Source organism: Nocardia sichangensis (genome assembly GCF_047200615.1).
Lineage (GTDB): Bacteria > Actinomycetota > Actinomycetes > Mycobacteriales > Mycobacteriaceae > Nocardia > Nocardia sichangensis.
The window spans coordinates 1-230,686 of the sequence record NZ_JBJZOK010000008.1; the positions used below are offsets into that span (position 1 = coordinate 1).

Sequence of the window (230,686 nt, forward strand, 5' to 3'; positions counted from 1 at the left end):
CCATCCGCTGCATCGACTCCCGGCAGATCCGATATCACTCCCGGATCTCGGCGTCGGTAAACGACACCGCCCGCATCACCTCCAGCAGCTTGGCTTCCAGATCTGTCGGGGTGCGCCCCGCCCGCAGCCGTCTGCGGCCTGCAAAGCCGTCCCCAAGAGCGCATAACGCTTCCCCGCCCCCGCCTGCGCGGTGCGTGAATGAAGTGTGCGTTCCAACCAGCAGTCGCTCCATCCGCTGCAAGCGTTCCTGCGTACTCGTCGTATCCACACCAGCCATACGCCTGTACCCCTGTATCACCGGCCAGCTCGGAATAGAGCCTGACCAGCACGAACTACGGCCCATCCCGAACCAGGACAAATGTGGCCCCAACACGCCCAAAAACCGCCACTCGGGACGCACAACCAGGAGCAACCGCGAAGGCGAAGCGCGCAAGAACCGGCCTCGGAACCAAACGACAGCACGGTAACCTGTTCCACTCCTCTACTGCTGTCGGTGGTCCCGACAACCAACGTTGGGTGAATCGTCTACACTCCAGAGCCGTTGTTCCGCTGCGCGATTACGCTCGCGTAGGTGCCGAGCCCGGTGGTGTGCGACCACGCTTCGGCTGTTGCGACGCTGAGACCCAGTAGGCGGCTGACGATCGTCGGCGGTATCTGTGTGCACAGATCGAGCAGGGCCGCTGCTCGCGTCGGAAGGCCGTGGATGCCTATTCGATGCAGCTGAGTGACCATCTGGATGTAGCTGATGTGCCTGCCGGGCTGCGCGCCCGGGAACAGCCACACGGACCGCTTCCGCCGAGCGATCGATGCTTTACCGGAATGCTCTTCGATGAGTCGCACCATGAGAGCGTCCAGCGGCTCGGGTAGATGCAACGGCAGCGTGCCGAGTCGTACGTAGACGCCGTCGTCGCTGCGCATAACCCGATCGACGGTCATTTCCACGAGCGTCGCCATCGGCTGTGCATACAGCAGCACGAGTAGTCCGGCGACGCGATATGGCAGTGCTATCTCGTTGTTGTGCAGGATGTTTCGTGCTATTTCCCATCGCTGGTCCGCGTCGATGGGAGGCGTATGTTGCCTCGACTTGCGGACCGGGACAATCACATCGCCGACGTGCCCGCGCTGCGCCGCCCACCGGAGGAACGCACGCAGGTGGTAGCGCGTGGTCGGGCCGGTCGTCAGCCACTCATCGACATCAAATTGGTCGAGTTGGTGCAGTTCTCGTTCTCGTCCGCGCAGCCACTCGAGGAATTCCATCACGGTCCTGATGCGGTTGCGCAGGCCGTTGATTTGTGATGCCGACGCAGGACGTGAATCCAGGCTGCGCCTCAGACGAGGCAGGCAGTGCCAGGTGATGAAGGATCGCAGTACCAGCAGGTCGTCCTTCGAGCTAATGGTGTTGAGCTCGGCTGTGATCCAGCGCTGCAGCGCCGCGACGTGCTCGTCTCGGGTCGGGAGCATACCGGCGTAGACCAGCACCGACCGAAGGTGTTCGATTTGCTTGCTGGATCGGGCGTCGAGGGCATCGTGACTGATCGCGTATTCGCCGGTCGCCAACGCCCGCAGTAGCTCGGCGGTTGTCGGGTTGCCGGGCCGGCGGCCACGTTTACCCAGCCATTCGAGCAGTTGCCGCGGTTCCCCGCCATAAGCGTGGTGCGCAGCGGCTGCAGTTCGGCAGGGATGTTCCCGTCAGGTCCGGTGAGCAGCTCGGTGAGCGCCGCGTCGGCCGCGCAGTGTTTGCACAGCCCGCGGTGGTGCAGTCGTTCCGTCACCCCACACGATGTGCAGGTGGCGAACCATCGAGGATCTTTGCGGTGGCAGGTCGAGCAGACCGGCCCGCCGTCTGGTGTTCGAACGTGGACGCGCAGATTCTTGCCGCACGTGACGCAGGGTTGGATGGGGCGGGCACATGCTTCACAGCGCGGCGCGCCGGCGGCAGTACCGAAGCACGGTTTCACCAGTCCGCAGACTCCGCACTCGGCGAGCGGAGCGGTCGTGCAGGTGTCGCACACCGGTTCGCCGATGTCGTTGTGAGAGGCGACCTTTCGGCGGCGACCACAGATCGCGCAAGTTTCGTGGTTTATCGGCTCGTTCTGATAGCAACTCCGGCACAACGCCTCACCATTTGGCGTGCGCCCTGATACTTTGGCGTCGCGTTCGCATCGACAACAGCGCTGGTAGTGTCGCCGGTCATAACAGCGGTGGCACACACGTAGTCCGTCGAGGGCGTAGCGCAAGGGCAGCAGCGCGTCGCATACCGGACACGGTGGGACAACCACCTGACGTGACCCGGCGGCGGCAAGGGCCTCCAGCGTGGCCACCAGCCGCGGACTTCCTTGCGCGCCATCGCCGTTCAATAATTCCGGGTGCTCCTCCAACTCCCACATCAACCGGCGTTGGTAGTGCGGGCGTCTTATCGTCGCAGCCACAGCGCGCCGGACGGCAGGCGCATCGAGGTCGGTGATTCTCCCACAGATCAGCGAACACACCTGATCGAGTATCAGGTGGTCATCCTTCGGCGCGCAGCCCGCGCACAACGCCCCACCGTGACGGTCGCGGTAGCGGCCCACCATGTGCCGCCCGCACTCCGAGCACGCCACCTTGGCGGCACGACGCTTGGCGTCGCAGCCGGTGCAGATCCGCACGTGACCCACCTGCGCGGGCAGCGGGTTCTGTTGGCCGCAGTCCGCGCATCGCGGTAATACAACCGAATTCGCGCCAGCCGTGACGAGCGCCGCGATCAGTCGTCCCACCGACACCGGCCCCTCCGGTCGGCCAGAGATTAGCAAGTTCCGGTCGTTGACCAACGCCTGGGCCAGCTTCCGACGGGCAGGCCGATTGGTTGCCGCCTGCTCGATCGCGACACGCACTGCGGCCTCGCCCAGCGCCGGCTCCACCGTCATGACGACATCGGTGATCACACCGACCGGATCGACAAGCACCCGCCCGCCGTCTGCATCGGACAACCGGTCCGTCATGACTCCGGTCGCACGATTCGCGCACGCCTGGGCCGGAACGATCCCACGCCGGATTCTTTGCCCAGTTTTTCACCGGATGCAGTCTTGCGGCGCCGGTTGGCACCCGGCAAGGCGACAGGCTCGATCAGGTCCTCCATCGAGCAGTCCAGAATCACCAGCAGTGCCATCAGCACCCGCAGGCTCAGCCGCTCCGGCCGCTCGGTCACCAGCCGGTGAATCTGGCTCGACGACAGCTCGATTCCCCGCTCAGCCAACAATGGTTGCAACGAGATCGTCGTGAACAACCCTCGCATGGCCATGACTTCCCGCAGATTCCAGCAATAGTCCAGTTTCTCGATCACCGCTCGTCATCTCCTTCCCCGCTGGTCGGCTGTTCCCTCAGCCGCGCCAGGTCGATCGCCTGCCGCATCATGGTGTTGGCGAAATCGCCACTCACCGACGTATAGATGCTGGTCGTGGACTGGTACACATGGCCGACCTGCGACTGGATGAACTTCGGGTCCACGCCGTCCTCCACCATGTGGGTCACGTACGAATGCCGAAGACAGTGCAACGACAGCTTCTTGTCCAGGCCCACCGCGTCGCGATACATCCCGAACCGGTCGTCGATCTCGCCCGAGCCCAACCGGCCTCCGCGCTCGGTCAGCCACATCGCCGGATGCTCCGCGCGCCCGAACCGCGGCCAGATGTTCGACAGGTAGTCCTCTACCGCCTCGACAGCCCACGACATCAGACTGGCGACCTCGCGCCGCTTGTAACCCGAACCGCGACTTCCCTTTCCATACCGCACATGCAGCATCCCGAACCGTCCGAGCTCCGCTGCTTTGGCATTGCGATACCAGTCCGCGCGATCCAATCGCGACGCTTCGGTGCACCGCAGCCCCCACCCGTACACCGTCTTGAACAGCGTCGAGTCGCGGTAGGCCGTCAGAGCGCCCTTACGTCCCACACGCACGGCATGTTCAACACGTGAATCGACGTAGTCGAACAACGCTTGCAACTCCTCCCGCGTCAGTGGGCGACGCCGAGGATCACCCCGGTAGTCCGCCAGGTGTCGCGCCATGTTGTCCTCATGGCACACCTGCACGGGATGCGTACCGAACCGATCCTCGCATTCCTGCGCCCATCCGTACCGCGGGTCGAGCAGGAATTCGCAGAACAATATCAGCGCGCCTTGGGTCTGTTGAAGGGTCGACCTCGCCCGATGTAGTTCACCGATCAGATGCGCCGACCATTCGTCGACCATCGCCGACGTCCAATTCCACGGAAACTCGTTCGTATAGGCGACGAACCGACGGATCACACCTACCCGGCCTTGCACACATGCACGCCCCAACCCTCGACCGCCGTACTGTTGGCGCGCCCATCCAGTGAGCATCGCCTCGAACACCGCCTCCTCGGGACGAATCAGCGCCACACCCGATGCCAGCACCAGCCGAGCCGACCCTTCCGGCGCGTCATCTCGCGACACGATCACCTCCCGCCAAACGGGATAATCTTCGATCAAACGGGATATGACGTCAAGTCCGCACGTCAAAGCCCCCGTAATCCAATAGGATTCGTCAGACGCGTCAAACGCGGACAGCCCACTTCATTGCTCCGCCTCCTACCAACCTCTCCCACCTGATGCGACTTCCGAGGGTGGCTGGAGGAATTCTTCGTCGCCGCACCCGATCCCGTGGTGCCTAAACAGCGGGTGGGGTTCGAACCCCGCTGGCACGGCCACGCCGACGACCGCCTGCCCGCGCTCGAGCAAGCCGCCCACGACGCCGTGGCAGCCCGCCACGCGACATAGCCAGACCCCGGCCGGATTCCGTCGTCACCGATGAACGGCAACGATCGCGGAAACCAGCCTGCTGGACGCGGCGGTGCACGCCCGCATCACCAACGCCCTATTGCCCCTTGAACGCCAGACCGGAGAACGCCTTCCGGTCTGGCGTTCTGTCGTTTCCGGAAGGTGGCCCGTCATGCCCGATACCCTCCCTGTTGCGCTGTGCGCGGTCTGCGGCAGTGGTGACCCCGATGACCGGTACCCGGTCGAAGACCAGTTCGTCTGTCCTCGCTGCGCGGGGCGGATATCGCGGTGTGATCGCTGCCGCGAGCCCTCGCTCGCGTTGATCGACACCGCCGATGAGCAGCAATACTGCGCCAAATGTGTAGGCGGCTTGCGGTCGTGTATCTCCTGCGGCAAACCCACCAGCCCCGCAGTGCGGACCGACACCGACGACCCAGTGTGCCTGCGCTGCGCGACCGTGTTGTTCGACGTCTGCCTCCAGTGCGGCCGCTACACCGCCAACGGCCGCTACGTCGCCGGCGGGTACCGCGCCTGCACCCGCTGCGTCCACCGGCTCACCGCCTGCCCGCACTGCGACACCCTGACCCGCCCCGGTCACGCCTGTGACTGTCTTACAGGCCAAGACCATGTCTGGCACTACACCTACAAACCCGACCCCCGCTTCCACGGGGAGGGCCCTTTGTTTCTGGGTTTGGAGCTGGAGATCATCGTCCCCGGCTACCGCTACGGCGAATGCGTCACCCTCGCCACCGAGCACCTCGGCGGCCTGGGGTATCTGAAGCAGGATTCCTCGATCCGGCCCACGGGATTCGAGTTGGTGACCCATCCCATGTCCTACCGGTATGCGATCGACCGGTTTCCCTGGCCGCTGCTCGAGGCGTTGGAAGACCTCGACTGCGACACCGACTCCTCTGTCGGTTTGCACGTGCACGCCAGCCGCGACGGGTTCGATTCCCCCGCGCATATCTACCGGTGGATGAAGCTGTTGTACCGCAACGAATCCGCCGTCTCCACCCTCGCGCGGCGCCGCTCCCGATACGCACCGTTCGACCGCACGGCGCGGGCACGGGCGAAGGACACCGCCAAAGGCCCTCAGCACGCGCTGGGTTTGGAGCGGTATCAGGCGATCAACCCCTACCCCCGCAAAACCCTCGAACTGCGGGTGTTCGCCAGCTCCCTCGACACCCAACGGGTGCAGGCGGCGCTGGCGTTCACCGCCGCCTCCATCCACTACACCCGCGGCCTGCGCATCGCCGATGTCCGCGCCGGTGGCTGGGAATGGGGCCGCTTCGCCGCCTGGGTCGCTGATCACCCCGACTACCAGCCCCTGTGGGCGGAGATGGAGGACCTGGAATGTGCTTGCTGACCTACCTGCCCGCACAGGTGACCCCCGACCCGGACGCGTTGGCCTACGGTGCGCAAGCCAACCCGCACGGCCACGGGTTCGCGATCGTCACCGACCACCGGATCCTGCTCGGGCGCGGAATGAACGCCGAGCGCGTGATCACCGAATTCCTCAAGGCACGTGCCGCGCATCCGGCCGGTCCGGCGTTGTTCCATTCCCGCTACGCCACCCACGGCGCCATAGGCATCCACAACTGTCACCCGTTCCGGCTCGGTGGTGACCCCCGAACCGTGCTGGCGCACAACGGGACACTGCCCAAACGGGTGCACCCCGGTCCTTACGACCCGCGCTCGGACACCCGAATCGCGGCCGAGGAGTACCTGGCCTCGGCGCCGTTCGGGTCGATCGACACCCATCGCGGGGCGCGGGGGCTGGCGTCGTGGCTGGGGGCGAGCAAACTGCTGATCCTCACCGTCGACCCGGCCTACCAGCACCACGCTTACCTGTTCGGCCACCACCACGGGTACTGGCAAGACGAAGTCTGGTACTCCAACAACAGCTACCTGCCCTTGGCGCTGCGCTGGCCGAAGCGACGCCGGTACCTGTGTGGGTACTGCCAGACATTGGACCTGCACCGCGCCAGCCGCTACTGCGGTGAGTGCGGCTGGTGCTTCGACTGCGAAACCGCCTTCCCCGACTGCACCTGCCACACCGCACCCACCGCTTCCGGTCATCGGAAGCTGCGCGCGCTGCCCTCGGCGCATCACCCTCCCCGCCAGCAAGCCAGCGCCCCCTGAACCCCTAGCGCGCCACCACGGCCTGCCGCCCATTCAGAACCCCCGCACACCGCCTGCTTCCTCGGCTGGGTGCGGGGTTCTTTCCATCCCACGAGAAGGGACCTGATTCGTCATGCCCGCCTCCACACTCCCCGACGCGTCGTGTGAGGAATGCTCCAGCCCGGTCCTCGGCGAGGACCTCATCGCCACCGTCGACGGCGATCGGGTGTGCCCGGGTTGCGCGGACGCGCTGTCGCGCTGTGACAACTGCGCCGGCCACGCCCGCGCCGATACCCTGGCCCGCACCGTCGAGGACGCCCTGCTGTGCCGGGAATGCCTGACCGGCTGGCAGCGGTGCGGGGAATGCGACGTCTACACCCGCGACATCCGCAGCGTTGTCAGCACCGACACAGAAGTCTGCGACGAGTGCGCGTCCGGCTACGAGACCTGCGACGACTGCGCCGGCCTCGCCCAGGATGTCTATTGCGTCGACGGCGGTAACCGGGTGTGTGAGCGGTGCGCGGACGAGGACTACCACGAATGCTGCGAATGCTTCACCCTCGTCCCGCTCGACACCACCTACTGCGACAACTGCTTCGACACCTACTCCCCCACCCATCACGCCGTCCACGACTCCTACTACACCCCCGCACTGCGTTTCCACGGTGACGGCCCGCTGTTCCTCGGGATGGAACTGGAGATCAAAACCCCCGACCGCAGCTACCGCGACGCGGTCGACACCGCCGTCGCGCACATCCGGGACCTGGCATATCTGAAGGAAGACGGCTCGATCTCCTGCGGGTTCGAACTCGTCACCCACCCCATGTCCTATGAGTTTGCGCTGCAACGGTTTCCGTGGCAGCTGCTGGGTCGGCTGCGGTTGCTGGGCTGCTACACCGACGACGGCGTCGGCATCCATGTCCATCTCTCCCGCGCCGGGTTCTCCTCCCCCGCCCACGCCTACCGCTGGCTGAAATTCGTGTACCGCAACGAACACGCGGTCACCACGCTGGCGCGGCGGCAGGACCCGGAATGGGCGCGGTTCTCCTTCCAGCAGCGGTCCAACGCGCAGGAGTACGCCAAGGGCGGCACCGACGGCTACGGCCGCTACCAGGCCATCAACGTCTGCCCGGAAGACACCTTCGAGCTGCGGGTCTTCGCCAGCTCCCTGCACCCCCAGCAAGTCCAAGCCGCATTGGCGTTCGCGGCGGCGTCGGTCGAATACACCCGCGGGCTGTCGGCGGCGGATATCGCGCGCCGGCGCGGCTGGGAATGGACCGCCTTCACTACCTGGGTGCGCTCGCGGCCCGACTACTCCCCGCTCCTGGCTGAAATGGAGGCCCTCGCGTGTGCATCTTGACATTCGTCAAACCCGGTATCAGTCCCGACCTCGACGCTCTGACCAGTGGGGCGTTGGCCAACCCGCACGGCCACGGCTACGCCGTGCTCACCGACACCGGCATCCTCGTCGGTCGCGGCATGAACGCCGAGAAAGTGATCACCGAGTTCGCCGCCGTGCGGGAGCGTCATCCCGAGGGGGCGGCGTTGTTCCATTCCCGGCTGGCCACCCACGGCCACCTCACGGTGGACAACTGTCATCCGTTCCTCGTCGGCGGTAACGAGCGAACCGTGCTCGCGCACAACGGGATCCTGCCCGACAACGTCCACCCCGCGAAGGGCGACAGTCGAAGCGACACCCGCATCGCCGCAGAGGACTTCCTGCCGAGCATGCCGTTCGGACCACTGGACTCCTGGGCCGGGCGGGAGCGACTGGAGCGGTGGCTGGGCGGCGACAAAATGGTGATCTTGACCGTCGACCCCGCCTACAAGCACTCCGCCTACATCTTCAACGAGCGCTACGGGCACTGGGACGGCGGAATCTGGTACTCCAACCGCACCTACCTGCCGCACACCTGGGGCTACAGCGCCGCCGTGGACTGGGAGTGCCTGGGTTGCGGCGAATTCGACCCCGAACAGCCCGGCCCGCACTGCACCGCGTGCGGTTTCTGCGCCGAATGCCTGCGCCCGTTTCCCCGATGCGACTGGGAGGCGTTCGACGGCATGGACCGTTACGCCGACCTGATCGAACTCGAAACTGCCTGACCACGCACATCACGGCCTGGTCGCCGACCTTCGGCCTCGACAACCTCCCGAGAAAGGCGGATCTTTCCGTGCCCTACTACCCGAATCTGGCCACGATCCTCATCCGGCTGCACGACGTCGACGGCCACAGCGTCATCGCCAGCACCGACAGCCACCACGTGCGGCTGCTGCTGCGCGACCGCGACAATCCCGACACCGACTGGCGCTACGCCGACCTGAGCCCGAACGCCTGCGACATCCTCGCCACAGCGCTGGCCACTGGCTCCCGGCCCGGCCGGATCCGCCGAGCCACGTGGTGGCGCCGTCTGCGGGGCGGTCGCCGATGAGCGACCACCACACCCTGCCAGCACCGATCGCTGAGGCATCCGAGCAGCAGTTCCTTCGCCTGGTCCTCGCGCGCATCGACGCCTGGTTCGACGACGAGGCCGACCTCGACGACCTCGGTGCCGCCCGCGACATGCTGCGCCGGCGTCTGGCCAGCACCGCCGCGGCCTCCGGGGACAGCGAGGGTGGTGATCCGGTGGTCGCGCTCCTCGCGACCGAACTGCATCGGCTCCGCCGCGCCCGGGTGGCGGCCACGGTCATCACCCGCGGCGGCCATGTCCACGACCACGTGCACGTCCAGGCGGTGCACCGCCACCACACCGTGCTCACCCGCGCCGGCGAGCAGGCCGGGGTGCTGCTGCCGTTGAGGTTCATCGAATCCGTCCGCCCACTCGGCGGCGGCACACCCGAAGCGGTGTCCCCCGAGTTCTCCCACCGAAAGGAGTGCTGAGCATGGCTTCGGTCGTACTGTGGTTCCCGCTGTCGAAGGTGATCGACCTCGCCGAGCACGCGATGGCCGCTTCGCAGCATTCCCGCTGTCCGTATGCCGATCCCGGCCCGGCGGTGCCGTCGCTGATCTGGGTCAAAGACCACGGCATCTACCTGATGAGCAACGGCATCCCCCACCAGCCCGGCGAATCCGACAGCCCCGACTACCAGGCGCACGTGGTCTACGCCCTCGACCACGGCCCCGGAACCCACTGGATCCATGGTGACCCGCTCGGTGACGACTTCGTCGAATACCTCGATCTCACCGAGGATTTCGACGGCCACACGCTCATCGAGCTGATCCGCGCCTACGCCGCGGTGAACGGGTGGTTGTCCATCACCGTCTCAACCAGCAGCTTCGCCATGAGGTTCAGCCCAACCGCCTCCACCCCCACGCCATCTGCTGGCGCTGACCAGCACCCGCCCCAAGGCGTGGGGTGATCGCGGTGGGGATTGAATCCAGCCGCTACCTCGCCCGCTTGCAGACCGATCCTCGATATCGGTCGGTCCTGCCCGACCTCGCTCCCACCGCACAGGTGCTCGTCGCGGGGTATCACGCGGCGTTCTCCACTCCGCCCCGACCGGGCGCCTCGATCGGCGTGTTCCCCGGCATTCACCCTGGCGTGGCCAGAGCGGGGGTGGCGGTCGTGATGGCGTTGGTGCGCATCGAATACGCAACCCACGTCACTGTCGATGAGGACGGCGGCAGCCGAGACATCTGGCAGCGACAGCTGTTCGATCGGTTGCCGAGCGGGTACGGGTGGAGGCTGCTGCCCGCCCAGCTCGATGAGCGTGGCCGGTGGGTGGTCGCGCGCGGCAATCTCGCTGCCAGCGGCCTCCAGGCGTTGCTGCCGCGGTCGGTCAGCATCCAGGTGCCCGGCGCACCCGTCGCGGTCGCGGTGCACGACCTCGACCCGCACACCGGTCGCCGCTGGCCGTGGTGATCACCAACGCTACAGAGCTGGTGACCTGGATCGAAGCCAACCTTCCCCACCGCGACCCCGACCGGTTCGAACCCTGGATCGCCGAACCGCCCGTTCCGGGCGCGTTGCGCGCGGTGATCGAGGTCCGCATCCATGCCCCCCGGACCGCCGAGCGGGTGATCCGTCTCGAGGTCTCGGCCGCACCGATCCAGTCCACCGAGTCCTGACACTCTGCCCGTCTGCCACTGCAGGTGGGCCCATCCTCCGAGTGATTCGAGGTGATCGTCGTTGACTGAACCCGTAGTACCAGTACCCGCGCGGCCGCCGATCCCTGTGCGGCTGGCGCACGCACCGCTGGCGCAGGGACTGGTGGTCCCGCACATCACCCTCGCCCACCGCGACCGCACCCGCCCGGTCTGGGGCAAACTCGACCACCGGCGACTACGAGAGGCGCTATCACGCAGGCTGTGCCAGGTCTGCGGGCAGCCCCTGGATGACCGGGTCGTGCTCTACATCCGCCCGGCCGACCACCTGCGCGGAATCTCCCCAGAGCCGGGCGTGCATCCCGAATGCGGGCACTACTCCCGACAGGCGTGCCCGATGCTGGCAGGACGGCAGACTCGCTACAACCCGCACCCGCCCGAGAAGTTCGCCCGCTGCGAGGACCCGGCTTGTCAGTGTCGGCGGTGGCAGGCCAACGAACGCGACTCGCGGGAGGCGCCGCGCGAAGGCCAGCCCGCTGACGCCTGGTACGAGGTGTGGATTCCTATCTCGGACTACACCACCGTCCACGATCCTGGCACCGACACCGCACCGCCGGTGACTGGTATCGAGCTGCGTGGAGCGAAACTGTTGAAGATCCGGAAGGTCCGCGACGCCGCACCCGCCGCCGACGGGACGTCTCACCCGGTCGACCTGCTGCGCGCTCATCTCGCGTTCGCAGCCATGTTCGGCTACGGGGGCCTGCGGCTGTGACGGCCACGGGCAGGACGCGCGCCCGCATCGGCGCACTGCCGCGCACGCCGAAGATCGGTGCAGCCCGGTTGCGAGAAAGTTCCGGTGTCGTGTGACCGGCTTGTCTCCCGCCGCACCGAAGCGCTGCGTGGACGCTCAGCGCTCGGCACACCGAAGCCCGTCGCCGTCCTGTAGGACGCCTAGCGCACCCGTCCCGGTCGCGGTGCGCGACCTCGACCCGCACACCAGCCGCCCCCGCCCGTGGTGATCACCAGCGCCGCCGAACCAGTGGTCTGTATCACGCGAGTCCGGGGCCGTCATGCGCTCCACCTTCACATTTCATCGATCTCTCTCGAAAGGTGCTTCTCGCTATGGGCCAGTTCTTCAGAGCTGTCCTGCTCGCCGATGACGCCGACGACATCGTCGGCTATGTCGACCCGTGGGACTACCACATGAGCATCAAGCTCATGGAGCATTCGTGGATCGGCGACGAATTCGTTGAGGCAGTTGAACGGTTGCTGACCGAACCAACCCGGGTCGTGTGGGCCGGCCACTATGCCGACATCGAGGGCGGTGGCATCAAACCGGAAAACCTCTATGACCGTGCAGATTCCGCAACTAAGGCCACGGTCCCGGACTCGGCCGTCATCGGCCGCTATGTCATCAACCATGACAAGCGGGTCTACGTGGACAAGAACGTCGTCCCGGCCAACGACGTTGAGCTCCGCATTCATCCGCTTCCGATCCTGACAGCGGAGGGCAATGGGCGAGGAGGTGGCGACCTCCACCCGCAGCGCGCCATCAGCGATCTCGGATTCGAGGCAGTGGGATCGTGGGCTCGTGACCGCATCACCGTCGGAACCGCCGTCCCCGATGGCTACGGGCAGCTGCATTTCGACCTGATCGAACACTGGTAGCAGGCGCTTTCGTCAACTCCGAGGTCACTGTGCCCCGCCCGGCCGAAACAGCGTTGTGAATAGCACCGATGTATCGGAGCGCCAGCACCGACGGTCAGACCGAACAAACCACGGAAACGGCAGGTCGTCGCCAGCGTGGGCCTCGTCGACGGTGTGATCCTCACCGAGATCCTCAGCACGAGGGTCGAGGCGTCCATGGATCCCTTGGTAGATGATCCGGTCGTTCTGCCTGCGGTAGCCATGTTGACGAACAGGTGAGGGTACACCGGCAGAAGACGCATGGTGTGGCCGCCCGCATCTCCCGCGTGTGGTGCGCGCTTGAATGGGGCATCTCCTGGTTCGAATGGGCGACGGGGCTAGTCTGCCTACAGGGGTTCGGACTTCATCGGGGGGACAGTCACTTTCGCTTTTCCGTCGGTCGAAGCCCGATGCTGCCCGCGCTGGGGTGCCGCCCGCTGCTTCACCCGGCGTCGAGGCGCGGTGGTGGATGCGCCCGTCCCCCTCCCGGGCACATCCACCGTCCCCGCCTCACGCTCTCCAGCGATTCCGCCACCGCCGCGGCCAGCGCCGTTCGGTGCGCGTGTCTTTCTGCGGTGTCTCGCCCGATGTGGGTGAGGCGCGCTCCTGTCCCAGTGATCGAGGAGGTTTGTCGTGTCGTTCGTCGATGATCCCGGCCGTTTCATCACCGAGCAGTTGGCCAGGCTGCCCGAACCGCCACACCGGTCACTGGTCGTGATGACCTTGCGCGAACCCACGTCCGGGTCGGCCGGGTATATCGGAGTGGAACGCTTCCGCCACGAAGACCTGGCCCGAACCGGCCATTACCTGGCCACCAGCCCGATCCTGGCCCACATCCGCCGCTGGTGCGCGGAGTATCGCCCCGTCGCCGTCGCCGTGGTCGTGGTCGACGACCCCCTCGGTACACGGTTTCCTCGCGACGAGCACCGCGTACTAGCGGCCCGGATCCGCGATCAACTCACCGACCTGGGTGTCGGGCGGTTCGCGGCGTGGTCGGTCACCGGCCGCGACCCGGGCCACCCGTGGGCGAGTCTGTTCGGCAGCGAGCACGGTCTGCTGCCCTACGCCGCGCCGCGCGGCCACAGCGCCGCCGACCTTCCACCCGACCTGATGCCAGATGCCGGTCTGGCTGCCGAGGTCGCGGCGCTCGTGACGGTGCGTGGCGGTGACCGTGAGCTGTCGCGGGAACGACTGCGGCTGGCCTCGATGCAGGTCGAGGCGGTCCGGGACGAGGGTGTGCTGTCGGCTGCGGAGGTCGCCGAGCTCGCCGATGCACTCACCGACGGGCTGGTCCGCGACAGCCTGTATGCCTTCGCCGTCGGCGCGAAGGGACAACGCGGACAGCGGTTGTGGGCGCTGTTGGTGCGGGCGCTGCCCGCACCACACCGCACTGCGGCGGCAATGCTGTGCGCGGTCACCGCCTACGTCGACGGTGACCGTGACCGGGCCGCGGCGGCGATCGGCATCGCGGTGGCCGATGACCCCGACAACCCGACAGTGCAGGCGATGGCTGCCGGAATCCACCGCGCCGTCCCGGTCGCGCTCTTGCGCGCCGCGATCAGTGCCGGGCGCGCGAGCGCCCTGCAACTGGGCATCGACATCGACTGAACCCCGCACCCGCATCAATCCCTGTGGAGGCTTCATGATTCCCGCATCGCACACCCTCTCCCGCCGGCTGGCGTGGGCGATCCTGGCCCGCGCCGCGTTGACCGCCGCGCCGGTCGTGCGCGAGCTGATGGCCACGCACGAGGTCGAGGAGGCCGCTGCCCAGCTGGCCACCGGCCGGGTTGCCGCCACCGGTGTTCCGGATGCTCTGGCGGATCTGGCCGCCCGCGACCTCGACCACGCTGCCTCGGTTGGGGCTCGACTGGTCACCCGCGACGATGCCGAGTGGCCGAGGGCTGTGACCGACCTCGACGTGCCTGGCATCACTGCGGGGAGTCCGGTGGTGTTGTGGATGCGCGGCACACTGCGGCACAGTCCGCTGGCGCAGTTCCACGTCGCGGTCGTCGGAGCGCGCGCCGCCTCCGACTACGGGGTGCACGTCACCCATGATGTCGCCGGTGATCTGGCCGAGCGCGGTTGGACGGTCATCAGCGGCGGAGCGTTCGGGATCGACGCCGCCGCCCATCGTGCGGCGCTCAACCGGGGTGGCCGCACGGTCGCCGTGGTCGCGACCGGGTTGGGTCGCACCTACCCCGCCCCACATGGCGAGCTGTTCGACCGGATCGCCGAGACCGGGCTGCTCATTTCCGAGTACCCACCCGATACTCCGGCCGCCAAACACCAATTCCTGCAACGCAACCGGCTCGTCGCGGCGCTGTCACGGGCACTGGTCATCCCAGAATCGGGGATCCGCGGCGGTACTCGCAATACCGCCCGCTGGGCGCACCAACTCAACCGCCCGGTGTTCGCGATCCCCGGCCCCGTCTACTCCTCAGCATCGAGGGGCTGCCACGACCTGATCCGCTCCGGGCACGCCCGCCTGGTCACCGATGCCCACCAGGTCATCGACGACCTGCACGCCGACCCCGCCGCGCTCGGCTGACCAGGGGCATCCGTGGGCTGCCACCACGTAACCGCCCGCAGGCATTGCTGATCTGGCGACAGCACTTCGTGTCCGTATCCGACCCACCCGTTGCGGCGGCGTCGAGTCCGTCCCATTGATCCCAGGAGGTTTGTTCATGTCCGCATCCAGCCTTGCCGTGCAGTCCCTTGCTCGTGGCGACTACGACCGTCTCGAGCACCTCGGCTACGCCGGAGCCGCGCCCGACATCACCGATTCGGCGGTGCTGGAGCGCTGGCGCGGCGACTACCCCGGCTGGCGGGGCCGCTACTGGGCGTTCCTCGACGACGACGAACACGGCGTGCTGCGACTGCACCCGATCAACGTCGCCCGCCACAGCGCCCAAAGCGCCGCCTGACCTCTCATCCGCCCTCGGCGCATGCCCGTCCTGTCATGCCTGTATCCGTCTTCCGGCGCGGCGGCCTCACCTGTGACTGGTGGGGTCGCCGCGCCGCTTGTCATCAAGGAGCCATGTTGACTACTTCGACCCTGACCGCCGTCACCGACCCCGGCACCGACCCCGGTCCTGGCATCGACCCCGGTCCTGGCATCGACCCCGGTCCTGGCATCGACTCGGTGACTGTCGAGGAGACCACATCCGTGGCTGCGAAGCAGAGCACTGCTGTGGTCGAGGACTCCACCGTCCTCGAGGAGCCCGTGGTGCTCGATGTGCCCGAGGCCAAGGCGGAGTATCTGGATCCGGCGGAGTTGGTGATCGCCGAAAACGTCCGCAAGAGTTTCGATCTCACCGCGCGCCCGGAGGAAGCGGCGTCGATTAGGGAGTTCGGTGTCGGCAACCCCATCCGCGCCGAACGCGAGCCCGACGGTTCCGTGCATGTCGTCGACGGGCAGATCCGCACGCTGATCGCGCGCGAGGTCGGGTTGACGCGGGTGCCGGTGTGGGTCACCGACGCCCCCACCGACGTCGACCCGAAGGAACGCCGGATCGCGCGGACGTTGACCCAGATCAACCTCAACGACCGCCGCGTCCCACTGACCGACGCCGACCGCGCCACCGGCATCGCGTTGATGCTCGACCTCGGAGCCTCCGCCACCCGGGTCGCGAAAGGGTTGCAGCGCAAGCGGTCGGAGATTCAGAAGACCGCCGCGGTCGGCGGCTCCCACACCGCCAAACAGCTGCTGGAACAGCGCCAGTACACCCTCGATGAGCTCGCGGTGATCGCCCACTACGACAACCTCGGCGACACCGACGCGGTGCAGCGGCTGGCGACAGCGGGCCGGTGGAGCTTCGCCTCCACCGCCAAGCGGATCGAGCACGACCGCGCCGAAACCCGCGCCCGCCTTCACGAGTCGCTGCTCTACGGCGCGTACGGGTTCGGGGTCCTCGCCACCGAACCCGACACCAGCGAACCGGACGCGGCCTACATCCCGGCCAGCGAGCTGGTCACCGCCGACGGTGAGCCGGTCAGCGAGGAACAGATCTACACCGACCCGGCCCGGTGGACGGTGTACCTCGAGGTGCAGGAGAACGGGCTGCTGGTCGACAAGGACACCGGCGCGATCATCGACCCCGACACCGTCGACTGGAGCACCCACGGTGATCTGTCCGCCGAACCCGCCGACGGGCGGGTGCACGCCGAGCAGGTGCAGCGGCGCGACCGCTGGATCCCCACCTACTTCCTGCCCGCCAGCGCACTGCCCGACAGCGGCCTGCAACAGATCGTCCCCGACACCGGTGACTGCTCCGAAGAAGCCGCCGCGAAGGCGGCCGCCGAGCGGGAGCAGGCGCGCCAGGACCGGCGGCGGGTGATCGAGCTGAACAAACGCGGAGATGCGGCCAACGCGCGGCGGCAGGAGTTCCTGCCGCGCCTGCTGGCCGGACGCACCCCGCCGCGGCAGGCGGCGGCGTTCGTCGCCGAATCCATCGCCCACACCCTTGATCCGAGCGTGTTGCAGAAGGTGACCAAACTGCTCGGCGTCGGCGGCTCCACCCAGCAGCTGGTCGCAGCGATCCATGCCGCGACACCGTCGCGGGCGTGGATGATCGTGCTCGCCATGCAGATCGCCGCCGCCGAAGCGCCGATCGGCAAGAGCTTCTGGCGCGACAGCTCCGCGGCCACGCAACGGTATCTGCATTTCCTCGCCGACGCCGTAGCCGGAACCGAGCTGGACTTCGCGCTGGTCGATGTCGAACAGGCCGCCGCCGGAGACATCGACTACCACGACATCGACCTCGCCTCCTGACACCACCACCGCTGTTTCTGGGCGGGAGGCGATCCGGCGGCCCGTGCTGCCACCGAGGGCCACAACTCGGTGGCAGCACGATCGCCGATCCATCCCCAGACGTCCACACTTCGTGAAGGAGCATGCTCATGGCCGGAGACACCGTGCTGACTGTGATCGGCAACCTGACCGCCGATCCAGAGTTGAGGTTCACCCCCGCCGGTCACGCGGTCGCGAACTTCACCGTCGCCTCCACCCCGCGGTATCACGACCGCAACGCCAACGAGTGGAAAGACGGCGAGGCGCTGTTCATGCCGTGCAGCATCTGGCGCGAGGCCGCGGAGAACGTTGCCGAGTCGCTGACCAGAGGTGCGCGAGTGATCGTGTCCGGCCGGTTGAGGCAGCGCAGCTGGCAGACCGCCGAAGGCGACAAGCGCAGCCGAATGGAACTTGAGGTCGACGAGATCGGGCCATCGCTGCGCTTCGCCACCGCCAAGGTCAACCGCGTTTCCCGCCATCCCGGAAATGGCTACAGCCGCGCGGCGGCCGGTCGTTCCGACAGCGATGACCGGGCCCGGGACCTCGTGGGCGCGGTAGCGGGAACCAGGAGCGATGACCCATGGGGGTTCAACGCCGTGAGCTCCTTCGGCGGTGGCTCTGAGGTGGAAGATCCGGCGTGCTGATCCGAACTCACGCGCATCGTGGTCGCCGGTACTGGCAGCCTGGCCCTGACCTTTCGGGAACGAAGATTCACTGTGCGGCCACCGCTGATCAGCTCGTGCCGTCGAGTTTTCGGTGGGTGAGGGCTGATCGTCTGGCCGTCTGTCCCGCCTTGCTGAGTGCTACCAGGCCGTGATCCCGCCACGGCTGCGGGCCCGCGCCCCGGGCGTCACCGAATTCGCCCGCGCGACGTCCACCATCCGCGCCGGCCGGTGCGCTCAGCGCACGAATTCGCCGCCGCCCGGGTGGGCGCGTTCCCTTCGCCGTGTCGGGATCCCACCCTGGTCGGTCGCACTCAGGCGGGTCAGACGACCAGCCGCCCAGCCCCGTGCCGGGGTTCGTGCTGTGCGCGCGTCCGGTACGGGGCCGAGCTGTTTCCACGACAACGACAGGAGTCCGTGATGACCGCTACGTTGAACACTCCCGAAACTGCTGTGGCCGATTCCCCGTTCGCTGAGGCGCTCGGTGAGATCGAGTACCTTCTCGAGGTCGATCCCGACCGGGCGCGTGAGCGTTTCACCGAGGTTCTGGCCTTGGCCTCCCCGCAGGAGCGCCAACTGCTCGACCGGGCCGCGGACCTGTTGACCCGGTCCCCGTTCAAGGTCGCGGCACGGCAGCTGGGCCGGATGGCCAAGAGCCGACCCGAACTGCGGGACATGATCATCGCTTACACCGCCGACTCCGAACCCGGTCTGTATCGGCCCGAGATGCCCCAGCAATCCGACATCTCGATCGAGGCCGCCGAATGGGTGCGCCGCTCCATCCGCGACCGGCGCAACCGTGACCGGCTCACCGCCACCCCCACCGCCGCCACCGACGCCGCGCGCCTGAGCACCGAGGCGATCGCCGCTCGCCGCGCAGCCCGCACGCCGGTGCCCGCCACGGTCAATCTGCGTCACCGTGACCGCGACCGCCGCGCAACCGAGCGCGGCGAGCAGATCTACGCCGCCTACGCCGCAGACCGGCTCTACGCGATCGACACCGAGCCCGACACCGACCGAACCCCGCCGGTGCCCGAACCACACAAACCCCTCGACCTGATGTGGGCGCACGTGCAAGCCGACCTGTGGGACCGCAGCTACTTCCTGCACGTCGCCCACTGCTACACCGAGGCCGACCGACACCTCCTCGCGCCCGAGTCATCTCCGCGCCGCGGCGCACGCGACGGCCGTGACAGCGCCCTCGATCAAGCCGCTCGCGCGTTCCTACGCGACCACGATACCGACCCCGCTCCCGCGGGCGGCGGTGATCGACGCACACGCTCTCGCCGTGCCCGCCCCGCCCTGCCGCCGAGGCTCACCCCGGCCGACCAGAGCCGGTTCGCAGCCCGGCGCACCGGGCTGCCCGTTCCCGACGACCGCGACGAGTATCTGCCCTACACCGAACTCGACATCCGCGAGTCCACCTGGCAAGGATCGGGATTGGACTACGACCTCGCGGCCATGACCCCCTACCTCGGCTGGCCGTGCGTCGGCTGCTGGATCGACCGACCCGCCAGCGACCGACGCGCGCTCCACGCCCTCGAAGGCGACCACGTCAGCGACGACGGTCTCTGCGACGTCTGCCGCGCCGACGGCCACCCCGGCATCGCGCCGCTGGCCCCGGGGTGGGGCATGCGCAGCTTCGCCGACTCCCGCTGCGCCTACATCGCCGCCACGCACCCGCGACAGGCACGCGCGATCCTCGACCGCATCCGCGCCGCCGCCGCGAACACCGGCCCCACCTGGCGCTTGATCACTCGGTGGATGGCGATGAACCTCGACCAGACCACCCCTGTTGCCCCGACACCGCGACCGGCCGCCCGCCGCCCACGCAGAACGGCGGCGCTGGGAGCCGGGCAGCGGATCGGCCGCTGCGACGCCTGCGCCCGCCCCGGTGTCGTCCACGCCGACGGCTACTGCACCACCTGCCGTATCGACCTCGGTCTCGTCGCGGCCCGCCGCCAATCGACCGCGGCCTGAACCGCGCCCGCGTCCTCACCCGATGATCCCCGGTCCGCCGTGGCTGCCACCGCGCCCACGGCGGACCGGTCACCACCCCGAACTGTTGAACAGACCCATCGACGGCCGCACACGCCCGCCGGAACGTCGGATGGACGCGCGCCTGAACCGCTCCACCGCCGACGACCGACACAGGAACACGTCCACCACCCGCCGCCCATCACCTCCCTGCGACACCATGCCGTACCGCACCACGCATCTACGCCCCATCCTCATTCATCCACAAACCGTCCACACGCCACTCCGCTCAGTCCTACTACCCCCACCTCCACCCTCTTCTTCCCTCTTTTCTCGAGCACACCTCTTGCATCGAGGATAACGATTCGATAACGACCAGGGGGAATGCTGGATTTGACTGAAAATTAGTCAAACTCACCCCTGGCGATATTGGCGTTGCGGGCGCTTGATGGATATATGACCGCGACCATTCATAAAGTCGTGGCGGGCAACGGCTATCAGTATTATTTGCGTAATGTCGCTGCGCACGATGCCAGCTCCCGCGGCCGTGACAGCTTGGCCGACTACTACTCCGCACACGGAGAAGCACCCGGCGTGTGGCATGGCACCGGGCTGGCTGCGCTCGGCATCGCCGACGGTGCGGAAGTCACCGAAGAACAGATGAAATCCCTGTTCGGGCTGGGGCGCCACCCGAACGCCGAACAGGTCGAAGCCGAGGTCTACGACGAGCAGATCCGCCTCGGCGCCAAGCACAAAGATGCGGCACGCGCGGCCGATAAAGCGTCGCGTTTAGGCAACCCCTATCGCATTTACGCCGAGGTTTCCGCGTTCCGAAAACGATGCGCGAAAGCGTTCGAGCAACACAATCTCGCGCACGGAGCGGACCCACACGACGCCATTCCGGATGCAGAACGAGCCGGAATACGCACCCATGTCGCGTCCGAGATGTTCAGCGAAGAGTATGGCCGCGCGCCCTGTGATGCGCGGGAGTTGTCGGGGTGGGTGGCCAAGAACTCGCGGCCGAACACGACCGCGGTCGCGGGTTTCGACATCACTTTCTCACCCGTCAAATCGGTATCGGCGCTCTGGGCGGTCGCGCCGCGGGCGGTCGCGGAAAAGATCGAACTCGCGCATCAGCGTGCGGTGCACGACGGGTTGCGCTGGCTCGAACAGCACGCAATCTTCACCAGGTTGGGCCGCAACGGGGTGCGCCAGGTCGACGTCGAGGGCATCGTCGCCGCGTGCTTTTTTCACAGGGATTCGCGTGCCGGTGACCCTGATCTGCACACACACGTTTTGATCGCCAACCGTTGCCGCACCCCGGACGGCCGCTGGCGGACCCTGGACGGCGCCGCGATCTACCAGGCCGTGGTCACGGTGTCGGAGATCTACAACACCCGTCTCGAGCACCACATGGAAGACCTTGTGGGCGTCGAATTCGCCGAACGGCCGGCGGCGGATCCCGCCAAGCGCCCGGTTCGTGAGACCGTCGGCGTCCCGGCACGACTGATCGAAGCGTGGTCGCGACGGGAAACAGCGATCAAGGCGCGCGTGGGTGAGCTTGCGGCGGGCTTCCAGCAGCGGTTCGGGCGCGAACCTGTCCCTGCGGAAATGTACGAGCTGGCGCAACGCGCCACCCTGGAAACCCGCCCGCCCAAACACCCCCTGCGGTCACTGGCCGAACAACGCGCCGACTGGCGAGCTGAAGCACTGCCCCTGCTCGGCGGTCGACAAGCGGTGGCGCGGATGGTTGCCGCAGCGCTGAACCCGCAGCGGACACCGCGGGTTGCGGTGTCGAACCAGTGGATCGTCTTCACCGCCGAACGGGTGCTGGAAGTGGTCGCCGAGCACCGCTCGACGTGGCGGCCCAACAATGTCCGCGCCGAAGTCGAACGGCAGGTGCGCGGACATATCCGTGCCGAAGAGTGGGAACAGGTGACCGAGGCGGTTGTCGCTGAGGCGCTCTCGCCCGCCCACTCGATCGCACGTGGTGACCCCGACGTCGCTGACGCGCCCGAACTAGGCCACGTACCGGAGCTTTTGCGCCGCCGTCATGGTGCCAGCGTGTACACCTTGGCGAACTCACCTCTGTACAGCTCGAAGCGGGTTCTGTCGGTGGAACAGGCGTTGATCGAGCTGTCGGTGCAGTCCGGTGCCCGCCAACTTTCGGTGGAGATGGTCGGTGATGCGGTGCGCGCCTACAACACCGCCCACCCGGACCGGCCGTTGAATGCCGGGCAGGTCAGCGTGGTCGAAGGGTTCGCCACCTCCGGCCTGCGGGTGCACACCGCCAACGCCCCCGCCGGAACCGGGAAAACCACCGCCATGCGGGTGCTCACCGACGCCTGGCACACCAGCGGCGGACACGTCCTCGGCCTAGCGCCCACCGCAGTCGCGGCCGCGGAACTCGGCACCTCGATCGGCGCCCGGGTGGAGACCGTCGACAAACTGCTCGACGTTCTGTCCCGCCACACCCGACACCCGGACAACCCCGCTTTCGAGCGGGATGTGCCGCCCGCGTTGCCGGAATGGGTGCTGCAGATCGACGCCGGCACGTTGGTGATCGTCGACGAGCACGTCAAACTCGGCAACCACAAACGCCTACGCCTACTTCAATTCCTCACCCAACGCGGCGCGACGGTCCGCTGCATCGGTGACGATCACCAGCTGCCCGCGATCGAAGCCGGCGGCGCCGACGCCGATATGCACGCCGCCGCCCCCGACCAAACCCTGACCCTCACCCACGTGGTGCGGTTCGCCTCCTCCGCGGAAGCGACCGCCAGTTTGCAGCTGCGCGAGGGTGATCCGGCGGCGCTGGGCTGGTATCTGGACAATGGGCGCGTGCACGGCGGCCATCACGGCGCCACCCACGATGACGTCTTCACCGCGTGGACCAACGACCACCTCGCCGGGCGTGCGGCGATCATGCTGGCCGCCAACCACGAGGTCGTCTCCGCGCTCAACGCCCGCGCCCGCGCCGACCGGCTCGCCCGCGCGGGCGGCACTGTGGAGGCGGAATGTGCACTTGCCGACGGGCTCGCCGCGTCGGTGGGTGACACGATCCGCACCCGCCGCAACAACCGGCGCCTGCGCGTCGGTGCCCACGATTGGGTGCGCAACGGCGATACCTGGACCGTCACCGCCGTCCACGACGACGGCAGTCTCAGCGCCACCCGCGTCCACTCCAAGAAAAAAGAACCGGGCGAACGGGTGCGGTTTCCCGCCGATTATGTTGGCGCGCACGTGCGGCTCGGGTATGCGGCGACGATCGATTCGGCGCAGGGAATCACCGCCGATGCGTGCCATGTCGCGCTCACCGGAGGTGAGTCACGCCAACAGTTGTATGTCGCGATGACGCGTGGTGTGCACGCCAACCACGCCTACATCCCCACCGCGTTGGACGGTTCCGAGGGCTCGTTCTGGAGCGAACCGGCGATGTTTCCGCGCACCGCGGTGGAGGGGTTGGTGCGCATACTGGGGCGCGACGGTGCGCAGAAGTCCGCGCATACGCAGCTGCGCGACGCACTCGATCCCCACACCCGGATCGGTCGCGCGCTCGACATCTACCTCGACGCGATCGGTGTCGCCGCCGAAGCAGCTCTCGGCCCGGTCGGGCTTGAGCGCATCGATCAAGCGGCCGAAGCGTTGCGCCCACATCTGACCGACAGCCCCGCCTACCCCGTGCTCCGCCAACACCTGGCCATGCTCGCCCTGTCCGGGCGCGACCCCGTCGCCGCCCTGCACACCGCCGCCGCGGCACGGGAGCTCGATACCGCCGACGACGTCGCCGCCGTCTTGGACTGGCGACTGGATCCCACCGGCACCCATTCCACCGGCACGGGCCCCTTCCCGTGGGCGCACGGCATTCCCCGTGGTCTCCGCGACGACATGGATTCCACCCAACTCACCGCCCGCGCCCGCATCGTCACCGATCTCGCCGCACAGATTCGCGCCGACGTGCAGGCGTGGACCCCGAGCACGGCACCGCACTGGGCACGGCCCCTCATCGGCGCCGACCGCGACCTGCTCGGTGAACTCGCGGTCTGGCGCGCCAGCCTGCACGTCGACGACCGCGACATACGTCCCACCGGCCCGACGCGGTACAGCGCGCTCGAACGTGAGCACCAGCAGCTGCTCGACGCGCGGGTCACCGACGCGATCGGTGATGTCCATCGACCGGTCAACCGCTGGGCCCCGTCCCTCCAACGCCTCGACGCCCGGATCGTGGCGGACCCGTATTGGCCGGTGCTCGCCGACAAGATCGACCTCGCCGACCGCGCCGGACTCGACATCGAAACCCTGCTCACCGACGCCGCCGCACTGCGGCCGCTGCCCGACGAGATGCCCGCCGCCGCGCTGTGGTCACGCCTGGAACTGGAACCCTCCGCCCTCGACACCGCCATCGGACACCGCAACCTGCGACCTGAATGGATCACCGATCTGCACGCCGTCCTCGGCGATGAGACCGCCGAGCATGTCATCACCGACCCAGCGTGGCCGCGTGTCGTCGCCGCGATCGACCGCGCCACCGCCACCGGCTGGACACCACAACAAATCCTCTCCACTGCCCACGAACTACTGCTCAGCGCCCAACCCGACACCGCGTCCGGCCTGCGCCCAGACCAGCTGACCAGTGCCCTGGCCTGGCGCATCGACGCCCTCCTACACCACACTCCCGCCCCAGCCAGCGACACCGCCGGCCACGAGCCCCACCGCACGACCGTGCCCGAATCCACCAATCGCCCCATTTCACAATCCAATTCCGACCTCGAACCCGCCCGGAACGACAGCCCACACCGCAACGCGGAAGCGGCGCAAACTGCCGGGCCCGAGCCCGCCGCCGATAACGCGCTCGGGACCGGGCTTCCCGAACATCTCCGCACGGTGGCGCAGCTGATGCACACCGGCCAGATCACCGCCGCGGTCGAAATGCTCACCGACCTCACCGATATCGCCACCGACGAACAGCGCGCCTTCCTCGCCGAGATCGCGGAAACGCTCTACCGCAATAGCTTCCCCGTGGCCCGCGCACGGCTTCGGTGGGCCGGCGAACGTTACCCCCAGTATCGCGCGCTCATCGAAGCCTGCACGCCAGACAGCGACCCGCACGTCTACCAACCCGGCACCACACGCACCGAACCCGTGTATCGGCGTGAGCGACGCCACGAAGCCGCGCGCGACCACCACGAATACATCGACCCTGCTGTGCGCCACGACCCGCTAACCGATGCACAGATCGTTGCCCGCCGCGCGGAGCAGGTCTATGCCGATACCCGCGCTGATGTCGACGACCAGCCCTACGACCGCCCCATTCCCGACGGCGTCGTGCATCACTACTACCGGGAGGCGCTACCCGACGACCGCCCGAACTACTATGCGCTGGACTACGACCTCGCCGCCATCCCTAACACCCGCGGGCTCGCGTGCGTGGTCTGCGGCCTGGAACGCACCCGCACCGACACCACCCCCGCGCCACCGCGCCGCGCCGACGACGGACTGTGCGGGGAATGCCGCGACAACAACCAACCCGGCATTCCTGACCACGACCCCACCCACCACATCACCGCCCGCTGCGTCCACATCACCGCCACCCACCCCGCACCCGCAGCCCTCGCGATGCTGCGCCGTGACTGGCGCGCGACACGAAACCGAGCGCATCGCGCCGCGATCGAAACCTGGATCCACGACCACCCGCTACCCCAAACCGCCCAGCGATCACGCCCCCAAGACACCACCACTGCCGACCCAGCCGCCGACAATCCGCTGCTCAAGCTAACCGACACCCAACTCGACGAACGCATCGACCAACTCCACCAAAGCCTCGCGCTCGCCGACACCGACACATTCCTCTACGGCCCGGCCCAGCACAGCCCCGACCAAGAACAAGAAAACAACGAACTCATCCGCCGCCACACCGCAGCACAACAAGCCATCCGCAACGCCCGCACCGCCGACCGGCACCTCCACGCCGCCACAAAAAACTTCCACGCCGTCGGCACCGAACTCGCCGACGCACGCGACGCCCTCAAGGCGACGCCCAGCTACCGCCGCAGCCAACGCCGCACCCTTCAAACTCGCATCGACATCCTTGTCGGCGAACAAATCCAGCGCAGCCGCGACCGCACCACCGCACGCGACGCCGCACGTCAAGCCACCCGAGAAGCGATTCTGCTTGCCGGTACCCCCGATAACTGGGACCGCCTACTGCACACTCGACCAGCCGCCGTCACTGACGACCGACGCGGCAGCAAACCTCCCACGGTCGCCGATGAGGAAGGCCGGACACGCAACACAGACATTCAGCAACAGCTCGACCAGCATCTGGCCGAACAACACCGCCGCCGCGAACTTACCCCTGCCGAACTCGCATACGAACAACACCATCGCAAGAACACCCAGCTGGCAGACGACCTCACCCCTGACCAGCACGCTGATCCCGTCAATTACCAGCTCGATGGTGACCTCACAATCTGAAGACCCGACCGCTGTCATTCCTCGCCGACACCTATCCGAAGACCTTGCCGCGGTACCGCCGCGCGGGGCATGGCGGGCACGCAACGCCGCGCTGCACTCTCGGCCGCGCCTCGCCGGGTCCGGGAGGGCCTGTAATCTTTTCCTTCGGCTCTGTCCGAGAGGCCCCTGTTGTGTGTCCCGGCTCAGCAGTTGTTCCTGGCTGCTTCTGTGTCTGCTGAGTTGCGTATACCGATGTACCGGGCTGAGGGTACGGGTTGGGCTGGCCGACCGGCTGCCCGCCATACGGAACAAATCTCGCGGCCGGCGGCGAGTTAGACACTCCAGCCAGTGCCCCCGCCGCGAGTGCGGCGTTGGCGACGCACAGCAGCCCTCCCACCAGAGCCACGCGATCAGGTCAGCGGCGAGGTCGAGGACTAGCGGGTGGTCATTTGGGGGGCAGCTCGCGCCCGCCGCAGGATCTCGTTCTCCTGTTCAAGCAGTTTGTTGCGTTGGCGCAGCTCGTCGGAGTCAGCCGGCCCACCCAGATCGTGTCGACAGCCGGGCTGTCGGGGAACTCTGCCCATCGTCGACGAGCGATCAACGAATTTCCAGGGCCGCCGCTGGTGACACGAATGTTGGCTCTAGGCCGACACGTCTAAGCGAGGCAATGAGGTCGCGACTCATGGCCCGGGGCAGTCCCGCCAATGCCGGATTGTCATGACAGGCGAGCGCCTTGAGGGCGAGCAGCGGATTGAACACGGAGTCGTAGATGATGGCTGCCGCAGCGAGCATCACCGGCAGCTCGATCCGACCAATGGTCATCATGGCATGGATATCGAGATAGTCGTTCAGCTCGGCGCGCTCGGTGATGGCATCAACCTTCATTCCCGCCAGGTCGAGTAATGAGGCAACGGACAACTGCGGGCCTTCCACTCGCTCGGGTGGTGCCACCAGCCCCAGCGGCAATCCACCGATAAACGACAGCTCGACCGGGCCGCCGCAATCCACGCTGCATATCAATGCATTGGGCTCGCTGTGACGCACGGTGCACCCGGTCAGATACGGCACACGCGCAATCAACGTGGCGGGCTCGAAGGTAGATCCGGTGAAGAAATCGAAATCCACTGCGGCACGATGGCCCAGCCGCAACGCAACCGCCGTGCCGCCATACAAAGTGAACTGAGACGGTGTCGCTTCCAACTCCGGCCACAGCGTGCGCTGGGCGGGGGGAAGGATATCGAGGTGGGGAATCATTGCCACGCGTCAGTTTATCGCATGGAGGGCTTCCCTCGCCAGCATACAACGCCTGGGGAAGGCAGGGCTCTATCTGATTGACTTACGGGGCAGTTCCCGGACTGAGGGTAATTCGGTGACAGGCCGCCGCCGCCGACGAGTAGGCGCGGATGGTCCGATTTTGAAGGATTGCTGGCCTTCTGCTGAGTAGGCGGAGTATCCTCTGTGAAGATGCCATCGCGCTGAAGCAAACTTCCATCGAAGGAGGCGCGCAATGTCACCGACCGATGACGCGGAGTCGCCGGCAGGGAACGCGTTGCAGCAGGACGATCTGGTGGATCGCTTGCGGCCCAGTCCAGCAGATCCCGCGCCCAAGGTTCTCGAGTTACGCGGCTATCTTGGGCGAGATTCCGATGCGGGCTATTGGCGTCTCTATCTTTGTACCGACCTTGCGGATTATTTGCGAATTGCCGAAGCCGATATTGTCGACTTCCAGCGTCCGGATGGTCCCGGTGCCAATCTCAAGCCCAGCCATGTAATTTTGCGGGCTGCGGCCGAAGTCGAGTACGTGACAGCTGACTTGCTGGAAAATCAGGTGAGCTTTCTCTCCGGCGAATATACCGCGGCACTGCCCGAATCCACCCAGGCCGCATTGGCGCAGGCGGCTGCGTCCAGTCGTCGGAAAAAGAGAATGCGGCGGGGTTCGGCGTTTCTCTTTCGTTATCCGGGCACACCGGGGTTTCCCTGTCAGCCGCAGATCACGATCGAATCCTCGTCTTGCTTCTGTTCGGTTTTCTGTGCGGTGTTGTGAAGAGGACGGACGCCCGCCTCAACTCAGGGCTTCGGCCGCTGTCGCCCAATGACGCGCTCGCTTGGGTTCGCGCGAATGGGCTTGTGTCGCACATTGATTCAGCTCGCCCCGAGGTGGTGATCACGAGATACAGCAGCCTGAACGAGAGCTACCTGATCCAACTCCCTTCGGGTGATGGATATTTTCTCAAGAGCCCGTCCAGCTTGTCGCGTTCGGCGTCGATTCGACATGAGGCGGAGATATACCGGTTGCTCGCGAGCACGAGCGAGACCGACCGGTTCGTCCCTGACCTCGTCCGCTTCGATGAGCAGCGGACGGTACTTGCCCTCAAAGCGATCCCCGATGCGGTCTCAATGGACCCAATTGCGATATCGACGCGTCGATTGATTTCGCGCTCCGCTAGACATCTGGCGCGGACGCTGACGTTCCTGCATGGCCTGTCGGTGTGTCAAACCCTGCCTGACGCTCCTTTGCCGCCTGCCTACGGCATTGTCCTGCCGACACGGGAGATGCACGCGTACATGAGTCCCGCAAATCTCGCGCTGGCGCGTCTGGTCCAGCGTGATCGGGTATTGAACGATCTGATTTCGAGAACGCGCGACTCCTGGGACCCCTCCACGTGGATCCACGGCGATCTGAAGTGGCCCAACTGCCTGCTGGCGATGTCGGCGGAGCGCGGAGCTGGAAGTGGCGTCACGTTGGTTGACTTCGAACATTCCGGACGCGGAGACCAGCACTGGGATCTTGGCTGCATCATCGCCGCATTCCTCGGTTCCTGGGTGACGTCGATCTCATCGGTGACGTTGCCTCGAACGCATACCGGCATCCCGTGCGTTCCTCTCTCGCTGCCCGATGTTCAGACCGCCATGCGATCCTTTTGGCACGCGTATGTAAAGGACATGTCCCTGGCGGCCGAGCTGAGGTCATCGGTGCTCGAATATGCGCTCAATCATGCAATCTGTCGAATGGTCTGGTCGATTTTCGAAGCCTGTACGGGCCGTGACGCTCTGCCAGAGCAGGCGATGGTCACCCTCCAACTGGCGCACAACTTGGCGGCCAGGCCTTATGAGGGTGTCAGGGACGTGCTCGGCCTGGCTTCCACTGAAACCGAAGGGCGGGCGACATGACGAGCGGTCAATACCGGATGCAGCTCGAGTCCGTTATCGATGCGATCAGAATCCTTGATGGCGAGTCGTTCTCCTGGTTCGGTCAGCGGGTTAAATCGTCGACAACCGGATCACATGCCGATGCAACCCAACCTTTCCCATCGGCCGTAGCTTCGCATCTCTACAGCCATTTCTACGTCTTCGGCACGGCTGTGCCGCTCAATTTCCGGGATAGGCCAATGGGCCAGGAACCGGATTTTGCGTGGATGGAATCCACCTTCACTGTGTTTGCTGGCGACCGAGCCGCGCGAGAAAAGTGGACTTTTGTGGGTGACCATGAACACTGCGTGATCGCGGAATCGGATGGAACGCGGTTCCTGCTGCCGCGAGCGCTTCTGGAACGGGCGCCGGTAGCAGCTCGCCGTGGTGATGAGGTCCACGTCCGTCTACCGTCGTTCCTTCCTGCGCCCGTAACCGGATTCTGCGTGTATCTCGGCGACCTGACGCCGCCGGCGCCGACTGTTCAACCGCAGACGCGCCTCTATTGGAATGCTTACGCTGACGGTGCATCCGCGGTGGCCGGGATGTTGACGAGTGAACTGAACAGGAAATCTATTCCGTTCACGTTGAAATTTCCCAATACCCCAGATGCGTATACACGGGCTGACTCGATGGTTCTCTATGTGCCACTGGATCGGACGGCTCAGGTTCTGAGGTTGGTTGCCGAACATTACAACGACATCGCTTGGGCACTGAAGGACGCCGTTCCTGCATTCACCATGCGGATTGCCGATGGAATCGGCTTCGCGGAGGATCCGGGAACGGGAGAAAGCTTCGGGCAGCATCGGTGCCGATTGCTCGCCGAGGCTCTCTGCGACGACGCCGTCAGGCAGACGCGGGGCCCGGTCCGCCGCCTGGCGGCGTTGGTGTCGGCTTTGGAACTCGTAGGAGTTTCCTCTGATGCTCCCTACCTCCGCTTCAGCACGTCCGCCGAGGTGGAGCGAGCGTGCGCGCTGAAAAGTTTGCCCGGGTTCGATGACTCTGACCCAGGTGCGATCATTCGGAACATCGACCCTCTAAACGGTACGGTGGCGATGGCGGCGCAGATCGGCAGCATCATGGCCGCCGAAGCGCTCTGGCGTGGCCGCGGGTGCACATGGATCGGTCCGCGTCCTGAGAGCTATCGGCCCGGATCGGATGGCATCATCCGCGCCTGCTGGTCCCCGATCGGCGCTGATATCTATTCAGGGACAGCGGGCGTGGCTATATTCCTGGCGCAACTAGCACAGATGTCGGGCGAAAGCAGATTCGACGACTTGGCGCAAGGCGCATTGATCCATGCCGCCGAAGAGATCGACCGCGGCATGCGCCCTATGGAGGCGAGCTTCTATCACGGTTGGACCGGCGTCGCCTTCAGCCTCCTCTACGTCGGACGTCTCCTCGGACGCGAAGAGCTGGTTTCGCGGGGTGAACGTATGGCTCGCGATCGACTCAACCAGGATCTTGTCTGTGATGGAAACGACTGGCTTTCTGGCCTCGCCGGTCATATCGCGGGCTTGCTCGCGGTGGCGAGAGAGGGCCTGGCACAAACTCCGGTGGATATCGCGCACCGACTCGGCCATGAGCTCGTGGCTCGTGCGAGAAAATCGGACGGTGCCTATGTGTGGAAAAACGATCACGACAAATCCGGTGTGCCGTTGACCGGGCTCGCTCACGGATCAGCGGGCATTGCCCTTGCGTTGGCGGAGCTCTCATCCCTCACGAAGGACGACCAGCTTCGAGAAGCCACATATGCGGCACTGCGGTACGAGCAGCGCTGGTATTCAAAGACGCACAACAATTGGAAGGACCTACGTCGGGTGTCGGCAGATATTGTTCGGGGTCAGACCGGCGGCCGGTACTCGGTGGCGTGGTGCCACGGAGCGCCTGGAATCGCATTGACACGGATTTTGATCTCGAAGCTGCTGTGCGATGAAGGACTGCTCGCAGAAGCAGAGCTCGCCGGCGACGCGACGCTCCGATCGCTGGCGAACTTTCACGGAGACAGCATGGATCGTATGGTCCTGTGCCACGGCTTGAGCGGGAACCTAATGATCGCACGGGAGCTGCAGCGGCAGGGACTAGCCTTATCCGCCAACGACGCGGGCGAGCTCGCAACCAGCTCCCGGCACCTCCGCTCGGTTGTTCGCCTCGCAAGCAGCGAAGGCGTGGTAGCACGCTGGATGAGGCAGACACCCTCTCTGCTGACAGGCGCGGCCGGATTAGGACACTTCCTGCTCGGCGACGCGCCGGACAGATTGTCGGACGGATTCAGCAACATGCTGCTGACCATCCACGGGGGAGTCGGAGCACCCGACCTCGTCAACCAAATCGAAGGGATCGGGTGATTCGCTTGTCGCCCGTAATGACGGCGGAGGGAGTCATGGCTGCGAAGGAGGATTCGCGGCCGTCGGTGGAGGTGCACATCGAGTTGGCCCGGAGAAGCGGGCATGTTCGTGGCGGCAAGGGTTGCGATACGGGGGCGATTCGACCCGTCGTCGGTGAAGTGCTGCTCGAATTCCCACTCCTGCGCTGTCGTTCGCGGTACCAGGAAACCGGCCTGTCCCATCCGCGGCGCGCACCCGCACCGTCCCGTCCTTGCCGTTGCCGTTGGCGACGGGTCGGGCCGTCGATGCTGGTACACGCCATCGCATTCGCCCAGCTGGGGATGGTCGCGTTATCGGGTACCGGTCACCCGTTCTGCCGAGGAATCGATCGCAGAGGAAATCGCCGAGTGCATTGGGCTTCCAATGAAGGAATCAGACGACTCTCTGGGATTGTAAGCGCCCGAACATCCTGCGTCGACTCCGAACGCCCGGCTATTGATACGTTGTCCACACAGCTGCCCGGTCACCGCGCCTGAAAGATTGGAACCGGTGATTCCACTGTTCGAACAGGGCGGGGTTGGACCTTAGAGTGGGTAGCACGCTGGTCACTAGCTGAAGCTCCCTGATCCTTCTCAAGACTGAAAATCCGGGCCACTCCAGTACATCGACACCGTACTCACTCGCCAACTGCTCGTGGTAGTCGGTGCTGTAGTCGAAACGCAGTCTCCCAACTGCGATTGGAGTCAGATCCCACTCTCGTGGCCCTGTGGCGACCGAATCGAGGTCGCATAGCACTGCACCGTCTGGCCCGCCGATGAGGTTACCAACGAAGGCATCACCGTGTATCGACCCGGGCGGAAGCATGTAGTCAACATCAGCTAGCTCCTGTTCCAACTCATCGCATACGGCTACGAGAAACTCATGGTCGTTGTCTGCGAGAACGTCCTCGTCCTGGATACGTCTTCTGACCGAGCTCAGCGTATTCCACTGGGGCAGTTCGAAGTCGGGTGCGGCGAGGTTGTGAAAGCGACGCAGGATTCTGCCGAGGTCGCGTCCATCCGGTTGCGTTTGTTGGACACAGCCGTCGATGCGCCGCCAGAAGGTCACCGCAGTCTCGTCAAGCTGTAGAGGCTGCGGATACTCCTCAGCGAGTTCAACAGTAGGCATATCGTTGCTCGTCAGCCACCGAGCCGTCGCTACGATCTTCGGAACAAGGTTTCGCACTGCGATAGACCCGGCGATTCGTACAACGATTGGGTCCGATTTCAAGGCGTACACAGCATTGTTGGTGAACTTGATCAGCCTTGCACCTGCAGGGTCAAGCCCGGTGGCCGCGCATGAGGCCCGAAGGACTGTGTCGGCCCAGCTGGCACCGGTATCCGCAAGCGAACCGCGACCGATCACTGACTTCGTCATTTGACCGCCTCCAGCGAATCGATGGAGCGGGCCAGATCTTTGAGACCAGCATCCATCGGGTATTTTCTCGCAGCCTTCTTCAACGGCGACAGCCTGTCCACCGTGCGAACAGATCTTACGGTCGAGGCGGTTGCGACAGCGCTTCGACCGATTCTCAGACCACCTTCCCGATCGCCGGTGTACAGATGAGCATAGGCCAACGCAGTAAGCTCAAAGGCTTTGCTTCGGTTCATGTCAGGACTGCGGCGAGCAAGTGCTGCCTGTAAAAATTCAATTCCATCTGATAGGTCGCGACTCGTAACCTTCACTGTACTGACGAGCGCGACTCCAATGGAAGCGTTGAGGTCAGCGTCGCCGAAGAACCTCACCCACACAGGAGCGTCTTCGCGCTCGGCGCGGCTGAACTCGTCCTGGGCCCGGCCTACCGAACGGCGCATCTGTTCATGGTCACCGAGTTGACCGTAGGTCCATGCTTCATTAACACACAGCATGGCAACGGTCAGCGCGCACCCCGAGTCTTGCGCAGCGATCTGGCCAAGCTGGAAGAACCTCAGCGCTTCGTTTGGCATCCCGCGGTGGAGGTGCAGCCGGCCCGTCCGATAGAGGATGTTCGCAGATAACGAGCAATCGTTGGCGCTGCGTGCCAATTCGAGTGCGCGACCGAAATGCTTGCGAGCGGGACTGTACAGTCCGACATCGAACGAGGTCCAGCCGGCCAAGTTGTGCAGGTCAGCCAAGGCGCACTTCAGCTGTTCCTTGACGTGATCCCCTCCGTCGGCATTCAGCAGCTGCTGTGACCAACGGACCTGGGCGGCGATGGCGTCGCGACATGCGCCGCCCCCATGCCGATAGTCGATCGCGCGCATCGCTGCTGTGAGAGCCCGAATGCGATCGACATCTGAGCGTCCGATTCGAGCAGGCGCGGGTGCGATCTCACGCTCGAGAGGTTGCCACCAGTGCGCGATGTCATTCGCAGCTACACCCATCGTCACGTCAGCCGCATGCGAGAGCAACGATCGAACTTCGTCGCGTTCAGAGCCGATTATCGAACAGGTCGCGGCCGCCAGGTCCAGGTTAATTTCGGTGGAGTCGTCGTAAGCTAATCCCATATATCCGCGAGGGATCTTCAGTCCATCAGCAATCTTGGCAAGGACATCGTAGGCGCTAATCCGCCGGTTCCGATGCAGGACTTGATACACCTCGGATGAGGATAGGCCAGCCTGCCTGCCGATTTCGCGCTGAGAGATGCCCACACGCTGTAGCAGCTCGAAGACTCTTTTCAGGTCGCGGTGCGCGAGCGCCGCTCGCATGACAGGACTCTCCCACACAGCGGGAGCGATCGCTACCGCAGACGCCTCATGCACATTCATCGCGACTCCATCTGTCGCTCACACAGCGGCTATTGGTTATCAGCTTCAGGCTATCGAGGTCCGATCGCTGGTGGGAGACCCGTTCGCGAATCGCCTACGCCGCGTATGCAGCCAGGGTGACTACGCAACTACAGGTGTAAATGGAGTTACCTCAGCTGGGAGCTACCTCGATGCTGGTTGGCACACCACACGTACCCAGTGAACGGCACACGGAAGGTGGCGCGAGTCGCCACGAGAACTCGCACGCCGCGGGCTTCTGTTTGCCGGACTCGATGGCGACCAGAGGAGTCATTTGATGTGGTTCGGATACGCACGAGCAGAACTTTTGACCACGACGCAGGCTCGTGATGCCGTCGTGCGGGCGATGCACGAGTACGCCGTCTCGTTCGCGTTCGGCCCTGGCGAGGTGGTCATCGAGCCGATGGCGCCGGAGCGGATGTTGCGGGCGATTATCGAGGAGGCTGATCGTCAGGATCCCGCTCTCGCGGTGATGCGGCGGTTGGAGTACGTAGCCGCAGCGTGGGACCTGGATTTGGAGCGGCTGTTCGACTCCGGTTCGCCGCGCACGCAGTCGCTGTGGCGGGTGATGGATGAGATCGAGGGCCAAGGCGGTGGCCATCTCATCGTGCCGTCGCGTGCGCACTTGGCCGGTCTCGGACCTTCCGGTAAGGCGGTGGTCCAACGGCTCACACGCATGCCGCAGGCGCACATCTACTACCTGCAGAGCACCACCGACCGCGACCGCAAGAGTAGGGCGGAGCCCGAGTTGGTGAGCTCAGGGGCACCTCAGGTGGGCGTGCGCGTCTTGGCGGAGTCGAAGGTGGGTGCGATTCCGACGGTGACCCGGTTCGACATCATCGCGGAGTTGACTCGCCTGGAGTGGTCGGAGTTGATCGAGCCGGTAGACAAGTTGTATATGGCGTTGGCTGATGACGCCAATGCCGCAGCGATGGCTGCCGGTGAACTCGGTATCAGTCCGTTCGGCCACCAAGGCGTGATCCGCCTGCTGCAACGTGACGACGGTCAATTGGTAGTCGAGTTGCAGGAGTCCCGCCACCGTGACGGCGCGCCGACCGCAGCACTGACTGCCTTGTGCGCGCATATCGACCGGTACACCGAGCGTGGTCACACGGTCACCCGGTGCACGCTGTCCTCACAACTGGCGTCACCACTGATACCGGCCGCCGAACGCGTTGGCAGGCTGTCGTGAACCGCGCGCCGTCGGAGCGAACGGCCCACAAACAGTCCACGGTCGACTGCAATGTCGGTGCGGAAGCGTTGTTGACGCCCGAGCAGCTGCTGGCCGCGATCTCCGGTCACCTCGACCCCGGTAACGGGTCGCCGCTGATCGGGTTCGCCCGTGACCTCGCCGATCTGCACGCCACGCTGCTGTCGTCGCGCCTCAATCGCCGGCATCAGTCCGCCGGTTCCAGCCCGGTCGACGTGCACGAGCAGGTCATCGCGGTCGTGGGCGAGATCAATTCGTGGGCGGTGTTTCACCTGCCACGCCCAAACGGTGCACGCAGGCACACCCATTCCTTCGGCGAGGTGATCAGTCATGTCGCCGAGACATACGCCTCGGCTTGGTGGACCGTGCGCCACAGCGACAACGAGCAGCTGCGCCACGATGCGTGGTTCCACCTCGCTGAAGTCCGGGAAGGCTACGCCGATCTGCTGGCCGATATCCATGCCCGCCGTGTGGAGCTGCCCTTGGGATGGCGCGGCCTCCGTCCCCAACCATGACCATGAGAACAGGAGCGACACGACCAGTGGACTCGCATGTGCCGAGCCTGGCCGGGCTGCCACAGGCGAAGGAATGGATCACTCACTTCGCCGCACAACTGCCCGCGCAGCACGCGACCATGAAACTCCGGGCCGTCTTCACAACCACGGGCTGGCGAGCGAAGGCATGGTTGCGCGGTCGCGCATCCCGCGCCGGCACTGCTGCCGCGGTCGGCCACAGCTTCGAGTGCGTGGCGATGCTGTCTGTGTCGATCATCGACGTTCATCACCGCCGGGTCCAGGCGAGCGGGGCGGCCCGCGACGCGATCGACAGCGAGATTGCCTGGTGTGTGAGGACGATCGACGCGAAGCTGGCGGGTCTGCTTGATGTGCCCGCCGGGCAGATCGCGGTGGGATGGCTGGTGTCCGCGATGGCGCAGCAGTGGGTGGCCTACGCCCACCACCCGCATGACGAGACCACGCTGGTGGATGTACTCGCCGCGCAGCGCGCCTACAACGCCCGGGTCGAGCAGCTTTCGACGCTCCCCCGCGGAGGTGCGTCGTGAGCCATCCCGACTGGTATGTCAGTATCCCCAGCGCCCGCACCGTGTGGCGGGCACTGCGGACACCGGCATTCGATCCCGGCGACTACGCCCACCCTGAGATCCTCACCGCCACCGTCGGGCTCCTGCACGCCCACCAGCGGCAGCTGGCATCGTTCGGGCAGATCGAGACGCTGATCTCGAGCAAAGCCGCCCGGCCGGACTGGGCGGTGGTCGGCGAGGATTTCGCCCGAACGACTCGCGAAATCCACAAATTGATGGCGCGGATCGACCTCCACGTGCACGACCTGCTCATCGAGCACGCCATCGACTTCGCTCACGCTCGCCCGCATCCGCATGGCCTCGGCGAGGCGCTTTCGCGCCACATCCGGTTGTGGGCCCGTGAAATGACCGCCGACCCCGACTTCGTTCCCACTTCCGTCGCGGCCAACGCACTGATCGAACAAGCACACGACTACAACCGTCTCGTCGCACGCATCGTCAGCGGCCGGGTGCACCTCCCCCACCCTGCCTCCCTCACCGGGAGCGCTGTGTGAGACGCATGCACGCACCGTTGGCTGCTGATGCGCCGATCGCGCTCGGGTACATGCAGGTCCCGCTGCTGGCAGACCCCCACCGTATCGGTGCGCTCATGCGACACCGCGCGCAGAGTTGGGGATACCGCTGGGGCGGAACACATCTGGACCACCACACCCACGGCGGCACGATCGCCGCCCTGGCTCAGCACGCCAGCCGCGAGCCCGATGTCTGGCTGATCGTCGTGCCCGACGCCGCCCACCTACCCGGCGGTCGTCGGCTGCTGACCACCCGCACCATGGTCATCCGCATCGTCACCGCAGACACCGACGACGGTGCCACCCTGCACCGCCCCACCCCTGTTCCCGGTGTCTCCGTACTCGCCCTCCTCACCCGCCCCACGCGCGAGGACACCTTCGAAGGACTCCTGTGAGCACACACCCGCCAACGCCGTCGTTGCCCGACATGAACCGTCTGGTCGCGCTCTGGGACGGCGTAGCGAACCCGGTGACAAATCTTGAACACGCCGTTCGAGTCGCGGTCACGCTGTGGATGACCTGTCTCGGCGGCGTGGACTTCTCAGACCCCGACGACGTGCAGGAACGACTCCTCAAAGGGGCGCAGGCTGATCCGGACCACACCATCGCCCGTGTGATCGACGACGAAGTGACCTGGCATCTGGGAAACAGACCGGAATCGGTGGTCCTTGTCGAAGATGACTTCCCGGAAATCGTGACCGCCGGGCAATTGATCGATCGACTGTCCATGTGGATCGCGATCTCCGCCACATGGCCTCCCGAACTGGGTGACTGCCCGTTCACACCCGCCATCGCCGACTTCGGCCGACGCTACGACGCGTTGATCACCGGCCTCCTGACCGGTAGTCGCCTTCAACCCCGCCGCCGATCTGACGGTGTGCCACCGGTCCAGCGACCGCGACGCATCGAGCTGATAGCCGTTCCCCATCGCGACGGCGGCCGAGAGCAAGTCGCTTTTCGTTCGCCCGCGCCTGACTCGCGCTGACCAACCACATCTACAGCCCGTCACCCGACTCAGCGACGTCTGCGCAGGCGCCGCCACTGGGTCACACCCGACCACACTCGAAAGGGATTCTCTTTTGCACCCCTCACCCCACCACGGCTCCCTCGGCGCGCCCGTCGCGCCATCGCCTTGGCCGGTCGCACGGCCGACTGGTTCCGCGGTTTTCGAAGACCAGACCGTCGTGTTGGACACCGACCTCGGTCACGACCTCGACGACGCACTGACGCTGTGGGTCGCAGCCGAACTCGTCGCGAACCTGATCGTGATCACCAACGACGAAACCCCCAACCACGACCGCGCCCGCTACGCCCGCGGATTCCTCGACCACATCGGCCGCCGGGACGTCCCCGTCGTCGCCGGCAGCACACTCGACGGTGCCGAAGACCGATTCGTCATGCACGGCCACCTCCCCGACGCTCGGCCGGTGCCCACCGGTGTCACCGACTTCCTCTCCAGCGTGTGCGAGACCTCCACCCGCAACATCATCTGGGTCGGGTGTGGGCCCGTCTCCAACTTCGCCGAATTCTTCCTCACCTGCCCCCACCGCATCGAGCAAATCGAGTTCACCATGCAGGGCGGCTGGCTCGACCACTACCGCAACCCCAGCAAAGCGTCACACAACCCGCGCATGGACCCCGCCGCATTCGGGCTGGTCCTGCGCGCAGCCCACCGGCCCCGCTGCGTTCTGTCCACCCACACCAACGCCCCCGAACTGGCCATCGGCCCCGACTCCGCCCTATATGCGTGGCTGACCGCCCCCGACACGCCACCATGGGCCGAACTCGTCGCCGCCAACGCCACCGAATGGTTCGCCCACCGGCCCTCCAGTTGGATGAACGACCCGGCCACCCTCGCCGCCGCCCTCGGCGTTCCGGCCGTCGAATTCGGCACCGAGACCGTACGGATCGCCGCGGACGGCCGCATCTCCCGCGACCCCGCCGGACGCACCATCGAGGTCTCCACCCGCATCGACTACCCCGCCGCCCTCACCTGGCTGGCCGAAGTCCTGCCCCTCAACTCACCAACAGAGTGACCCACCCGCCAGCAAACCATGACGACAGCTCCGGAAGGAATCTCGACGCCATGGCCCTCCGCACCGCCCTCACCACCCTCGCGCACCGACGCGCCGCCGCCACCACCCACGAGGTGCTCACCCACTACGGCACCACCCCCAGCGCAACCCACAACTGAGGCCCGCATCCCTACGGGACTCATCGATTGCTCCAGTCTCCAACAGACACGCCAAATGACTTCAATTGCAAGGGATCTCATGATGGAACAAGGACCCGTGAAATGGTTCGACAACACCAAAGGCTATGGGTTCATCGCCTGTGACAGTGGCCGTGACATATTCGTCCACCACTCCGAAATCCTCGCGAACGGCTACCGCAGCCTCGGTACCGAGCAGCGCGTCCAGTTCACGATCGGCCAAGGCAGGAAAGGCCCCACCGCACAGCAGGTTCACCCCCTGTGACCGCCACCAGCATAACCGAGACCGTCACGCCGCCACCACGCCCGGTGCGCAAACAGCGCGCCCGTCAACGCCTGCTGCAAGCCGCCACGAAGCTATTACTCACCGACGGCAACGCCGCCACCTCCATCGACCAGATCGCCGAGCACGCCGGATGCACCAAGGGCGAGTTCTTCGCCCACTTCGATCACCTGCAGCAGATCGGCCACGACGTCTCCGACCGGCTGACCCGCCACGCCATCCGAAGAATCGGATGTTTCCAGCCACGCAGCGGCGACCAGCTCGTCACGACACTGGCCCTGTGGGCGTCCATCCTCATCACCCGCCCGGGGTGGATCCGTCTGGAACTCGAACTTGCTGCCATCGACTCATCCAGTCGCGCCCAAGTCATCTGGCGGCTCAACCAGCTGCGCAATGAGATCCGCGATCTACTCACCAGCAGCACTCACCTGCCTGATCCATGCATCGATCTCGATCTCACAATCCCGTTTCTGCTCGCGGCGATCGTCGGCATGGCTACTGAACACACCGGCGACCTCCACACGGCGCGGACCACAACCCGCGACAGGGTCGAGTTCGTTCTGCGTACCGCCGGAATCGCCTGAAACCATCGCAGCTTTCGACGTTCACCCACGTATACAGGGTCCCGATCACGGCTCCGGCGCTGCCCAAGACGAAGCCGATCGGCGCGCGCCACCGAACGACCTCCGCAATGCCGACACCGTCACCACCACAGAGCAACTCACAATCCAGTTTTCAGCAGACGCATGAGCTGGCCGACCACAACCGCAGCCCTCCTGGGGAGTTCCGTATGTCAGATCTCGTACCGATCACCGGTGTTCGCACACCGGTCGGTGTCGACACCACCCGCGCGAGCATCGCCCGCGTCTACGACTACAGCCTCGGCGGCAAGGACAACTACGAAGTCGACCGCTACGTCTTCCACAAACTGTGCGAAGTCGCGCCCCACCAAGCCGAGGTCTCCCACATGAATCGTCGCTGGCTACACCGCGTCGTGCGCTACCTCACCACCATGGCGGGTGTCGATCAGTTCCTGGACCTCGGCGCCGGACTACCTACTGCCCTCAACACCCATACCGTCGCACAACGGGAGAACCCCGACGCTCGTGTCGTCTACGTCGACAACGACCCGGTCTGCCATATTCACGGCCGAGTGCTGCTCGAAACCAACCCCAACACCCGGTTCGCCCTGGCAGATCTCACCCAACCCCAGTCGCTGCTGCGGCACGCCGACATCATCTCCCATCTCGACATCACCCGACCGATCGCGCTGATCCTGTGCGGAATCCTCCACTACGTCGACGACGCCCTGGACCCGCCTGCAATCACTCGCCAGTACATCGACGCTCTCGCACCCGGCTCGTATCTGGCGATCACCCATTTCTGGGACCCCGAAGGCGGCTCCGCCGCCCACGACCTGGCGTGGGAGCTTCAACGCCGGTTCACCGAGACGGGGTTGGGCTCGGGCTGGTATCGCACCCGCCGGAAAATCCTCGACTACTTCGGTGACCTCCAGATCTTGGCACCGGGCCTAGTGGAACTCGATGACTGGTGGCCCGTGGGTCCGGCTTTCCGACCCCGTCTGCTCGAGGAGCGACTCATGCTCGGCGGCCTCGCTCACAAGCCACGTTCCGCCCAGGTTGTGCGGATGGTCGCCCGATGAGCCGCAAACCGCATACCCGAACCTTGCGACTGTCCCCGTGGCCCGCGGACACCAGCAACCGCCAGCAGTTTCGGAACGTTCGGTCACACCGATGGCAGCTATGGCGCGGATGTTCGAGACGCATCGCCTGTTTATGCTGGTCAGGTCGGTCGCAAGGGCTGCGCAGATGGGGTTCGGGATCAGCGCGGCGTCGGGGTGACCTACCTGCTAAGTTCGCGGTCATGCCCGCTCGCGACGACAAGACTGTCGGCCTCGTATTGGTCACCTACCAGAGCGCGGAGGATCTGCCGCCGTTTCTGGAGTCGCTACCGGTGGCGGTGGAGCCCTACAGCCTCGACGTGGTCGGCGTCGACAACACCTCCACCGACAACAGCGCCGACCTCGTCGAGGCATTCGGTGGCGCGGTCATCCGTAACAGCAAAAACGTCGGGTTGGCCGCCGCGATCAATCAAGGCGCCGCCGCCACCAATGCGGGCTGGATCCTGGTCGCCAATCCCGACACACGCTTGGCGCCGGGATCTATCGCCGCGCTCGTCGACACCGCCGCGGCTGATGACCGGATCGGGATGATCGGGCCGAAGGTCGCCCGGCTGGACGGCACACCGTATCCGACCGGCCGACGGTTCCCCTCCCTCGCGGTCGGAATCGTGCACGCGCTCCTGGGCGGGGTCTGGCCCACAAACCCCGCCACCCGCCGGTACTTCGGCGAAACGGTAACAACGGTCAGCGATGTCGATTGGATTTCCGGCTGCTGCATGCTGTTTCGGCGCGACGCTTTCGATGCCATCGGCGGATTCGACACCCGCTACTTCCTCTACTTCGAAGAAACGAAAGTGGCACTCGACATGCACCGCGCCGGATGGCGGGTCGTGCTCGACCCCAGCGTCGAGATCCGTCACCGCGAAGGCGGCAGCATGCGCTCGGCTCCGTTCCGCAAGATCCGCAGCCACCACCGCAGCGCCCTGCGCTTCTACTGCGACTACCACCAAGGTTCACCCTGGCTGCTGTTCGCACCACTGGTCGCCGCGGGATTGGTCGTGCGTGGTGCGCTGTCGGTGCTGCGGACCTCGATCACACAGCGCCTGACCCGCTAGGACCGGTTTCGCAGCGCGGCTTCAGGCACTTTCGCTGGCCGAGCGGGTACCAACAAACGCTCTATGCGAAGGACTGCTCGTCGATTGCGATCCCGGCATCGAGGTCGGCGAGCAGCTTGTGCACGATCCGGTTTCCGGTTCGGGAGGAGGGCATGCATTGGGCGCAGTCGTCGGGGATTCGTTGGTACGCGGAGGTCGAGACCACCTCCAGGATCCGTGATCGTTTCACCGACCCGAGGTCGTAGCCAGTGTGCGCGAAGCGGGGTTCGGCTTTGAGGTCGCAGGGCGTGAGGTGTCCATAAGCGCCGATGGTGGGGCGGAAATAGCGGCCCAGGCATTCGTCGGTGCGTATGCGGTCGATAGGTTGCCCATTGGCGACGGCAACGAGTTCGTCGGCGATGTCGATGCGGGTGTGTGGTGGCGGGTTGTTTCGGACCGTCCGCAACTGGGCGCGGACGTGCTCGAGTTGGTCGACGGTGAGTCCGTCGGTGACGTCGACCTCGTCTTTGCGCAGGTCCAGCCAATCGGCGCCTAGATTGTGAGCGAAGTCGGCCATGTCGGTGATCTGCTGGTGGTTGTCCGGCTGGATCACGAAGCCGATCCCGACGGCAAGGCTGTTATCGCGCTCGTCGAGTAGAGCTGCGAGATTGGCTGTGACGCGTTCGAGGGCGCGCTGTTTGGGACGCGTGCGGGCGATGAGGTCGTAGGTTCGCGGGTCCGGGGAGTGGATGCTGAACCGGATGCGGTGGCACCGCAGCAGGGTATGGAATAGGGGCGTGCCGGGGCGGATGCTGAATCCGGTTGTATAGACGTAAATTTCGAACTGGAGGTCAGCCGCGGTGTCGAGGATGGTCGGCAGGTCGGGGTTGAGCAGCGCTTCGCCGCCACCGGAGACGACTAGCCGGCTCACGTCGTTGTCGCGCAGGTCGTGTAGGACACGAATCCATTCGCTGGTGGTCATCAGACCGTCGGTGTCGAGGTTCTTGGTGGCGTAGGTGAGATGCTTCTGGTCTGACCACAGGCACATCACGCAGCCGTAGTTGCAGGTTCCCCGGGTGGGGTGGATCTCGACGGTGTCCGACAGAACTGGCTGGCGGGCGCGGATACGTGCCGGGCGTTCAGGAGATCGTCGCCACTGCTGGACCGTCGCTGCAGCGAACGCCCAGCGCAGCCGATGCGGGTAGTAGGCGGAGCTGATGAGTTGGCTGATGGCTGGGGCTTCTCGGCAGACGCGGTAGGCGGCGCGTACCGCGTCGATGCCGCCGTCCAAGCCGGTGGCGAGAGCAATGGCCGGCGTCGATGGTTGGGCGAGGTGGCACAGAATCGCCGCGCGGACGGAGTCGTCTCTCGGAGCCGTGCTGATCGCGTTCTCGGTGAGCTGAGCGAGGTTTTCATCGGCGCGCAGTACCTGGAAGGCGTTCTGCAGCAACGGGCTCATGCTGTCCTCGATCCGGTCGCCGCCATCGCGAGTTCGCTACTGAGGGCTTCGCATTCCTCGGGCTTCAAGAGCGTGACCAACGAACGCGTGCGGTCGAACACGAGCACGGTGCCGGTGGGATGTTGCACGATCCGCTGGCTGTCCGGATCGGTACGCAGCTGCGCCGCTACTGCGGCGAAGTCCAGTGGGTTGCTCATGAGCCAGTGCTCATCGACGCTGGCGATCGGTCTCGTCTCGACCTCCCGCGCCGGACTGTCCGTGTGTGCGATGAGTTGGTCGGTGATGGTCTGGTCGGCGCCCGTTCCGATCTGGAACTTGTGGCGTGCCTCGACCGCGCGAGGCAACTGCCGAGCGCGGCCATCTGACAGCAGCGATTGCGCGGTGACCAGCAGATCCGAAATACGTTCGGTGTGGGTCGACCCAATGACGGCGTTGCCGACCATTTCGCGGCCCCACGTCGCGGCCTGCAACCGGAACTCTCCGTTGGGGCGGATGTTGCACAGCGTGTCTTTGACCTGTTCGGACAGCTGCTGCAGGGTGATGGTACGGCCCGGGTTGATCACCACGGGGCGCACGCCGGTGGCGGGCCACATGGAGTTGAAGGTCAGGTACACCCCGCGGTCGAGCATGGGCTGGTGGTGGCGGTCGACGAGCGCTTGCACCTTGTGGAAGTCATTCTCCCGCAGGGCCAACCGGGGGTAGTTTCGCCGAGCTTGGCCGGAGAAACTCGGAGCGCACAGGTGGTGCTGGGTCGCCAGCCCGGTCTCGGCGAGGTAGTCGGTCAGCTCGATCGCTCGCGCCCAGTTGCCTTGGTGGACCACCGTGATCACGGTGATCGACTTGCCGGTCTCCCGCAGGCGCTGTAGTCCTTCCAGCACGGTAGGCAGGTTCTTGCCTCGCGCGGATCCGTGCAGGTCATTGTCGACGCCGTCGACGCTGGTGCAGATCCGGGTGAGGTTCGATCCGGCGAGGGCACGCTGTGTGTGGTCGGTGATCATGGTGGCGTTCGTGATCAGTGTGGAGGCACACCGCCTCAGCCGATGGGTGGCATCGAGGATTCGCGGCAGGTCCTCGTGCAGCGTGATCTCGCCGCCCGTCAGGACGACCTCGAGGATCCCCGCATGCTCGGCCGCGTCGAACGCGTCGGTGATGACCGCAGCCGGGAGTTGTTCTGTGAGCCAGACCTTGCCCGGGTGGCAGTAGCTGCACCGCAAGTTGCATTCGTTGACCGCGTCCACGACCAACCGCAAGGTTCGTCCGACGGGCTCGGTTCGCCAGGTGTGCCCGACTGAGGCGGGATCGAATTCCGGTTCTTTCATGGCTGATCTCCTGTTCTTTGTGCGCATCGTGGTCCGCACGTCCATGCGTCCGAGAGCGCGGGTGTCCCTGACCGGGCGGCGATTTGTGGCAGGCGGCCACGGGATCTGCTGCCTACGGCGACCACATGCGCGCCTAAGCCGCGCTCTGTTGCCTTTGGAAGCGGGGCAACAAGCGACGAAACCCGTAACCGGGGGCAGTCACTATTGAGAACGTGGGCGAAGTCGGTGCCTATCGAGCACCGATGGATGCTTCCTCGCTACCCATTGGCAGGCGCGCAGGAACGGACGGTTTGATACGCCGCTTCCTACACCGCCGATTCATCGCGACGTTGGTCGCTGTCCTAGCTGGTCATAGGAGATAGCGTCGCTCGCGCGACCTCGGCTGCGCTAACAACGCAGCGTTGTACAACACCTTGTTGTGATTGGATCAACTCAGTTGTGCGACGGCGAGTCGCAGAGCGGCTATTCCCGCAGCCTGCATCGGATGCTCGCTGACGATGCTGTGGACCTGATCAGCGGTGAACGGCTGCAACTCGAGAACACGACCTTCGGCGTTGCTGGTCACGGTCGTCCCGAAGAGGTCGTCGAAGACTGGGGCCTCAATAACGACTGCGGTCAGTAGGTCGGTGGCGAAGCTGAGCGGATCGACTCCCAGACCGAGGCAGTAGGCGGTGAGCGCGCCGTCGCGGCGCGCCTGCTCCATCCGAGCCGCGAACTCCCACGCCGCATAGTCGATGGGGGCTTCTTCGCTGCCGTGATCTTCGTCAGCGCCGCAGAGCTCCTCGGCGTATTCGCGGATCATGTTGCGCCACAGCGAGAAGTCGTTGGCGACGTTCCAGTCGGGGTATCCGGAAGGCTGGAAGATTCCCACCGGCACGACCTGGTACAAGCCGCCGGCGTGCCCGACCTTGCGCGGATCTCGCCAATGCAGCAGGAACGAGCGCGAGCCAGTGCCGGGATCGCGGCGGATGGTCAATGAGCTGATGGCCAAGTTGATCGGCCGTTGCCCCGGATCGCAGGGGTCGGCGATTGCCGCGCGAACACCACCTGCGCCCCTGTGGCCCAGCTGCTCGGCAGTGAATTCGTGAGCAGCGGCTTCACCGACGTTGATGCTGTCGAAGTAGTAGCCCGTGCCGAACCGTAACACTGGGGCGCCGCAGGCCAGGTCGGCGTGCAGCAGCCGGTAGGTCGGCCGGTTCTCGAACACTACTGGGGCAGCGATCTCTCCCACTGCTTCGGCGTAGGTTTCATACGGCTGGCCGCTGGCACGCACCGGCAACATCGGACTTGCCAACGCCAGGACTGGCGGGACTTGTTCTGGACACCATTCGAGGGTGATGTCCTCGAGCAATAGCGGCGCAGTCGGAATCCATTGGCTTCGGGTCAACAATGGTGTGTCAGCGACTCGAGGTGCCTCGGAAAACATTCCAGCCGCAGCCACGTCGAGGGTTGTTCGGCGCTCTCGCAGGTATGTGCGGGTATCTATCCATGCGCGTTCGCTCGATGTCAATGTGCGGATGTCCGCGCCCATCACTACCTCCGCGTGCTCGGCCCTAGCTGATCAAGCTGTCGCGATGCTGCCACGCCAACGCCAGACATGCAGCCCCCGGCGCGGCGACCGGCTCATTCTCCAACAACCGCTGAATGGCGGCAGCGGTGAACGGCACACCGTCGGCGGCGCGGCCACCCTCAACAGCGACCACTTCACCTTCGTCGTTGAACTGCACCGTCGAGCCGAAGACCTCATCGAAGACGTCGTCATCGATCACGACCACCGTCAAGATCGTCGCCGCCAACGTCAGCGCATCCACTCCGAAACCCAGAATATGGGCCCGCAGCTTGCCTTCCTCCCGTGCCGCGCTCAGCCGCTGATACAGCGGCCACCGTTCGTAGTCTATCGCCGCGCTGCGGCTACCGTCGTGCTCAGGCAGCCCTAGCAGCTCCTCGGCGAACTCACGGACCATGTTGCGCCACAGAGAGAAATCGTTGCGCCGATCCCACAACGCGACGCTCGACGGCTGAAACTCCCCCGCCGGGATCACGTCGTACACCCCAGCGGCCGTTGCCACCCTCGCCGGGTCACGCCAATGCAGCAGAAACGACGGCTCCGCCGGATACCGGCGCAACCGGATCGTCAGGGTCGTGATCGCCGGGATCACCGCGCGACGCGCCGGATCGAAAGGGTCGCCCACCAGCTCGCGAAACGGCAGCCTCCCTTCCAGCTCCGACACGTGATCAGGCCAGCGCTCCATGCACGCCGCGGCCATCTCATGTGCCAGCGCCTCGGAGACGTCGAGCTTGTCGAAATAGGAAGCCAACCCGAAATCCAGCACTCCGGCCGCGATTGATCCAGCCAGGAATCGGTAACTCGGACGCGACTCGAACAGTCGCGGAGGGTCCAGGTGTTTCACCGCGGCCGAATAACTGTCGAATGTCGTATCGGCCGTGCGCAGCGGCCGAACCGCCAACGTCTGCGCCTCGGTTCCCGCGAGCTGCACCGACTGCGGTCCCTCGCGCAAGCGAAGCCGTACAGAATGCAGGTCCACCGGGCGGGTTGGCACCCACCCTCCCGCGGCAATAAGCGAAGTCCTCGGCACTCGGTCCTCGCTCGGGTACCACTGGGCCGCCAACCGACCGAGTTGTGCGCGATGCCGATTCAGCCAATGCCTTTGCACCCGCCACCGCCCTCGGCTGGCAACCACAGCAGCCGGCGCGGCCACCGACACGGAACGCCGACGCTGCACACCTGCCATCCCGAGTTCCTCCAGCGGAATGCCCAGAACCGATGCAAGGCTCTGACGGTGCTCGACGTCCGGGTTACGGACACCAGTCTCCACTTGGCTGAGAAACTGCTGCGTTACCCCCATCGCACTCGCGACAGCGGCCTGGTTCAACCCTATGGCCAGACGATATTCACGGACGACGTCCCCAACGTTGCGGAAGTGGCGAGGCTCGATTTCACGCCGCAACCACCTGGGAGCTGGTTTTCCATCCACGTCGCCTCCTCCTCCCTGGCCGGTCACCAACGTCGAGCAGATGTCGGGGCAACAGCACAGTATGGGCAGCAGCCACGGCAAAGGCAACGCCAGCCCCTCCCAGCGAGCAACTCCGGATCGACCCCGGAAGATCCCAGGAAAACGACCGACGTGCTGTCTCGCTACTCCCGGACACGGGAAGTCCGGGCTGTCATCGCTTGCGGAGTGGTGGTTTTTCTGCCAGGCCACCCGCTCAGGCCATTCGGTCAGGTAGTCGGAGTCGATCGGCGCGAACGGTGGCGGTGGAAGGTCGAACGCGGCGGCGACCTTGTCCAGTTGCGGGACCAGGGCGGTGTACCGGTCGCGCAATTCGCGTCGTGTCTCGGCCACTCCTGCTCGACGTCGTCGGCGGCCGAACCATACTGTCCGGAAAGTCACGTCGCGCGAACTCCACTATCTTCCCGGTGCCAGGCTCTTGCGCGTCTTCGCTGCAGGACTCAAGCCTCTGCAGATCCCCATCGCACCCGCCACGTCAATCCGGAGCGCGCTGCTGGCGCGGGCCGCGCCGAGATGGTTCCAGGTTCTGATCAAGCAGTGACCGGGAAGTTGGAGCTGGTGTTGAGGGGAGCGGTTTTGGGGAAGGTCACCGGCAGCCGCTGCAGAGCACGATGAAATGGTCCGGGCCGCCAGCCCAGCTGTTCCGCGGGTACGGCCAGCCGTATGCCTGACAGGGCGTCCAGGAGTTGGTCGATGGCGTGCTGTGCGACGAGGTAGGCCACGTCCTTGGCTGGGCAGACGTGCGGTCCAGCGCCGAATGCCAGATGGGAGCGGTTGCCGGTCAGTTCACCACCGGCGATGTCGGGGTCACGATGACAGGCGGCGATGCCGATGAGGACGGGCTGTTCAGCGGGTACCCAGGTTTGGTCGACCATGATCGGCTGGCGCGGGTAGGTGGCGCAGAAGTTCGCCATCGGCGGGTCGGCGAACAACACCTCGTCGAGGGCGTCGCGGGTCATCAACGATCCGCTGAGCAGGCCGCCGCCGAAGCGCCCATCGGTGAGCATCAACAGCAGGGTGTTGGTCATGAGGTTACGTATCGGTTCGATGCCCGCGCCGTAGAAGCTCAGCAGCTGAGCGAGCAACTCGCGATCGGTGAAATGGGCGTGGTGCAGCGCCAGCCGGGAGGTGACGTCGTCGCCAGGGGCGGCGCGCTTGTGCCGGATCAGCTCGATCAGCGCCGCGCTGGCCCTGGCCATCCCCGCGGCGGCATCGGGGCCGGAGTCGAACCGCGCGGCCATGCCGGCCGCGACTTCGTTGCCGATCTCAGGTGAACAGCCGATCATGTGGTTGAGGACATCGAAGACGAGTGGGAACGCGTAGTCGGCGGCCAGGTCGGCGCTCCCGCGACCGCAGAAGGTGTTGATCCGCGGGATCGCGAGCGCTTCGACCAAGTCCTGCAGGCCATGCAGATCGATCTCCGCGATGGCATAAGACGACGCTTCCCGGTAGCGGTCGTGCGCCGATCCGTCGTGGAATCGGGCGGCGGGCTGCCACCCCAGCATCGCGCGAACCGGTGAGTCCTGCGGGATTGTTCTCTCCCACTTGCGCGGGTCGGCCGGGAACCGTTCTGGGTCGTGCAGGATGTTCACGGCCGTGCGGTAGCCGAGCACCAGTGTCGCCGGGACACCAGCTGCCAGCTCGACCGGCGCCAACGGCCCGAACCGCTGACGCATGGACCGGTAGGTGCCGTGCGGGTCAGCGGCGAACTCCGGGCTGTACAGAGATACCCGGTGGCCGTCGCCAGTGTCGTAGGGTGTCCCGTGCCCGGCGGGGCATCTGTCAGGCACCATCGGGTTCGGCGGGATGGTCATTGACGTAACTCCAGAGGGGATGCAGGGGTGGGCAGGCACGACTCGGGGCAGGCCCGCAGGCCGTCCAGAAGGCGTCGAGGTTCCGCGAAGCGCGGCATAGCGTCGTTGCGCGCGGGCAGGGCGAGCCCGCTGTGGGCGGTGAATAACTGCGGCGTGTGCCGCGATGTGGGCCGCTAGGTCAAGACAGCGCCGAGGGAATTGAGTAGTGGCTCCTGCTCAGGCAATCCGCACAGTGCATGGATGTGGCCGTCGGGGTGCAACAGGCACAGGGTGTCGGTGTCCTCGGCGCCGTACAGTTTGTGAGCGACGAAGCTTTCGGCGACGATGGCACCGTCGGGCGCGGCGGCACGCTGATCGGGCGAAGCGATCACTGTGCACCGCACTCGATCACCGAAACGCCGCGCGACCCGGCTTTCCAATGCTTTTACTGCGGATGCCGAGTGGGCGTCGCGCTGGAATACGAGCAGCGTATGTCCGGGATGGTGCAACAGTGCGTGCAGGCGTTGCCGGGAGGTCAGAGCAACGTCGGGTGCGCGGTCACCAGCGGCCAAGCCACCGAGTGGGGTGAGCCCCGGCACTTGGGAGACTGTGTGCCGATAGGTGGTGCCGATTCCAGATATTCCATTCACCGCTTGCTCGACGAATCCCGGTTCCCGAATGATCGCCAGACGCTCGGCCATCGGCGTGCCGTGCGCCATGAGCAGGTCATGCAGCGTCTTCGTCCTTTGGATCGTCCGTTGCGCTGCCTCGCGTCGCTGCGGCTCGTAGGTGCCGAGAAGGTCCTCGGGGGCTTCTCCCCTGGTGACCAGGGCGAGCTTCCAGGCGAGGTTGTAGGCATCCTGCAGGCCCAGATTCATCCCTTGCGCACCGGCGGGTGAGTGGTGGTGGGCGGCGTCCCCCGCCAGGAACACGTTGCCGCGCCGATAGTCGCTGATGCCGATGCGGATCGAGAAGTTCGACGCCCATTCCGGCCGGCCGAGGGTGACCGTGCCGTGGAAGCAGCGGTTGAGCACCGCCTGGAACGCCTCCTGCGTGATCTCGGTTCCGGGATTCTCGCTCATATCGCTGACCAGCAGCCGGTAGATGTTCGCGGGCAGGGGTATGAACAACGTCATTCGGTCGGGCTCGACGAGGTAATCGAGGTCTTCCGCAGACAGTGGGAGCCCGGATATGGGCGCGTCGGTCATTCTCATCTGGTCGGCGTAGTACTCGCCGCTGACGACGGGCATGCCCATCTGCCGACGGACGGTGCTGTGCACTCCATCGCACCCGATCAGCCGCTCGGGATGCAGGATCTCCTCGCGACCATCGGCTTTGTTCACCACTCGCGCGGTGACGCGACCGGCACTGTCGGTGCTGACGGACAGCAGTTCGGTATTCCACTCGATCGTGCCTCCGAGTGAGGCGTGCTTCTCGTGCAAAATCCGCTCGGTCTCGGCCTGGCTGATGTTGAGCATGAAGGGATAGCTGCTGTCGAGTTGCGTAAAGTCCAGTCGCGCAACCTCGCCTGTGCCCACGAAGTGATAGTTCATCCGACGAGCACGCCGACCCCGCGCAACCAATCGGTCAGCGATCTCCAAGTGGGCGAGCAGTTCCAGCGAACGCGGATGCACGACACAGGCGTTCGATGTCTCCGCCGGACCGCCCGCCTTATCGATCACGCGGCATGCCACTCCCCAGCGTCGCAGGATAGTGGCGGCCAGCGACCCGGCCGGTCCCGCGCCGACGATGAGGATGCGGTTGCTTTCTTCGGGATGATGAGACATGGATTCGGCCTTCCTGATCGAGGGCTACGGTTTGCGGGCAACCGCGCCGTAGGCGGAGATCGGGCGGGTTTCACCGACCTCGGTGGTGCCGCAACGCCATTGGGTGATGGACGCGAAGCCGGGCTCGACCAGCTGCAGCCCGTCGAAGACGGCTTTCAGCTGCGCCTGCGGGCGCGGAACATAGGGTGTGCCGCCGGTGCCGGTGTAGTTCTGGCACAAGGTGACGTACGCGCGGCTGTCGTCGGTGCCGTCCCACAGCGCCAGGTAGCTGCCCGACGCGACGGCGTCCATGATGGTGTGCACGATCCGCAGCAGCTCGTCGTAGGTTTTGGCGTGGCCGAGCACGCCCATGAACATCACGGCGACCGGCTCGTGGAAGTTCAGAACGTGCTTGGCGTCGGCGATGATCCGTTCGGGATCGTGGTAGTCGGCGTCGATGTAGGTGACCACGCCCTCGGCTGTGGTGGAGGTGAGCAGCGCCCGCGCGTGGGTGAGGACCAGAGGGTCGTTGTCGACGTAGACGATCCGGGCCTCGGGCGTGATGGCTTGGGCTATCTCGTGGGTGTTCTGCATCGTCGGCAAACCCGTACCGACGTCGAGGAATTGCCGAACTCCCGCCTCTTGGGCGAGGTAGCACACGACGCGGATGAGGAACTGCCGCGACTGCACGGCCATGGTGGTGATGTCGGGATCCACTTCGATGCCGGCATCGCCTGCGATGCGGTCGATCTCGTAGTAGTCCTTGCCGCCCATCCAGTAGTTCCAGATCCGCGCCGACTGCGGGATATCTGTCCGGATGAGGGGCACACCGGCACCGAGTTCTGCCACCATGGTCCTCCCTCGTACTGCTCCGATACCGCGAGACAGCGGTGACGATCAGCGTCGAGGGCAACCGCGATCAGCGGTAGATGAGAGCAGCCCTCGCCGATAGGGCGGGCAGTTGCACACATCACTGCTGTTCACGCAGCTGCTGGGCCGTGAGCGGCTGCGGTGATGAGGCGGCCTCTCATCTTGAAATCCAGTTCTGCGACGTGATCAGCGCGCGCCGAGTTCACCGGCGGGCCCGGCGAAGTCGGACTACCGTGGATCTGTTCACCGGTACGTGGCAGGGGCGGATAAGGGATGAACACCAACAGAGCTCGATCATGCGAGCCGACGTGCGCCAATCGCATCCGCGACAGAACCGTCGCGCAGCAGGCGGAAGGACAGAATCCGCCCATCGAATCGCTACAGGCGATCGCCAACGAAATCGCTGCTCATTGCGGACATTCCGCGTTCAAGTCGCATCGGCTGGCCTGGGGATGGACCGTCCCGCAAGCCGTTGAAGAATTCCACCGGATGTGCCGGCGCGAGAACCTCAAACCCCGCGGGCTAGTCGTGCGGTCGTGGATGGAATGGGAGGCCGGGTCACGGCCGAACTGGGACTACCAGGATCTGCTGTCACGGCTGTTCTGCACCAACCCTGTCGCCCTGGGATGGGCCGCGAACTACGCTCCGGCCACACCACCACGATCTTCTCGTGGGGTGCTGCTGTCTGCTCGCACGCTGATGCACCTGCCACCGGGCACTGACGCGTTCACCGGCCACCGCGAGGAGGTCGCGCGATTGGTGAGTCTGCTGGGAAGCCCGTCCACCGCCGCGGTCACGATCGCCGCGGTCTCCGGCGCGGCCGGAGTCGGTAAGACGGCGTTGGCCATCCACCTCGCCCACCAGCTCCATGACGCCTATCCCGACGGGCAGCTGTATGTCGACCTCGGCGGCACCGACACCAGCCCCGCCGCGGCAGGCGATGTTCTCGCCGGGTTCCTGCGCGAGTTCGGTATCGAGGGCAGCGACATTCCCGAAGGTCTCGACGAACGCGCCCGCAAGTACCGCGCGTGTCTGGCCGGGCGGCGAGTGCTGGTTGTTCTGGACAACGCCGCCGACGAAACGCAGCTCCGCCCTCTGCTTCCCGGCACCGCCGGATCCGCTGTCCTGGTCACCAGCCGCGCACCCATCGCCACGCTCGGAGGAATGCACGTGCCCCTCGATGTGCTCCCCGAAACCGAGGCCATCGAATTGCTGTCGCGGCTCATCGGAGCCGACCGCGCCGGCACCGAACCCGATGCGGTGCGCGCGATCGCGCGGCTGTGCGGCGGGCTGCCGCTGGCCCTGCGGATCGCGGGCGCCCGGCTGATGTCACGCCCGAACTGGACAGTGGCGTGGTTCGCCGACCGCCTGGCTGATGAGAGCCGACGCCTCGACCTCCTCGCGGTCGGGGATCTGGAAGTACGCGCCTCGTTCGCGCTGAGCTACCACAGCCGCAGCGCCGAGGAGCAGTCCGCGTTCAGAATGCTGGCGCTGACCGCCGTGAGCTTCCCTGCCTGGAATCTCGCCACTCTGCTCGACACCGACCTCGACGAGGCCGAGCAGCTGCTCGAGAACCTCGCCGACGCCCAGCTGGTCGAGATCGCCGGAATCGACACCACCGGCGCGATTCGATATCGCCTGCACGATCTCGTCCGCGTCTTCGCCCGCGAATGCTCCGCCCGCCACGACACCGACGATGCGCGCCGCAACGCCGCGCGACGGCTCGTCGGCGCCTACGCCACCGCAGTCACCGCTGCTGCCTCGATCCTGCACCCAGGAGCCGACCCCGACATCTACAACCCCGACTGCACCGACCGAACCGCCGCGGTCGAGATCGCCCGCGCCGACCCCCGGCGATGGTTTACCGTCGAGCAACCCAATCTCGTTGTCGGCGTTGAACTTGCCCACCACCTCGGATTGTGGGAGCAGACCTGGCAGCTGGCAGCCGCACTCTCAGCGATGTTCGAGTGGCGCGCGGACTGGCAAGCATGGGCCCACACCCACGAGCTGGCCCTGGATGCCACCGCCAAGATCGCCACCGACGGCTACGGCGAAGCGGTCATCCTGCGCAGTCTCGGTGCGCTCTACCGGGAACTGGGCCGCTTTGAGGAAGCCGCCACGATGCTGACCCGCGCAGCCGCCGTCTTCCGGCGCTTCGCCGATCAGCGCCGGTGGGCGGCCACGATGAAACTGATCGGTGACACCCGCCGCTACCAGGGCCGTCTCGATGATGCACTCGACGCGTTCTCCGCCTCGCTGCTGACCGCGCAATGCGAGTCCGACGACCGATCCGTCGCCGGTGTCCTCAACGGCCTCGGCGACGCCAGCCGCGGCCTGTCCCGCTTCGCCGAAGCCGGCCGCTACTTCACCGAAAGCCTCACCATCTACCGAAACCTCGGCGACGAACTCGACCACGCTCGCACCCTTGTCCGCTACGGCCTGGTGTACCGCGACCAGTGGAACAACCCCGATGCCCTGCGCCTGTTCGACCAGGCACTCTCGGTGTTCGAGGAATTCGATGACCAGCGCTGGCGAGCGCGCACCCTGCGGCATATCGCGGTCGTCCACCGCAACACCGGAAACCTCGACCACGCACTGGGGCTGTTCGAGGAATCGTTGTCGCTGTTCGATCGGCTCGCCGACCGCCGCGGGATCGCGGTCACCCTCCGCAATCGAGGCGACGCCCATCGTCTTGCCGGTAACCGCGCGCACGCGGCCGCCGACCTCACCCGCGCCTTAGCTATCTTCGAATCGATCGCTGATCACCGCTGGATCGCCCGCTGCCAGCTGAGCCTGACCGACCTGCACCGCGTCAACGGCGCCTACGACCAAGCCCACCACGCCCTCGACACCGCTTTCGACATCATCTACCGCACCACCGGTGACCGTCCCGCCCAAGCACGCGCGCAACGCCAACTCGGCATACTCTGCCGCGACGGCGGCGATTACGACACCGCCACCACCGCCTTGGTCGACGCCCACACCCTGTTCACCAACCTCGGTGACGAGCTGTGGATCGCCCGCGTCCACGCCAGCCTCGCCCGGCTGGCGCAATGCCGAGGAGAGGACCCGGAGCCGGAGAGGAAGGAGGCACTGGCGATCTGCCACCGCCGCGGAATCACCGACCCCAACAGCACCGAGCTGGTGTTGAAAGAATGGTGACAACGCCGGAATCCGCCGCCGAGCCGACCCGCTACGAGCAGATCATGCTCGAGCACTCCCGACGCTCCGGAGACGCGGCTGCGGTGTTCTGCGACGCCAGTCAGGCGGCCCGTTCGCTCGTTCCGGTATCCAGTGAACATGATCGGGTCATCCGGGATGTCGCAGCCGGTGTCGCCGCACCAGCACTGATCGGTGCCGTGGTGTGGATGCTGCGAGAAGCCGAACGACGCGGTCTGGCGCGGCTGCGTTTCCTTTCCCGCGACGGACAAATCTTCTACGAACTCACCCGACGACTCACCTCGGTCCTCGGCGTGGAAATCGACGTGGAATACGTCTACAGCAGTCGCCTGACATGGAGTCTGGCCGCCAGCGATCCTGCCCGCCTCGATGAGGAGGCATGGCTGTTCAACAGCTTCATGAAATCCAACGCCCACGACCTGTGCGCACGGCTCGGCCTTCCACTCGACTACTGCACAAAGCCGCTGGCAGCCGCTGGCGTTTCCCTGGATCCCGATGCCCGAGCCGACCGGCCTCGACAAGCCGAGGCGATGCGACGGTTCCTGCGCACACCGCAGATCACGGACGTTGCCGGGGACCGCATCAACCAAGTTCGGCGCATGCTTGTGGATTACGCCGCCGAGCATCTTCTCCTCGACCGCCGGACCGGGTTGGTTGATGCTGGATGGACCGGTCGCATGATCAATTCTCTGCTGCGCGCCTGCCGCACCGACGTACAGCAGCGCCCGCACGCCCTAGTGTGGGGGTACGAACCGCGCGGCGCGGTCGACCCGGCCGGCCTCGACCGAGTCGCGGCGTATATGTACAACACCGCCACCGGCGACGGCCTCCTATGGCGGGTTCCCGACGCACCCTTCCTCGTCGAAACGTTTTGCATGGGCGACCATGGGATCGTCGTCGGGTACCGCGAAACTCTCGAAGGGCATGTACGACCAGTCCTGCAAACGTCGGGAAATCCCGCCGCCGAGGCGTGGGGTCTGCACACCTACCGCTCGACCCTCTACGCCTTCACCGAGCAGCTGGCCGAATTGCCGAGCGAGGAGCTGCGGCCGCTCATTCACCAGCTCATGGACTCGTTCTGGTGCCATCCATCGCACGGCGAAGCCGCAGCCTGGGGCTCGTATCCCTACGACAGCGACCCGGCCGCCACTGCAACCCGATCGCTGGCCAGACCTCTGGATGAACGTGCACCTGTCCGGGGCGACCGCGCCTGGATCACCGGTGCGCTGAGGTTGAGCCCACCGGCCGCCCGCGAACGCTACCTCGCCGGTGCGTCCGCCTGTGAACTGCTCGGAATCCCCGCCACAGACTGAAAGATCCTCACAGGCAAACCCGCGCGACCCACCTCTCGCATAACGCGCTCAACGACCACGAGCAACGCGCGCGGTGGGTGTCGCCGGCCGAGGATGGAATATAGAACGCACCCTTGTCTGGCTCACCGACCATCGACACACGCCATCCGCAACAAGAATTCCTCACAAGACATGGCCGCTGAGGCATGGCCAGACCGCCGCCCGACTACGCTGAACTTCACTTCGTGGCGATCCGGCCACAGCCACCGGGGCTGGTCGGTGCCGGGCTTACGGATGGGTTTAGATGCTGACCGTTGCCCCATAGTGGCCCTTGCTCGGGTGCAGAAGACGAGTGAACGAGGGCGACGGTGTCAGGTTGCTTCGGCATGCCATGTTCCTAGGTCGCTTCAGCACCACGACCACTCAGCTAAAGCGGTTGACCTGTCCGGCGAGCCGCAGTGACGAACTACGACATCTTGAACCATCGCAGGCCCCCAGCGGTGGACACCCTTCTAGTTTGCTCACGTATGCCGGAAGAAAGCAAGCCTGCGCAGTCATTGTTCAAGCCACTTGCACGCTTTGCTTGCGTTTAAACGCACCAGATGCGTACGCTCTATGTATGCAGGATTTCGCGTCGCTCTTGATCCGGGGAAGGTCGCGCCTCGGCCTGGACCAGGTCGAGTTCGGGCGGCGCGTAGGTGTCGGCCAGCAGGCAGTGAGCAGATGGGAACGCGGCGGCAGCCGACCGCGACGTGCAGTCGTCGTGAAGGTTGCGCAGGTTTTGGAGCTACCGGTCGACGAGGTTCTTGCCGCCGCTGGCTACGTCGGCGCGTTGGCCGATTCACCTCATGAGATTTCACCTGCGGTACGACCTCTAGCGCGGACTCTGCCCTTCCATGAGTTGAGTCCGGAACGGTTCGAAGACGTCTGCGTCGAGTTCCTTGAGCACATGCACCCCGGCGGGCATGCCTCGCGCTACGGCGGTTCCGGTGAGCGTCAAGATGGCATTGATCTACTACTCACGCTCGACGGGCACGTTCATGCAACCGGACAGTGTAAACGCCATAAGCAGTTTGGTCCGAAAGACATCGGAAGCGTGGTCGCTGATGTGGCAAATCCGGCGTCGATCAATTACCTGTTCCTATCGCGCCAGACAGCAACGGCTGCCGCCCGCCGCGAGATGGCTAAGCACGCCAGTTGGCAGTTGTGGGATGGCGAGGACCTATCGCGGTATATCCGTACTCAGATGAGCGAAGATGAACGACTCCGGTTCGTTGACGCACATTTTCCGAATCATCGAGAACCGTTCTTGGGCATCGCGCAGCCAGGGCCTTGGCTGTCGATCGCAGAGTTCTTTGCGACGACCTCGCGAACGCAGCCCTTCAGTCACGACTGGACGCTCTGCGGGCGTAGCGAAGAGCGGGCTAACCTGGAGTCAGGGCTCCGAGCCGGAGATGATGCCGTCGCTGTCGTACTCGGACGGGGCGGTATCGGGAAAACGCGGTTGTTGCGGTCAGTCGCCGAGACCTTCGATGCTGAAGGTTGGTACGTTCGAATCTTGCCACCGGACTCGGCGCCGGATTCGCCGTCTTTCGAACTCCTGCCAGCTCACGGTCCCGCCCTGCTGATCATCGATGATGCTCATGACCGAACGGACATGGGGCACATCATCACCAATCTTCGTGCCCGTAATCGAAGCGCACGCCTACTGGTGGCGTGTAGACCATACGGTAAGCAGCGACTGGAAGAAGATCTACGCCGCGTCGGCCTGGATCTCTGGGATCTGCCGACCGTCACGCTCGGCGACTTGACGCATGACGAATCGAGCATGCTCGCCCGGGAAGCGCTCGGCCCCGATAACAGCATGTTCGCGGAACGACTGGCACTGTTGACCCGAGACTGCCCGCTGGCAACAACTGTTGGTGGGTATCTCATTCGGACGCGAACCTTAGATCCTCGCGAACTAGAACAAGACGAACGCATCCGCGAGCGAATCCTCTCCGGTTTCAGAAATGCCTTGGTGGACGCGTCAGCTCATGGCGAGCGAGAGTTGCGGTCCGCGATCATCGACGCCGTGTCGGTACTGCAGCCTTTTCGTAGCAATACGCCAGAATTCCAGGACGCAATCGCCCGGCTGGTTGGGGCACGATACAGCCGGATCAGCCCTCACCTACGAAGCCTCGAAGATGCCGGTGTCCTCCTCCGCCGTAATGATTCCCTCCGCTTGGTCCCCGACCTCCTCGGGGACGTCGTACTGTCCGAGGCATGCTTCGACCGACGAACCGGAGTCGATTCCGGTTACCTCGGAGAGGTCCTCGAGATTGCGACTGGAGAAGTATTGGAGAATGCTTTCGTCAACGTTTCACGGGTCGACTGGCAGGTTCGCTATCGGTTGACGCAGGCGAGTGCGTCATTCTGGCGGGTGATCCAGGCAAGTCTGGAACAGCGTGATATAGAGACATACTTGAAGGTCCTCAAGCTCCTGCGCCGCGTCGCCGTTTTCCAAACTGAACAGTCCATCCGTGTCGTGCGCTGGATCATGGATCACCCAGTCGCTGACGAAGCGGCTACACCCGACGATCCGTCGGGTTTTTTCAAGTGGACATGGCGTCACGTGCTGGAGGAGATTCCAGCGATACTACGTGCGACATCCTTCAGTCTGGAAAGCATCGTGGTGGCTGCGAATATCCTGTGGGAGCTCGCACAGACGGACCGGCGTGCGACGAACCAGTACCCGAACCATCCCATGCGAGTGTTGCATGAACTCGCGGCATACGCGCCTCATAAGCCGATCGAATACAACAAGCGGATCTTGGAACTCGCGGAGTCGTGGACTAAGCAGGAATGGACGCTTTCACCGCTGACAGTCATCGAACCGCTGATTGCCACCGAAGGGCACACAACGGAGTACCGCGATCACGCGCTCTCGTTCGGCGCCTTCGGGCTCCAACAGGATGTGGTTTCACCTGTTCGCCAGAGAACGGTCGAACTCGCCCTGGGCGAGATCGAATCCGAAGACCCTATCCGTGGTGTCGCAGGGGCTCGGTTCATCCAGACCGCGCTGCACTATCCGACAGGCGCCTTTGGCCGCACCGTCGACGAGTCAGAACTTCGATCATGGGATGTCGACTTCGCAGATACTTTGCAATCGCTTCTCGATCTGCTCCGCTCCAGAACTCTTGATCCGGTGGTCTGCGTCGCCGTTCTTGAAGCTGCCCACTGGCACGCACACTACGGGATTGGTGCTCCCCGAAGCGTTGCGGAGGCTGTGATCGCCGCAATGCCCGATACCGTCGCCTTCGAGATTGCGCTGCTGCTTCATGACGGATGGGGACGTTTGGTTCGTACCCGCGGCATGGCTGTCGATGAGTATATGGAGGCTACGAAGCAGCGCTTGGAGCACGTGGCAACCCGCGCCCTCAACGAACTCGATGACGCATCTTTGATCCAGCTCATCGAAGATCGGCTCCACCAAGAATCAACAACGTTCGACCGCGCCAGCACCGGGGGAACCCAACTGCTCAACGCACTGATCGAGAAGAGGCCGTCGATCGCAACCGCGCTGATTGAAAGCCTCTTCGCAAATCCTGACTCCGCATTCGGTCCACTCACTTCCAGACTGATCGATTCGCTTGGACGTTGGCAACCCGACATCCTGATGCCCTCCGTTCAACGCCTCCTCCTTCACCCGTCAACGACAGTTGTGACGGAAACTGCGGTGGGCCTGGCAGCACGAGATCGTACGCAGTACCCGCTTCATGTAAACGAGCTGGAAATGCTGCAGACCTGGGCAGCAAGTCCGGATCAGCGAATCCGAGAGGCGGTGGCGCAGGCCGCGTTCAACCTTGCGGCCACTGACCGAACAGTGGCCAAATCGGCTACTTCACAGAAAAAACTAAGTGCTGCGGCTGATCTGCTTTCCAGAATTCGTTTCTACGATTCCCCCAGTGTCGCAGATCGGGTATTCACATCCCTGACCTGGGATGACAGCCCCATTTTCTGGGATGATCTCAATTCCCAACAGCAGTCTGCGATACTCGATCAGCTCGCCAACCTTCCGGATATAGATAACCACTCGATCAAAGAGTTTATATTTCTGCGTTCCACTGAAGAGCCTCAGCGAATCTTGAGGCTCCTGCGTACACGGATCGAGGTTAGTGAAAACCTTACAAGTACCACTAGTATTACTAGCAATAAAGGTTTCAAGCCTGTCCCGTTCGAGTGGCATAGAGAGCTCGTGAGGCGTGACCATCCCGACTTCCTGGCGATCCTGCGTGACCTGATTGTCTGGATCAGCCAAGGAAACTCATGGCAGCGTCAACGAATGGGCTCGAAACTCTTCGCTGCCGCAGCTGGTGCATACGACGAGCCGGTCTTGTCCCTATTACTTGAGACTCTGCGTGCAGACGGCCAACAGGAAGCACTGGGCGTAGCACATGTACTTGCGGAAGCACCAAATGATCTCGTGTTCGTCCATGTTGAATTCGTCGTCCAGGCACTCGCGTTGGCCGCTCGGGTTGGACCGGACATATCAGCCGCGATACAGAACTCTTTGTGGGCCTCGGCAGTACAGGGCGTGCGGTGGGGAACCTGCGGTGAACCTTACGCCGAAGACCTTCGCCTCCGTGATGAGTGCGCACGGATTGCCCAGGCACTACCCCCAAAGACAGATGCCGCAGTTTTCTATAGTCGCCTGAGCGATTCGGCAGTACAATCCATAAGTCATGAAACAGAGCGCTACCAGGCAGATGGCAGAGAATGGTGATTTTACTATCGCGCGGGTTGCGCGCACGATCTAGCTGCAATCGATCTCAATTCAGCGCGAATGCAACAAACTTCGCTGCAAGTAGCAATTGACAGCCACCACAAGACCACCTGTACCTAATCCTGCAAAGTTCGCCCTTTCAGGCTGATCCCCAGCTGATGTCTCGTATCCAGCCCCACTCAAGAAAGTTAGGAAACGTGAAGGTTCTCGGTGTTGCCGTTTCTTCCGGCGTTCTCTACTACGGAGCACTGAACGCGCCTGACGGGCTTACAGGCCCCACGATCATTCCTGACGCACCTGAACGACTAGTCCCCGCTGAAGGATTGGACGGAGCGGGTTGGCTCTTGGACACGTTCGAAAGGATCACCCAAGATATTCGAACTCTTGAGCCCGAAGCAATTGCCCTTGTCGGCACCCGAAAATACAGCCAGTGGAAGTACCGGGAGGCGGTGGATCGCATTTCGTTGATCTCGGCTCTGATGCTTTCCTGTGCACAGCAAAGTGTGGCTTACAGGGAACTGACCACAGAACAGATCGGTAAAGCGGTCGCTCTTAGTCCTTCATCTCTGTTCTCGTTCAGCTACGAGACGATAGGGCTGACACAGCGTCCCACTCACTGGACTGCAGGACGAGGAGCCGCCTTCGCAGCGGCTCTGGCCTATGCCGTAGACCGATCCCAAAACTGAAGCGTCAGGCCGATGTGAGCCTAAGGAGACCGCCTTTGAACGAGCGTGAACGCCAACTGACGCTCAACTACGAATGCCTGCACAGCATGCCCAGCGGCTTGCGCGAGGTCCGCGTTTGGTGGGACCCGGTCCTGGAGAACTGGCTGGTTGGTAAGCGTATCGACTTGTCAGAGGTACACGACTCTGCAGACCTGGTTGAACCCCGGGTCATGGAGATGATCGATCACCCCAATGTCGTAAAAGTGCGTTCTGTCGCCACAGTAGCTGGTTTTCCCGCACCTATGCGAGTGGTGGAGGTGATCATGCCCTATTACGAGCAGGGCAGCGTCACAGACGCCTTCGAGCGTGGCGAACGCTTCACGGCCTCCCAAGCTCTACGTATCATTCGTGCAGCTCTGCAGGGATTGGCGGAGATGCACGAGCGTCACGGCATCCTGCACCGCGATGTGAAGAGCCCGAATCTCTTTCTGACAGGCAACGCCGACACCGTCAAACTCGGAGACCTGGGTCTGGCCGGCAAGATGGACTCGACCGGCAAAGCCCCCTGCGTGAACGCGCCACAGCTATACGCTCCACCCGAACTGATCGTGGGCGACGGCGTGACTCGGGCCTCGGACCTTTTTTCCCTGGGTGTGGTCTTGCTCGAACTTCTCCGCGGAAGGTTCGACTATGCCTCGTACTCGACGACCCATACTGTCGACGCACTACTCAGGGGACGGTCACCTCTGCGCGAGGAAGACTTGGTGTTGCCTGTATGGGTATGCCGCTCACTGCGCAAGATCATCCAGAAGGCCATGAACCACGAGCCTGCCCGTCGCTTTCAGACAGCTCGTGCTATGGGCGACCAGATCGCCAGGATCAAGATTGCCGACTGGCAAGAGACGGACAAGGGTGTCTGGGAAGCGCCCTTCCTCCGCTACAGCCACAAGCGCGTCCGTGTAACTGCTGAGCCCCTACACGGTGGCGGCTTTACCCTCGTTACTCAGAAGCGCAAATCAGCAGCCTGGCGCCGCGTCGACTCCGATGTGACGGTGACTGACCTCAGGCATCAGCAGACACTGGCAGTTTTCGAGAAGGCCAACAGCCTAGCGGTCAGTTGATCGACGGCGTAGTCGACGGCGCTTTCTTGTTCGACTGAGAGCGAATCGAAGGCCGCTGCGCTGCAGAACCGCTCCGATGCTTCGAATCGCGCCGCGGTACCCACCCCCGTCGGCACGAGCGCGCCTGCCTGCGCTAACTCCCAAACCGCCGCGCGAACCCGCTGCGATTCCACCCCCTGCTTGCCGATAAGAGACGAAAGGACACAGCCCCAGCTGCCACTCTGCACTCCGTTCGCACAAACCCACAACTGTTCGACCAGCACCTCAGCAGCCCACGAGTGCCGAGGCAGGGCCTGTTCGGGAAGCCGAGAGATGCACAGCATCAGTAGACCAGCCTGGGGCGAGAGCATGCTCATCATGAACTCCTTCCCGCCAACGTGAACCCGAATCGACATCGCATCCAAGACCCAGACTTCAGAGTGCCTCACCGCAGAGCACCCTGCAAGGCCAACGACGGCACAAATCGAACGTTTATTCGAGCGTGGTGTCGATGGTGCCTGATTCCCAGCTTCGACGCAGCGACGCGTTTGTCAAGTCTCGTTGATCCGTGTAGCTGACTCGCACAGACGGCGAAGCCAGTGTCAACTACTCCACGCGGATGTCCTCACCATGTCAGCCCGACACGCCGCCGATAGACGTGCCCGTACACCTAATCCGGTCGAGCACCGCCACCACGCCGCGGTCGTACTGGGCGCCGCGGTCGTACTGGGCGCCGCGGTCGTACTGGGCGCCGCGGTCGTACTGGGCACGGAAAACCGTGCTGCCGTCGATGACCTCTGCGATCGCCGTCGGTGACCGCGCTGGCCGCCGAACAGCGCACCGTCTGCACGGGCCGTGCACGCCTACAGCGTGGATCGCTCGGTTTCGGTGATTCGCACGCGGGTGCATGAACTCGTATGCCCGCGTAGCAGCGAGGAATCCGATGAGGTCCACCACCGCGTCCCGCACACTATGAAAACGGGTGCTCGTCACCGGTGCGTCAGCGGTATCGACACGGCGTTCGCCCGAGAACTGACTGGTCAGGGTGTCGACCTCGTGCGGGTGGCACGCGACACGACACGGCTCCGTGAACTGGCCGACGAGCTGACTGGTCGCCACGGCATCGCAGTCGAGGTACTGTTCGCTGACCTCGCCGACGCGAAGTCTTCGGCCGCCATACAGCACTCCGTCAGCTCCGGTCCTTTCGTGGACCTGTTGGTGAAGGGGCACAGCAGCGAGGCGATGCCATCGGGTGAACTCGCCCAGTTCGGCACGGGAACTGACTCGACGTACGTGCACGGTGACGTGGGCGGGAGTGGTTCTGGTGGCGGGTTGCACGGGGTAACTCCGATCGAGGATTGAAGTAGAGGTGAACTGAGCAGACGGCGTCCGAATGTGGTGGTAAGTGCCCTATTCGGGCTGCCACCGCAGCTGGCCTGCGTGGACGGTGGTGACTCGGCCGAGTTGGACGTCGGCGAAGTGCAGACCGAAGCCGAGTGTGCCGGGGGTTGCGAGTTGGTCGATGACGGCGCGGCAGGTGGTGACCGACGCGGCGGGGTCGTCATCGATGGCCGCGGTGAGTTCAGGATGGGTGATCTGCAGTGGGGTTTGCATCGCGTCGCCGAACACGATCAACCGGTGCCCGGGTGAGGTGATCACGTAGCCGAGGTGCCCGAGGCTGTGGCCCGGCAAAGCCCGGGCGTGCACGCCGGGGAAGATTTCCTCGCCGTCGCTGACGGTGCGTACTTGCGCGGCGAAGATATCGAGCATCTCGGCACTGGTGCCGGTCGTGGCGGCAAATGCTCTGTGCTGCCATTCGGTGTCGCCGACTAGGACAGGGATGTCGGCGAAGGGGCTGGACGTGGCGGCGGGAGCGGTTTGCCACAGCCACCCGATGTGATCCAGGTGCAGGTGGGTGACGGCGATGAGTTCGATGTCGGCCAGGGTTGTGCCTGCGGCGGCGAGGCTGTCGAGAAGTTGTCCGCCGCGCATCAGTCCATACGGGGTGGGCACGGCCAGCGGCCCGAAGCCGGCGTCGATGAGCATGGCCCGGTTGCCGTGCTCGACCAGCAGCGCGCCGACGCTGGCGACGAGGTAGCCGTCGTCGTTGATCAGATGCTGCTTCGCGGCCCATATCTCGTCATCGGAGTCCGGCAGCCACGCGCGGGGTTCGAGCAGGGCGACGCCGTCGGGGAGGTAGGTGATGCGGTGATCGCCGAGCTGGTGGTGATGGAGTGTGGCGGGGCGGGTGTAGTGGTCGAGGCTGAGGGTCATGATCAAGTCTCCTGGTGTGGGGGTTCGGGGAGGTTGTGGTCGCCGCCGTGGCGTGCCGTGCAGTCGGGCGACCTGAACAGTTGCTGGGGGCCGGGTGGGGTCGCGGCGACGGGGCGGTCGGGTCACGGTCCGAGCCTGGGGGCGGGTATGCAAGGCGGGTGCGGGGTCGCGGCGACGCGGGATTCGACAGCAGGCATGGGGTTCTCGCAGGTGGGATCGACGGCGGGCAACACGGGTAACGCCGCGGATGGCTACGGATCTGGCCCGGCTTCTGGGTATGCCTCGACCCCGGTGGTCTCCGCTGCGTCCGCACCGGTTGTGCTGTCCCAGCTGTCGGTCGTAGCCTCGGGCATTGCGCCGGCGATCGCGGCGTCGATCTGAGCTCCGTGCTCGGATTGCCCCCCAATGGCGGTGTCGAGGGCGTCGCGGGCGCTTTGGATCAGGGCTTTCGGTGTCGGGGGCCGCTCGCTGTCGGTGTCGGTGGTGGTATCGCGGTCGGTGCGGCGGAGGCCTTTCAGCGAGCGCCGGACACCATCGGCAATGGCCGTGCTGGTGTAGCTGCGCCAGTGGGTGTCGAGGTCATCGGCGCTGTAGTGCAGGTAGCCCTCGACCCGCCGGGCGAGGTCGCTGGTGGTTGTGTCGAATGCTCGGGCGCGGGCTTTTGCGCCCAGGCCGATCGAGGCGGCGGTGCGGTCGGCGCGGGTCCAGAGCGCTTCCATGTTGCGCCGCAGCTGTTGGGCGGCGGCCGGGTCCGGCTCGGCGTCGGCGGTGGCGATGCCGAGGAGATGTTCGCGGGCGACGGTGATGGCGGCCATGTCGGTGAGCTGGCGCATGTCCTCGGCGACGCGGGGGGTGTTTCGCCGTCCGGGCGCCGGGCGTGGTGTCGGGAGCAGGTGGTCGTCGCTCCATGCGCGACCGAATTCGGCGAGCCGCCGCACGACGCCGATCCAGTCGGCGGGCACACCCTGGTCGCGGGCTTGGATCTCCGCCAGACTGCGTTGCCGGTCGATCGCGGCGATCTGCTCGAATACCGCCGTTGTCGCGGTGGCTTCGGTATCGGTGGTGTGGAGGGTGGCGCGCAGGAGGGTGGCGTCGGCGGCGAGCTGGTGTATGCGGCGCAGCAGGGTCGCGTGTTCGGGTGGGATGTCCCCGCTGCGGGTGGCTGATCGTGGGCGGGTCATTGTCCGTATCCCTCGCCGGGTGAGGAGAACTGCGGCACGCCGATGTCGTGGTCGGTCGTGGGTTCGTTCACCCATGCCTGGGTGCTGGCTGCGTGGCTGAACACCGCTGTGGCGCGATCGGTTTCGGTGTCGTGGGTGGCTGTGCCGGTGGGAATCGCGGCGTCGACCGCGGCGTCGATGTCGGCGCCGGTAGGGCTGGCGGACCGGAACAGCGGCGGTGGGAGCGTCAGCCCTTTTGTGATCGCGGTGACCAGCTCCTCGTGGGTGCACAACGCCGCTGCGGTGTCGATCGGGATTCCGGCGTTGTTCAGTGCGGTGGCTTGCAACGCGTAGGAACGGGTGTCGGCCCGGGCGATCTGCTGCCAGCGCTGCATTACCTGTTCGGCGGGGACGCCGTCGATGGACGCGATCGCGGCGTGAGCCCACTCCCCAGCGTTGCCCCATAGATCGTTGCCTTCCTCCCTGGTGAGGCCGAGCAGGTTGGCCACCCCTGCGGCCCGGTAGCGCAGGGCACGCAGGTTTCCCTCGCCCTCGGCAACGGTGCTGGTGTCGCTGGACTGGGGCGATCTGTTCGGAGGCGGCGTGCAGGGCGGTCCACTCGCCCAGGCGTTGCACGTCGGCGTAGAGGTCACCGAGGACGCGGTCCCAGTCGGTGGGTTCCGGATCGCGCAGGTAGAGGTCGGCGCGCCAGTGGGTGCCGCGTTCGCCGCGTTCACGCACGTGCTCGATCCAGACCCGCGGCACGCCACCGGCGTAGGCGGCGTTGATCAGTGCCTCCCGCAGGAGCGCGCGGCCTTGGCAGTCCTCATACCAGGACTGCGGCGGTGTTCGTCCGCTCTTGTGCTGACGTTCGGTTGCGATGGCCACCATCCGGTTGAGGAACACCGTCTGGTTCTGCACCGATTTCAGCACCGCCGCCTGGGGCCGCGTCGGCTCCCTCACGACCCCACCCCCGAGGTGAAGCCGTCACCGAAGGCACGGAAATCCGGACCGAACCCGAGCCGCTCGATCGCGATCCCCGCGCCGGGCGCGCCGAACCATGCGGCAGGAACGGGTTCGACCGGAAGGCCGGGAGTGTCGATGTGCTGGTCGGGGGTGCAGCGGTGCAGGGGTCCGTTGGCGGCGTCGAGGATGTAGCGCAGGTGCGGGTCGATGTGGCGGGTGAACAGCGTGCTCATCGCGGATTTGTCCTGCGCTACGCGGGCTGCTTCGAACCCCCGGTGCAGCCCGGCGAACCGGACTGCGACCGCGCGATGCTCCCACCATCGGCGACACCAGGTGTATTGGCCTTCGCGGTTGTTGGCGGCGATCCGCACCGAGGTCACCGGCAGCAGCCATTGCTGCACGAACTCACTCCAGTGCTCGAACAGAGGTGGCGGCCCTTTCGGCTGTTCACCGTCTGCGTTAGTGGTGGGCTGGGAGGGTGTGAAATAGCGGGTGGGGACTGGCTCGAATGGCAGGCTGGGTGTGGCGATGTGGGTGGTGCGGGTGCAGCGGTGCAGGGGTCCGTTGGCGGCGTCGAGGATTACTTTGAAGTGGGCGTCGACGTGGGAGAGCACGAAGGCGCTGAAGCCGTTGCCGGTACGAGCGCGCTTTTGGGCTTCGAACGCGGCATGCAGGTGCGCGATACGCACCGCCACGGCGCGGTGTGCCCACCACCGTGGGCACCAGGTGTAGGTGTTCTCCCGGTTGGCTTCGGCCAACCGGACGCTGACAAACGGCCACAACCACTTCTCGGCGAACTCGGTGAAATGCCGATACGACGGCGGCACCGGCTTGTTCGGCACGTTCTTCCCCGCCACGGAGTTCCCCGTCGCCGGGGTTCGCGCGCTCACGAGCGCTCACCGCCATCGGCCGGATCCTCCTCGGGACCAATGACTGGCGCCGTGCTCTGATCCGCCGCTTTCCGGAACCGCTCGAGCGATTTCCGGATCAGGGGCGCGTATTCGGTGTCCGACCACCAGATCTTTCGCACCACGACCGGTCCATGGTTCGGAAGCCGCACCAGGGCGCGGTCTTTCGGCAGCGCTGCCAGCAACGCGGTGTCGAGGATGGGTTCGGCACGCCAGGACACCGTGCGGTTGGTGCCTTGGGCGCCGCGGCTGCGGGAACGATCGGCGACGTCGTGCGGGCCGGTCATCGCCGACCAGTGCTCCAGATAGTCGGTCGCGGCGATCCCGCCGCCGTAGACCTCGATCGACTGGGCGCGCATCGTCTTCAACCCGTTCGCGCCCCAGAGATCTTCGCCTTGCTCGAGGACCTGAAGGATGGTCATCAACACGATCCCGCAACCGCCGGCGTAGGTGTAGTAGGCGGGCAGTTCGGCGATGCGCGCGCAGTTGGCGGCCTCGTCCAGCACCGCCAGCAACGGCACCGCCAACCGCCCATCCGGGCGCGCCCGTGCCGCATCCAGCGCGGCCTCCAGGATCTGCCCGACCAGTGCGGAGGTCAGGGGTGTGGCGCCGTCGGGGCCGGCCATCGACAGCGCATACAACGTGTCGCTGCTGGTGACGAACTGCGCGGGTTTGAACTGCGGCAGGTCATGGGTCGGGTCTTGTTCGGTCCGGTCGATGATGACTTCGGTCTTGCGGGTCTTCTGGTCGACCGCCTCGCGGACCGCTATCCGCACCCGCCGTTGGGGTGTGATCATGCGGGCGTAGCCCTCATCGGTGAGGACGTTCAGGAATCGCCTGGCCATGTCGAACAAGCCGTCGCGTTGGCGGCTGTAGAGCGCTTGGGATTCGAGGATGCGCTCGGCGGAGCGGTGGTGTTGGTAGTGGCGCAGGATCAGCGCCGGGGTTTGGTCCTGATCACGCCCGAGCCATTCGGCCACGTGTAGCAGATCCCCGCCCGCGCAGGCCGCGGCGTACAGATACAAGCTGAGCAGTTCTTGGGCGCCGCCGTCGAAGTAGGAGTCGACCTTGGCGTTGGCGGCTTGCGCCGCCGACCCGGCGGCGGCGGAGACGAAGAACCCGGCCAGTTTCCGCGCCTTCGGCAAGCTGGTGACCTGAGCCAGCAAGTCGACCCAGAACCCGCACTCCACCTTCCCGGTCACCGCTTGCAGGTCGCACAACCAGATCTGGCCGCGCTGTTCACGCCCATACACGGTGTGCCGGTAGAGGTCCGGTTTGTTGCTGGTCGCCAAGCACGGACCCCACGCCGAGAGCACAGCCGGGATCGCCCACGCCATCGTTTTGCCGGTGCGGGTGCCCGCGGCGATCGTCACCCCCAACTCGGCGGGCACGAATAGTTCCACCCCGCCGATGACGGTCTTGCCCAGCGGTGGTCCTTTGAGGGCTTTGATTTCCTGGGGCGCATCACGCAGCAGCCGCTTGTTGGCGCGCAGGATGTCCCGCGCCCGCGCCATCCGAATGTCGCGGGGTTGTTGCATGGTGCGGGCGGCGGCGTCGATCTCACTGCCCGATGCGAATGTCCGCCAACCGAACACAGCCAGTCCGCTGCCGGCCAGCAGGTAGACGGCAGCGATGAGGGTGGCTTGCCATGGCCACGTGTGCTGGCCGGTGGCGACTTCCAGCAGGGCACCGACGGGGTGGCGGGTGACGGCGAGTCCGGCCCAGTGGCTGCCCAGGCTCAGCGCTGACCACGCTGCCAGCGCCATCAGCACCACTACGAGAAGCAGCAGCAACAGGGTGGTTTCCTCGCCGAGTCTGCGTTTGGTGCGGCGGCGGGTTTCTCGGGTCGAGAACATGATTCAGTCCTTCCGAGGGATGCGGATGTTTGGGGAGCGGGGGGTGTTCAGGCCGTCAGGTCGGCGTTCACAGCGGTCTCGTGCGAGGTCACGGCCGGGTGGCCCTCCAGGTCGTCGGTGGGGCTCCACTCGCCGAACTGGCTGCCGGACAGCGCGGCGTCGATGGCCGCGCCGATCTCCGCGCCACCGCTGTGTTCCAGGCCCGTCAATGGGTCCGGCAGCGCGAGTTGTTCGGGTCTCGCCGGGTCTCGATGGGAGTAGATACCTGCCAGTCCGGCGTGGTAGGCGGCCTCGATGTCGGCCGGTGAGGCTGCGGCGTCCGCGGCGGCGACGCGGGCCGTGCGGGCGGCATCCAGCAGGGATTCCAGCCGCTCGAGATGCTGTTGATACCGCCCAGCTGCGCTCGGCCACGCATCCGAAAGGTGACTGTGTTCAGCGGTCGCGTCCTGCAACCGCCGCAACGCCACGCGTTGGCGGCTGAGGCGTTCGTCTCGGCCGGTGTCGCCGTCACCTTCTGTTTCCTCGGCTTCCAGCAGCCGGTCGGTTTCGGCGATGATCGCGTCGACCTCCGCGAGGCTGGCCAGTTCCGGGCCGCTCCCGCCGAGCGCACGCTCGAGCACACTGGTGCGCTCCACGGTGTGCTCGGGTGAATGGGCAGGTGGCTGCCAGCGGGCGCCATCTTGTTCGGAGCCGGCGGTGGCGGTTTCGATGTGACCGGTGATTTCCGCGGCTTGGCGCAGGTTGCGCCATACCACCGGCTCGACGTCGAGGTCTCCCTCGAGCTTGGCGCGGGTGATCCGGTTGTAGGCGGCGCGGGTGAATTCCGGGCGCGCTTCCCACCCCGCGACCGCGGCTTGCAGTTGCCCCCACAGCCTGCGGTGCTCAGGTGCTTCGTGGCGGCCCCACTGCGCGGCCAGCTCGTCGGCCCAGGCGGTGAATTGTTGCTGTTGTTCCGGGGTTTCGCCGTGTGGTGCAATCAACCGCAGCTGGAAGTAGTGGGTGAAATCCGCCCGGATTCGAGCCTCGGTGTCGTTGGCGGCGTCGCGGTAGTAGCCGGGATCGGTGGTGCCGTATCGCGGATCGGGCCAGCTCATCGCTGCACCCGCCGATCATCGTGATGGATCGGTCGATGCTGCTGCGCAACAGCGGGATTGAGTGTGGTGTCGGACATCGTCGACCTCCGGTGAAGGAAGGGCGTGTACCGCGTTCCGTCATATGACGGCATTTGCGCGGTAGTGGATGTCCCCTGGCGGTTCGGGTTCGAACGTTCCGGTCAGTACCCGGTGACCAGCACGTCGACGAGAAAGCGTGGGCAATGAAGTCGTCAGTTCAGTTGATCGGTCGTCGGCGGGTGTGTTCCCTTCTCTGTGACGGCTCGAGCAGGCTCGGCTAGTACAGGTCGATACCCAAGTCGGTCGGCCCGCGGGAGTCCCCGACGGGATGGGAGGGGTCGGGCTCGGCATCCCACGCGTGTTCGCCAGCGGCAACGGCGGCGTCGACGGCCGCGCTGATAGCGGCTGCGGCGCCGGGGTCCGCGTCGGTGGGCTCGCTGTGGAGGGCGGCGTCGACGAACTGCGCGCGCAGTGATACCGCGGCGGTGTCGATCATCTGCTGCGGTGTCGGTGGCGTGACCTCGGTACCAGCGGTGGGGGTGCCGGTATCGGGGTCGGTGGGGACGTAGGGCGGGATCGCCAGGTCGGGGCTCGGGGCAGCGTAGGCGTTCCATTCGGCCACCAAATCCAGCTCGTTGTAGGTTTCCAGATGCACCGCGTGCCCGCGGCGCGAGCCTTCCGCGGCCGGACCCCAAAACGTGTCGGCTTCGGTGGCGGTGAACTGCGCGGCGTGCGCCAGCGCGGTGACTCGTTGGTGATACAGCTGCATGTTGCGGGCGAACTGCGCTGCGGCGGCCGGGTTGGTGCCGTAACTCCACCGTCCGGTGGAGATCCGGTCCGCGCGGGCGGCGGTGAGCGCGGCCATCCGCTCGAGATGCCAAAGATCGAGGCTGAGCATGTCGATGTAGAAGTCCTGGGCGGCGTTGTCGCGCACCGGGTTGTGCCGCACCCCGGCCTCCACCCGGGGTCGGGTGCTGGCGGTGCCGAGTTCGCGGGCATCGGCGATCCACGCCGGCTCGATTCCCGCGGTCAGCGCGGTTTGCTCGGCCTGCTCGCGTTGGGCCTCCAGCCCGTCCAGATGCGCTTGCCACGCGGCCTGCTGGTCGCCGTCGCTGGTGAGCGCTTCGAACTTCTCCCACCCGGCATCCGTGATGCGGGTGTGTTCGGCCGACAGCAGCCGGATCCGCATCAACAGCTGCGCCTGCCACTGCGCCACCGTCTGCGCGGGTGAGGATTCCGATTCTGGCGTGGTCATCGTCGTGCCCGCCTCACCAATCACGCTCGATCGACGACCCGGATTCCGGTGGCCGGATGTCGGGTTCGGTGGCGGGTTCGCTGTCCCATACCGCTGTCAGGTCGGCAGGCAGCGCCGCGTTCACCGCCGCACCGATTCCGGCCTCGGCGGCCACCTGCCCGGGTGTGACGGTCGACAGTGCTCTGGTAGCGCGGTCGATCAGCAGGTGCGGGGCGGGTGGCGCGGAAACCGGTTCGGGGGTTGTCACCTCGTTGATGGCGAGGGTGTCGAGTGCTCGGCGGGCGTCGTGTTCGATGCCGCGCCAGGCGTAGGCGCGCCACCGTTCCGACAGGGCGTTGTCGTCGTAGCCGCGCACGGTCACCGACACCAGCTTCAGCCAGCCCGCGCCGTCACGCTCCCACAACGCGGATCGCTCGTCGGCGCTCAACCCGATGACATGGGCGGTTTCGGCCGCCCGGATCCACAAGGCGTCCATGTTCCGGTCGAACTGTTCACGCGCGGCTGGGTCGTCGGCTACGGTGTCGTCCAGGCCGCGCAGGCGGTGCTCGACCTTGACCGCGGCCATGTGCTCGAGCTGCCAGATGTCCGCGGCGATGCCTTCGACCATGTGCGCGCGCACCGGGTCTTCCCCGTGGCGCATCGTGGGTGGGGAGTGCACACTGTCGCCCCACCGCTGCCCGCGCTGTCCGGCGGCGCGGGCTGCGGTGATCGCCGTCTCCGGCAGGCCGACGGCGGCGGCGTGGATCTCGATCTCGCTGCGGTCAGCGTCCAAGGCGCGCAGGTGGGTGCGCCAGGTCTGCACTTGGATCTCGCCGCTGCCGTAGTGCGGCTGGTAGATCGGATACCCCTGGTACAGGACCCGGGTATGGTCGGCGGCGGTGTTCTGGATGCGTTCGAGCAGCCGCAGCTTCCAGCTCGACAGCCCTTCCAGATCAGGTATTGGACGACTCACGGGCATGTGCCTTTCTTCTGTGATGCTTGGCCTGGCGGTCTGGTGGTGCGTTCCGGACGTGTCACGGCTCGGGTCCGGGAGTGAGTTCGGGCGGCGAGCCGGCCACCTCGAGCGCGTCGTCGACCGGGATGGGGCCTGTGCTGCGGGTGTCGGACAGACCGGCGGCGTCGATGGCGGCGGTGATATCGGCGGCGGACCCGGGGTCGAGGCCCGGGTCGACGACGATCAGCGCGGCGGTGGTGCGGTCTGTGGCGGTCAGCGCGGCGGCAGCGTGTTCGACCATGCGGTCGGGTGAGATCGGCATCTGGGTGGCGATGTCATCGGGAGTGATCCCCGCGGCTTGCAACACCAGCATCGGCATCGCCACGGCCGTGAAGTCCGCGCCCGCCACTTGCTTCCACCGCTGCGCAAGCTGCTGGTCGGCCTGCCCGCGCAACTGCTGGGCTACCGTAGTGGACCAATGCCCGTATCCGCGCTGCCACACCTGGTGGCGTTCGTCCTCGCTCAATCCCAGCGCATGCGAGACCGCGCCGAGGCGCTGCCAGGTCATGCCCATCACTCGCCGAAACCGCGCTATCGCGTCCTCGTCGAGCGCGGCTCGGCGTGGGTAGGCGGCGCCGATCCCGGCCATGTCCTGCAACCCCTGGATCTCCCGCCGCAACGCGGTGACCAGGGCGCTGCGCCCGACCTGCCCGGAACCGAGGAGGGCTTGTCCGGGCTGCCAGCGGGTACCGCGTTCCCCGGCGGCGCGCGCGTAATCGATCCACGCCTTCGGTACACCGACCGCCAGCGCGACCGCTTCGCACTGGTGGCGGGAGCGCTGCCCGATCCGTACTTGCGCCACCACCTCCGGCGGCGGACTCGTGTGACCGGCCTGGTGGGCGCGTTCGAGCAGTTGTTGGCTGTCGTAGGCGAGGTTCTGCACCGCTTTGAGCAGGTGCGCCTGCAACGGAGTCGGGGCGTCCATCTCATCGGCCTCCGCCCCACCGCTGTCGCTGCATGCAGCTTCGGGTGGTCATAGCTCGTGACCAAGATCAGGTGTGCGGGGCATCGCAGCATCGGGGAGTTCGGTATCTATCCCGAAATCCATCACCGGTGTCGCGCCGTTGTCGGTGAGTCCAGCGGCATCGACCGCGTCGCCGATCACCGATCCCTCATCGGATGCGAGGTCCGGTTCGCCGACTAGATCAGCGAATTCGTGGGTCAGGTGCGTGGCGACCGATAGTTCTTCGGTCAGCCCGATGACGTCCTCGATCGCCACCGACGAGGGTCGGCGTGCAGTGCTCAGCGGGAAGTCGATGTCCTCGACAGTGGTGGCGTCGATGATGGAAGGGCCAGCCTCGATCGCCAACGGCAACGACTCAGGTGCGGCGGCGCCGAATGTGGGATCGATGTCGTCGACCAGGGCGGCGTCGATGACGCTGGAAGGATCGCTGCCGGTGTCTTCGGTGAACCGCTCAGCGAAGGCGTCGGCCTCGTCGGCGTGCTGCTCCGACAGCCCTTCGGCGCCTTTCGCCGCAGCGAAAGCGGCGGCCGAGGACATCGCTTCCCCGGTGTCGCCGTGCGCGCTCAAGATGTCGCTGAAACCTGCTGCGCGGCGGCGGATATCGATCAGCAGGTTCTTGTATTCGACATCTAGGTCGTGCAGCTCGTCCGCGCGGGTCTCCCGGTCCTCATAGGCGGTGAGCTTCGCCCGATGGAGCTCGCGGCTTTGCCTGCGTTCGAGTGAGCCCACCTCTTCCCGGCGCGCCAAGTCGGTGTCGGCGCGTTCGATCTGCCGTTGCTTCTGTCGCTGCTCGAGGGTGTGCTGTTCGTCGCCACGCTGGATACGGGCACGGACTTCATCCACTTTGGCGCTGTTGAGGTCTCGCGCCTGCCCGGCGGCTTCTACCGCGTGGGTCACCCGCACCCAGTGCTCGACCGACGAGCGGTGCTCTTTCGCGTCGGCGTGGCGTATCCGCTGGTCGGATTCCGCGTTCGAGCGGGCGTGCCCGCTCTGGCCGCGCATCAGCGCGGCGGTGGTGTGCGCTGTTTGCAAGGCTTGGACGAACCCTTGGCGCAGCGCCTGGCTGGATTCCTCGACCGGATCACCGCTCACGACGCGACCTCCAATCCCGACAGCAACCAGCCCGACCGATCCGTGGTGCGGGTGGTGCGGGCGTAGACGGTCCAGCGGATCGGTGGCTGGCCGGTGGGTTGCAGTTCGATCGCCAGCACACGGTGTGCGGTTGTGGCGGTGTCGGCAGGGTGATCGTCACCGGTCACCCGTGCCGTGGTGGTGATCGTGGTGGCGGTGGCGCGCCACTGCTGCCACTGCTCGGCGTTGACCGGCGACCACACCAATGCCGCGGGCTCGGCGCGTTCGGCGAACCCGGAATCCAGCAACGGGCGCGCCGCCCGCAACGTTGCCCGCTGATCTGCCTGCTCGCTCGGGCGATAACCGAACACCGCCGCGACTGCCGCGGTGAGGACCTGTTCGGGCGAACACGGATCCACGCGGGTGAACGGTGTCGCGAAACGGTCCGCCTGGCAACGCTGTTCACTACTGGCAGCCTGTGGCGTCGCACCGCACCCCGCGCCCGTCACCGCGACGACGCCGATGAACAATGCCGGCGTGAGCGTTCGGGCTCTCACGGCTCACGCCCCGGATCGCGTGGGGACGGCGCAGCGGCAGTGTCGGGTTCGTTGGCCGGTTCGGCGCTCCAACTCAGCTCGAGCTCATCCGGCAGGGCAGCGATGACCGCCGCGTCGTCGGGTGCCGTACTGGCCGTGTACTCGGTGCCGTCGCCGGTGGTGCCGCTGTGCTGCAGGTGATGGATCGCGTGCTGGATCAACTGCTGGGGCCGTGGCGGCAACGCCTCGGCGTCCCGGACCCGATCCCGGTCGCGGTGAACGGTGTCGTGGATGTTGTCGACGACGTAGCGCGCTTCCCGTTCGATGCCCGGCCAGGCGTGGGTGCGCCATCGCTCCTCGAGGGTGTCGGTGTCGTAGGAGTGGACCGTGGCGGTAAGCAACACGCCCCAGCCGTGCGCGCTCCTGGCCCACAACTGCCCGCGTTCGTGGTCGATGAGGTTGACCGTCAAGGCCAGCTCGCACGCGCGTTGCCATACCGCGGTCATGTTGTTCTGGAATTGGCTGGCCACGACCGGGTCGGGCTCGGAATGAATGCCCTGGGCGGCCAGCCGAGCGCGGCGCGCGGCCGTCAACACGGCCATGTGCTCCAGGTGCCACACATCATCTGCGAGCGTGTTGAGGACCCAGCCCCGGCTGGCTTCTGATCCGCGCGGCGGATGTGGGGGCGCCGGGTCGCGGTCGGCCCAGCGCACACCTTGGCGTCCCAGCAGCCAGGCAGCCTCGATCCACGGGGGCGGAACCTCCACCGCGCGGGCGTGGATTTCGGCTTCACTGCGTATCGCGTCCAAGGTCCGCAACCGGCTACGCCAGCTCTGGATCTGAAACTCACCTACACCGCTAGCGGTGTAGGTCGGGTAGCCACGACGCAGCAGATGCGCGCGCTCCACCGACAGCTCCTGGATGTCCTCCAGCAGCCGCACCTTCCACGGCGGCAACACCTCCCACGGCATCCCCGCCCCGGTCACCGCCGAACCTCCGTGCCGCGGGCAGCCGTGTGCGGGTGAAGGACGTGTCGGTTCATGAACGCCTCCTGGTCAGCGTGCATAACGCCGATTGCCGGGCACCGCTTCTGCGGCGTGCCATGATCGGGGGAAAGGGGTTGATCACACATTTCGATCTCCTGGGAGTGGGTTGCTGTAGCGGCGCACGTCCACGCGTTCGCCGTCCCATGCGCTCAGTGGGGTGAGGGTGACGGTCTGCCCGGATTGCGGCGCGTGTAGCAGCAGGTCGCGGCCCTGTGCATCGCGGCCGTAGTAGATGCCGACGTGATGGGAATCCGCATCGCCCGGGGCGGTGAAGAAGACCAAGTCTCCCGGTGCTCGCTGAGCGAAGGGAACCGGTTCCGCGGTGGGGTGGTCTTGCTGGGCTTGGGTGTAATGCGGCAGCCGAATCCGACCCCCGGAGGCGTGGTAAACGGCGTAGAGGGTCAGGCCGGAACAGTCGAACCCACCGCCAGTCGGACCGTTCACATCCCCGCCGCCCCACACGTAGGGTGTGCCGATCCAACGCGCGCCGTGCTCGATCACCGCCCGCCCGAACGCACTCGTCTCCACCGGCAGCGGCTTGCCGGAGCCGGTGGTTCCGCACCCGGCAGCGGGCGGCCCGCCCGGCATGCGGGCCATCGATCCTGGGTCGAGGTCGGCGAACGTCGCATACAGTCGCCGCGCCAACTCCAACTGCCCGCTGTAGGCGTTGGGTGCGGACCGTTCGATCGCCTGAGCCAGTTCGGCCGGTGACATCCGCTCCGCTGCGGCGCCCAGCTGTGTGGCGTGGTCGTAGAACCAGTTGATCTGATAGATGGGGTCCATCAGTTTCGCGATGCCGACCGACCCCCAGACGCTGGCGCGCATCTGGTGCGGGCCGACCGAATCGTGATCGAACCCGAGCCCGTCGTTTGTGTAGTTCAACGACTCCGGCACCGCCGGATTCGCCAAGTTCCGGAACGTCGATTCGGTTGCCTGGGCGGCGAGTTCGGCGACGATCACGTTCTGCGGCATGCCACGCTGCTTGCCAATCGCCACCCCGTTGCGCGCCAGCTGCAACTGCGATTCCGACAACCCCGCCACCGTCTGGCCGGTCGGGCCACTCATCCCGCCCGCCGCCCCCGCCGACAACGGTGCCGCACACGACGAGGTCTGCTCGACGCCGAGGATCACCAAGATCAACAGAAGCAGCGCTATCGGGAGCCCGAGTGCGGTCGCGGTCACGGTTTTCGATGCGGTGTCCATCGGTGCTCACCTGCTCGCCTCCCCCGCGCCGGGAAGGTTGTCGAAACGTCGGTTGGTGTTGTGGACGTCCGCGGCCCGTTCGGTCGGGGTGAACACCATCCGGAATGGGATTCCTGGCTCGTTCGCCTCACCGGTCTTCAGCAGGAAGCAGCCAGTGCCGGGCGGTGTTTCGCGCCGGGCCGGATCCAAGTCGTCGTCGCTGGGCGGCCGCGGCGCAGCCCACGAGGTGACCAGAAGCTTCTCGGTGTCGGTGATGCCGACCGCCGCGCGGATGCGGTTGATCTCTTCCGGGCCCACGGGTCCGATCAGCTTTGCCCGTGCTCGTTCGAAGAACCCGAGGGCTTTCGCCTGCGCGGACGGGGAGTCGAACGCGGCCAGGTCTTTGATGGTGTGGCTACACAGGATCAACCCCGTGCCCAGCGTCCGGTTCAACCGAGTGAGGGCGTCGACCCGGTCGACCATGAACTCCCCCACCCCGAGGACACGCCAGATCTCGTCCATGACGACCTCGAACGTGCGTGGCGGCGCGAGCCCCGCGTCGGCGAGGGCATGGGCGGCGGCGACCGCGCCGAAACCTTCGCTCCAGCACACCATCAACACCGCGGCCAGCAGTTTGGTGTCGCCTTCGGGGATACGGGAGACATCCACACACACCGCCGGACTGCCGAGGTCCAGCCGGGTGGTGGTGGGCCCGTTGAAGATCGCCCCGAACGGACCTTCGACCAGCGCCCGCAACGAGCGGCGCAGGGTTTTGGTGCTGGCACGGTAAGCGGTCTCGTCGTCCTCTTCGGCGAACTGGCGCAGTTGTTCGGCACCACCGGAGATGACGTCGAGCAGGTCCGACAGCAGCGGCGGGCGCTGATAGGTGAAGCCGCCCGTGGGGCTGTAGAGCTGGCGCAGCCCGGCGGCCAGCAGCACTTCTTCGTAGTCGGCAACTCGGGAGCCGCGCACGAGCTCGATCAGCCCGGCGACGATGTTGACTTGGCCGGCTTCCACGCGAGCGGCGACTTGGCGGCGCTGGTCCGGGTCGGTGAGCTGTTCGACCACGGCACCGAGAGCGCCGACGTCGAGAGGATTCACGGTGCCGTGGCCATAACCGACATCAACGACCTGACCACCCAACTGTTCGACGAGGTCGCGGTAATCGGGTTTGGTGTCGCCCATGCACAACACGGTCTCCCCGGCCGCGACCGCGCCAGTAACCATCCGCCGGATCAACGACGATTTTCCGAACCCGTTGAGCGCAAGCACAAACACGATCGGCGCGGTGATGAACCCTTTGAGGAACCAGGACATCGGGTCGAAATGCACCGGTGTGCCGGTGATGTAGTGCGCCCCGACAGGGGTGCCGACGGTCGGAGCGCTGGCACCGACGGCAAACGGCCACAGCCCGGCGACCTGCACAGTGGTCGCCCGCCATTCCGGGGTGGTTGCCACGACGGCGGCGCGGCCGCCGCCGAGCCCGCGATACCCGCGGTCGGACAGACTCGCCAGCGATCGGTCGAAGCCATCCCCGCCACGATCTCCCGCGAGGCGGGCAGCGGTGGCGCGTCGATGATCATCGCTCGATATCGCCAGCCTCGCCCACCAACCGCGCAGGCCAGGCTGGACGGCTGCCGCCTGGATCGCGGCGCGCGCCGAAGGGGTGAGCACCCGCACCCCGGCGACGGTTTCGGTCCGGGCGGCCCGTACCGTTTTCTCACTGCGGGGTTTGGTCACGCCGACACCCGCTTGGAGATCGAGGTGTGCTCGGGCAGGATCAGTCCGATTCCCAAGCTGGCAGCGAAGGCGGCGGCTTGGGTGCCGTAGCAGCGGCGCACACTCAACCGAGACGCCGCGGCCATCCCCTTCACCGACGCTTCGATTCCCGGTAGGTCGCCGTCGAGGTTGTCGGTGACGGTGACCAGGATCCCGAAGCGAGTCAGCCCGGCGCCGCGGGCCTGTTCCTCGCGGGCGGCTTGGGTGTTTCCCACCCGGATCCGTGCCGACGCCGAGGCGATGCCGCGTTCGGTCTGCTCGGCCGCGACCGCGTCACGGAAATCGGAGTCGACAAGAGTGGTGGCCTCGGCCGCCGAATGCAACCGGTACACGATCGCGACCCGCTTGCGTGGCACATCCGCGCGGGGGCGCAGCAGCTCCTCGAGCACGGTCTCCATCACCGCGCCGCGTGGCGCGGCGTCCATCTCCCACGTGATCGAGCGGGCGCCGTCGTGGACATAGTGATCCCAACGATCCTGATGCGCGAGCGGACCGACGGAGTCCCACGACTGCGTGCTGGTGATCGCTGGGCCAGCGGTTTCAACATCGCGTTGAGCGGCGAGGTCGTAGCGGCTGCGCACCAGTCCGAGGACCTCCCATGCCTGCAGGGGGGTCGCGGGAAGTCCCGCGCGGGAGAGTTGGGAGAGCACGCCTTGCAGGCGTTGCCCGATCTCGCGGGCCTGCTCGGCGTCGTCGCGGCGGCCTTTGCCGATGGCGCGGTAGGTGATCGCGATCCGGGCTTCGATGTGCACTCCGACCCCGCCGATATCGGCGGCGGCTTCCCGCATCACCGCCTGCGCATAGTCCGGCGCGACCTTGCGGACCAGGCGGGCGACCTCCCGTGTCTGCTTGAGGCGGGTTTCGACCACGTTCTCCAGCACCGAGCACACCGCGACCACTTCTCCGCCACGGCTTTGGGTGGCCAGGAACTGGCCGTAGCCTTCGACCCAGGCGTCGATCTGGGCTTGGTCGACCAGCTCCTTGCCGCGCGGGATCACCTTCAACACAACCGAGTAGTGGTCGCTGCGACGGATGTGGAGCATCGCGAACCGCTTTCCGCCTGCCGTCTCGTACTCACTCAGTCGCGAATCGGCCAGGAGTCCAGGAAGTTTGGCGATTCCCGGAAGCCGTGAGAATCGTCCGGCGCGGTAAAGGTGTTCGCCGCGGGCGCGGGCGGCGGCGAACTGGACCCGCAACAAGACGATCTCCCAGCCGGTGCGGCCGTCGTGGGTGACTGCCAGCGGGGTGAACACCACCGCGCTGCCGAGGATGAGCACCCCGGCCGCCAGCAGGGATCGGGTGATCAAGAACCCGACCATCACCATGATGATCAACCCGAGCCCGAGCATCGACACGCCCCAGGTCAGACCGAAGAACCCGGCGGAACGGGGACGCTCCCAGCGGCCATACATGCGTGCAGTCATCGACGCACCTCCCCCGGCCCCAAAGCATCCGGGTCCAAACTTGTCGCGGGTGCCTCACGGGTCTGGCTCTCGATTGCCGAGACGGTCTGCTGTGCAGCGTCTTCGACCATCTGCGCGCCCACCACCGCTCCCGCGCCCGCAGCACCGGCGGCTTCCCCAACACCGCTGCCTGCACTGGACGCCGTCGTCGGCTTGCCAGCCCCGGACGTGGCAGGACGACCTCCACCGCCGCGGTCGGACGAAGCGCCTGGACTACTGCCGCTGGTGCCAGCGCTATTGGATGCGGGGTTCGTGCCACCATCGCTGCCGGGCATCGGGCGGCCACCGCCGCCTCCGCCGCCGCCGGACGGGCCGGCAGGAGGAGGTGTGCCCGGGGCCGGGCCGCCAGGTGCGTTCTCGCCTTCGCTGACCTTGCGCGCATTCGAGCGTTCCCCCATCGCCGCCATGGCGATACCGGCGCCGCCACCGGCCAGCACAGCTGCCGTACCACCCCCACCACCGAGAGTTGCCACAGCTGGGGCGACCAACCGGATCAGCGCGGGAAGCACGATCACGCTCATCACCAGCAGGATCAACCCGAGCAGGACCAGCTGCGGATCGTGTTGTTCCTCATGACCGATCACGGTGAACGCGATCGCGTAGACGAGTGCGCCGACCGGTTTGAACAGTACGAACGCCAGCGACCAGCTCAACAGCTTTTTGTATGCTTGTGACCCGGGACCAGTGCCCGACGCCGCAGCAGCCAGCGGAATTACCGCCACGACCAGGATCAGCAGCGCTTGCCGCACCACCAGCATCACCAGCTGGATGAGCGCGCTGATGGCACCGAGCAGACCTATCAACAGCAGCATGCCGGTGCCGAGCGAGGACCAGGTCTCGGTGTCGAACGCCGTCAACCGGTCGACGACGCCGTCGAAGTCTCCGCGGCTGGCGTCGAACAGGACCCAGACGGCGAAGGCATCACCAGCGCGGGTTCCGGCGGTGATCATCGCGGCGAAGGCCATCGACGAGAACACCGCCCGCGCCAACATCAGGAAGCTCTCCTGCGCCTCGCCCGCGACCCCACCCCGCTTGGCCAACGCCAACCGCGCGGCGGCGAACATGATCCCAGTCGTCAGCAACAGCACCTGAAGCCCACCGCTGTAATCACGGATCGCCGACAGCGCTGCACCGGGCTCACCTCCCGCGCCGGTGAGCTGCGGCGACGGGGTAGTGGTCCACCAGTTCATGACGAGCCGAAGCCCTTTGGCGAAACTGTCGAGCATCGCGTCGACGACGTTGTCGAGGGCGGAGCCTGCTGCGTCACTAGCGGCCTGGCCCAGTTGTTCACACGCCTGCTGGGGTCCCAGCGGTATATCGCACACATCCGAAGGTGGCAACGGAGGCAACTGCGCACGCCATGGCACAGCGTCATGTGGTGCCTGGGCAGAGAAGAATTCGGTCATGGTGTGGCCTTCCACGAGCCGAATCCGGCCAGAGTCGGTGTCGAAGTGCCAGGGCCCCAGAGTGTTTCGAGGTCGTCGGGCACTCGCACGCGCCAGTCGTCGTCGATCCAAGCCATCGGCCAGGTGGAGATGGTGTAGCCGAGCTCGTCGTGGGTGGCGAACTGCACGACCGCGAGGTCGTCGCGGTAGCCGGGCTGGATCCGCACCCCGTCGGGAACCACGACGTAGCGGGCGGCGCCGGGCGTGCGCTGACGGGAGCGGGCGAACCGATCCTGAAGCGGCTGTCCGCCGCCGTAGTAGCGTTCGCGCACCACCTGCTGCCACACCCCGTCCGGGGCCGCCAGAACACGCGCAAGGGCATCCGCTGCGGCCAGCGCCGCACCTTGGGGTGTGCGAGCGAACCCGGTCGCGATGCCGTGCTCGATGCGGGCGGGGCCGTCGCTGCCCGACACCGGCAGCGCGGCGCCACCCCAGCCGCGCTGCCATCGCATCCGGGCAGGTGAGGCGGTCAAGTAGTCCGGCCGGGTCGGGTCCGGGCGGGTGCTCGGATCCTGAGGAAGGGCCGAACCGGCGTCGTCGCCGGTGACTTCCAGGCGGTTGCCGAACAGATCGGTGGTCGGCGGCAGTGCCGGTGTGGACGGCGACTGGTCGGGAAACGTTCGCGTGGCCGGGGCACTCGAACTGCCGGGATCGGCGGGGCGGTTGGGGGCACCGTTGTCGTTGGTGACGGTCAGCACGAACACCGCGATCACGACGGCAGTGATGCCGGTGAGCAGGATGGTCAGCAGACGATGGGATTTCATGGGGTGTCGGGTCTCTTCTCAGCGCGGCGCGAGCGTGACGAGGTCGGGTGGCGGCACGGCGAGGCCGGCGACCGGCGCGGTGGTCGGGTGGTCGGGTAGCTGTAGGCGCCAGTCGTCGCCGTGCCAGACGACGGTGGTGGTGTTGCGGGTGACAGAGTTGTCGGGCTGGATGCTGTAGATGTCGACGTCGGTGGCGTCGAGGGTGTAGCGGGTGATCACATACCCGAGGACTTTCGGCGGGTCTTCGGTGATCGGGCCGGTGATTGAGATCTGGGCGCGCGCGGTCGCCCAGGCGTCGCGGCCCGCTCCGGGAGCGAGCATCCGCTGCCCGACCACAGACCATTGGCTGTCTGTGGCGATGGACATCCGCACTGTCGCCTGGATGGCAGCCAGCGCGGCACCGGCCGGAGTCCGGTCGAACCCGGTGGCCACCGGCCCGTCGATGCGGCGGGGACCTTCTTCGGCGACCGGTAGGTCGACGCCTTGAAACGGCTGCCACCGCACTGCGGTAGGTGCGACGGTGGTGGCAGTGGAGCCGTGGTCGGGTGCCGGGTCGCGGGTGTCGGCACTGCCGCAGGCAACCACACCGGCGGCAATCGGTCCTGTGAGGGCCAGGGCCGTCAAAGCGGCGATTCGTCGTGTGCGGGACGGGTGCACGTGAACGGTCTCCTCGGTTAGGTAGGTAGGACGGCGAGAGCCAGCGAGCTGGCCGAACCGAGCAGGACCGCGGCTGCCAGGGCGCCGACGAGTCCTTCGACGGCTTCCTCGCGATAAAGCCGAATCGCCAGCAGACCGCCGACCCAGACCACGCGGGCGATGCACAGCAGCAGCACGAACCACGCCAGCCAACCCAGTAGCTGTGTCAACGGCGAAAGCACCGGCGGGGGTAGCGGTTTAGCGGTCAGCATGGGCTGTGTCCTGTTGATGGGTGCGGTAGGCGACCTCGAGGGCGGCCAGGATCGGCTCGGCGGCCTTGACCGGTTCGACGTACGGAAGAGAGTGACCGGCGCCAGGGACGTTCTCGAAGTCCGCCCAGATCCGTTCAGCCAGAACTTGCGCGTGGCTCGGGGTGACGACGGGATCGAGATCACCTGCGACAACCCAGCTCGGGATGCTGCGCATCACGCTCGCGACCTTCGGGGTCAGAGTGATCGCGGCATACACGGCCAAGTCGTCGACGACTGAGTCCAGGTACTGCGGTGTCAGACCCACACCCCGCACGCGCGGGCACGGCCGGAGCGTCCTGGAGTGGCGCAGGTAGGCCCGTGGGTCGAGATACAGGTAGGCGTGGAGTTGCTCGATGAGATCGATGCCTCGCCGCCGCACTCGGCGTGTGGTCCATCGGCCGTCGACTAATGCTGGGACGGGGGGGAACTCTGCGCATCCGTTGAGCAGCACGACACCGGCCAAGCGGCGCGCGCGGTCCGGAAAAGTCGCGATCCATGCTTGCACCAGCAGCGACGCCACTGAATGCGCTACCAGCACCACCGCCCCGCTCGCCGCGGTCAGCACGGCGTCGAGGTCGCCGACGAGGGCGTCCATCGTGGCGCGGCGGCCGGGGCGGTTCGGGTCGCTGTGGCTTTGCCTGTGGCCGCGCTGGTCGTAGACGATCTGAGCGATACCGCCGACGAGGCGTTGGTGAAGGTATGCGGTCAGCGGATTCCAGTAGCTGGAGTCGGTGAGCGTGCCGTGGACGTAGACCACCGTCGCCAGCGCCGACGCTGGGCCCAGGTGGGCTCCCGATAGCCGCACCCCGTCGGGGCCATGAACGGTGAACGGCCGCAAGCAGTCGTCACCGCCCCCGGCCGGTTCTCGTCCGGCGACAACCGACTCTGCGGCGGTGGAGAACTGGGAATGAATTCGGATGTAGCGCATTACTATCCGCCTCCGGTGACGGCGGCGTTCATGATCTGACCTGCGCTGGTGGCGATGATGCCACCGACCAGCGCGCCCAGGATGATCTTGGGTGACTCGACCGCACCGCCGTGGAAGCGTTCCCACCCGAATTTGCCTCCGGCATAGATCAAGGCCCCGATTCCGGCGAGGGTGACGATCCAGGACAGGTAGTTGACGAGATTGACCAGCTTGTCCGCCCCGGGTGGGGTGGTCGGGGTGATCTGGATTTGCTGGGCGAGCACGGTGACCGCCCCGGTGACCGCGTAGACGGTGGTCATGGCGTTCGCTCCGAATCTGGTTGCGTCGCAGCACCGCTACGTGTCGCGGCGAGGTGGGTGATGATCTGAGTCCCGGCGTGGTGCACATCGGCGGGAACGGCTTCGGTCAACCGGGATCGGCGCGGCGGTTGTGGGCCGAACGGCACGTACTGCGCCAGGTCGGTGAGTTCGCAGCTGAGGAGTTCGTCGTGCCAGGCGATCTGGTAGACGTGCTCGACCAACTGGGCCACGACCGAGCGGTACCGGCGCACGACCATGGGGACTTGCCCTGGGCGCGCGGCGGTCAGCACGAGCCCGATCACCTGCACCCCGTCCGGTGCCAGCCCGGCGTGCCATTCACGTAGCCGGTCGGCGGCGGCGGTCAGGCCGGGCATGCACAATCGGGCGGCGACGATCACCCGCTGGGTTGTCCGGGGTGAGGCGGGCCAGGCCAGGCCGGTGTCGGCGGCTGGTGCCCACCACCGCGCCAGGGTGGAAGCTCCTGCACCGCCGTGCGCGCCGAGCACCGCGAACAACGGCGCATGCGCTCCCGTGGTCGGCAGTGGCGTCTCGCGCACCGGTGCAAGCTGTTCCGGCGCGGCGACCGTTCCCGCCTCAAGTCGCCCCATCACCCGGGGGCGGTCGTCTCGGTGAAGGTGTAGCGGTGCGGCCATCGGTCAACCCCGCTTCTGAATGTTGGTGATCACGACACCGGCGAGGTCGTGGCGGAGGTTGATCAGTTGCAGGTAGTCGATGCGCTCCCCGTCGGGGGACTGCTGGACCACGTGCACCTCCGCAGCGCTGCCAGCGATCGGGGTGATCGCGACGCAATGTGTGGTCCCGGCCGGGATGGAGGCGATGCCTGCGGCTAACGCCTCGACGGCGAGTCCGGCATCGGGGCCGACGAGCCGCATAGCTGCTTCAGCGTTGCGCTGGACGTAGTAGGCGTGCTCGAACGCCGCGATCACCCCAGCCACACTGCGGGTATCGCCCGCGGAGTCGGTGACCGTCTGCCCGGACAAACCCGTGCACGCACCGCTGAGGTGCGGCGTTGTCGCCGGTGGAGCTGCGGTCAGGGTTGGGATCGCCGTGACGGTATCCGGGGTGTCGGCGACCCAGCTGAAACCCAACCCGGCGAGCACGACAGCGCCACCGAGGCCGGTGGCGAGCCCGACCCACACGCGGCGCGGCACCCTCGTGCGCCTCCGCCCCGGCATGGGCCGTTGTGGTGAGGGCTGCTGCGGGTTGATCCATCGCCATTGCTCGCCATCGCGCTCCGGGTCGTGGGTCGTGTTCGGGAGTGGCGAGAGTGCGGTGGGTTCGGTCGGTTGCAGCCAGCCCCAGCCGTGGTCGCTGCTGGTGTCGGTGTGGGCTCGGTTGTGGGGCATCGTAGGTTTCACCTCCTTGGTGTGTGGTGGCGCGGGATTGTGGGCCCTTCGGGCGGGGTGCCAGGGGAGAATCAGCAGACAAGGCTTGGGTACGTCTGCGGATTGGGCGGGATCCGCCCGAAGGGGTCTTTACGGACCGCCGCTGGATGTCGGCGCCCCCGGTACGGCGGTGCTGGTGGCGGGTGCCGTCGTGGGTGCAGACGATGTCCACGGGGCGGTGGATTGTGGTGCGGCCGGGGGTGAACCGGTGGCCGCGAGGTCGCGGGCGACGGCGGTGAACCAGTCGGCGGTCGCGGCCAGCGCCGATCGGCCGGTGGATGTGACCGGTGTGGTTCGGTAGGAGCCGTGGCGGCCACTGGTGTCGCTGTATTGCGCGGCAGCGGCGAGGGTGTAGAGCTGCTGGTGGTCGGTGACGGTGCTGGTGATCGCGTCGAATGCCTCGTTCACCCAGCGGCTGGCCGTCTGCGGCGGTACCAGCTCGACCACGGCGGTGGCGAGTTTCGCGCCGAGGCTGGCGACGGCCGCCCACGGGTTGGCCAGTCCGACGGTCGCCAATTCGGTGATCGTTGCCGGGGTGAACACTTTCCGCGCGACCGTCACCACCGCGTTCAACCCGATGGTGCCGATTTTGAACAGCGCCGCGAGGGCCTCGCTCGGCCCCGGTGGGGCCGCGCCCGGGGTGGAGGCTTCGGCAAGCCGTTGCCCGAGCGGTTTCGTAGGCTGATACGACAGTTGATCCAGACTGGTCCCGGTGAGGTCCTCGTTGATCACGCCCACCGCGGTGGTGAACACCGTCGTGGTCAAGGCTTCGGCGATGATGGAGATCGCCGCGATCGGGTCATGCAGGTCCGAGCGGGCGGCGATGTTCGCGGCCGTGGTGGCCAGATTGTGTCCGGGTGGGGTGTCGCAGGTCGCGTCTCCGGCCACGCACAGGTCCGCGACGCGCCCTGTCAATGCCGCGTAGTCGCTCGACGCCGTCAGTGCGGCGGTGATCCCGGCGCCGGTCAACGGCTGGTTCAACAGCGAGATCGTGGCAACCCTGTGTCCCGTGGTTCCGGGTGCCGCGGACGGGGTGGTGCTGTCGGGCCGACCGGGCAGAACCGGGGTGTTCGTGGCGCGGTTCGGATTGGCCAACAAGGCGATCGCGGCGATGCTGTCCGGCCTGATGCGCGCGTTGCCTGTACCGACGCGTTCGGCGAACCGCGAGACCGCGGGTGCGCCGTGGGCGTAGCCGGCGGCGGCGATCTTCGTGTTCGGGCAGCGCGCTACGACTTCGGCGGCCATCTGTTCCAAACGCTCACCCGCAGCGCTGACCGCTGCCTCGTACGGCAATGCGCTGCCGTCGGATACGTACCCGTACGGGATGTAGGCGCGTTGCACCAGATCCCCCGCCGCAGCGGCCAGCGGGCCGAATACCTGCCCGAGCGCGCCGGAGTCGCTGTTGAGCCCGGCCTCCGGGGCAGCCTCTTCACTGCCCTGCACCCCGAACGCGTACAGGACCGGGCATGCCGTCCCAAGCGGCACGCCAGTGGTGTCCGCCTGTGCGGTGCTGACGACAGTGGTGAGCGAGACAGTAGCCGTCACGAGCATCGCCACGGCGGCGTGGCGCCGTGCACGAGTGCCGGTGCTGTAGCGGGGAGGCATGGGCGTTGACCTCGATTCGATCTGGTTGGGGGCCTGCCCGCACACACGGCGGGGGTCGTAGTGCGGGCAGGCGATTCAGGTGGTCTGCGGGGTGGGTGGGGTGGGGTGGCGTTGCAGGTAGCCAGCCAGCCGGACGATGGCCTCCGCGGCACCGTCTCTGGCGGCGCCCACATGACTGGTCGAGTACTCCCGCCAGCTCAAATCCATCCCCAAAGAGCGGTATTCGGCGAACAAACTGCGGCCGATCGCAACCGGCACTAGGGCGTCTTGGGTGCCGTGGTACAGGTGCACCGGCACCTGCGGGGCAGCGCGGCCGCTGGTCTCGTTGGCCAGCACATATCGCCAGATCGGGTCGTTCCACGGATCCGACCGCTCACACCAGCCGCCCAGGGGCTGATTGCGGTAGGTGAGCAACAGCTCTGCGGCGTCGAGCCCGTGAGCCTGTTCGACAGTCTCGCGGCCGGCATCGGTGAGCAGGTGCCCGTTCGGCAAGTGGGAGTACGCGCGACTGAGCCCGATGAGCCCGGCAACCGCCAGCCCCGCCCACGGCCCGCCGTCGATCCCCGCGAGGAGCGCGCCCGGATCGGCGACGACGCCCCCGGCGGCCACGCCCCGCAGATCCAGCTCCGGGGCATATTGCGGTTGTTGTTCGGCGGCCCACACCGCGTTGCGGCCGCCGTCGCCATACCCCCACACCACGCACGGCCCGGCGTCGCCGTGTTCGGGCAGGTGGCGGGTTGCGCGTGCTAGGTCGAGCACGGCGTGCGCGCCCGCGGCTCCGGCCAGGAACTGATGCGGACCCAGGCCCGTCATACCCAAGCACGGCCCGTCGGGAACAGCCACAATCCAGCCGCGCTCCAAAACTGTGGCGATGAAGTGAGATTCCGGCTCGCGGCCCTCGGCCAGCAATTGTGACGGCGCGCAGCGCCCCCCGAGACCGTGGAAGGACGGGCAGTACACCAGTACCGGGCCCGGACTGGTAATCCCGGCGACCGGGCTGGCGGTGATCATGGTGCCGGAGGCCGGGATCGGTGCCCGGGAACCCGTCGTGGCATACACGACTTGCCATGCCTGGCCCGCGCCCGCCAACCCGGGGAGGGTGATGGGGCGGCGGCGCAGAAGTTGTCCGGGCGGGGCGTCGATGCCGGTGACGGGGCTGGTGTAGAAGTCGTCGTCGTCGATCGAGATCGGATCGGTCACGGCTGGCCTCCTGCGATGTCGTGGGCGAGGGCGACCATCCAGGCGATGCCCGAGTTCAGCTGGCCGTTGACGGCGTAGTTGTTGTGCCGGGCGACGGTGTCTGCGAAACGCGCCCACACCGCGGGATCGACCAGATCGGCGTTGTCGGAGACCAACTGTCCCCATGCCGCAGCCAGCTGACCGGTCAGCTTGGGCAGCACCCCGAGCGGATTCGCCGCCACGATGGCGGTGATCTCGTCCCACCGCGCAGCCGCAGCCCCGATCTCCTCCGGGGCCGGTGCCGGATTGCGAGGATCAGCGGCATCCACCAGCCGAGCTGCCAGCGGCAACTGCGGGAGGTAGTCGATGTTGCCGCCACCGGCCTGGAAGTCGTTGAGTACCAGGGTGGTCCACGCCTCGCCCAGCGCGGCGGACAAAAGCCCATTGAGGGACCCGATCGCGGCCAGCGGGTCGCGGAGGTCGGCTTGGGCGGCAATCTCCGCCCCGACGCGCAGCACCGCCGCGCGGTCGGGCGCGGAACAGGCCAGGTCCCCGTCAGTGCAAATATCGGCGACCCGCCCGGCGAGTGCCCCGTAGCTGGTCGCGCCGTCGGCGATGCCACCCCCACCGGCGGGCGGGTTCGACATCAGTACCGCTGACACCGCCACCCCGCTCGTGCCCGGCGCAGGATCCGGGACCGTCTGCCCCGGACGCCCTGGGAAAATCGGCGCGCCCTCTGCGCGATCAGGATGGGCATACAGCGCGATCCCTGCGACACGCTCCGGGGCCACCGGTCCGACGCCGGAGCCGACATCGCGGGCGAACGACGACATCGCCTGCGCACCTTGCGAATATCCGATGCCTGCGAGCAACGTGCTGGGGCAGGTTTCAGCGATCTGCACCGCGGCGGCATCCAGCTGGCGGCGGGCGTCGGTCACCGACACCGCATATGGTTCCGGGCCCCCGCCGGGCACCGCGCCACCGAAGCCCGCACCGTAGGGGATATAGCTGCGCTGCACCAGCCCGGGCGCCGCTGCCATGACCGGGGCGATGAGTGCGCCCACGACACCGGTGTCGGCGAGCGGATCCGCGGTGGGTGAGGACTGGCCGGTGCCCTGGACACCCAGCATGTACAGCGCGGGACATCCCGGACCGATCGGCACTGCCGCAGCAGTTGCGCTGCTGGTGGTCCCGGTGGCCACCCCGAGCGCGGCGGAGGCCGCGATCGCGGCGGCGATGGTGCGCCGGCGGCTCAACGACGAGAGGGTCATGGCTGCCCGACCCCCACTCCTGCGCCGAAGCCCGCACCAACGGTTCCGGCGGCGACCGCGCCGACCGCCGCGGCCGGGATGCCAGCGATCGCGGCGCCGGCAGCGGCGCCAGCGGCGGCGCCGAGCGCGGTTCCGGCGACGCCGGAGGTCACTTCGCCGATGACGGGTACCGGCACCACCGTGCCGAGCGCGGCGCCAGCGATACCACCGACGGTGCCGCCGATCAGGCCACCGACCACCGCGCCCGCGGCAGCAGCTGGGACACCGGCCACGGCAGCGCCGAGCGCGCCACCGATACCCGCGCCGGCGAGCGTGGCGCCACTGACGCGGTCGGAGCGCCCGGCGGGGATCCCGATCGAATCCAGCGCGGTCGCGACCTGTGCTTCGGCGTTCGCGGCGACGTCATTGATGACGTCCGCGTATTCCGGCGGCAGCCACTCCGGGCGCGGGGCCTGCCACTGACCGACCCGAATCGTGTTCTCCGGCGGCTCGATCGGTGCCACCGGCTCCACCGGCTCGGGCAGGTGCAGTTCCTCGATCCGGACCGGCTCCACCGGCTGCTCCGGCGGCGGCGCCGGCCGCGACGGCGCGGCGTTGCGGACCTCCGGCGGCTGCGAGTAGTACACCGGAGGCGCGGGCTCCGAAGGCGCGGGTACCGGCTCGAGCTCCGGTGCCGGTGCCGGTGGTGGAGGCGGCGGCGGTGTGGTCGTGCCGGGCTGGGCGGGGCTGGTCACACCGGGCTGATCGGCGATCACTGCCGCTGTATCGGCAGCGTGCGCTGTGGTGGCAGCCGCCAGCATCATCGCCAGCGGCACCGCACCGGCAAGCAGGGCACGGCTGCCGCAATGGAGGTTGGCGGGTGTGCGATATCGTTCTGCCGCCGTGGTTCTGCGGCGGACGGACGCGGTCTGTCGACGGGTTGTCCTGTTTCCGTGCATGCGAAATAAACCCTTTTCATCATCAGGGCGGGTGAGGGAGGTTGCTGCGTGGACGCGATGAGCCGGGCGGCGGCTCGCTGCGCCTGCCAGAGGCCGATCAGCCTCTGGCAGGGCGCTTCTCAGGCGGTTCGCGTCAGATGAAGGGCAGGATGAGCGCCAGTGCCTGCGCTGCCACGGACAGGCCGTTCGACAGCACCGACAGTACGGCGTTCACCCCACCCAGTATCACGAAGGGGTCCACGGTTTGTTCCTCTCGTTTGGTTCGGACTTGCAAACCAATCCAAACCTTGAAAACCGCTGGAAGGCTAGGGTTTTGCCTCTCCTACTTTTAGGTGAGAGCGAAACTGTCAAGGCGCTTTTCAGCCGGTATGCAGTGGGTTTGCCACCCGTTTGACAATCAGACTGGCAAAGAAAGTTTTTTGGCACATCTACCGTCGGCGGCGGTGAATCATGTCGACCGCTCGACGAAGCATGCTTCGGGCCAGCTACTTACAGGCGTAGTTGAATGTTTAATTGCCTTGCCGAGCACCGTGCGTTCTGGTAGGAAGAAACGTTCGACCCGGTGAGCAACCTTTCATCGTATCGCCCGCTCGCCATGTGACGGAAGACACCATATGGGGGCCATTAAGCATGACTCGAGCTACCACACGTCGTTCCTCCGGCAGCGCCGCAGACAAGCCGCTGCCGCGTATCCCGACCCTGGGCAGCACCTGCCTGCTGATCCGGGAAGACCTGGGGCTGTCGCGCAACGGTGCCCAGCAGCGTCACGGCATCAGCCCGTCCCACCTGTTCAACATCGAGCACGACCGCTATGTGCCGACCTTCGAGACGCTGGAGAAGATCATCTCCGGCTACCGGCTCGATGCGATGATGGCGCGGCACCTGCGCGAACTACGCGCTCCTGCCGAGCATCTCGCTCCAGCTGACAAGTTGCGCGAGTGCGTGACCGCCAACGACGCGTTGATCGAGCACCTGCACGACCTCGAACAACGCGACATTCTGGCCGCTTACGTCGACCCGGTCTGGAATGTGCTGGCCTGCAACGATTCCTTCCGCGCGGCGTTGCCTGGCCTGGACAAGACCGAATGCATTCCGACCTGGCTGTTCAGCTCGCACGCGCGCCCCGTCTTCCCACAGAACCCCAAAGAAGCGGCCCACTCCGTGGCCACTCTCAAGGCCGTCTTGGGTCGTTACCGCGACTCCGAACAAGCCCACGACCTGATGCGTCAGCTACGCCCGCACAAGGAGTTCCAGCGGCTATGGACGTCCAGCATCCGCGTGGCCTACGGCCGCGACACCAACGAACTGTTGCACATGCGCGACCCCGAGACCGGCGAGCTGGCCTCCTACCGGCTCAGCGTCGCCGACGTCAGCCAGAGCCAAGACGTCCTGCTGCTCACTGCCATTCGCAAGCCCTACTCCGGCCCTCCGGTCACCTAGCCGCCGGACGATACCGACACGCGCACGCGACACGCCTAAGCTGGCGGCCGCAGGCGCGTTTTTCCGTTGAGGAGATGATCTTCCCTTCCATCGTGCATCAGCCAAGTCCGAGCCCCTCGACACCTTGCCCCTGCTCCAGGGGCAAGGTGTTGGCATCGATCATTCGCATCAGCGTCGAAGGCCGCTGGAGCCTCAGCTGTCGACGACACAGATCTCGTCATTGCCTATTTGCTGGCGAAGTCGACACGAAATACGCACCCGCTGACAGAAGCGATTCGCTGGGCCTATCGCACACCGTTTGTTTCCTTTCGGGAGTTCGACATGACAGACGACGCAGACAGTCCACCGCAACCACCGAATGTTCCCCACGAACCGACTTATCCGATCGCCGTCGGTGCTCGTGCGCTGCGCAAATCGCGCCGTTGGTACGAGGAACAACTCAAAGCCGGACGGCTGCCCGGCCATAAAGCAGGCCGTACCTGGTTCTTGACCGCCAGCGACATCGCCGCCGCGATCGAGTCCACCAGCCGCCCTGCCAAATCAGCCTCGAGACCCGACACCCCCGCATCAGACGCTTCCAGCCGGCCGCGCGCCACACGACGGCGGGCCACCCGCCGACGGCGGGCGATACCGCCACAATCCGAGCAACGATGACACACCAACAGCACCGCACTGAACGGCCGATTCCAGAGCGGAACACATTGCCCACGGACCGAGGGCTCCCTGCGGCAGCGGTGACCTTCATCCCGATTACCATCCGGCCCCGGATGTGTCGCCTGTCACTTCCATCGATGGCGCTGTCCGCAGAGCGATTAGGCTGTGTGCCAGCCGGATTCATGGGCGCGGGGAGGTTCGGGTGATGGGGAATGTAAACCAGGAATCGGACAGACCGCACCCCGCGCGGATGTACGACTACTTCCTCGGCGGCACGAACAACTACGACGCTGATCGCAGCGCGGCAAAAGAAATCCTCGGCGTATGGCCCACAATCCAAGTCGCGGCGCGCGTCAACCGGGCGTTCATGCAGCGCAGCACCCAGTTCCTTGCGTCCGCAGGAATACGACAGTTCCTCGACATCGGCACCGGAATCCCGACCGAGCCCAACCTGCACCAGATCGCCCAGAACCTCGCGCCCGACGCACGCATCGTCTACGTCGACAACGACCCGATCGTCCTCGCACAGTCACATGCCCTGATAGCCAGCCACCCCGACGGCGCCACCGCCTACCTCCACGCCGACGCCACAGACCCTGACTCGATCCTGCGCTCCCCGCAACTACGCGACACCATCGATCTATCCCAGCCGGTCGGACTATCGCTGATAGCGCTGTCGCACTTCATCGACGGGGACGCCACACAGCTGGTCGGCACCTACCTCGACGCCTTCGCACCCGGTTCCTATGTCGTGATCTGCCAAGTGACCGGAGACTACGACCCTGCCCAAGTGGCGGTCGTCCGCGAGATCTACCGCGCCCGAGGTATCAACGCCCGCGAACGAAACCGCGAGGAGTTCGCCGCGCTCTTCCACGACCTCGAACTCGTCGAGCCCGGCATCGTCCCACCCCACAGGTGGCGGCCCAACGGCATAATCTCACCACCGGAGTCTCACGATGCGAAAGTCTCGTGCTATGCCGCCGTCGGCCGCAAGCCCTGACCGGCGCAACCGTCCTATCGCTTCCCTTCGGGGCGCCTGCTCTCCCATCGCCTCGGTCTCGAGCGGCCAAGGCATTTCCGGATGCGTCATGACATTTGAAGCCTAGATTGCGGCTGCATGGGGGATGGCACGCGGGCGACTTACCTGGCCCGTCCCGGAAGCCAGCCCGCGACTAGAACTTGTACTTAAACGGGTCAAAGCCATTCGCTGAGGGGGGCGATGGGCAGGGCCGCCGCAGGCAGCGGGGGTGAGAGGCTCGAAGCGGGCGGGCCGCCGCGACGAGCTGAAGAATCACATCAGAGCCGATGTCGCGCTTGGCTGCGAGGACCTTCAGCGCCTCCTCGACGCCGACCTTGTCGATGAGTTCGGCCCACCACTGGGCCTCGGCGTACTCCTCGAAGGTCTCCGACGATTGACGGCGCTTGCGATCGGTGTCGCGGTAGTAGAAGTAGACCTGCCAGGCGACGCTGCCGTCGCTGCGGGGCCGCGGGCGGGGTGTGGAGGCCATGGTGCACCTTCCGGTTGTCGGAAGACACGTCGCCTGAGAAGCGGTTGATGACGGCGATGATGACACCAGGTCCGTTCCAGCGTACCGGAACCGCCGTTGACCTGACCTTTCCTTGGAGCCGCCTGGGGGAATCGAACCTTTTGGCCCATTAAACCACCGGGTATGCAAGTCACGGGCCTGTCAGCGATGACATTTGAACAGTGGTTGGTGAAGCTTCGAACGGACCCGGGATCCGCCAAGTGGCATGTGGCTGCCCAGATCGCCCACGACTGCAGCGGCTCACACCCGAGCCCTCTGAAGGTTCGGTCGCCATCTTCGGCGGGCCAGGGAGTCGGCACACCGACAATCCCAACGAAAGCTATTCTCCGGCAATCCTCAGATGGCTAGCTGAAGATCTGACTTCTCCCTGCAAGGACCTCGGAATCCGAACGAGCCCCGAACCGGTCTGCGGCGGTTCGGGGCTCATTCAGGGGTATTCGCGCCTACCGTCCGATCGCTCACACAGTTGACGGCTCGAATCTATCCCGTCTTTATCGCATTTGGGAAATTCGCTGTCGCGCTGACACGTGGGCGGTCGCGGCTCAGGCGACGGTGCTGAGCATGCTGGCGCGTATTCTGGGGAGTCGGCCCGCGATGACCTGTGCGGCAGATTCGCTAGCTTTGCGGTCGTTGTGGCCGTAGTAGCGGTCGGTGGTGTTGACCGATTCGTGCCCCGCATCGCGGGAGACGACGAAGATCGGAACACCGTCCTGCAGTTTCCACGAAATTCCGGTATGGCGCAGCGTATACGGGGTCAGGACCTTGCCGCTGAGCGTACGGATCGCGTGCTCGAACCGGGCAAGCAGATCTACCGGGTTGGCATCACGCCACAGTGCCTTGTTGCGCAGCAGCCTGCGATCCCTGCGCGCCAGCACGTCCAGGCGGCGCAGCGCGGGTTGCCAGCCGTTTTTGTAGAAGTGGTAGGCGGTGACCGGTGTGTCGTTGTCGGTGTGGAACAGCAAGCTGTCCCCCGGCCGCTCGAGATCGAGCCGCTGTAGGGTCTCGAGCGGCACGTTGACCGTCCGGATGCCGCGCTTGGACTTGGGTTTGCCGAGCACGAGCCTGCTGCCGCGGGCCTTCCACGCCTTGCTGATCCGCACCGCACCGGTGACCGGGTCGATGTCACGGACCAGCAGGGCACCGACCTCGCTGGGCCGTGCCATAGAGACCAGCCCGAATTCGGCTTGGGGGCGCCACCGCCGGCCCAGCAGCTGCTCGAACAGTTCCCATTCGTCGTTGTCGAAGATGTCGATCTCCGCGCGGTCGTGGCGCGGCAACCGCATCCCCGCGCAGGGGTTGTAGGGCAGCAACGGCACCGGCCGTTGCTCCACCGCAGCGCGCAGCGCCGCGCTGAGAAACGCATGTTTGTTGGAGATCGTCTTGGGTGAGTTGCCCTTGTCCTGCTGCAGGTAGACGATCCAGGCGGCGTCGGTGTCCTGGGTGACCGCGTCCAACGGGGCGCGTTCGCCGAAGAATGGGGTGATGTCGTTGCGGATGTAGGCGAGGTATTTGCGGCGGCCATCCTCTTGGACCCCGGTCAGCCGGTTGACGTACTTGGTCAGCCACTCGACCAGCAGCACGGTGCCGGATTCGGCGTCGTGTTCGGTGTCGAGGACCTTCAGGGCCTCGTTGATCCCGACACGGTCGATCAGGCCGGCCCACCACTGGGCCTTGGCGTAGTCGTCGAATGATTGCGAGGACTGACGGCGTGTGCCGTCGGTGTCGTAGTAGTGGAAGGGGACCTGCCAGTTGACCGTGCCGTCCTTGCGCGGCCGCGGGCGGGGCGTGGGCATCGGAGAAGCTCCTCGGTGTCGACGTCGGTCGACGCGTTGTGACCTCGAGAAGCGAAGTGGTGACCGCGGTGGTGACGCGGCACCGAAACAAGTGTACTGAAAGGGCTGATGACCTGGGGGTTCCACGCGGCCGGGCGGGGTGTCGATCCCTCCGCCCGGCCGCCCGGAAAAGCCCTGGTCAGCCGTCCGCCGGTGACCGCAGACCAGTGGTGGCCCGCAGCTCGCCGGGCAAGGCGTTCGGCAGCGGGCGGGCAGGCTCCGGCCGGAAACCGTAGTATCGGCGCACCATTCGCTCGTATACCCGGCTCGGGAGCAGCCTGCGGGTCCAGAAGGACAAGCGGACGTCACGGCCGCACAGGTAGGTCTGCCGTGGCCGGTCCGAGGCCAGGATCATCGCGACCTTGTCGGCCACCGCGGCGGCGGGCTGTCCCGCGGCCAAGTAGCCGCGTACGAGGTCCAGAACGGCGGCGCGGTCGTGGTCGTAGGCGGAGATCGGGCTCGACACGTGTCGCGCCGTGTCGATGATCGGGGTGACGGTCCATCCCGGGATGAGTACCGACACCTGGATGCCCGACCCGGCGGCCTCGATGCGCGCGGCTTCGCCGATCCGCTCGACGGCGGCCTTCGTAGCCGAGTACCAACCGCCGTATGGCTCGGCGACGGCGCCCGCTCCCGAACTGACGACGATCACGCGGCCTGCGCCTCGGGCGCGCAGCAACGGCAGCACCGCGCGCAGTACTCGGTGCGTGCCGAGGACGTTGGTGTCATAGAGCGCCGCGGCCTCCGCGGGCGTGGTCTCCTCGACCGCGCCGACGACGCCGTACGCCGCGAAGGTGACGACCGCATGGATGCTGCCGTGCCTGGCGTGCACGTCGCGAACCCAGCGGTTCACCGCCTCTTCGTCGCGCACGTCGACCCGGGCGATTCCGGACGCGACGACCCGGTCGCATCCCTCGACCGTGTACCCCAGCGCCGCAAGGCGTTCCATGGTGGCCGCGCCCATGCCGTTGGCCGCTCCGGTGACGAGCACCACCGTCACGCGGCACACACCTTCAGTACCCGCGGCAGAACCTCCAGCCGCGCCGACTCCACCATCGTGACCTCGCCGTCCAACTCCAGCGGCGCCGGACGATCCGGCCGCAGCTCCACGACCGAATCGCGATGGCATACCGCCAGCGGCGACCGCCGGAATCGGCCCGCGTACAGTCCCGCGACCAAGCCGAGCGTCCTGAGCTTCCCCGCCTCGGCCCAGATGTTCACATCGAACCGGCCGTCGGCGCGGGTGACCGCCGTGTCGTAGCGCATGCCGCCGGCGAAGTGCACGCTCTTGAGCACGCCGATGTTGGTGATCGGGGCCGCGTGGCTCCAGTCGCCGCCACGAACGGCGACGGGCAGCGGCCGATGGGTGGCAAGGGTGGCGAGTGCGGTGGCGATGATGGCGGCCTCCACGCTGCGCGACTTGAGCCAGCCGACCACCCCGGTGGCGTGGTTGAAGGAATGATTGCCCGCGGCGACCAGCCCCATGCTGGCGTTGAGCAGGAAGTAGCGCACCGCACGCGTGCCGTCGGCCAGCAGCACGCACGCCTTGCCCACGTCGACGAATTCGGCGCGCGCGGCGTCGACCCGCACCGGAACGGTGCCGATACGTCCGGTGCCGGGCACCGGTTTGTGGAAGTCGTTCGAACTGCCCAGCCCCACCGCGCCCAGTGCGCAGCCGGGAGCGCGCGGGTGGTCGGTTGCCGGGTCCATGAGCGCGTTCAGCACCAGGTTGACCATGCCGTCGCCGCCCGCGGCGACCAGCACCGGCGGCGGATCGGGCCGGGTGACGGCCGCGCGCACGAGGTCGGTGGCGTGCCCGGCGTCGGCGGGCAGTTCGACCGACAGGTGCGGGTGACGGGCGCGCAGGGCCGATTCCACCGGCTCCCAGCGCCGCAGCGCGGTACCCGCGTTCGCTCGCGGGTTCAGGACGACGAGCACGAATCCTCCTCGATGCCGAGCCATCGGCGTAGTGCGTGGTGATCCCCCACCGTGACCAGTCCGGTCCGGGCCACGGCCGGCGGTATGCCGGTGGTGGGCGGGCCGACCAGGAAGACCGGGATGCCCAGTTGCGCGGCGGGACCGTCGTGAGCCGGGTCGTTGCCGACCATGACGCAGTCACCCGCGGCCGCGCCCAACTGGTCGAGCAGTTCGCGATAGAACTCGAGCCGCGGCTTGGCGCGGTGCATGGTGTCACCGCTGGTGACGAAGGCGAACGAAGCGAGATCGATTCCGCCCCAACGGATCCTGGCCTCGACGGTGCTGCGCGGCCACAACGGGTTGGTCGCGACCACTTGCCGCGCACCCGCCTCCGCCAGCCCGCGCACCGTCGCCACCGCCGCCGGGCGCGGTGGGAAACACGCTCGCAGCCGCGCGAATTCGACCTCGGCCAACCGGGTGAGGCGGTCCGCGACCACGTCACGGCCGGTGCCGAGACGCTGGGCGAGCAGCAGCACCATCAGCTCCGTGTTGGTGTGGTCGCTGTCGTTGGCGCGCACGTCACCCAGCGTGCGGCGCAGCAGGGGCAGGAAGCGGTGCGGTGGGACGAGATCGCGGAACACCCAAGCCGCGCCCGCGGGCATCAGCGTCGCGAAGGTGCGCCGCCGCTGCCCGATCAACGTGCCGTCCAGATCCCACATCACGGTCGGCCGTGGGCTCATTCCTGGCTGTCCAGTACTGCTCGCAGGTCCGCTCTGGTCAGCCCGAGGCGGGCGGCGTAGTCGTCGATGCCGGGCGGCCGCGCACCGCCGAGCCCGGTGCGGGACCGAAGTTCCCCAGCGTATGCCGCGCCGAGGTCGTAGACCGTCTTGGCCAGCGCGGCGGGGAACAGCCACCGGCCGAGGTCACGCTGGAACACCCTGGTCAGACGGTAGGGCGCGACCAATCGGGCCCCGACGGCGGCCACCGCGCCCGGATCGCGCAGCGAACTCATCCTGGCCGCCTCGGCGCCGGGGACCAGGAGCAGCCCGGACCACAGCCGCGCGAAGCCGTCCAGCTTCTCCCGCGCGTCAGCGGTCATATTGAATTCGGTGTAGGCCTTCTCGATCCGGGAGGTGTGGGTGGAACGGCTGCGCAGCAACGTGTGCACGTCGGCGACCTTGCGCGCGGTGTCGGCGCGGGTGAATCGGTCCACGCGGGGCGCGATCCGGTCCAGCAGCGCCGCGAAGTCGGGGTTCGGCACCAGCCGGTGCGCGAGGGCGAGGGCGTGGTACATCAGGCCCTCGCTGCCCGCCGCCGCGATCTGAGCGGAAAGCAGGTCGTAGTCGAGGTCCGTGCCCGCGTATCGGGCCAGGTTCCAGATGTCGCCGAGTTCGCGTACGCCGGTTTTGTAGTAGGGCAGGTGGATGCCCAGATGGTGCAGGTTGTCCTCGTGCGCCATCGCCCACGCGGGTACGCCGTGGAAGTCGATGGGACGCACACGCTTCCATATCGCGGTGTAGTCGACCGTGTAGGGCGCCAGCGGCGTGATCAGGCCCCAGTGCGTGCCCACCACGAGCGCGCCGTCGCGCGAGACGAACGACGGCAGGTGGTGGGATCGCTCGGCCCGCGCCTTGGGCGGCTTGCCGAGCAGCTCGGAGGTCGCGAACAGGCCGAGTTCACGGTAGACCTCGACGGCCGTGTCGACCTGGTCCGGTTCCAGCAGGATGTCCAGGTCGTTCATGCGCTTGTAGCGCGGGTCGCGGTAGATCTCGGTGGCGAAGAGCATGCCCTTGAGCACCACGCAGCGCACACCGCGTTCGTCGAGCCGCCGCACCAGCTCCACCGCCCCGGCCAGGCGGCGGTCGTTGGCGGTCGCGATTTGCTCGGTGACGGCGTCGAACCGCACCCGGACCAGGGGCGGCACCAGCTCGTACACCTCGGCGGCGATCAGCGAGCGCCGCGCCAGCGGGACGGTCGCGTTGAGCTGTGCCAACTCGAAGAAGGCCGCCCAATCGGTGACCCGGTGGGCCAGCTCGACCAGTTCCGCGCGTTCTTCGCCGCTGGGTGCGGCCAGCGCGGCGTGTACCAGCAGCCGTTCGGCGTCGGTCCCGGCCGCGGCGATCACGGTGGCGGTCATGTCAAGCGATCCCTTCCTGTTCGGGATGGAAGCCGAAGCGGCGGGCGACGGTGTCGATGCGGTCCAGTGCGCGGTCGAGGTGGTCGCGGGTGAGGGTGGCCATCATGCTGATCCGCAGGCGCTGCTGGTCGCGGGGCACGGCCGGGAATTCGACGCCGTTGACGAACACACCCTCCCGATGCAGAGCGGTGACCACGTCGGCGACGGCGAGACGCTGTGGTACGAGCAGCGGGATGATCGCGGTCTGCGGGTCGACGGCGAAACCCATCGCGCGCAGCCCGCGCACGAAGTAGCCGACGTTGTCGTGCAGTCGCGCCACGCGTTCGGGATGCGCGGCCAGGAAGTCGATTCCGGCGAGCACCGCCGCGACCACCGAGGGGGCGAGCGCGGCGGAGAACATGTAGGAGCGGGCGAAGAAGCGCAGCGTGTCCACCAGGTCTCGCGACCCGGTGACGAAGCCGCCGGTGCCCGCGAAGACCTTCGAGAACGTGCCCATGGTCAGCTCCACCGATCCCGGACCGAGCCCGAAATGCTCGGCGGTGCCGTGCCCGCGCGCGCCGAGTACTCCGGTGCCGTGCGCGTCGTCCACCGCCAGCCACGCGCCGAAGGCGTCGCACAGCGCGCGGATCTCCGGCAGCGGTGCGATGTCGCCGTCCATCGAGTACACGCCCTCGACAGCCACCACCACGTTCGCCCCTGGATTGCGCCAGCGGATCTGCATCAGCCGGTGGCGCAGCTGGCGTACATCGTTGTGCGCGAAGGCCATCGAGCGCACCCGGCCGAGCTGGATGCCGTCGTACAGGCTGGCATGGTTCTGTTCGTCGTAGAGCAGCACGTCGCCTCTGCGCAGCAGACCGGTCACCCAGCCGACATTGGCCGCGTAGCCCGAGGAGAAGACCATGGCCGACTCGCAGCCCTTCAGTTCGGCCAGCCGTTCCTCGAGCCGCCGGTGCAAAGTGGTGGTGCCGTTGAGCAAGGGCGGGCCGCCGTGTCCCACACCGTATTCGCGAATGGCGGCGATGGCGGCCTCGACGATGCTCGGCTCGTTGCCCAGGCCTAGGTAGTTGTTGGACCCGAGCATGATCAGCTCGTCGGTCGCGCCGGTCGCCGGATCGCGCACCGGGACGACCGCGCCGGATGGCCCGGCCACTTCTCGCAACACGAACCCGCTGCCGCGAGCGTGCTGCGCGTAGGGCCGGAATTCCGCGAAGCGCTGGTCGAACGTGTGCGCGGCTGGGTCGAGATAGTGCTCCAGGCTGAAATTCTCGCCGTGGGCCAGATCCGGTGCGGTCATGGTCGTCGCTCCTGCCCGAGGGTCACGGTTCCCGCGCGGCCGTCCAGCACCAGGACGTCACCGTTTCCGATCAGGCGGGTGACTCCGGGCACGCCGACGACCGTGGGGATGCCGAGTTCGCGTCCGATGATGGCGGTGTGGGAGAGCAGGCTGCCTCGTTCGCTGACCAGGCCGCCCGCGGCGACCATGAGGAACACCCAGCCCGGGTCGGTGGTCGCGGCGACGAGGATCTGCCCATCGATCGCGACGTCCGGATCCGGGGTGTCCAGGACCAGCGCGGGAGCCTCGACGCGACCTGGGGCGCAACCGATTCCGTGCAGTACCCGCGCTCCCTCGGCAGCGTCCGGGCCCGGTTGCTCCAGTGCCGGATCGCTGATCCCCGACGCGGCGATCCCGGTCGTGACGATGCGGGAGGGCAGGCGCTGAGCCTGCCAGCGGTCGTAATCCGCCTTGCGGAGGGCGACGGTACGCGTGATGTCGGTGTCCACCGCCGTTCCGCGGGTGAGGGCCGCGATCTCCTCGTAGGTGAGCCAGAAGACGTCGCGCGGATCACCCACCAGGCCGTCGGCGTGCAGTCGCCTGCCGTACTCCCGGAACACCCGCTTGAGCAGACCGAAGGCGCGGCTGCGGCCCAGCCGCATGTTCTCGCGCTGCTTCACGTGTTCGCGGGCGAGCCGAAGCGCGAGCCGGAAAACCCACCGCCGCACGCCTTCACCTGCGAACAGCTCGGCCGCCGTCCGCTCGGCCGCACGCCGGATCGCCTGCTCACGCGCGATCATGTCATCGGCGTTCTGCCCGCCACGCAGGTAATTCCGCAGCATGGGCACCAGTCGTTCGGGGTGCTCGCCGAGCGGATCGGTCTCCAGCTTGAGTTCGTCCACCGTGCGGTCGCCGAACTCGGCGATGTGGCGCAGGCACGCTGCGCGGAAGGTCGCGAACCGGTCTTCCGACAGGGACGCCCATACTTGCTGCGCGGTGGAAGGACCGTCGAACAGCGCACGCAGCGCCGAGTCTGCGCGCACCCGCGCGGCCAGTGCCAGTGCCGACCGCACCGGATCGACGCTGTCGACACCGTCCTCGCCGCAGAACAATTCGTTGCGCAGGGTGAGCGCCGCTTCCTCGGCGAGGCCGGCTCGGCGCAACTGCAGTCCGACCACATGGAACATCTGCTGGGCGAGGAAATCGTTGAAGATCTGCACCGAGTAGGCGGGCACGAGTTCGTCGAAGAAGCGTTCGGTCCACGCCAGCAACGCGTGTGCGTCGCGGTCGCGCTCCGGCCGATCCTCGTCGAGCCTGCGTTCGAGGTCTGTGGTTGCCGCCGCCAGCGCCGTGAAGAACGCGCGCAGCCGCCGTGGCAGTCGCAGCCAGCCGAGCAGGATGATCGCGAACACACGCAGGCGCAGCGCGATCGCGCGCAGCCGGGCGATACCACGGGCAGGCGCAGGCGGTCGCTGGTATCGGTTCTCGATATTGAGCGCGGCCTCCCAGCCTTCGATGGCGAATTCCATGCCGGGGATCTCGAGGAACAAGCGGTACCAGTTGCTGATGTTGTAGTAGATCCGGCCGCGCGCGGTGCCGACCAGGTACGGATACAGATCGGCGGCGTTGCGCTCGACGATCCGCGCGGTGGCGCCGAAATCGCGGTGACACGTGCGGAAGACCCGCTCATAGGCGGTACGCAGCACCGAGAACGTCAGCGGGCTCGACAGTCCCGGATACGACTCCGCGACATTGACGTTGTCGAAGACCGTCTCACGTGCGCCGGTCGCCGTGACCGGTCTCGCCTGCAACAGGTGCAACCGCCCGTCCGGCGTGTAGGCGAACTCGACATCCTGCGGTGCGCCGAAGCGGTCCGCGAGTGCGCCCGCCACCTCGGCCAACTCCTGGATCTCCGTGTCCGACAGCGCAGCCGCGGTCAGCGGGTCGGCGAGTTCTTCGACCGTGGTCCCCGCGCCGTGCGGCGCGGGTGCGACCCGGCTGCGCTTGTCGGCGACCACCCGTGAGGTGATGGCGCCGGTGCCGCGGTCGACGAAGTAGGTATCGCAGTCCACCGTGCCCGCCACCACGCCTTCGCCCAGCCCGAGCGCGGCCGCGACCACGGCTTCGGAGGGATCACCGCTGCGCGGATTGCAGCTGAACACCACCCCTGCGACGACGCTGTCGAGCAGTACTTGCACCACCACCGCGCAGGCGACCGGCGCATTGTCGATACCGCGGCGCGCCCGGTAGAACAGCGTGCGCTCCGACCACGCGGAGGCGAGTACCGTCCCGATCGCGGCGGGCAGATCAGCGGCCCCGACGTTCAGCACGGTGTCGAGCTGTCCGGCGAAGGAGTCGGTCGCCGAATCCTCCCCGCGCACCGACGATCGCACGGCGAAGCGCACCTCGCCCGCGGCGGCCGGACCGGCGGCGGCCAGTTCGGCGACCACGGCGTCGAGTTCGGCGGCGATATCGCCGGGCAGGGGGCATCCCTCGACGAGAGCGCGGATCCGGGACGACACCGACCGCAAGGCGGCCGGGTCGTCCGGATCGAGTTCGGCGAGCAGTCCCGCGACGGCGTCGGCGGACGGAGCCAGCAGCCGCGCGCACGTATCGGTGCCCAGGACGGCGAACGGCGGCACGCGATATCCGGCGGCCTGCAGTCTGGCGAGGTTGGCGGCCTTGGCTCCGGCGTGCGCCGCGGCCGCCGGGTCCGCCGCGAGGGTTTCGGCGCGCAGTATCGCGCCGGTGGTGGCACTGGTCATCGTGCGGCCTCCTGTCTGGTCCGGGTCGCCGGGACGGCGCGCTCGCGCCGGGTCAACCGCACCAGGACCGGGTCGGGGGTGTTGGAGATCTCCGGGTGCTCGCGCACCCGCATCCCGTTCACCAATTCGATGTCGTAGCGCGACAGCACCATCGCCAGACCCACCCGGATCTCGATCAGCGCCATCTGCTGGCCGACGCACAGATGCGCGCCCCAGCCGAAGGGGAAGTACCGGAACGGCGGGCGCGCCCGGTTCCGCTCCTTGGTGAACCGGTCGGGATCGAAGGTCAGCGGCGCGTCCCAGAACCGGGGCAGGCGATGGTTGACGAACGGGCTGATCACGACGATCGCACCGGGTCGCAGGTCGAACCGGTCGAAATGGTCCGGCTCGAGCGCGGTACGGCTGAACGCCCAGGCCGGCGGATGCAGGCGCATCGCCTCATCGATCACGCGGCCGGTGTACTCCAGCCGGGGCAGCGCGGCCCGCACGGCGTCCGGGTCGTCCGGCGCGTCCGGCAGCGCGTCGATCTCGGCGCGCACCCGGTCGAGCACGGCGGGGTTGCGGCCCAGTTCGTAGATCGTCCAGGCCAGCGCCGCTCCGGTGGTTTCGTGACCGGCGAGCAAGAAGGTCAGCACCTCGTGCCGCAGCTGCGCGTCGTCCATCGCGTGTCCCGCGTCGTCGCGGGCGGTGAGCAGCCGGGCGAGCAGTGACCCGGCGTCGTCGTCGGTTCGCCGGTGCCTGCCGATCACCTCGTCGACCACGTGGTGCAACCGGCGTCGCACTTCCCACAGCCGCCGGTTACCCGGAGTCGGGAGCCGCGGCGGCAGCTGGATCGGCGCGGCCATATGCCGCATGACCCACGAAACGCCCTGGCGCACGTCGTCTTCGATCTGCGGAAGCACGCCGTCGAGGTCCGCGCCGAGTACCGCGCGGCACACCACGTCGGCGGCGAATCCCATCAGCTCGGGCACCAGGTCGAAGGCCGCGCCGTCGGCGGCGCGGGCGTCCAAGCGGGTGCGCATCCGCTGTCCGCACTCGACCATCAGCGGGATCTCGGACTCCACATGACGGCGCGTGAAAGCCGGTTTGATCAGGGCGCGCTGACGTTTCCACAGCTCGCCGCCGCTGGTCAGCAAGCCGGGACCGAGCAAATGGTTCAGGCTTCGGTAGCTGATCCCCTTCTCGTAGCGCCCCGCACGGGTGACCAACACCTGCTCGATGTGCTCGGGTTCGACCAGCAGGTGCACGTGCTGGTGCGCCAGGCGCAGCCGGACACTGCCGTAGTGGAGCGCGGACTCGTAGAACAGACCGAGCGGGTCGGTCCGGTACCGGGCGTAGACGCCCAAGGGATGCCTGGTGGACGGGCCGTCGAGGCGACGCTCGCCGGTCCCGGTCGTCGGTGTCACCGCGCCACGTCTCCCCCGCGCACGGCGCCGACCAGTTCGTCCGCGTCGCCGTCCAGCAGGCGCCGCGCCGCGGCACGCTGGACTTTGCCGCTGGTGGTCTTCGGGATGCTGCGCGGCGCGACGATCCGCACACCGGCCGCCAGCACGCCGGTGCGTTTGCTCACCGCGGCGCGTACCGCACGGGCCAGCGCGTCGTGCTCCGTCCGCGCCACGGCGGATTCGACGATCAGGTGCAACTCTTCCGATCCGGCGTCGGCATCGGTTCGTCCAAGCGCGACCGCGCCGCCCGGCCGCACTCCCGGCACCTGCTCGGCGGCGATCTCGAAGTCGGTGGGCAGGTAGTTCGCGCCGCGAATGATGATCAGGTCTTTGCGTCGCCCGGTGATCCGCAACCGCCCGTCGCGCAGGTAGCCGATGTCCCCGGTGTCCCACCAGCCCTGCGTCCGGGTGGCGGCGGTGACTTCGGGCAGCCGGAAATAGCCCGGCGTGGTGGACGGCCCACGGAATTGCACCCGGCCGAGCAGATTCGCGCCGCACGGCGTTCCGTTCTCGTCCACCACGCGGACTTCGGTGCCCGCCACGGGCGCTCCGCAGTCGACGATGTCGAGCGCGTCGCCGTCACCGGCCGGGACATCCACCGCGACGCCGTCTTCGGCCAGTCCGCGCCGGGAGACCGAGTCGAACGCGATCGGCGCCCGCGGATCGGACACCGTCACCGCCAGCGACGCCTCGGCCAAGCCGTAGCACGGTACGAGCGCGTCGGAAGGCAGCCCCCAGCCGCCGAACCGGTCGACGAACCGCCGCACCGTGGGCGGATGGATCGGTTCGGCGCCGCAGAACAGGAACCGCCATGCGGACAGATCCACTCCGTCGAGTTCACCGTCGGCGATGCGCGCGGCGGCGTAGCCGTAGGCGAAATTCGGTGCGGCGGTGTGAGTTCCGTGATGCCTGTGCACCGCACGCAGCCAATCGGCCGGGTGGCGCAGAAACCGGTTGGGCGGGATCAGCACCGCGTCGATGCCACAGAACAGCGGTGTGAGAAACCCGCCGATCAGGCCCATGTCGTGGTGCAGCGGCAGCCAGCCCACCCAGGTGTCGCCGGGTCCGATCGCGGCGGCGCGGGCGATCTGCTCGCAGTTGGCGGCCAGATTCGCGTGGGTGACCTGAACCCCCTTGGGCGTGCCGGTCGAGCCGGAGGTGGCTTGGATGAACGCGAGATCCTCCGGTGCGGGCAAGTGGGGCGCGAGCGCGGGAGCGCCCGGTGTGCCTGCCAGCGCATGCAGTGCCGAGGCGTCGATCGTCGCCACCGACGCGGGCACGGGCAACGTGGTGAGCACCGCCGGAGTGCTCACCACGGCCGCCGGTTCCAGATAGGCAAGCAGCCGGGTGAACCGGTCCAGGAAGATTTCGGCGGCCCCGAAGCCACCCGGCGTGGCGATGGCGGTGGGCACCGCGCCGAGCGACAGTGCGCCGAAGAAGGCGGTGACGAACTCCGCCGAGGTGGGCAGGCACAGCAACACGCGGTCGCCCCGGCGCACGCCGTCGGCGGCCAGGCCCGCCGCGGCGCGGCCCGCAGCGCTCACCAGATCATCGTGGCGCCAGCGGATTTCGTCGTCGTGCCGGGCAGCGGCGCGCTCGGCCAGGATCACCGTCGACGCCGCCGCCGTACCTCGGTCGCCGCCGGACAGCAGCGCGTGCACGATGCTCGGGTGTTGCGGGCGCAGTGTCCCTGATGACGCGGTCATGGCTGGTCCTCGACATAGCGCACGATCGTCGCGACCGTGGTCAGCCGGACGGCGACGTCTTCCGGAATGCTCACGGAGAACTCCTGTTCGAGCTGAATGGTCAGTTCGATGGCGGTCGGCGAATCGAGTCCGTAGTCGATCAGCGGTGCCGCCGGATCCAGATCGGTAGCGGGCACCCACAGCACCTCGCCGACGATCGCGCGGACCCGCGCCTCCAGGTCCGCCGAGCCGATGTCGTCACGTGCACTCATCCGAGCAACTTCCCTTCCGTCACGCAGGCGCGCACCGATTCCTCGAGGTCGACGTCGTCGGCGGTGTCGATGCGGTGAAACGCCACTTCCGGGAACGCGGTCGCGAGGGTCTCGCGCACCCGCTCGTATCCCGAGCGCAGGGTGGTCAGCCGCTCGGCGGTCTCATGGGCCTCGACGGGCCCGTGTGCCGACCGCCGCGCACAGCGGGCCGCGGCCTGCCCGGGTGGTGCGTCGAGCCACAGCACCGCGTCCGGCAGCGTGGTGCGAAACCGTTCGCCGAAGCCGGATACCGCGCCGGCGATGTCGCGACCGACCAATTCCGCGATCTCCGACAGCAGCAGCCACGGGTCCGGCGAGCTGCCCAGCCGTTCGGCCTGGGCGTGCTGCCATGCGAGGATGTCGGCGAACGTGCCCGGTCGATGCCGTTCGAGCACCGCCGCGATCTCGTCCTGTCGCGCGCGGCAGCGCCCGTCCGTGCCCGCCAGCGCCACGTACAGCGGACCGTAGACGAGCAGTTCGATCAGCGGATGCCGTTCGCACACCAGCACATCCGGTTCCCAGGTACGCAGGAAGTGCTGTTCCACCGGCCCGAACAGGGTCATCTGCAGGTACATCGCGGTGGCCTTCATCGCGACGTCGCCGATCTCGTCACAGCCGACGCTGAAGGCCCGCAGCTGCCGGGACAGATCGGCGAGCGGAACGTCGCGGGTGTCGTGGAAATCGGGGCAGGTCATCGACGCGAACCCACCGGCGTCGGTCCGCACCGCCAGCGCGCGGAGCGCGGCCAGCACCGAGGACTTGCCCGCGCCGTCGATGCCGACCAGGGCCACCCGGCGGGTGTACGAGCCGCTCATCGGTCGTCCTCGCGCAATTGGGTCAGCACCGCGCTGGTGATCTCGGCCTGCGCCGCCGTGCCGTCGAGCCGGATCCAGCCCAACTCGTCCGACAGCGCGTCGAGCGCCTCGTGGCTGCGCTGCTGGAAGGCCAGGAACGACTCCTCGTCGCCGTAGCCGCTCTCGTAGTCGCTGCGCAACCGTTTGCGGCTCAGCGCGTCCTGCGGCCGCACCGCGAGGTAGAAGGTGCGATCGGGTTCCGGGAACCCCGCCGCCAGGCTGCGCAGGACGGCCGGGTCACCGCCGTGGGCGACTTCGGTGGCGTAGTACTTGTACCAATACGCGTTCGCGAGCACGATGTCCGCGCCACGCTCGGCGGCCAGGTCCAGTGCCAGCTGCATGGCGTGGAACAGGAAGTGCGCGCGGCTGAGCGGGGTGAGCATCTGGAGGTAGCCGTAGATCTCCGCGGGACTCCCCCAAGGGAGTTTCGAGGAGACCTTCGGGTCGAGGAAGGCGTCCCAGATCGTCACCGCCGCGACACTGTGGCCCTGCGCCTCGAATTCCGCGGCGATCCTCGCCACCTGGGTGGTCTTGCCCGAGCCGTCGCCGCCCGCGAGACAGATCAGGCGTTTACGTGCGGTCAGTGTCGTGTCCTTTCCGGAGCCGCGCGTCACGCGAGGTGATGCGACAGGATCTGCCACCTGCGTGGCGGTTTCGGGGAGAGCGGGGGGCGGCGGCGAGTCTTCCTCCGGTCGCGCGCGAGCGGCGACGTCCGCTCGCCGGTGATCCGCGGACGGTGCGCCGCCCACGGGGGCCGTGACGGAGTCCGCGTCCAGGATCCGCACCACTCCCGCGCTGCCGTCGATTCGGATCCGCTGACCCGATCGCACGACACTCGTCGCGCCCGCCACGTTCAGTACGGCGGGGATGCCGTACTCGCGTCCGATCACGGCGGCGTGCGACAGCATGCCCCCCACCTCGGTCACCACACCCGCCACCAAGCCCAGCGCGGGAGTCCAACCCGGGTCGGTGAATCTCGTGACGAGGATGTCGCCGTCGCGCAATTGGTCGAGGTCGGTGAGCGCGGTGATCACCCGCGCCGTGCCCTCGGCGACACCGGGACTGCATCCGAGGCCCGAGAGGTCGCCGTCGGCGACGGCGCGCACCGCGGCCACGGTCACCCCGCCACCGAGTTCGTGCGGCGGTGTGAGATCGCGATAGGCCGCGTACATCGCACGGCGGTAGGCGATCACGGGCGCGAGGTCCGCCGCGTCCGCGCGGCCCGCGACCAAGTCGGTGAGCTCGTGGATGGTCAGCTGGAACGCGTCGTCGGCGTGCTCGAGCGCGCCGGCGGCGGTCAAGCGCGTGCCGGCCTCCACCACGTAGGCGCGCACGACGGCGTAGCACTGCGACGAGAATTCCCGCATCCGTTCCCTGGCCACGAGGTAGCGGCGCATCCGCTCGATCTGCTTGTCCAGCGCCTTGGCGTAGCGCACCCGTGTCGTCGGACGAGCCCGAACCCGGGCTCGGACCGCCGCCGATTCGGACTCGTAGCGCTTGCGCTGCTCCACCAGCGTGGCCGCCGGGTCGGCAGGCGCGGTGCCGTGTTCGAGCATCACCGCGATCATTGATCGCACCCGCTGCGGGTCCTCCGACCAGCGCGGGCAGGTGAGGTCGAGTTCGGCGTCGGCGTGGAAGCCCTGCTCGGCGAGGAAGGCCGCGAGCGCCACCTCCCACTCCGGGCTGTCCATGCCGAATTCTCGTGCGACACGGTGTAATTCGACGATTCCGCGTTGCAGCGCCATGTGGCTGATCTCGGCGAGACCACCCATCAGGTCGATGGCGGAGCTGGTCGCGCCGGTGGCCGCGTCGACCTTGTCCAGCAGTTGTTTGAAGTCGGTCTGCACGCTCGAGTTGTGATAGATCGTCGTGAAGTAGGTGCGCTCGGTCGTCGCGTGCAGGGTGAGCAGGCAGTCGGCGAGGTCGGCGGCGAAGGTCGCCTGGTCGGTCCGGGGCAGCGCGCGCACCCGCTCGCGCCACGCCGCGTACTTGGCGGGCCAGCCCGCGGCGAACGCGTCGACGGCGGCGAGCTGTTCGCGATAGCTGCGCTGCACCGCCAGCGCGACGGGCAGCGCGCGGGCGATGATCAGCGGCGTGTTCGGCGTGCGGATCGGCCCCTCGGGGCCGTACTCGTTGAGGACGCCCAGGTCGTCGTCGAAGTGCTGTTCGTCGAAGCCGGGTATGCGCTGGAAGCACTGCTTCACCGCGCTCACGTTCCAGTAGGCCCGGCCGTAGTACATCGCCATCCAGTCCGGCTCTTCGCCCGCCGCGGCCAGGCCCAGCCCCTCGAAGAACCGCTGCATCGAGTACTGGAAGGCGTTGTCGTACAGCGAGAACATCATGGGTGTGCACACCCGGGCCGAGACGCCGCCGTCGCGCAGGTCCGCATCGGAGAACTGGTCGATGTCGGTGCGCCAGCTGATCGCGGTGACCGCTCGCGACTGCAGCAGCCACAGTGCGCCGTCGCCATCGATCGCCCATTCGATGTCCTGCGGCCGATGCCTGCGGGCCTGCACCGCCAGCAATAGCGCCGCCAGTGCTTCGGTGTCGGCGCCGTCGAGCCGGACGTCCTCCTCGCCCGCCTCGCGCGCGACCACGCCGCCGTCGGACAGCCGCAGTGTGTAGCGAGTGGGGGTGACCTGCCCGGAGACCAATCGCTCGCCCACGCCGTGACAGGCCTCCAGCACCGCGTGCTCCTCGATGCCGGTGAGCACATCGATGCTGAAACCGACTCCGGCGCAACGTGCCTCGACCATGCGCTGCACCAGGACGGCCACCGTCGCCTCGGCGCCGGCCATGCCGCGGCGGGACAGATACGCCCGCACCCGCTCGTTGCGTACCGAGGCGCGGCACCGTTCGATGTGCGTCCGCAGCGCGTCCGCGTCCGCGACGTCCAGATAGGACTCGTACTGGCCCGCGAAGCTGGCGTCGTCGAGATCCTCGAGGACGCCACTGGAGCGCACGGCCACCGGGAACCCGCCGATGGCCCGCACCCAGCCGGACAGATCGTCGTCGCCGACGCCGTCGAGGTCCAGATCAGCGGGCACGACGAAACCGGCTGGGACGGCGAATCCGTCGGTCAGCAACTCGTGCAGAGTGGCGGCCTTGCCGCCCGCCCGAGCGGGGGCGAAGTCGGCCGCGCCCAGGAACATCGGGGCGGACGCGGTAGTCGGAGTGATCACGGTGGTGGCTCCTGTCGGCAGCAGAACCGGGCGCAGGTCGTGGCGCGCGGCCAGACTTCGTGCCGCGCGGACACCGGCCACGGTGAGCGCGCCGTAGGACGGGCTCGCGGTGCGCGGCTCGAAGCCGAGCAGCAGCGTCTCGGCCATGCACGCGTAGACGATTCCGGCGGGCAACCCGGTTTCGGGTAGGGACGGGGTCTGGCCGAGCGGCAGCGCCATGCGGCCGCCGTCGACCAGGGTGAGATGCGGATGCTCGGCGACCGCCGGGTCCACGTCGCCAGGTACGGCCAGATCGCAGACGAGCACCGGGTGGTGCGCGGCGAGATGTCGCGCGGTGATCAGCGGCTGCGCCGAGTTGGTGGCGGTCACGACCACCCGGCAGTCACGCAGTGCGGCCAGGTCCTCGCTCACGACCACCTCGCCGGGCAGTCCGGCGGCCACCCGGCGCAAGCGCGTCCCCGCGCCCGGCCTGCCCACCAGGACCAGCGAATCGGCCAGCGGAGCGAGCAGTTCGGCCATGACCGAGCCGATGTTGCCGAGTGCGCCGAGGATGCCGACCCGCCGCTGCCCCGACGGCAGCGCGGCCAGTTCGGCGCTGAGCACCTCGTAGGCGCAGGCCGCGGTGAGCGAATTGCCGGAGGTGACCGTAACGGTGTCCTCCGTCACCTCGCGTGCGGCATCGGTGACGATCGAGGTGTAGCCGCCGAGCCCGATCACCGTGGCTCCGGCCGCGATCGCCTGCTCTACCGCGTGCCACACCAGTTCGCGCACGTAGGTCCGCTCGCCGGCACGCTGATGCGCCACGATCTGTTCGGCGGTCAGCGGCAGCGCGAACACCATCATCTCGGCCTCGGCGCCGGTGGGCGAGGAGATCGTCAGCCTGGTCAGTTCGAAGGGATCGGCGACGGGGCGCAGACGTTCGAGCAAGGCGGCGAATTCCGAGTCGCTCCAGCATTCCAGCTCGGGGGCGAGCCTGCGCAGGTCGGCCGTCTCGGGCAGGTTCGCCAGGAACGCCACCTTGGTCGGCGCGTGCGGGTCGCGCGCCGGCGGCATATCGGCGCGCCGTGGCAACGGAGCCCGCTCCGTCACCGTGGGCTTCGTGGTGACGGGAGCGGCCAAGTGCGCCAGCAGCACGTCGTATCGCCCACGGTGCAGCAGTGCCGCGACGTCGTCCAGCGCCGCCGCCAGCCGCGCCATGTCGCCTTGGGTGACGAACGCCGAGGGCTGGACGCGCAGGGTGGTCGGTGCCGAGAGGGTGGGCAGCATGCGGATCGCGTGCCGGTGCAGGAGGTATCCGGCGACCACGTAGCCGAACATGTCGGGCGCGCAGACCTCGCGCAGCAGCGCCGATTCCGGCTCCGGCGCCCGCAGCTGCACGCCCTGCAGGAGCCCGCGCCCACGCACCGCCACGATCTCTCGCGGCCAGCGGCGGGTCACTTCGTCCAGCTGCGACCGCAATCGCGCTCCCGCATCGCTGATCCGGAGTTGGTTGTCGCGCAACAGGTCCAGCGCCGCGTCGGCGACCGTCGCCGACAGCTCGTCGTCGGCGAAGGTGGAGGTGTGGTAGCGACCGAAGTCGGACACGGCATGCGCGCGGTCCACCAGCAGCGCGGCGATCTTCACCAGTCCGCCGCCGAGCGATTTCGACATCAGGTAATAGTCAGCGCGCACACCCGAGGGAGACGACGCCAGGAACGTGCCGGTCCGGCCCATGCCGCACTGGATCTCGTCGAAGACCAGCGCCGCGGTGTGCCGATCCGCGAGTTCCCGCAAGGCGCGCAGGGTGTCGGCGGGAACCTCCCGCACACCGCCTTCGCCTTGGACGGGCTCGGCGAACACCGCCGCGACGGGCGACAACCGCCGCCACGTCCGCACGGGCGCTCCGTCGGCGCCGAAGCCGATGACACCCACGGTGCACAGCTCGTCGGCGAACGCGTCCGCCACCTCGTCCGGCGCCCAGGTGTCGAGCCGCCACCGCGGCGGGCCGGGCACCACCAGGTCGGCCGGGGTATCGGCCTGTTCGGTCAGCGCGAAGGCGCCGGCGCTCTTTCCGTGGAACGCGCCCGCGAGCGAGACGAACACCGGTCCGCGCTCACGCAGCCGCGCGATCCGGCCCAGCGATTCGGTGAGCACGACCGCGGCGGTCCGCGGCTCGGCGTCCCCGGCGGGCGCGGATGGGCGCACATCGTGCAGGCGGTCGCGGCGCAGCCGGCGCAGCGTCCGCCGTAGCTCGGCGTCCAGTTCGCTCAGGGCGCGCGCGTGCGCGACCGCGGCGTGCCGGATCGCCGCCTCGACCGCGTCGGCTCCGGTGGAACCCAATGTCACCACGTACTCCCGGCCGGTAGACGCACCGACCGACTCGGACAGCCGCCGCGCCAACCGCGCGGCGCCGGGCCGGACACTGCCCTGCGCCACGAATGGCACCTGCTGGTTCAATGTCGCGGTCGCGGCACGTACCAGCGCCGGATGGTTGTGACCGAACAGTGCCGCGCCGAAACCGCCGACGAGATCCAGCACCCGGGTCCCGTCCGCGCGGACGAGATGGTCGCCCTCCGCGGCGGTGTACATCACGTCCAGGTGGCAGGCTCGCAGCAATCCGGCCAGGCCGGGTCGGTTGTAGTCGGCGAAATCGTCGAACGAGTCGGATCCGGTGCGCGGCAATTGTTCCTGCCACCCCGCGCCCGTGGTCACGCGCGCGCCTCGGCCCGGGTGTGCCGCGTACTAGTCGTCTTCGCCGCAACGCACGCGATCACATCACGCGCGGTATGCAGCATGGCCGCCTCCTCGTCGGAGATCGCGATGCCGAACTCCCGCTCCAGCTCGATCACCAACTCCACCGACCGAACCGAGTCCAAGCCATAATCCAGCAACGGCGTGTCCGGTGCTATTTCGACCACGTGCAGACCACGCGAGAACATCGTGAGAACTCGTTCGGTCAGGGCATCGAATTCATTCATTCAGCGCCTCCTTCATCGCGCGCCAGACCTTTCCACCGGCGCGGAACATCTGTGCCGATCGACGGCCCTCGGGCCGTTCGAAACCGGATATACACAGTTCATCGCGGGTTTTCGCACCCGCAGATTCCGCGCTCACTTGCCCTCCGATATCCGCGAACGGGACTGCCGATTCTCGCCGCTCGTCTTACCCGTGCGGCGTGCCACGACACCGTCCCGCGTTCTCACAATCTGTACACCCGCACTATGCGGGCTGCAATCCGGAACCCGTTGCAGAAAAGCATGTTTCGCCGGAAGGCAATTTTTCAGACAACTTCCCCGACTATGTTTCCGGGAACAAAGCCACGCACCACGGGAACCAGGCCGGGAAACGCACTGTCCCAGACGATTTGACAGCAGGCGAGCGCGGTGGATTTACGTCACCTGTCACCGCTCGACACAATAAAGTGCCCGCTTTTGGAAACTGTGCAGTTCATGTGGCATTCATCCACTGGACAAACGGGAATAAATACCAACCTATCGGTATTTAACACGCTAACTCCCCTTACCGCATCGCGGCCGGAACACGCAGTCACGTAACGACGTTTTTACGCTGCCCGCCAACGTGTTTCACCCATCTGGAGACCAGCTAACTCCTGGACCGCCACCGGCGTGTGACGCCTCTCATTACCAGCCGGTAGTATGCGTAAATGCTGTGACCGACCACAAACGGCTCACGCGCCCTCTAGGGCGGTTCATACCGAGGGCAGTCCCGGTGGGCTGCCGTCGTGTCGGATGTCGCGATTAATCTGCCGGGCATGGTCAACCCCGATACGGCACTGCGCCGCCTTCTGCGCGAAACAGGAAAACTGCTACAGCCGTACGGGTTCCATGGCGTCGAGCCCACCTGGACACGAGTCGGGGCGCGCGGCGTCGCGTCCGTCGGCCGTACCCGCGTGACCCGCACATGGACCGACGGACAACAGGTCCTCGGCTTCGGGCTGACCTTGAAGGCCACCCCCACCCCGTGGTGGGAGTACTGCAACTGGCGCAACACACGACTGGGCCTGCCCCATGTACCGCTGGAATCGGCCACCGGCCCCGACCTGATCGACACTCGCTCGCTGTCCGATGAACTGACCACGCCGTGGATCCTGCGGCTCGACCCAGCTCAACCGGGCCAGCAGGCGTTGCAATCCGACATCGACGCCATCCGCGGCCAACTTCCCCGCCGCGTGCACGCCTATGCCCGCAGAGCGCTACGGCTGCTGGAAGCCGATCACTACCTCGACGAGTTGTCATCCCAACCCGATCCGGGCATCCGGACCTGGGAAGCGATCGTCGTCCTCCTCGCCGACCGCGGACCAGGACCGCGCCTCGATGAGGCCATACGCCGCTTCCAACAGTGCACCACGGGACCGGACGCCTCGGCCTACGCGGACGAAGTCGTCACTTACGCACGCACCCGAACAGCGGTCGGCGAAATCATCTGCGAGCGCTGAGTATGCGGATCGCGCCGGTGATCCGGCGATAATCGCGCCGATCAGGCTAGGGCCTATCTTCGGCTCCCGCCGGCGCATGCGCACGACCGCGACGATGGGCGGACATCGACGGACCGGCCGGACGAGATCGTGACACCGGCAGTGGGCCCCGAACGGTCAGGAGGACCGAGCACGCCGGGGCAAGTGGGCTCGACCCGCGGGCCGGCTGGACGTCGGGACGGCATCGGCGGGCGAGGTCGCCCCGGCCGGCGCGGCCACTTCGGAGCGGCGCAGTCCGGGGACACGACGTTCGGCCCGGCGGGAGACCGGCCCGATCGGGGGTCGACCGGGCATTGCCACTTCGACAACGGCATCTGGTCGCCGAGGTGTGAGCCGAGCCGTCAGCGGTATCCCGGCGCCGAGCCGATCGACAACGGACATCGTTTGTGAAGGAGGACCGAATCATGCGCGGAGTCGTCATGCACGCCCCCGGTGACGTGCGCGTCGAGCAGCGGGAGGACCCGAGGATCGTGGAGCCCACCGACGCGGTCATCCGCATCGCCGCGACCTGTATCTGCGGGTCGGACCTGTGGCCCTACCGCGGCATCGAGAAGCTGAGGGGACCCACCCCGATGGGCCACGAATACATCGGCGTGGTCACCGAGATCGGGCCGGAAGTGAGCACACTGAAAGTCGGCGACTTCGTCGTCGGTTCCTTCTTCGCCTCCGACAACACCTGCGAGATCTGCCGCGCCGGCTATCAGAGCCGCTGCGTGCACAACATACCGATCGGCATGATCGGCACCCAGGCCGAGCAAGCCCGGATCCCGCTGGCCGACGGCACCCTCGTCGTGGTCCCCGCCACCCCCACGCCCGAGCAGATCCCGCACCTGCTCGCGGCGTCCGACGTGCTCGGCACCGGGTGGTTCGCCGCCGTGGCCGCCGAGGCGGGTCCCGGCAAGACCGTCGCGGTCGTCGGGGACGGCGCGGTCGGGTTGCTGGCCGTGCTGGCCGCCGGGCAGCTGGGCGCGGACCGCGTCGTCGTCATGAGCCGCCACGCCGACCGCCAGGCTTTGGCCCGCAAGTTCGGCGCCACCGATATCGTCGCCGAGCGCGGTGACGCCGGTGTGGCCCGGATCAAGGAACTCACCGGCGGCCTGGGCGCGCACTCGGTCGTCGAAGCCGTCGGGACCCAGGAATCGATGGAACAGGCCATCCGGTCGACGCGCCCCGGCGGACACGTCGGTTATGTCGGGGTGAGCCACGATGTCGCGCTCGACGGCATGGAACTGTTCTTCTCCGGTGTGCACCTGCACGGCGGACCCGCGCCTGTGCGCCGCTTCCTGCCCGAATTGATCGACCTCATCCTCCGCGGCGACATCCATCCCGGCGAGGTCTTCGACCGCACCCTGCCCCTCGACGAAGCCGCCGAAGGCTACCGCGCGATGGACCAGCGCCGCGCCACGAAGGTCCTACTCACCCTCTGACACCTCGGGCCGCGCGCGATGCTTGCTCGGGATCGACGGCACCGCGCTGGTGGCGTGCGGAGAGGATGCGCTTCCTCGGCGCCGGCCGTACGGCGACCCGAAGCTCTCGGGTGGATTCCGATACCGCACCGCGCGTGAAGACGACATCGGTGGGTAGGCCACGGACGTGACCGAACCCGGAAACAAGAAGGCACCCGAACTGGGCGACCAGACCGATACCTCCCACCCCGACGACCTGGACCTCGAAACCTACGAAACCCCGCGGGACGAAGACCGCAACGAGGAGGCGGGCGCGGTGGAGCCGCCCGACTGAGCACCGTTTCGCCCATGGTGGCAGGGGAATTCATGCTCCATGGGTATTACCGTCGCCGTCACCGGACCGACCGGCGAGATCGGCATCTCCGCTGTCACCACACTCGAACGCGACCCGGCGGTGGGCCGGATCCTCGGCATGGCCCGCCGCCCCTTCGACCCCGCCGCGCACGGCTGGACGAAGACCGAGTACCGGCGCGGCGACATCCTCGACCGGGCCGCCGTGGACGCCTTGGTCGCCGACGCCGAGGTGGTGATCCACCTGGCATTCGTGATCATGGGCTCGCGGCAGGACAGCGCACGCGTCAATCTCGAGGGCACCCGCAACGTCTTCGAGGCGACGGTGGCCGCCGAACGAGCCCGCCGCCTCGTCTACACCTCCTCGGTCGCCGCCTACGGCTACCACCTGGACAATCCTTCGCCCCTCACCGAGGACGTGCCGCCCGAGGGCTCGACCGAGCACTACTACTCCCAGCAGAAGGCCGCCTGCGAGTCCGCGCTCACCGAGATCACGGCGGGCTCCGACCTCGAGGTGTTCGTGCTGCGGCCGTGCATCGTGGCGGGTCCGAAGGCACCGGCCTTGCACGACCTGCCGTGGGCGAAACTTCCCGGCCCGCTGCGCGCTCTGGCCCGCGCGAATCCGCTGTTCAAGCCGATCGTTCCCGACCCTGGACACCCACTGCAACTCGTCCACCACGACGACGTGGCCACCGCCATCGCACTGGCCGCCACCGCGGACGCTCCGCCCGGCGCGTACAACATCGCGGGCGACGGCACCCTCAGCCTGTCCGACGTGGTGACCGCGCTGGGCGGCAGACCGGTGCGCGTCCCCGCCTTCGCCGCCACGGCGACCTCGACGGCCCTCACCTATCTCCCCTTCGTGCCCGCCACCCTCGAGTGGCTGCACATCGTGCGCACCCCCGTCGTCATGGACACCAACCGCGCGAAGCAGCATCTCGGCTGGAAACCGGCGTACACATCGGCCGAAACCCTCGCGGCGCTCGCGGCCGCCCGCTGACCCGGATGCAATCCGCCTGCCGCGGATCGACACTCAGTAGCAGGACCGACTACCGCAGTGGATTAGTTCCACACGGCAGGCCCGGATGGCGACGTTGCGCGACCGCCTGACGCTGCATGACTTTCGAGGACCGATGCTGCTGGACGACGGGTTGCGGCGGACGGGCTGCGGCGGACGAGTCGAGCGGAGCAATGCGGCGCTGTGGCGGGCGCCTCCGTCGCCATGCGTCCGGCCCGCATAAGTGGTCCGAATACGCCTCGGCGACTCAGGATTCGGTCAGATGCAGATCCCGCCGCCGCTGTTGGCGACTCGTATGGGTACGCACGGCGTCGAGGTATTCGGCGATGGCCTCCCGGTTGCGGGTGAGGCAGTCGATGCGCCGGGACATGCGGGTCAGTTCGTCCTCGAGCAAGGTGAGCATTTCCGGCGTCGCCTCGTCGAACATGATGGAGCAAGGCTGGTCGAGGCAGGGCAGGATCTGTTTGATGATGCGGGTGGGCAGGCCGGCGTCGAGCAGTCCCCGGATCTGGCGAACGCGGTCCACCAAACGCTCGTCGTAGGTGCGATAACCGTTGCCACAGCGCTGCGCCGCGATCAAGCCCTGCTCTTCGTAGTAGCGCAGCAATCGCCGAGACGTGCCGGTTCGCTCGGACAATTCTCCGATACGCATATGTGTTCCACCTCATACCGACCCGGGTTGACCATCACATAGATGTGAAGGTTCGAGCATAGGGCTCATGAAGATAGGCATCACCACCTTCGTCACCGACGAAGGCATCAGCGGTCCGAAACTCGGTGTGGCACTGGAGGAGCGGGGGTTCGAGTCGATGTTCTTGGCCGAGCACTCCCATATCCCCGCGAGCCGCAGGTCCCCCGCCCCGGGCGGCGGCGAGCTGCCGCGGCCGTACTACCGCGCGGTGGATCCGTTCGTCGCGCTCGCCGCCGTCGCGGCCGTCACCGAGCGGCTGATCCTCGGAACCGGCGTGACCCTGCTGATCCAGCGCGACGTCATCCACACCGCCAAGGAGGTCGCGACGCTCGACCTGATCTCCGGCGGACGCTTCGTCTTCGGCGTCGGCACGGGCTGGAATCGCGAGGAGATGGCCGATCACGGCACCGATCCACGCACCCGCGGCGCACTGCTGGACGAGCAACTCGCCGCCATCCGGGCGATCTGGACCGACGAACTCGCCGAATTCCACGGCCGGTTCCTGGATTTCGAGCCGATGTACGCCTGGCCGAAACCCGTGCAGCAGCCGCATCCGCCGATCTTCCTCGGCGGCGCGGAGGCAGCGGCCGAACGCGCGATCCGCCACGGTGTCGGCTGGATCCCTGCCGCTGTGACCGATCCCGCCGAAATCCCCGCTCAGCTGTCCCGGCTCGACGGGCACGACCTGCCGGTCACGGTCGCATTCGTCGCGACGGATCCTGCCCTGATCGAGGGCTATGCCGAGGCCGGAGTGCAGCGGTTGCTCTTCGGCCTGCCGACCCTTCCGGAATCGGAAACACTGCACGCCCTCGACGAGATCGCGAAGGTGGCCGACCGGTACCTGGTTTGATCCCGCCATGCTCGACTTGCGTTGACATCGACGGCAAGGTTTACCGTGACGACGCCGGTGTGGTGCGGAGATCGCGAGTACGGCGATGCGGGCTCACACCGGCTCCGCTCTCCATCCGAGATGCTCCGCCGCTGGATTCGCGCCGACGCGCATACGAAGGGATGTCTGTGAAATTCGCGATCAGCTACAGCACGTCGTTCAACGGGACCGACCCCGATCGGCTCATCAGGTTTGCCCAGCATGCCGAGGAATGTGGTTTCGAGGCCCTGTACGTGCAGGATCACATCGCGTTGTACCCCGGCGCGTCCTACGGCGCTGGAGAACTGCCCGCGACACTGCCCTACTTCGATCCACTCGACTGTCTGGGTTTCGTCGCCGCGGCCACGCGACGACTGCTGCTGGGCACCGGTGTCCTGTTGCTGCCGTATCGCCACCCCGTGGTGCTCGCCAAGCGCCTGGCCACCATCGATGTCTTGTCCAAGGGCCGCATGCGGCTGCTCACCGTCGGAATCGGGGCCCTGCCCGGCGAGGCGCGGGCGGTGGGGGTGGACTTCCACACCCGCGGCCGCCGCGCCGACGAGGCGATCGACGTGCTGCGCCTACTGTGGTCGGGCGGTCCCGACGGCGTCGGCTATCACGGCGAGTTCTTCGACTTCGACGCTCTCTGCAGTTACCCGAAGCCGCTCGAGGTGGCCGGACTTCCGATCCACGTGGGCGGATCGAGCCGGGCTGCCGCCCGCCGCGCCGGACTGCGCGGCAACGGCTACTTCGCGGGCGGAATGCTGGAGGAGGCCGAGCGCGATCTGCAGATCGAGGTGGCGCGCAAGGCGGCCGCGGAAGCGGGCCGGGACCCGGCCGCCTTGGAGTACACGCGCTGGGGCTCGGCCGATCTGTCGGCCGAGCAGGTCGGGCAACTCGAAGAACACGGCGTGACCCGGATCGTGGTCAACCTGACCACGGCGAGCGCCGAAGAACAGCACGACAAGATGTCGGAATTCGCCGAACGGTTCGGTCTCGCATCGAAGTAGCAGGCGGCAGCCGATCCGCGAACGCTCACACCTTCCGGAAAATCCACTTCTCCCGGTCGCTTTCCCGGTTGATCAACAGCTGCGGTCGATTGTTCACGATCACCCCGATGACGAATTCGTCGTCGCTGGTCGCGATCGGAGAAATCTCCGGGAAATCCGGCAGGTCCCAGCCGTAATGCTCCTCGCTGCACACCAGGTGCCCATTCGCACGGATCGCCGCGAGATGGCCGCCCGTTTTCTTGTTGACGATGTCGAAATCGCCCTCTTCGGGGTTGGCCGGACAGGTCCACAGCTGCGCGTCGTCGTCGGCGGCACGCTGGCGCATGGTCACGCTGTCCGCGGTGCCGTCGACCGCGAGTGCTTGGCCCGTCTCGTAGTTGATGATCTGGTAAGTCGTGGCAGTCTTTTCGGCCATGGTCTCGTCCTCACTGTGTGAGCGCACCGCTACCGGGCTCGACACCGCCCGTGACGCTGCGCTGATCTCGTAGTCGTCGTCCAAGGCGAATCGCAGACAGCAAGTACAGCAGAAACGGCTCCACATCGGAGCGGATTCCCGCAGCTGTATCCAGATCGCCGTCTCCGCTCCTCGATGCGGGAGTAATTCATCCGAAAGAGGTGAGGGAACGCACGGCCGCGAATTCATATGCTGCACCGGGCGAACGAGGTTCGCGCCATCGATTGCTGTCGAGCGCACGACCTGAAGGGAGACGACCGATGACCGATACCGGCATGGGAGCCAAGCGGAAGATCGTGTCTTTGTCCGCACCTACCGAGCAGCCGCCCGCCCAGAAGAGTTCGCCCGGCTGGTACAAGCTGTACAACGACACGGACGTGTACGTTTCGGTCTACCGGCAGGAATGGGACCAGCCCAAATCGCTGTTCATTCTCGCCCCCGGACAGACCAGCTCCGAGTACGAGGCGGGGCACGAGATCTACATCCTGTGGATCACCGATGTCGGCACCGAGTCGACCCCGATCACCTGGGACAGTTCCGGCCGTTTCAGCTGCGAGTACGTGCTGAGCGGGTACACGCAGGCGAACCAGGTGAACAACGTGAGCTCCTTCCAATAGGCGGGGCGATTGGGCGGGGCGATGAAGGCGCTGCGATATTTGGCCGAAAGTATGGATTTTCTGACCTCAGGTGTTTGGCATCGGTCTTTGTCCAGGTCATAGCGTTGTCGTCATGAGCACACCTTCGATCGTCATCATCGGCACCGGTTTCGGGGGGCTCGGCATGGCGATGGAACTCCAGCGTGCGGGCCTGCACGATTTCCAGATCCTGGAGCGGGCCGAGGACGTCGGCGGCGTCTGGCGGGAGAACACCTACCCCGGCGCGGGCTGCGACATCCCCTCGCCGCTGTATTCCTACTCCTACGCGCCGCGCACCGACTGGCCGAAGCGGTTCTCCCGGCAGCCGGACATCCTCGCCTACCTGCGCGGGATCGCTCGCGAGCACGATCTGCTGCCCAAGATCCGCTTCCGCGCCGAGGTCACCGAGGCCGAGTTCGACGACGCGACCGGACGGTGGACCGTGCGCACCGCCGACGGGGTCGAGCTGACCTGCGATGTGCTGATCTCCGCGGTCGGGCAACTCTCGCGGCCCGCGCTGCCGAACATCCCCGGCGTGGAGACCTTCCGCGGCACGGCCTTCCACTCCGCCGAGTGGGATCACGAAGCCGACCTGACCGGCAAGCGGGTGGCGGTCATCGGCACCGGCGCGAGCGCGGTCCAGTTCGTGCCCGCGATCGCGCCCTCGGTGGCGCAGTTGACCCTGTTCCAGCGTTCGGCCGCGTGGATCATGCCGAAACCGGACGTCGAGTACAAAGCCTGGCATCATCGCGCCTTCCGGCTGCTGCCGATCACCCGCCTGACCGAGCGGTTCGCGTTCTGGCTGTTCTGCGAGTTCCTCGCGCTGGGCATCGTCGACGTGCCGGTCATCCGCAAGCTGGTGACGCGGATCGGCCTGCGGCAGCTGAAGCGCCAGGTGGCGGACCCGGACCTGCGGGCCGCGCTGACCCCCGACTATCCGGCCGGCTGCAAGCGAGCGCTGTTCTCCAACGACTACCTGCCCGCGCTCACCCGCTCCAACGTGACGGTGGAGACCACCGCGATCGCCGAGATCACCCCGGAGGGCGTGCGCACCGCCGACGGCGCGCTGCACGAGGTGGACGCGGTGGTCTACGGCACGGGCTTCAAGGGCACCGAATTCCTTTGGCCGACGCGGATCTCCGGCCGGGGCGGCCGCAAGCTGGCCGACGAGTGGTCGCAGGTGGCCCGGGCCTACCGAGGCATCACGGTTCCCGGTTACCCGAACCTGTTCCTCGTCTACGGCCCCAACACCAACCTCGGCGTCGGTTCGATCGTCTACATGATCGAATCCCAGGCCCGCTATATCCGCCAGGCCGTCCAGCGTCTCGCCGAGCGGCCCGGCCACGTGCTCGAAGTGCGCCCCGATGTCGAGGCCCGGTTCGATCGCAGGCTGCAACAGCGGCTCGACCGCACACCGTGGAACTTCTGCTCGAGCTGGTATCGCAACGCGGCCGGGCGAATCACCAACAACTGGCCGGGCACCGTCACCAGCTATCGGTGGCATACGCGCAAGGTCGACTTCGCCGACTACGACCCGAGGCGCGTCTCTTGACGCGACCCTCTCTGCGGCAACAACTTTCGACAAGTGGTGGAGATCAGATGACGTTCGACTACGACGTGGTGGTCGTCGGTTCCGGGTTCGGCGGCAGTGTGACCGCGCTGCGGCTCACCGAGAAGGGCTACCGGGTCGGCGTGCTCGAGGCGGGACGGCGTTTCGCCGACGACGAGTTCGCCACGACCTCCTGGGACGCGAAGAAGTACCTGTGGGCCCCGGCCCTTGGTTGCTTCGGCATCCAGCGGCTGACGCTGCTGAAGGACACCTTCATCATGGCGGGCGCGGGCGTCGGCGGCGGCTCGCTGGTGTACGCGAACACCCTCTACGAACCGCCGGACAAGTTCTACCGCGACCGCCAGTGGGCCCACATCACCGACTGGAAGGACGAACTCGCTCCGCACTACGACCAGGCCAAGCGGATGCTGGGCGTGACGACCAACCCCGCGACCACGCCGTCGGACCGCGTGCTGGCCGAGATCGCCGAGGAGATGGGCGTCGGCTCGACCTACCGCAGCACCCCCGTCGGCGTCCTGTTCGGCGGCAACGGCGCGCGGCCCGGTCAGGATGTGCCCGACCCGTTCTTCGGCGGCGCGGGCCCCGCCCGCAACACCTGCACGCACTGCGGCGAGTGCATGACCGGCTGCCGCCACAACGCCAAGAACACCCTGGTCAAGAACTATCTCTACCTCGCGGAGCTGGCCGGTGCGACGGTCCATCCGCTCACCACGGTGACCGATGTGCGTCCGCTGCCCGGCGGCGGCTACGAGATCTCCACCGTCCGCACCGGACGCTGGGTCCGCAGGGCGCGCCGCAGGTTCACCGCCGAGCAGGTCGTCTTCGCCGCGGCCGCGCTGGGCACCCAGAGACTGCTGCACCGGCTCCGCGACCGCGGTTCTCTGCCGGACATCTCCCCGCGTCTGGGCGAACTCTCCCGCACCAACTCCGAGGAGCTGCTCTCGATACGCAGCCGCCGCAAGGACTCCGACTTCACCAAAGGGGTGGCGATCACCTCCTCGATCCACCCGGACGAAGACACCCACATCGAGCCGGTGCGCTACGGCAAGGGCAGCAACGCCATCGGCCTCATCGGCACCGCCATGATCGATCCCGATGGGCGGACATCGAAGCTGCGCCTGTGGGCGCGAACCATGCGCAAGCTCGGACGCGACGCCTTCCACATCCAGAATCCGCGCGGCTGGTCGGAGCAGATGATCGGGCTGCTGGTGATGCAGTCGGTCGACAACTCCATCACCACCTACACCGAACGCGGTCTGTTCGGTCGCAAGATGACCACCAGACAAGGTGTGGGCGAACCGAATCCGACCTGGCTTCCGGCGGGGCACGAGGTGGCCCACCGGGTCGCCGACAAGATCGACGGCATCCCGGGCGCCGGTTGGAGCGCTCTGTTCGACATCCCGATGACCGGGCATTTCATCGGCGGCTGCGTCATCGGCGACTCCTCGGACGCCGGGGTGGTCGATCCCTACCACCGGATGCACGGGTACCGGGGACTGCATGTCATCGACGGTTCGACCATCTCGGCCAATCTCGGGGTGAACCCTTCGCTCACGATCACCGCGCAGGCCGAGCGCGCCACCGCCCTCTGGCCGAACAAGGGCGAGCCGGATCCGCGTCCCGAGCCGGGCGCGCCCTACCGGCGCATCGCCCCCGTGCCGCCGCGCAACCCCGTGGTCCCGGCCGACGCTCCGGCCGCGCTCCGGTTACCGATCATCGAGATCAAGGGGCCGTCCGACCGGTCCGAGCCGACGGCGGACACACGCGGCTGACCGACGGCCGGTATCGGCGGGCTCTGCGAACCGCATCCCGCATTCGGGCCGTCGGACGCCGACGAGCGCGACAACAGGTGGTCGGCCCGGCCGTGATCGGACTCAGACCGGAACGCCGCCATAGGTGCGCCGGTATCGCGCTTGGAGGAACGACAGTATCCCGAACGCCATCAGCCCGAGGGCCACAGCGATGAGCAGCCAAGGGCCCAAGGCGCTGTCGGCGAAATCATGCAGAACGGCGTCGACCCCTTTGGCGTTCGCCGGTTCGTAGTTCGCGGCCGCCACCACCGCGGCGAGTCCGATGCCGATGACGATGACGCCCCGCGCCAGATAGCCGATCCGGCCCAGCCATATCACGGCCTCCCGCGAAGCGCGGGTCATCCAGCCCATTCGCAGATCGTCGAGGAAGCCCAGCCGAATCCCGCGCGAGGTTATCAGGACGCCCCCGGCCAGGATGGCCAAGCCGAGGAGCAAGACGACCACTTGGCCGCCGCTCCAGCCGAGTATCCGGGCGGTCACATCGCGTGCGAATGCATCACTCGGCTGCGGTGTCCGGCCGTCCACGACGAACCTGAGAACGACGAAGAACGCTATGGCATAGAGGATTCCGAGGCCCAAGGCGCGCAGCCGGGGCCCGTTCGAACTCGTCGCGGGCGCGGCGGCGGCCTGCGCCAGCCGCCAGGCGGCCAGAGCCGCGAATCCGAAAACCAGAATCCACAGCAGCAGATAGCCCAGCGGCTTACCGGCGAGCGCCGCCAGCGCACCGCCCGCGGTCGGCTCGTGCTGCGCGGTGCCGACGGCCAGCATGAAGGCGAGAATGCCGATGACGATGTAGGCGATCCCGCGTGCGATGAAGCCGAAGCGCGCGGCCCCACGCAATCCGCCGGATCTCGCATACCTGCCCGTCCCCCGACGCTCGCGCCGCCGCCACCGGTCGCCATACCGGTTGCGCCATCCGCTTCCGTACCCGGTCCGCCACCGGCTGCGCCGCACTCCGCCGGTGCGGCGCCATCGGTATCTGTCAGCATTTCGGAACAAACTCATGGTTCTCACCTCTCCATGGACCGTATTGCCCACTTCGGGTGGAATAACCTTGCTCAAGAGCACTGGCTGTCGCGGACGCAGGCGAGCAGGAGCTGAGTGATGTCGGCCCGCGGGGGCGTCGTGGAGCGCGGCTGGGTGGCCAACGGGATCTGCGCGAAGTCGGCGGCGTGCGCTGCGCCGAGCTGGGTGGCGGAGCGGAAACCGTAACGCTGCCAGGCGATCGACTGGATCTTCGGATCCTGGAGCGCCGTGATCAACCGATGCGCGGGAGCGGTGAGGGCGAGGATCGGATTGCTGTTGAAGATCGTCGGGTCCGGATACAGCAGCCTGGCGTTCGCCAGCAGCGCCTCGGTGGCGGGGCCGTTGTCGCGGTAGCCGACCAGCTGTTGCAGGATCTGGTTCTCGTATCCGGCGTACAACGAGGCCGCTCCTTGGATGAGCCATTCCCGGAAACCGCCGTCGGAACTGTCGGACTGCAGACCCTGCGCGTCGTAGAGGCCGCGCACGGCGGGCAGTCCCGACCTGGCCTCGCTGACTGTCGGCGGCTGGAACACATCGCCCGAGGCGATGACCGTCAGTTCCAGTTGCAGCAGCGTGAATCCGGAATTCGAGGACTTCGGATCCGTGCTGGCGATCCGGATGGGACCGGCGAGGTCGGGCGCGCCGAGCGCGGTCCACTTCTGCTTGGGCAAGACGAAGTCGAGCAGCAAGCGCTTGAAATCGACGATGTAGTAGGCGTTGTCGCGCCGCGCCACGATGCCCGCGCGAACCAGCGCGTCGGTCGCGGCCGCGCCCGCGTAGATAACTTCCGGCGTCTCGAGCACCGATTCGGCGCGGTAGTCCGGGAAGGCGGCGGTGTCGTGCGATGTCTCGAAGACGCTGCGCGCACTCGCCGAAGACGGCCACAGGCAGTCGATCTTCTGATTGCGCAGCTGCTCGGTGGGTATCTGCGCCAGGTCATAGGAACCGCGTTTGTCGAAGCGCACCTCGAGTCCGTACCGGTCGCGCAGGACGGCACGGACTTCGCCGTCGGCCATGAGCGACGATTTCTCCGATCCGCCCGAGCAGGTGAGCTGCTGGACTGCGGCCGGAGTGTCGTTCGAGTCGCGGATCACCACGACGCCAACGGCGATGGCGGTCACGGCGACCACGATCGCGATGAGGACGGGGAGGCGGGATCTGTTCATCGCTCCTCACTCGGGGGAAGCTGCAAAGGATTCATGAGTTCCAGGTGGGCCAGGTCCCGGAAGAAGGACGCCAGATCGGCCTCGCCGATTTGTTCGGCGCTGTGCGCGGCGAAAGCCTCGAAACCGGCGAGTGTGCGTCGGCTGCGGATCAGCAGCGCCTCGGCATCACGATAGGCCGACCTGTGGTCCTGGATCTCGACGTACCGCCGCAGCGCCGATTCCACACTGACCAGGTAGTCCAGCAGCTTGCGCGAGGTCATGGAAAGGCTTGCCGGATCGACGGTCTCGGTGCGATCGAGCAGGCGTGGGATGGTGCCACAGGCTCGCAGCAGGGCAACGCGTGTGTCGGCATCCGTGACGCGCGCGGCCAGTGTCGCCACCCGGCGGTTGGTCTTCGATACGCGCCGCGTCAGCCGACCGCGCCGAGTGACGACAGCGACCGATTGCCCGGCGAGGCCGGTGAGCACGGCTACGCCGACCGCGACCAGCGCCGCGCCGACCGGCGATCCGAGCACGGCGTACAGACCGAGGAAAGTGGGAACGAGCACGACCAGCGCCGCGATCACGGCGGCATTACTCGGCACCGGCCCCTCCTACCGGTAACCGGTGGCCTGGCGCAACGCCGCGACCATATCATCGGTGGTGATATACGACCCGCCGGTGCGCTCGGCGATCGTCCGGAGCGTGTCCTGTTGCACCGCGGAGCCGAATCCGATGACCACCACCGGGACTCCGGTGCGGGCGATGTCGTCGAGGCCTCGGCCGCCTTCGGTGTCGGCGCCGTCGGTCATGAGGATGACGAGACGTTTTCGTTCCGGGTCGGCCGCACCGGTGAACTGGTCGGCGGCGGCGTCGAGGCAGCGGTAGATGCCGGTGTTGCCGCCCGGCTTGCGGGCGCGAACGGCGTCGCGCAGGCTCCGCAGGTCCGGCGCCGCATTGCCGCTGGTCCATCGCGCGGGGGCCGTGCTCTGGTTGAACAGCAGCACCGCCGTGCGGTCGCGCGGACCGATCTGGAGCAGGTACTTCTTCGATTGCACCGGATCGAACAGCAGGTCCACGGCCCGCTGCACCCCGTCCCAGCCGCCGTTGTCGGCCATGCTGCCGGAGGCATCGATGCAGTAGACCAGGTCGGTGGGAGTGCGGTAGACGGTCTGGTAGTTCTCCAGCGCGGCGTCGATGACCGGAGCAGCCGGATACGTGATCGGCTGTTCGGTGATCGTCGCGCGGATGCCCCAGGCTGGATCGAAGACCGCACGCGGTGCGCCCGGCAGCGACAGCCCGATGCTGGTGATCGGCCGCCGCCCCAACTGCACCAGCCGCTGCTGGGTATCCGCCGAAAGCAAGAAGTCTTGTAGTTCGCGGAAATTCGCGAGCTTCTCCGGATTGTCGCCGTGCGGCAGGAATCCCAGCGGCGCGTCCGAGATCGCGAGTGCGCCCTTGGGGTAGATGGCGTACAGGGGTTCCTTACCCGCCCGCACCAATTGCTGGTTGCGCTCGATCACCAGATCCTCGTACGTGAACATCGTTTTGCACTGTTGCGGTGCGGCCAGGCATTCGTCCATGAGCAGCCCGGTGGACGGCGGCGTCTTCCCGAAAGCCCGTGTCAGACGCGTTATCCCAGCACGAACCTGCTCCGAATCGAGTTGCGGCCGGGTCAGCGGCACACCGGGATCGTTGCCTGCGAAGTAGTTGAGGAAGCCCAGCAGCACGGTCGCGCCGGAATTGGACTGGGTCGGATTCGTCATCCACGTCGTGGTCTTCTTCGCCTCGACCGCCGCCAGGATCTCCTCGACGCCCACCTCCCGCCCGGTGAATCCCAGCGCGTCCAACTCGCTACGCGGACCTGCGAATACCAGTGGCGTGCTGAACATGGGTTGCACTTGCTGCAGGCGGTGTGCGGTATCACCCAATTGCTGGAAGACGCTGCTGGCGAACCAGAATCCGTCGTATGGCGCGTCGCCGGACTCCAGCAGCCGAGCTTGATCCACCGATCCCAGGCGGGTCATGGTGCAGGTCAGCTTCTGGTCCCGGCACCACGGCTGCACGACCTGCTCGAATACCGCGTCGTGCTCGGAGCCCGCCACGATGTTCAGCACCCTCGCATCGGCGTTGTACGCACGGACAGGTCCGGACTTGCGATCCTCCCCGCAACCCGACAGCAGACCACAGAGTGTGAAAATTATTACGGCAAGCACTGATGTGCGGCGATACGGCAATTCGCCACCTTCCCCTCGATGACGCGATCGTAAACGCAGCCGACGGCGGAAACGGTGAACTACCAGTAACGTCCAGGGGAATCCTCGTCCATGCCGCGATCGCGGATCCCGAGAACCGCACCCTTCAGGGCGCATCGGCACGTCGTCTGCTCGATCCCGGCGCGGGTTCCTCGGGTGGAGCCGAGTTCGCCCGCGCAGCCGCGCCGGCGTGCGGCTCGAGCGAGGCACGCGGGTGAGCGTGGCACATGTCCTGATCGACGGGCAGGCGGCTGCCCCGGTGTCCCTCCCGCGAGCGAGCGTGTCCGGCCGGGCGGCAGCCCATCGCACCCGCGGCGACCGGCGCTGAGCGCGCCCGGGCGAATTCCGATGAATAGACCAGAACCACCGTTTACTTTCAGCTATCGTCGGTGGCAGAGCAACCGCTCTGCGGGACGCCAGGGATGCCGGCACGGCCGTGAATCCGGACGTCCCGCGCAGGCCCGGGCGGTCGGACACCGACCGCTCCGTTCCACCGAGGAGCCGCATGTACCCCGGCGCACACGTCGACCGATTCCCAGAAAAACCGGCTGTTGTCGTCGCCGACACCGGTGAAGCGCTGACTTATCGGGAGCTCGAGGAGAACTCGGTTCGACTGGCCCGGCACCTGTACGACGCGGGGCTGCGCAAGGGCGATCACGTCGCGCTGCTGTCCGGCAACGACCCGAAGATCTACGAGGTGTATTGGGCGGCATTGCGAACCGGGCTTTACATCACCGCGGTCAACCGGCATCTGTCGCCCAGCGAGATCAGCTACATCGTCAACGACTGCGGAGCCAGGGCGCTGATCGTATCGGCCGGTCTCGCCGACGCCGCCGAGCGGATCGTCCCGGAGACTCCCGCGGTCGAGCTCCGCCTCGCCTTCGGTGGCCCGGTGCCGGGATACAAGTCCTACGAGGAGGCGAAGGCCGCGGCGACGCCCGAGCCACTCCCGGACCAGCCGCGCGGCGCGGACATGCTGTATTCCTCGGGCACCACCGGACGACCCAAGGGCATCAAACAACCCTTGCCCGAACGGCAGGTCGGTGACGCGCCCGGTGACACCTACACCGCGATCTTCGGCCCCCTCTACGGATTCGACACCGAGACCGTCTATCTCTCCCCGGCCCCGCTCTATCACGCGGCGCCGCTGCGTTTCGGCGGCGTGGTCCATGCGCTCGGCGGAACGCTGGTGATCATGGAGAAGTTCGACGCCGAACAGGCATTGGCGGCCATCGAGCGCTACCGCGTGACCCACAGCCAATGGGTGCCGACCATGTTCGTCCGGATGCTGAAGCTCGACGAGGCCGTCCGCGCCCGCTACGACGTGTCCAGCCTGCGGGTCGCCGTGCACGCGGCCGCTCCGTGTCCCGTCGACGTGAAGCGGGCGATGATCGACTGGTGGGGCCCGATCCTGCACGAGTACTACGCCTCGACGGAGGCAAACGGCGCTACCTTCATCGACAGCGAGCAGTGGTTGCGCAAGCCCGGCTCGGTCGGCACGGCCGGTCTCGGCACCATCCGGGTGTGCGGCGACGACGGCGCGGAGCTGCCCACCGGCGCGATCGGCACCGTCTACTTCGAACGCGATGAGGCCCCCTTCGCCTATCACAACGACCCAGCTAAGACCGCCGAAGCGGTCCACCCGGACCACCCGACCTGGACCACCACCGGCGACATCGGCTACGTCGATGAGGAGGGCTACCTGTTCCTCACCGACCGCAAGGCTTTCATGATCATCTCCGGCGGCGTGAACATCTACCCGCAGGAGGTCGAGGACGCCCTCGCCCTGCACCCGAAGGTGTTCGACGTGGCGGTGATCGGCGTGCCCGACCAGGAGATGGGCGAATCGGTCAAGGCCGTAGTCCAACCGGCCCCCGGCGCCGAGCCCGGCCCCGCCTTGGCCACGCAGCTGCGCGAGTATCTCGCGACCGCATCGCCCACTACAAGGTGCCGCGCAGTTTCGACTTCGCCGACGATCTGCCCAGGACCCCCACCGGGAAGCTGGTCAAGGGCAAACTCCGCCAGCGATACCTGTGAGGTTTCCGGCCGCTACGCGACGTAGGTGAGGTCGGCGGCCTCGCCCGCGCGCGTCATCAGGCGCGCGACGGCCTCCGCTACCAGCCCGGGCTGCTCCAGGATCACCGAGTGTCCGGCGCTCTCGACGATCACGAAGTCCGAGTACTCGACCGCGGCGGCCATCGCGACGGAATGCGACGGGGGCGTCATCAAGTCGGCGCCACCGCACAGCACCAGCGTCGGAATCCGGGACAGAAGCCCGAGAGCCTCGGTCCGGTCGTAGACCATGAGGTCGCTCAAGAAGCTCGCCATCGTGACGATCGGCGTCTCGTTGCGCATCGCGTTGGCGAGGGCGAGCACCCGCGGGCTCACCTTGCGATCACCGAATTCCGCGGTACGGACGAGCGGGGCGAACAGCTGACAGGCCAGCAGCTTCGCGTGGTGCATCGCCCCCGGCGCGAGTCGGACGGCCGCCTGGAACGCGGAGACGACCGGGCTGCGCAGCAGACGGCCGAACCCAGCGTCGGTGAGACCGCCCGAGGCGGTCGCGAGAAGGGCGACTCCGACGACGCGGGTGCCGATCTCGTGCGGATTCTGACCGGCGTAGGTCAGCGCGGTCATACCACCCATCGAGTGGCCGACGAGGACGACCGGCCCGGTCGGGGCGACGACATCGAGAACTTCGCGCAGGTCCCGGCCGAGCTGGTCGATGTTGTAGGTCCGCCGGGGCGCGGCGGCGGACTCGCCGTGGCCGCGGTGGTCATAGCAGACGATCCGAGCGCCTGCGTAGCGGCGCAGCAGCTCGTCGCGGACGTAGGTCCAGGACTCGCTGCGCAGGCAATGTCCGTGCAGCAGGACGACGGTGAGGTCCGCGTCTCTCGGGCCGTATTCGCGAACCGCGAGCGCCGCGCCGTCCTCGGTCCACACCGTGGCACGCCGTTCCTCCGTGGCGGCGATTGTGCTGAGAGTCGACATGGGCTGCTCCGGTTCACTGGCGGTACTCGTCCTACTTTCCGCCGTATGCACCGCCGCCATCAGGCCCCCGAGTGCTGGGCTCCGATCCCCAAGGGGTATGCCGATCACCACCAAGGTGGGACTGTTCGCCGGGGTGTTGTTCGGCCACCGGCGAAGGACGGGGGCGAAGCCGCGAATATGCGGCTAACGCACCGGATCGACCCCGAGCAGACCCAGGGCGAAATCCCCGTATTGCGCGGCCACTTCCTCCGGCGTCGCCGGGCCCGACTCGCGAAACCACTGGGGGATGGCCGTACACATGGTGGCTATGGCACGACCTGCCGCCCGAACCTGGGAATTGGCGATGCGGCCCTCGGCATGAGCCTCGGCGATCGCGTCGTCCAGGAGGGCTTGGATATCACGGCGGGAGCGGGCGATGCGCGCGCGTTCCCCCGGAGAAAGGCTGCGCATCTCGCTGGCGCCGATGAAACCGAGGTCGCGGCGGTGGGTGTGGAACAAGGCCAGCGCTTCGACGATCAGGCGCACCCGGTGGATGCTGTCGCGGCCTTCGGCGCGGGCGGCGCGCACTCGCCAGTGCAGTTCGTCCATGGTCAGATCGAGGATGCGGACCAGCAGGTCGTGCTTGTCGCGATAATGGTGGTAGAGGCCGGGAACGCTGGTACCAGCCCGCCGGGCGATGGCGCGCACGGTCGTGCCGTGGTAGCCGATCTCTACGAACGACGCGAGGGCGGAGGCCAGCACCGGGTCGACGTCCAGCGGGGCGAACTCGCGCCAGTCACCCTGCTCATCCCGCTCGGAATCGGCCCGATCGGAGCTCGGGCGCGCCGCGGGAGAGGTGCCGCCGAGCAAATGAGCGACCGGCACACCCAGCACATCGGACAAGCGAGTGAGCCGGGCGATCGAGATTCCGGTCTTTCCCGTCTCCACGGCGCTGAGCGTCGCCGGACTCACCTCGAGACGGCGGGCCACTTCGCGCAGCGACAGACCCGCGGCGCGGCGCGCGTGCCGGATCGCCTCGTGCGGCGCCACAGGCTCGTTTCGCATGTTGTTCAGAATAGCTGAACATCAGACATCCACTATTCGCGCGGGGACAACCTCCATGAATCACCTTCTTTGACACCGCACCTGCCCAGTGGAACAGTGTTCAGACAGAGCGATCGTTCGGTCCGCGGACGAGGCGCTGGATGTCGAGGAGGAATGCGCGATGCCGATCGAACTGACCTATTCCGACGACGTTCGGGCGCTGATCGACCGCACCCGGGCGTTCGTGCGGGAGACGGTGCTGCCGATCGAAGACGAGCACCTCGGCGACATCACCGCCGCGGGCGGCGACGGACTGCGCGTCACGCTGAACAAGCTCGCGCGCGAGGCCGGGGTCTTCGCGCCGCACGCGCCCGTCGAGTACGGCGGCCACGGCCTGTCGATGTCGGATCGCGCGCCGGTGTTCGAGGAGGCGGGCTACTCGCTGTTCGGCCCGACGGCGCTCAACATCGCGGCGCCGGACGAGGGCAACGTCCACATGCTCGCCCACATCGCCGACGCGGAGCAGAAGTCGCGTTACCTGGAACCGCTCGCCCGCGGCGAGGTGCGCTCGGCCTTCGCGATGACCGAGCCTGCGCCCGGAGCCGGTTCCGACCCGGCGGCGCTGGCCACCAGGGCCGTCCCCGTCGACGGCGGCTGGCGGATCAACGGCCACAAGCACTTCATCACCGGCGCCGACGGGGCCGGCTTCTTCATCGTGATGGCCCGCACGTCCGGCGAACCGGGACAGCGGGGCGGGGCCACGATGTTCCTGGCGCCCGCCGACACCCCGGGCCTGCGCGTGGGCAGGCATATCACCACGCTGGACCGCGCCATGATCGGCGGACACTGCGAAGTCTTCTTCGAGGACATGTTCGTCCCCGACGAGGCGGTGCTCGGCGCTGTCGACCGCGGCTTCGAATACGCCCAGGTGCGATTGGGTCCGGCTCGCATGACGCACGTGATGCGCTGGCTGGGAGCGGCGCGCAGAGGCCACGACATCGCCGTCGAGCGGGTCGCCCAGCGTGAAGGCTTCGGTTCCCGGATCGGCGATCTGGGCATGGCGCAGAAGATGATCGCCGACAACGAGATCGACATCGCCGCGACCCGCGCACTGCTGGTACGCGCCTGCTGGGAACTCGACAACGGAGAGCACGCGGGCAACGCCACCTCGATCGCGAAGACCTTCGCCGCCGAGGCGATCTTCCGCATCGTCGACCGCAGCATTCAGTTGTGCGGCGGGCTCGGTGTTTCCGACGACCTCCCGCTGGCGCGCCTCTCCCGCGAAGTACGGCCCTTCCGCATCTACGACGGGCCTTCGGAAGTGCACCGCTGGGCCATTGCCAAGCGTGCGGTCAGCGCGGCCCGCCGGGCGGTGGCCGACGGGTCTTCGCGCTGATCTACTGCGCGGATCTACGCCGGACAGGCCGTTCGTCCCCGACGAGCGGCACTTCCGGCTCGCCGGACGGAATCGGTTCCGAGCGCTGCCGGGTCGATCGGCCGCGCGTGCGATCCAGCGAGCGAGTATCCGCGTAACATGCGGACTTCGTGACTCCGCCTAGGCATCCGAGGGCGGCAGTTCGCCAGTGAAAGGGTCCGCCGCCCTGATCCGATCGAGTCCCCGGGATGATCGAAGGAGAGCCGCATGCCAGCGCAAGACCGCCGATACCTCGTCCTCCTGACTCCGGGTGACCTCGGCGACGACACCGTTCTCACGGCAATCCGTTCGGAGTTCTTCGACTGGCTGCGGAGATCCGGCGCGGAAGTCGTCGAGGACGGCGGCGCCAACCGATTGGTCATCACATCGTCGCTGGAGACAGCCGAGCGACTCACGAGGCTCGAGTACGTGCTCACCGTCGAGCCGTACGCCTAGGCGCCGGCTCGCCGGGCTGCCGCGCACCCCGATTATCGATACGAGCCCGCCCGCGATGCCCACAGGTTTGCCGCCGACCCCGCACCGGCCGCGACCGCGCTACCGACGGTCTCATCGGCTGCCGCATTCGGGCGCGGCACCGTATTCTCGGATGAATCGATCTGCACGACAACCGTATTCGAGGCAGACATGTCGCGATCCGAGGCATCGGCGGTGGCGGCCGGAGCCTACGCGTGGTTCCGGACGGCGGTCCGGCGAATCGATCCCGAATTGTGGGAGTCGTGGTGGCAGTGGCTGGATCGGAAATTCGGCGACGACACGACGATTCTGTGGACCGAGCCGTGGCCTCACGACTACTGGGTCGCCCACGGGGTGCGGCACGCCATCGAGGGGGTACCGCTCCCGCTCGCCTACCAGACCTGGTCCCACCGCGGCGCGCTCGACGACTGGCCGCTTTTCGGGGCGACGGAATGGGACCTGTTTCCACCCGGTGTGAGCCGTTCGACCAGCTCGGCCGCGCTCGATGACGTCCTCGCGCAGGCGGGCCCACTCGAATACGATCGCGAATACAGTCTTGCCCAGCTGATTTCGTTGTCGGATGAGCTACAGCGAACGAGTACGGAGGAAGCGTCACAAGCCCGCCTGCAATCGCAGTTCATCCGCGCGTGGCTCAGCTCTATCGTCGGAAACACCTTTTCGAGCATGTTCCGCGCGCCCTCCACGGATGCGGATCTGCTGTATCACGTGACGATCCGCCGGGTCGACCAAGCGATGGGTGCTTTCGAGCAGACACACCACTTGCGAATGGATCTCGCCGAAGCGATCGAGACCTTCTACTGCGCGACGTGGCCCGACGGGCTGCCGATCAAGGTACCCACGCAACAAGGACAATCACTCGAGTGGCGAGACCACTGGTTCTGGTTGACGCGGGAGCTGGAACCGGAGCGGCTGCGGGAAGCCGTCGGCATCCTCGCGAGGTTGCTGGTCTGTCCGCCGATCATGGACGCCATCGGCTATCTGATCAGCAGGGATCGCCCGGTCAGCGCGCTGGGATTGTGCGTCCTGCGCCGCTGTGCCCTGGGACTGCGGACTCTGGCCTGGCTAGAAGCCGCCGCCACTCATCCGTGGCGGGATGTCCGGCTCGCCGACGTGGCGACCTTCGCGTTCGCCGCCATCGCCCCGTGGTGGCCACGGCCTTCCCTGGCGCTCAGCCATCGGTCCGGCGACACGAAGCCGGAACTGATGAAACTCGGTCTGTGGCGCGCCCCCGACGTGGCCATCGACGCGATGACCGTCCCCACCGGCGAGTCCAACACGGGCATGGTGTGGCGTCTGTTCGCCGCCACACCGGCGATCGCCAGGGTGCGGTCCGAGACCTACACCGCCAGCCTGTGGTGTCGACGCGAGGTCGAGTTGACCCAGTATCTGCTGGACCACTCCGATTTCCTTCGCGGACGTATCGTGGCGGACGTCTCTGGGCAGCAGACAATCTCGGTCGACCGAGCAATGTCGTCGCGCAATCTGCAACAGGATCGTTCCGAACCGAACCAGCCGTTGTTTCCCCCGTCCACTCTCGTCTTGGACGTACCGAGCTACCCGCCGTTGATCATCGATGTACTCGCCGCGGTGTGCACATTGCGGCTGCTGCGCACCCACTACGGCGACGCCGCAGTGGCCAATCGGATCGCCGACGAACTGGTCGCGGGCCGCCCCGTCGACCTACCGCCGCCGACCAACCATCCGCAGGGCTGGGATATCCACTACGCCGCCTTCGCAGGACTCGGCCGACACAGCCGACGACACAAATCGCCGGTGCGGCTGGCACGGCGCTACCCGAAGCCCGAGGCCGCGTTGGATATGACGGAAATCGCCGAACAGGTTCCCGATCTGACGCAGGCACAGGCGGGAGGTGTCGACATACTGGCCGCTCTCGAATGGAATCGCGAGATCCGCCGGTGGTTCTCCGAGCACTGGGGTTCCCGCCGCACCGTGATCGATTGCAGGCGGTTCGATGTCAGCGGATGGAGCGATGACCCCCGCCATGCCGTCAAACGGGGCATGCTGCAATTACGTTCCGAGGCATTGACTTTCGTCATGCAAGTGGCCGGTCAGTCGGTGGACTCCTGGCCCGGGCTCGGGTACAACGATCCGCCGATTCTCACCGTCTACCTGCCCGACCAGCACAGTTGGATCGATGCTTCGTTCGCGCTGCCGACCTGGGTGGACGTCTACGCCTCGCTGCGCACGCTTCGTTTGGACCGCGCTCTGGTCGACGCGATGCGCACCGCACTCGATGACCAGTTCACTCTCTTGGCCAAGCTACCGAGGTCCAGGAAGCCCGCTGACGTGTTCGCCGTGCGGGGCGGCCCGGGCACCCCGCATCCCGATCGGTCCGTGACGGTCATCGTTCACCGCGACTGAGCGAAGCAGGCCCATGACGCCGGTCCGCCGCCGCCAGCTCTGCTGACGGCGGCGGATACCTCCGATGGGACGAACCCGCGCGTGATTACCGCCCGTGCTGATGGGCGGACTGACGGGCCTCGTCGACGTCGGCTTCGGCTCGCGCCTTCTCGGCCGCGGCTTCCTTCCCGGCCGCCTCGCGCTGCGATTCCGCCTTGTCCTGCTGCGCGCGACCTTCGTCCTTCAGGTCCTGATGACCGGTGACGGTACCGGCCGCTTCCTTCACCTTGCCCTTGGCGTCTTCGACGACGCCCTCGACGCCCTCGCGAGCACCGCTTCCATGTTCAGCCACAACAACCTCCTGGAATATCGGAACAAGCTGACATCTGGCGCATACCCGGGAGACGGGCCTCGAATCCGGAGCGACGAAGTTCGGTTCGCGCGTCACGCTCTCCCGCAGGCAGGACGGGTCAGCGCAGCGGGGTGCTCGCGCTCGGTCCTTGCCGATACCGCGTCATCGTGAGCCGCTGCTCCCGGTCGTTGCACTCCGGAATCGGCAACGGGATCGCCATCAGCAGGCCCGTGCTCGGCTACGACGCGGGCGTGGTGGCCTGGCTCAACGCGATGATGCCCGACCTCGCGCGCGACACCTGGACCACGCTGCGCGATCGTTTCATCGACTTCGACGGGCGGGATGCGCGCCTGCGCGGCAGCTCACGCGCCCGCGTCGACCTCGGCAACTACAACGTGATCAACGGTGACGGGATGACGAAAATCTTTGTCGCCACCGCCGCCGCCGAGATGGGCGAATCCGACCTCGCCGACGCCCTGGTCCATGCCCGACCCGGTACCGAGTCGACGAGCGCAACGGCACCCGGCGCTCGCGGGAGTCTCGACAGTGACCAACGCCCACCACACGCTCACCCGATTCAACCGGCCCGACGGCCTGCGCGATCTCATTCGCGCAACGGTGCCGCCCGAGTGGCGGACCGGACCGATTCTCGGCATCGCGCCTCATACGGATGTCCTGGTCGCCAAGGCGGTGACCGACGGCAGTGCCCTCGAACTGGCGCTACGGCCCGGACACGGGCCCAGACGGGTGCGGCTGGGGCTGCGACGGCTGATCCCCCGCCGCACCTACCGCGCCACCGGCGCGATCGCGCCGACCGTGGTCGCCGACGAGCCCGGCGAGGGCATCATCGAAGTCGACCTCGAGATCGCGCTCAACGCGGATCGCCGATAGAAAGATCCGATCGCACGCTCGATCCAGCGGTTCCCGGCTGGCACGGGTGCCCCCGCGCGTGCCAACGTGGGCGCGCGGCCCGACCTGATGCCCACGCGAATCTCCTCCGCCGCAAGCGCTTTCGGCAACAACCGCACTGTACCGAGCCCCGACGGTCACGACACCAGAGGACGATGAACCAGCACACGAAGAGCCCGACCGCCGCGGCCCGCGACTACGTGTCCGCCTGCGCGACGCTGACCAGCCTGATCGACCTCGCCGCGCACCCCGCGACGTCGCCGCGCTTGCGGGTGGCGCTCGCCGAGTACTGCCGCCGTCACGGCACCGCGGATCCCGGATTGGCGGCGAGTTTGTCCTTCTGGAAACAGCGCCGTGCCTCCTTGACGCCCGCCGATTATGAGGCGATCCGCGCCGTCCTCTCCCGCGACGGCGCGATCCTCTACGCGTACCACGACTGATCGCCGCAAGGAAGTGGGGTTCCTCCCCACTGCCCACGCGCAATTCGCGTTTCGGTCACGTACACGCTTCTTCAGCCCCTTCTGGCACGGCGATGCCATCCGGTCAAACGGCCCGCGTTCGACTGCCCCTCGCAGACACGGTGCCGGTCGATCAGCGGCCGCCTATTGCTGCGTGCCGGCGCCGCCGATGCCCGACAGTGTCAGCTCTACGGGTTCGCGCGGCTGACCAGGACGGAATACGCAGCGAGTACAGGTGTAGATCGTGGGCATGCACTCGTTGCAGTGCACGCACGCCGACCGCGTCGACGCATCCGATTGGATGCGTCGCAACAGATTCGGTTCCCGCAGCAGCGCACGGCCCATGGCGACGAACTCGAAGCCTTCTGCCCGCGCGAGCCGCATCGTGTCCAGATTCGTGATGCCACCCAGCAGGATCAGCGGCATCGACAATTCCCTGCGGAAGTGCCGTGCGCGCTCGAGCAGATACGCCTCCCGGTACGGATACTCCTTCAGGAATGCCTTGCCGACCATACGGAATCCCCATCGCGCGGGCACCGGAAGAACGTCGCCGAAAGATTTCCGCGGGGCGTCACCGTGAAACAGCAGCATCGGGTTGAGCAGCGAGCTGCCCGCCGTCAGTTCCAGCGCGTCCAGGCTGCCGTCGGCTTCCAGCCACGCGGCGACCTGGATCGACTCGGGCACGGTGAGCCCGCCCCGCACTCCGTCTTCCATGTTCAGCTTCGCGGTCACCGCGAGCCTGCCGCCCACGGCTTCCCTTACCGCGGCGGCGATCTCACGCGCCAGCCGCGCCCGGTTCGCCAAGCTGCCGCCGTACCGGTCCGCGCGGCGGTTCAGTTTGGGGCTCAGGAACGAGCTGACCAGATAGTTGTGCCCGAAATGGATCTCCACCGCATCGAAACCCGCCTCCTCGGCCAGCTTCGCCGCGCCGGCATGAGCGGCCACGAGCTCGCGGATCCCGTTCTCGTCCGGGCTTCGCATCATCCGCATCGACAGCGGGCTGAACATCCGGCTCGGCGCCAGCGCCGGAACTCGGTTGGAGGCCGCGTTCGCCACCGGTCCGGCATGGCCGATCTGCGCGCTCACCGCGGCACCCGCACCGTGCACGGCTTCGGTGAGCCTCCGCAGCCCCGGCACCGCTTCCGGGCGTAGCCAAATCTGATGCCGGTCGGTCCGGCCGCCGGGAGCGACCGCGCAATAGGCCACGGTCGTCATCCCGACGCCACCGGCGGCGACCTCGCGATGGAACTCGATCAAGTCGTCGGTCACCAGCGCGTCCGGCGTGCGGCCCTCGAAGGTCGCGGCCTTGATCACCCGATTGCGCAGGGTGATCGGCCCGAGCTGGGCGGGTGCGAATACGTCGTTCATTGTTTCTCTCCTGTCGGAGCGGTCAATCCGGCCACCACGAATTCCCGGAGGGTGGCCACCGCCTCCTGCGACATCTCTCGGTGCTCCGCACTGCCGAATCGCATGATGAGGAGGTCGAACGCCAACATCCACCGGCGCCTGCTCTCGCGCTCGCTCAGGCCCGGCAACAGGCTCACCCACGCATCGATCCGGAACCACGGCTGCCGCCACTCGGTCACCTGCCTGCCGAGGACGAATTGCGCCAGCAGCCTCAGGTGCAACCGGCCCACCGGATCGGCGGCCAACTCGACGAACGGCTCGATCACCGCATCGACCACCTCGGCGATCGACCCGTGCCCACCGGTGACAGCGGCCAACCGGTCCGCCCACACCGGACCCAAACGCTCCTCGAGCAACGCGGCGACAAGGGCGTCCTTCGACCCGAAGTGGTAGTGCACCGCCGCCGGGTTCGCTCCTGCCTGCGCGCAGATACCCCGCACGGACACCTCGTCGTATCGGCCTTCCAGCAGCAGTCGCTCGGCGGCCGTCAGCAGACGATCGCGGGTGGTCGCGGCTTCGGAGACCGGTTTCGGCATGCGCCAAGTCAAGCACGTTTCCATCGTTGATTCAATCATTGATTGAAACTTGTTCACGCAAGAGCCGATACCGCGCCGAGCTGCGCCCTGGATACCAGAAGTGGTGGACGAAAGCCGATAGAACGCAGGGTTTCACTGCACGTCACCAGGTCGTCACACCCGGCCGCGAGCACAGCGCGAAGGTGTCACGCACAGCGGGCCGAGTCGATGAGCTTCGCGTCGACCTCGCACGCGGGCAGACGTGCGTCGGCACGGCGTCGGTCGAGCCAGGTCGCGGCAAGCGGTCCGGCGCTTTTGTCCGCACTTAATTCAAGCCGCTGGGCGGCCCTCGGATCAGCCGTGGCACATGATCGCCTCCGAATACGCCGATACCCGGGAGCAGTGCGAGCAGCGCCGCCGCCCGTGTAGCGCAGCGTCTGGTATTCACACCGGCCGCGTCGCGGTCAGCGGACCGGATTCAGCCGCTTCGGCGTCAGCTGGTACGCGTGCCGAATGCACACGGGCGAACACAGGGCGGACTCGGCGACACGGCCCGGCCACTCGGCGGTGGGCACAGCGTACGCCTCCGGCAGGCGGTCCGCTGCCTCGGCGTGCCTGTATCGAGGTACCGGATCCGAGTCCGATCACCGCGCTCTGGCGCCCCACAGCCGCGAACCAGGCGCCGCGGGCGGTTGCGGTCAGGAATGACCCGCGATGATGACCTCCGGGATACCGGTGCCGAGTGGGACCGGCCTGCACACCGGCGCCGGGCTGCCCGGATCCAGCAGGGTGAGCAGCAACTCCTGCACGAACGGGTCGTACACCATGTGGAAGTGCCCCGTGAGATCGGCGGGACACAGGTCTTGCAGGGCGATGTTCCGCGCGCCGGGCCCGCGCAGCGCGATGTTCTCGAACGGCTGGATCATCTCGTCGACGTGGCTGCCGACGGTCACGTACCGCACCCCGGGCACCGTGTCGCCACCCGCGTTGAGATCGAGCATGAGCGGCGACCCCTCGACCTGCTGGACGGCGGCGAGCGAAGTCACCTGAGCGAACGCCTGCAGAGCGCCCGGGATCGCCTCGGCGACCGGCACCAGCCCGTACATCACACCGCCGTAGCTGGGCGATGCGAGGCCGACCCATTGCTCGACCTTCGGCGCACCGCCCAGTTTGTTGACGTAGTAACGAGTCACGTTCGCGCCCTGCGAGAACCCGACCAGATCGATCTTGTCCGCGTGGGTCGCCGCGAGCACTCGATCGACGAACGCACCGACCTGGTAGGCACTGAGCACCAGATCCTCGGTGCCGTAGCTGTGCGCTCCGGGCTTGCCGCCGTAGTTCAGCGCGAACACGCAGAATCCGGCCGCGGTCAGCTGCGGCGCGATCCCCGACCAGTCGGAATAGGCTGTGGAGTCGGTCCCGTGCGCGAGCACCACCGGACGGGGATGCCGGGCGCTGGGCACGCAGCCGAAATCGTTGGTACCGCTGGGGACCGCGTTCGGATGACTCTTCTGATACCACGCGGCGGCCAGGTGGTCCGATTGCGGTGGAGCGGCGTACGTCGGCACGTCGGGCGGGCGGAAGCCGAGCGGCTCGGCCGACGCCACGCCCGGGCCGAGCGCGGCCACACCGGCCACCACGAAGGCCAGCACGGCACCACGCAAGTGTGAAACGCCCCAAGTTCCCGCTCGGCTCGACTGTCGCATCTCACAATGATCCCTCTGATCGGCTCGAAATGCGCGCGGTATAGGGGTGTTTCGCCTCCCCTACTTCTCGGGGGTCTCGTCCTCGGCGAGGATGCGGTAAAGGGACTTGCGGGTCTCGGTGAGCAGCTCCGCCGCCCGCGCCGCCTGCTGCGGGGTGCCTGCCGCCGCGACCTGGGCCACCGCCCCCATCAGCTGTCCGACGAGTGCGCGCAGGTCCATCGCCTGTGCGCCGACGTCCTGTTGCACGTCCGCCCACGGATCGCCCAGCTCGTCCCGGTGCGCGGCGACGTACTCGGTGCCGGACTCGGTGAGCTTCGCGGTCTTGCGCCCGGCGACCTTCTCGATGAGGACCAGGCCCTCGTCCTCCAGTTGCGCCAGCGCGGGGTAGATCGATCCGGGGCTCGGCCGCCAGATGTCGTTGCTGCGCCCACGGATCTGCTGGATCAGTTCGTAACCGTGCATGGGCTGCTCGGCGAGCAGCAACAACACGGCGGCGCGTACGTCACCACGCCTACCCCGGCCGCCGCGTCCGCGTCCGCGTCCGAAATGCGGGCCGAAGCCTGGCCCGAAGCCGGGACCGAAGCCAGGCCCGAACTCCGGGCCGAAGCCGTGACGTCCGCCGCGGCGAAAGCGCCGCCCGTGCTCGAAGCCCTCGTGACCGGGCACCGGCCCGCGGCCACGCCGGCCGAATTCTCGATGTTCTCGGTGTTCCATGTCAGCCTCCCAAGGCTCTCGTGTTCGAATCATGCTATCGACGATATATCGGCAATGCATCGAATGCAAGGATCGGTTTCGGCATCCGCGCCCAGCTGGAGGTCAGCTCACCAGCGAATCGATCCAGCGCGACAGCCGCGCCCCTTCGGCGACCATCAGTCCGGGATCCCGAAAAGTATTGGTGAGCAGGGAAATTCCTTGATACGCCGCGACATAGGCGATCGCGAGCTCCTTCGCGTCCGCGCGTCCCATCGCGGCGAACTGCCGTTCAGCCCAATCCACCAGCACGCGCATCACTTCGGCGGCCGCGGTATCGAGCCCGTCCCCCCGCTTGTCCAATTCCGAGGACAAAGTGCCGAACGGGCAGCCGTAACGCACGGTCTGCTCACGATCGGCGACCCATCCCGCGATCAGGGCCTTCAGCCGCCCCGAAGGCGTCTCGTGCCGGTCGCTCGCGGCGATCACGGCATCGAGAATGCGCGCGTGCGAGCCGATCGCCGCCTCGATGAGCTGGTCTTTCGTCTTGAAGTAGTAGTAGACGTTGCCGACCGGAACGTCCGCGGCACGCGCGATGTCGGCGATCGTCGTCTTCTCCACGCCCTGCTGATAGAACACCCGCACCGCGGCTTCGACCAGCCGCTCCCGCTTGCCCGATCCGGCCTTCGCCTGTGAGTCAGTCACACAACTAACTGTAGACAGCGCGGCGATGACCGGCTACCGTCTTTTTAGTCAGCCAACTAACTAAGGAGTCACAATGATCGTGGTCACCGGAGCAACCGGGAATATCGGCGCGCCCCTCGTGCGGGCGCTGGCGGACGCCGGCGAGGAGGTGACAGCCGTCGCGCGGCATGCGGACCTTTCGCTGCCCGACGGAGTCCGCTCGGTGCGGGCCGATCTGGGCGAGCCGGAAAGCCTCTCCCCCGCCTTCGCGGGAGCCGACACCCTGTTTCTTCTGATCACCGGCGAGCAGTTGGTGGCGGGTCCGGAACCAGAGCAGGTGCTGAAAATCGCCGCCTCGGGAGGCGTGCGGCGCGTGGTCTTCGTGTCCTCGCAGGGCGTTGCCACTCGACCGGACGCGGCGGGATACGCCCGGCTCATCGCCTACGAACAGGCGATCAGGGACTCCGGGTTGGCCTGGACCTTCCTTCGGCCCACCGGATTCTTCTCCAACACCTACGCGTGGGCGGACGCGGTGCGCACGCAGCGCCTGGTCGCAGCACCGTTCGGCGACGTCGGTCTTCCCTCGATCGATCCGGCCGACATCGCCGCGGTCGCAGCGGCAGCATTGCGCGACGACCGGCACGACGGACAGGTCTACACCCTGACCGGGCCCGAGCTCGCTACCCCGCGCGCCCAGGCCGAAGCACTCGGCGCGGCAGTCGGCGAGCCGCTCCGATTCGTGGAATTGACTCGGGCACAGGCCCGTTCGGCGATGCTCGACTTCATGCCCGAGCCGGTGGCCGACCACACGCTGACCATCCTCGGCGAGCCGACACCCGCCGAGCAGCGGATCAGCCCCGACGTGCCGCGTGTGCTCGGGCGCCCGGCCACGAAATACGCCGACTGGGCGGCTCGCAATCGAGCGGCCTTCGCCTGAAGCTCGGCCGAGCGCTGCGCTGTCGCGAGATGATCGCAGGCTTCGGCGTTTCACTGGCCGGACACGCCGAGGCGATCACGCTCACCCGGGTTGGGCAAGAACGAGGGCAGTCCACCCGGGTAGCGAAGCCTCCGGCAACGGGCGGCATAGACAGCCCCGGCGCGCGACGGGCTTGCCCAGTCGGCCATGAAGCGACGCGATCCGATCGCGGGTCCGTTGCGGCCGGTTCGCCGCGATATGCCGAGTGACGAGCGGACGACATCAGGTGCACCGAGCGGTCCCCCTCCTTCCCTCGGTCCGAGTACGCCGACCTCCTCGCGACACAGCCCGGGTGCCCGGCGGCACTATCGCGGCCCCATGCCGACGAGGCAGCGGTGGACGCACTCCGGTAGCCGTCAGCCGATGTCGACCGGGTCGATTTGCACGCGCAGGGGGGCGTCCGAGCGGTGCGTGCTGCGAACCGCCTGAGCCGCGCGCAGGGCACGCGCGAGCGCCGCTCCGGAGCGCCGCTCGACCCGCAGCAGCAGGCGTTCGACTTCGGCGGGCGCATCGCCGGAGGAGAACGGTTTGCGGGCGCCGTCCGGCAGCGGCACTGGTCCAAGGCGGTCGACCGTATCCGGCAGGTCCGCCGCCGAGAGCAGTTCGGCGATCGTGTCGGCGGTGCCGTCGATCGCGGCGAGACGGACGGCAGGCGGGAAGCCGACCTCGGCCCGCGCCGCGACCTCCGCGCGCGCGGCGCCCACCGGATCCCATCGGACCAACGCCTGCACGGTGGGGATGGACGGCTCGGCCACGACGATGACCTGGCCGTGCGCGCGGACCAGCGCCGCGGCGGCCATCCAGCGGCGCAGCGCGTCCTCGGCGGCACGCAGGTCGGCTCGGCCGAGCAGCGCCCAGCCGTCGAGCAACAACGCGACGCCGTAGCCGCCGGGAACCACCGACTCGGCGCCGACCGTAGCGACGACCACTTGCGGGCCCGGCTCCACAGTGTCGAGCACGGTGCCGCCGCCGGAAGCACGGATCGGTACGCCGGGAAACGCACGGCCGAGCTCCTCCGCCGTGCGCGCCGCCCCGATCACCACGGCGCGCAGTGCGCGCGACCCGCAGGTGGTACAACGAAACGCGGTCTCGGTGATCCCGCACCAACGGCAAGCGGGACTCTGCGCGGCCGCGCCGGGGTCGGCGGCCGATCCGCGCGGTCCCCGAGCTTCCGGCAGCGCGAGCGGTCCGCTGCAGTGTCGGCATCGAGCAGGAGTACGGCATTTCCCGCAGGCCAGGGCGGGAATGTACCCACGACGCGGCACCTGTACCAGCACCGGCGCGCCTTCCTTCAGCGCGGCGCGGGCAGCCGCGAAGGCGACGCCGGGAATTCGGACAGCACGGGCGACCGGATCGCGTTCCAGCGCGATATCGCTGTCGCCGGGGGCGCTGATGCGCGGCGCGGCCTTGCGCAGCACGGCACGATCGGCGACCAGATCGTGCGCCCAACCCGAATCGACCACCGCTTGGATCTCCGCGCTGCGCGCGAAACCCGCCGCGACGAAGGCCGCACCGGTTTCGTGCGCCCGCAACATCGCCACCTCACGCGCGTGCGGATACGGCGCACGCGGTTCGGCGTAGGTGTCGTCACCGTCGTCCCACAACGCGATCAGCCCGAGGTCCAATGCCGGTGCGAACACGGCGCTGCGCGTGCCCACCACCACTCGCGCCGAACCGCGCAGCACCGCGAGCCACCGCCGGTACCGAGCCGCTGGACCGAGACCGGCGGACAACCCGACTGCCGAGTCCCCCACCAGCCCAACGCATTCCGCCAGGACCCGGTCGAGGTCGCGTTGGTCGGGGACCATGAGGATCGCGCTGCGCCCCTGCCGCGCCACCACGGCGGCGAGCTCCGCCAGCCGTCGTGGCCAGTCCTCACCGGGCAGTGCCTGCCAGGCCGCGCGTGCCCCTTTCCGCTGGCCGAGGGCGGCGACGAACGCCGCCCCGTGGACGTACCGTTCCCAAGGCGCGAGATCTATGGCCGGAAACTCCGAATCGACGGAGGCGGTTCGGTCTTCGGCGTCGCCGCTCGTCTCCCCTGCACCGCCCGAGTCCCCCGCGCCGGTTGGCCCGAGCTTCGGATGCGCACGTGCGGACGGCTCGGCATCGAGCTTCTCGTCGCTCTCCGGCGCGGGCACATGTCGGCCGACGCCAGGGCTATCGCGCTTCGAATCCGGTTCCGCCGCAGCACCACTTTTCGGAGCCGCGCTGCTCACATCGGCCGAATCGGCTTGCAGGTCAGAGGATTCCGGCGATGCAACGGGCAACTCTCCGGCAGACACGGAACTCGCCACGTCCGACCGCACGGGACCAATTGCGGTGGCGGGGTTCTCGTTCGCGGAATCGGCTCGGGCCGCAGCGGACTTCTTCCCGCCACCGGTCTCGGTGCGGGCGTGACGCGGTGGTATCGCCAGACGCAGGACATCGGCACGCGTCCCCGCATATCGGGCCGCGACCTTGCCGGCCAGCTCCAGGATTTCGGGAGTCAACACGCGTTCGCCGGAGACGACGCGTTCCAGCTTGACCAGCTTTCCGCCGTGGTCACTGTGCCGCGATCGAGCCAGGAGATAGCCGTCGACCAGCCGACCGGCGAAACGGACCCGCACCCGGACCCCCGGCTGGGCGAGTTCGTCCAGCTCGGGAGGCACCAAGTAGTCGAAGTCGCGGTCGAGATGCGCGGGCGAGAGCAGCGGAAGCACCCGGGCGATCGGCAACTCCACGCCCGCGGGACCCGCGGCCGGACGGTCCGCCTCGGTGGCGGGGGTGTCCGCCGCGGGTTCGTTCACTCGGACCTGATCGAGGTCAGAGTCCGACGGCGGCGCGCAACTTGTCGGCGCGGTCGGTGTGCTCCCACGGCAGGTCCACGTCGGTGCGGCCGAAGTGGCCGTACGCGGCGGTCGGCCCGTAGATCGGACGCAGCAGGTCCAGGTCGCGGATGATGGCGCCGGGACGCAGGTCGAAGACCTCGGTGATCGCGGTGCTGATGCGCGCCGGGTCGATCTTCTCGGTGCCGAAGGTCTCGACGAACAAACCGACCGGAGCCGCCTTGCCGATCGCGTAGGCCACCTGGACCTCGACGCGGTCGGCCAGATCGGCCGCGACGACGTTCTTCGCGACCCAGCGCATGGCGTAGGCGGCGGAGCGGTCCACCTTCGACGGGTCCTTGCCCGAGAAAGCGCCGCCGCCGTGGCGGGCCATGCCGCCGTAGGTGTCGACGATGATCTTGCGGCCGGTCAGGCCCGCGTCGCCCATCGGGCCGCCCAGCACGAACTTGCCGGTGGGGTTGACCAGCAGGCGAATATCCGAGATGTCCAGGCTGGGCAGCTCGAGGTCGGCGAGCACCGCGTCGAGGACCTTCTCGCGGATGTCGGGCGCGAGCAGGTTGTCCAGGTCGATATCGGCGGCGTGCTGGGTGGAGACGACCACCGTGTCCAAGCGGACCGGGCGATCACCGTCGTACTCGATGGTGACCTGGGTCTTGCCGTCCGGACGCAGGTAGGGCAGCACGCCGGTCTTGCGCACCTCGGTCAAGCGGCGCGACAACCGGTGCGCGAGCGCGATCGGAAGCGGCATCAGCTCGGGGGTGTCCTTGGTGGCGTAACCGAACATCAGGCCCTGATCGCCCGCACCCTGCCGCTCGATCTCGTCGTCGGAGCCGCCGATGCGCGCCTCGTGCGAGGTGTCCACACCCTGCGCGATATCCGGCGACTGCGCGCCGATCGCGATATTCACACCGCAGGAATTTCCGTCGAATCCCTTTGCCGACGAGTCATATCCGATTTCCAGGACCTTTTCCCGGACAATTCGGGGAATATCGGCGTACGCCGACGTGGTGACCTCACCCGCGACGTGGACCTGGCCGGTCGTCACGAGGGTTTCCACCGCGACCCGGCTGCGCGGATCCTCCGCGAGCAACGCGTCGAGAATGGAATCGCTGATGGCATCACAGATTTTGTCCGGATGACCTTCGGTCACGGACTCACTGGTGAAAAGCCGGCTCCCGGACGTGCGCACAGTTCTTCCCTCTCCCTCAACGGGTTACTCGTATCGGCTTGCGACAGTAACGCGATGTCGCGACTGCGCAACCCTTATATCTCAGCCTATTCCAAATCACCGACAGGGCGGACCTCAACGCCGCGGCCATCCCGGACAGCTGAACTCCCGGTGTCGTGCCGGTGCCGAATTGATGACGGCGTCGCGAACGACGGACCGGATCGCAATCCTGGCAGGGACGCGGCCCGGCTCAGCGCAGCAACACGCTCAGCGCGTCGAGCACACGGCTGGCCAGCAACGCCTTGGAGCCGTGATCGAGCGCCTGTTCGGTGCCGTCCGCGCCCAGCAGCCAGCCGTCGTTGGTGTCCACCTCGAACGCCTTGCCCTCGCCGACCGCGTTGACCACGAGCAGGTCGCACCCCTTGCGTGCGAGCTTGGCCCGCGCGTGGGTGAGAACATCGCCGTGCTCGTCACCGGTCTCGGCGGCGAAACCGACGATCGCGGTGCCGGGCAACTGTCCGTCGCGGCGCGCCTGCACCAAGCCGGCGAGGATGTCATCGGTCTTGGTCAGCGGAATGACGTCGGGCTCGCCTGCACCCTTCTTGATCTTGGCGGCGGCGACGTTGGTCGGCCGGAAATCGGCGACCGCCGCGGCCATGATCACCGCGTCGGCGCCGACGGCGTGCTTGTCGACGGCGGTCTTCAGCTGTTCGGCGGTGGTGATGTGCACCAGGTCGACGGCGGCGGGCGCCGCCATCTCGATCGTGTTGCCCGCGATCAACGTCACGTGGGCGCCGCGCTGGGCCGCGACCCGCGCGAGCGCGTAGCCCTGCTTGCCGGAGCTACGGTTGCCCAGGAAACGCACCGGATCCAGCGGCTCCCTGGTGCCTCCCGCCGTGATGACGACCCGGCGGCCCGCCAGATCCCGCGGGATCGCGTCGGCACGCTCCATGAGCAGCGACGCGAGGCCGAAGATCTCCTCGGGCTCGGGCAGCCGTCCAGGGCCGGTGTCGGCGCCCGTGAGCCGGCCCGCCGCGGGCTCCATGACGATCGCACCGCGGGCGCGCAAGGTCGCGACGTTGGCGACGGTCGCCGGATGCTCCCACATCTCGGTGTGCATCGCGGGCGCGAACAAGATCGGACATCGGGCCGTCAGCAGCGTGGCGGTGAGCAGGTCGTCGGCGCGGCCGGACGCGGCGCGGGCCATGAGGTCGGCGGTCGCCGGGGCGATGACCACGAGGTCCGCCTCCTGGCCCAGCCGAACATGCGGCACCTCGGGCACGTCGGAGAACACGCCGGTGTGCACCGGGTTCCCGGACAGTGCCTCGAAGGTCGCCTTGCCGACGAACTCCAGCGCCGAGGTGGTGGGGATCACCCGGACGTCATGTCCGGTCTCGGTGAATCGCCGGACCAGAGAGCACGCCTTGTAGGCGGCGATGCCTCCGGCTACACCGACGACGATCCTTGTGGTCACTACGCCTCCGGCCTAGTAGTGGTCACGGCGAACCGGGGTTCGCCTCACTCGCCTTCGGAGTGCTCGAGCAGGTCGGAGTGGATCTCGCGCAGGGCGACCGACAGCGGCTTCTCCTGCAGACCCGGCTCGACCAGCGGGCCGACGTACTCGAGGATGCCGTCGCCGAGCTGGTTGTAGTAATCGTTGATCTGCCTGGCCCGCTTGGCCGCGTAGATGACCAGGGCGTACTTGGACGACGTGCGCTCCAGCAACTCGTCGATCGGCGGGTTGGTGAGGCCGACCGGCGTGTCGTAAGCGGGCGCGGTCTTGGTGTCCGTCACTAGGAAGACTCCTGCTGTGGTCGGTCGGATGAACGAGGGGCCCTGCGAGTGCGGCGGCGTGCCGCCTCCGGGCCTGGTCACTCATGCCGGAGTGGATTGCGCATGCGCGAAGGCCCTACGTGAATACGCAGGCTACCTCCTCCGGGCCTGATCGCTCATGCGCAGGTGGGGGTCACGAACTCGAATTTGTGCTAACGAACAACGATACCAACTGCTCACAGGCGCTGGTCACCTCGTCGTTGACGATAACTATGTCGAACTCGTCACAGGCCGCCAGCTCGATCCTGGCCGTTTCCAAGCGACGCTCGATCACCTCGGGCGACTCGGTGCCGCGCGAGGTCAGTCGCGCCACCAACTCGTCCCAGCTCGGCGGGGCAAGGAAAACCAGAATCGCCTCGGGGATCGCCCGGCGCACCGATCGCGCGCCCTCGAGATCCACTTCGACCAGTACCGGAAGGCCCTCCGCCAGCGCGGCGCGCACCGGCCCGGCGGGGGTGCCCGAACGCTGCAACCCGCCGTGGATGTCCGCCCACTCGAGCAGTTCATCCGCCTCGATCATCGCGTCGAACTCCGCACGGGAGACGAAGTGGTAGTCGAGGCCGTCGACCTCCCCGGGCCGCGGGGCCCGGGTCGTTGCCGACACGCTGAAGACCAGGTAGGGCAGTCGTTCGCGGACACAGCGGACCACGGTGGACTTGCCCACGGCCGAGGGGCCGACCAGTACGACCAGTCGACCCTTCCGCGTGTGTTCGATCACCCTCGTCGTCAGGCGTCGAAGTCGAACCGGGCCAGCAGCGCCTTACGCTGCCGGTCGCCGAGTCCGCGCAGCCGCCGGGTGGGGGCGATCTCCAGCTCGCTCATGATCTCCGCCGCCTTGACCTTGCCCACCTTCGGCAGGGCCTCCAGCAGCGCCGACACCTTCATCTTGCCGAGGATCTCGTCGGTCTCGGCGTCGGTGAGCACCTGCTTCAGGTTGGTGCCGCCACGCTTCAAGCGCTCCTTGAGCTCCGCCCGAGCGCGGCGAGCGGCAGCCGCCTTCTCCAAAGCAGCGGCGCGCTGCTCGTCAGTCAGCTGGGGAAGGGCCACGGTTCCTCCGTCTCATCGTTCATTGCATTCAACTCCTGCCGGTAACCCGGCAGTCTCAGCGACCGTACCCACGACGTCCGCCGATTGCGAACCCACCCCCCAGGTCAGCGCATGATTCCGGATACGGACCGCACCACGGCGGCCCGGCGCCGGTGCCGCCCGCGCCATCGAGCGCATCGCGATACCGAATCAGCGAAATGTGCCGCCAGCAGGGCGTTTTCGACAAACCGAATGGTTTGCGGAAGGGTTGCGAGACGGCAGCGCATCTCTCCAGCAACCCCTCACGCGCCCTACCAGGAACTTTCTGGAAATTCTCCGCGTGTCGCGAGTTTTTTGCGCGTGTCGGGCGTCACATCCGAGCCGTTTCGGCCGCCATGACCGGCATCCGGTGCCGGATACCGGCCCTGTACGTCGGTCCAGGAGCGTGTGCCCATCCCGTGCACCGATCGGCCCCGAAATCAGCGCAGCAGCGCGCACAGGCCCCGCTAAAGGGCACGTGTGTGCGAACACCTGCACGCTCGAGGGACGGAAACGACGAAGGCCGGCGCGGATGCGCCGGCCTTTCGCGGTCATTTCTGGAGGAACGCGAACGCGTCTTGGAAACCGTGCACTCTGGCACGCAGTGCCGGAACGGTGGGCCCGTCCCTCAGCACCTCCCGCGAGACATTCGGCACGACGGCCGAGAGCATCGCCTCCGGGACCAGCTCCCTGATGGTTTCCGGGCCGCCGCCCTGGGCGCCGACCCCTGGCATGAGGATCGGGCCGTTGAGCGCGGAGAGATCGGGCGCCTCGCTGAGCGTGGCGCCGACCACAACGCCGACCGAACCGAACTCCCCGCCCGCGTTGCGCGCCGCCGCCTCGTCGACCATGGTCTGCGCGACCGTGCGGCCGTCCGCAGCGACCGCCCGCTGCACCTGCGCTCCCTCGGGGTTCGAGGTCGCCGCGAGCACGAAGACGCCGCGGTGGCCTGCCTCGGCGAGCGTCAGCGCCGGTGCCAGCGAACCGAAGCCCAGATACGGCGAGACCGTGACCGCGTCGGACCCGAGCGGGCCGTCGGCCAGCCAGGTCCGCGCGTAGGCGTCCATGGTGGACCCGATATCGCCGCGTTTGGCGTCGGCGAGCACCAAGGTTCCCGAGGCCCGCAGCACCTCGATGGTGCGCTCCAGGACCGCGATGCCCCCGGAGCCGTGGGCTTCGAAGAACGCGACCTGCGGCTTGACCAGTGCGACGAGGCCGTCGAACGCCTCCACGCAGATCTCGGCGAACCGCTCGAGTCCCTCGACGTCTTCGGTCAGTCCCCAGGACCGCAGCAGTTCCGGGTGCGGGTCGATGCCGACGCACACCGGCCCCAGTTGCCGCATCGCGTGCCGCAGGCGGTCGCCGAAGGTCTTCATCGCACCCGTTCCGTCCGGTCGCGGCTCACCCACGCAGCACCGAGTGCAGTTCCTGCAGCGACCGCACGCCGATGCCACCGTTGATGCTGGCCTCGATGCCCTGCACCGCGGCCGCCGCACCCTGCACGGTGGTGATGCACGGGATGTTCGCCCCGACCGCCGCGCTGCGGATCTCATAGCCGTCCACGCGAGGACCGGAGTTGCCGTAAGGCGTGTTGAACACCATGTCGACCTCGCCGTCGCGGATCTGCTCCACGATCGTCGGCTCGTCGTCCGGCCCCACCTCGGAGTGTTTGCGCACCTGCTCGCACGGAATCCCGTTGCGGCGCAGCATTTCCGCCGTGCCCTCGGTGGCGAGGATGCGGAAGCCGAGGTCGTGCAGGCGCTTCACCGGGAAGACCATCGCGCGCTTGTCCCGGTTGGCGATCGAGACGAACACGGTGCCCTCGGTGGGCAGCGAGCCGTAGGCGGCGGTCTGACTCTTGGCGAAGGCGGTGCCGAAATCGGCGTCGATGCCCATCACCTCGCCGGTCGACTTCATCTCCGGCGAGAGCAGCGAATCCACGCCGCTGCCGTCGGCGCGCCGGAAGCGGTGGAACGGCAGCACGGCCTCCTTGACCGCGACCGGAGCGTCCAGCGCGACGTGCCCGCCGTCGCCCTCGCTCGGCAGCATGCCCTCCTTGCGGAGTTCGGCGATGGTGGCGCCCAGCATGATCCGCGCGGCGGCCTTGGCCAGCGGCACCGCGGTGGCCTTCGACACGAACGGAACCGTCCGGCTCGCGCGCGGATTGGCCTCCAGAACGTAGAGCACGTCGTCCTTGAGCGCGTACTGCACGTTGAGCAGGCCGCGGACGCCGATACCCTTGGCGAGCGCGACGGTCGAGCGGCGCACCGACTCGATATCGCTGCGGCCCAAGGTGATCGGGGGCAGCGCGCAGGCGGAGTCACCGGAGTGGATGCCCGCCTCCTCGATGTGCTCCATCACGCCGCCGAGGTAGACCTCCTCGCCGTCGCACAGCGCGTCGACGTCGATCTCGATCGCGTCTTCCAGGAACCGGTCGACCAGCACCGGGTGCTCCGGGCTCAGCTCGGTCGCCCGGGAGATGTAGCCCTCCAAGGAATTCTCGTCGTAGACGATCTCCATACCCCGGCCGCCCAGCACGTAGGAGGGGCGCACCAGCACCGGGTAGCCGATGTCGGTGGCGATCTTGCGCGCCTGCGCGAAGGTGGTCGCGGTGCCGTACTTCGGCGCGGGCAGACCGGCTGCGACCAGCACGTCACCGAATTCGCCTCGGTCCTCGGCCAGGTCGATCGCGGCCGCGCTGGTACCGACCACCGGCACGCCCGCCGCGGTGAGCCGCTGCGCGAGGCCGAGCGGGGTCTGCCCGCCCAGCTGCACGATGACACCGGCGACGGTGCCGGACTCGCACTCGGAGTGGTAGACCTCGAGCACGTCTTCGAAAGTCAGCGGCTCGAAGTAGAGGCGATCGGCGGTGTCGTAGTCGGTGGAGACGGTCTCCGGGTTGCAGTTGACCATCACCGTCTCGTATCCGGCCTTCGACAGCGTCTGCGCCGCGTGCACACACGAGTAGTCGAACTCGATGCCCTGGCCGATGCGGTTGGGCCCGGACCCGAGAATGATCACCTTCTCGCGGTCGGGCTGCGGCGCCACCTCGGACTCGGCCGCGGGATCGAGTTCGTAGGCCGAGTAGTGGTACGGGGTCTTGGCCTCGAACTCGGCGGCGCAGGTGTCGACCGTCTTGAAGACCGGGCGGACCCCGAGCCGGTGGCGCAGGGCGCGCACACCGCTCTCCCCTGCCAGTTCGGGTCGCAGCGCGGCCAGCTGACGATCGGACAGGCCGTAGTGCTTGGCCCGCCGCAACAGCGGTTCGTCCAGCACGGGCGCGTCGAGGATCTCCTGGCGCAACTCGACCAGACCGGCCACCTCCGCGACGAACCACGGATCGATGCCGGAGGCGGCGGCGACGTCCTCGATGCTCGCGCCCAGCCGCAGCGCCCGCTCCACCTGGTAGATGCGCCCTTCGGTGGGCGTGCGCAGGTCTTCGAGGATCGCTTCGACGTCGGTCCACGCGCCGTCGTCCTGGGTCCAGAAGCCCGCGGCCTTGGTCTCCAGCGAACGCAGCACCTTGCCGAGCGCCTCGGAGAAGTTGCGGCCGAGGGACATGGCCTCGCCGACGGACTTCATGGTGGTGGTCAGCGTGCCGTCGGCGCCGGGGAACTTCTCGAACGCGAACCGCGGGGCCTTGACGACCACGTAGTCGAGGGTCGGCTCGAAGCAGGCCGGGGTTTCCTTGGTGATGTCGTTGACGATCTCGTCGAGCGTGTAGCCGATGGCCAGCTTGGCGGCGATCTTCGCGATCGGGAAGCCGGTCGCCTTCGACGCCAGCGCGGACGAACGCGACACGCGCGGATTCATCTCGATGACGATCAGGCGGCCGTCGCGCGGGTCCACCGCGAACTGGATGTTGCAGCCGCCGGTGTCGACGCCGACCTCGCGCAGGATGGCGATGCCGAGATCACGCAACTTCTGGTACTCGCGGTCGGTGAGCGTCATCGCCGGGGCGACGGTCATCGAGTCGCCGGTGTGCACGCCCATCGGGTCGACGTTCTCGATCGAGCAGACCACCACGACGTTGTCGCGGCCGTCCCGCATCAGCTCGAGTTCGTATTCCTTCCAGCCGAGGATGGACTCCTCGATCAGGACGTTCGCGGTGGGCGAGGCGGCCAGGCCGCCGCCGGCGATGCGATCGAGGTCTTCCTCGTTGTAGGCCATGCCGGAACCGAGGCCGCCCATGGTGAACGACGGGCGCACCACCACGGGGTAGCCGAGTTCGGCGACCGTATCGCGGACCTCGTCCATGGTGAAGCAGACCCGGGAGCGGGCGCTCTCGCCGCCCACCTTGGCCACGATGTCCTTGAACTTCTGCCGGTCCTCACCGCGCTGGATGGCGTCGAAGTCGGCGCCGATGAGTTCCACGCCGTACTTCGCCAGCACTCCGCGCTCGTGCAGCGCGACCGCGGTGTTCAGCGCGGTCTGGCCACCGAGGGTGGCCAGGATGGCGTCCGGACGCTCCTTCTCGATCACCTTCTCCACGAACTCCGGCGTGATCGGCTCCACGTAGGTGGAGTCGGCGAACTCCGGATCGGTCATGATCGTCGCCGGGTTCGAGTTGACCAGCGACACCCGCAGGCCCTCGGCCCGCAGCACCCGGCACGCCTGCGTGCCGGAGTAGTCGAATTCGCACGCCTGGCCGATGACGATCGGGCCAGAACCGATCACCAGGATGTGCTCGAGATCCTCGCGGCGAGGCATCAGGCTCCTTCCATGAGACCGGCGAAACGGTCGAACAGGTACGCGGCGTCGTGGGGTCCGGCGGCGGCTTCCGGGTGGTACTGCACGGAGAAGGCGCGACCGTCGACCAGCCGGACGCCCTCGACCGTGCCGTCGTTGGCGCAGACGTGACTCACCTCGGCCGTGCCGAAGGGGGTGTCGAACCGCTCGCCCCGCTCGCCTTCCAGCGCGAAACCGTGGTTCTGCGCGGTGATCGAGATCCGGCCGGTCTCGTGCTCCACCACCGGGATGTTGATGCCGCGGTGGCCGAACTTCATCTTGTAGGTGCCCCGGCCGAGCGCGCGGCCGAGGATCTGGTTGCCGAAGCAGATACCGAACAGCGGCAGGCCCTCGCCCAGCACGCCGCGGGTCAACTCGACCGCCGCGTCGGCGGTGGCCGGGTCGCCTGGACCGTTGGACAGGAAGACCCCGTCGGGCTTCAGTTCGAGGATCTGGTCCAGCGTGGTGTTCGAGGACACCACGTGCACCCGCATGCCGCGCTGCGCGAACATGCGCGGGGTATTGGTCTTGATCCCGAGATCGACCGCGACGACCGTGCGGCGATGGTCGCCCTCCGGCTCGATCGTGTAGAGCGCGTCGGTGGTCACCTCGCCGGCGAGGTCGGCGCCCAGCATGGACGGCTGACCGTTCACTCGGTCCACCAGCTCGTCCGCGGCGGCGAGCGCGTCGCCGGAGAAGATGCCCGCCTTCATCGAACCGCGGGTGCGCAGATGACGTACCAGCGCGCGGGTGTCGATGCCCGCGATGCCGACGATCCGCTGACGTTCCAGCTCGTCCGGCAGCGTCCTGGTGGCGCGCCAGTTGGAGGCGCGCCGCGCCGGGTCGCGCACCGCGTACCCGGCGACCCAGATCTTCGTGGACTCGTCGTCCTCGTCGTTCCAGCCGGTGTTGCCGATCTGCGGCGCGGCGGCCACCACGATCTGGCGGTGGTAGGACGGGTCGGTGAGGGTCTCCTGGTACCCGGTCATCGCGGTGCAGAACACCGCCTCACCGAGCGTCTGGCCCACGGCGCCGTAGGCCTGGCCGCGGAACACCCGGCCGTCCTCCAGCACGAGTGCTGCTTCTCCTGTCATCCCTCGTCATCTCCCGTCATCGTCCCGCTCTGATCCGCCGCGGGAAGCCTGCGCCAAGCCGGGTAGACCGACTTGTCGTCGCCGCGGAAACCCGTATCGATCTCGGTTCCCGTCGGCAGCTTCCAGCGAATGACCAGCACACCATCTTCCGTCATCACTTTGCCCGCGTGCCCGCGTTCGGTGCGCACTGCGGTGATGGATTCGTCCGGAATCCAGATCACCGTCGCGCCGTCGCGTTCGAGCAGAATCCCCTTTTCGAACCGCGTGAGTTCCGCGGTGGCCCGGAAACCCAGATCGCCGACGGTGATCCGGTCCTGCCAGCTCGGCGCGATGGTGCTGCCCAAGTACAGGCCGGTGGTCGGCTCCAATACCTGCGCACCCAGTTCCGCAGGCACGGTGGGCAGCGTGCCGACGCGCTCGGCTTGGCGCGCCGCGCGGCTGCGCCAGCCCCGGTACATCAGCCACAGGCAGGCCGCGAACAGGATCAGCAGCCCGACCACCCAGAGTGTTCTCTCCACTACGAACCTCCTCGAACGGCTGCGCCTCGGTTGCTCATCTACGCCTCCGCCCGGTCGACCAGCGCCTTGCCGTCCCTGGCGGTGACCCGGCCGCGCAGCAACGTCGCCGTCACCCGGGCCGGGAAGGTCATCGCCTCGAACGGCGTGTTGTTCGAGATGCTGGCCAGGTCCTTTCCACGCACCGTCCAGCTCGCCTCCGGGTCGACCAGCGTCAAGTTGGCCGGCTCGCCGACCTCGAGCGGTCTGCCGTGCTCGTCCAAGCCGACGATCGCGGCCGGTCGCTCGCTCATCACGCGGGCGACGCCGCGCCAGTCCAGCAGCCCGGGCTCGACCATGGTCCGCACGATGATCGACAGCGCCGTCTCCAAGCCGAGCATGCCGGGCCGCGCCGCGGCGAACTCGCAGCACTTGTCCTGCTCGGCGTGCGGCGCGTGGTCGGTGGCGACGCAATCGATGATGCCCTCGGCCAGCGCCTGCCGCAGCGCGGCGGCGTCGGACGACTCGCGCAGCGGCGGGTTGACCTTGTTGACGGCGTCGTAGGTCTCCAACCGGGAGTCGTCCAGCAGCAGGTGGTGCGGGGTCACTTCGGCGGTGATCGAAATACCCTGGGACTTGGCCCATCTCACCAGTTCCACGGTGCCCTCGGTGGAGGCGTGGCAGATGTGCACGCGGGCGCCCGCGTCGCGCGCCAGCAAGGCGTCGCGCGCCACGATCGACTCCTCGGCCGCGCGCGGCCATCCGGCCAGCCCCAGCCGGGCCGCGGTCGGCCCCTCGTGCGCGACGGCGCCCTTGGTCAGCCTGGGCTCCTCCGCGTGCTGCGCGATCAGCACCCCGAGCGAGTTCGCGTACTCCAGGGCCCTGCGCATGATCAACGGGTCGTAGACGCAGTGACCGTCGTCGGAGAACATGCGCACCGCCCCGACGCCCGCGGCCATGGTCCCCATCTCGGCGAGCTGCTTGCCCTCCAGGCCCACGGTGACCGCGCCGACCGGATACACGTCGACCAGTCCGACCTCACGGCCCCGCCGCCACACATGGTCGGTGACGACCACCGAGTCGGCGACCGGATTGGTGTTGGCCATCGCGAACACCGCGGTGTAGCCGCCGATCGCGGCGGCGGCGGAACCCGTCTCGATGGTCTCGGTGTCCTCGCGGCCCGGCTCACGCAGGTGGGTGTGCAGGTCGACGAAGCCGGGCAGCAGGATCTGGCCCTGCGCGTCGATGATTTCGGCGTCGACCACGCCCAGATCGGTGCCGATCTGACGGATCTCGCCGTCGGCGACGAGCACGTCGACCGGCTCGCCTTCGCCGTACAGCAGCGCGCCCTTGATCAGAACGATGGCGTCGTTCCTTCCACTCATGCCACTGCCTCCTGGGTTCCGACGAGCAGGCGGAACAGCACCGCCATCCGCACGTGCACCCCGTTGGTGACCTGTTGCAGCACAGCGGCTTTCGGCGAGTCCGCGACGGAGGACGCGATTTCCATGCCGCGCAGCATCGGGCCGGGGTGCAGCACGACCGCGTGGTCTTCCATCAGGGCCAGCCTGCGTTCGGAGAGTCCGTAGGTGATCGAGTACTCGCGGGCCGACGGGAAGAACCCGCCGTTCATCCGCTCGGCCTGCACCCGCAACATCAGCACGGCGTCGGCGCCGATCAGCTCGGCGTCCAAGTGGTGTGAGACGCGGGCGGGCCAGCTCTCCACGCCGACCGGAAGCAGCGTGCGCGGAGCGACCAGCACGACCTCCGCGCCGAGTGTGGCCAGCAGGAAGACGTTCGATCGCGCGACCCGGCTGTGCAGGATGTCACCGACGATGACCACCCGCTTGCCCTCGATGTCGCCGAGCCGCTGCCGGAGGGTCAGCGCGTCCAGCAACGCCTGGGTCGGGTGCTCGTGCGTTCCGTCGCCCGCGTTGACGACCGCCGGGCCGGAGCCGCGCCCCGTGGAGACCGCCCACTCGTCCATCCAGCGCGCGATCTGGTGCGCGGCGCCGGAGGCCGGATGCCGCACGATCAGCGCGTCGGCTCCCGCGGCGTGCAGGGTGAGCGCGGTGTCGCGCAGCGACTCGCCCTTGGCGACCGAGGAGCTGCTCGCGCTCACGTTGATCACGTCCGCGCTCATCCACTTGCCCGCGACCTCGAACGAGACCCGGGTCCGGGTCGAGTTCTCGTAGAAGACCGTCATCACGGTGCGCCCGCGCAGCGTGGGCAGTTTGTGCACCTCGCGGCCGAGCAGCGCCTGTTCGAACCGCTCGGCCTCGTCGAGCAGCTCGTTCGCGGCGGCGCGATCGAGCGCGGCGACCGAAAGCAGATGCCTCACGCGCCTGCCTCCTGCCGCGAGCGGGCGTGTGGCAGCTTCATCACGCCTCCTCCTGGTGCAGGTAGACGCCGTCCCGGCCGTCGTGTTCGGTCAGCAGCACCGAGATGTCCTCGGAGCGGTTGGTCGGCACGTTCTTGCCGACGTAATCGGCACGGATCGGCAGTTCCCGGTGACCGCGGTCGATGAGCACCGCCAGCTGCACCGCGCGCGGGCGGCCGAGGTCGCGCAGACCGTCGAGCGCGGAGCGGACGGTGCGGCCGGAGAACAGGACGTCGTCGACCAGCACCACGAGCGCGTCCTCGATACCGCCTTCCGGAACGGAGGTGCGCTCCAGCGGCCGGTGCGGGCGGCTGCGCAGATCGTCCCGGTAGAGGGTGATGTCGAGCGAGCCCAGAGCCGGGCGGACGCCGGAGAATTCCTCGATCTTGCCGGTGAGCCGCGCGGCCAGGGTGGTGCCCCGGGTGGGGATGCCGATCAGCACCACGCGTGGCGCGCCCGGCTCACCCGCGTCCAGCGCGGTCTTCTCGATGATCTGGTGCGCGATGCGCGCGACGGTCCGCCCGACATCCGAAGCCGACAACAGCTCTCGTCCCGCCGCCACCCATTCCGGGGTATGTCGCTGCGATGTCTCGGCAGCGCCGGACTTGGCGGCCCGTTCTTCGGGCACGGCCATGCCGACCTCCTTCCCCGCCTCACCGGACGGTCCGTTAAAGGATGTCTTACGGCAAGCAGCGTAGCAGCGCCCCGACCCCCGGTTTCACCAGGCATATCGCGCTGTGAGCGGGGCCACTGAGCGCGGGGCAGCGGCCGCTGTCGGCGCACGGCGAGAAATACACCGAGATCGCGGCTGCCCAGGAGCGCGTGACGCTCCAGCGGCGCCACCAAGTCGTCCCAGGCCCATCCGTGCTCGGCGAGCCATTCTTCGGCGCCGGGTCCCAGCCCACTGGGCTCCCTCGGCCCGTCTCCCCCGGCCCGGACCAACCACCGCAACTCGGTGTACCGGTCGCTGTGCTGATCGGTGTCGAACTTGCCGACGCCGAAGCGACTTTCCGGCGCGGACAGCTCCGTCAGCGTGGTCACCACCCGGAGGGCGTCGGCACGCCGTAGATATCCGAGCCCCCCTTCGTCGACCCAGTGGGTCGGGACGTCGGCGCCAAACCCCTCGACGCGCAGCGCGGCCGCCCAGTCGCCGCGCAGATCGGCCGCCACGACATGTCTCGCGCAGAGGGGACGGACGTCGGCCGCGTCCAATACCGGCCCATGACCGAAAACCGCTAGCACATATGTTCGATCAGCGGTACGCTCGGCCGCATGTCCACACCGCTACAGGGATCGCTGCTCGACGGGTTCGGTGAGACCGAGCTCGGGCCGCTGCGCGACGCGCGCCGTACGGCGCTCGACCACGGCGCCTGGGTGGATCTGCTGCCCGGTTGGCTTTCGGGCGCGGACGCGCTGTTCGACCGACTGGTCGACGGCGTGCCATGGAAAGCCGAACGCAGGCCGATGTACGACCGCGTGGTAGACGTGCCCCGGCTGCTGCGGTTCTACGCGGAGCACGAACCGCTGCCGGATCCGGCACTCGCCGACGCGCGCACAGCACTGAGCGAGCACTATCGGCGCGAACTCGGCGAACCGTTCCGCACCGCGGGCCTGTGCTACTACCGGGACGGGCACGACAGCGTCGCCTGGCACGGCGACACCATCGGCCGCGGCGCCACCCACGACACCATGGTCGCGATCGTGTCGATCGGGGCGCCAAGGGCGCTGCTACTCCGGCCGCGCGGCGGTGGGCCGAGCATCAAATACGTTGTCGGACATGGCGACCTGCTGGTCATGGGCGGCTCTTGCCAGCGCACCTGGGAGCACGCCGTGCCCAAGACGCGCAGGCCCACCGGTCCGCGGATCAGCATCCAGTACCGTCCACGCGGCGTCCGCTGACCCAGCTCCCACGCACCGTTTCGAGCTGAACCATCGTCGAGGTCGGAAGTGATCGTCGTCCGCCACGTGTCCCCCGCTCCGGTTAGCCTGGCATTATGAGCAATCCAGGGGCGGGGGTCTTGGCCGTGATGCCGCTGCACACGATCAGCGAGGTCTACGGCGAGGCCGGGCTGCGCGAACGATTACTGCTGGAAATCGCCGAGTTGCCGGACACGCAACGCCTGGCCGCGGCGCTCGATCTCGCGGCCGATCTGCATCGCGACGATCGGTACGGCCGCGAGCCCTATCTCAGTCATCTTCTGCGCGTGTCGATTCGGATCATCAGCCATTACGAGGTTCGTGATCCGGACGTGGTCGCGGCGGGGCTGTTGCACGACGCGGTCGAGGACCACGCCGCCGAGCTGGCCGCCGATCGTCCCGGACCCACCGTCGACGCCGCACTGGGCGCGCTCACCGATCGGTTCGGTGCGCGAGTGGCCGATCTCGTGGCCGCGGTGACCAATCCCGAGCCGGATCCGGCCCGGGACCGGCAGGCGCAGTACCGCGAGCATGTCGCGACGAATCTGGACCGGGACCCGTGGGCCCGCGTCATCAAGCTCTCCGACTTCACCGACAACGGTGTGGGCATCCTCTACGCCACCGGCCCCGCGATGGCGAGACTCGCCGCCAAGTACCGCCCGCTCACCGACGTGTACCGCGATCTGGTCACCCGGCCGGACACGCCGCTGGCCGAGCACGTCCGGCAGCACATCCTCGATCAGCTCGACCGAGCCGACGAACGGTTCGAGGCCATTCTGTCGCGGGACTGATCGCCGCGCGAGGTGTGAGCGGATCGAAACCGCGTGCCGCACACGAACGGTCGAGCCGTAGACGGACCGACGCGCCGGTCGCGATGCCGCACGAGCGTCAGGGCGCGCGTAGCACCGATTCGACCAGCTCGCGGACTGCGGCCAGCAACCGTTCCGTCTCGCCCGCGCGGACCATGGCAGGCACCAGTTCGGCGCTCAGCGCGCCGAGCAGTAGCCGCCCGACAACTTCGGCGTCCAGGTCCGGACGCGCCTCGCGCAGCAACGTGGTGATGTGGCGGTCCCAGAACGCGTGGAATTCGGCGGTTCGCGGATGTGGCGGCTCGGTGCGATAGGCGACCATCAGCTCGGAATTGTTGATCACCAACCGTGCCATGGCGTCGAAGTAGGCGACCAGCCGGGCATCGGCGGGCGCACCGGGGCCGAGGGGTGGCGGGCCGCTGGTGACCGCGTCCATGAGCGCGACCGCGCTTTGCGCGACCATCTCGTGCAACAGTCCCGCCCGGCTGCCGAAGCGATGGAAGATCGTGCCCTTGCCCACTCCGGCGGCGGCCGCGACGCGGTCCATGGTGATCGCTTCGGCGCCGTGCTCGGCCAACAGGGCGAAGGTGGCGTCCACTATCGCCCGCCGGTTGCGCGCCGCGTCGGCCCGTTCCTTCGGCCGTCCGTCGCCCATCGCACCCACTTTCTAGACAAGTTGACCGACGGTCCATATCATCGGTGAGTCAATTGGACCGTCAGTCAACTTATGGAGTTCATATGCAGGCAATCGTAATGACGGCGCCGGGCAGCCCGGACGTGCTGGTCACCGCGGACGTCCCGGCGCCACGGGCAGACGCGGACGAGGTGGTGATCCGCGCCGAGGCGATCCCGGTGCTGTTCCCCGAGACCAAGCTGCGCTCCGGGGAGTTCCCGGTCGGCGCGCCGCTGCCGCTGGTTTTCGGTTTCCAAGCCGCAGGGGTCGTCACCGAGGTCGGCGCGCAAGTCGATCCGGCGCTGATCGGACGCCGGGTCGTCGTGTCGACCCAGGGTTCCGGCGCTTACGCCGAATTCGTCGCCGCCAACGCGGATTCCGTGGTTTCCATTCCGGACGGCCTGTCCTTCGTGGACGCCGCGGCGGTGCTGATGAACGGATCGGTGGCGATTCCACTGCTGGAGACCGCCGCGCTCACCGGCATCGAAACCGTCCTGATCGAAGCCGCCGCCACGGGCATCGGCAGCGCGCTGACCCAATTGGCGAGAGAATTCGGGGCGGCTCGCGTCATCGGGACCGCAGGTGGTCCCGACAAGGTCGCCCATGCGCGCAAACTGGGAGCCGACGAGATGATCGACCACAACGATCCGGACTGGACCACCCGGCTGCGCGAAACACTCGACGGCGCGACGGTGGACGTGGTGTTCGATTCGATCGGCGGCGCGAGTGCCGTCGGCCTGCTCGATCTCCTGACACCCCTGCGCGGCCGGATGCTGGGCTACGGATGGTTGTCCGGAGCACCCGCGCAGGTGTCGGCGAGCGACCTGCTCATGCGCGGGCTCACCTTCGTCGGTTGCGCAGGACCGGACTGGCTGAACCGAGTAGCCCAAGCGCGCACCGCCGTTCTGGCCCGCGCGGCGGCGGGCGGCCTCGACCCGCTGGTCGAGGCCGTGCTGCCGCTGGACCAGGCGAGCCGCGCGCATCGCCTGTTGGAGGAAAGGACGGTACTGGGCAAGATCGTGCTGCGCCCGGGCTCCGCCGTGTCCGGATAACGCCGCGCGGCCCCCGGCGTAGCTAGGGTGGGCTGGTGCGGACTTCCGTGGAATCCCATGTCGGCGCCGCCAACGCGCTCACCGCACGGTGGTGCGCGGCGGCGGGCGAACGAGACTTCGTGGTGTCCGGCGCCGGGGTATGGCCGCTGCTCGCCCTGCTCGCTTCCGCGGCGGACGGTCCGGCTCGGGACGAACTGACGACCGCGACCGGCTTGCCCGCGGCGGACGGGCAAGCCGCGGCGCTCCGGCTGCTGGACGACCTCGAGCGCGCGGAGGCGGTGTCGGCCGCACTCGGAGTGTGGGTGCGCCGCGACCTTCCGTTGCACGAGCCGTGGTCGCAGTCGCTTCCCGAGAGCGTGCTCGCGCGGCTGGCCGGGCAGTCCGAGCTCGACAGCTGGGCGGCCCGGCACACCGATGGGCTCATCGAACGCTTTCCCCTCACGGTCGATCCCGAGACGCTGCTGGTACTCGCCACCGCGCTGGTCGCGAAGACGAAGTGGCAAGCGCCCTTCGATGTCGGGACGCTGGCACCCGAGGACGGCCCGTGGCGGGGACATCGCGGACCCGGGTTGTCCCGCACGAGCCGCGACCTGACGAACGCCGCGATCCTGGACGCATCGGAACCGGTCACCCGCGTGGTCGTCGAAGGCGTCGCCGACCTCGACGTCCACCTTCTGCTCGGCACCGGGGCACCCGGCGCCGTGCTCGAAACGGGCCTGGCCGCGCTGTCCGGCAGTGTGCCGATCCGTTCCGATCTGCCGGTCGGCACGAAGGGACCGGGCCTGAACGTGCGTACCGAGCCGGTGGTACCCAACACTGGCCGACTGCGCGTCCAGCTACCGCCTTTCGAGGTCCGCTCCACCCACGATCTGCTCACCGCGCCGGGCTTGTTCGGCCTGACCGCCGCGACCGACTGCACCCACGGCCACTTCCCGGCGATCTCCCCGGACCCACTGTGCGTCGGCCAGGGAGCGCAGGAAGTGCTCGCCCGGTTCGGCCACGAAGGTTTCGAGGCGGCCGCCGTGACGGCCTTCGCGTTGCGCGCGGCAGCGGCCGTCCTGCGGCACGACTACGCGCCTGTCGTCTCGGTGGTCTTCGACCGGCCCTTCGGTTTCCTCGCCGTGCACCGCCCGACGGGTCTGGCGGTCGTCGCGGGTTGGATCGCCACCGCGCCTACGTCCTCCCCCGACGTGCCGGCCTGAGCGCTACCGCCGCGCGAAGTGCGGGGCGTGCTCGGGCAAGACACCGCGAGCGATCAAGAAGGTCGGCACGCTGCGAATCACGGGGATGCGCCGCAGAATGCGGACCGGCAGCGGTGCGCGCGGGGAACTCGCGATGTCGACTCGTCCGTCGAGGGCGGGCGCGACCGCGACGGTGTGCAGGAGTCGCTGCATTCCCTGTGTCACCACGGTCGGGAATCGGCGCCGTCGCTGCACCTTCGCCAACTCCCTGGTGCCGAGCGTCCCCGAGAGCAGCGGCGGAGCAAGGATCCTGGCCGCGGCTACGGCGTCCTGCACGGCCAGGTTGATGCCGACGCCGCCGGCCGGGGACATGGCATGGGCGGCGTCGCCCAGACACAACAGGCCGTTGGTGTACCACTTGGTCAGCCGATCGAGTTTCACCTCCAGCAACTTGACCTCGTCCCAGCTGGTCAAGGCGTCGATCCGGTCGTAGAGCCAGGGAGCGGCCTCGGCCAGACTCCGCATGACGTCCCGCACCGGCCCGCGGCGGGCGGATTCGTCGGCGCCCTTGGCGATCAACGTCGCGCACTGCCAGTAGTCGCCGCGATCGAGCAGCACCGCCACCCGCCGGGCGCTGACGATCGGCAGCGCGCCCGCGGGATCGATCTCGGTGCGCGGCAGGCGGAACCACCAGACGTCCATGGGTGTCGACCACGTGCGGATCGGCAGTCCCGCGGCCGACCGCAGCAGTGAGCCGCGGCCGTCGCAGGCCACCGTGAGGTCGGCTTCGATCGCGCCGGTGGCGCCGTCGACGGTCCGGTAGGCGACGCCACCTACCCGGCCGTCGATCCAGACCAGGTCGGTGGCCTCGGTGTTCAGCCGCAGCCGGAAGGTGGGTTCGTCGGCCGCGGCACGCGCGAGCAGATCCAGCAGATCCCACTGCGGCACCATGGCGATGTACTTGTGCCTGCCCGGCAGATGCGTCAGCGTGGCGAGCGTCTGCAGGCCGCCCGAGATCGGCAGTTGCACTCGATCCACCTTGCGCGCGGGCAGTTTCGCGAACTCCGCGCCGAGACCCAGTTCGTCGAGCAGATCGAGGGTGGTGGGATGCACGGTGTCGCCGCGGAAGTCACGGAGGAAGTCCTTGTGCTTCTCCAGCACCGTGACATCGACCCCGGCCCTGGCGAGCAGCAGCCCGAGGATCATTCCGGCCGGTCCCCCACCAACCACCAGGCAGGTCGTGCGCTCCATCGACTGTGTCTCCCTCGGTCACCACATCGCCGCAAGGTGTCGCCTGTTCGCGCAAATCCTAGTGTGGCGGGCGCGGCGCCGGACCCGGATCGGCGACGGCCGACCGGCTCAGCCGATATCCCGATGCAGCACGAAGAAATACGGTTCGGCCATACCACGCAAATCCATCACGCCGAGCAGGGTGTGCTCGTCGGCGCGCCGGAAATGATCGATGATCGGCAGGTGGTCGTAGACCATCGCGGCACTTGTCACACCGCGGTATTCGACCTCACGCAGACGCGCGGTGTGCTTGCGCGTGCGCAGCGCGGGACGCAGGACCGGCAGCAACTTGCGCAGGGCCCGCACACCGGGCAGCGGTACCCGCCCGGCCAACGCGACCGGGACGCGGCGCGGATCGACGGCGAACACCGCGCCGCCCGAGGTGAACAACAGCGGATGCACGCTGTCGGGGCCGTCGAACTGCTTGCCGTACCAGCCCGAAGCCACCAGCACACCGTCCATCGGATGACCGGTGTCCAGTTCTTCGCCTCGCCAGCGCCCGGTCGTGACGTCCTCGACCCGCGCCGCGGGGAGTCGGTCGAACAGCGCCCACGCCTCCTGTGCGGTACGGATGTCCGTCACGGTCAGCTCGTTCGCGGCCATGTCTCCCACTTCCCTCAGCGAGGCAACGTTGCGATAGCTACCCTATCTGTCTCTCAGAACGCCGCTGTCGACCAGGTCCGCACGGATGTTCAGTAGGTCGCCATGAGATAGATCCCGGCGATGATCATGACGCAGGCGACGACGCGTTTCGAGCTCACCGTGCGCCGCGGGAATCCCATCAGCCCGAAGTGGTCGATCGTGAGCGCACCGAACATCTGTCCCGCGATGATGAGGGCGTTGAACGTACCCGCGCCCACATCGGAGGCCACGGAGATCATCGCCAGGATCGCGGCCCCGCCGAGCAGGCCACCGAAGGGCGCCCAGCGGGGCATACTCCGGATGTCGGCCTTCGTCGGCCACGGCCGGTTCCTGGAAACCAGCAGCGCCACTGTGAGGAAGATCGCGAAGCCGGTGAATGCGACGGCGTAGGAGATCACGCCACACAGCCAGACGTTCTTCAATGCGAGCTTCAGCGAGTTCTGGCAACCCGCTTCCACGGAGCGCAGCGCGCCGCCGACCAGGATGAACGCGAAGATGAGTGCCATCGTGACGCGGGGCAGCGCGGCACGGGGTTTTTCGGCGGTCTGAACCGTCATCGAGAATCCTCGGGAGGGTGCGAAAAGTGGGATGGCTGAAACCGGCAGCGGTGGGCGTATTGCTGTCAGGTGACGCTGACCCTGGGCTCGTCGCCCGCGGGCTCATCGGCCATCAGGTAGATCGCGAGCGTGATCAGCCCGCAGGCCACCAGACGCGGAACGCTGGCGGATCGTTCTTCGAATCCCATGAGTCCGAAGTGATCCATGATCACGGCGACCACCATCTCGCCGACGATCACCAGCGCGCTGAAGGTCGCCACGCCGACATGCCGGGCGACCGCGATCATCCCCATCACCGCCGCGCCGCCCAGCAGGCCGCCGAACGGCGCCCACCACGGCATGTTCCGAACGTCGTCGAGCGTCGGCCACGGCGTCTTCGACGAGAGCGCCAGGAAGATCGAAAAGCCGGTCAGCGCAACGGCATACGAGATCACCGCGCAGAGCCACATGTTCTTCATGTGGTTCATCAACGTGTTCTGACAGCCGGCTTCGGCCGACCGTAGGCTGCCTCCGACCAGGATGAACAGAAATACCAGTCCGATGACGAGGCTCATGGGCAATACATCCTTGGCTCGACGGCGGACGAACACCGAGATTGCGTCGGACACAACGTTTTCCACCCGAAAAATGGGACCGGTTGTGCCGGAACCGACGTCCGACCTGTGTGACCCGCATAACGTACCATCGAATAACGGTACGTTCAATGGGTAAGCGAGGACTGCCGTGGCCCGTCTCGGCCGGGAAGGAACGCGAACGAAGGGCTGCCATGATGGCACTCGTGCCCGAACTGGTCGATTCCTCCACGCGGAACCCGCCCGCGACCACCTCCGAGCGGCGGCTCAGCGTCCTGGACCGGGTCCGGCTCGCCCTGCTGGCGGCCGGCCTGCTGTGCGTGCTCACCGGGCTCCTGCCCCGCGACGAGGCCGCCGCGAACATGCGCCGCATCGGCCCGTTACTGCTGTTTCTCGCAAGCGTGATCGTGCTGGCCGAGCTCACCCGGCAGGCGAAGGTCTTCGACGCCATCGCCCATCGCCTCGCGATCCTCGGTCGCGGCCATTACCCGGCGCTGTTCGGCCTCTGCGTGCTGTTCGCCTCCGCGACCACGGTGCTGCTGAACCTCGACACCACAGCCGTGCTCATCGCCCCGGTCATGCTGGCACTCGCCGCGCCCGCTCGGATCCCGCCACTGCCGCTGGCCATGACCACCCTGTGGCTGGCGAACACCGCGAGCCTGCTGCTACCGGTCTCCAATCTCACGAATTTGCTCGCCGCCGACCGGGTGGCACTGACCGCGACCGGATTCGCGAGCAGAATGCTGGCGCCGCAGATGGTCTCGATCACCGCGACGACGGTGTGCCTGTGGGTGTGGTATTGGCGGCGCGGACGCCGGGAAACCGACCGCTACGTGCCGCCCGAGCCGATCCGGCCCGTGAACTTCCGGGAGCGCTCGTTGTTCTACACGACAGCCGGGGCCTGTCTGTTGTTCATCGTCGCGATCCCCGTCGTCGGCGACCGGATCGGCGTCGCGGCGACGGTCGCGGCGCTCATCGCGTTGGCGGCGTTCGCCGTGTTCGATCGCGGCGCGTTGCGGCTTTCGCTCATCCCGTGGCAGCTGCTCGTGTTCGTGGTCGGATTGTTCCTGGTGGTGCCCACCCTGAGCCGATTCGGCCTCGGCGACTCGATGCATGCTCTGATCGGCACCGACTCGGGTGCATCCGGCGCTTTCCGAGCCGCCGCGGCGGGTGCGGGTCTGTCCAATGTCGCGAACAATTTGCCCGCCTACACCGCGGGCGAGGCGGTGATCCCCGCGCAGAACAGCGATCAACTCCTCGCGTTGCTGATCGGCACCAATGTCGGCCCGATCGTCACGCCGTGGGGCTCGCTCGCCACACTGCTGTGCCTGGAGTTCTGCCGCATGCACGGCGTACGGGTACCCATGCGACGTTTCGTCCTGACCGGTGCCGCGCTCGCGACGGTCGCCACCGCAGGCGCGGTCACAGCGCTGCTGATGACGAGTTAGCCGCCGAGACACCCGCGAGTCAGCGCCTCGCTTGACCTCGAGTGCGGTCGAGGTACGAGGATACTGTCGAGACAGGATCGAGACGCACGTCCAGGTTCGGTCTCCGCGCGGAACCCAGGTTCCGGTGCTCCCGCTGGGCATCCGTACACCCACGAGCGGGAGCCATGCGCAGTCTGCGGTAGGAGTTGCACGGACGTCGCGTTGCCCGGCCTCACGCTGCCGCGCGGGAACACGAACCGAGCCGGGAAGCCCGCGCACGCTCCGACGCGCAGTCGAAGTCAGCTCGGCGCCGTGACTTCCCACTCGTAGATCGTGAGCTCCGAGGACCCGGTGGTGTGCACCGGATCGGTGAACACGATTTCCCTTGCGGCGTCGAGGCTTTCGGCGTAGATGATGTACGCGCCTCCGGTGCCGTCGGTGAAGCGGCCACTCTCCTGCAACTGCCCCAGATCCTGCAGCGACTGCAGGAACCGCCGGTGCGGCTCGATCACGGCGGTATCGAAGCGCGGTGTGCGCATCGCCAGGACGAGGTACTTGTTCACGCCTCGGGCTCCGGGCGGGGGGCCCTCGTCGCGGCAGCGGCGGCGCGCACCTGCGGCGCCACCAGGACGACCTGCCCCAGCACGCCGTTCAGGAAGGACGGGGAGTCGTCGGTGGACAGCTCCTTGGCCAGCTCCACCGCCTCGTCCACGGCGACGACCGGAGGCACGTCGCTCGCGTGGAACAGCTCCCAGACCGCGATGCGCAGGATCGCGCGATCCACGGCCGGGAGCCGCGACAAGGTCCAGTCCTGCAAGTACGACTCGATCGTTCCGTCCACCCGGTCGAGATCGTCGGCCACACCCTCGACCAATGTCCGGGTGTAGGCGTGCACCGGCGCGACCGACTGGTCGCGGGCGGCGAGCTCGGCGCGCTCGTCGAGCAGGTCGGCGGCGTCGACGTCCCTGGCCTCCGCCTCGAACAGCAGGTCGACCGCACGGCGGCGGGCCTTGTGTCGCGCGCCGAGCTTCTTGTACGTGGACTTCTTGTCCACGGGCTGGTCAGCCACGGTCACATCATTCCGGGATCGGCCGGCCCGCGGCTCAGGCGTTGACCCGGCCGAGGTAGCTGCCGTCGCGCGAGTCGATGCGCAGCTTGTCGCCGGTGTTGATGAACAGCGGGACCTGCACCTCGGCGCCGGTCTCCAGGGTGGCGGGCTTCGTGCCGCCGGTGGAGCGGTCACCCTGCAGGCCGATGTCGGTGTGCTGGACCACGAGTTCGATCGAGACCGGGAGCTCGACGTACAGCGGCGCGCCCTCGTGCGTGGCGACCTGCACGGTCATGTTCTCCAGCAGGAAGCGGGCGCCGTCGCCGATGGTCTCCTCGGCGATCGAGATCTGGTCGAAGGTCTCGCCGTCCATGAAGACGTAGTCGGTGCCGTCGTGGTACAGGTACGTCATGTCGCGGCGGTCGACGTTCGCGGTCTCCACCTTCACACCGGCGTTGAAGGTCTTGTCGACCACCTTGCCGGACACGACGTTCTTCAGCTTGGTCCGCACGAACGCGGGGCCCTTGCCCGGCTTGACGTGCTGGAATTCGGTGATCTGCTGGAGCTGACCGTCGATCTTCAGCACAAGGCCGTTCTTGAAGTCGCTGGTGTCCGCCACTGTCTTCGGATCTCCTCGTTCTACCGCTTGGTCTCGGGCAGACCGGCGTCAGTCGACGACGGTCAGGTCTTTGCTGGTGTGGGTGAGCAGCTCCGGGCCCCCTTCGCGCACCACGAGCGTGTCCTCGATCCGGACCCCGCCGCGGCCGGGAAAGTACACACCTGGTTCGACGGTCACCGCCACGCCAGTCAGAAGTGTACCGGTTCCGGTTTTCGCGATTCCGGGCGCTTCGTGGATCTGCAGACCGACCCCGTGGCCGAGGCCGTGCACGAACAACTTGCCGTGCCCTGCCGCCTCGATCACCGCCCGCGACGCGGCGTCCACGTCGGATACCGGGACCCCCGGGCGCAGCGCCTCCCGCCCGGCCCGCTGCGCCTCGGCGACCAGCGCGTACACCTCGCGCTGCCAGTCGGTCGGCGCGCCGAGCACGAAGGTGCGGGTCATGTCGGAGTGGTAACCGCCCACCACCGCGCCGAAGTCCAGTTTGACGAAATCACCCGCGGCCAGCACGGCGTCGGTCGGGCGGTGATGCGGGACAGCCGAGTTCACGCCGGTCGCCACGATGGTCTCGAACGAAACCGCTTCGGCGCCGTGTTCGAACATGGCCCATTCCAGTTCCCTGGCCACCTGACGCTCGGTGCGGCCCGGACGCAGTCCGCCCCGCTCCAGCAGCGCGGCCAGACCGGCATCGCCCGCCGCGCAGGCCGCCCGCAACTGATCCACTTCGTAGGCGTCCTTGACCATGCGCAACTGCTCCACCAGCCCGGGCGAGGCGACGAACTCCAGGCCGGTGCGCTGTTCGAGGAAACCGCGATGCTGGTCGACGGTGACCACATGGCTTTCGAAACCCACCCGGCCGACCTGCCACTCACCGGCCAGCTGCACGATCCGCCGGGCGGCGGCGCGCGCGATCTCGGCCCGCAGATCGGGAACCTGCTCGGCGACCTGGGTCCGATACCGGCCGTCGGTGCCGATCACGGTCCGGTCCTCGGCGGTGCGCGTGTCCCAGGAATGCACCAGCAACGCCGCGTTGGAGCCGGTGAACCCGGTCAGATATCTGATATTTACCAGATCGGTGACCAGCAGGGCGTCCACCCCGTTCTCCACCAGCAGGCTGCGCAGCGCGCCACGCCGCGCCGCGTAATCCGGCACATGACCCTGGTGATCAGCACACATGTCTCAAAACTACCGCCGACACACCGCACACCGACAGCCAACGCGTGATCGGCATGGCCGTCCGCGGCTGTCGAATCATCGAATTTCGCCCGAAAACATTGCGGCCCAGCATTTCTCGACAGTCGGAGGACTACTGACCCATAGCCTGTTCACACCCGAACCGGTTGTGCACATTCCGGGCCGGAGCGGATGATCCGCGCCGGGACCGGGCGAAGGTGGAGCCATGACTCCACTCGCGTGCGCCGCGCTCACCGTCTGGTGCGCGGCACTGACGACGTTCGACCTGCGTGAAGGACGCCTCCCGAACCGGCTGACCGGCTCCGGAGCGCTGGTCGTGCTCGGATATGCCCTGCACACAAAGCATTTCACCGCCGCTCTGCTGGGCGCGCTGTTGCTTTCGACGCCGTACCTGCTGGTGCACCTCGCCGCGCCCGCCGCGCTGGGCGCGGGCGACGTCAAGCTCGCGGTGATGCTGGGCGGGGCGACCGCCCTTGGCGGCGCCCGTCCGTGGGTTTGGGCGGCACTCGGAGCACCGGCGCTCACCGCATGCGTCGCGCTCGGAGCACTGGTCCGCCGACGCGCATTCGGCTCCCGCCCCGCCGACCCGGGCGACAGCGCGCTCACCGTGCCGCACGGCCCTGCGATGTGCCTGGCGACATTGCTGGCCCTACTGTCGCTGGTCTTCGACTCGACCTGAGTCCGCTCCGCCCGACGCCACCAGAATGCCGCCGGACCGCGCTGGACGCCGCACAAAGCCAGCAAATCGATAGCAATTCATCGGTAGCATCAATCGCGGGCAACGACTTTCCGACCGGCCGCCACGTCAGCGCTCGAGATGCGGCGCCTCGGAGAAGTCGCCCCTCGAGTGCGCCAGTACCGCGGAAGCAGCGTCGAGAAGGAGCCGCCCAGTGAATCCGAGGCATCCGTCGCGGGGACCGATCGTCGTGGGAACCGACGGTTCGGAGCAATCGATCGTCGCGGTCCGCTGGGCGGCGCAGACCGCCGCGCTGCACGACGCTCCGCTGCACATCTCGCTCGTCGTGGAGTCCTCGCTCGGCTCCGACGACGACGATCCCCCGCGTCCGGCGGCGCTGCTGCGGGTGCGCGAGGCGGACGAGGCGATCGAGCGCGCGGCGGACGCCGCCGTGGCGGCCGCGCACACCGTGCGCGACATCACCATCGGCACCGAGATCCGCACGGCGCACATCGCCACCGCCCTCATCGAACGCTCCCGGAGCGCGGCGATGCTCGTGGTCGGCACCCGCGGGATCGGCCGCGTCCAGCGTGTCCTCCTCGGCTCGGTCAGCACCGCCGTCTCCAGGGACGCCGAATGCCCCGTGGCGGTGGTGCCCGCCGAGACGCCGCTGTGGGACCGGGCGACCACCAACCCGGTGATCGTCGGCGTGGACGGCTCCACCGCCGAGCAGGCCGCCATCGGGGTCGCCGCGACCGAGGCGTCGCTCCGCGGGGTCGAACTGGTGGCCGTGCACACCTGGGGTGAGGTCGAGCCGCTGGCCGCGATCGGCACCGACTGGGCCGCCCTGCGCCGGACCGAGGAGGCGTTGCTCGCGACCAGCTTGGCCGGCTGGCAGGAGCAGTACCCGGAGCTGACCATCCGGCGCGAGGTCGTCCGCGACCGTCCGGAGCGAGGGTTGCTCGAACGCTCTCGCGACGGACAGCTGCTGGTGGTGGGCAACCGCGGCCGAGGAACTTTGCGGCGACTGCTGTTCGGCTCGGTCGGTGACGCGCTGCTCCGCTCGGTGGACCGCCCCATTGTCATAGCCCGCTGAGCGCCTCGGCCCGCGGTACCCTGGCTCCCCGGCGTGCGGTTCGTCACGGCGGGCCACGTTCCGGAGCACGGGCGTCGACATGGGAAGATGAACAATGTGCTGCGTTGGATAACTGCCGGAGAATCCCATGGTCCCGCTCTCGTCGCCCTCCTGGAGGGGATGGTGGCAGGCGTCGAGGTCACGTCGGACGAGATCTCCGCGCAGCTGGCCCGTCGCAGGCTCGGCTACGGTCGCGGCGCCCGGATGAAGTTCGAGGCCGACAAGGTCACCGTCATCGGCGGCGTGCGGCACGGGCGCACCATGGGCGGCCCGGTGGCCATCGAGGTGGCCAACTCCGAGTGGCCGAAGTGGACCACGGTGATGTCCGCCGATCCGGTCGATCCGGCCGAACTCGCCGACCTGGCCCGCAACGCACCCTTGACCAGGCCCCGGCCCGGGCACGCCGACTACTCCGGCATGCTCAAGTACAACTTCGACGACGCCCGTAACGTGCTCGAGCGCGCCAGCGCCAGGGAGACCGCCGCGCGCGTCGCGGCGGGCACCGTCGCGCGCAATTTCCTGCGCCAGGCGTTCGGCGCGGAGGTCGTCTCGCACGTCGTGTCGATCGGCGCGGCGCAGAACACTTCCGGCCTCGTGCCGGGCGCCGCCGACCTCGCCACGGTGGACGAGAGCCCGGTGCGTGCCTTCGACAAGGACGCCGAAGCCGCGATGATCGCGGAGATCGAGGCCGCCAAGAAGGACGGCGACACCCTCGGTGGTGTTGTCGAGGTGGTCGTGGAGGGGCTTCCGGTCGGCCTCGGCTCGTTCACCAGCGGCGAGAACCGGCTGGACTCGCGGCTCGCCGCCGCACTGATGGGCATCCAGGCCATCAAGGGCGTCGAGGTCGGCGACGGTTTCGAGACCGCGCGCCGCCGCGGCAGCCAGGCGCACGACGAAATGCGCCCCGGCCCCGACGGCGTGCTGCGTTCCACCAACCGCGCCGGCGGCCTGGAAGGCGGCATGACCAACGGCGAGGCGCTGCGCGTGCGCGCGGCCATGAAGCCGATCTCCACGGTGCCGCGCGCGCTGTCCACCGTCGACATGACCACCGGCGACGAGGCCGTCGCCATCCATCAGCGCTCGGACGTCTGCGCCGTGCCCGCCGCGGGCGTGGTCGCCGAATCCATGGTGGCGCTGGTCGTCGCGCAGGCCGCGCTGGAGAAGTTCGGCGGCGACTCGCTCACCGAGACCGTCGAGAACATCACCAGCTACGTCAAGCGCATCAGCACTCGCCCGCACGTGCCCGCGGACAGTCGGTCGCAATGATCGTGCAGACCGATCCGCGCGCCCCGCGCGTGGTGCTGGTCGGACCGCCGGGGGCGGGGAAATCCACGATCGGCCGCAAGCTCGCCAGGGAACTCGGCGTCGAGCTGTACGACACCGATGCCGGCATCGAGCGGGAGACCGGTCGCACGATCCCGGAGATATTCGCCGAAGACGGTGAGCCCGAATTCCGCAAGATCGAGGAGCGGGTGGTGCGCCGCGCCGTCCTCGCCGAACGCGGTGTGGTCTCGCTCGGCGGCGGTGCCGTGCTGTCCGAGCACACCAGGGCACTCCTGCGCGGCCGCACCGTCGTCTACCTGGAGATCAGTATCGCGGAGGGTCTTCGGCGCACCGGCGCGAGCACGCAGCGGCCGCTGCTCAACGGCGCCGACCCCGGCGCGAAGTACCGGGAACTGATGCGTACCCGTCGGCCGCTGTACCGGGAAGTGGCGACCGTCCGGGTTCGTACCGACGGCCGCAGTCCCGGCCGCGTGGTGCGGATGATCATGACCAAGCTCGGTATGGAGCCGGTCGAACCGGCCGAAACGGATCTCCGGCCACCGCCGAGCGGAATCCCGCAGGGCAGCAGCCGATCCCGGGCCCGCCGACGTGCGAGAGCAAGAGCGGCGGCGCGGCGCAAGACCGCCGATCAGTCCGAGACCACCGACACCGCGACCGGCGCCGCGGCGGAAGCGGCGGTGACCGCCACGGTGCGCTCCCGGCGCAGCCGCAGGAGCGTCACGAGCGAACCCGACGCCGAGGGCGGGGCGGGCAACGGGGAGACGGCGGCGGGCAGCCGATCCCGGCGCGCCCGCGCACGCCGCGCCCGCTCCCGGGCGCGGCAGCAGTCGACAACAGCAACAACAGAATCGGAGCAAGCCACGTGACAGAGCCGAGTCGTCTCGAAGTCCGGACCGCCGACCCGTACCAGGTGATCATCGGCCGCGGGTTGCTCGGCGAACTCGTCGAGTCCGTCCACAGCGCGACCAAAGGTGTGCGCACCGTGGCCGTCTTCCATCAGCCGCCGCTCACCGAGACCGCCGAAGTGGTGCGAAAGGCGCTGGCCGACACCGGTATCGACGCGCACCGGATCGAGATCCCGGACGCCGAGGCGGGCAAGGAACTCGCGGTCGCCGGCTTCTGCTGGGAGGTGCTGGGGCGTATCGGCCTGACCCGCAACGACGTCGTGGTCAGCCTCGGCGGCGGCGCGGCGACCGATCTGGCCGGTTTCGTCGCCGCCACCTGGATGCGCGGGGTGCGGATCGTGCACGTGCCGACCACGCTGCTGGCGATGGTCGATGCGGCGGTCGGCGGCAAGACCGGCATCAACACCGAGGCGGGCAAGAATCTCGTCGGCTGCTTCCACGAGCCGGCCGCCGTGCTGGTCGACCTGGCCACCCTGGAGACGGTGCCGCGCAACGAGATCGTCGCGGGCATGGCGGAGATCATCAAAGCCGGTTTCATCGCCGACCCGGTGATCCTGGAGCTGGTGGAGCGCGACCCGGAGGCCGCCCTCGACCCGTCCGGCGAGGTGCTGCCGGAGCTGATCCGTCGCGCGATCCAGGTGAAAGCCGACGTCGTCGCCGCCGATCTGAAGGAATCCAGCCTCCGCGAGATCCTGAACTACGGTCACACCCTGGGGCACGCGATCGAACGGCGGGAGCGTTACCGGTGGCGGCACGGCGCCGCGGTCTCCGTCGGACTGGTGTTCGCCGCCGAGCTCGGTCGTCTCGCGGGTCGTCTCGATGACGCCACCGCCGACCGTCATCGCGCGATCCTGTCCGCCGTCGGCCTGCCGACCAGCTACGACGCCGACGCGCTGCCTCAGCTGCTGGACGCCATGCAGACGGACAAGAAGACCCGCTCCGGCGTGCTGCGCTTCGTCGTGCTCGACGGCCTGGCCAAACCCGGACGCTTGGAAGGACCCGATCCCGCCCTGCTGGCCGCCGCTTACTCGGCGATCGCGCGGGAGGACAGTCCGAGCGGCGGCGCGGTGCTGCTCTAGCCCGCGGCGGCCGCGAGAGACGAAAACGGCGCGCCCGCTGCGGGCGCGCCGTTTTCTCGTGGAATCAGATCGCGCTGCCCGCGGCGGAGTACAGCGACGGCGGGGTGGAGAGCCCCTTGCCGTTCTGCCGCTCGGCCAGCATCCGGCCGACGCCGACACCGATCAGCGCGGGCACGAAGATCAGCAGGATGATGAACGCCGCGCCCGCCGTGAGTTCGAACAGCAGGCCGTTGTCACCGAGATCGAACCGGGGAGCCCAGTCCAGGATCCAGGACGCCAGGCCGCTGCCGACACCACCCACAACGGCGGCCTTCAGCCACATCATGGTCAGATCGGCGCCGCGTTCGGCGTCCCCGCTCTCGACGCGGTCCCTGCGACCGTCCAGCACACCCCAGGCCGCGATGGCCGCGACCAGCACGACCAGGCACAGGATGCGCATCAGTGCCCCGTGTGTCGGCCAGTACACCATCGCGAACCCGAGCCCGGCACGCAACGCCACCACCAGCGCGCCGAGCACGACGGCCCGCAACAACCAAGCATTCATGCGAAACACCATAGCCGTGTTTCTCGGCAGCGACTACGGCCCTGCGTGTCTCAGTTGGATGGAATCCAGAGGTCGTACCTACCGCTACCGTCGTTCCGCTGAATGCACTTCCCGTCTTTGTGCCACAGCGGCGCCTCTTTCATGCAGTTCGCCAGCGCGACGTTCGACGCCGCGGCAACACACTGGAACCCCCAAGTCGGCTGCGCCGATGCGCAGCCATCGGCTTTCGCCGCCGACTGTCCGGCGAAGACGAACGCGGATGCCGCGATCCCCATCGCGACGGTGACTCCGAGTCGAATCAACACAACGCTACCCCTCCCGTTGAAACGCGTTGGAGGACAACATAACCGGCGATCACGGCAGCGGAAAGAGCAGATACGCACCGCTGGTGAGAAGGCTATCGACGCCCCTCGTCCAGCGCCGCCGCCATCTCCGCGCGCGGCGCTGCCTGCCCGGTGAACAGCTCGACCTGCCCATACGCCTGGTTCAGCAGCATCTGCAGACCACTGACCACCGTGTGCCCGGACCGGGCCACCGCCTCGGCCAGCGGGGTGGGCCAGGGGTTGTAGATCGCGTCGAGCACCACCGGCGCCTCGGCTACCGCGGGGGCGACCACCGCCGCCGCCGTGGCGGGAATGGTGCTCACCACGGCTCCCGCGGCCGCGCAGATCGTACGCAGCGCCCCGGCATCGAAACCGGCCAGCGACGCGATCATCCCCAGCCGCTCGGCGAGTTCCAGCGCGCCGCGCGCCCGCCCGGCGTCCCGGGCGACCACGGTCACCGACTTCGCGCCCAGCTCCGACAACGCCAGCAGGGCGGGCCGCGCGGTGCCGCCCGCCCCCAGCACCACGCCCTCGGTCAGGTCGGTGACACCACCGCCGCGGAGCGCTCCGAGCACACCGTCCACGTCGGTGCAGTCGGCCAGCCAGCCCGCGTCGCGGCGGACCAAGGTGTTGGCCGATCCGACCAACACGGCCCGGTCGGTGCGCTCATCGGCGTAGGCCAGTGCCGCTTCCTTGCCGGGCATGGTCACCGAAAGCCCGACCCATTCCGGCCCGAGCCCGTCGACCAGCCCGGGCAGCTGCTCCGCCGAGCATTCGATGCGCTCGTAGCTCCAATCCAATCCGAGCGCGCGGTACGCGGCCAAGTGCAGCTGTGGCGATCGCGAGTGCGCGATCGGCTTCCCGAGCACCGCCGCCTTGCGATTACCGGCCACCGCTGTCCTTGGAACTGTCGAGGATGCCGCTGCGCTGCGCCCGTGCGATCAGGCGCAGATGCTCCTGATAGTCGTCGGTGAACAGGGTGGTGCCCTGCTTGTCGACGGTGACGAAGTACAGCCACGGCCCCTGCTCCGGATTCTCCATGGCACGCAGAGCGTTCAACGACGGCGCGGCGATCGGAGTCTTGGGCAGGCCACGCATCGCATAGGTGTTCCAGGCGGTTTCCTGGGCGCGGTCGGCGTCGGTGGTCGCCACCTCGGTGCGATCCAGGGTGTAGTTCACCGTCGAGTCGAACTGCAGCATCTGATCGACCCGCAGCCGGTTCACGATCACCCGTGCCACCTTGCCCATGTCCTGGGGCTTCGCCTCGCGTTCCACCAGCGAGGCGGCGACCAGCGTCTGGTACGGCGTCAGTTTCGTGTCGGCGCCGGACTGCAGCAGTCCGGTGGACTCATAGCTCTTGGCACTCGCGGTCACCAATTGCCGCAGGATCTCCGCAGGCGTCCCGCTCGGATCGAAATCCCAGGTGCCCGCGGCGATCAGGCCCTCCAGCTGCCGTGTCCGGTCCGGGCAGTCCTTGACACCCTGGATCGCCCATGCCGGCACTCCGAGCGCGGCCAGGTCCAGGCTCGCGCCCGCGGCATCGAGCTGTTCGTAGCTCACGCACTTCTGGTTGGTGCCCGTGCCGATGCAGCTGGCCTCCGCGATCTTGCGGTAGATGCCGTCGTACCGCCCGCCGGTGCTCATGTCGTGTTGGTCGTGCAGCAGCCGTCCCTCGGAGACGACCAGATTGCCGACCCGCGAGGACTTGCTCACCAGCGCCGACACCGCCTCGGCGGCGGGGCTCTGGCTGGGGATCGCGTAGAAGCCGGGCTGCACCGTGTTCATGTTCGAATTGCGCACGGCCGCTTGGAAGAACGCGCCCGAGCTCGCCACGACGCCGCGCTCGACCATCGTCGACGCGATCTGCTGGGAGGTGTCGCCCGGATGCACTTGCACCACCACCAGCGGTCCCCCTGGTCCCGCGAAGTCTTTCGGCGGAGCCATACTGGCGACCAACTTCATCCCGGCGAAGATCACGGCGCCGGCGAAGAGAAGGATGAAGACACCCGCGACGAACCATAGGTTGCGGCGGCGCTTCTTGCGCTCGGCGGCTTTGCGGGAGGCGACCCGGGATCGCTTGCCGCGCTGCGAGCGGCCGGAGCGCTCGGGCCGGGCACGTTTCGACTCCGCGCGCTTCGAGCGGCGCGGCTCCTCGACACGCGTCGTCCTGGGGCGCTGTCCGCCACGCCGTGGGGCCGGTGGCGGCGGCGCGGGCTCCGGCTCTTCCTCGTCGTCGACGTAGCGGGGGATGACGGTCGTGTCGTCGTCGTAGTCGTCGTACCGGTCGCCGTCGTACTCGCCCCAGGCCCGGTCGTCTCTCCGGTAACGCCGATCAGCTTCGCGCTGTCGGAACAGTTCCTCGGCCCGCGCCCACCGATCCGTCATGCATCGTCCCCGGACGACGCAGGACGTCCCGCTTCCACCGACCTCAACACCGCACTCCGTTCGTCCAACCATCCTTGCAGGATCGACACGGCCGCCGCCTGATCGATCACCTGCCGCTGGCCACGCGCGCGAACTCCACTGTCCCGCAATGCACGTGCAGCTGACACCGTAGTCAAACGTTCGTCGGAAAGCCGGACCGGCACCGGCACGACAGCAGCCCGCAATCGCTCAGCGAATGCGCTGGCCAGCGTAGCCGCAGTGCCTTTCTCCCCGCGTAATGTTCGCGGCAATCCGACGATTACCTCGACTGCCTCGTACTCCCGCACAATTTCGGCAATTCTTTCGATATCGGGTGCGGGAGCCGATCGCCGGGACGGTTTCGCGCGCGGCACGGTCTCCACCGGGGTGGCGAGGATGCCGTCGGGATCGCTCGCGGCGACCCCGATCCGGACACTGCCGACGTCGACGCCGATCCGCCTGCCCCGACCGGGGTCGGTGGCCGGATGCGGCCGGTCGGCGCCGCGGGGCGCCGACCGCTCCGGTTCCGCTGGGCCGCCCATCACCCGGCGAGTTCGGCCACCCGCGCGCGGACCGCGGTCAGGCCGGCCGGAATGCCGGACGGGTCCGAGCCCGCGCCCTGCGCCATCTCCGGCTTGCCGCCGCCTCGTCCCGCGATACTCGGGCCGAAGCTACCGACCAGATCGCCCGCCTTGATGCCGAGTTCCTGAGCGGGCTTGTTCACCGCGACCACGAACGGCACCTTGCCGTCGGCGTTGCCGAGCAGTACCACCACGGCGGGCTCGCTGCCGAACCGGCCGCGGATGTCGGTGGCCAGCGTGCGCAGATCGCCCGCGGACACGCCCTCCGGCGCGGCCACGGCGACCAGCAGCAGCCGGCCGATCCGCTCGGCCTTCTCGACGAACTCGCCCGCCGAGGACAGCACGGCGGCCATCTTCGTGCGCTCGAGCTCCTTCTCGGCCACCTTGAGCCGCTCCACCAGCTGCTCGACGCGAGCGGGCACCTCGTCGGAGGGCACCTTGAGCGCGGAGGCGACACCGGCCAGCAGCGCGCGCTCCTTGGCCAGGTACGCGTAGGAATCCAAGCCGACGAACGCCTCCACGCGACGCACGCCGGAGCCGACCGACGACTCGCCGAGCACCGTGATCGGGCCGATCTGCGAGGAATGCTGTACGTGCGTGCCACCGCACAGCTCCATCGAGAACGGGCCGCCGATCTCCACCACGCGCACTTCGTTGCCGTAGTTCTCGCCGAACAAGGCCAGCGCGCCCATCTGCTTGGCCTTCGGCAGATCGGTGACGAAGGTGTTCACCGGGAAGTCGGCGCCGACCGCGTCGTTGGAGACGGCCTCGATGTCGGCTTTCTGCTGCTCGGACAGCTGGCCCTGCCAGTTGAAGTCGAAACGCAGGTAGCCCGGCTTGTTCAGCGAACCGGCCTGCACGGCGTTCGGGCCGAGCACCTGCCGGAGGGCGGCATGCACCATGTGCGTACCGGAATGGCCCTGCGTGGCACCCCGCCGCCAGGACGGGTCGGCCTGCGCCAGCACGACGTCGCCCTCGGTGATCTGGCCGTGCTCCACCGTGGTCTTGTGCACCCACAGCTTCTTGGCGATCTTCTGCACGTCGTTCACGCGCAGCTTCAATCCCGACGAGGCGGTGATGGAGCCGCGGTCGGCGATCTGGCCGCCCGCCTCGGCGTAGAGCGGGCTGCGGTCCAGGATGACCTCGACGTCCTGCCCCACGGTCGCCGTCGGCACCCGCACACCGTCGGCGATCAGGGCGAGCACGGTGGCCTCGGAGGTGAGCTCGTCGAAGCCGGTGAACTCGGTGGCGCCGCGGTCGACCAGTTCCTTGTAGATCGTGAGGTCGGCGTGGGCGTGCTTGCGCGCCTGCGCGTCCTCCTTGGCCCGCTGACGCTGCTCGGACATGAGCGAGCGGAAGCCCTCTTCGTCGACCGACAGCCCGGCCTCCGCGGCCATCTCCAGCGTCAGATCGATCGGGAAGCCGTAGGTGTCGTGCAGGGTGAACGCGTCGGACCCGGCGATCGTGCTGCCGCCATGGGCCTTCACCGCGGCGGCGGTGTTGTCGAACAGGGTGGAGCCCGTGTTCAGCGTCTTCAGGAACGCCGTCTCCTCGCCGACCGCGACGGTCTCGATGCGGCGGAAGTCGGTGGCCAGCTCCGGGTAGGACGGGGCCATCAGGTCGCTGACGACCTTCATGAACTCGCTCATCACCGGCTTCTCGGCGCCGAGCAGGCGGGCCGAGCGCACGATGCGGCGCAGCAGGCGGCGCAGCACGTACCCGCGGCCGTCGTTGCCCGGGTTCACGCCGTCGGCGATCAGCATGGCGGCGGTGCGAGCATGGTCGGCGATCACGCGGAAGCGGACGTCGTCCTCGTGCTGGACGCCGTAGGAGCGTCCGGTCAGTTCCTCGGCCTTGTCGATGATCGGGCGCAGCAGGTCGGTCTCGTAGACGTTGTCCACGCCCTGCAGCAGCAGCGCGATGCGCTCGACCCCCATGCCGGTGTCGATGTTCTTCTTCGGCAGCGACCCGACCGGCGAGTGCCCGAGTTTGGGGCTCAACTCACCGCGGATGTCCTGCATGAACACGAGGTTCCAGATCTCGAGGTAGCGGTCCTCGTCGGCGACCGGCCCGCCGTCGCGGCCGTACTCGGGGCCGCGGTCGTAGTAGATCTCCGAGCAGGGTCCGCCGGGGCCGGGCACGCCCATGTCCCAGTAGTTGTCCTTGCCGTCGCGGAACTGGATGCGCTCCTCGGGGATCCCCGCGACCCGCTTCCAGATCTCGGCGGCCTCCGGGTCGTCCTGGTACACGGTCACCCAGATCCGCTCGGGATCGAACCCGTAACCGCCGTCGTCCTGCGGCTTGGAGATCAGCTCCCAGGCGAGGGTGATCGCCCCCTCCTTGAAGTAATCACCGAAGGAGAAGTTGCCCGCCATCTGGAAGAAGGTGTTGTGCCGCGTGGTGACGCCGACCTCTTCGATATCGCCGGTTCGCACGCATTTCTGCACGCTGGTCGCCCGCGGGTAGGGCGGCGCCTCCTGACCCAGGAAGTACGGCTTGAACTGGACCATGCCCGCGTTGACGAACAGCAGGTTCGGGTCGGCCAGGATCAGCGAGGCACTCGGCACCTCGGTATGGCCGGCACGGAGGAAATGGTCCAGGAAACGCCGTCGAATCTCGTGGGTCTGCACGAATACCCAGCCTACCGGTGCCGCGCACGCGATTATTCATCGCCCGGGCTCCCGTCGCGCCCCGCCGCCCGGTCAGTGAACCCAGCCCCGCAGCGGCTCGCCGCCACGGGAAACACCCAGTTCCTTCCGCCCCTTGTCGGATGCACCGATACCGACACAGTGCGCCGGCTACCGGGCGGTCAGCCTCGGACGATGCGGCGCAGCTTGTCGACCCTGGGGCCGATCTCGCGTTCGTGGCCGTGGTCGGTGGGGTGGTAGTAGTCGACGCCGACCAGCTCGTCGGGCGGGTACTGCTGGCCGAGCACGCCGTCCTTGTCGTCGTGCGGGTACTTGTAGCCCTGCGCGTTGCCGAGCGCCGCCGCGCCGGGGTAGAGACCGTCGCGCAGGTGGGGCGGAACCGGGCCCGCCTTGCCCGCCGCGACGTCGGCCATGGCGGCGCCGATCGCGGCCACGACGGCGCCGGACTTCGGGGCCGTGGCCAGGTGGATGGTGGCTTGGGCGAGCGCGAGGCGGCCTTCTGGCAGACCGACCAGCTGCACGACCTGCGCGGCGGCGGTCGCCGTCTGCAACGCCATCGGGTCGGCCATGCCGATGTCCTCGCTCGCGTGGATCATCAGCCGCCGGGCGATGAAGCGCGGGTCCTCCCCCGCGCTCAGCATGCGCGCCAGGTAGTGCAGCGCGGCGTCGACGTCCGAACCGCGGATGGACTTGATGAACGCGCTGATCACGTCGTAGTGCTGGTCGCCGGCGCGGTCGTACCGGACGGCGGCCTTGTCCACGCTGGCTTCGACCAGGTCCACGTCGACGGTGCCGTCGAGCGAGGACTCCGCCGACGCTTCCAGAGCGGTCAACGCGCGGCGGGCGTCACCGCCCGCGATCCGGACGATGTGGTCGAGCGCGGCCTCGGTCACCGTATACGCGCCGTCGAGCCCGCGTGGATCGGTGATCGCGCGGGCGAGCACCTCGCGGATGTCGGTTTCCGTGAGCGACCGCAGTTGCAGCACCAGTGAGCGCGACAGCAGCGGCGACACCACCGAGAACGACGGGTTCTCGGTCGTCGCGCCGACGAGCAGGACGATGCGGTTCTCCACCGCGGCGAGCAGGGCGTCCTGCTGGGTCTTGGAGAAGCGGTGGACCTCGTCGATGAACAGCACGGTCTGCTCGCCCGTAGCCAACCTGCGCCGCGCCACATCGATGACCGCGCGCACCTCTTTGACCCCGGCCGAGAGCGCCGACAACGCTTCGAACCGGCGGCCGGTGGCCTGGGACAGGAGCGAGGCGAGCGTGGTCTTGCCGGTGCCGGGCGGGCCGTACAGCAATACCGACGCGGCGCCCGAACCCTCGATCAGCCTGCGCAGCGGCGAACCGGGACCGAGCAGATGTTGCTGTCCGACCACTTCCTCCAGCGTGGCCGGGCGCATGCGCACGGCCAGCGGCGCACCCGCGTCCCGGCGCACCACGGTGTCGATCGAATGCTCCGGAGGCACCGCGGCTCCGGGCACGTCGAACAAACCATCGCTCACGACAAGAACGTTACCGAGGCGCACCGACAGCACGACATGCCGTTCCCGGATGCGTCTCCGGTGCGGCCGCGCGGTCTCGACCGGCGCGGCGACAGACGGAGTTGCGTGTCGCCGGTACTTCGGATGGGATCGGTACCCGTGCCTGAAAACGTATCCGTTTCAGATCCCTCGTCCACCGCGCGCTTCGCTCGGCGCACTCTTTTCAAGGGCAGCGCGGCCGCCGCCACCGCCACCGCGGTGCTGGGCGGCGGTGACGCGGAAGCCGCGACACCGGTGTTCCGGCACGGCGTGGCCTCGGGGGACCCGCTTGCCGACGGCGTGATCGTCTGGACCCGCGTGACCGTCTCCGACGACGCGACGCCCGGCTCGGGCCTGGGCGACCCGGCGACCGTGCGGTGGGAGATCGCGGCGGACGAGCGGTTCGCCTCGGTCGCCGCGTCCGGCGCCGTGACGACCTCGGCTGACTCTGACCATACGGTCAAGGTCGACGTTTCCGGCCTGGCTCCCGGTGTCGAGTACTTCTATCGATTCACCGCCCTGGGCCAGACCTCTCCGGTGGGCCGCACCAAGACCGCGCCCGCCACGGCGGACACACCGGATCGCCTTCGGTTCGGCGTGGTGTCGTGCTCGAACTGGGAGGCGGGCTACTTCGGCGCCTACCGTCACCTGACCGCCCGCACCGACCTGGACGCGATCGTGCACTTGGGCGACTACATCTACGAGTACGGCCGCGGCAAGTACGGAGGCCGCAACGGCGCCGTACGCCCGCACGATCCGGCCAACGAGACCGTCAGCTTGACGGACTACCGCATCCGCCACGCCCAGTACAAGACCGACCCGGATCTGCTCGGCCTGCACGCCACCTTGCCGTTCATCTGCACCTGGGACGACCACGAATCCGCGGACAACTCCTGGTCCGGCGGCGCGAACAATCACGATCCCGCCACCGAGGGCAGCTGGGCCGACCGGCGCGCCGCCTCCGCGCAGGCCTATCTGGAGTGGATGCCGGTCCGGGCGTCCGGCTCCGGCGCCGACGTGCGGATCTACCGCAGGCTGCGCTTCGGCACCCTGGCCGAGCTCACCATGCTCGATCTGCGCAGCTACCGCGACCAGGAGGCGAAGCCGGGCGCGAACTGGCGCGAGGCCGACGACCCGGCGCGCACCATCACCGGCAAGGCGCAGATGGAATGGCTGACCGCGGGCTTGGCCTCCGCGCCGGTGCGGTGGAAGCTGGTCGGCAACTCGGTCATGATCGCCCCGCTGGTCTTCCCGCCGCTCGAGCCCGCCACCACGGCGGCGATCACCAGCACCATGGGCGTCCCGCAGTCCGGTCCGTCGCTGAACGGCGACCAGTGGGACGGCTACACCGCCGACCGCACCAGGCTGTTCCGCGCCATCATCGATCAGCAAATTTCCGACGTGCTGTTCCTGACCGGGGACATCCACTCCTCGTGGGCCGCCGATCTCCCCGTGGACGTGGCGAGCTACCCGGGCGGCGTGACGGCGGGCGCCGAGTTCGTGGTGCCGTCGGTGACCTCGACCAGCATCGGCGACATGGTCCACACGAATTCCGCTCCGATCGCCGAAGCGATCAAGACGGTCAACCGCCATCTGCGTTATGTGGAGTTGGACTCGCACGGCTACGGCGTGCTGGAGATCACCCCCGACCACGCGCAGATGGACTGGTACTACCTGCTGGATGTGGCGGACCCGAATTCCGACGTACGCTACGGCGCTTCGTTCGCGGTGCGCAGCGGGGGACGGATCGAGCCGCGGCAGGTCCCGCTCGGCTAGCGCGGGGCGGCCGCGCGCCGTCTCCGGAGGCAGCAGCCCCCGGGTGCGCGGCCTACTCGCCCCAGCGTTCTTCCAGCATCGCTGATACGTCCTCAGCGAAATCTCCCACGATGTCGTCACCCGTGCACCGCGCGTCTTCGGCGAGCGCGGCCCAGCGGTTGATCAGCGCCGCCGAGCGCGGCACCGACAGCCCGTGCTCCCTGGCAGCCGCGATACGGGTGTGATCGGCGGGCAGGAACCAGTAAGTGGACAGCCAGACCCAGATCAGCCGAGCTTCCAGGATGCGTTCGGCCAGCTGGTCGTCATCGGCCAGCGCGGGCCACACGCCCACGACCTCCGCGCGCCAGGCCTCGACCATCTGCCGCGCGCGCTCACGCGAGAGCTCGACATCGCACAGGCAGCCGGGGAAGGACACCAGCGCGTAGGCGATGTCCAAGGTGGCGTCGCGGAACCCGCCCCACTCGTAGTCGAGGAAGCGAGCACCCTCCTCGTTCAAGATCACATTGTCCGGGCAGAGGTCCGACGGGCTGAACGCGCGGAAACGGCCCGCGGAGTACAGCCGGTTGCCGCGCACGATGCGCTCGGCGATCTCGCCCGGCACCTCGATACCCAGTTCGCGCTGGAGCAGACCGGGCACCTCGGCGATCGCCGACTCGGCCTGCTGGGCGATGCCGTCCACCCGGTGCACCACGTCCACTCGGCGCAGCAGCGCGACGAAGTCCGCCTCGCGCCCGACGGTGGCGGCATGCATCCGGCCCAGCGCCTGAGCGAACGCCATCAGGGCGTTGCGGCCCGCGGGCTCGGCCCCGGAGCGGAGCACGGCGGTGAGCAGGGAGTTCTCACCCAGGTCACTGAGGATCAGCAGACGGTCGGGAAGGCTGTGCGCGACCAGGTACGCGCCCGGCCGGTGCTCCCGGCTCAACGCGGTGGTGAACTGATAGGACACCGTCTCGCGGAGGAACGCGGAATCGACGCTGGCCACCCCGGGCGCCAAGCCGCCGGTCCGGCGATCCTGCGCCGCGCCGCGGACCTGCTTGATGATCAGGGTTCGCGGCAATGAAAAGGCGTTCTCCGCTACACGCACGCGTAGGACCGTCGTCCTACCACTACCGCTGAGTTCGATCGGATCGCTCAGCTTTACCGGAGCACCCATTCGCTTTGTGAGCAACTGTTGCGCTGCGGACACGACTTCGGCGGCGCGTTCGGCCAATAGTGCGGTCATCGCCTCTCAAAGTACTCGCATGGGGTCACTTCTAGCGAGCGGTTACACAACCTTTCCGCGTCGCTCGGCGTGTCTCCGGCATGGCCGGACGGCGGCCGCAGGTCGCTTGACACCTCCGCACCCGTCGGGTTTTCTCATCGTCAACTGCCCTGCGCCACACCGCAAACCAGTTGAGTGGAAAGGTCTACGCATGACCGAGATCCCGCCCTCCGCACCCAAACAATCAGGTGGCGGCGCTCCCTTGCCGAACGATGACGAACGCTTCGCGGCCAGGCCCGGGCAGCACGAGAGCCCGAATCCGCAGGCTCCCGGCCCCGGGACCGGCCACGCCCGCCACGAGATGGCGGGTCCGGCCGGATATCCGCAGTTCGAAGGCCCCGGCGCGGCGCACTACGGCAACGAACCGCTGGAGCCGCCGCCGCCTGTGGGCGCGGGGCACCCCAGCTACGGACCGCAAGGCACCGGGCCGGGCTGGGCGCCGTCCGGCCCCGCGCCCGCGCAGGAGCCGATCTACGGCTACCAGCAGGTCTCCACCGGTCCCGGCAGACTGGACGTGGGCCGGGCGCTCAGTTACGGCTGGGCGCGACTCTGGGCAAATCCGGGGCCGTGGTTCGGGGTGACCGCGGTGGGCCTCGTCATCTACTTGGCGTTCGTGGTCGTCGTTCAGCTCACCGACCCGACGTCGATGCTGCCGCTGCTGCTGATCTTCTTGGCGGTCATGGCAGGCGTGTGGCTGCTGCAGGCGGCGATGGTGCGCGGCGCACTGTACGAAACCGACGGCACCCCACCGCCTTTCGGCGCATACTTTCGATTCGTGAACGCGGGCAACGTGTTGCTCACCGCGTTGCTGGCATTCACGCTGACCTTCCTCGGCGCGGCGCTCTGCTTGCTTCCCGGACTGATCGCCGGATGGCTGTGCATGTTCTCGTTGCACTTCGTCGTCGATCAGGACCAGGGTCCGTTCGAGGCGCTGAAGTCCAGTTTCACGCTGGTGGTCGCCAACGCCGTGCAGGTGCTGCTGCTCGCGCTGGCCGTGCTGGTGATCATGTTCCTGGGCACGCTGCTGTGCGGTCTCGGCCTGCTGATCGCGGGCCCGGTCTCCGTGATCGCGGTGACCTATGCCTACCGAGTGCTCACCGGAGGCACCGTCGCCGCGGCGTGAGGCCCGCTCACTTCTCGGCCGGTGCGCGCATGCCGATCCAGCGCTGCAACCGCTCCACCGGACCGGCCTCGCTGCCCGCGCGCGGCCGGAGCTGGAGCACGATGATCCCGGCCACGATGATGCCCGCCATGTTCACCGCCAGCTGGCCAGCGGACAGGAACGCCACCCGCCACTCCCCCAAGGTCGCCGCGACCACGGCGAATCCGGCCGCGGGCACGGTGGTCACCGAGATGAACACGCCGACCAGCGCGGCCGACTTCGCCGTCACGAGCGAGAGCATGCCGGCCGCGCCCGCCAATAGCGCGACGACCAGGGAGAACGGGCCCACCTGATAGATGAAGTCGACCTGCTCGACGCCGCTCACCCCGTCCATGGTGATCCAGCCGACCTGTTCCCACACCACCGTGGCCACCAACGTGACCACCATCGCCACCGGAAACCCCACCGCGAGCGCGAGGGCCGAGCGGCGGGCGAGGCCGAAGTCCCTGCGCACCAACGCGACCGCGAAAGCGGCGAGCGGACCGAACTCCGGGCCGACGACCATCGCGCCGACGATCGTCACCGGCGAATCGGTCGCGACGCCCACGGCCGCGAGCAGGCAGGCGATCGTCAGGAACGCGAGAAAAGTCGCGTTGAGGCTCGACTCCTCATGCGTCTGCGCGAGCAGTTCCTCCCACACCACCGCGTCGCTCGGATCACCGGGCGCCTCGTGTACCGCGCGCTCGCCCGCCTCCGACAGGACCGTCTCGACCGGCGTGAGCGTCATCCCTCCGGACCGGCAGACGCCCAGCGCGGTCAAGTCGTCGAGCACGTCGTTGGCGGCCTCACGAGCCACGTCCGCCTGGACGAGATCGCCCTTCGGCTCCAGCGCGGCACCGCGGGCCAGGGTCACGTGCGTGACCCCGGGATCGGCGGCGAGTACCGCGAGCACCTCGTCGGTGAGATCCGGCGGGCTGATCAGGCGCAAGTGCAGCAACGGGTTTCCTCGCGGTCGGGCAGGCGTAACTGCCCAGAAGGTACCGTTCGCGCGAGCGCCCGCTACGAGGCGGTCTCGGCGCGCTCGCCCTTCTTCTGCTCCGGCTTGACGTCCAGACCCGCCTCTTTGCGCTGCAGCTCGCTGATCGGCGCGGGCGCGTCGGTCAGCGGGTCGACACCGCCGCCGGTCTTCGGGAACGCGATGACCTCGCGGATCGAGTCCTCCCCCGCCAGCAGTGCGGTGACCCGGTCCCAGCCGAAGGCGATGCCGCCGTGCGGCGGCGCGCCGAAGGCGAAGGCGTCCAGCAGGAAGCCGAACTGCTCCTGCGCCTCCTCCGGGCCGATGCCCATCACGTCGAAGACCCGTTCCTGCACGTCGCGACGGTGGATACGAATCGAGCCGCCGCCGATCTCGTTGCCGTTGCAGACGATGTCGTAGGCGTAGGCCAGCGCCGAGCCCGGGTCGGTGTCGAAGGTGTCCAGCGACTCCGGCTTCGGCGAGGTGAAGGCGTGGTGCACCGCGGTCCAGGCGGAGTGGCCCACCGCCACGTCACCGCTAGCGGTCGCCTCGACGGTCGGCTCGAACAGCGGCGCGTCCACGATCCACACGAACGACCAGGCGTCCGCGTCGATGAGACCGACCTTGCGGGCGATCTCCACCCGCGCCGCGCCGAGCAGCGCGCGCTGCGCCTTCGCTGCGCCCGCGGCGAAGAACACGCAGTCACCCGGAACCGCGCCGACGTGCTTGGCCAAGCCGTCGCGCTCGGCCTCGGTGAGGTTCTTCGCGACCGGGCCGCCCAGTGTGCCGTCCTCGTTCACCAGCACGTACGCCAGACCTTTGGCGCCGCGCTGCTTGGCCCATTCCTGCCAGGCGTCGAGCTGGCGTCGCGGCTGGCTCGCACCGCCCGGCATGACCACCGCGCCGACATATGGCGCCTGGAACACCCGGAACGGGGTGTCCTTGAAGTAGTCGGTGCACTCGGTGATCTCCACGCCGAAACGCAGGTCGGGCTTGTCGCTACCGAACCGGCGCATGGCCTCGGCGTAGGTCATGTGCGGGATCGGGGTCTGGATCTCGTAGCCGACCAGCTTCCACAGCGCGACCAGGATCTCCTCGGCCAGCAGGATCACGTCCTCCTGGCGCACGAAGCTCATCTCGATGTCGAGCTGGGTGAACTCCGGCTGACGATCGGCGCGGAAGTCCTCGTCCCGGTAGCACCGCGCGATCTGGAAGTAGCGTTCGATGCCGCCGACCATGAGCAGCTGCTTGAACAGCTGCGGGCTCTGCGGAAGGGCATAGAAGTTGCCCGGCTGCAGGCGGGCTGGCACCACGAAGTCGCGCGCGCCCTCTGGCGTCGACCGGGTCAGCGTCGGGGTCTCCACCTCGACGAACTCGTGGCGGCCGAGCACCTCGCGGGCGGCCGCGTTGACTTTGGACCGCAGCCGGATGGCGTGTGCCGGGCCCTCGCGGCGCAGATCGAGGTAGCGGTGCTTCAGGCGCGCTTCCTCACCCGGCTGCTCGTCCAGCTGGAAGGGCAGCGGGGCGCTCTCGTTCAGCACCTCGAGCTCGGTGACGTTCACCTCGATGGCGCCGGTCGGCAGTTCCGGGTTCTCGTTGCCGCTCGGCCGCGGTTCCACGGTGCCGGTGACGCGCACGCAGTACTCCGCACGCAGCCGATGTGCCTGCTCGGCGGGTTCGCCCTCGCGGAAAACGGCTTGGGCCACACCGGACGCGTCGCGCAGATCGATGAAGATCACCCCACCGTGGTCACGCCGCCGCGCCACCCAGCCGGTGAGAGTGACGGTCTGACCGGCATGCTCGCTTCGCAGCGAACCAGCCAAGTGGGTGCGCAGCACGGGGTTCCTTTCGACGACTCTGGCACCGGCGCGGTGTGACCAAGTGCGAGTCCATCGTAGTGAGACACATTCGGTGAGTGGAAACCGATATCGACGCGCCCGTGCCAAGCTGTATCCGAGGGAGTGTGAACCGGGGTCGCCGACGACCGAGGGTTGGGTGACCCCGGGGACGAGCGAGAAAGCGACGACGATGACCTTCAACGAGGGCATGCAGATCGACCCCGACCGGGTTTCGTCCGGCGGTCCCGGCATGGGCGGCAAGCTCGCGCTCGGCGGCGGCGCGGGCGGGCTCATAGTGCTGGTGCTGGCGCTGCTACTGGGCGGCGACCCCGGATCCATCCTCGGCAACTTCACCGGCTCGCAGGACCAGAGCCAGACGCAGCCGGGCACGGCCGGCACGCCGAGCCATTGCAAGACCGGGGCGGATGCCAACAAATACGTCGACTGCCGGGTGGCGCTCACCGCGCAGAGCCTGGACGCGGTGTGGTCGGCCGAACTGCCGAAGCAGGCCGGAAAGCGCTACCAGCAGCCGAAGGTCGTGCTCTTCTCCGGAGCCACCTCGACCGGATGCGGCAACGCCACCAGCGCGGTGGGACCGTTCTACTGCCCGGCCGACCGGACCGCGTACTTCGACACCAGTTTCTTCCAGGAACTGGTGGATCGATTCGGTTCCAGCGGCGGCCCGCTGGCGCAGGAATACGTCGTGGCGCACGAGATCGGCCATCACATCCAGAACCTGCTCGGCGACATCGGCCGCGCCCAGCGCGATCCACGCGGCGCGGACTCCGACGCGGTGCGCACCGAATTGCAGGCCGACTGCTACGCGGGCATCTGGGCGCATTTCGCGGACAAGCAGCCCGCACCCGGCAGCAACCAGCCGTTCCTGAAACCGTTGTCGGACAAGGATGTCAACGACGCGCTGTCGGCGGCCGCCGCGGTAGGCGACGACCGCATCCAGCGTGCCGCCCAGGGCCGGGTGAATCCCGAAGCGTGGACGCACGGTTCGTCCGAGCAGCGGCAGAAGTGGTTCCTCACCGGCTACAAGACCGGTCAGGTGAGAGCTTGCGAGACGTACTCGGCTCCGGACCTGAACAACCCGTCCGGCCTGCGGTAGCGCCGGATCCGATCGATACAGCGCGCCGACTCCCGCCAGGGGTCGGCGCGCTGTCATGATCTACGGCAGTTCGTCTGTGCCGCAGACGGACACGGACAGCACCGGAAGATGGGATCGATGCGAGTAACGAAAGCCGTTCTGCTGGTTGTCACGCTGATCGTCGCGGTGGGCTCGGGCGCCGCCACGGCCGACCCGGCACTGGATCGACCCAGTGCGCTACCGCCGATCGCCGCGCCGCTGGCACTGTTCACGCTGACCACCATTCCGGACGGTTGGCAGGCCCGGACGGATCTGCGCCCGCAGCTGGAGATCTTCGCCGACGGCCGTGCGGTGAGCAGCCCCGATGCGGTGGCCGCCGAGCGCCGTCCCGAGACCCCGCCGAAGCGGATCGACGGCCATATCCCGCCCGATGTGTTGAACGCGGCGCTGGCGGAGACCAAAGCGCTCGCCACGGTGGACCTCGGCGTGCCGAAAGCCACCGACCAGAGCAGCCGGATCATCGACTTCATGCCGCAGTCGCCGTCGGACGACGTCCATCTGGTGGTGTACTCGCCGGACACCACCGAGGGGCTCGGCGCCGAGCAGCAGGCCGCGCGTAAACGCTTCGCCGACCTCTACCGGAAACTGATCGACTCGTTCACGCAGGACAACTGAGACTCTGCACGTCACCCGGCCCGGCGCTGATCCGCTCGGGCCGGGTGCGGCGCGTCGCCTACCCGGCGTCCGTCAGAACTGGTCCTGCTCGTAGTCCGAGCTGATGATCTCGTCCGAGTGTGTCGCCCCGATGACGTCCGGCGTCGACTCGCCCAGCGGGCCGGTGAGGTCGTCGTTGCCGATGGGGCTCAGGTAGGGCTGCACCGTGCGGGAGTGTTCCTCGTCGTTGCCGCGCTGCCCCGCCGCGGCGCCGGGGCCGCCCATGAAGCTGCTCGATCCGGCGGATGTGGTGCTCGCGGGCGTGCCGGTACCGAGCGAAGTGCCCGGGACGCCGGCGACCGGCCGGATCGGTGCGACCGTGGCGCCGGGCAGGCCGGTGACTTTGGGCACCGACGACACGCTCGGGCTGCCGGGACGGCCGGGGCTGCTGCCGAGCAGGCTGCTCGGCGTGCCGTGGCTGGTGGTCGGGCTGTGCGAGGTGCTGTGCACCGACGACGGCGTGGTCGAGGGCGTCGATGTCGACGGCGTGGCGGAATCAAGGCCTGCCGCCTTGGTCGCGGTGTCCGACGCGGTCGACTGCGCCTGCTCCAGGATCGGCTGACCGACGTTCTCCGCCAGCGCCTGCGCGACCTCCTGCGGCGCGGGCCCGCCGCCCGGCGCGACCAGCTGCTGCACCATGCCGCTGAGCTCGGCGGTCTTGCCGGCCAGGTCGCCGCGGGTGGCGTTGACCACGCCGACGGCTTGACCGAGGTGTTCGGTGGCCGAGGCCATCAGCGTCGCCTGGGCGGGCGGAGTGAGGATCACCGGCGCGAGCGCGGTCGCCTGGGTGGCGAACGACGACGCGATGCCGAGCAGTTGCGCGTTGCCCTGCTGCACCACCGTGGCAGCACGCTGCGTGAGCTCGGAGATGTCGATGCCCCGCTGGCTGGTCTCCTGTCCCTGCACGTTCGCCTGCTGGCTCGTGGCCTGTGCGTTGCGCGCGGCCTGGCTCTGCCACAGCTGCTCGACCGTGCTCATGCTGCCCTTGCCGACCTGCATGGCCATCTCGATGACCTTGGAGGACTGGCTGAGGATCGCGGTCGGATCGAACGCGCCGATGACGCCGGTGCCGAAGCTGCTCAGCAGGTCCAGGATCGGCTTCATCAAGACGTCGACGCCGGGCAGCGCGGGCACCGCGACACCCTGGAGCAGGGCGGCCACCGGATCGGCGGGCAAGGCGGGTAGCGATCCGGCCGCGGCCGCCGCCTGGTTCACCGCGCCGCTGATCGCGCTCGGCGCGGCGGCGAGCGCACCGTTCAGCACGCCGTTCGCCTGATCGAGCGCGGCTTCGACCGCGGGCGCACCGATCTGGCCGACCGCGGCGTTCGTGTCCCCGAGCAGCGCGGACGTATCGTGCGCGATCCCGTGCCCGTCCTCGGCGCTCGGTGTACCACCCAGTCCGGGCAGACCGGCGGGCACGGTGGCGGCCGACTGCTGATCCTCGGAGATCTTGCGGGACAGCACGAATGCGGGCGGCTCGATGGGCGGCAGATCTTCGGGCAACTGCGGCAGCGGCAGGTCGAGCACCGCCTGTGCCGGTGTCTGCTGCAATGCGTCCAGCACGGTCTGCTGGCCGATGGCGACGTTCTGTTCGGCCGCGTGCGCGACGGCGTGATCTTCCGGCGCGATGACGCCGCTGTCCAGCGGTCTCATACCGCGCCCCCGATCTGGCCCGCGATCGACCCGAGCGCGCCCGCGTTGGACCAATCGACCGCGTCGTAGGCCGCGGCCGCGCTGAACGCCGAATCCGAGAGCTTGGCGTACTTGGCGGACAGATCGTTGATGTCCTTGGCCTGCAACACTTGCGCCGCGGCGAACATCGCCAGGTAATCGGCCCCGATCAAGCCGAACACCGGGACGAGCGCCGAAACGTTCTTCACCGCGTCGAAATTGCCCGCCCCCGCGAGATCACCGGCGATACCGGCGTTCGTGGCGGCGAACGCCCGGACCGCTTCGGTCTCTACCGAGAGATCACTCATCGAGATGCCCCCAAATCGTCGTACAGATCAGCGTCATGCAGTTGTGGTGATCCGCCTGCTCCCTGCCGAATCGGCAAGGGCCGCTACGGTTGCGCTCAATATAGCGGACCGGACCGGCATGTTTCGAGCCCGAACGCGCCGCACACCGGGCAAACCCGGCAGAACTGGAACGTGTTGCAAATTAGAACAAGTTCTATATTCTCTGTCCCATGAAGGTCGCAGTGACCGGCGCAGCCGGCTACCTTGGCACGAATCTGCTCCGCCTCCTCACCGAGCGCGGTCACCAGGTCACGGCCATCGATCGGGCCGTTCCCGCCGAGCCGGCGGCACCCGGCGTCACCTGGCTGCGTGGCGACGTGCTCGACCCGGCGTCGATGCGCGCCGCGCTGGACGGCGCTGAGGTGGTCTACCACCTGGTCGCGGTGATCACCCTGGCCGAGAAGAACGATCTCGCCTGGCGGGTGAACACCGAGGGCGTGCGCGTGGTCGCCGAGGCGGCGCTGGCGGTCGGCGCGCGCCGGATGGTGCACGCCAGCTCGATCCACGCGTTCGACCAGTACAGCTGCGGCGGCCGGATCGATGAGAACGCGCCGCGGTCGACCGACCCGGCGCTGCCGGTCTACGACCGCTCGAAATGGGCGGGCGAGGTGGCGCTGCGCAAAGTGATCGACCAGGGACTCGACGCGGTACTGTGCAATCCCACCGGCGTCTTCGGCCCACTGGACCACAGCAAGCCGCTCTCGCGCATCAACCGGACGCTCAAGGACGCGGCCCTCGGGCGCGTGCCCGCCATGATCGGCGGCGGATTCGACCTGGTGGACGTGCGCGACGTCGCCGCGGGCCTGGTACTGGCGGGCGAGAAAGGCCGCACGGGCGAGAACTACCTGCTCGGCGGATCGATGATCTCGATGCTCGAACTGTGCCGCGTCGCCGCGACCCATGGCGGCAAGCGCGGCCCGAGGTTCGCCATCTCCCCCAAGCTCGTGTCCGGCGTCATCCCGGTGCTCGCGCCGATCGGCAAGCTGTTCAACTCCGACATCGTCTCCAAGGCGGCGCTGGGCGCGCTGATCTCCGCGCCGGTGGTCGACCACGGTAAGGCCGAGCGCGAGCTCGGCTACCGGCCGCGCCCGCTCGACGACACGGTGCGCGACCTGGTCACCTTCTTCGCCGACCCGGCCGCGCTGACACCGCCCGGCACCAAGCAGATCGCTTGACAGCTGCTAGAACACATGTTCGACTGAGAGGGTGCGGTGGCAAAGCCAGACCCTGGACGCCGAGGACGGCGCCTTGCCCGGGCTGTCCCGGGCCGGTCTGGTGCGCACCGTACGGACGCCGGAGTTCGAGGGCATCACATTCCACGAGGTGTTGTGCAAGAGCGCCCTGAACCGGGTGCCCGAGGGCGCGAACGTGCCGTTCCGATGGACCGTCAATCCCATGCGGGGTTGTTCGCACGCCTGCCGCTACTGTTTCGCGCGCGGCACGCACGAATATCTGGATCTGGACGCGGGCCGGGACTTCGATTCGCAGATCGTGGTGAAGACGAATGTCGCCGCGGTGCTGCGCAAGGAACTCGGCAGGCGGTCCTGGCGCCGCGAGCCGGTCGCGCTGGGCACCAACACCGATCCCTATCAGCGCGCCGAGGGACGCTATCGCCTGATGCCCGGCATCATTCGCGCGCTGACCGAATCCGGCACCCCGTTCTCCATCCTCACCAAAGGCACCCTGCTGCGACGGGACCTGCCGTTGCTCACCTCGGCCGCCCGCGAGGTGCCCGTGAGTATCGCGATGTCCATCGCGATACTGGACGAGGATCTGCACCACAGCCTGGAGCCGGGCACACCGTCACCACGAGCCCGCCTGGACCTGGTTCGCGCGCTCGCCGACGCGGGCTTCGCCGTCAACGTGCTGGTCGCACCGGTCATCCCCTGCCTCACCGACGGACGCGCCCACCTCGACGCGGTCTTCGGCGCGATCGCCGAGGCCGGGGCTCGATCGGCGGTCGCGTTCCCCATGCACCTGCGCGGCAGTACCAGGGGCTGGTTCCTGTCCTGGCTGGCCGAGCACCATCCGGCGCTGCTGCGCCGGTACCGCCAGCTGTACCGGCGCGGCGCCTACGTCACGCCGGAGTATTCCGCGTGGCTGCGCGCGCGGGTCGCTCCGCTGCTGGCGGAGCACGGTTTGACGGCGCGCGGACGGCCCGAACCGGAGACACGAGCCGAAACCGCGCACGCGAGCGACGCACAGCTGGCATTGTTCGCCTGACGCCCGCACCGCCGAATCTCGCCGGTCCGCGCGCTTCACGGGCGCGCACCGCGTTCGACGGAGTAGTTTGGCGATGGCACCTCTCAGCGACGAGGAAGTGAAGCAGGCATATGGTTTCACACCAAAACGATGTCGGCACAGCTAAATTGGAAAAGGTCGTCATTCGGTTCGCCGGGGACTCCGGCGACGGAATGCAGCTGACCGGCGATCGCTTCACCCACGAGGCCGCCGCCTTCGGCAACGACCTGGCCACCCAGCCCAACTTCCCCGCCGAGATCCGAGCGCCCCAAGGCACGCTGCCCGGCGTCTCGTCCTTCCAAATCCAGATCGCCGACTACGACATTCTCACCGCGGGTGACCAGCCCGACGTGCTGGTCGCGATGAACCCGGCCGCGCTCAAGGCGAATCTGGAGGATCTCCCGCGCGGCGCCACCGTCATCGTCAACACCGACGAGTTCACCAAGCGGACCCTCGCCAAGGTGGGTTACGCCGCCGATCCGCTGGCCGACGAGACACTGTCGGACTTCGTGGTCCACCGCGTCCCGATGACCTCGCTCACCCTCGGCGCCACCGAATCGACCGGACTCGGCAAGAAGGACGCCCAGCGTGCGAAGAACATGTTCGCCCTCGGCCTGCTGTCCTGGATGTACGGGCGCCCGATCGGCGGCACCGAGCAGTTCATGCGGGAGAAGTTCGCGACCAAGCCCGATATCGCCGAGGCCAACATCCTGGCGTTCCGGGCGGGCTGGAACTACGGCGAGACCACCGAGAGCTTCGCCACCACCTACGAGATCGCGCCCGCCGAACTCCCGCCGGGCACCTACCGCCAGATCACCGGCAACACCGCGCTCGCCTATGGCCTGATCACCGCCGGTCAGCTCGCCGGGCTGCCCGTCTTCCTCGGCACCTATCCCATCACTCCGGCCTCGGACATCCTGCACGAGCTGAGCAAGCACAAGAATTTCGGCGTCACCACCTTCCAGGCCGAGGACGAGATCGCCGGGATCGGCGCGGCGCTCGGCGCCGGGATCGGCGGTGCGCTCGGCGTCACCAGCACATCCGGCCCCGGGCTGGCGCTCAAGAGTGAGACCATCGGCCTGGCGGTGATGACGGAGCTGCCGCTGGTGGTGATCGATGTGCAGCGCGGCGGACCGTCGACCGGACTGCCGACCAAGACCGAACAGGCCGATCTGTTGCAGGCGCTCTACGGCCGCAACGGCGAATCACCGGTGGCGGTGCTCGCGCCGCGCTCCCCCGCCGACTGCTTCGCCACCGCGGTGGAAGCCGCGCGAATCGCCCTCACCTACCGCACTCCGGTGCTGCTGCTGTCCGATGGTGCGATCGCGAACGGCTCCGAACCGTGGTCCATCCCGCAGGTGACGGAGCTGGAGCCGATCGACCCGGCGTTCGAACCGGAAGGCGACGACACCGACCCGTTCCAGCCGTACGCACGCGATCCCGACACGCTCGCCCGGCCGCTCGCCGTCCCTGGCACGAAGGGCCGCGCCCACCGCATCGGCGGCCTCGAGAAGGCGGACGGCAGCGGCAACATCTCCTACGACCCGGCCAATCACGAACTCATGGTTCGCCTGCGTCAAGCCAAGATCGACGGCATCGAGGTGCCCGATCTCGTGGTGGACGATCCGGACGGCACCGCCGAGCTGTTGCTGATCGGCTGGGGCAGTTCCTACGGCCCGATCGGCGAGGCGTGCCGTCGCGCGCGGCGGCGCGGTGTGCCGGTCGCTCAGGCGCATCTACGGCATCTGAATCCGTTGCCCGCCAACCTCGGTGACGTACTGCGCCGTTATCGCGTCGTGGTCGCGCCCGAGATGAACGGCGGCCAGCTCGCCACGCTGCTACGGGCGAAGTACCTGGTCGACGTGCGACCGTGGACGAGGATCGCGGGCACCGCGTTCTCCGCCCAGGAGCTGGTCGGGGTCATCGACGCGGCGCTGGACGGGTCGATCGAGGAGCTGGAACAGAACAAGGTCTTCGCCGCACGGGCGCGGGCCACCTATAGAACACTGCCGGACGAAGGCCGTCCACAGCCCAGCGCAGGCGAGGCAGCCACATATCGGATGTCTGGGGGTATCGCATGACCATCGTGGAAACCTCACTGGTCGGCACCGATCTGGGACTCACCGGTGTATCCGGAGTGCCGTCCGCGGACGGACCGCAGAAGGTGAAGGACTTCACCTCCGATCAGGAAGTGCGCTGGTGCCCCGGCTGCGGCGACTACGTGATCCTGGCGACGGTGCGCGGCTTCCTGGCGGAACTCGGATTGCGCCGGGAGAACCTGATGTTCGTGTCCGGGATCGGCTGCTCCAGCCGCTTCCCGTATTACTTGGAGGCCTATGGCATCCATTCCATCCACGGTCGCGCGCCCGCGATCGCGACCGGATTGGCGGTCAGCAGGCCCGATCTGTCGGTCTGGGTGGTGACCGGTGACGGCGACGCGCTGTCCATCGGAGGCAACCACCTCATCCACGCGCTGCGCCGCAACGTGAACATGACGATCCTGCTGTTCAACAACCGGATCTACGGCTTGACGAAGGGCCAGTACTCGCCGACCTCGGAACAGGGCAAGATCACCAAGTCGACCCCGATGGGCTCGGTGGACCACCCGTTCAACACCCTGTCGGTGGCGCTGGGCGCGGAAGCGACCTTCGCCGCCCGCGCGCTCGACTCCGATCGTGCGGGACTCACCGAGGTGCTGCGCGCCGCCGCCGAACACCGGGGCACGTCGTTCGTGGAGATCCTGCAGGACTGCCCGATCTTCAACGACGGCTCGTTCGACGCGCTGCGCCGGGACAACGCCGCCGACCATCTCGTCCCGCTGCGGCACGGCGAGCCGATCCGATTCGGCACCGAGGGCGAATTCGCGGTGATACGACGAGGTTTCGGGCTCGCAGTGGCCCGGGCCGACAGCGTCGCGGAGTCCGATATCGTGGTGCACGACGCCTACGCCGACGACCCGGAGTACGCCTACGCGTTGTCGCGGCTGTCCGATCAAGGGCTCGAACACGTGGTCACAGGTATCTTCCGCAGCGTCTCTCGACCGACCTACGACGACGCGGTGCGCTACCAGATCGAGACGGCGCGGGAACGGAAGCCCGTCGGTCCCGAATCGCTGCAGTCCCTGCTCACCGGATCCGAAACCTGGACGGTCGGATAGCTGGCCGCGCCTGACCGGCTCTGCGGGGCGGACGCTCGCGGCGCCGGTCAGGCGCGCTTGGCGAAACCGAGGTCGACGACGGCGTCGCGCTCTTGCACCAACTCCGCGACCGACGCATCGATCCGGGGACGCGCCAGAGCATCGATCGCCAGGTCGGGCACGATGGCGTACTCACCGTTCGCGCAGGTGACCGGGAACGAGCTGATCAGCCCGTCCGGTACGCCGTAGGAGCCGTCCGAGGCAACGGCCATGGAAACCCAGTCACCGTGCCGCGTGCCGCGCACCCAGTCGTGGATGTGGTCGATCGCGGCGCTGGCCGCACTCGCCGCCGAGGACGCGCCGCGGGCCTGGATGATGGCGGTGCCGCGCTGCTGCACGGTGGGCACGAACTGCTCGGTCAGCCACGCCGGATCGCCGATCAGGTCGAGGGCGGGACGTCCCGCGATGGTGGCGTGCGCGATGTCGGGGTACTGCGTCGCCGAGTGATTGCCCCAGATCGCGACCCGGGCGATGTCGGCGGCGGGCGCACCGGTCTGCTTGGCCAGTTGCGCGATGGCGCGATTGTGGTCCAGCCGCGTCATGGCGGTGAAACGCTCGGCGGGCACGTCCGGTGCGTTGCTCATGGCGATGAAGGCGTTGGTGTTGGCCGGGTTGCCGATCACGAGCACCTTCACGTCGTCCGCGGCGCTGGCGTTGATCGCGGCGCCCTGCTCGGTGAAGATCGCGCCGTTGGCGGCGAGCAGATCCGAACGTTCCATCCCGGCGGTGCGCGGCCGCGCGCCGACCAGCAGGGCGATATCGGCGCCAGCGAAGCCGATCCACGGGTCGTCGCTGATGTCGATGGACTCCAGCAACGGAAACGCGCCGTCTTCCAGTTCCATCGCGACGCCCTCCAGCGACGCCACCGCGGCGGGGACTTCCAGCAGCCGTAGCCGCACGCGCGTGTCCGGGCCGAGCATCGCGCCGGAAGCGATCCGGAACAGCATGCCGTAGGCGATCTGGCCCGCGGCTCCGGTCACGGTGACGGTCACGGTCCCAGCGGCGGTGCTCACGACGAACTCCTTGCGGTAGGCGGACTTCTGTTGCCCACCCTAACCACTCTCACCGCCGCCGAAGGCCGACGGTGAGCTACGCGACAGTGACTCGTGCGCCGCCCGGCACCGGCCCCGGAGGAGAACCGCGGGGTCAGCTGAGTGTGGCGACCTCGCTGTCGGTCAGCACGATCGGCGAAACCGTGTCCTTGGCGCGCGCCAGCCGCACGGCGCGATACAGCGGCCGTTCCTCCAGCCCGGCGTCGCGCGCCTCGGCCCGCAACTGCCGCACCAGCATCTCGGAAACCGCTACGGCCGCGGCCAATCGACTGGCGGCGAGCGCGTCCGCGAGCCTGCGCAAACCGACCAGGTGCAATTCGCGGCCGCTGCCCACGTCGGTGTACATGGCCAGCGGAACGACCTGGGAGACCTCACCGGCGGTGACCCGCAGAGCGATCCGGCTCAACCGGGCCGGGAACACCAGGACCTCGACCCCGGTGGCCGCCGACATCTCCACCCGCCGTTCACCGAACAGTCTGCGGGCGTGGATCATCGTGCCGGTCAACCACATTCGCCGCCGACGCAGCGCGACGGCGTACAGGACGGTCGGCGCGCCGACGACGACGCCGACCGCCGCGGCGATCGGCCAGCTCACCACGGTCGCGGCCAGCAACGCCGCGCCGACCCCGATACCCGACGCGGCCAGCGCGAGGCGGCGCAACATCGGCGCGTACAACTCGGGCGCGACCAGATCGAGGCCCACCGGCGCGAGCGCCCGCTGGTCATCAGAATTCGTGGACACTACTCCGCCCTCTCGCGACTCCCGCGGCGGTGGTGTGCGCGCCGGTCACGCTACTGCTCCCGTCACCCGGCCGACGACGGGTTCGACGCACAGTACCGTGCGCGGGGCGGGCGCGTCGCGAAACTCGACGGGCAGCGCGCACCCGCCGCCCCGCTACCCGGCCAGCGACTCCCGGATCACGCCGACCGCCTCGGGCAGCGGAATCTGCCGTTGATCACCGGTCGCCATGTCCTTGAGCCCGATGGTGTTCTCCGCGAGGTCACGATCGCCGAGCACGAGGGTGAACTTCGCCCCGGAACGGTCGGCCGCCTTCATCGCGCCCTTCACACCGCGCCCGCCGTAGGCCAGATCGACCCGGACGCCCGCCGCGCGCAACTGCGCGGCGACCACCACGAGCCGCTGCTTGGCGGCGTCGCCCAGCGGCACGCCGAACACCTCGCAGCGCGCCGGGTTGCCCGCCGACTTGCCCTCGGCCGCCAGCGCCAGCATGGTCCGGTCGACGCCGAGGCCGAATCCGATACCCGACAGCGGCTGCCCCCCGAGCTCGGCCATGAGACCGTCGTAACGGCCACCGCCGCCGATGCCGGACTGCGCACCCAGACCGTCGTGCACGAACTCGAACGTGGTCTTGGTGTAGTAGTCGAGGCCGCGCACCATGCGCGGGTTCACCACGTACGGCACGCCCAGCGCTTCGAGGTGGCCGAGTACCTGCTCGAAGTGCGCCTTGGCCGACTCCGACAGGTGATCGATCATCAGCGGCGCGTTCGCGGTCATCTCCCGTACCTCGGGCCGCTTGTCGTCCAGCACGCGCAGCGGGTTGAGCTGGGCGCGCCGCTTCGTCTCCTCGTCCAGCGGCAGTCCGAACAGGAAATCCTGCAGCAGTTCGCGGTACTGCGGGCGGCACGTCTCGTCACCCAGCGAGGTGACCTCGAGGCGGAATCCGTCCAGGCCCAGGCCGCGGAACCCGGCATCGGCGATCGCGATGACCTCCGCGTCGAGCGCCGGATCGTCGACGCCGATCGCCTCGATGCCCACCTGCTGCAACTGGCGGTACCGGCCCGCTTGCGGCCGCTCGTAGCGGAAGAAGGGACCCGCGTAGCACAGCTTCACCGGGAGCTGACCGCGATCGAGGCCGTGTTCGATGACCGCGCGCATCACGCCCGCCGTGCCCTCGGGACGCAGCGTGACGCTGCGGTCGCCGCGGTCGGGGAAGGTGTACATCTCCTTGGTGACCACGTCGGTGGACTCGCCGACGCCGCGGGCGAACAGGCCCGTGTCCTCGAAGACCGGCAGCTCGATATGCCCGTACCCGGCCAGTCGGGCGGCGCGGAGCAGGCCGTCGCGCACCGCGACGAACTCTGCCGAGCCGGGCGGCACGTAGTCCGGTACCCCCTTCGGGGCGAAGAAGCTGCTGGTCTTGGTCACGATGCTCCAGTTTCCACCACTACGGCACCGCAAGTCCAACCGGTTCCCCGAACCGACTCTCAGGAAGGTTGCGGAACAGTCTCAGGTAGAAATGGCACACTCTTATCCCGATGTAACCGGATACGGGAGGAACGTGGTAGTGCCGAGCAACGAACAGCGACGAGCAGCGGCGAAACGCAAGCTGGAACGTCAGCTCGCCAACCGGGCCGAGCGGGCGCGTAAGCGCAAGCAACTCACCATCGCCGGATCGGTACTCGGTGTCGTCGTCGTGGTCGCCGCCGTGACCGGGGTGTACTTCTTGACCCGCGGCGACGACAGCAACAGCTCCGATGCCGCCGACGCCTCGCTGTCCAGCACTCCCGCCGCGGCCGCCCCGCCCTCCGCGAAGGCCAAGCCCGCGACGGTCGACTGCACCTACCGCGACAGCGCCAAGCCCGCGGACAAGCCGGTGAACAAGCCGAAGGCCGGCCCCGTCCCAACCACCGGCGTCGACGCCAAGGTCAGCGTCAGCATGGACACCAGCCAGGGGCCGATCGGGCTGACCCTGAACAACGCCGATTCGCCGTGCACGGTGAACAGCTTCGTCAGTCTGGCGGCGCAGAACTACTTCGACGGCACCAGCTGTCACCGCATGACCGCGGGCGAGGGCCTGAAGGTCCTGCAGTGCGGCGACCCCACGGGTACCGGAATGGGTGGGCCCGGTTACGAGTTCGACAACGAATACCCGACCGACCAGTACGCTGCGAACGATCCGGCGGCGACTTCGGAGCCGATCTCGTACAAGCGTGGCGTGCTGGCCATGGCCAACGCGGGGCCGGGGACCAACGGCAGCCAGTTCTTCATCGTGTACTCCGATTCCCTGCTCCCGCCGCAGTACACGATCTTCGGCACCGTGGACGACAACAGCCTCGGCACGTTGGACAAGATCGCCGCGCTGGGCCAGGACGACTCCAACGGCCCCGGGGACGGGAAGCCCAAGCAGCCGGTCACGATCCAGTCGGTGCGCATCGACCGCTGAGTGCGGATCCGGGCCCGCGGCGTCTCGGCCGCGGGCCCGAGCCGTATCCACGTCCCTGCAGCCGAAGTGCGGATAGTGGAACCTTTCTTCGGTTAGGGTGCCCTCAGCCCGAAGATCATCCGGCGCGCCCGAAGACACGCCGGAAATGTGCGATATATGCTGATAAAGCAGCACGCTCGTGCGATTGTGCCGACCTTTGTCAGGTAACCTCGAAACAAGGAGTTCTTGCAGCGTAGTGCGGCCTCGGCCGGGCTATCCCCGGGCAGGAAGTGCCACGCCGCAAGTTCTTCGGGTGTCCACGTTTGCAGGCGGGACCCGCTGCACGGGACTACAGTTCGCGTGGCGGCGTCCGTAACGAAGCACCACCATCATCCATAGTGATCACCGCAGCATCGGGGAGCAGCCATGTCCGAGGAACTGGACGACATCGGCCGGGAAACCGCGGCCATGATGAGGACAATGTTGCAGCTTGCGACGCTCGTCGCCTTGCGTACCCGCGAGCGTGGTCAGAAGGAAGCCGAAGCGCGCGTCAAGCTCACCGAGGCCCGGATCAAAGAGGCCAAGGAACTGCAGTTGCGGGAGGCCAGGGACGCGAAGGCCAAGGACCCGCGCAACACCGAGCTGGCCCGGCTGATCGAGAAGCCGATCCCGGAAAAGGGTGTGTCCCTGGAGAAGGACCGCTTCTCCGCGCAGGCCGAGGCATCACGGATGGCGGCCAATGCCGCCGCCGCCAAGCCGGCCTTGCAGTACGACTCCCAGGAACGCCGGATGGCGATCGCGGCACATCTCGCGAAAATGGGTGTGGCGCCGGAACTCGCCGCGGTGCGGATGCTGATCGAAGTAGGGCAGGCACAGCCGCCGGGTGAGGCCGTACGCACCCGCCCCGGCGAGGCGCCCGCGGTTACCAGGGCAGGACGGGAACAGGATCCCCGTGGCTTGGAGCGCACGCGATAGCACGAGACGGACGAGTGCCCGCTGGATCATCCAGCGGGCACTCGTCCGTTCCGAACCCTTTCGGCGAGAATCGCCGTGACGCATCGCCACTACGGCGGGAAGTTACCGATCGTAGGGTCACTGAACATGCCGTTCTGCGGCGCCTTCGTCGGCAGCGGGTTGAGCATGTCCTTATGACCGTTGCGCACACTGCAATACTTGAACGGCCCCTTGGGATCGAACAATTTCGCCATATGCGGATCGGCATGATCCAGGAACCAGACGCTCAGTCCGGTCGCCCCGTCCTGGCGGTAGTGCTCCCAAGCGCGCCATAACGCGTCCAGCCGGGCAATTGCCTCCGCGTGCTGCCACCACTCCGGGCACCACACGGTGTCACTGAGATCGGTGACCTGCCGACGGTAGATCACGCTGAGATAGTTCTCGACGAACTCGACCACGTTCGCGTAGTGCATGTTCTGCTGCGGTTCGTTCACAGCGGCCGGACCTCCTCGACTTGGCCGTACTCCGGCGGTGGCGTCGACTTGCTCAGCGACGGCGAACCGATGACGTCCGCGATCTGCGTCTTGCGCTGCGGATCATGGTGCGAGATGGACTGTTTCACGTCGGAAGCGTACTCACCCTCCCACCACGGCACGGTACGGATGAGCACCGGTGGCGCACCGGACGGGAACAGGATGGCCCGCCCACGCGGCAGCGTCGCCAGACCGTTGACCGAGAACGTCTTGGACGAGCCCAGCGAGCGTGAGTAGCTCTTGCCGCCCTTGGACTCGGAGACCGACTGCGAGATCGCGTCGTACTCACCGAGCACGTCCGAACGCTCCTGCAGGAACTTCGTGTCGTCCACGCCGCTGCCGAGCACTTTGATGTTCGCCGCCGACCACAACGCGTTCATGCCGCTCTCGCCCCAGCAGCGGGCGCCCTGCGCCCAGGACTGCAGCACGGTCATCACGACGATGCCCCGGGAGCCGAAGTGGCTGTACTGCTTGGGCAGATCCTTCCAGCGCACCACGTTCGCCGCCTCGTCCAGCACCGCGAGCAGCGGGATCGCCAGGCGGCCACCGGCCGACTGCGACGCCTTGCGCATCGCCACGTCCACCACCGCCTCGGTGAGCGCGCTCACCAGCGGCGCGGCCGAACCGCGGCCCTCCAGCGACAAGCTGTAGAGCGTTCCGTTGTTCTCCAGGAACTCCAGCTCGTCGAATTCCCTGCGGTCGCCGCCGCGGGAGATCCACGGATGCACGTTCGACAGTTTCAGGCAGCGGATCATCTTCTTGGCCGTGCCGAAGATGCCGCTGCGCGTGCGCGGATCGGTGTTGTACTGCGAGGACAGGCCCGAGGCCGTGTAGTGATGGCGGGCGGCGCGCAGCAGCTCGATGGGCTCGGTGTCCTGCGGATTGGTCACCCACTCCCAGACCTGCACGATCGGCCTGCTGCCGTTGCGGTCGCCGACGGCGGCGGCGAGGAACAACCCGGCCAGCAGGTCCTCGGCCTCGGGATCGAAGAACGCGTCGGTCTTCGTGTCCCGGCCGTCGTCACCGTCGGCGAAGTGCCCCGCAAGCCGCGCCGCGCGCATCTCACAACCTTCGCGCTTGGCGTCCACCCAGGACAGCGGATCCCAGAACCAGGTCGGCTCTTCACCCGCGACACCCTGCGGGTCGAAGACGAAGGTGGGACTTCCCTTGGACTCCCGCACGTCTCGGGTGGCGTCCACCACGTCGCGCTTGTTCGAGGTGGCCAGCACCGGGCCGATCGCGCTGAGGATCGCCGGGATGACCCGGGAGGTCGACTTGCCCTGACGCGGACCCCAGATGTCCAGGTGCAGATCCTCGTACGAACCGTAGAGCATCACCCCGTCGGCCACACCAACGCCGATCGGCACACCCGGAGCGTCGTCGTAGCCGAGTCTCACCCCCAGCTGCTCGGCCTTCTCCCGGACGCCCGCTTCGGTGAGCATCGAGATCGCGCCGCCGTTGCCCATCACGTCGGCCTTGTCGTCGACCGGCAACCTGCCTTTGGACCGGCGCTTCTGCAACTCCTTGCGGATCACCAGATACGCTACGACGCTGAGGATCACCAGCAGCACGATCGCCGTCGCCGCGCCCGGCCAGCGCAGCCTTCCTCGCGCCAGATCGGCCGCGATGGCGATCGGGTTGAACGGAACCTTCTGCGGGCTGCCCTCGAGCATGTTGCCCAGATGCAGCGCGAGCCAGAGGGTTCCGAAGATCGCGAAGCCGGCGTAGGTCAGTAGCAGGCTGACATCGGGTCCGGGGATGGCCGGATCCGTCACCTTTTTCTTCTTCGCCATGTGTCCCTCCTGGGTCGGCCGTCCGGTACGGAAAGCGAGTGGTCAGCGGAATGCGTCGAGCCGCCAGCCGTCGGGTGTGCGCACGACGGTGGCGATCACCGTCGCGGGCGGCAGCGGCTCCTTGCGTCCGTTCGGATGGACGACGGTCTGCTCGATCCCGATCTTGAACTGCTGGACGTTCGGATCACTGAGGGCAGGAGCCTTCTCGCCGGACGCGAAGGTGAACGCCTCCACATGCGCCCCTTCCCTCGCCCAATCCGCCCACTGCAGTGTCGACTTCGGCGTCTGCACCGCGGTCGGCGTCGCATCCAGCATACGAATCAGGCTGGGGCCGAGAAACTTCCGCGCTCGGCCCAGCGACTCGCCCTGGGTCTCGGTGGCGGGCTGCCAACTGTAGATTTCCCGCAACGCCGCGACCGCGACGCCGTCCGGCGTCACCGGGTCGGGGGCGGGCACGCCCTCCAGCAACCGGGGTGTGGACGTAGCGGAATGCGCCGCATCGGATCCCGAGTCCGCGCGGTCCGTCCGGCCACAGGCCGCACCCAGCACCGCGACGCTCACCACCAGCATCACCACCAGTTTCGCGCGTGCATTTGCTCTGTCCATCCAGGCTAACCGCACACCGGGGCGTCGCGGCAGTCCCGCCGCCGTGTGTTCGCGCCCGTGAACGCTCACAGCACCCTCCTCGCCCGTCCGTCTCCTGGCACCGCGACTTCCGAAACGCCGCCGCCGGATCGGACGTCCGCGCCGGGCACCGACTGGATCATCCGGCCGTTGCCCGCATAGACGCCGACCTGCGCGGGGCCACGCGCGCCGAACGAGCTGAACACCAGATCCCCGGGCTGCGCCTTGCTCATCGGCACCTCCGCGCCCGCCTCCCACTGCTGTTCGGCCGTGCGCGGCAACGTCACCGCGCCGGAGGACGCCGCGAACACCGCCGCCGCGGTCAGGCCCGGTCCGTCCAACCCCCCGCCGCTCGGTCCTTGGGGTCCCCCGCCGCCCCACACGTAGGGCGTGCCGAGCCACTCGTGCGCGGCTTGGACGATCTGGTCGCCGGCCGAACCCTGCCCAGGGGTGAACCGGCCGAGCGAACCCGGCGCTCGGTATTGCGCTTCCATGGTGAGAATGTTGCGCACGTATGGCTGGGTCTCGGCGTAGTGCGCAGCGAGCTGGTTCGGCATGCCGCCCGAGGCCAGCACCGCGCCTTCGCCGGCGTTGTACGCCGCCAGCGTCAAAGCGACGATGTCGCCCTGCACCCTGCCCTCGGCCTGCCACCGCTGGATCTGGTGCGCGATCGCGCACATGTAACGCCCCTGGCCGACGATCGCGTCCCCGTCGTCCCACACGCTGGCCACGCCGTTGCCGTCGGCATCGATCACGTACGGCTGACCGTCGTCGGGATCGATGCTCACCGCGGTGGTCGGCAGGAACTGGGCCAGGCCCTGCGCACCGGCGGGCGAGGTCGCGCCGCGCCGGAAACCGGATTCCTGCCTGCCCTGCGCGGCCAGTAGCGACGGCGTGATCTGCGGGCAGATCGAACCCGCACGGCGGTACCAGATCTCCAGTTCTTGTGGCACCTTGCCCGCGGCCAGCGCGCCACCGGCGGTGCCGAAACCGAGGCTGCAGCGTGGATCGCTGGAATACGCTCGCGCACCGCCGACATCCGGGGTCGGCGCACCGTCGAGCCAGGGCAGCGGATCGATCTGCCGTCCGCCAGTGAAACGGCCGCCCGGGACGATCTCGAAATGCAAGTGGGGCCCGCTGGATTCACCCGCCGACCCCACCGCGCCGATGTGCTGCCCTGCGGTCACCGTATCGCCCGGCCGGACCAGGACGCCGGAGTCCCACATGTGGCCGTAGACCGCCGAGTACGAACGGCCGTTGATGTCCACCGAGTCGACGACGATCCAGTTGCCGAATCCGGATGCCGGACCGGCGGCGACGACGCGGCCGTCGGAGACCGAGAAGATGGGCGTGCCGTCCGGCGCGGCCAGGTCGACGCCCTTGTGCGCGCCACCCCGCGCGCCGAACGTGTCCGACACCGTGAAGGTTCCGGTGGCCATCGGCAACGTGCGGCGTAGCGGGCCGACTCCCGCCGCGAGTGAGGGTGTGGCGGTCGCGGCCGGATTGGGTCGGCTCGCGCCGGTACCTGTTGTCGCGGCGGCGCGCCGATCGCCCGGCGGGTAACCGCCCAGCGGCGGAAGCACCGACTGCGATCCGAGCACGGAGCCGCCCTCACAGGCGTCGTCGACCGCGGGCATGACGATGACCAGCACGATGGTCATCAGGCCGAGCACCGCGCCCAGCGCCGTCCACAAGACGGATTTGCCGCTCACCGCCGCACTCCGGCATCGTGCCGCGCGCAGCCCGGGTTCACGTGCGGCGCCGAGTCTCGTTGAGGGTGTCGGCCAGCGTGCGGTTCATCTCGGCGGCGGCAGCCAACTGCTGTTGCAGCAGTGCGACCTTGCGCCGCAGCGCAGTGGCGTCCATCCGCTCCAGACTGGGGCCTTCGGCCGCGCGCACCCAATTGCGCACCGAGTTCGTGTGCACACCGATCTGCTCGGCGACCACGCGGCATGCCTCCGATTCACTGCGCAGCTTGCCGGTCAGCGCGATGACCTGTTCGACCGCCGCTTGACGCACCTCCGGCGAGACGCGTCGGTAGGACCGGTGCGGCATCATGCGGCGCTCCCCGGTGAATCCGTTCCTCGCGAGATCGATTCGGTGAACTCGCTGAACCGCTGGTTGGTGTCGTGGATCCCGCTTTCCTTCTCCGACAGCGTGAATTCCATGTGGAAGGGGATACCGGGGCGGCGATCCTCACCGATTTTCAGCAGGAACTTACCGGTGCCGGGCGGGGAGGGCCGCTGCTGTCCCGGTTTGAGCGCCTCGCCGGTCAGCGCTTGCGGCGCGGACCATCCGGTCACCATCTCCTCCTCGGCCGAGGTGAACGGAACCGTGCTGTCGAGCCGTTTGATCTCCTCGGCCGGAAGCGCGCCGAAGATCTTGGCGCGCGCCCGCTCGAGGAAACCGAGCGCCTTCGCGATGGCGGCTTCCGATCCGAGCGCCTGCAGGTCCTTGATGGTGTGGCTGATCATGATCAGCGCGGTGGCGATGCCGCGCTGCAAGCGGGTGAGCTCGTCGACGCGGTCGACCATGAAGTCACCGAGGCCGAGCACCTGCCACAGCTCGTCCATCACCACTTGGAAATAGCGCTGCGGACCGAGTTTCGCGTCGGCGAGCACGTGCGCGGCCTCGACCGAGGCGAACCCGTCGGCCCAGCAGGCCAGCATGACCGCGGCTTTGAGCTTCTTGTCGCCGGTCGGGATGTGTGAGACGTCCATGCACACCGCGACCGCGCTGGTATCGATCGGCACGGTGGTCTGGCCGTTGAAGACCGCGCCGAACGGTCCCTGGGTGAGCGCGCGTAGGGAGCGGCGCAGCCCCTTGATCGCCTCCTGGTACTCCGCGGTGTCGTCGGCGCCCGCGTCCAGCATCAATTCCTCGCCGCCGCCGACGATCACCTCGAGCAGGTTCTCCATGATCGGCGGCTGGTCCGGCGTGTACCCGCTGCCCGGCCGGTAGAGTATGCGCAGCGCGGTGGCGATCAGGGTCTCCTCGTAATCGCGGACACGATCGCCGCGTACCAGTTCCACCAGGCCCGCGATCAACGTCACCTGCCTGGCCCGCAGGTCCTGCAACACCTGCAGCTGCAACGCCGGGAACTCTTCCAGTCGCGGGACGACCGCGCCGAGCACGCCCGCCGCGAGCGGGTTGAGCTTGCCGTGCCCGTAGCCCAGATCGATCACCTGGCCGCCGACGAGCTCGACCATCTTCCGGTAGTCCGGTTTGACGTCGGCGAGGATCAACGGCGTGATCCCTTGCGCGATGCCACCGAGCACGATGCGGCGGACCAGCGAGGACTTGCCGAAACCGTTGAGGCCGAGCACGAACAGGCTGGGCGCGGTGATGAAGCTGCCGCGCATGAACCAGTTCATCGGGTCGAAGCAGACCGGCGCGCCGGTGTGCAGATGCGAACCGAGGGGCGTGCCGATCAGCGGCGCGCCCGCGCCGACCGACCAGGGCCACAGACCGGCGACCTGGGCCGTGGTGGCACGGTACTCGACCGGGCGGCCGACCACGTTCATCCGGCCGCCGCCCGCGCCCGCGTAGCCGCGGTCGGTGAGTTGCGCTGTGCTGCGGTCGAATCCGTCCTCGATCGTCTGCTCCGCGCGGGCCGCGTAGTTGCGGCGGCGGATGTCGTCGGTGCGGACCCGGAACTGCGCCCATGCCGCCCGCAAGCCATTGCCCTCCCGGGCGAGCATCTCCAGCTTGGCACGGGTGGCGTCGTCGAGCAGCGGTGGCCCGGATTGCTTGCGCCGATCGGCTTTCGCCTTCGCGCGACGGGCCGCCTTGTCCGTGTACGGGCTGCCCATCGCGCGGTCGGCGGTGTAGTCGACCTTCGCGGGCCGTGCCACGCGACCGTTCCTGGCGCCGCTGCGCTCCGGCCGCGCGGCGATGCGCTCGGTGACCGCGTCGCGGGACATGCGAGGGTTCCGTTCGGCCCGGGAGCGTTCGTTGTGCCCCCGGTCGGCGCGCACGCCGTCGGACCGGCCCGCGCCCGGTCGAGCGCGACGCTCGCCCGCTCGCCGGTCGGTCGTGTCCACGCCCAGCCGGTCCTCGCCGTTCACCCGCGCCGAGTCCCGTGTGGGGCGCCGCCGTTCCGGCCGCTGTCCCCACTCGTCCCGGCCGGATTGTTCGAGCCGCCTGCGGCGTGCGTCCTCGTCCCGTTCCCGCACGGGTGGCTCGTAGTCGCGTGCCATGAATCGCTCACCCCGCCAGTGCCTTCGGAATTGTCGCGTGTTCCGGCAGGATCACCCCGCAACCGAGCGAGGCCGCGAAGGCCGCCGCCTGGTAGCGGTAGCACCGCCGAATCTTCAAGCGCGCCTGGGTCGACAGGTCGCGCGTGATGGCTTCGATGCGCGGCAGGTCACCGCGCAAGGGCTCGGTGATGGTCACCAGCGCCCCGAAGCGGGTCACACCGTGACCCCTGGCCTGCTCCTCGCGGGCCTGCTGAGTCGCGCCCACCCGCAGCGTCGCCGCCGCGGACACGACTCCGCGTTCGCTCTGTTGGGCCACCAACGCGTTCTTGAAATCGTCGTCGACGATCTCGGCGGCGTCGGCGGCCGAGTGCGGACGGTACACGATCGCGATACGTTTGCGCGGCACTTCGGGATTCGGCGCGAGCAGCCGCTGCAGCACCCGCTCGTCGACCGCGCCCTCGGGGGCGGCATCCATTTCCCAGGTGACCGACCGGCCACCGTCGTGCACCAAGTAATCCCACTTCTCGTCGTGGGACACCGGGCCCGCGTCCGCCCAGTCCAGGCCGTGCCCTTCGGGTTCGCCCGCGGCCACCTCCAGGTCGGCCTGCGAGGCGGGATCGTAACTGCGGCGGATGAACGAGATCACCTCGTCCGCCGACATCGGCTGAGCGCGCACACCGGCTTCCGCCAGCGCGGCGCAGATGCCGGGCAGGCGCCGGCCGATCTCCACGGCTTCTTCGGCCGGGTTCTTGCGGCGCTCGGCGGTGGTGGCCTTGAACGTGATCGCCACCCGCGGCAGCAACTGCACGCGCTCCTGCGGCAGTTCGGTGGCCAACTCGTACATCACCTGCTGGGCCAGTTCGGGCGCCTCGGGCCTGGTGATCGTGGAAACCTCGGTGAGCAAACGGTTTCCGGTCTCCGGCACGGTGTCGATCACCGGCACCACGGCGACGATGTCGCTGGTCTGTCCGACCGAGGCCAGGAAGGTTCCCCACGCCGACACCCACCGGTCGATCACGGGCTGGTCCACGGCCTCATGACCTTGCGGCCACGCGCGCAGCACCACGGTGTACTGGGCGAACTGCGGCAAGTGGATCATGCCGAAGCTGTAGCCACCCGCGTCGATGCCCTCATACAACTTGGAGGGCGCGAGCAGGCCCGGCAAACGGGTGACGCCGCCGGGGATCCGGGAGAAGCGGCCACCGCGGTACACGTGCTCGCCACGACTGCGCGAGCGCATCCAATTGAACATCATCAATCCCGTCTCGTAGCCCGAACGACCTCCGGTCCGCCACACCAGTGGGACCATCACGACGACACCGACGCCGCCGACGATCACACCCCACTGGAAGCCGCCGACCATCGCGGTGATCAGCGCCGTGATCACGACCGCGAAGCCGAGCACGGTTTCCTCCCAGCGCAAGCCGAAAAGGCCTGCGCTGCGCGGCTTCTGCCAAAGCCCGTACGAGCGGCGCTCGTAGGTGTCGGTGATTGTCATCGCGGAATGGTGCTCCTCCCGAGGTCGGGTGAACGGTTCGTCCAGCGATCGCCCGCGACGTCACCCATGGCTTGGTCGGCCCGGCTCAGCCCACCGCTCGCGGCGCGCGCCGCGCCGATCCGGCCTGCCGTCCTGGCCGCTCCGGACGCTACCCCGGCCGCGCCCGCAGGTCCGGAGGCGCGCGGAGCCGCGCCGCCCTGGGGGCCGCCGCCCCCACGCGGCGGCGTCGGCCGAGGTGCGCCGCCGCCACCACGCGGTCCGCCCGCGCCGCCCGGGCGCGGTCCGGTGCCGCTGCCGCTCACATAGCCTGCCCGGCCCGGCGCCGCAGTGCCCTTCACGCCGACCGCCTTGGTGCCCATGGCGCCGAGAGCAGCCACACCGACCAAGGTGCCGCCCGCCGCGGTGAAACCCGAACCGCCGCTGCCGACGATCGCCACGGCCGGAGTGACCAGTCGCATCAGCGCGGGCAACACGAATGCCACGCTGCACAACAGCACGATCGCCACCAGCATGCGCTGGGCCTGCTCACCGTCGGGCAAGCCGCTGGTCGGAGTGAGCGAGTCGACGTGGCCCGCCGTGGTGAACGCGATCATGTAGACGATCGCCGCCACCGGTTTCCACAGCATGAAGGCGATGATCCAGCCGATGAGCTTCTGATAGGACTGCTTGCCGATGTTCATGCCGGAGGCCGCCGCGGCCAGCGGGAGCACACCGGCCGCGATCACCAGCAGTCCCTGCCGGACGATGGCGAGCACGATCTGCGCGAGCGCGCCGAGCAGGCCCACGATCGCGATGATCAGCACCAAGCCGGGCGAAAAAGCCTGCAGCTTGCTGGTTTTCACCATCAGCTCGGCGAGGTCCTTGGCATTGCCGTTGGTCGAGTCGTCGATGATCCACTCCGCGAAGCGGTCCGACGCCTGCGTGCCCGCGACGATGACCGCGCCCAGCATCCAGGAGCTGAACACGACACGGGTGAACATCCGGAACGATTCGGCCGCCTCGTTCATCGCGGCCCCGCGTCTGGCTTCGGCCAATCGCGCCCCGGACAGGATCACCGACGCTATCAGCAGCAGGATCTGCGCTTGATAGGTGTAGTCGTTGATCTTCGTGAACAACGAACCGGAATCGCTGACCGCCTCGTTGGGCACCTTCATCCAGAAGGTCAACGCCAGGATGATGGCCTCGCCGAGACCGTTCATCAGCGAATCGACCACCTTGCCGAAGGTGGAGTCCCAGGCCTTGTCCTTCACCGCCGTCGCAGCCTGGTTGGGATGCGAGGCGGCATTGCCCGCCTTGCACGCGGCGGACGCGGCGTCACCGAGGGTGAAGCCGGGCAGCCCGAGGCCGTCGAGGCTGTCGTGGATCTCGTTGCACGTATCGTCGAAGCCGTACGTCTGGCCGTAGGCCACGGTCGGAGTCGCGATCATCACAGTGAAGATGACCGCGAGGATTGTGACTAGCCGCCTCACCATTGTGTCCACCCATCGATCGAACCGATCGTTTCGAGCGGCTGCGCGTCGCCCGCGGACGACTTCAATCTCCAGCCACCGTCACGCCATACCACGTTGAGTCTCATGGCCACCCAACTTCGCCCGCCGTGCAGGAACTCACGGGTCTTGCGGGCGACACGAACAACAGCGAAATCGTCACCATAGCTTTCGATTCGAAATGCGTCGGACGCGTACAGCAGCGGTTTGACGCTCTCCGGCAAGACGTCGGGCACTTTGCCCTCGGCGATCTTGCGCGCCCGGTCGGCGAGTTCCTCGGGCGTGAGGATCACCAACCGCTGCCACAGCGTGTGGTCGGTGGGCCGCGCCACGGTCCGCCAGTAGATCTGCTCGGCGGCCAGGGCGGCGCCCTGCGGGGTCTTGGCGAACCCCGTCGGCACACCGTTGTCGACGCGCGCGGGTCCATCGGTCGTCGAGAACGGAACCACGGGGCCGCCGTACACCTGTTGCCAACCGCCCGGCTGGTTCGTCCCGCCCGGCGCGCCGGTCTGCCACTCCGGATCGGTCGGCGTCCGTGGCGCGCCCGACTGCGAGAGCGCCTGCCCGGCGGGGTCTTTCGGGATATCGAAACGATGGCCGAACGAGTCCGCACCCGTTCCAGCGAAGGACGACCCCGGACCGGGTGCGCCGGAAAGGTCGGCCGATGCCGTCGTCTGCGACACCTGGCCGGCTGCCGCGTCGTCGTCCCGGACCGCGAACACGGTGACGACCGCGGCCACCGCCACGGCCAGTACCGCTCCCGCGCCCAGCACGGCAGGCGGCATGCGATCGGAAGACCTCCTACGACTCACCATCGCGTCCACCCCTGCAACGACTCGACGTACTCGGTCTGGGCGTTGTTGGTGGTCGTGGGCTTCAGGCGCCAATCGCCCGCGTCCCACACCATGGCCAGACGCGTCGCCGCCCACAGTTGTTTGCCGTCGATCACCGGGCCCCTGGTGGCCAACCGGACGATGGCGAGATCGTCGGCGTAGTCATCCACTTTGAACGCGTCCGAGGCGACGAAGTAGCGGGTTACCTTTTCCGGCTGCTGCTTCGGCAGCCGGGAGTCGGCCAGTGCCTTGTCGTAGGCGGCGATCTGCTGGGCGGAGACCCGGACCTGGCGCACGTACAGGTCACGGTCGGCGGGACGGGCGTTGAGCCGGTAGGTGATCTGCGCCGCGGCCAGCACCGCGCCCTGCGGGGTGTGCGAGTACCCGACGGCCAAGTCGTCCTCGATCCGGGTCGGCCCGTCGGAGGTGGAGAACGGGACGGACGCGCCGTACACCCGCTGCCAGCCGTGTGGTTCGGCGGTACCCTCCGGCGCGGCGGTCAGCCAGTCCGCGTCGCTGGGCTTGCGCTGCCGGGAGGGGTCCTGCGCGAGCGGTTGCCCGGCAGCGTTGTTCGGGATGTCGACCCGCCTGCCGAGGATGTCCAGCTCGGGGCTCGCGAAGCCGGTTCCGCCGGAGCCTTCGGCGACGGCGGGCGCGCCTGCGACCGGCTCGTCGTCACGGCTGACGAAAACGAAGATGCCGACCACCACGATGAGCGCCAGCACGGCGGCGGAGGCGACGATCCCGAAGGAGACACGGTCGCGCGCGTACGACTCCCTGTCGCTCACGTCGGTGCCTCCACTTTCACGATGTCGGTAGGTAATGCGTCGATCGAATCGATCGGTCGCACGGTCGAATCCGGATCCGGCAGCCGTAATCTCCAGTCGTCGCCGAACCACTCCACGGCCGTGTGGTGCACTGCCTTCGACCTGTCGGAGTACTCCGTATACACGTCCACGGTGGACCGCGACTCCGAGTAGCCGGTGATCTTGTAGCCGAGCAAACGGGGCGCGAACTCCGGGCCCGCCGGGCCGGTGATCGACAGCTGCACCCGGTTGATCGCCCATTCGTCCTTGGCCGGACCCGGAACGAGCTCCGCGGCAGCGACTTTCGCCCATTGAGTATCGGCCGCCACGGCCAGCCGCACGGAGTGGGTCAGCGCGGCGATGGCCGCGCCGCGCGGCGAGTGCTCGAAACCGGTCGCCGCGCCGTCGGCCGTCGACCGCGGTCCCTGGCCGGTGTGCGGCAGCGGCACCCCTTGGAACGGCTGCCACCGCACATCGGTGGGAGCGGCCGAGAGGTCCGGCCCCACCGAGTCCGCGCCACCGCCGCAGCCGACCGCCGCGAACAGCAGCGCGGCGCCGACGACTCCGGCCGCGGGGCGGCGGATGTCACGCCGCCACGCCGCGGTGTCCGCCGGCCGCAGTACTGTCGAATTCATTCCCGTGTCGTCCCCGTCCCGCTCCGGCGGCTCACGCGGGCAGGAACGCCAGGGCGATCCCCGACGCCGTGCTCGCCACCACAGCACCCAGCAGGCTCATCAGAACGCCGTGCGAGGCATCGTTCATGGCCAGGTCACTGCGAAAGACCAGCCACAGCTTCCCCGCGGAGACGATCATCCAGGCCAGGCACACCAGAAGGACGAACCACAGCAGCCAGTTCAGCAGCTGCATCAGCGGTGCGAGGACGTCGGCGGGCATCTGCTTGTAGGCCAGCGACCCGGCCGCGAGCATGTGTACGGTACCCATCGCCGACATCAGGTCCCGATGACCGCGTTCATGATGGTGCCCGCGCTGGTGGCGACCACGCCGCCGATCATCGCGCCCGCCACCATCTTCGGCGACTCCAGACCACCACCGGTCCACTTCTCCCAGGCGAACTTGCCGCCCGCGTAGACGATGCCGCAGATCCCGGACAACAGGACGAACCACGTGAGATACCGCACCAGCTGCAGGATCTTCTCCGAACCGGGCGGCGCCTCTGGCGTCGGATTACCGACTTGCGCGAGTACGGTGCCGTACGTGTCCTGCACGGCGAGGAGGAGCGTGCTCATCGGGTGCCTTTCTCGAATAGTGGGTGGTGGTCGCCGATGCGATGCGGACGTTCACTCATCGGACGGCTTGCGAAGATCCGGAGACCCGCGGTCGTAGCCGGCCTCCTCCAGTGCCGTCCGAGCTGCCGCCACGATGTCGGCGCCGAGCTCCCGGACATCGAGCGGGACTTCCTCCAGCAGATCGAGCTTGCGTTTCCTCGGTGGCACCAGGTCACCGGGCGACCACACCGGCAGCTGCTCCGGTTCGACCAGCGTCCACTCCTCGTACCACGGCACCTGCCACACCTGTCCGGCCAGGGAGCCGACCACGTCTCGGTAGCGCCGGATCTCGGGAGCCATCCGTCCTGGCCTGGCGGCGACGGTGATCAGGCCGAGCACGTCGGAAGGGCCAGCGAAACCCGAAAGATGTTGGCGCAGAAGGTCGTGCGCGCGAGACAGACCGGCGATGGTCTCCCTGGCGACGAGGACGACGAACGGGCTTTCGCGGTCGAAGACGCCGGGCCAGCGGCGGCCCGAATCCGCCGCGGGCGCAAGCACATGCGCGAGGGTACTGGCTCCCGCTCCGCCGTGCACACCCAGCAGCCAGACCAGCGGCGCACGGCCGACACCCGGTACGGGACGGTCCCAGACGGCGGCACGGCGGGACTCCGGCGGGGCGATCACACCGGCGGGCGCGGGATCGGGCTGACGCGGAAAAATCATGGCGGCGGTCATGATGCCACCCCGGCGAGCAGGCGCCCATACGCCCGGCGCGTCTCGTCCGCCAAGGAGGAGTGCCGCACGAGTTCACCACGGGCCAGATGCGGATCGTAGGGAATCTCCCTGATATCGCGAACCCAGCCGGACAGGTGCTGGCGCAAATGATCCGCTACCCGGGAGTCGTCGCCGGGATACTGGTGCGAGATGACGATGGTGGTGTCGCCGACGATGCCGCCGCCATGTCCTTCCTCGGCGTCACCGAACTGGTCGTCGAGCCATTCCAGGGCGACCCGCAGCCGGTTGGCCGCGTCGTTGCGCGCCGGAATAGCAAGTACCAGAGCGACTTCCGCGTCGTCGAGCAAGGGAAGCAGTTGCCGGGCGGCAATCGGATGCCCCCCGTCGTAGACGCCGGTGTATCCGGCGTCGCGCACCGCGCGGGCGACCGTGAGGTAGGTCGCACGCCTGCGCAGCGGCGCGGCATCGCGCCACAGCAGGCCGACGCCCGAGGTCGCCCGCGACAGGCACTCCTTCAACGGCGCGGGCTCGTCGTCACCGCGTCCGTACAACCAGGACTGCAAACTGATCGGGTGCAGATGCTCATCCGCGCCACGCAGCGCGAGATCACTGCCCGCCGAGGTGGCGTCCACCGCGACTGTCGGCGTTCCACCCGTGCCCATCTCACCCGCCAAACCCAATGCCGTCGTCGTGGTACCCGCACCACCGCATCCACCGACCACCAGGATGGGCCGCTGCGCCGGACGATCCGCATCGGAACCGTCACCCTTGCCGCGCCGCAACCGCACTACCGGAGCCTTCGAACGCACCGGCCGGCTCGACGCCGCGCCCTCCCCGGGCGCATCGTCGAGCCAGCGGCTCCAGTCCTCTCCCATCGCCTCTGCTCTCCTTTATCCGGCCGTGATACCCGTGATCAGGGTGCGGCCGTCGATCACCGCGGTGGTGACCGTCTGCCTGTTGTACGTGGCGGGCGCGCCGCCGGGCCGGTACTCGGTGACCTCCACCGAATACCGGTTGTCCGCGACCGTCACGATCCGCACGCAGTGCGTCGTGCCGATCGGGACGGAGTCGATGCCCCGCTGGATGACCCAGGCGGGCTGGACGTCGGCGGCCGGAGCGACGGCCGCGCGGGCGCGGTCCCCCGAACGTTCGACGTAGTACGCGTACTGGAACGACAGCACCGCGTCGGGCCCGGAGCCCGTGCCGCCCGGCTCCGCGCTGCGCACGATCGCGTCACTGCGCTCGGTCGGGCAGGCGCCCGCGCTCACCGCGCGCGGGTCACCGCCCGCGTGCACACCGCCGACGGTGAGCTGCACCGACGCGGACACATGTGAGTCCTTGGGCAGCGCGGCGCGACCGGCGGCGGAGCGCAGCAGCAGCACGCACACCGCGGCGACGGCGATGATCAGCACCGCCGCGATCCCGATGAGCAGCAGCCGGGCTCGGCGCACCGCCGGATGGTCGCGGGCGGCTTGGCGCAGTGCACGCGACGCCGCAGGGCGCGGCCGCTCGACCGGCTCGGGTATGTCGTCGTCGGCCCACGGCAACTTGACCGGATCGGCCTGCCGCGGCGCGACGTAGTCGTCGTCGGGGCCGGGCGCCCGGCCGGTCACCACCCAATCCGACCAACCGCCGGTGAATTCGCTGCGCTGCGCGGGCAGATCCGACGGGACCTCCTCGGGCTTGCGCTGCCACGGCTCGGTGTCGTCGCGGATGTAGTCCGGATAGCGCGAAGGCGCGTCGTCGTCTGCCGGGGCGATGGTGTCCGCCTCATCCGGCTTGCCCGCCTCTGGCGTTCCGACCGCCGGCTCGAGAGCGCCGTACCAGCGGGAAAGCTGTTTGTACGACTTCAACATTCCCCCATTCCCGCAGAGCAGGGCACGCAGTATCGCATCGTCGGACCCTCTCGGCGATCAGTTCGTGGAGAACGGGTAGGTGTTGGGTGTGCCGGTTCGGTCGGTGGGCGGAATCGACGTCACGCCGCTGGATGAGGCGCCGTCGGCTCCTGTCCCGAACGGAAATTGTCCCGTACCGGACGAACTCGGCGTGGGAGACGCGCCGGAGCCGTCCCCGAAGAATCCGGTCGGCTGCTTCTCCAGCACGGCCCTCGGCTCGGCCTTGCTGCCGAACGCGTCGGCGATGTCGCGAGCGATCGCCGCGAACCAGTCGGCCACGAACTGGGTGGGAGCGTCACCGTTCGCCGAGACGGTCGCGCTGGTGTAAGCGGTGTGACGCTGCACGGTGTCCCAGTAGCGCACCCACGTGGTCGTATTCAGCAGCTCGCTGTTGTCGGTGATGTTCTGCACCACCGCGTCGAACGCCTGGGTGACCAGACGGACGCCGGTGGTCGGCGGGATCGGCTGCGGAATAGCGCCGAGCAGCTTGACGCCGAGCGACAGCAGGGCGGCGGGCGGATTCGCCAGGCCCGCGGTGGCGAGCTCGGCGATGTTCGCCGGGGCGATCACCGTCCGGACCACCGCGATCACCGAGTTCAAACCGATCATGCCGACTTTCAGCAGCGCCTGCAGCGCGGCGGGCAGATTCAGCGGAGTTCGTGGATCCGAGGCGTCGGCGAGGCGCTGCGAGATCGACTTCTGCGGCGAGATCGACAGGGTGGCCAGCGAATTGCCCTGGACGTCGCCGTTGACCACTTCGGTCGCGGTCTTGATGGAGGTGAACGCCAGCGCCTGCGCGATCGATACCAGTGAGGCGATCGGGTCGCCGCCGCTGAGCTTGGACTGGCCCGCCACGTTGGCGACCGCCTTCAGGATGGGCGCGCCGTCCGGGGCGTCGCAGGCGAGATCCCCCGCCGCGCAGAAACTCGCCACCCGGCCGGTGAGCGCCCCGAAATTCGCGGCCTTGTCTCGTTCCGGGCCGATGCCGCCGCCGGTGGCGGGCGCCTGCGGCAGTGCGGCGACGGACACCAGCCGGTCCCCCGAGGTTCCCGGCGCGGGGTCCGGCGTCGCCTTGCCGGGCGCGCCGGGAAAAAGCGGCGCACCGGGATTGCGGGTCGGGTCGCCGAATAACGCGACCGCGGCCACCTTTTCGGCAGGCAACGCACCGTGCCCCTGGCCGACCTCCTGGGCGAACATCGAGGCGACGTGCGCGCCCTGCGAATAACCGACGACCGCGAACCGGCTGTTCGGGCAAGCCTCGGCAACGGTCCCGGCCATGCTCCGCAGACGGGCCAGGCCGCCGGCCACGGATTCCGAATACGGCACCGCGCCACCGGCTGTCGCACCGCCGAAGCCGGATTCGTATGGCACGTAAGCCCGATCGACGAGTCCGGTGTCCGGAGCTTTCGCCATCATCGGGCGGAACACGGTGGAAAGCATTCCGGTGTCGGTGGTGGGCGCGGCATCCGGCGACGATTCACCGGTGCCTTGAATGCCCAAGGCGTACAACGCGGGACAGGTCGTGAGACGGATCTTCGTGGACGGGCCAACAGGATTCGACGGCTCCGCCGCGGCGACACCGGCGGTCGCCACAGCCACGGCGAGTGCTACCAGCATCCCCGAGAGTCTTGCCGAGTATCCAGTCATAGCGATCCGCAATCAAGTCGTCAGCCGCAGCTACCTCAACGCCATGAAACGCAATAGACCGTAACAGATTACGGCTATTACTGCCGCATCGACGGAAAACTTCCACGACACACCGAGTTGAACGCGACACGCAGTGGCGCGTTCCGGGGAAGGGTCCGACAAGTTTCCGGCATCGCGCCCCGAATGGCAACCCCTGGAGCCGAGTTGGCGGCAAGCGGAAACCCTTGCGATAAGAGCTAATTGACAGCTACTCGAAGGGTTCGCGCGCGTCAGGCCGCGGAGGTGACGCGGTAGACGTCGTAGACGCCCTCCACGTTGCGCACCACGTTCAGCAAGTGCCCCAAGTGTTTCGGATCGCCCATCTCGAAGGTGAACTTGCTGATCGCCACCCGGTCGCCGTGCGTGGCCACCGAGGCGGACAGGATGTTGACCTTCTCATCGGCCAGCACCTTGGTCACGTCGGACAGCAGCCGCGTGCGGTCGAGCGCCTCGATCTGGATGGCGACCAGGAACACCGAGGACGGCGACGGGGCCCAGGACACCTCGATGATCCGTTCGGCCTGCTCACGCAGGGAGCCGGCATTGGTGCAGTCGGTACGGTGCACGCTCACCGCGCCACCGCGGGTCACGAAGCCCATGATCTCGTCGCCGGGCACCGGAGTGCAGCACTTCGCGAGCTTGGCGACCGTGCCGGGAGCGCCGGGGATCAGCACGCCCGCGTCGCCGGTGACCCGCTGCCTGCTCGGTGTCGTCGACGGGGTGGAGCGTTCGGCCAGCTCGTTCTCCACGTCGCCGATGCCGCCGAGCTGCGCCATCAGCCGCTGCACCACGTGGTGCGCGGAGACCTGGTGCTCGCCGACGGCGGTATAGAGCGTGGAGATGTCGGTGTAGTGCAGTTCGTGGGCGACGGCGGTCATCGCGTCGACGCTCATCAACCGCTGCAGCGGCAGCCCGACGCGACGGACTTCCTTGGAGATCTGCTCCTTGCCGCTCTCCAGCGCCTCCTCGCGACGCTCCTTGGCGAACCATTGGCGAATCTTGGCCTTGGCGCGCGGCGACACCACGAAGTTCTGCCAGTCGCGGCTGGGTCCCGCGTTCTGCGCCTTCGAGGTGAAC

199 protein-coding genes and 5 pseudogenes (1 of these 204 cut by a window edge) are annotated in these 230,686 nt (G+C 67.8%); 77 read left to right on the forward strand and 127 right to left on the reverse strand.

Annotation, left to right across the window (positions count from 1 at the left end):
- Positions 1–34 precede the first annotated feature (34 nt).
- The 4 genes from ACL03I_RS13195 to ACL03I_RS13210 form a co-directional block, all read right to left on the reverse strand.
- Positions 35–277 carry a hypothetical protein gene (locus ACL03I_RS13195; protein ID WP_412806046.1) on the reverse strand — a complete coding sequence of 81 codons (243 nt, stop codon included), beginning with the start codon at positions 275–277 and terminating at the stop codon, positions 35–37.
- A gap of 248 nt (positions 278–525) precedes the next feature.
- On the reverse strand, positions 526–1,557 hold the full coding sequence (locus ACL03I_RS13200; RefSeq protein ID WP_412806047.1) for a hypothetical protein: 1,032 nt from the start codon (positions 1,555–1,557) through the stop codon (positions 526–528).
- Positions 1,558–2,974: 1,417 nt separating this feature from the next.
- On the reverse strand, positions 2,975–3,319 hold the full coding sequence (locus tag ACL03I_RS13205; protein ID WP_412806048.1) for a helix-turn-helix domain-containing protein: 345 nt from the start codon (positions 3,317–3,319) through the stop codon (positions 2,975–2,977).
- The gene (locus ACL03I_RS13210; RefSeq protein WP_412806184.1) at positions 3,316–4,356 is read right to left on the reverse strand and encodes a tyrosine-type recombinase/integrase; all 1,041 of its coding nucleotides are present in this window, start codon (positions 4,354–4,356) and stop codon (positions 3,316–3,318) included. The genes ACL03I_RS13205 and ACL03I_RS13210 overlap by 4 nt, the downstream gene beginning before the upstream one ends.
- A 589-nt stretch (positions 4,357–4,945) precedes the next feature.
- Here ACL03I_RS13210 and ACL03I_RS13215 point away from each other — a divergent pair.
- From ACL03I_RS13215 to mobF, 18 genes are all read left to right on the forward strand, one after another.
- Positions 4,946–6,139, forward strand: a complete 1,194-nt coding sequence (locus tag ACL03I_RS13215) for a hypothetical protein (RefSeq protein WP_412806049.1) — start codon at positions 4,946–4,948, stop codon at positions 6,137–6,139.
- On the forward strand, positions 6,127–6,915 hold the full coding sequence (locus tag ACL03I_RS13220; RefSeq protein WP_412806050.1) for a class II glutamine amidotransferase: 789 nt from the start codon (positions 6,127–6,129) through the stop codon (positions 6,913–6,915). Before ACL03I_RS13215 ends, ACL03I_RS13220 begins: the two co-directional genes overlap by 13 nt.
- A gap of 112 nt (positions 6,916–7,027) precedes the next feature.
- Positions 7,028–8,254, forward strand: coding sequence for a hypothetical protein (locus tag ACL03I_RS13225; RefSeq protein WP_412806051.1), 1,227 nt, complete (start codon positions 7,028–7,030; stop codon positions 8,252–8,254).
- Positions 8,242–8,997, forward strand: a complete 756-nt coding sequence (locus tag ACL03I_RS13230; RefSeq protein ID WP_412806052.1) for a class II glutamine amidotransferase domain-containing protein — start codon at positions 8,242–8,244, stop codon at positions 8,995–8,997. The genes ACL03I_RS13225 and ACL03I_RS13230 overlap by 13 nt, the downstream gene beginning before the upstream one ends.
- Positions 8,998–9,065: 68 nt before the next feature.
- On the forward strand, positions 9,066–9,323 hold the full coding sequence (locus tag ACL03I_RS13235; RefSeq protein WP_412806053.1) for a hypothetical protein: 258 nt from the start codon (positions 9,066–9,068) through the stop codon (positions 9,321–9,323).
- Positions 9,320–9,772 (forward strand): hypothetical protein, encoded by a 453-nt coding sequence (locus ACL03I_RS13240; protein WP_412806054.1) that lies wholly within the window; start codon positions 9,320–9,322, stop codon positions 9,770–9,772. Before ACL03I_RS13235 ends, ACL03I_RS13240 begins: the two co-directional genes overlap by 4 nt.
- A 2-nt stretch (positions 9,773–9,774) precedes the next feature.
- Positions 9,775–10,251 carry a DUF3085 domain-containing protein gene (locus tag ACL03I_RS13245; protein WP_412806055.1) on the forward strand — a complete coding sequence of 159 codons (477 nt, stop codon included), beginning with the start codon at positions 9,775–9,777 and terminating at the stop codon, positions 10,249–10,251.
- 5 nt (positions 10,252–10,256) lie between these two features.
- Complete coding sequence (locus ACL03I_RS13250) at positions 10,257–10,754, forward strand: hypothetical protein (protein WP_412806056.1); 498 nt, start codon at positions 10,257–10,259, stop codon at positions 10,752–10,754.
- The gene (locus ACL03I_RS13255) at positions 10,751–10,960 is read left to right on the forward strand and encodes a hypothetical protein (RefSeq protein WP_412806057.1); all 210 of its coding nucleotides are present in this window, start codon (positions 10,751–10,753) and stop codon (positions 10,958–10,960) included. The genes ACL03I_RS13250 and ACL03I_RS13255 overlap by 4 nt, the downstream gene beginning before the upstream one ends.
- A gap of 61 nt (positions 10,961–11,021) precedes the next feature.
- Positions 11,022–11,708, forward strand: a complete 687-nt coding sequence (locus ACL03I_RS13260) for a hypothetical protein (RefSeq protein ID WP_412806058.1) — start codon at positions 11,022–11,024, stop codon at positions 11,706–11,708.
- A gap of 350 nt (positions 11,709–12,058) precedes the next feature.
- Complete coding sequence (locus ACL03I_RS13265; RefSeq protein WP_412806059.1) at positions 12,059–12,604, forward strand: hypothetical protein; 546 nt, start codon at positions 12,059–12,061, stop codon at positions 12,602–12,604.
- 651 nt (positions 12,605–13,255) lie between these two features.
- On the forward strand, positions 13,256–14,230 hold the full coding sequence (locus ACL03I_RS13270) for a DUF4192 family protein (RefSeq protein ID WP_412806060.1): 975 nt from the start codon (positions 13,256–13,258) through the stop codon (positions 14,228–14,230).
- A 34-nt stretch (positions 14,231–14,264) separates the two neighbouring features.
- Positions 14,265–15,170 carry a DNA-processing protein DprA gene (gene dprA, locus ACL03I_RS13275; protein WP_412806061.1) on the forward strand — a complete coding sequence of 302 codons (906 nt, stop codon included), beginning with the start codon at positions 14,265–14,267 and terminating at the stop codon, positions 15,168–15,170.
- Between the two features lie 136 nt (positions 15,171–15,306).
- Entirely contained in the window at positions 15,307–15,546 is a 240-nt protein-coding gene (locus tag ACL03I_RS13280; RefSeq protein WP_412806062.1) for a hypothetical protein, read from the forward strand.
- Between the two features lie 116 nt (positions 15,547–15,662).
- Complete coding sequence (locus tag ACL03I_RS13285) at positions 15,663–17,393, forward strand: ParB/RepB/Spo0J family partition protein (protein ID WP_412806063.1); 1,731 nt, start codon at positions 15,663–15,665, stop codon at positions 17,391–17,393.
- Between the two features lie 128 nt (positions 17,394–17,521).
- Positions 17,522–18,055 (forward strand): single-stranded DNA-binding protein, encoded by a 534-nt coding sequence (locus ACL03I_RS13290; protein ID WP_412806064.1) that lies wholly within the window; start codon positions 17,522–17,524, stop codon positions 18,053–18,055.
- A gap of 438 nt (positions 18,056–18,493) precedes the next feature.
- Positions 18,494–20,053 carry a hypothetical protein gene (locus ACL03I_RS13295; RefSeq protein ID WP_412806065.1) on the forward strand — a complete coding sequence of 520 codons (1,560 nt, stop codon included), beginning with the start codon at positions 18,494–18,496 and terminating at the stop codon, positions 20,051–20,053.
- Between the two features lie 453 nt (positions 20,054–20,506).
- Positions 20,507–26,524, forward strand: coding sequence for a MobF family relaxase (mobF, locus tag ACL03I_RS13300; RefSeq protein WP_412806066.1), 6,018 nt, complete (start codon positions 20,507–20,509; stop codon positions 26,522–26,524).
- A gap of 393 nt (positions 26,525–26,917) precedes the next feature.
- Here mobF and ACL03I_RS13305 read toward each other — a convergent pair.
- Both ACL03I_RS13305 and ACL03I_RS13310 read right to left on the reverse strand, forming a co-directional pair.
- A pseudogene (locus ACL03I_RS13305) lies at positions 26,918–27,036 on the reverse strand (IS3 family transposase); the annotation flags it as partial.
- Between the two features lie 64 nt (positions 27,037–27,100).
- Positions 27,101–27,763 (reverse strand): hypothetical protein, encoded by a 663-nt coding sequence (locus ACL03I_RS13310; RefSeq protein ID WP_412806067.1) that lies wholly within the window; start codon positions 27,761–27,763, stop codon positions 27,101–27,103.
- A gap of 247 nt (positions 27,764–28,010) precedes the next feature.
- Between ACL03I_RS13310 and ACL03I_RS13315 the strand changes: the two genes are divergently transcribed.
- Genes ACL03I_RS13315 through ACL03I_RS13325 form a run of 3 tightly spaced genes read left to right on the forward strand, consistent with a single transcriptional unit; the run spans position 28,011 to position 32,040 of the window.
- The gene (locus ACL03I_RS13315) at positions 28,011–28,547 is read left to right on the forward strand and encodes a hypothetical protein (protein WP_412806068.1); all 537 of its coding nucleotides are present in this window, start codon (positions 28,011–28,013) and stop codon (positions 28,545–28,547) included.
- Entirely contained in the window at positions 28,514–29,674 is a 1,161-nt protein-coding gene (locus tag ACL03I_RS13320; protein ID WP_412806069.1) for a phosphotransferase family protein, read from the forward strand. Before ACL03I_RS13315 ends, ACL03I_RS13320 begins: the two co-directional genes overlap by 34 nt.
- Positions 29,671–32,040, forward strand: coding sequence for a lanthionine synthetase LanC family protein (locus ACL03I_RS13325; RefSeq protein ID WP_412806070.1), 2,370 nt, complete (start codon positions 29,671–29,673; stop codon positions 32,038–32,040). Before ACL03I_RS13320 ends, ACL03I_RS13325 begins: the two co-directional genes overlap by 4 nt.
- A 471-nt stretch (positions 32,041–32,511) precedes the next feature.
- On the opposite strand, the gene ACL03I_RS13330 is transcribed toward ACL03I_RS13325, so the two are convergent.
- Positions 32,512–33,435, reverse strand: coding sequence for a phosphotransferase (locus tag ACL03I_RS13330; protein ID WP_412806071.1), 924 nt, complete (start codon positions 33,433–33,435; stop codon positions 32,512–32,514).
- Positions 33,432–34,805: a helix-turn-helix domain-containing protein gene (locus tag ACL03I_RS13335; RefSeq protein ID WP_412806072.1), complete on the reverse strand. Its 1,374-nt coding sequence runs from the start codon at positions 34,803–34,805 to the stop codon at positions 33,432–33,434. Before ACL03I_RS13335 ends, ACL03I_RS13330 begins: the two co-directional genes overlap by 4 nt.
- A gap of 295 nt (positions 34,806–35,100) precedes the next feature.
- On the opposite strand from ACL03I_RS13335, the gene ACL03I_RS13340 reads away from it, so the two are divergent.
- From ACL03I_RS13340 to ACL03I_RS13390, 11 genes are all read left to right on the forward strand, one after another.
- Positions 35,101–36,015, forward strand: coding sequence for a hypothetical protein (locus tag ACL03I_RS13340; RefSeq protein WP_412806073.1), 915 nt, complete (start codon positions 35,101–35,103; stop codon positions 36,013–36,015).
- 71 nt (positions 36,016–36,086) lie between these two features.
- Positions 36,087–36,548: a hypothetical protein gene (locus tag ACL03I_RS13345; protein ID WP_412806074.1), complete on the forward strand. Its 462-nt coding sequence runs from the start codon at positions 36,087–36,089 to the stop codon at positions 36,546–36,548.
- Between the two features lie 26 nt (positions 36,549–36,574).
- A complete protein-coding gene (locus tag ACL03I_RS13350; RefSeq protein WP_412806075.1) occupies positions 36,575–37,093 on the forward strand; it encodes a hypothetical protein in 519 nt (172 codons plus the stop codon).
- The gene (locus ACL03I_RS13355) at positions 37,090–37,626 is read left to right on the forward strand and encodes a hypothetical protein (RefSeq protein WP_412806076.1); all 537 of its coding nucleotides are present in this window, start codon (positions 37,090–37,092) and stop codon (positions 37,624–37,626) included. Before ACL03I_RS13350 ends, ACL03I_RS13355 begins: the two co-directional genes overlap by 4 nt.
- The gene (locus tag ACL03I_RS13360; RefSeq protein ID WP_412806077.1) at positions 37,623–38,039 is read left to right on the forward strand and encodes a hypothetical protein; all 417 of its coding nucleotides are present in this window, start codon (positions 37,623–37,625) and stop codon (positions 38,037–38,039) included. Before ACL03I_RS13355 ends, ACL03I_RS13360 begins: the two co-directional genes overlap by 4 nt.
- A 32-nt stretch (positions 38,040–38,071) precedes the next feature.
- On the forward strand, positions 38,072–38,629 hold the full coding sequence (locus tag ACL03I_RS13365) for a hypothetical protein (RefSeq protein ID WP_412806078.1): 558 nt from the start codon (positions 38,072–38,074) through the stop codon (positions 38,627–38,629).
- 199 nt (positions 38,630–38,828) lie between these two features.
- Complete coding sequence (locus ACL03I_RS13370; RefSeq protein WP_412806079.1) at positions 38,829–39,680, forward strand: nucleoside hydrolase; 852 nt, start codon at positions 38,829–38,831, stop codon at positions 39,678–39,680.
- 240 nt (positions 39,681–39,920) lie between these two features.
- Positions 39,921–40,121, forward strand: coding sequence for a cold-shock protein (locus ACL03I_RS13375; RefSeq protein ID WP_412806185.1), 201 nt, complete (start codon positions 39,921–39,923; stop codon positions 40,119–40,121).
- Positions 40,118–40,723, forward strand: a complete 606-nt coding sequence (locus ACL03I_RS13380) for a TetR/AcrR family transcriptional regulator (RefSeq protein ID WP_412806080.1) — start codon at positions 40,118–40,120, stop codon at positions 40,721–40,723. The genes ACL03I_RS13375 and ACL03I_RS13380 overlap by 4 nt, the downstream gene beginning before the upstream one ends.
- 206 nt (positions 40,724–40,929) lie before the next feature.
- Complete coding sequence (locus tag ACL03I_RS13385) at positions 40,930–41,802, forward strand: SAM-dependent methyltransferase (protein ID WP_412806081.1); 873 nt, start codon at positions 40,930–40,932, stop codon at positions 41,800–41,802.
- A gap of 221 nt (positions 41,803–42,023) precedes the next feature.
- The gene (locus ACL03I_RS13390; RefSeq protein WP_412806082.1) at positions 42,024–42,896 is read left to right on the forward strand and encodes a glycosyltransferase family 2 protein; all 873 of its coding nucleotides are present in this window, start codon (positions 42,024–42,026) and stop codon (positions 42,894–42,896) included.
- 61 nt (positions 42,897–42,957) lie between these two features.
- Here ACL03I_RS13390 and ACL03I_RS13395 read toward each other — a convergent pair whose 3' ends face one another.
- The 7 genes from ACL03I_RS13395 to ACL03I_RS13425 all read right to left on the reverse strand — a co-directional run bounded on the left by ACL03I_RS13395 (position 42,958) and on the right by ACL03I_RS13425 (position 53,096).
- Positions 42,958–44,334 carry a radical SAM/SPASM domain-containing protein gene (locus tag ACL03I_RS13395; protein ID WP_412806083.1) on the reverse strand — a complete coding sequence of 459 codons (1,377 nt, stop codon included), beginning with the start codon at positions 44,332–44,334 and terminating at the stop codon, positions 42,958–42,960.
- Positions 44,331–45,653, reverse strand: coding sequence for a radical SAM protein (locus ACL03I_RS13400; RefSeq protein WP_412806084.1), 1,323 nt, complete (start codon positions 45,651–45,653; stop codon positions 44,331–44,333). Before ACL03I_RS13400 ends, ACL03I_RS13395 begins: the two co-directional genes overlap by 4 nt.
- Before the next feature lie 427 nt (positions 45,654–46,080).
- Positions 46,081–47,184 (reverse strand): hypothetical protein, encoded by a 1,104-nt coding sequence (locus ACL03I_RS13405; RefSeq protein ID WP_412806085.1) that lies wholly within the window; start codon positions 47,182–47,184, stop codon positions 46,081–46,083.
- Between the two features lie 22 nt (positions 47,185–47,206).
- Positions 47,207–49,018, reverse strand: coding sequence for a helix-turn-helix domain-containing protein (locus ACL03I_RS13410; RefSeq protein ID WP_412806086.1), 1,812 nt, complete (start codon positions 49,016–49,018; stop codon positions 47,207–47,209).
- 197 nt (positions 49,019–49,215) lie between these two features.
- The gene (locus ACL03I_RS13415) at positions 49,216–50,478 is read right to left on the reverse strand and encodes a cytochrome P450 family protein (RefSeq protein ID WP_412806087.1); all 1,263 of its coding nucleotides are present in this window, start codon (positions 50,476–50,478) and stop codon (positions 49,216–49,218) included.
- Between the two features lie 194 nt (positions 50,479–50,672).
- On the reverse strand, positions 50,673–52,265 hold the full coding sequence (locus tag ACL03I_RS13420) for an FAD-dependent monooxygenase (RefSeq protein WP_412806088.1): 1,593 nt from the start codon (positions 52,263–52,265) through the stop codon (positions 50,673–50,675).
- Between the two features lie 24 nt (positions 52,266–52,289).
- Entirely contained in the window at positions 52,290–53,096 is an 807-nt protein-coding gene (locus ACL03I_RS13425) for an SAM-dependent methyltransferase (protein ID WP_412806089.1), read from the reverse strand.
- Positions 53,097–53,654: 558 nt separating this feature from the next.
- On the opposite strand from ACL03I_RS13425, the gene ACL03I_RS13430 reads away from it, so the two are divergent.
- The 5 genes from ACL03I_RS13430 to ACL03I_RS13450 all read left to right on the forward strand — a co-directional run bounded on the left by ACL03I_RS13430 (position 53,655) and on the right by ACL03I_RS13450 (position 64,137).
- Positions 53,655–56,276: an ATP-binding protein gene (locus tag ACL03I_RS13430; RefSeq protein WP_412806090.1), complete on the forward strand. Its 2,622-nt coding sequence runs from the start codon at positions 53,655–53,657 to the stop codon at positions 56,274–56,276.
- Positions 56,270–57,607, forward strand: a complete 1,338-nt coding sequence (locus tag ACL03I_RS13435; RefSeq protein ID WP_412806091.1) for a hypothetical protein — start codon at positions 56,270–56,272, stop codon at positions 57,605–57,607. The genes ACL03I_RS13430 and ACL03I_RS13435 overlap by 7 nt, the downstream gene beginning before the upstream one ends.
- 598 nt (positions 57,608–58,205) lie before the next feature.
- Positions 58,206–62,351 carry a P-loop NTPase gene (locus ACL03I_RS13440; RefSeq protein WP_412806092.1) on the forward strand — a complete coding sequence of 1,382 codons (4,146 nt, stop codon included), beginning with the start codon at positions 58,206–58,208 and terminating at the stop codon, positions 62,349–62,351.
- A gap of 197 nt (positions 62,352–62,548) precedes the next feature.
- Positions 62,549–63,037 (forward strand): hypothetical protein, encoded by a 489-nt coding sequence (locus ACL03I_RS13445; protein WP_412806093.1) that lies wholly within the window; start codon positions 62,549–62,551, stop codon positions 63,035–63,037.
- A 35-nt stretch (positions 63,038–63,072) separates the two neighbouring features.
- Positions 63,073–64,137, forward strand: coding sequence for a serine/threonine-protein kinase (locus ACL03I_RS13450; RefSeq protein ID WP_412806094.1), 1,065 nt, complete (start codon positions 63,073–63,075; stop codon positions 64,135–64,137).
- On the opposite strand, the gene ACL03I_RS13455 is transcribed toward ACL03I_RS13450, so the two are convergent.
- On the reverse strand, positions 64,086–64,493 hold the full coding sequence (locus tag ACL03I_RS13455) for a hypothetical protein (RefSeq protein WP_412806095.1): 408 nt from the start codon (positions 64,491–64,493) through the stop codon (positions 64,086–64,088). The genes ACL03I_RS13450 and ACL03I_RS13455 overlap by 52 nt on opposite strands.
- 679 nt (positions 64,494–65,172) lie before the next feature.
- Between ACL03I_RS13455 and ACL03I_RS13460 the strand changes: the two genes are divergently transcribed.
- On the forward strand, positions 65,173–65,478 hold the full coding sequence (locus ACL03I_RS13460; RefSeq protein ID WP_412806096.1) for an SDR family oxidoreductase: 306 nt from the start codon (positions 65,173–65,175) through the stop codon (positions 65,476–65,478).
- Positions 65,479–65,526: 48 nt separating this feature from the next.
- On the opposite strand, the gene ACL03I_RS13465 is transcribed toward ACL03I_RS13460, so the two are convergent.
- The 27 genes from ACL03I_RS13465 to ACL03I_RS13595 form a co-directional block, all read right to left on the reverse strand.
- Positions 65,527–66,390 (reverse strand): MBL fold metallo-hydrolase, encoded by an 864-nt coding sequence (locus tag ACL03I_RS13465; protein WP_412806097.1) that lies wholly within the window; start codon positions 66,388–66,390, stop codon positions 65,527–65,529.
- Between the two features lie 251 nt (positions 66,391–66,641).
- The gene (locus ACL03I_RS13470) at positions 66,642–67,571 is read right to left on the reverse strand and encodes a hypothetical protein (RefSeq protein ID WP_412806098.1); all 930 of its coding nucleotides are present in this window, start codon (positions 67,569–67,571) and stop codon (positions 66,642–66,644) included.
- Positions 67,568–68,203, reverse strand: a complete 636-nt coding sequence (locus tag ACL03I_RS13475) for a hypothetical protein (RefSeq protein ID WP_412806099.1) — start codon at positions 68,201–68,203, stop codon at positions 67,568–67,570. The genes ACL03I_RS13470 and ACL03I_RS13475 overlap by 4 nt, the downstream gene beginning before the upstream one ends.
- A gap of 306 nt (positions 68,204–68,509) precedes the next feature.
- Positions 68,510–69,406 (reverse strand): DUF4913 domain-containing protein, encoded by an 897-nt coding sequence (locus ACL03I_RS13480; protein WP_412806100.1) that lies wholly within the window; start codon positions 69,404–69,406, stop codon positions 68,510–68,512.
- A complete protein-coding gene (locus tag ACL03I_RS13485) occupies positions 69,403–71,280 on the reverse strand; it encodes a type IV secretory system conjugative DNA transfer family protein (protein ID WP_412806101.1) in 1,878 nt (625 codons plus the stop codon). The genes ACL03I_RS13480 and ACL03I_RS13485 overlap by 4 nt, the downstream gene beginning before the upstream one ends.
- Before the next feature lie 47 nt (positions 71,281–71,327).
- Positions 71,328–72,374 (reverse strand): hypothetical protein, encoded by a 1,047-nt coding sequence (locus ACL03I_RS13490; protein WP_412806102.1) that lies wholly within the window; start codon positions 72,372–72,374, stop codon positions 71,328–71,330.
- A 295-nt stretch (positions 72,375–72,669) separates the two neighbouring features.
- Positions 72,670–73,647, reverse strand: a complete 978-nt coding sequence (locus ACL03I_RS13495) for a hypothetical protein (protein ID WP_412806103.1) — start codon at positions 73,645–73,647, stop codon at positions 72,670–72,672.
- A 13-nt stretch (positions 73,648–73,660) separates the two neighbouring features.
- Positions 73,661–74,599, reverse strand: coding sequence for a hypothetical protein (locus ACL03I_RS13500; protein ID WP_412806104.1), 939 nt, complete (start codon positions 74,597–74,599; stop codon positions 73,661–73,663).
- Between the two features lie 61 nt (positions 74,600–74,660).
- Complete coding sequence (locus ACL03I_RS13505) at positions 74,661–75,566, reverse strand: hypothetical protein (RefSeq protein WP_412806105.1); 906 nt, start codon at positions 75,564–75,566, stop codon at positions 74,661–74,663.
- 48 nt (positions 75,567–75,614) lie between these two features.
- Positions 75,615–76,697: a hypothetical protein gene (locus tag ACL03I_RS13510; RefSeq protein ID WP_412806106.1), complete on the reverse strand. Its 1,083-nt coding sequence runs from the start codon at positions 76,695–76,697 to the stop codon at positions 75,615–75,617.
- Positions 76,694–77,233 carry a hypothetical protein gene (locus ACL03I_RS13515; RefSeq protein WP_412806107.1) on the reverse strand — a complete coding sequence of 180 codons (540 nt, stop codon included), beginning with the start codon at positions 77,231–77,233 and terminating at the stop codon, positions 76,694–76,696. Before ACL03I_RS13515 ends, ACL03I_RS13510 begins: the two co-directional genes overlap by 4 nt.
- Positions 77,230–78,198, reverse strand: coding sequence for a hypothetical protein (locus ACL03I_RS13520; protein WP_412806108.1), 969 nt, complete (start codon positions 78,196–78,198; stop codon positions 77,230–77,232). The genes ACL03I_RS13515 and ACL03I_RS13520 overlap by 4 nt, the downstream gene beginning before the upstream one ends.
- Positions 78,199–78,336: 138 nt before the next feature.
- A complete protein-coding gene (locus ACL03I_RS13525) occupies positions 78,337–79,461 on the reverse strand; it encodes a C40 family peptidase (protein WP_412806109.1) in 1,125 nt (374 codons plus the stop codon).
- Between the two features lie 6 nt (positions 79,462–79,467).
- On the reverse strand, positions 79,468–81,180 hold the full coding sequence (locus ACL03I_RS13530; protein ID WP_412806110.1) for a hypothetical protein: 1,713 nt from the start codon (positions 81,178–81,180) through the stop codon (positions 79,468–79,470).
- Positions 81,177–82,643 (reverse strand): SCO6880 family protein, encoded by a 1,467-nt coding sequence (locus tag ACL03I_RS13535; RefSeq protein ID WP_412806111.1) that lies wholly within the window; start codon positions 82,641–82,643, stop codon positions 81,177–81,179. Before ACL03I_RS13535 ends, ACL03I_RS13530 begins: the two co-directional genes overlap by 4 nt.
- Entirely contained in the window at positions 82,640–84,088 is a 1,449-nt protein-coding gene (locus tag ACL03I_RS13540) for a hypothetical protein (RefSeq protein WP_412806112.1), read from the reverse strand. The genes ACL03I_RS13535 and ACL03I_RS13540 overlap by 4 nt, the downstream gene beginning before the upstream one ends.
- Positions 84,085–84,891, reverse strand: a complete 807-nt coding sequence (locus ACL03I_RS13545) for a hypothetical protein (protein WP_412806113.1) — start codon at positions 84,889–84,891, stop codon at positions 84,085–84,087. Before ACL03I_RS13545 ends, ACL03I_RS13540 begins: the two co-directional genes overlap by 4 nt.
- Positions 84,892–84,909: 18 nt before the next feature.
- Positions 84,910–85,548, reverse strand: a complete 639-nt coding sequence (locus ACL03I_RS13550) for a hypothetical protein (RefSeq protein ID WP_412806114.1) — start codon at positions 85,546–85,548, stop codon at positions 84,910–84,912.
- A 17-nt stretch (positions 85,549–85,565) separates the two neighbouring features.
- Complete coding sequence (locus tag ACL03I_RS13555; RefSeq protein WP_412806115.1) at positions 85,566–85,799, reverse strand: hypothetical protein; 234 nt, start codon at positions 85,797–85,799, stop codon at positions 85,566–85,568.
- Complete coding sequence (locus ACL03I_RS13560; protein ID WP_412806116.1) at positions 85,786–86,766, reverse strand: alpha/beta fold hydrolase; 981 nt, start codon at positions 86,764–86,766, stop codon at positions 85,786–85,788. The genes ACL03I_RS13555 and ACL03I_RS13560 overlap by 14 nt, the downstream gene beginning before the upstream one ends.
- Positions 86,767–86,768: 2 nt before the next feature.
- Positions 86,769–87,065, reverse strand: a complete 297-nt coding sequence (locus ACL03I_RS13565) for a hypothetical protein (RefSeq protein WP_412806117.1) — start codon at positions 87,063–87,065, stop codon at positions 86,769–86,771.
- Entirely contained in the window at positions 87,062–87,622 is a 561-nt protein-coding gene (locus tag ACL03I_RS13570) for a hypothetical protein (protein WP_412806118.1), read from the reverse strand. Before ACL03I_RS13570 ends, ACL03I_RS13565 begins: the two co-directional genes overlap by 4 nt.
- 99 nt (positions 87,623–87,721) lie before the next feature.
- Positions 87,722–88,432: a hypothetical protein gene (locus ACL03I_RS13575; protein WP_412806119.1), complete on the reverse strand. Its 711-nt coding sequence runs from the start codon at positions 88,430–88,432 to the stop codon at positions 87,722–87,724.
- Between the two features lie 129 nt (positions 88,433–88,561).
- Positions 88,562–90,016, reverse strand: a complete 1,455-nt coding sequence (locus ACL03I_RS13580; RefSeq protein ID WP_412806120.1) for a cutinase family protein — start codon at positions 90,014–90,016, stop codon at positions 88,562–88,564.
- Between the two features lie 135 nt (positions 90,017–90,151).
- Positions 90,152–91,276 carry a lipase family protein gene (locus ACL03I_RS13585; protein WP_412806121.1) on the reverse strand — a complete coding sequence of 375 codons (1,125 nt, stop codon included), beginning with the start codon at positions 91,274–91,276 and terminating at the stop codon, positions 90,152–90,154.
- The gene (locus ACL03I_RS13590; RefSeq protein WP_412806122.1) at positions 91,273–92,511 is read right to left on the reverse strand and encodes a cutinase family protein; all 1,239 of its coding nucleotides are present in this window, start codon (positions 92,509–92,511) and stop codon (positions 91,273–91,275) included. The genes ACL03I_RS13585 and ACL03I_RS13590 overlap by 4 nt, the downstream gene beginning before the upstream one ends.
- An 11-nt stretch (positions 92,512–92,522) precedes the next feature.
- Positions 92,523–93,281 (reverse strand): hypothetical protein, encoded by a 759-nt coding sequence (locus ACL03I_RS13595; protein WP_412806123.1) that lies wholly within the window; start codon positions 93,279–93,281, stop codon positions 92,523–92,525.
- A gap of 813 nt (positions 93,282–94,094) precedes the next feature.
- Here ACL03I_RS13595 and ACL03I_RS13600 point away from each other — a divergent pair.
- A complete protein-coding gene (locus ACL03I_RS13600) occupies positions 94,095–94,904 on the forward strand; it encodes an MmyB family transcriptional regulator (protein WP_412806124.1) in 810 nt (269 codons plus the stop codon).
- A gap of 859 nt (positions 94,905–95,763) precedes the next feature.
- The gene (locus ACL03I_RS13605; RefSeq protein ID WP_412806125.1) at positions 95,764–96,558 is read left to right on the forward strand and encodes an SAM-dependent methyltransferase; all 795 of its coding nucleotides are present in this window, start codon (positions 95,764–95,766) and stop codon (positions 96,556–96,558) included.
- Between the two features lie 172 nt (positions 96,559–96,730).
- Here the strand turns inward: ACL03I_RS13605 and ACL03I_RS13610 are convergent, their stop codons facing one another.
- The 14 genes from ACL03I_RS13610 to ACL03I_RS13675 form a co-directional block, all read right to left on the reverse strand.
- A complete protein-coding gene (locus ACL03I_RS13610) occupies positions 96,731–97,066 on the reverse strand; it encodes a hypothetical protein (protein ID WP_412806126.1) in 336 nt (111 codons plus the stop codon).
- Between the two features lie 581 nt (positions 97,067–97,647).
- On the reverse strand, positions 97,648–98,898 hold the full coding sequence (locus ACL03I_RS13615) for a tyrosine-type recombinase/integrase (RefSeq protein WP_412806127.1): 1,251 nt from the start codon (positions 98,896–98,898) through the stop codon (positions 97,648–97,650).
- A 178-nt stretch (positions 98,899–99,076) separates the two neighbouring features.
- A complete protein-coding gene (locus ACL03I_RS13620; protein ID WP_412806128.1) occupies positions 99,077–99,937 on the reverse strand; it encodes an SDR family NAD(P)-dependent oxidoreductase in 861 nt (286 codons plus the stop codon).
- Positions 99,934–100,875, reverse strand: coding sequence for a diacylglycerol/lipid kinase family protein (locus ACL03I_RS13625; protein ID WP_355070713.1), 942 nt, complete (start codon positions 100,873–100,875; stop codon positions 99,934–99,936). The genes ACL03I_RS13620 and ACL03I_RS13625 overlap by 4 nt, the downstream gene beginning before the upstream one ends.
- Entirely contained in the window at positions 100,860–101,594 is a 735-nt protein-coding gene (locus ACL03I_RS13630; RefSeq protein ID WP_412806129.1) for an HAD family hydrolase, read from the reverse strand. Before ACL03I_RS13630 ends, ACL03I_RS13625 begins: the two co-directional genes overlap by 16 nt.
- A complete protein-coding gene (locus ACL03I_RS13635; protein ID WP_412806130.1) occupies positions 101,591–102,991 on the reverse strand; it encodes a nucleotidyltransferase domain-containing protein in 1,401 nt (466 codons plus the stop codon). The genes ACL03I_RS13630 and ACL03I_RS13635 overlap by 4 nt, the downstream gene beginning before the upstream one ends.
- Before the next feature lies 1 nt (position 102,992).
- The gene (locus ACL03I_RS13640; protein WP_356961765.1) at positions 102,993–104,285 is read right to left on the reverse strand and encodes an aminotransferase class I/II-fold pyridoxal phosphate-dependent enzyme; all 1,293 of its coding nucleotides are present in this window, start codon (positions 104,283–104,285) and stop codon (positions 102,993–102,995) included.
- The gene (locus ACL03I_RS13645; RefSeq protein WP_412806131.1) at positions 104,282–107,029 is read right to left on the reverse strand and encodes a PEP/pyruvate-binding domain-containing protein; all 2,748 of its coding nucleotides are present in this window, start codon (positions 107,027–107,029) and stop codon (positions 104,282–104,284) included. The genes ACL03I_RS13640 and ACL03I_RS13645 overlap by 4 nt, the downstream gene beginning before the upstream one ends.
- Positions 107,026–108,435, reverse strand: a complete 1,410-nt coding sequence (locus ACL03I_RS13650) for a cytochrome P450 (RefSeq protein WP_397275808.1) — start codon at positions 108,433–108,435, stop codon at positions 107,026–107,028. Before ACL03I_RS13650 ends, ACL03I_RS13645 begins: the two co-directional genes overlap by 4 nt.
- A complete protein-coding gene (locus tag ACL03I_RS13655) occupies positions 108,432–110,180 on the reverse strand; it encodes an AMP-binding protein (RefSeq protein ID WP_355070702.1) in 1,749 nt (582 codons plus the stop codon). The genes ACL03I_RS13650 and ACL03I_RS13655 overlap by 4 nt, the downstream gene beginning before the upstream one ends.
- The gene (locus ACL03I_RS13660) at positions 110,177–110,431 is read right to left on the reverse strand and encodes an acyl carrier protein (RefSeq protein ID WP_355070700.1); all 255 of its coding nucleotides are present in this window, start codon (positions 110,429–110,431) and stop codon (positions 110,177–110,179) included. Before ACL03I_RS13660 ends, ACL03I_RS13655 begins: the two co-directional genes overlap by 4 nt.
- Positions 110,428–111,285 carry a hypothetical protein gene (locus ACL03I_RS13665; RefSeq protein ID WP_355070698.1) on the reverse strand — a complete coding sequence of 286 codons (858 nt, stop codon included), beginning with the start codon at positions 111,283–111,285 and terminating at the stop codon, positions 110,428–110,430. The genes ACL03I_RS13660 and ACL03I_RS13665 overlap by 4 nt, the downstream gene beginning before the upstream one ends.
- Entirely contained in the window at positions 111,282–117,197 is a 5,916-nt protein-coding gene (locus ACL03I_RS13670) for an aminotransferase class III-fold pyridoxal phosphate-dependent enzyme (protein WP_412806132.1), read from the reverse strand. The genes ACL03I_RS13665 and ACL03I_RS13670 overlap by 4 nt, the downstream gene beginning before the upstream one ends.
- Positions 117,194–117,463 carry an acyl carrier protein gene (locus tag ACL03I_RS13675; RefSeq protein ID WP_412806133.1) on the reverse strand — a complete coding sequence of 90 codons (270 nt, stop codon included), beginning with the start codon at positions 117,461–117,463 and terminating at the stop codon, positions 117,194–117,196. The genes ACL03I_RS13670 and ACL03I_RS13675 overlap by 4 nt, the downstream gene beginning before the upstream one ends.
- A gap of 794 nt (positions 117,464–118,257) precedes the next feature.
- Between ACL03I_RS13675 and ACL03I_RS13680 the strand changes: the two genes are divergently transcribed.
- From ACL03I_RS13680 to ACL03I_RS13695, 4 genes are all read left to right on the forward strand, one after another.
- The gene (locus tag ACL03I_RS13680) at positions 118,258–118,941 is read left to right on the forward strand and encodes a hypothetical protein (protein ID WP_412806134.1); all 684 of its coding nucleotides are present in this window, start codon (positions 118,258–118,260) and stop codon (positions 118,939–118,941) included.
- A gap of 443 nt (positions 118,942–119,384) precedes the next feature.
- Positions 119,385–120,407, forward strand: a complete 1,023-nt coding sequence (locus tag ACL03I_RS13685; protein ID WP_412806135.1) for a zinc-dependent alcohol dehydrogenase family protein — start codon at positions 119,385–119,387, stop codon at positions 120,405–120,407.
- A gap of 166 nt (positions 120,408–120,573) precedes the next feature.
- The gene (locus ACL03I_RS13690) at positions 120,574–120,720 is read left to right on the forward strand and encodes a hypothetical protein (protein WP_355070689.1); all 147 of its coding nucleotides are present in this window, start codon (positions 120,574–120,576) and stop codon (positions 120,718–120,720) included.
- 39 nt (positions 120,721–120,759) lie between these two features.
- Positions 120,760–121,737: an NAD-dependent epimerase/dehydratase family protein gene (locus ACL03I_RS13695; protein ID WP_379250908.1), complete on the forward strand. Its 978-nt coding sequence runs from the start codon at positions 120,760–120,762 to the stop codon at positions 121,735–121,737.
- Between the two features lie 265 nt (positions 121,738–122,002).
- Here ACL03I_RS13695 and ACL03I_RS13700 read toward each other — a convergent pair whose 3' ends face one another.
- Complete coding sequence (locus tag ACL03I_RS13700; protein WP_364425770.1) at positions 122,003–122,407, reverse strand: MerR family transcriptional regulator; 405 nt, start codon at positions 122,405–122,407, stop codon at positions 122,003–122,005.
- A gap of 67 nt (positions 122,408–122,474) precedes the next feature.
- On the opposite strand from ACL03I_RS13700, the gene ACL03I_RS13705 reads away from it, so the two are divergent.
- Complete coding sequence (locus ACL03I_RS13705; protein ID WP_355070684.1) at positions 122,475–123,296, forward strand: TIGR03619 family F420-dependent LLM class oxidoreductase; 822 nt, start codon at positions 122,475–122,477, stop codon at positions 123,294–123,296.
- Positions 123,297–123,457: 161 nt separating this feature from the next.
- Positions 123,458–124,324 carry a TIGR03619 family F420-dependent LLM class oxidoreductase gene (locus ACL03I_RS13710; protein WP_412806136.1) on the forward strand — a complete coding sequence of 289 codons (867 nt, stop codon included), beginning with the start codon at positions 123,458–123,460 and terminating at the stop codon, positions 124,322–124,324.
- Positions 124,325–124,349: 25 nt separating this feature from the next.
- On the opposite strand, the gene ACL03I_RS13715 is transcribed toward ACL03I_RS13710, so the two are convergent.
- The gene (locus tag ACL03I_RS13715; protein ID WP_364425776.1) at positions 124,350–124,739 is read right to left on the reverse strand and encodes an RICIN domain-containing protein; all 390 of its coding nucleotides are present in this window, start codon (positions 124,737–124,739) and stop codon (positions 124,350–124,352) included.
- Between the two features lie 299 nt (positions 124,740–125,038).
- Between ACL03I_RS13715 and ACL03I_RS13720 the strand changes: the two genes are divergently transcribed.
- From ACL03I_RS13720 to ACL03I_RS13730, 3 genes are all read left to right on the forward strand, one after another.
- The gene (locus ACL03I_RS13720) at positions 125,039–125,395 is read left to right on the forward strand and encodes a hypothetical protein (RefSeq protein ID WP_412806137.1); all 357 of its coding nucleotides are present in this window, start codon (positions 125,039–125,041) and stop codon (positions 125,393–125,395) included.
- A gap of 112 nt (positions 125,396–125,507) precedes the next feature.
- Positions 125,508–126,965 (forward strand): flavin-containing monooxygenase, encoded by a 1,458-nt coding sequence (locus ACL03I_RS13725; RefSeq protein WP_412806138.1) that lies wholly within the window; start codon positions 125,508–125,510, stop codon positions 126,963–126,965.
- A gap of 47 nt (positions 126,966–127,012) precedes the next feature.
- Positions 127,013–128,755, forward strand: coding sequence for an FAD-dependent oxidoreductase (locus ACL03I_RS13730; RefSeq protein WP_412806139.1), 1,743 nt, complete (start codon positions 127,013–127,015; stop codon positions 128,753–128,755).
- A gap of 102 nt (positions 128,756–128,857) precedes the next feature.
- Here the strand turns inward: ACL03I_RS13730 and ACL03I_RS13735 are convergent, their stop codons facing one another.
- From ACL03I_RS13735 to ACL03I_RS13750, 4 genes are read right to left on the reverse strand one after another with little or no spacing between them, the layout of a single operon-like run.
- Positions 128,858–129,799 carry a DUF1206 domain-containing protein gene (locus tag ACL03I_RS13735; protein WP_412806140.1) on the reverse strand — a complete coding sequence of 314 codons (942 nt, stop codon included), beginning with the start codon at positions 129,797–129,799 and terminating at the stop codon, positions 128,858–128,860.
- A 53-nt stretch (positions 129,800–129,852) separates the two neighbouring features.
- A complete protein-coding gene (locus ACL03I_RS13740; RefSeq protein ID WP_412806141.1) occupies positions 129,853–130,986 on the reverse strand; it encodes a hypothetical protein in 1,134 nt (377 codons plus the stop codon).
- Positions 130,983–131,570, reverse strand: a complete 588-nt coding sequence (locus tag ACL03I_RS13745; protein ID WP_412806142.1) for a hypothetical protein — start codon at positions 131,568–131,570, stop codon at positions 130,983–130,985. Before ACL03I_RS13745 ends, ACL03I_RS13740 begins: the two co-directional genes overlap by 4 nt.
- A 9-nt stretch (positions 131,571–131,579) precedes the next feature.
- Positions 131,580–133,202 (reverse strand): VWA domain-containing protein, encoded by a 1,623-nt coding sequence (locus ACL03I_RS13750; RefSeq protein ID WP_412806143.1) that lies wholly within the window; start codon positions 133,200–133,202, stop codon positions 131,580–131,582.
- Between the two features lie 523 nt (positions 133,203–133,725).
- Here ACL03I_RS13750 and ACL03I_RS13755 point away from each other — a divergent pair.
- Positions 133,726–135,257: pseudogene (locus tag ACL03I_RS13755) on the forward strand (acyl-CoA synthetase).
- 12 nt (positions 135,258–135,269) lie between these two features.
- Here the strand turns inward: ACL03I_RS13755 and ACL03I_RS13760 are convergent.
- Positions 135,270–136,211, reverse strand: a complete 942-nt coding sequence (locus ACL03I_RS13760) for an alpha/beta fold hydrolase (protein ID WP_355070664.1) — start codon at positions 136,209–136,211, stop codon at positions 135,270–135,272.
- A 183-nt stretch (positions 136,212–136,394) separates the two neighbouring features.
- Complete coding sequence (locus tag ACL03I_RS13765; RefSeq protein WP_412806144.1) at positions 136,395–137,255, reverse strand: TetR family transcriptional regulator; 861 nt, start codon at positions 137,253–137,255, stop codon at positions 136,395–136,397.
- Positions 137,256–137,415: 160 nt separating this feature from the next.
- Between ACL03I_RS13765 and ACL03I_RS13770 the strand changes: the two genes are divergently transcribed.
- From ACL03I_RS13770 to ACL03I_RS13780, 3 genes are all read left to right on the forward strand, one after another.
- Complete coding sequence (locus tag ACL03I_RS13770; RefSeq protein ID WP_412806145.1) at positions 137,416–138,630, forward strand: acyl-CoA dehydrogenase family protein; 1,215 nt, start codon at positions 137,416–137,418, stop codon at positions 138,628–138,630.
- A gap of 246 nt (positions 138,631–138,876) precedes the next feature.
- Positions 138,877–139,104: a hypothetical protein gene (locus ACL03I_RS13775; RefSeq protein ID WP_355070658.1), complete on the forward strand. Its 228-nt coding sequence runs from the start codon at positions 138,877–138,879 to the stop codon at positions 139,102–139,104.
- Positions 139,105–139,293: 189 nt separating this feature from the next.
- Entirely contained in the window at positions 139,294–141,525 is a 2,232-nt protein-coding gene (locus ACL03I_RS13780; protein WP_412806146.1) for a hypothetical protein, read from the forward strand.
- A gap of 85 nt (positions 141,526–141,610) precedes the next feature.
- Here ACL03I_RS13780 and mbp1 read toward each other — a convergent pair whose 3' ends face one another.
- A complete protein-coding gene (gene mbp1, locus ACL03I_RS13785) occupies positions 141,611–141,856 on the reverse strand; it encodes a microaggregate-binding protein 1 (protein ID WP_355070654.1) in 246 nt (81 codons plus the stop codon).
- Between the two features lie 275 nt (positions 141,857–142,131).
- Here mbp1 and ACL03I_RS13790 point away from each other — a divergent pair.
- The 3 genes and pseudogenes from ACL03I_RS13790 to ACL03I_RS13800 all read left to right on the forward strand — a co-directional run.
- A pseudogene (locus ACL03I_RS13790) lies at positions 142,132–142,281 on the forward strand (hypothetical protein); the annotation flags it as partial.
- Between the two features lie 121 nt (positions 142,282–142,402).
- Positions 142,403–142,747 carry a hypothetical protein gene (locus ACL03I_RS13795; RefSeq protein ID WP_412806188.1) on the forward strand — a complete coding sequence of 115 codons (345 nt, stop codon included), beginning with the start codon at positions 142,403–142,405 and terminating at the stop codon, positions 142,745–142,747.
- Positions 142,748–142,920: 173 nt separating this feature from the next.
- On the forward strand, positions 142,921–143,205 hold the full coding sequence (locus tag ACL03I_RS13800) for a hypothetical protein (RefSeq protein ID WP_412806189.1): 285 nt from the start codon (positions 142,921–142,923) through the stop codon (positions 143,203–143,205).
- A gap of 162 nt (positions 143,206–143,367) precedes the next feature.
- Here the strand turns inward: ACL03I_RS13800 and ACL03I_RS13805 are convergent, their stop codons facing one another.
- The 5 genes from ACL03I_RS13805 to ACL03I_RS13825 all read right to left on the reverse strand — a co-directional run bounded on the left by ACL03I_RS13805 (position 143,368) and on the right by ACL03I_RS13825 (position 148,246).
- Positions 143,368–144,591, reverse strand: a complete 1,224-nt coding sequence (locus tag ACL03I_RS13805) for an NADH:flavin oxidoreductase (protein ID WP_355070652.1) — start codon at positions 144,589–144,591, stop codon at positions 143,368–143,370.
- The gene (locus tag ACL03I_RS13810) at positions 144,588–145,166 is read right to left on the reverse strand and encodes a TetR/AcrR family transcriptional regulator (RefSeq protein ID WP_355070650.1); all 579 of its coding nucleotides are present in this window, start codon (positions 145,164–145,166) and stop codon (positions 144,588–144,590) included. The genes ACL03I_RS13805 and ACL03I_RS13810 overlap by 4 nt, the downstream gene beginning before the upstream one ends.
- A 677-nt stretch (positions 145,167–145,843) precedes the next feature.
- Entirely contained in the window at positions 145,844–146,797 is a 954-nt protein-coding gene (locus ACL03I_RS13815; RefSeq protein WP_356961727.1) for an esterase/lipase family protein, read from the reverse strand.
- Positions 146,798–146,911: 114 nt separating this feature from the next.
- Positions 146,912–147,565, reverse strand: coding sequence for a PadR family transcriptional regulator (locus ACL03I_RS13820; RefSeq protein ID WP_355070646.1), 654 nt, complete (start codon positions 147,563–147,565; stop codon positions 146,912–146,914).
- A gap of 102 nt (positions 147,566–147,667) precedes the next feature.
- Positions 147,668–148,246 carry a TetR/AcrR family transcriptional regulator gene (locus tag ACL03I_RS13825; RefSeq protein ID WP_355070644.1) on the reverse strand — a complete coding sequence of 193 codons (579 nt, stop codon included), beginning with the start codon at positions 148,244–148,246 and terminating at the stop codon, positions 147,668–147,670.
- 73 nt (positions 148,247–148,319) lie between these two features.
- Here ACL03I_RS13825 and ACL03I_RS13830 point away from each other — a divergent pair, with 73 nt between their 5' ends.
- Positions 148,320–149,162, forward strand: a complete 843-nt coding sequence (locus ACL03I_RS13830) for an NAD(P)H-binding protein (protein WP_355070642.1) — start codon at positions 148,320–148,322, stop codon at positions 149,160–149,162.
- Between the two features lie 395 nt (positions 149,163–149,557).
- On the opposite strand, the gene ACL03I_RS13835 is transcribed toward ACL03I_RS13830, so the two are convergent.
- The 14 genes and pseudogenes from ACL03I_RS13835 to ACL03I_RS13900 form a co-directional block, all read right to left on the reverse strand.
- Complete coding sequence (locus ACL03I_RS13835) at positions 149,558–151,921, reverse strand: primosomal protein N' (RefSeq protein WP_355071045.1); 2,364 nt, start codon at positions 151,919–151,921, stop codon at positions 149,558–149,560.
- Between the two features lie 82 nt (positions 151,922–152,003).
- A complete protein-coding gene (gene metK / locus ACL03I_RS13840; protein WP_355070640.1) occupies positions 152,004–153,215 on the reverse strand; it encodes a methionine adenosyltransferase in 1,212 nt (403 codons plus the stop codon).
- A gap of 229 nt (positions 153,216–153,444) precedes the next feature.
- Complete coding sequence (gene coaBC, locus ACL03I_RS13845) at positions 153,445–154,668, reverse strand: bifunctional phosphopantothenoylcysteine decarboxylase/phosphopantothenate--cysteine ligase CoaBC (protein ID WP_355070638.1); 1,224 nt, start codon at positions 154,666–154,668, stop codon at positions 153,445–153,447.
- A 44-nt stretch (positions 154,669–154,712) separates the two neighbouring features.
- Entirely contained in the window at positions 154,713–154,988 is a 276-nt protein-coding gene (gene rpoZ / locus ACL03I_RS13850; protein ID WP_355070636.1) for a DNA-directed RNA polymerase subunit omega, read from the reverse strand.
- Positions 154,989–155,160: 172 nt separating this feature from the next.
- Positions 155,161–155,745 carry a guanylate kinase gene (gene gmk, locus ACL03I_RS13855; protein WP_355070634.1) on the reverse strand — a complete coding sequence of 195 codons (585 nt, stop codon included), beginning with the start codon at positions 155,743–155,745 and terminating at the stop codon, positions 155,161–155,163.
- Between the two features lie 8 nt (positions 155,746–155,753).
- Complete coding sequence (mihF, locus tag ACL03I_RS13860) at positions 155,754–156,074, reverse strand: integration host factor, actinobacterial type (protein WP_028476708.1); 321 nt, start codon at positions 156,072–156,074, stop codon at positions 155,754–155,756.
- A gap of 569 nt (positions 156,075–156,643) precedes the next feature.
- The gene (gene pyrF, locus ACL03I_RS13865) at positions 156,644–157,468 is read right to left on the reverse strand and encodes an orotidine-5'-phosphate decarboxylase (RefSeq protein WP_412806147.1); all 825 of its coding nucleotides are present in this window, start codon (positions 157,466–157,468) and stop codon (positions 156,644–156,646) included.
- 25 nt (positions 157,469–157,493) lie between these two features.
- Entirely contained in the window at positions 157,494–160,802 is a 3,309-nt protein-coding gene (gene carB, locus ACL03I_RS13870; RefSeq protein WP_412806148.1) for a carbamoyl-phosphate synthase large subunit, read from the reverse strand.
- The gene (gene carA / locus ACL03I_RS13875; RefSeq protein ID WP_355070627.1) at positions 160,802–161,914 is read right to left on the reverse strand and encodes a glutamine-hydrolyzing carbamoyl-phosphate synthase small subunit; all 1,113 of its coding nucleotides are present in this window, start codon (positions 161,912–161,914) and stop codon (positions 160,802–160,804) included. Before carA ends, carB begins: the two co-directional genes overlap by 1 nt.
- Positions 161,911–162,432: a PH-like domain-containing protein gene (locus tag ACL03I_RS13880; protein ID WP_412806149.1), complete on the reverse strand. Its 522-nt coding sequence runs from the start codon at positions 162,430–162,432 to the stop codon at positions 161,911–161,913. The genes carA and ACL03I_RS13880 overlap by 4 nt, the downstream gene beginning before the upstream one ends.
- Positions 162,433–162,470: 38 nt before the next feature.
- On the reverse strand, positions 162,471–163,793 hold the full coding sequence (locus ACL03I_RS13885; RefSeq protein WP_412806150.1) for a dihydroorotase: 1,323 nt from the start codon (positions 163,791–163,793) through the stop codon (positions 162,471–162,473).
- Positions 163,790–164,749, reverse strand: coding sequence for an aspartate carbamoyltransferase catalytic subunit (locus tag ACL03I_RS13890; RefSeq protein WP_412806151.1), 960 nt, complete (start codon positions 164,747–164,749; stop codon positions 163,790–163,792). Before ACL03I_RS13890 ends, ACL03I_RS13885 begins: the two co-directional genes overlap by 4 nt.
- Before the next feature lie 40 nt (positions 164,750–164,789).
- A complete protein-coding gene (gene pyrR / locus ACL03I_RS13895) occupies positions 164,790–165,422 on the reverse strand; it encodes a bifunctional pyr operon transcriptional regulator/uracil phosphoribosyltransferase PyrR (RefSeq protein WP_379250969.1) in 633 nt (210 codons plus the stop codon).
- Positions 165,423–165,829: 407 nt separating this feature from the next.
- Positions 165,830–166,030 (reverse strand): annotated as a pseudogene (locus ACL03I_RS13900) (class I SAM-dependent methyltransferase); the annotation flags it as partial.
- Positions 166,031–166,060: 30 nt separating this feature from the next.
- Between ACL03I_RS13900 and ACL03I_RS13905 the strand changes: the two are divergent.
- Positions 166,061–166,687, forward strand: a complete 627-nt coding sequence (locus tag ACL03I_RS13905; RefSeq protein WP_412806152.1) for an alpha-ketoglutarate-dependent dioxygenase AlkB — start codon at positions 166,061–166,063, stop codon at positions 166,685–166,687.
- Positions 166,688–166,782: 95 nt separating this feature from the next.
- Positions 166,783–167,496, forward strand: coding sequence for an HD domain-containing protein (locus tag ACL03I_RS13910; RefSeq protein ID WP_355070613.1), 714 nt, complete (start codon positions 166,783–166,785; stop codon positions 167,494–167,496).
- 97 nt (positions 167,497–167,593) lie between these two features.
- On the opposite strand, the gene ACL03I_RS13915 is transcribed toward ACL03I_RS13910, so the two are convergent.
- Positions 167,594–168,169, reverse strand: a complete 576-nt coding sequence (locus ACL03I_RS13915; RefSeq protein ID WP_355070611.1) for a TetR/AcrR family transcriptional regulator — start codon at positions 168,167–168,169, stop codon at positions 167,594–167,596.
- Between the two features lie 83 nt (positions 168,170–168,252).
- Here ACL03I_RS13915 and ACL03I_RS13920 point away from each other — a divergent pair, with 83 nt between their 5' ends.
- Positions 168,253–169,239, forward strand: a complete 987-nt coding sequence (locus ACL03I_RS13920) for a quinone oxidoreductase family protein (RefSeq protein WP_412806153.1) — start codon at positions 168,253–168,255, stop codon at positions 169,237–169,239.
- Positions 169,240–169,274: 35 nt separating this feature from the next.
- Positions 169,275–170,441: a serpin family protein gene (locus ACL03I_RS13925; RefSeq protein WP_412806154.1), complete on the forward strand. Its 1,167-nt coding sequence runs from the start codon at positions 169,275–169,277 to the stop codon at positions 170,439–170,441.
- Between the two features lie 3 nt (positions 170,442–170,444).
- Here the strand turns inward: ACL03I_RS13925 and ACL03I_RS13930 are convergent, their stop codons facing one another.
- The 4 genes from ACL03I_RS13930 to ACL03I_RS13945 form a co-directional block, all read right to left on the reverse strand.
- Positions 170,445–171,671, reverse strand: coding sequence for an FAD-dependent oxidoreductase (locus ACL03I_RS13930; RefSeq protein ID WP_412806155.1), 1,227 nt, complete (start codon positions 171,669–171,671; stop codon positions 170,445–170,447).
- 108 nt (positions 171,672–171,779) lie between these two features.
- A complete protein-coding gene (locus ACL03I_RS13935; RefSeq protein ID WP_355070604.1) occupies positions 171,780–172,313 on the reverse strand; it encodes a DUF4334 domain-containing protein in 534 nt (177 codons plus the stop codon).
- 89 nt (positions 172,314–172,402) lie between these two features.
- The gene (locus ACL03I_RS13940; RefSeq protein WP_356961700.1) at positions 172,403–172,909 is read right to left on the reverse strand and encodes a DMT family transporter; all 507 of its coding nucleotides are present in this window, start codon (positions 172,907–172,909) and stop codon (positions 172,403–172,405) included.
- 65 nt (positions 172,910–172,974) lie between these two features.
- Positions 172,975–173,613, reverse strand: coding sequence for a DMT family transporter (locus ACL03I_RS13945; RefSeq protein WP_356961699.1), 639 nt, complete (start codon positions 173,611–173,613; stop codon positions 172,975–172,977).
- Here ACL03I_RS13945 and ACL03I_RS13950 point away from each other — a divergent pair.
- A complete protein-coding gene (locus tag ACL03I_RS13950; RefSeq protein ID WP_364425831.1) occupies positions 173,613–174,929 on the forward strand; it encodes an ArsB/NhaD family transporter in 1,317 nt (438 codons plus the stop codon). The two genes, ACL03I_RS13945 and ACL03I_RS13950, sit on opposite strands and share 1 nt — an antisense overlap.
- 278 nt (positions 174,930–175,207) lie before the next feature.
- On the opposite strand, the gene ACL03I_RS13955 is transcribed toward ACL03I_RS13950, so the two are convergent.
- From ACL03I_RS13955 to ACL03I_RS13970, 4 genes are read right to left on the reverse strand one after another with little or no spacing between them, the layout of a single operon-like run.
- A complete protein-coding gene (locus tag ACL03I_RS13955) occupies positions 175,208–175,471 on the reverse strand; it encodes a YciI family protein (RefSeq protein ID WP_412806156.1) in 264 nt (87 codons plus the stop codon).
- Positions 175,468–175,977 carry a transcription antitermination factor NusB gene (nusB, locus tag ACL03I_RS13960; RefSeq protein WP_355070594.1) on the reverse strand — a complete coding sequence of 170 codons (510 nt, stop codon included), beginning with the start codon at positions 175,975–175,977 and terminating at the stop codon, positions 175,468–175,470. Before nusB ends, ACL03I_RS13955 begins: the two co-directional genes overlap by 4 nt.
- A 34-nt stretch (positions 175,978–176,011) precedes the next feature.
- A complete protein-coding gene (efp, locus tag ACL03I_RS13965; protein ID WP_355070592.1) occupies positions 176,012–176,575 on the reverse strand; it encodes an elongation factor P in 564 nt (187 codons plus the stop codon).
- A 48-nt stretch (positions 176,576–176,623) separates the two neighbouring features.
- Positions 176,624–177,751: a M24 family metallopeptidase gene (locus tag ACL03I_RS13970; protein ID WP_364425838.1), complete on the reverse strand. Its 1,128-nt coding sequence runs from the start codon at positions 177,749–177,751 to the stop codon at positions 176,624–176,626.
- 223 nt (positions 177,752–177,974) lie between these two features.
- Between ACL03I_RS13970 and ACL03I_RS13975 the strand changes: the two genes are divergently transcribed.
- From ACL03I_RS13975 to aroB, 5 genes and pseudogenes are all read left to right on the forward strand, one after another.
- Positions 177,975–178,448 (forward strand): prepilin peptidase, encoded by a 474-nt coding sequence (locus ACL03I_RS13975; RefSeq protein ID WP_412806157.1) that lies wholly within the window; start codon positions 177,975–177,977, stop codon positions 178,446–178,448.
- Positions 178,449–178,659: 211 nt separating this feature from the next.
- The gene (locus ACL03I_RS13980; protein WP_364425842.1) at positions 178,660–179,541 is read left to right on the forward strand and encodes a universal stress protein; all 882 of its coding nucleotides are present in this window, start codon (positions 178,660–178,662) and stop codon (positions 179,539–179,541) included.
- A gap of 96 nt (positions 179,542–179,637) precedes the next feature.
- Entirely contained in the window at positions 179,638–180,846 is a 1,209-nt protein-coding gene (gene aroC / locus ACL03I_RS13985; RefSeq protein WP_412806186.1) for a chorismate synthase, read from the forward strand.
- Positions 180,843–181,361, forward strand: a pseudogene (locus ACL03I_RS13990) (shikimate kinase); the annotation flags it as partial. The gene aroC and the pseudogene ACL03I_RS13990, both read left to right, overlap by 4 nt.
- Positions 181,362–181,726: 365 nt before the next feature.
- Positions 181,727–182,848, forward strand: coding sequence for a 3-dehydroquinate synthase (gene aroB, locus ACL03I_RS13995; RefSeq protein ID WP_355070584.1), 1,122 nt, complete (start codon positions 181,727–181,729; stop codon positions 182,846–182,848).
- 64 nt (positions 182,849–182,912) lie between these two features.
- On the opposite strand, the gene ACL03I_RS14000 is transcribed toward aroB, so the two are convergent.
- The 7 genes from ACL03I_RS14000 to ACL03I_RS14030 form a co-directional block, all read right to left on the reverse strand.
- Positions 182,913–183,392: a B-4DMT family transporter gene (locus tag ACL03I_RS14000; protein WP_412806158.1), complete on the reverse strand. Its 480-nt coding sequence runs from the start codon at positions 183,390–183,392 to the stop codon at positions 182,913–182,915.
- A 50-nt stretch (positions 183,393–183,442) separates the two neighbouring features.
- Positions 183,443–183,667: a hypothetical protein gene (locus ACL03I_RS14005; protein ID WP_355070580.1), complete on the reverse strand. Its 225-nt coding sequence runs from the start codon at positions 183,665–183,667 to the stop codon at positions 183,443–183,445.
- A gap of 122 nt (positions 183,668–183,789) precedes the next feature.
- Complete coding sequence (locus ACL03I_RS14010) at positions 183,790–184,608, reverse strand: shikimate dehydrogenase (protein WP_379250993.1); 819 nt, start codon at positions 184,606–184,608, stop codon at positions 183,790–183,792.
- Entirely contained in the window at positions 184,598–186,100 is a 1,503-nt protein-coding gene (gene mltG, locus ACL03I_RS14015; protein WP_356961687.1) for an endolytic transglycosylase MltG, read from the reverse strand. The genes ACL03I_RS14010 and mltG overlap by 11 nt, the downstream gene beginning before the upstream one ends.
- Entirely contained in the window at positions 186,097–186,660 is a 564-nt protein-coding gene (gene ruvX / locus ACL03I_RS14020; RefSeq protein ID WP_355070574.1) for a Holliday junction resolvase RuvX, read from the reverse strand. The genes mltG and ruvX overlap by 4 nt, the downstream gene beginning before the upstream one ends.
- Complete coding sequence (alaS, locus tag ACL03I_RS14025) at positions 186,660–189,329, reverse strand: alanine--tRNA ligase (protein ID WP_364425850.1); 2,670 nt, start codon at positions 189,327–189,329, stop codon at positions 186,660–186,662. Before alaS ends, ruvX begins: the two co-directional genes overlap by 1 nt.
- A 179-nt stretch (positions 189,330–189,508) precedes the next feature.
- A complete protein-coding gene (locus ACL03I_RS14030) occupies positions 189,509–190,852 on the reverse strand; it encodes a replication-associated recombination protein A (RefSeq protein WP_412806159.1) in 1,344 nt (447 codons plus the stop codon).
- A 123-nt stretch (positions 190,853–190,975) separates the two neighbouring features.
- Between ACL03I_RS14030 and ACL03I_RS14035 the strand changes: the two genes are divergently transcribed.
- Entirely contained in the window at positions 190,976–192,646 is a 1,671-nt protein-coding gene (locus ACL03I_RS14035; RefSeq protein ID WP_355070566.1) for an alkaline phosphatase D family protein, read from the forward strand.
- Positions 192,647–192,698: 52 nt separating this feature from the next.
- Here the strand turns inward: ACL03I_RS14035 and ACL03I_RS14040 are convergent, their stop codons facing one another.
- Positions 192,699–193,868, reverse strand: a complete 1,170-nt coding sequence (locus ACL03I_RS14040) for a phosphotransferase family protein (protein ID WP_355070564.1) — start codon at positions 193,866–193,868, stop codon at positions 192,699–192,701.
- A gap of 190 nt (positions 193,869–194,058) precedes the next feature.
- On the opposite strand from ACL03I_RS14040, the gene ACL03I_RS14045 reads away from it, so the two are divergent.
- Positions 194,059–195,030, forward strand: coding sequence for a hypothetical protein (locus ACL03I_RS14045; protein ID WP_412806160.1), 972 nt, complete (start codon positions 194,059–194,061; stop codon positions 195,028–195,030).
- A gap of 7 nt (positions 195,031–195,037) precedes the next feature.
- On the opposite strand, the gene ACL03I_RS14050 is transcribed toward ACL03I_RS14045, so the two are convergent.
- Both ACL03I_RS14050 and aspS read right to left on the reverse strand, forming a co-directional pair.
- Positions 195,038–196,006 carry a DUF389 domain-containing protein gene (locus tag ACL03I_RS14050; RefSeq protein WP_355070560.1) on the reverse strand — a complete coding sequence of 323 codons (969 nt, stop codon included), beginning with the start codon at positions 196,004–196,006 and terminating at the stop codon, positions 195,038–195,040.
- Positions 196,007–196,068: 62 nt separating this feature from the next.
- Positions 196,069–197,862, reverse strand: a complete 1,794-nt coding sequence (gene aspS / locus ACL03I_RS14055; protein WP_412806161.1) for an aspartate--tRNA ligase — start codon at positions 197,860–197,862, stop codon at positions 196,069–196,071.
- 190 nt (positions 197,863–198,052) lie between these two features.
- On the opposite strand from aspS, the gene ypfJ reads away from it, so the two are divergent.
- Entirely contained in the window at positions 198,053–198,976 is a 924-nt protein-coding gene (ypfJ, locus tag ACL03I_RS14060; RefSeq protein ID WP_412806162.1) for a KPN_02809 family neutral zinc metallopeptidase, read from the forward strand.
- A 117-nt stretch (positions 198,977–199,093) separates the two neighbouring features.
- On the forward strand, positions 199,094–199,630 hold the full coding sequence (locus ACL03I_RS14065) for a hypothetical protein (RefSeq protein ID WP_355070554.1): 537 nt from the start codon (positions 199,094–199,096) through the stop codon (positions 199,628–199,630).
- A 72-nt stretch (positions 199,631–199,702) separates the two neighbouring features.
- On the opposite strand, the gene ACL03I_RS14070 is transcribed toward ACL03I_RS14065, so the two are convergent.
- Both ACL03I_RS14070 and ACL03I_RS14075 read right to left on the reverse strand, forming a co-directional pair.
- Positions 199,703–201,322, reverse strand: a complete 1,620-nt coding sequence (locus ACL03I_RS14070; RefSeq protein WP_355070552.1) for a hypothetical protein — start codon at positions 201,320–201,322, stop codon at positions 199,703–199,705.
- Positions 201,319–201,648 (reverse strand): type VII secretion target, encoded by a 330-nt coding sequence (locus tag ACL03I_RS14075; protein ID WP_040867626.1) that lies wholly within the window; start codon positions 201,646–201,648, stop codon positions 201,319–201,321. Before ACL03I_RS14075 ends, ACL03I_RS14070 begins: the two co-directional genes overlap by 4 nt.
- 209 nt (positions 201,649–201,857) lie before the next feature.
- On the opposite strand from ACL03I_RS14075, the gene ACL03I_RS14080 reads away from it, so the two are divergent.
- The 4 genes from ACL03I_RS14080 (at position 201,858) to ACL03I_RS14095 (ending at position 207,085) form a co-directional block, all read left to right on the forward strand.
- The gene (locus tag ACL03I_RS14080; RefSeq protein WP_355070549.1) at positions 201,858–202,862 is read left to right on the forward strand and encodes an NAD-dependent epimerase/dehydratase family protein; all 1,005 of its coding nucleotides are present in this window, start codon (positions 201,858–201,860) and stop codon (positions 202,860–202,862) included.
- 31 nt (positions 202,863–202,893) lie between these two features.
- Positions 202,894–203,910, forward strand: a complete 1,017-nt coding sequence (locus ACL03I_RS14085) for an Rv2578c family radical SAM protein (protein ID WP_355070547.1) — start codon at positions 202,894–202,896, stop codon at positions 203,908–203,910.
- 110 nt (positions 203,911–204,020) lie between these two features.
- Entirely contained in the window at positions 204,021–206,009 is a 1,989-nt protein-coding gene (locus ACL03I_RS14090; RefSeq protein ID WP_355070545.1) for a 2-oxoacid:acceptor oxidoreductase subunit alpha, read from the forward strand.
- The gene (locus tag ACL03I_RS14095) at positions 206,006–207,085 is read left to right on the forward strand and encodes a 2-oxoacid:ferredoxin oxidoreductase subunit beta (protein ID WP_355070543.1); all 1,080 of its coding nucleotides are present in this window, start codon (positions 206,006–206,008) and stop codon (positions 207,083–207,085) included. The genes ACL03I_RS14090 and ACL03I_RS14095 overlap by 4 nt, the downstream gene beginning before the upstream one ends.
- A gap of 47 nt (positions 207,086–207,132) precedes the next feature.
- Here ACL03I_RS14095 and ACL03I_RS14100 read toward each other — a convergent pair whose 3' ends face one another.
- The 3 genes from ACL03I_RS14100 to hisS form a co-directional block, all read right to left on the reverse strand.
- The gene (locus ACL03I_RS14100) at positions 207,133–208,137 is read right to left on the reverse strand and encodes a malate dehydrogenase (protein WP_412806163.1); all 1,005 of its coding nucleotides are present in this window, start codon (positions 208,135–208,137) and stop codon (positions 207,133–207,135) included.
- A 133-nt stretch (positions 208,138–208,270) separates the two neighbouring features.
- Positions 208,271–208,918, reverse strand: a complete 648-nt coding sequence (locus ACL03I_RS14105; protein ID WP_355070539.1) for a hypothetical protein — start codon at positions 208,916–208,918, stop codon at positions 208,271–208,273.
- Between the two features lie 153 nt (positions 208,919–209,071).
- Positions 209,072–210,343, reverse strand: coding sequence for a histidine--tRNA ligase (hisS, locus tag ACL03I_RS14110; protein WP_412806164.1), 1,272 nt, complete (start codon positions 210,341–210,343; stop codon positions 209,072–209,074).
- Positions 210,344–210,482: 139 nt separating this feature from the next.
- On the opposite strand from hisS, the gene ACL03I_RS14115 reads away from it, so the two are divergent.
- A complete protein-coding gene (locus ACL03I_RS14115; protein WP_356961670.1) occupies positions 210,483–211,361 on the forward strand; it encodes a peptidylprolyl isomerase in 879 nt (292 codons plus the stop codon).
- 405 nt (positions 211,362–211,766) lie between these two features.
- Positions 211,767–212,315 (forward strand): hypothetical protein, encoded by a 549-nt coding sequence (locus tag ACL03I_RS14120; protein WP_355070533.1) that lies wholly within the window; start codon positions 211,767–211,769, stop codon positions 212,313–212,315.
- Between the two features lie 89 nt (positions 212,316–212,404).
- Here the strand turns inward: ACL03I_RS14120 and ACL03I_RS14125 are convergent, their stop codons facing one another.
- The 18 genes from ACL03I_RS14125 to ACL03I_RS14210 all read right to left on the reverse strand — a co-directional run.
- On the reverse strand, positions 212,405–212,788 hold the full coding sequence (locus ACL03I_RS14125; protein WP_355070531.1) for a DUF4913 domain-containing protein: 384 nt from the start codon (positions 212,786–212,788) through the stop codon (positions 212,405–212,407).
- Positions 212,785–214,620 (reverse strand): type IV secretory system conjugative DNA transfer family protein, encoded by a 1,836-nt coding sequence (locus ACL03I_RS14130; protein ID WP_355070529.1) that lies wholly within the window; start codon positions 214,618–214,620, stop codon positions 212,785–212,787. Before ACL03I_RS14130 ends, ACL03I_RS14125 begins: the two co-directional genes overlap by 4 nt.
- A gap of 42 nt (positions 214,621–214,662) precedes the next feature.
- Entirely contained in the window at positions 214,663–215,226 is a 564-nt protein-coding gene (locus tag ACL03I_RS14135; RefSeq protein ID WP_355070527.1) for a hypothetical protein, read from the reverse strand.
- A gap of 65 nt (positions 215,227–215,291) precedes the next feature.
- Positions 215,292–216,956: a peptidoglycan DD-metalloendopeptidase family protein gene (locus ACL03I_RS14140; RefSeq protein WP_412806165.1), complete on the reverse strand. Its 1,665-nt coding sequence runs from the start codon at positions 216,954–216,956 to the stop codon at positions 215,292–215,294.
- A gap of 37 nt (positions 216,957–216,993) precedes the next feature.
- The gene (locus ACL03I_RS14145) at positions 216,994–217,302 is read right to left on the reverse strand and encodes a transposase (protein WP_067802237.1); all 309 of its coding nucleotides are present in this window, start codon (positions 217,300–217,302) and stop codon (positions 216,994–216,996) included.
- Entirely contained in the window at positions 217,299–219,443 is a 2,145-nt protein-coding gene (locus ACL03I_RS14150; protein WP_356961665.1) for a hypothetical protein, read from the reverse strand. Before ACL03I_RS14150 ends, ACL03I_RS14145 begins: the two co-directional genes overlap by 4 nt.
- A gap of 7 nt (positions 219,444–219,450) precedes the next feature.
- Positions 219,451–220,941, reverse strand: a complete 1,491-nt coding sequence (locus ACL03I_RS14155; RefSeq protein WP_355070521.1) for an SCO6880 family protein — start codon at positions 220,939–220,941, stop codon at positions 219,451–219,453.
- Positions 220,938–222,368, reverse strand: a complete 1,431-nt coding sequence (locus tag ACL03I_RS14160) for a hypothetical protein (RefSeq protein ID WP_355070519.1) — start codon at positions 222,366–222,368, stop codon at positions 220,938–220,940. The genes ACL03I_RS14155 and ACL03I_RS14160 overlap by 4 nt, the downstream gene beginning before the upstream one ends.
- Positions 222,369–222,406: 38 nt before the next feature.
- A complete protein-coding gene (locus ACL03I_RS14165; RefSeq protein WP_364425879.1) occupies positions 222,407–223,213 on the reverse strand; it encodes a hypothetical protein in 807 nt (268 codons plus the stop codon).
- A 23-nt stretch (positions 223,214–223,236) separates the two neighbouring features.
- Complete coding sequence (locus tag ACL03I_RS14170) at positions 223,237–224,049, reverse strand: hypothetical protein (protein WP_355070515.1); 813 nt, start codon at positions 224,047–224,049, stop codon at positions 223,237–223,239.
- Positions 224,046–224,702, reverse strand: coding sequence for a hypothetical protein (locus ACL03I_RS14175; RefSeq protein WP_355070513.1), 657 nt, complete (start codon positions 224,700–224,702; stop codon positions 224,046–224,048). The genes ACL03I_RS14170 and ACL03I_RS14175 overlap by 4 nt, the downstream gene beginning before the upstream one ends.
- A gap of 31 nt (positions 224,703–224,733) precedes the next feature.
- Complete coding sequence (locus tag ACL03I_RS14180) at positions 224,734–225,009, reverse strand: hypothetical protein (RefSeq protein ID WP_412806166.1); 276 nt, start codon at positions 225,007–225,009, stop codon at positions 224,734–224,736.
- Between the two features lie 8 nt (positions 225,010–225,017).
- Positions 225,018–225,314, reverse strand: a complete 297-nt coding sequence (locus ACL03I_RS14185) for a hypothetical protein (protein WP_039799032.1) — start codon at positions 225,312–225,314, stop codon at positions 225,018–225,020.
- Positions 225,315–225,365: 51 nt separating this feature from the next.
- Entirely contained in the window at positions 225,366–226,028 is a 663-nt protein-coding gene (locus ACL03I_RS14190) for a DUF6668 family protein (RefSeq protein ID WP_356961661.1), read from the reverse strand.
- Positions 226,025–226,903 (reverse strand): MinD/ParA family ATP-binding protein, encoded by an 879-nt coding sequence (locus ACL03I_RS14195; protein ID WP_355070507.1) that lies wholly within the window; start codon positions 226,901–226,903, stop codon positions 226,025–226,027. The genes ACL03I_RS14190 and ACL03I_RS14195 overlap by 4 nt, the downstream gene beginning before the upstream one ends.
- Positions 226,904–226,918: 15 nt before the next feature.
- On the reverse strand, positions 226,919–227,884 hold the full coding sequence (locus ACL03I_RS14200; RefSeq protein ID WP_412806167.1) for a hypothetical protein: 966 nt from the start codon (positions 227,882–227,884) through the stop codon (positions 226,919–226,921).
- A gap of 57 nt (positions 227,885–227,941) precedes the next feature.
- Positions 227,942–229,540 (reverse strand): cutinase family protein, encoded by a 1,599-nt coding sequence (locus tag ACL03I_RS14205; protein ID WP_412806168.1) that lies wholly within the window; start codon positions 229,538–229,540, stop codon positions 227,942–227,944.
- Positions 229,541–229,839: 299 nt separating this feature from the next.
- Positions 229,840–230,686, reverse strand: the final stretch of a protein-coding gene (locus ACL03I_RS14210) for a RelA/SpoT family protein (protein WP_364425894.1). The gene runs 1,562 nt beyond the window's last position; only the last 847 of its 2,409 coding nucleotides appear in the window; its start codon lies beyond the right edge, outside the window — the gene reads right to left on this strand; its stop codon occupies positions 229,840–229,842.

Coding starts and splice junctions, on each gene's coding strand:
- ACL03I_RS13220 (WP_412806050.1), top strand. CDS start 6,127: ATGTGCTTGCTGACCTACCTGCCCGCACAGGTGACCCCCGACCCGGAC.
- ACL03I_RS13325 (WP_412806070.1), top strand. CDS start 29,671: ATGACGAGCGGTCAATACCGGATGCAGCTCGAGTCCGTTATCGATGCG.
- ACL03I_RS13330 (WP_412806071.1), bottom strand. CDS start 33,435: ATGACGAAGTCAGTGATCGGTCGCGGTTCGCTTGCGGATACCGGTGCC.
- ACL03I_RS13940 (WP_356961700.1), bottom strand. CDS start 172,909: ATGACGGTTCAGACCGCCGAAAAACCCCGTGCCGCGCTGCCCCGCGTC.
- ACL03I_RS13430 (WP_412806090.1), top strand. CDS start 53,655: ATGGAATGGGAGGCCGGGTCACGGCCGAACTGGGACTACCAGGATCTG.
- carA (WP_355070627.1), bottom strand. CDS start 161,914: ATGACAGGAGAAGCAGCACTCGTGCTGGAGGACGGCCGGGTGTTCCGC.
- ACL03I_RS13975 (WP_412806157.1), top strand. CDS start 177,975: ATGACTCCACTCGCGTGCGCCGCGCTCACCGTCTGGTGCGCGGCACTG.
- ACL03I_RS13575 (WP_412806119.1), bottom strand. CDS start 88,432: ATGCCCCACAACCGAGCCCACACCGACACCAGCAGCGACCACGGCTGG.
- ACL03I_RS14000 (WP_412806158.1), bottom strand. CDS start 183,392: ATGAATGCTTGGTTGTTGCGGGCCGTCGTGCTCGGCGCGCTGGTGGTG.
- ACL03I_RS13470 (WP_412806098.1), bottom strand. CDS start 67,571: ATGACCCGCCCACGATCAGCCACCCGCAGCGGGGACATCCCACCCGAA.
- ACL03I_RS14190 (WP_356961661.1), bottom strand. CDS start 226,028: ATGACCGCCGCCATGATTTTTCCGCGTCAGCCCGATCCCGCGCCCGCC.
- ACL03I_RS13240 (WP_412806054.1), top strand. CDS start 9,320: ATGAGCGACCACCACACCCTGCCAGCACCGATCGCTGAGGCATCCGAG.
- ACL03I_RS14065 (WP_355070554.1), top strand. CDS start 199,094: ATGCGAGTAACGAAAGCCGTTCTGCTGGTTGTCACGCTGATCGTCGCG.
- ACL03I_RS13495 (WP_412806103.1), bottom strand. CDS start 73,647: ATGACCACGCCAGAATCGGAATCCTCACCCGCGCAGACGGTGGCGCAG.
- ACL03I_RS13210 (WP_412806184.1), bottom strand. CDS start 4,356: ATGCTCACTGGATGGGCGCGCCAACAGTACGGCGGTCGAGGGTTGGGG.
- ACL03I_RS14090 (WP_355070545.1), top strand. CDS start 204,021: ATGGTTTCACACCAAAACGATGTCGGCACAGCTAAATTGGAAAAGGTC.
- ACL03I_RS13765 (WP_412806144.1), bottom strand. CDS start 137,255: ATGCGAAACGAGCCTGTGGCGCCGCACGAGGCGATCCGGCACGCGCGC.
- ACL03I_RS13705 (WP_355070684.1), top strand. CDS start 122,475: ATGAAGATAGGCATCACCACCTTCGTCACCGACGAAGGCATCAGCGGT.
- ACL03I_RS13290 (WP_412806064.1), top strand. CDS start 17,522: ATGGCCGGAGACACCGTGCTGACTGTGATCGGCAACCTGACCGCCGAT.
- ACL03I_RS14120 (WP_355070533.1), top strand. CDS start 211,767: ATGTCCGAGGAACTGGACGACATCGGCCGGGAAACCGCGGCCATGATG.
- ACL03I_RS14040 (WP_355070564.1), bottom strand. CDS start 193,868: ATGACCGCACTATTGGCCGAACGCGCCGCCGAAGTCGTGTCCGCAGCG.
- ACL03I_RS14200 (WP_412806167.1), bottom strand. CDS start 227,884: ATGTTGAAGTCGTACAAACAGCTTTCCCGCTGGTACGGCGCTCTCGAG.
- ACL03I_RS13265 (WP_412806059.1), top strand. CDS start 12,059: ATGGGCCAGTTCTTCAGAGCTGTCCTGCTCGCCGATGACGCCGACGAC.
- ACL03I_RS14080 (WP_355070549.1), top strand. CDS start 201,858: ATGAAGGTCGCAGTGACCGGCGCAGCCGGCTACCTTGGCACGAATCTG.
- mobF (WP_412806066.1), top strand. CDS start 20,507: ATGACCGCGACCATTCATAAAGTCGTGGCGGGCAACGGCTATCAGTAT.
- ACL03I_RS13655 (WP_355070702.1), bottom strand. CDS start 110,180: ATGACCGCGTCATCAGGGACACTGCGCCCGCAACACCCGAGCATCGTG.
- ACL03I_RS13280 (WP_412806062.1), top strand. CDS start 15,307: ATGTCCGCATCCAGCCTTGCCGTGCAGTCCCTTGCTCGTGGCGACTAC.
- ACL03I_RS13665 (WP_355070698.1), bottom strand. CDS start 111,285: ATGAGCGGCTCGTACACCCGCCGGGTGGCCCTGGTCGGCATCGACGGC.
- ACL03I_RS13615 (WP_412806127.1), bottom strand. CDS start 98,898: ATGCCCACGCCCCGCCCGCGGCCGCGCAAGGACGGCACGGTCAACTGG.
- ACL03I_RS13610 (WP_412806126.1), bottom strand. CDS start 97,066: ATGGCCTCCACACCCCGCCCGCGGCCCCGCAGCGACGGCAGCGTCGCC.
- ACL03I_RS13680 (WP_412806134.1), top strand. CDS start 118,258: ATGGTCAACCCCGATACGGCACTGCGCCGCCTTCTGCGCGAAACAGGA.
- ACL03I_RS13775 (WP_355070658.1), top strand. CDS start 138,877: ATGCCAGCGCAAGACCGCCGATACCTCGTCCTCCTGACTCCGGGTGAC.
- ACL03I_RS13195 (WP_412806046.1), bottom strand. CDS start 277: ATGGCTGGTGTGGATACGACGAGTACGCAGGAACGCTTGCAGCGGATG.
- ACL03I_RS13245 (WP_412806055.1), top strand. CDS start 9,775: ATGGCTTCGGTCGTACTGTGGTTCCCGCTGTCGAAGGTGATCGACCTC.
- ACL03I_RS13440 (WP_412806092.1), top strand. CDS start 58,206: ATGCAGGATTTCGCGTCGCTCTTGATCCGGGGAAGGTCGCGCCTCGGC.
- ACL03I_RS14180 (WP_412806166.1), bottom strand. CDS start 225,009: ATGGGTACCGTACACATGCTCGCGGCCGGGTCGCTGGCCTACAAGCAG.
- ACL03I_RS14185 (WP_039799032.1), bottom strand. CDS start 225,314: ATGAGCACGCTCCTCCTCGCCGTGCAGGACACGTACGGCACCGTACTC.
- ACL03I_RS13730 (WP_412806139.1), top strand. CDS start 127,013: ATGACGTTCGACTACGACGTGGTGGTCGTCGGTTCCGGGTTCGGCGGC.
- dprA (WP_412806061.1), top strand. CDS start 14,265: ATGATTCCCGCATCGCACACCCTCTCCCGCCGGCTGGCGTGGGCGATC.
- ACL03I_RS13525 (WP_412806109.1), bottom strand. CDS start 79,461: ATGGACACCGCATCGAAAACCGTGACCGCGACCGCACTCGGGCTCCCG.
- ACL03I_RS13970 (WP_364425838.1), bottom strand. CDS start 177,751: ATGTGTGCTGATCACCAGGGTCATGTGCCGGATTACGCGGCGCGGCGT.
- ACL03I_RS13935 (WP_355070604.1), bottom strand. CDS start 172,313: ATGGCCGCGAACGAGCTGACCGTGACGGACATCCGTACCGCACAGGAG.
- ACL03I_RS13635 (WP_412806130.1), bottom strand. CDS start 102,991: ATGACCGCCACCGTGATCGCCGCGGCCGGGACCGACGCCGAACGGCTG.
- ypfJ (WP_412806162.1), top strand. CDS start 198,053: ATGACCTTCAACGAGGGCATGCAGATCGACCCCGACCGGGTTTCGTCC.
- ACL03I_RS13630 (WP_412806129.1), bottom strand. CDS start 101,594: ATGAGCCCACGGCCGACCGTGATGTGGGATCTGGACGGCACGTTGATC.
- ACL03I_RS13425 (WP_412806089.1), bottom strand. CDS start 53,096: ATGGTGGCAGAACTCGGTGCCGGTGTGCCCCTCATCCGGACAGATATC.
- ACL03I_RS13720 (WP_412806137.1), top strand. CDS start 125,039: ATGACCGATACCGGCATGGGAGCCAAGCGGAAGATCGTGTCTTTGTCC.
- ACL03I_RS13700 (WP_364425770.1), bottom strand. CDS start 122,407: ATGCGTATCGGAGAATTGTCCGAGCGAACCGGCACGTCTCGGCGATTG.
- ACL03I_RS13505 (WP_412806105.1), bottom strand. CDS start 75,566: ATGGACGCCCCGACTCCGTTGCAGGCGCACCTGCTCAAAGCGGTGCAG.
- ACL03I_RS13535 (WP_412806111.1), bottom strand. CDS start 82,643: ATGACTGCACGCATGTATGGCCGCTGGGAGCGTCCCCGTTCCGCCGGG.
- ACL03I_RS13740 (WP_412806141.1), bottom strand. CDS start 130,986: ATGAACAGATCCCGCCTCCCCGTCCTCATCGCGATCGTGGTCGCCGTG.
- ACL03I_RS13435 (WP_412806091.1), top strand. CDS start 56,270: ATGGTGACAACGCCGGAATCCGCCGCCGAGCCGACCCGCTACGAGCAG.
- ACL03I_RS14150 (WP_356961665.1), bottom strand. CDS start 219,443: ATGGCACGCGACTACGAGCCACCCGTGCGGGAACGGGACGAGGACGCA.
- pyrF (WP_412806147.1), bottom strand. CDS start 157,468: ATGAAGACCTTCGGCGACCGCCTGCGGCACGCGATGCGGCAACTGGGG.
- ACL03I_RS13885 (WP_412806150.1), bottom strand. CDS start 163,793: ATGAGTGGAAGGAACGACGCCATCGTTCTGATCAAGGGCGCGCTGCTG.
- ACL03I_RS13715 (WP_364425776.1), bottom strand. CDS start 124,739: ATGGCCGAAAAGACTGCCACGACTTACCAGATCATCAACTACGAGACG.
- ACL03I_RS13540 (WP_412806112.1), bottom strand. CDS start 84,088: ATGACCGAATTCTTCTCTGCCCAGGCACCACATGACGCTGTGCCATGG.
- ACL03I_RS13710 (WP_412806136.1), top strand. CDS start 123,458: ATGTCTGTGAAATTCGCGATCAGCTACAGCACGTCGTTCAACGGGACC.
- ACL03I_RS13645 (WP_412806131.1), bottom strand. CDS start 107,029: ATGACCAGTGCCACCACCGGCGCGATACTGCGCGCCGAAACCCTCGCG.
- ACL03I_RS13735 (WP_412806140.1), bottom strand. CDS start 129,799: ATGAGTTTGTTCCGAAATGCTGACAGATACCGATGGCGCCGCACCGGC.
- ACL03I_RS13555 (WP_412806115.1), bottom strand. CDS start 85,799: ATGCTGACCGCTAAACCGCTACCCCCGCCGGTGCTTTCGCCGTTGACA.
- ACL03I_RS13395 (WP_412806083.1), bottom strand. CDS start 44,334: ATGAGCCCGTTGCTGCAGAACGCCTTCCAGGTACTGCGCGCCGATGAA.
- ACL03I_RS13780 (WP_412806146.1), top strand. CDS start 139,294: ATGTCGCGATCCGAGGCATCGGCGGTGGCGGCCGGAGCCTACGCGTGG.
- ACL03I_RS13820 (WP_355070646.1), bottom strand. CDS start 147,565: ATGGAACACCGAGAACATCGAGAATTCGGCCGGCGTGGCCGCGGGCCG.
- ACL03I_RS13950 (WP_364425831.1), top strand. CDS start 173,613: ATGGGTAAGCGAGGACTGCCGTGGCCCGTCTCGGCCGGGAAGGAACGC.
- mltG (WP_356961687.1), bottom strand. CDS start 186,100: ATGACGGATCGGTGGGCGCGGGCCGAGGAACTGTTCCGACAGCGCGAA.
- ACL03I_RS13905 (WP_412806152.1), top strand. CDS start 166,061: ATGTCCACACCGCTACAGGGATCGCTGCTCGACGGGTTCGGTGAGACC.
- ACL03I_RS13675 (WP_412806133.1), bottom strand. CDS start 117,463: ATGAATGAATTCGATGCCCTGACCGAACGAGTTCTCACGATGTTCTCG.
- ACL03I_RS14155 (WP_355070521.1), bottom strand. CDS start 220,941: ATGACAATCACCGACACCTACGAGCGCCGCTCGTACGGGCTTTGGCAG.
- ACL03I_RS14005 (WP_355070580.1), bottom strand. CDS start 183,667: ATGGGGATCGCGGCATCCGCGTTCGTCTTCGCCGGACAGTCGGCGGCG.
- ACL03I_RS13375 (WP_412806185.1), top strand. CDS start 39,921: ATGGAACAAGGACCCGTGAAATGGTTCGACAACACCAAAGGCTATGGG.
- ACL03I_RS13915 (WP_355070611.1), bottom strand. CDS start 168,169: ATGGGCGACGGACGGCCGAAGGAACGGGCCGACGCGGCGCGCAACCGG.
- ACL03I_RS13365 (WP_412806078.1), top strand. CDS start 38,072: ATGAACCGTCTGGTCGCGCTCTGGGACGGCGTAGCGAACCCGGTGACA.
- ACL03I_RS14175 (WP_355070513.1), bottom strand. CDS start 224,702: ATGAATTCGACAGTACTGCGGCCGGCGGACACCGCGGCGTGGCGGCGT.
- ACL03I_RS13335 (WP_412806072.1), bottom strand. CDS start 34,805: ATGAATGTGCATGAGGCGTCTGCGGTAGCGATCGCTCCCGCTGTGTGG.
- ACL03I_RS13295 (WP_412806065.1), top strand. CDS start 18,494: ATGACCGCTACGTTGAACACTCCCGAAACTGCTGTGGCCGATTCCCCG.
- ACL03I_RS13215 (WP_412806049.1), top strand. CDS start 4,946: ATGCCCGATACCCTCCCTGTTGCGCTGTGCGCGGTCTGCGGCAGTGGT.
- ACL03I_RS13415 (WP_412806087.1), bottom strand. CDS start 50,478: ATGGTGCCTGACAGATGCCCCGCCGGGCACGGGACACCCTACGACACT.
- ACL03I_RS13225 (WP_412806051.1), top strand. CDS start 7,028: ATGCCCGCCTCCACACTCCCCGACGCGTCGTGTGAGGAATGCTCCAGC.
- ACL03I_RS13485 (WP_412806101.1), bottom strand. CDS start 71,280: ATGTTCTCGACCCGAGAAACCCGCCGCCGCACCAAACGCAGACTCGGC.
- ACL03I_RS13565 (WP_412806117.1), bottom strand. CDS start 87,065: ATGACCACCGTCTACGCGGTCACCGGGGCGGTCACCGTGCTCGCCCAG.
- ACL03I_RS13640 (WP_356961765.1), bottom strand. CDS start 104,285: ATGACCGCACCGGATCTGGCCCACGGCGAGAATTTCAGCCTGGAGCAC.
- ACL03I_RS14145 (WP_067802237.1), bottom strand. CDS start 217,302: ATGATGCCGCACCGGTCCTACCGACGCGTCTCGCCGGAGGTGCGTCAA.
- carB (WP_412806148.1), bottom strand. CDS start 160,802: ATGCCTCGCCGCGAGGATCTCGAGCACATCCTGGTGATCGGTTCTGGC.
- ACL03I_RS13490 (WP_412806102.1), bottom strand. CDS start 72,374: ATGAGCTGGCCCGATCCGCGATACGGCACCACCGATCCCGGCTACTAC.
- ACL03I_RS13760 (WP_355070664.1), bottom strand. CDS start 136,211: ATGTCGACTCTCAGCACAATCGCCGCCACGGAGGAACGGCGTGCCACG.
- ACL03I_RS13800 (WP_412806189.1), top strand. CDS start 142,921: ATGAACCAGCACACGAAGAGCCCGACCGCCGCGGCCCGCGACTACGTG.
- ACL03I_RS13390 (WP_412806082.1), top strand. CDS start 42,024: ATGCCCGCTCGCGACGACAAGACTGTCGGCCTCGTATTGGTCACCTAC.
- ACL03I_RS13805 (WP_355070652.1), bottom strand. CDS start 144,591: ATGAACGACGTATTCGCACCCGCCCAGCTCGGGCCGATCACCCTGCGC.
- ACL03I_RS13920 (WP_412806153.1), top strand. CDS start 168,253: ATGCAGGCAATCGTAATGACGGCGCCGGGCAGCCCGGACGTGCTGGTC.
- ACL03I_RS13560 (WP_412806116.1), bottom strand. CDS start 86,766: ATGCGCTACATCCGAATTCATTCCCAGTTCTCCACCGCCGCAGAGTCG.
- ACL03I_RS14205 (WP_412806168.1), bottom strand. CDS start 229,540: ATGCTGGTAGCACTCGCCGTGGCTGTGGCGACCGCCGGTGTCGCCGCG.
- ACL03I_RS13930 (WP_412806155.1), bottom strand. CDS start 171,671: ATGGAGCGCACGACCTGCCTGGTGGTTGGTGGGGGACCGGCCGGAATG.
- ACL03I_RS13465 (WP_412806097.1), bottom strand. CDS start 66,390: ATGACCCTCAGCCTCGACCACTACACCCGCCCCGCCACACTCCATCAC.
- ACL03I_RS14130 (WP_355070529.1), bottom strand. CDS start 214,620: ATGGCGAAGAAGAAAAAGGTGACGGATCCGGCCATCCCCGGACCCGAT.
- ACL03I_RS13830 (WP_355070642.1), top strand. CDS start 148,320: ATGATCGTGGTCACCGGAGCAACCGGGAATATCGGCGCGCCCCTCGTG.
- ACL03I_RS13340 (WP_412806073.1), top strand. CDS start 35,101: ATGTGGTTCGGATACGCACGAGCAGAACTTTTGACCACGACGCAGGCT.
- ACL03I_RS14195 (WP_355070507.1), bottom strand. CDS start 226,903: ATGGGAGAGGACTGGAGCCGCTGGCTCGACGATGCGCCCGGGGAGGGC.
- ACL03I_RS14160 (WP_355070519.1), bottom strand. CDS start 222,368: ATGATCGCGACTCCGACCGTGGCCTACGGCCAGACGTACGGCTTCGAC.
- ACL03I_RS14165 (WP_364425879.1), bottom strand. CDS start 223,213: ATGCCGCCTGCCGTGCTGGGCGCGGGAGCGGTACTGGCCGTGGCGGTG.
- ACL03I_RS13405 (WP_412806085.1), bottom strand. CDS start 47,184: ATGGGCGCGGACATCCGCACATTGACATCGAGCGAACGCGCATGGATA.
- ACL03I_RS13385 (WP_412806081.1), top strand. CDS start 40,930: ATGTCAGATCTCGTACCGATCACCGGTGTTCGCACACCGGTCGGTGTC.
- ACL03I_RS13910 (WP_355070613.1), top strand. CDS start 166,783: ATGAGCAATCCAGGGGCGGGGGTCTTGGCCGTGATGCCGCTGCACACG.
- ACL03I_RS13660 (WP_355070700.1), bottom strand. CDS start 110,431: ATGAGTGCACGTGACGACATCGGCTCGGCGGACCTGGAGGCGCGGGTC.
- ACL03I_RS14035 (WP_355070566.1), top strand. CDS start 190,976: ATGGGATCGGTACCCGTGCCTGAAAACGTATCCGTTTCAGATCCCTCG.
- ACL03I_RS14045 (WP_412806160.1), top strand. CDS start 194,059: ATGACCGAGATCCCGCCCTCCGCACCCAAACAATCAGGTGGCGGCGCT.
- ACL03I_RS13420 (WP_412806088.1), bottom strand. CDS start 52,265: ATGTCTCATCATCCCGAAGAAAGCAACCGCATCCTCATCGTCGGCGCG.
- ACL03I_RS14135 (WP_355070527.1), bottom strand. CDS start 215,226: ATGGACAGAGCAAATGCACGCGCGAAACTGGTGGTGATGCTGGTGGTG.
- ACL03I_RS13605 (WP_412806125.1), top strand. CDS start 95,764: ATGGGGAATGTAAACCAGGAATCGGACAGACCGCACCCCGCGCGGATG.
- ACL03I_RS13685 (WP_412806135.1), top strand. CDS start 119,385: ATGCGCGGAGTCGTCATGCACGCCCCCGGTGACGTGCGCGTCGAGCAG.
- ACL03I_RS14070 (WP_355070552.1), bottom strand. CDS start 201,322: ATGAGACCGCTGGACAGCGGCGTCATCGCGCCGGAAGATCACGCCGTC.
- ACL03I_RS13770 (WP_412806145.1), top strand. CDS start 137,416: ATGCCGATCGAACTGACCTATTCCGACGACGTTCGGGCGCTGATCGAC.
- ACL03I_RS13600 (WP_412806124.1), top strand. CDS start 94,095: ATGACTCGAGCTACCACACGTCGTTCCTCCGGCAGCGCCGCAGACAAG.
- ACL03I_RS13455 (WP_412806095.1), bottom strand. CDS start 64,493: ATGAGCATGCTCTCGCCCCAGGCTGGTCTACTGATGCTGTGCATCTCT.
- ACL03I_RS13725 (WP_412806138.1), top strand. CDS start 125,508: ATGAGCACACCTTCGATCGTCATCATCGGCACCGGTTTCGGGGGGCTC.
- ACL03I_RS13545 (WP_412806113.1), bottom strand. CDS start 84,891: ATGAAATCCCATCGTCTGCTGACCATCCTGCTCACCGGCATCACTGCC.
- ACL03I_RS13315 (WP_412806068.1), top strand. CDS start 28,011: ATGTCACCGACCGATGACGCGGAGTCGCCGGCAGGGAACGCGTTGCAG.
- ruvX (WP_355070574.1), bottom strand. CDS start 186,660: ATGGGCGGCCCAGCGGAACCGGAGCGGTCGGCGCCCCGCGGCGCCGAC.
- ACL03I_RS13695 (WP_379250908.1), top strand. CDS start 120,760: ATGGGTATTACCGTCGCCGTCACCGGACCGACCGGCGAGATCGGCATC.
- pyrR (WP_379250969.1), bottom strand. CDS start 165,422: ATGGCCGTGCCCGAAGAACGGGCCGCCAAGTCCGGCGCTGCCGAGACA.
- ACL03I_RS14095 (WP_355070543.1), top strand. CDS start 206,006: ATGACCATCGTGGAAACCTCACTGGTCGGCACCGATCTGGGACTCACC.
- ACL03I_RS13810 (WP_355070650.1), bottom strand. CDS start 145,166: ATGCCGAAACCGGTCTCCGAAGCCGCGACCACCCGCGATCGTCTGCTG.
- ACL03I_RS13400 (WP_412806084.1), bottom strand. CDS start 45,653: ATGAAAGAACCGGAATTCGATCCCGCCTCAGTCGGGCACACCTGGCGA.
- ACL03I_RS14075 (WP_040867626.1), bottom strand. CDS start 201,648: ATGAGTGATCTCTCGGTAGAGACCGAAGCGGTCCGGGCGTTCGCCGCC.